212 protein-coding genes, 2 tRNA genes, 1 pseudogene and 2 riboswitches (2 of these 217 cut by a window edge) are annotated in these 226475 nt (G+C 71.9%); of the genes and pseudogenes, 109 read left to right on the forward strand and 106 right to left on the reverse strand.

The window, feature by feature from the left end; all coding sequences use genetic code 11:
- Together ACFPCY_RS33990 and ACFPCY_RS33995 are read right to left on the reverse strand one after the other, a co-directional pair.
- Positions 1–1349: the 5' portion of an RNA polymerase sigma factor gene (locus tag ACFPCY_RS33990; protein ID WP_378262189.1), read on the reverse strand. It extends 505 nt beyond the left edge of the window; 1349 of the gene's 1854 nt are visible here — the first part of the coding sequence; its start codon is at positions 1347–1349; the stop codon falls past the left edge of the window.
- 177 nt (positions 1350–1526) lie between these two features.
- Positions 1527–1778, reverse strand: coding sequence for a DUF6243 family protein (locus tag ACFPCY_RS33995; protein WP_378262191.1), 252 nt, complete (start codon positions 1776–1778; stop codon positions 1527–1529).
- A gap of 232 nt (positions 1779–2010) precedes the next feature.
- On the opposite strand from ACFPCY_RS33995, the gene ACFPCY_RS34000 reads away from it, so the two are divergent.
- Both ACFPCY_RS34000 and ACFPCY_RS34005 read left to right on the forward strand, forming a co-directional pair.
- Positions 2011–3174, forward strand: coding sequence for a quinone-dependent dihydroorotate dehydrogenase (locus tag ACFPCY_RS34000; RefSeq protein ID WP_378262193.1), 1164 nt, complete (start codon positions 2011–2013; stop codon positions 3172–3174).
- 78 nt (positions 3175–3252) lie between these two features.
- Positions 3253–4557: a sodium:proton exchanger gene (locus tag ACFPCY_RS34005; protein WP_378262195.1), complete on the forward strand. Its 1305-nt coding sequence runs from the start codon at positions 3253–3255 to the stop codon at positions 4555–4557.
- A gap of 36 nt (positions 4558–4593) precedes the next feature.
- Here the strand turns inward: ACFPCY_RS34005 and ACFPCY_RS34010 are convergent, their stop codons facing one another.
- The 4 genes from ACFPCY_RS34010 to ACFPCY_RS34025 all read right to left on the reverse strand — a co-directional run bounded on the left by ACFPCY_RS34010 (position 4594) and on the right by ACFPCY_RS34025 (position 8823).
- Positions 4594–6132: a methyltransferase gene (locus ACFPCY_RS34010; RefSeq protein ID WP_465251246.1), complete on the reverse strand. Its 1539-nt coding sequence runs from the start codon at positions 6130–6132 to the stop codon at positions 4594–4596.
- 158 nt (positions 6133–6290) lie between these two features.
- A complete protein-coding gene (locus tag ACFPCY_RS34015) occupies positions 6291–7154 on the reverse strand; it encodes an N-acetylmuramoyl-L-alanine amidase (RefSeq protein ID WP_378262199.1) in 864 nt (287 codons plus the stop codon).
- 108 nt (positions 7155–7262) lie between these two features.
- On the reverse strand, positions 7263–7496 hold the full coding sequence (locus ACFPCY_RS34020; protein WP_378262201.1) for a hypothetical protein: 234 nt from the start codon (positions 7494–7496) through the stop codon (positions 7263–7265).
- A 319-nt stretch (positions 7497–7815) separates the two neighbouring features.
- Positions 7816–8823, reverse strand: a complete 1008-nt coding sequence (locus tag ACFPCY_RS34025) for a LacI family DNA-binding transcriptional regulator (RefSeq protein WP_378262692.1) — start codon at positions 8821–8823, stop codon at positions 7816–7818.
- 370 nt (positions 8824–9193) lie between these two features.
- Between ACFPCY_RS34025 and ACFPCY_RS34030 the strand changes: the two genes are divergently transcribed.
- Positions 9194–9907, forward strand: coding sequence for a TetR family transcriptional regulator (locus tag ACFPCY_RS34030; protein WP_378262203.1), 714 nt, complete (start codon positions 9194–9196; stop codon positions 9905–9907).
- Between the two features lie 466 nt (positions 9908–10373).
- On the opposite strand, the gene bldC is transcribed toward ACFPCY_RS34030, so the two are convergent.
- Positions 10374–10577, reverse strand: coding sequence for a developmental transcriptional regulator BldC (bldC, locus tag ACFPCY_RS34035; protein ID WP_012850682.1), 204 nt, complete (start codon positions 10575–10577; stop codon positions 10374–10376).
- Between the two features lie 255 nt (positions 10578–10832).
- Positions 10833–11912 (reverse strand): DUF8083 family protein, encoded by a 1080-nt coding sequence (locus ACFPCY_RS34040; RefSeq protein ID WP_378262205.1) that lies wholly within the window; start codon positions 11910–11912, stop codon positions 10833–10835.
- A 248-nt stretch (positions 11913–12160) separates the two neighbouring features.
- Between ACFPCY_RS34040 and ACFPCY_RS34045 the strand changes: the two genes are divergently transcribed.
- Positions 12161–13243 carry a Glu/Leu/Phe/Val family dehydrogenase gene (locus ACFPCY_RS34045; RefSeq protein WP_378262207.1) on the forward strand — a complete coding sequence of 361 codons (1083 nt, stop codon included), beginning with the start codon at positions 12161–12163 and terminating at the stop codon, positions 13241–13243.
- Between the two features lie 300 nt (positions 13244–13543).
- The gene (locus ACFPCY_RS34050; protein ID WP_378262694.1) at positions 13544–13756 is read left to right on the forward strand and encodes a DUF3073 domain-containing protein; all 213 of its coding nucleotides are present in this window, start codon (positions 13544–13546) and stop codon (positions 13754–13756) included.
- Between the two features lie 102 nt (positions 13757–13858).
- Here the strand turns inward: ACFPCY_RS34050 and ACFPCY_RS34055 are convergent, their stop codons facing one another.
- Positions 13859–14569, reverse strand: coding sequence for a SanA/YdcF family protein (locus tag ACFPCY_RS34055; protein WP_378262209.1), 711 nt, complete (start codon positions 14567–14569; stop codon positions 13859–13861).
- Positions 14570–14849: 280 nt separating this feature from the next.
- Between ACFPCY_RS34055 and ACFPCY_RS34060 the strand changes: the two genes are divergently transcribed.
- Positions 14850–15086, forward strand: a complete 237-nt coding sequence (locus ACFPCY_RS34060; RefSeq protein WP_378262211.1) for a DUF397 domain-containing protein — start codon at positions 14850–14852, stop codon at positions 15084–15086.
- Here ACFPCY_RS34060 and ACFPCY_RS34065 read toward each other — a convergent pair.
- Positions 15060–16028, reverse strand: a complete 969-nt coding sequence (locus tag ACFPCY_RS34065) for a helix-turn-helix domain-containing protein (RefSeq protein ID WP_378262213.1) — start codon at positions 16026–16028, stop codon at positions 15060–15062. The two genes, ACFPCY_RS34060 and ACFPCY_RS34065, sit on opposite strands and share 27 nt — an antisense overlap.
- A 477-nt stretch (positions 16029–16505) precedes the next feature.
- Between ACFPCY_RS34065 and ACFPCY_RS34070 the strand changes: the two genes are divergently transcribed.
- The gene (locus ACFPCY_RS34070) at positions 16506–17588 is read left to right on the forward strand and encodes a hypothetical protein (RefSeq protein WP_378262215.1); all 1083 of its coding nucleotides are present in this window, start codon (positions 16506–16508) and stop codon (positions 17586–17588) included.
- On the opposite strand, the gene purM is transcribed toward ACFPCY_RS34070, so the two are convergent.
- Entirely contained in the window at positions 17579–18610 is a 1032-nt protein-coding gene (purM, locus tag ACFPCY_RS34075) for a phosphoribosylformylglycinamidine cyclo-ligase (protein ID WP_378262696.1), read from the reverse strand. The two genes, ACFPCY_RS34070 and purM, sit on opposite strands and share 10 nt — an antisense overlap.
- 372 nt (positions 18611–18982) lie before the next feature.
- Entirely contained in the window at positions 18983–20440 is a 1458-nt protein-coding gene (gene purF, locus ACFPCY_RS34080; protein WP_378262217.1) for an amidophosphoribosyltransferase, read from the reverse strand.
- 134 nt (positions 20441–20574) lie between these two features.
- On the opposite strand from purF, the gene ACFPCY_RS34085 reads away from it, so the two are divergent.
- Positions 20575–20964 carry a hypothetical protein gene (locus tag ACFPCY_RS34085; RefSeq protein ID WP_378262219.1) on the forward strand — a complete coding sequence of 130 codons (390 nt, stop codon included), beginning with the start codon at positions 20575–20577 and terminating at the stop codon, positions 20962–20964.
- Positions 20965–21179: 215 nt separating this feature from the next.
- Here the strand turns inward: ACFPCY_RS34085 and ACFPCY_RS34090 are convergent, their stop codons facing one another.
- Positions 21180–21821, reverse strand: coding sequence for a LamG domain-containing protein (locus ACFPCY_RS34090; RefSeq protein WP_378262221.1), 642 nt, complete (start codon positions 21819–21821; stop codon positions 21180–21182).
- 326 nt (positions 21822–22147) lie between these two features.
- Positions 22148–22588 (reverse strand): sterol carrier family protein, encoded by a 441-nt coding sequence (locus tag ACFPCY_RS34095; RefSeq protein ID WP_378262223.1) that lies wholly within the window; start codon positions 22586–22588, stop codon positions 22148–22150.
- Positions 22589–22983: 395 nt separating this feature from the next.
- Here ACFPCY_RS34095 and ACFPCY_RS34100 point away from each other — a divergent pair, with 395 nt between their 5' ends.
- The 4 genes from ACFPCY_RS34100 (at position 22984) to ACFPCY_RS34115 (ending at position 29576) form a co-directional block, all read left to right on the forward strand.
- Complete coding sequence (locus tag ACFPCY_RS34100; RefSeq protein WP_378262225.1) at positions 22984–25425, forward strand: serine/threonine protein kinase; 2442 nt, start codon at positions 22984–22986, stop codon at positions 25423–25425.
- A gap of 431 nt (positions 25426–25856) precedes the next feature.
- Positions 25857–27032 carry a S8 family peptidase gene (locus ACFPCY_RS34105; RefSeq protein WP_378262227.1) on the forward strand — a complete coding sequence of 392 codons (1176 nt, stop codon included), beginning with the start codon at positions 25857–25859 and terminating at the stop codon, positions 27030–27032.
- A 310-nt stretch (positions 27033–27342) separates the two neighbouring features.
- Positions 27343–27499: riboswitch (cyclic di-AMP (ydaO/yuaA leader) on the forward strand.
- Between the two features lie 207 nt (positions 27500–27706).
- The gene (locus ACFPCY_RS34110) at positions 27707–28558 is read left to right on the forward strand and encodes a VldE C-terminal domain-containing protein (protein WP_378262229.1); all 852 of its coding nucleotides are present in this window, start codon (positions 27707–27709) and stop codon (positions 28556–28558) included.
- Positions 28559–28943: 385 nt separating this feature from the next.
- Positions 28944–29576 (forward strand): LysE family translocator, encoded by a 633-nt coding sequence (locus ACFPCY_RS34115; RefSeq protein WP_378262231.1) that lies wholly within the window; start codon positions 28944–28946, stop codon positions 29574–29576.
- A gap of 420 nt (positions 29577–29996) precedes the next feature.
- Here the strand turns inward: ACFPCY_RS34115 and purL are convergent, their stop codons facing one another.
- From purL to purS, 4 genes are all read right to left on the reverse strand, one after another.
- The gene (purL, locus tag ACFPCY_RS34120; protein ID WP_378262697.1) at positions 29997–32318 is read right to left on the reverse strand and encodes a phosphoribosylformylglycinamidine synthase subunit PurL; all 2322 of its coding nucleotides are present in this window, start codon (positions 32316–32318) and stop codon (positions 29997–29999) included.
- Between the two features lie 971 nt (positions 32319–33289).
- A complete protein-coding gene (gene purQ / locus ACFPCY_RS34125) occupies positions 33290–33970 on the reverse strand; it encodes a phosphoribosylformylglycinamidine synthase subunit PurQ (RefSeq protein WP_378262233.1) in 681 nt (226 codons plus the stop codon).
- Positions 33971–34087: 117 nt separating this feature from the next.
- A complete protein-coding gene (locus ACFPCY_RS34130) occupies positions 34088–34570 on the reverse strand; it encodes an ATP-binding protein (RefSeq protein WP_378262235.1) in 483 nt (160 codons plus the stop codon).
- A gap of 457 nt (positions 34571–35027) precedes the next feature.
- Positions 35028–35270 (reverse strand): phosphoribosylformylglycinamidine synthase subunit PurS, encoded by a 243-nt coding sequence (gene purS, locus ACFPCY_RS34135; protein WP_378262237.1) that lies wholly within the window; start codon positions 35268–35270, stop codon positions 35028–35030.
- Positions 35271–35372: 102 nt separating this feature from the next.
- Between purS and ACFPCY_RS34140 the strand changes: the two genes are divergently transcribed.
- Both ACFPCY_RS34140 and ACFPCY_RS34145 read left to right on the forward strand, forming a co-directional pair.
- The gene (locus tag ACFPCY_RS34140) at positions 35373–36986 is read left to right on the forward strand and encodes a hypothetical protein (RefSeq protein WP_378262239.1); all 1614 of its coding nucleotides are present in this window, start codon (positions 35373–35375) and stop codon (positions 36984–36986) included.
- Between the two features lie 200 nt (positions 36987–37186).
- Positions 37187–39526 (forward strand): hypothetical protein, encoded by a 2340-nt coding sequence (locus tag ACFPCY_RS34145; protein ID WP_378262241.1) that lies wholly within the window; start codon positions 37187–37189, stop codon positions 39524–39526.
- A gap of 4 nt (positions 39527–39530) precedes the next feature.
- Here ACFPCY_RS34145 and ACFPCY_RS34150 read toward each other — a convergent pair whose 3' ends face one another.
- Positions 39531–40649 (reverse strand): hypothetical protein, encoded by a 1119-nt coding sequence (locus ACFPCY_RS34150; protein ID WP_378262243.1) that lies wholly within the window; start codon positions 40647–40649, stop codon positions 39531–39533.
- A gap of 107 nt (positions 40650–40756) precedes the next feature.
- Here ACFPCY_RS34150 and ACFPCY_RS34155 point away from each other — a divergent pair, with 107 nt between their 5' ends.
- A complete protein-coding gene (locus ACFPCY_RS34155; protein WP_378262245.1) occupies positions 40757–41353 on the forward strand; it encodes a plasmid pRiA4b ORF-3 family protein in 597 nt (198 codons plus the stop codon).
- An 88-nt stretch (positions 41354–41441) separates the two neighbouring features.
- On the opposite strand, the gene ACFPCY_RS34160 is transcribed toward ACFPCY_RS34155, so the two are convergent.
- The 4 genes and pseudogenes from ACFPCY_RS34160 to ACFPCY_RS34175 form a co-directional block, all read right to left on the reverse strand.
- Positions 41442–41711, reverse strand: a complete 270-nt coding sequence (locus ACFPCY_RS34160; RefSeq protein WP_378262247.1) for a DUF397 domain-containing protein — start codon at positions 41709–41711, stop codon at positions 41442–41444.
- 119 nt (positions 41712–41830) lie between these two features.
- Positions 41831–42031 (reverse strand): DUF397 domain-containing protein, encoded by a 201-nt coding sequence (locus tag ACFPCY_RS34165; protein ID WP_378262249.1) that lies wholly within the window; start codon positions 42029–42031, stop codon positions 41831–41833.
- A 14-nt stretch (positions 42032–42045) separates the two neighbouring features.
- Positions 42046–42204, reverse strand: a complete 159-nt coding sequence (locus ACFPCY_RS34170) for a hypothetical protein (protein WP_378262251.1) — start codon at positions 42202–42204, stop codon at positions 42046–42048.
- A 28-nt stretch (positions 42205–42232) separates the two neighbouring features.
- A pseudogene (locus ACFPCY_RS34175) lies at positions 42233–42748 on the reverse strand (DUF5753 domain-containing protein); the annotation flags it as partial.
- 86 nt (positions 42749–42834) lie between these two features.
- Here ACFPCY_RS34175 and ACFPCY_RS34180 point away from each other — a divergent pair.
- The 5 genes from ACFPCY_RS34180 to ACFPCY_RS34200 all read left to right on the forward strand — a co-directional run bounded on the left by ACFPCY_RS34180 (position 42835) and on the right by ACFPCY_RS34200 (position 49394).
- On the forward strand, positions 42835–43500 hold the full coding sequence (locus ACFPCY_RS34180; RefSeq protein WP_378262253.1) for an ATP-binding protein: 666 nt from the start codon (positions 42835–42837) through the stop codon (positions 43498–43500).
- Between the two features lie 156 nt (positions 43501–43656).
- Positions 43657–45240: a hypothetical protein gene (locus ACFPCY_RS34185; protein WP_378262255.1), complete on the forward strand. Its 1584-nt coding sequence runs from the start codon at positions 43657–43659 to the stop codon at positions 45238–45240.
- A 397-nt stretch (positions 45241–45637) separates the two neighbouring features.
- Positions 45638–46774, forward strand: a complete 1137-nt coding sequence (gene pdhA / locus ACFPCY_RS34190) for a pyruvate dehydrogenase (acetyl-transferring) E1 component subunit alpha (protein ID WP_378262257.1) — start codon at positions 45638–45640, stop codon at positions 46772–46774.
- Entirely contained in the window at positions 46771–47760 is a 990-nt protein-coding gene (locus ACFPCY_RS34195) for an alpha-ketoacid dehydrogenase subunit beta (RefSeq protein ID WP_378262259.1), read from the forward strand. Before pdhA ends, ACFPCY_RS34195 begins: the two co-directional genes overlap by 4 nt.
- A gap of 5 nt (positions 47761–47765) precedes the next feature.
- A complete protein-coding gene (locus ACFPCY_RS34200) occupies positions 47766–49394 on the forward strand; it encodes a dihydrolipoamide acetyltransferase family protein (protein WP_378262261.1) in 1629 nt (542 codons plus the stop codon).
- Between the two features lie 202 nt (positions 49395–49596).
- On the opposite strand, the gene ACFPCY_RS34205 is transcribed toward ACFPCY_RS34200, so the two are convergent.
- Positions 49597–50448, reverse strand: coding sequence for a hypothetical protein (locus ACFPCY_RS34205; RefSeq protein WP_378262263.1), 852 nt, complete (start codon positions 50446–50448; stop codon positions 49597–49599).
- Between the two features lie 399 nt (positions 50449–50847).
- Here ACFPCY_RS34205 and ACFPCY_RS34210 point away from each other — a divergent pair, with 399 nt between their 5' ends.
- On the forward strand, positions 50848–51723 hold the full coding sequence (locus ACFPCY_RS34210) for a helix-turn-helix transcriptional regulator (protein WP_378262265.1): 876 nt from the start codon (positions 50848–50850) through the stop codon (positions 51721–51723).
- 69 nt (positions 51724–51792) lie between these two features.
- On the opposite strand, the gene ACFPCY_RS34215 is transcribed toward ACFPCY_RS34210, so the two are convergent.
- Together ACFPCY_RS34215 and ACFPCY_RS34220 are read right to left on the reverse strand one after the other, a co-directional pair.
- Positions 51793–52032 carry a DUF6458 family protein gene (locus ACFPCY_RS34215; protein WP_378262267.1) on the reverse strand — a complete coding sequence of 80 codons (240 nt, stop codon included), beginning with the start codon at positions 52030–52032 and terminating at the stop codon, positions 51793–51795.
- Between the two features lie 207 nt (positions 52033–52239).
- Positions 52240–54075: an acyl-CoA dehydrogenase gene (locus ACFPCY_RS34220; protein WP_378262269.1), complete on the reverse strand. Its 1836-nt coding sequence runs from the start codon at positions 54073–54075 to the stop codon at positions 52240–52242.
- A 431-nt stretch (positions 54076–54506) separates the two neighbouring features.
- Positions 54507–54573, forward strand: a riboswitch (guanidine-III (ykkC-III) riboswitch).
- A 35-nt stretch (positions 54574–54608) separates the two neighbouring features.
- Here ACFPCY_RS34220 and ACFPCY_RS34225 point away from each other — a divergent pair.
- The 3 genes from ACFPCY_RS34225 to ACFPCY_RS34235 all read left to right on the forward strand — a co-directional run bounded on the left by ACFPCY_RS34225 (position 54609) and on the right by ACFPCY_RS34235 (position 57656).
- Positions 54609–54935: a DMT family transporter gene (locus tag ACFPCY_RS34225; RefSeq protein WP_378262271.1), complete on the forward strand. Its 327-nt coding sequence runs from the start codon at positions 54609–54611 to the stop codon at positions 54933–54935.
- Between the two features lie 192 nt (positions 54936–55127).
- A complete protein-coding gene (locus ACFPCY_RS34230; RefSeq protein ID WP_378262273.1) occupies positions 55128–56588 on the forward strand; it encodes a hypothetical protein in 1461 nt (486 codons plus the stop codon).
- 162 nt (positions 56589–56750) lie between these two features.
- Entirely contained in the window at positions 56751–57656 is a 906-nt protein-coding gene (locus ACFPCY_RS34235) for an SDR family oxidoreductase (protein ID WP_378262275.1), read from the forward strand.
- Between the two features lie 39 nt (positions 57657–57695).
- Here ACFPCY_RS34235 and ACFPCY_RS34240 read toward each other — a convergent pair whose 3' ends face one another.
- Positions 57696–58298 (reverse strand): rhomboid family intramembrane serine protease, encoded by a 603-nt coding sequence (locus ACFPCY_RS34240; protein WP_378262277.1) that lies wholly within the window; start codon positions 58296–58298, stop codon positions 57696–57698.
- A gap of 143 nt (positions 58299–58441) precedes the next feature.
- Between ACFPCY_RS34240 and ACFPCY_RS34245 the strand changes: the two genes are divergently transcribed.
- Complete coding sequence (locus ACFPCY_RS34245; protein ID WP_378262279.1) at positions 58442–59443, forward strand: NADPH:quinone oxidoreductase family protein; 1002 nt, start codon at positions 58442–58444, stop codon at positions 59441–59443.
- A gap of 183 nt (positions 59444–59626) precedes the next feature.
- On the opposite strand, the gene ACFPCY_RS34250 is transcribed toward ACFPCY_RS34245, so the two are convergent.
- Positions 59627–59947: a WhiB family transcriptional regulator gene (locus tag ACFPCY_RS34250; RefSeq protein WP_378262281.1), complete on the reverse strand. Its 321-nt coding sequence runs from the start codon at positions 59945–59947 to the stop codon at positions 59627–59629.
- A gap of 144 nt (positions 59948–60091) precedes the next feature.
- Between ACFPCY_RS34250 and ACFPCY_RS34255 the strand changes: the two genes are divergently transcribed.
- Entirely contained in the window at positions 60092–60589 is a 498-nt protein-coding gene (locus tag ACFPCY_RS34255; protein ID WP_378262283.1) for a GNAT family N-acetyltransferase, read from the forward strand.
- Positions 60590–60684: 95 nt separating this feature from the next.
- On the forward strand, positions 60685–62286 hold the full coding sequence (locus tag ACFPCY_RS34260; RefSeq protein ID WP_378262285.1) for a CYTH and CHAD domain-containing protein: 1602 nt from the start codon (positions 60685–60687) through the stop codon (positions 62284–62286).
- Between the two features lie 9 nt (positions 62287–62295).
- Here the strand turns inward: ACFPCY_RS34260 and ACFPCY_RS34265 are convergent, their stop codons facing one another.
- Complete coding sequence (locus ACFPCY_RS34265) at positions 62296–63222, reverse strand: NUDIX domain-containing protein (protein WP_378262287.1); 927 nt, start codon at positions 63220–63222, stop codon at positions 62296–62298.
- Between the two features lie 187 nt (positions 63223–63409).
- A complete protein-coding gene (locus ACFPCY_RS34270; RefSeq protein WP_378262289.1) occupies positions 63410–65503 on the reverse strand; it encodes an RNA degradosome polyphosphate kinase in 2094 nt (697 codons plus the stop codon).
- Between the two features lie 492 nt (positions 65504–65995).
- Here ACFPCY_RS34270 and ACFPCY_RS34275 point away from each other — a divergent pair, with 492 nt between their 5' ends.
- The gene (locus tag ACFPCY_RS34275) at positions 65996–67603 is read left to right on the forward strand and encodes a pentapeptide repeat-containing protein (RefSeq protein ID WP_378262291.1); all 1608 of its coding nucleotides are present in this window, start codon (positions 65996–65998) and stop codon (positions 67601–67603) included.
- Between the two features lie 776 nt (positions 67604–68379).
- On the opposite strand, the gene ACFPCY_RS34280 is transcribed toward ACFPCY_RS34275, so the two are convergent.
- On the reverse strand, positions 68380–69537 hold the full coding sequence (locus ACFPCY_RS34280) for a CU044_5270 family protein (protein ID WP_378262293.1): 1158 nt from the start codon (positions 69535–69537) through the stop codon (positions 68380–68382).
- 19 nt (positions 69538–69556) lie between these two features.
- Entirely contained in the window at positions 69557–70117 is a 561-nt protein-coding gene (locus ACFPCY_RS34285) for an RNA polymerase sigma factor (RefSeq protein WP_378262295.1), read from the reverse strand.
- Positions 70118–70643: 526 nt separating this feature from the next.
- On the opposite strand from ACFPCY_RS34285, the gene ACFPCY_RS34290 reads away from it, so the two are divergent.
- Together ACFPCY_RS34290 and ACFPCY_RS34295 are read left to right on the forward strand one after the other, a co-directional pair.
- Complete coding sequence (locus tag ACFPCY_RS34290) at positions 70644–71426, forward strand: L,D-transpeptidase (RefSeq protein WP_378262297.1); 783 nt, start codon at positions 70644–70646, stop codon at positions 71424–71426.
- A gap of 226 nt (positions 71427–71652) precedes the next feature.
- Positions 71653–72402 (forward strand): choice-of-anchor P family protein, encoded by a 750-nt coding sequence (locus ACFPCY_RS34295; protein ID WP_378262299.1) that lies wholly within the window; start codon positions 71653–71655, stop codon positions 72400–72402.
- 231 nt (positions 72403–72633) lie between these two features.
- On the opposite strand, the gene ACFPCY_RS34300 is transcribed toward ACFPCY_RS34295, so the two are convergent.
- Positions 72634–73017: an ATP-binding protein gene (locus ACFPCY_RS34300; protein ID WP_378262301.1), complete on the reverse strand. Its 384-nt coding sequence runs from the start codon at positions 73015–73017 to the stop codon at positions 72634–72636.
- 531 nt (positions 73018–73548) lie between these two features.
- Here ACFPCY_RS34300 and ACFPCY_RS34305 point away from each other — a divergent pair.
- Entirely contained in the window at positions 73549–75045 is a 1497-nt protein-coding gene (locus ACFPCY_RS34305) for a sigma-70 family RNA polymerase sigma factor (RefSeq protein ID WP_378262303.1), read from the forward strand.
- Positions 75046–75911: 866 nt separating this feature from the next.
- On the opposite strand, the gene ACFPCY_RS34310 is transcribed toward ACFPCY_RS34305, so the two are convergent.
- From ACFPCY_RS34310 to ACFPCY_RS34325, 4 genes are all read right to left on the reverse strand, one after another.
- Positions 75912–77162, reverse strand: a complete 1251-nt coding sequence (locus tag ACFPCY_RS34310; protein ID WP_378262305.1) for a PucR family transcriptional regulator — start codon at positions 77160–77162, stop codon at positions 75912–75914.
- A gap of 318 nt (positions 77163–77480) precedes the next feature.
- The gene (locus tag ACFPCY_RS34315; protein WP_378262307.1) at positions 77481–77621 is read right to left on the reverse strand and encodes a hypothetical protein; all 141 of its coding nucleotides are present in this window, start codon (positions 77619–77621) and stop codon (positions 77481–77483) included.
- 157 nt (positions 77622–77778) lie between these two features.
- Positions 77779–78537, reverse strand: coding sequence for a methyltransferase domain-containing protein (locus tag ACFPCY_RS34320; protein ID WP_378262309.1), 759 nt, complete (start codon positions 78535–78537; stop codon positions 77779–77781).
- Between the two features lie 2 nt (positions 78538–78539).
- Positions 78540–78716 carry a DUF1737 domain-containing protein gene (locus tag ACFPCY_RS34325; RefSeq protein WP_378262311.1) on the reverse strand — a complete coding sequence of 59 codons (177 nt, stop codon included), beginning with the start codon at positions 78714–78716 and terminating at the stop codon, positions 78540–78542.
- A gap of 147 nt (positions 78717–78863) precedes the next feature.
- Between ACFPCY_RS34325 and ACFPCY_RS34330 the strand changes: the two genes are divergently transcribed.
- Together ACFPCY_RS34330 and ACFPCY_RS34335 are read left to right on the forward strand one after the other, a co-directional pair.
- The gene (locus ACFPCY_RS34330; protein ID WP_378262313.1) at positions 78864–79718 is read left to right on the forward strand and encodes a hypothetical protein; all 855 of its coding nucleotides are present in this window, start codon (positions 78864–78866) and stop codon (positions 79716–79718) included.
- Positions 79719–80411: 693 nt separating this feature from the next.
- Entirely contained in the window at positions 80412–81443 is a 1032-nt protein-coding gene (locus tag ACFPCY_RS34335) for an HAD family hydrolase (protein ID WP_378262315.1), read from the forward strand.
- 39 nt (positions 81444–81482) lie between these two features.
- On the opposite strand, the gene ACFPCY_RS34340 is transcribed toward ACFPCY_RS34335, so the two are convergent.
- Positions 81483–81556, reverse strand: a tRNA-Gly gene (locus tag ACFPCY_RS34340).
- Positions 81557–81680: 124 nt separating this feature from the next.
- Here ACFPCY_RS34340 and dcd point away from each other — a divergent pair.
- From dcd to ACFPCY_RS34355, 3 genes are all read left to right on the forward strand, one after another.
- On the forward strand, positions 81681–82256 hold the full coding sequence (gene dcd, locus ACFPCY_RS34345) for a dCTP deaminase (protein WP_378262317.1): 576 nt from the start codon (positions 81681–81683) through the stop codon (positions 82254–82256).
- Positions 82257–82633: 377 nt separating this feature from the next.
- Positions 82634–83938 carry a quaternary amine ABC transporter ATP-binding protein gene (locus ACFPCY_RS34350; RefSeq protein ID WP_378262319.1) on the forward strand — a complete coding sequence of 435 codons (1305 nt, stop codon included), beginning with the start codon at positions 82634–82636 and terminating at the stop codon, positions 83936–83938.
- Positions 83931–85700 carry an ABC transporter permease/substrate binding protein gene (locus ACFPCY_RS34355; protein WP_378262321.1) on the forward strand — a complete coding sequence of 590 codons (1770 nt, stop codon included), beginning with the start codon at positions 83931–83933 and terminating at the stop codon, positions 85698–85700. Before ACFPCY_RS34350 ends, ACFPCY_RS34355 begins: the two co-directional genes overlap by 8 nt.
- 83 nt (positions 85701–85783) lie before the next feature.
- Here ACFPCY_RS34355 and ACFPCY_RS34360 read toward each other — a convergent pair whose 3' ends face one another.
- Both ACFPCY_RS34360 and ACFPCY_RS34365 read right to left on the reverse strand, forming a co-directional pair.
- Positions 85784–86545 (reverse strand): ZIP family metal transporter, encoded by a 762-nt coding sequence (locus ACFPCY_RS34360; RefSeq protein WP_378262323.1) that lies wholly within the window; start codon positions 86543–86545, stop codon positions 85784–85786.
- Between the two features lie 392 nt (positions 86546–86937).
- Complete coding sequence (locus ACFPCY_RS34365; protein ID WP_378262325.1) at positions 86938–89073, reverse strand: (Fe-S)-binding protein; 2136 nt, start codon at positions 89071–89073, stop codon at positions 86938–86940.
- A gap of 234 nt (positions 89074–89307) precedes the next feature.
- Between ACFPCY_RS34365 and ACFPCY_RS34370 the strand changes: the two genes are divergently transcribed.
- Complete coding sequence (locus ACFPCY_RS34370) at positions 89308–89904, forward strand: TIGR03086 family metal-binding protein (protein ID WP_378262327.1); 597 nt, start codon at positions 89308–89310, stop codon at positions 89902–89904.
- A gap of 20 nt (positions 89905–89924) precedes the next feature.
- Here ACFPCY_RS34370 and ACFPCY_RS34375 read toward each other — a convergent pair whose 3' ends face one another.
- Positions 89925–91136 (reverse strand): acetyl-CoA C-acetyltransferase, encoded by a 1212-nt coding sequence (locus ACFPCY_RS34375; protein WP_378262329.1) that lies wholly within the window; start codon positions 91134–91136, stop codon positions 89925–89927.
- Between the two features lie 135 nt (positions 91137–91271).
- Between ACFPCY_RS34375 and ACFPCY_RS34380 the strand changes: the two genes are divergently transcribed.
- Positions 91272–92825 (forward strand): 3-hydroxyacyl-CoA dehydrogenase, encoded by a 1554-nt coding sequence (locus tag ACFPCY_RS34380; protein ID WP_378262331.1) that lies wholly within the window; start codon positions 91272–91274, stop codon positions 92823–92825.
- A gap of 52 nt (positions 92826–92877) precedes the next feature.
- Here ACFPCY_RS34380 and ACFPCY_RS34385 read toward each other — a convergent pair whose 3' ends face one another.
- The 6 genes from ACFPCY_RS34385 to ACFPCY_RS34410 all read right to left on the reverse strand — a co-directional run bounded on the left by ACFPCY_RS34385 (position 92878) and on the right by ACFPCY_RS34410 (position 98663).
- On the reverse strand, positions 92878–93954 hold the full coding sequence (locus ACFPCY_RS34385; RefSeq protein ID WP_378262333.1) for a CU044_5270 family protein: 1077 nt from the start codon (positions 93952–93954) through the stop codon (positions 92878–92880).
- Positions 93955–93956: 2 nt separating this feature from the next.
- Positions 93957–94529 carry an RNA polymerase sigma factor gene (locus tag ACFPCY_RS34390; RefSeq protein WP_378262335.1) on the reverse strand — a complete coding sequence of 191 codons (573 nt, stop codon included), beginning with the start codon at positions 94527–94529 and terminating at the stop codon, positions 93957–93959.
- 311 nt (positions 94530–94840) lie between these two features.
- Positions 94841–96019, reverse strand: a complete 1179-nt coding sequence (locus tag ACFPCY_RS34395; RefSeq protein WP_378262337.1) for a hypothetical protein — start codon at positions 96017–96019, stop codon at positions 94841–94843.
- Positions 96020–96021: 2 nt separating this feature from the next.
- A complete protein-coding gene (locus ACFPCY_RS34400; protein ID WP_378262339.1) occupies positions 96022–96588 on the reverse strand; it encodes an RNA polymerase sigma factor in 567 nt (188 codons plus the stop codon).
- Positions 96589–96802: 214 nt separating this feature from the next.
- Entirely contained in the window at positions 96803–98068 is a 1266-nt protein-coding gene (locus tag ACFPCY_RS34405) for a hypothetical protein (RefSeq protein ID WP_378262341.1), read from the reverse strand.
- A complete protein-coding gene (locus ACFPCY_RS34410) occupies positions 98061–98663 on the reverse strand; it encodes an RNA polymerase sigma factor (RefSeq protein ID WP_378262343.1) in 603 nt (200 codons plus the stop codon). Before ACFPCY_RS34410 ends, ACFPCY_RS34405 begins: the two co-directional genes overlap by 8 nt.
- A gap of 349 nt (positions 98664–99012) precedes the next feature.
- Here ACFPCY_RS34410 and dnaK point away from each other — a divergent pair, with 349 nt between their 5' ends.
- From dnaK to clpB, 5 genes are all read left to right on the forward strand, one after another.
- Positions 99013–100872 carry a molecular chaperone DnaK gene (dnaK, locus tag ACFPCY_RS34415; protein WP_378262345.1) on the forward strand — a complete coding sequence of 620 codons (1860 nt, stop codon included), beginning with the start codon at positions 99013–99015 and terminating at the stop codon, positions 100870–100872.
- Positions 100869–101486 carry a nucleotide exchange factor GrpE gene (gene grpE / locus ACFPCY_RS34420; RefSeq protein WP_378262347.1) on the forward strand — a complete coding sequence of 206 codons (618 nt, stop codon included), beginning with the start codon at positions 100869–100871 and terminating at the stop codon, positions 101484–101486. The genes dnaK and grpE overlap by 4 nt, the downstream gene beginning before the upstream one ends.
- A gap of 291 nt (positions 101487–101777) precedes the next feature.
- Entirely contained in the window at positions 101778–102956 is a 1179-nt protein-coding gene (dnaJ, locus tag ACFPCY_RS34425; protein WP_378262349.1) for a molecular chaperone DnaJ, read from the forward strand.
- Between the two features lie 7 nt (positions 102957–102963).
- The gene (locus tag ACFPCY_RS34430; RefSeq protein ID WP_378262351.1) at positions 102964–103413 is read left to right on the forward strand and encodes a heat shock protein transcriptional repressor HspR; all 450 of its coding nucleotides are present in this window, start codon (positions 102964–102966) and stop codon (positions 103411–103413) included.
- 14 nt (positions 103414–103427) lie between these two features.
- Positions 103428–106025, forward strand: coding sequence for an ATP-dependent chaperone ClpB (clpB, locus tag ACFPCY_RS34435; protein ID WP_378262353.1), 2598 nt, complete (start codon positions 103428–103430; stop codon positions 106023–106025).
- An 80-nt stretch (positions 106026–106105) separates the two neighbouring features.
- Here clpB and ACFPCY_RS34440 read toward each other — a convergent pair whose 3' ends face one another.
- Together ACFPCY_RS34440 and ACFPCY_RS34445 are read right to left on the reverse strand one after the other, a co-directional pair.
- Positions 106106–106552 (reverse strand): MarR family winged helix-turn-helix transcriptional regulator, encoded by a 447-nt coding sequence (locus tag ACFPCY_RS34440; protein WP_378262355.1) that lies wholly within the window; start codon positions 106550–106552, stop codon positions 106106–106108.
- A 124-nt stretch (positions 106553–106676) separates the two neighbouring features.
- On the reverse strand, positions 106677–107423 hold the full coding sequence (locus tag ACFPCY_RS34445) for a TetR/AcrR family transcriptional regulator (RefSeq protein WP_378262357.1): 747 nt from the start codon (positions 107421–107423) through the stop codon (positions 106677–106679).
- Between the two features lie 127 nt (positions 107424–107550).
- On the opposite strand from ACFPCY_RS34445, the gene ACFPCY_RS34450 reads away from it, so the two are divergent.
- Positions 107551–109110 carry an MFS transporter gene (locus ACFPCY_RS34450; RefSeq protein WP_378262359.1) on the forward strand — a complete coding sequence of 520 codons (1560 nt, stop codon included), beginning with the start codon at positions 107551–107553 and terminating at the stop codon, positions 109108–109110.
- 89 nt (positions 109111–109199) lie between these two features.
- On the opposite strand, the gene ACFPCY_RS34455 is transcribed toward ACFPCY_RS34450, so the two are convergent.
- Entirely contained in the window at positions 109200–109355 is a 156-nt protein-coding gene (locus tag ACFPCY_RS34455) for a hypothetical protein (protein WP_378262361.1), read from the reverse strand.
- A 144-nt stretch (positions 109356–109499) separates the two neighbouring features.
- Here ACFPCY_RS34455 and ACFPCY_RS34460 point away from each other — a divergent pair, with 144 nt between their 5' ends.
- Together ACFPCY_RS34460 and ACFPCY_RS34465 are read left to right on the forward strand one after the other, a co-directional pair.
- On the forward strand, positions 109500–110048 hold the full coding sequence (locus tag ACFPCY_RS34460; RefSeq protein WP_378262363.1) for a GNAT family N-acetyltransferase: 549 nt from the start codon (positions 109500–109502) through the stop codon (positions 110046–110048).
- 103 nt (positions 110049–110151) lie between these two features.
- Positions 110152–111972, forward strand: coding sequence for a DUF7800 domain-containing protein (locus ACFPCY_RS34465; RefSeq protein ID WP_378262365.1), 1821 nt, complete (start codon positions 110152–110154; stop codon positions 111970–111972).
- Between the two features lie 131 nt (positions 111973–112103).
- On the opposite strand, the gene ACFPCY_RS34470 is transcribed toward ACFPCY_RS34465, so the two are convergent.
- The gene (locus ACFPCY_RS34470) at positions 112104–112880 is read right to left on the reverse strand and encodes a hypothetical protein (RefSeq protein ID WP_378262367.1); all 777 of its coding nucleotides are present in this window, start codon (positions 112878–112880) and stop codon (positions 112104–112106) included.
- A gap of 244 nt (positions 112881–113124) precedes the next feature.
- Between ACFPCY_RS34470 and ACFPCY_RS34475 the strand changes: the two genes are divergently transcribed.
- The 3 genes from ACFPCY_RS34475 to ACFPCY_RS34485 all read left to right on the forward strand — a co-directional run bounded on the left by ACFPCY_RS34475 (position 113125) and on the right by ACFPCY_RS34485 (position 118970).
- Positions 113125–116175, forward strand: a complete 3051-nt coding sequence (locus tag ACFPCY_RS34475; protein ID WP_378262369.1) for a sigma-70 family RNA polymerase sigma factor — start codon at positions 113125–113127, stop codon at positions 116173–116175.
- A gap of 469 nt (positions 116176–116644) precedes the next feature.
- Complete coding sequence (locus tag ACFPCY_RS34480; protein WP_378262371.1) at positions 116645–118168, forward strand: NYN domain-containing protein; 1524 nt, start codon at positions 116645–116647, stop codon at positions 118166–118168.
- A 127-nt stretch (positions 118169–118295) separates the two neighbouring features.
- On the forward strand, positions 118296–118970 hold the full coding sequence (locus tag ACFPCY_RS34485) for a tetratricopeptide repeat protein (RefSeq protein WP_378262373.1): 675 nt from the start codon (positions 118296–118298) through the stop codon (positions 118968–118970).
- Between the two features lie 44 nt (positions 118971–119014).
- On the opposite strand, the gene ACFPCY_RS34490 is transcribed toward ACFPCY_RS34485, so the two are convergent.
- The 3 genes from ACFPCY_RS34490 to ACFPCY_RS34500 form a co-directional block, all read right to left on the reverse strand.
- The gene (locus ACFPCY_RS34490; protein ID WP_378262375.1) at positions 119015–119587 is read right to left on the reverse strand and encodes a hypothetical protein; all 573 of its coding nucleotides are present in this window, start codon (positions 119585–119587) and stop codon (positions 119015–119017) included.
- Between the two features lie 132 nt (positions 119588–119719).
- On the reverse strand, positions 119720–120760 hold the full coding sequence (locus tag ACFPCY_RS34495; RefSeq protein WP_378262377.1) for a dipeptidase: 1041 nt from the start codon (positions 120758–120760) through the stop codon (positions 119720–119722).
- Positions 120757–122016 carry an amidohydrolase family protein gene (locus tag ACFPCY_RS34500; RefSeq protein ID WP_378262379.1) on the reverse strand — a complete coding sequence of 420 codons (1260 nt, stop codon included), beginning with the start codon at positions 122014–122016 and terminating at the stop codon, positions 120757–120759. Before ACFPCY_RS34500 ends, ACFPCY_RS34495 begins: the two co-directional genes overlap by 4 nt.
- A gap of 104 nt (positions 122017–122120) precedes the next feature.
- Here ACFPCY_RS34500 and pyrE point away from each other — a divergent pair, with 104 nt between their 5' ends.
- Positions 122121–122657, forward strand: a complete 537-nt coding sequence (gene pyrE / locus ACFPCY_RS34505; protein ID WP_378262381.1) for an orotate phosphoribosyltransferase — start codon at positions 122121–122123, stop codon at positions 122655–122657.
- Positions 122658–122759: 102 nt separating this feature from the next.
- Here pyrE and ACFPCY_RS34510 read toward each other — a convergent pair whose 3' ends face one another.
- Both ACFPCY_RS34510 and ACFPCY_RS34515 read right to left on the reverse strand, forming a co-directional pair.
- Positions 122760–123143: a hypothetical protein gene (locus ACFPCY_RS34510; protein WP_378262383.1), complete on the reverse strand. Its 384-nt coding sequence runs from the start codon at positions 123141–123143 to the stop codon at positions 122760–122762.
- A gap of 72 nt (positions 123144–123215) precedes the next feature.
- Entirely contained in the window at positions 123216–124379 is a 1164-nt protein-coding gene (locus tag ACFPCY_RS34515) for a DedA family protein (protein WP_378262385.1), read from the reverse strand.
- A 223-nt stretch (positions 124380–124602) separates the two neighbouring features.
- On the opposite strand from ACFPCY_RS34515, the gene fbaA reads away from it, so the two are divergent.
- The 6 genes from fbaA (at position 124603) to ACFPCY_RS34545 (ending at position 129966) form a co-directional block, all read left to right on the forward strand.
- On the forward strand, positions 124603–125625 hold the full coding sequence (fbaA, locus tag ACFPCY_RS34520; protein ID WP_378262387.1) for a class II fructose-bisphosphate aldolase: 1023 nt from the start codon (positions 124603–124605) through the stop codon (positions 125623–125625).
- Between the two features lie 142 nt (positions 125626–125767).
- Entirely contained in the window at positions 125768–126232 is a 465-nt protein-coding gene (locus tag ACFPCY_RS34525; RefSeq protein WP_378262389.1) for a winged helix-turn-helix transcriptional regulator, read from the forward strand.
- Between the two features lie 76 nt (positions 126233–126308).
- A complete protein-coding gene (locus ACFPCY_RS34530) occupies positions 126309–126830 on the forward strand; it encodes a GNAT family N-acetyltransferase (RefSeq protein WP_378262392.1) in 522 nt (173 codons plus the stop codon).
- Positions 126831–126865: 35 nt separating this feature from the next.
- A complete protein-coding gene (locus ACFPCY_RS34535) occupies positions 126866–127294 on the forward strand; it encodes a DUF3151 domain-containing protein (protein ID WP_378262394.1) in 429 nt (142 codons plus the stop codon).
- A 149-nt stretch (positions 127295–127443) separates the two neighbouring features.
- Entirely contained in the window at positions 127444–128730 is a 1287-nt protein-coding gene (locus ACFPCY_RS34540; RefSeq protein WP_378262396.1) for an adenylosuccinate synthase, read from the forward strand.
- 336 nt (positions 128731–129066) lie between these two features.
- The gene (locus ACFPCY_RS34545; protein ID WP_378262398.1) at positions 129067–129966 is read left to right on the forward strand and encodes a glycerophosphodiester phosphodiesterase family protein; all 900 of its coding nucleotides are present in this window, start codon (positions 129067–129069) and stop codon (positions 129964–129966) included.
- Between the two features lie 186 nt (positions 129967–130152).
- Here ACFPCY_RS34545 and corA read toward each other — a convergent pair whose 3' ends face one another.
- The gene (gene corA / locus ACFPCY_RS34550; RefSeq protein ID WP_378262400.1) at positions 130153–131262 is read right to left on the reverse strand and encodes a magnesium/cobalt transporter CorA; all 1110 of its coding nucleotides are present in this window, start codon (positions 131260–131262) and stop codon (positions 130153–130155) included.
- 592 nt (positions 131263–131854) lie between these two features.
- Here corA and purD point away from each other — a divergent pair.
- The 4 genes from purD (at position 131855) to ACFPCY_RS34570 (ending at position 136529) form a co-directional block, all read left to right on the forward strand.
- Complete coding sequence (gene purD / locus ACFPCY_RS34555; RefSeq protein ID WP_378262402.1) at positions 131855–133102, forward strand: phosphoribosylamine--glycine ligase; 1248 nt, start codon at positions 131855–131857, stop codon at positions 133100–133102.
- A gap of 117 nt (positions 133103–133219) precedes the next feature.
- Entirely contained in the window at positions 133220–134347 is a 1128-nt protein-coding gene (locus ACFPCY_RS34560; RefSeq protein WP_378262404.1) for a low temperature requirement protein A, read from the forward strand.
- A gap of 44 nt (positions 134348–134391) precedes the next feature.
- Complete coding sequence (purB, locus tag ACFPCY_RS34565; protein WP_378262406.1) at positions 134392–135702, forward strand: adenylosuccinate lyase; 1311 nt, start codon at positions 134392–134394, stop codon at positions 135700–135702.
- 14 nt (positions 135703–135716) lie between these two features.
- Positions 135717–136529 (forward strand): MOSC domain-containing protein, encoded by an 813-nt coding sequence (locus tag ACFPCY_RS34570; RefSeq protein WP_378262409.1) that lies wholly within the window; start codon positions 135717–135719, stop codon positions 136527–136529.
- Positions 136530–136569: 40 nt separating this feature from the next.
- Here the strand turns inward: ACFPCY_RS34570 and ACFPCY_RS34575 are convergent, their stop codons facing one another.
- Positions 136570–137616: a suppressor of fused domain protein gene (locus tag ACFPCY_RS34575; RefSeq protein ID WP_378262411.1), complete on the reverse strand. Its 1047-nt coding sequence runs from the start codon at positions 137614–137616 to the stop codon at positions 136570–136572.
- Between the two features lie 256 nt (positions 137617–137872).
- Here ACFPCY_RS34575 and murA point away from each other — a divergent pair, with 256 nt between their 5' ends.
- Both murA and ACFPCY_RS34585 read left to right on the forward strand, forming a co-directional pair.
- On the forward strand, positions 137873–139159 hold the full coding sequence (gene murA / locus ACFPCY_RS34580; protein ID WP_378262699.1) for a UDP-N-acetylglucosamine 1-carboxyvinyltransferase: 1287 nt from the start codon (positions 137873–137875) through the stop codon (positions 139157–139159).
- Between the two features lie 1089 nt (positions 139160–140248).
- Positions 140249–141511: a GTP cyclohydrolase IIa gene (locus ACFPCY_RS34585; RefSeq protein WP_378262701.1), complete on the forward strand. Its 1263-nt coding sequence runs from the start codon at positions 140249–140251 to the stop codon at positions 141509–141511.
- Between the two features lie 513 nt (positions 141512–142024).
- Here ACFPCY_RS34585 and ACFPCY_RS34590 read toward each other — a convergent pair.
- The 3 genes from ACFPCY_RS34590 to ACFPCY_RS34600 all read right to left on the reverse strand — a co-directional run bounded on the left by ACFPCY_RS34590 (position 142025) and on the right by ACFPCY_RS34600 (position 144036).
- Positions 142025–142456 carry a hypothetical protein gene (locus ACFPCY_RS34590; RefSeq protein ID WP_378262413.1) on the reverse strand — a complete coding sequence of 144 codons (432 nt, stop codon included), beginning with the start codon at positions 142454–142456 and terminating at the stop codon, positions 142025–142027.
- A gap of 108 nt (positions 142457–142564) precedes the next feature.
- Positions 142565–143650: a histidinol-phosphate transaminase gene (gene hisC, locus ACFPCY_RS34595; protein WP_378262415.1), complete on the reverse strand. Its 1086-nt coding sequence runs from the start codon at positions 143648–143650 to the stop codon at positions 142565–142567.
- Between the two features lie 98 nt (positions 143651–143748).
- Positions 143749–144036: a DUF6401 family natural product biosynthesis protein gene (locus ACFPCY_RS34600; protein WP_378262417.1), complete on the reverse strand. Its 288-nt coding sequence runs from the start codon at positions 144034–144036 to the stop codon at positions 143749–143751.
- Between the two features lie 1350 nt (positions 144037–145386).
- On the opposite strand from ACFPCY_RS34600, the gene ACFPCY_RS34605 reads away from it, so the two are divergent.
- Together ACFPCY_RS34605 and ACFPCY_RS34610 are read left to right on the forward strand one after the other, a co-directional pair.
- Positions 145387–145980 (forward strand): Crp/Fnr family transcriptional regulator, encoded by a 594-nt coding sequence (locus tag ACFPCY_RS34605; RefSeq protein ID WP_378262419.1) that lies wholly within the window; start codon positions 145387–145389, stop codon positions 145978–145980.
- 35 nt (positions 145981–146015) lie between these two features.
- The gene (locus ACFPCY_RS34610; RefSeq protein WP_378262421.1) at positions 146016–146870 is read left to right on the forward strand and encodes a zinc-binding dehydrogenase; all 855 of its coding nucleotides are present in this window, start codon (positions 146016–146018) and stop codon (positions 146868–146870) included.
- 359 nt (positions 146871–147229) lie between these two features.
- On the opposite strand, the gene ACFPCY_RS34615 is transcribed toward ACFPCY_RS34610, so the two are convergent.
- Positions 147230–147610, reverse strand: coding sequence for a hypothetical protein (locus ACFPCY_RS34615; RefSeq protein WP_378262423.1), 381 nt, complete (start codon positions 147608–147610; stop codon positions 147230–147232).
- 64 nt (positions 147611–147674) lie between these two features.
- Between ACFPCY_RS34615 and ACFPCY_RS34620 the strand changes: the two genes are divergently transcribed.
- The 3 genes from ACFPCY_RS34620 to ACFPCY_RS34630 all read left to right on the forward strand — a co-directional run bounded on the left by ACFPCY_RS34620 (position 147675) and on the right by ACFPCY_RS34630 (position 149702).
- A complete protein-coding gene (locus tag ACFPCY_RS34620; RefSeq protein ID WP_378262425.1) occupies positions 147675–148658 on the forward strand; it encodes a helix-turn-helix transcriptional regulator in 984 nt (327 codons plus the stop codon).
- Between the two features lie 102 nt (positions 148659–148760).
- Complete coding sequence (locus tag ACFPCY_RS34625) at positions 148761–149177, forward strand: SRPBCC family protein (protein WP_378262427.1); 417 nt, start codon at positions 148761–148763, stop codon at positions 149175–149177.
- A gap of 150 nt (positions 149178–149327) precedes the next feature.
- Positions 149328–149702, forward strand: a complete 375-nt coding sequence (locus tag ACFPCY_RS34630) for a TetR-like C-terminal domain-containing protein (protein WP_378262429.1) — start codon at positions 149328–149330, stop codon at positions 149700–149702.
- Between the two features lie 148 nt (positions 149703–149850).
- Here the strand turns inward: ACFPCY_RS34630 and pdxR are convergent, their stop codons facing one another.
- Entirely contained in the window at positions 149851–151230 is a 1380-nt protein-coding gene (gene pdxR / locus ACFPCY_RS34635; protein ID WP_465251247.1) for a MocR-like pyridoxine biosynthesis transcription factor PdxR, read from the reverse strand.
- A gap of 228 nt (positions 151231–151458) precedes the next feature.
- Here pdxR and ACFPCY_RS34640 point away from each other — a divergent pair, with 228 nt between their 5' ends.
- Both ACFPCY_RS34640 and ACFPCY_RS34645 read left to right on the forward strand, forming a co-directional pair.
- Positions 151459–151911 carry a carboxymuconolactone decarboxylase family protein gene (locus ACFPCY_RS34640; protein WP_378262433.1) on the forward strand — a complete coding sequence of 151 codons (453 nt, stop codon included), beginning with the start codon at positions 151459–151461 and terminating at the stop codon, positions 151909–151911.
- 120 nt (positions 151912–152031) lie between these two features.
- On the forward strand, positions 152032–152274 hold the full coding sequence (locus ACFPCY_RS34645; protein ID WP_378262435.1) for a hypothetical protein: 243 nt from the start codon (positions 152032–152034) through the stop codon (positions 152272–152274).
- Positions 152275–152324: 50 nt separating this feature from the next.
- Here the strand turns inward: ACFPCY_RS34645 and ACFPCY_RS34650 are convergent, their stop codons facing one another.
- Positions 152325–152627 (reverse strand): DUF397 domain-containing protein, encoded by a 303-nt coding sequence (locus ACFPCY_RS34650; RefSeq protein WP_378262437.1) that lies wholly within the window; start codon positions 152625–152627, stop codon positions 152325–152327.
- The gene (locus tag ACFPCY_RS34655) at positions 152624–153445 is read right to left on the reverse strand and encodes a helix-turn-helix domain-containing protein (protein WP_378262439.1); all 822 of its coding nucleotides are present in this window, start codon (positions 153443–153445) and stop codon (positions 152624–152626) included. Before ACFPCY_RS34655 ends, ACFPCY_RS34650 begins: the two co-directional genes overlap by 4 nt.
- Positions 153446–153570: 125 nt before the next feature.
- On the opposite strand from ACFPCY_RS34655, the gene ACFPCY_RS34660 reads away from it, so the two are divergent.
- Both ACFPCY_RS34660 and ACFPCY_RS34665 read left to right on the forward strand, forming a co-directional pair.
- Positions 153571–153924 carry a hypothetical protein gene (locus ACFPCY_RS34660; RefSeq protein ID WP_378262441.1) on the forward strand — a complete coding sequence of 118 codons (354 nt, stop codon included), beginning with the start codon at positions 153571–153573 and terminating at the stop codon, positions 153922–153924.
- The gene (locus ACFPCY_RS34665) at positions 153915–154256 is read left to right on the forward strand and encodes a hypothetical protein (RefSeq protein ID WP_378262443.1); all 342 of its coding nucleotides are present in this window, start codon (positions 153915–153917) and stop codon (positions 154254–154256) included. The genes ACFPCY_RS34660 and ACFPCY_RS34665 overlap by 10 nt, the downstream gene beginning before the upstream one ends.
- Before the next feature lie 40 nt (positions 154257–154296).
- Here the strand turns inward: ACFPCY_RS34665 and ACFPCY_RS34670 are convergent, their stop codons facing one another.
- Positions 154297–154824 carry a P-loop nucleotide/nucleoside kinase family protein gene (locus ACFPCY_RS34670; protein ID WP_378262445.1) on the reverse strand — a complete coding sequence of 176 codons (528 nt, stop codon included), beginning with the start codon at positions 154822–154824 and terminating at the stop codon, positions 154297–154299.
- 194 nt (positions 154825–155018) lie between these two features.
- On the opposite strand from ACFPCY_RS34670, the gene ACFPCY_RS34675 reads away from it, so the two are divergent.
- Positions 155019–155465 carry a hypothetical protein gene (locus ACFPCY_RS34675; RefSeq protein ID WP_378262447.1) on the forward strand — a complete coding sequence of 149 codons (447 nt, stop codon included), beginning with the start codon at positions 155019–155021 and terminating at the stop codon, positions 155463–155465.
- Here ACFPCY_RS34675 and ACFPCY_RS34680 read toward each other — a convergent pair.
- The 13 genes from ACFPCY_RS34680 to ACFPCY_RS34740 form a co-directional block, all read right to left on the reverse strand.
- Positions 155456–156283, reverse strand: coding sequence for a hypothetical protein (locus ACFPCY_RS34680; RefSeq protein WP_378262449.1), 828 nt, complete (start codon positions 156281–156283; stop codon positions 155456–155458). The genes ACFPCY_RS34675 and ACFPCY_RS34680 overlap by 10 nt on opposite strands.
- Before the next feature lie 37 nt (positions 156284–156320).
- A complete protein-coding gene (locus tag ACFPCY_RS34685; protein ID WP_378262451.1) occupies positions 156321–157904 on the reverse strand; it encodes an ATP-binding protein in 1584 nt (527 codons plus the stop codon).
- A 48-nt stretch (positions 157905–157952) separates the two neighbouring features.
- Positions 157953–158480 (reverse strand): GNAT family N-acetyltransferase, encoded by a 528-nt coding sequence (locus ACFPCY_RS34690; RefSeq protein WP_378262453.1) that lies wholly within the window; start codon positions 158478–158480, stop codon positions 157953–157955.
- Positions 158481–158522: 42 nt separating this feature from the next.
- Positions 158523–158930, reverse strand: coding sequence for a S26 family signal peptidase (locus tag ACFPCY_RS34695; RefSeq protein WP_378262456.1), 408 nt, complete (start codon positions 158928–158930; stop codon positions 158523–158525).
- Complete coding sequence (locus ACFPCY_RS34700) at positions 158927–160756, reverse strand: ABC transporter ATP-binding protein (RefSeq protein WP_378262458.1); 1830 nt, start codon at positions 160754–160756, stop codon at positions 158927–158929. The genes ACFPCY_RS34695 and ACFPCY_RS34700 overlap by 4 nt, the downstream gene beginning before the upstream one ends.
- A 2-nt stretch (positions 160757–160758) precedes the next feature.
- Positions 160759–161328 carry a peroxiredoxin family protein gene (locus ACFPCY_RS34705; protein WP_378262460.1) on the reverse strand — a complete coding sequence of 190 codons (570 nt, stop codon included), beginning with the start codon at positions 161326–161328 and terminating at the stop codon, positions 160759–160761.
- A gap of 1 nt (position 161329) precedes the next feature.
- Positions 161330–161941, reverse strand: coding sequence for a MauE/DoxX family redox-associated membrane protein (locus ACFPCY_RS34710; RefSeq protein ID WP_378262462.1), 612 nt, complete (start codon positions 161939–161941; stop codon positions 161330–161332).
- 164 nt (positions 161942–162105) lie between these two features.
- Positions 162106–162273 carry a hypothetical protein gene (locus ACFPCY_RS34715; protein WP_378262464.1) on the reverse strand — a complete coding sequence of 56 codons (168 nt, stop codon included), beginning with the start codon at positions 162271–162273 and terminating at the stop codon, positions 162106–162108.
- 317 nt (positions 162274–162590) lie between these two features.
- Complete coding sequence (locus ACFPCY_RS34720) at positions 162591–163241, reverse strand: GNAT family N-acetyltransferase (protein ID WP_378262466.1); 651 nt, start codon at positions 163239–163241, stop codon at positions 162591–162593.
- Between the two features lie 308 nt (positions 163242–163549).
- A complete protein-coding gene (locus tag ACFPCY_RS34725) occupies positions 163550–164233 on the reverse strand; it encodes an NUDIX hydrolase (protein WP_378262468.1) in 684 nt (227 codons plus the stop codon).
- A gap of 152 nt (positions 164234–164385) precedes the next feature.
- Entirely contained in the window at positions 164386–165747 is a 1362-nt protein-coding gene (locus ACFPCY_RS34730; protein ID WP_378262470.1) for a flotillin family protein, read from the reverse strand.
- 197 nt (positions 165748–165944) lie between these two features.
- Complete coding sequence (locus ACFPCY_RS34735; protein ID WP_378262472.1) at positions 165945–166145, reverse strand: hypothetical protein; 201 nt, start codon at positions 166143–166145, stop codon at positions 165945–165947.
- A 57-nt stretch (positions 166146–166202) separates the two neighbouring features.
- Positions 166203–166886, reverse strand: coding sequence for a hypothetical protein (locus tag ACFPCY_RS34740; protein ID WP_378262474.1), 684 nt, complete (start codon positions 166884–166886; stop codon positions 166203–166205).
- Between the two features lie 325 nt (positions 166887–167211).
- On the opposite strand from ACFPCY_RS34740, the gene ACFPCY_RS34745 reads away from it, so the two are divergent.
- Positions 167212–167823 carry a hypothetical protein gene (locus ACFPCY_RS34745; RefSeq protein WP_378262476.1) on the forward strand — a complete coding sequence of 204 codons (612 nt, stop codon included), beginning with the start codon at positions 167212–167214 and terminating at the stop codon, positions 167821–167823.
- 226 nt (positions 167824–168049) lie between these two features.
- On the opposite strand, the gene ACFPCY_RS34750 is transcribed toward ACFPCY_RS34745, so the two are convergent.
- Complete coding sequence (locus ACFPCY_RS34750; RefSeq protein ID WP_378262703.1) at positions 168050–168721, reverse strand: lysophospholipid acyltransferase family protein; 672 nt, start codon at positions 168719–168721, stop codon at positions 168050–168052.
- A gap of 369 nt (positions 168722–169090) precedes the next feature.
- Positions 169091–170458 (reverse strand): alkaline phosphatase, encoded by a 1368-nt coding sequence (gene phoA / locus ACFPCY_RS34755; protein ID WP_378262478.1) that lies wholly within the window; start codon positions 170456–170458, stop codon positions 169091–169093.
- A gap of 307 nt (positions 170459–170765) precedes the next feature.
- On the opposite strand from phoA, the gene ACFPCY_RS34760 reads away from it, so the two are divergent.
- Entirely contained in the window at positions 170766–171107 is a 342-nt protein-coding gene (locus tag ACFPCY_RS34760; protein WP_378262480.1) for an STAS domain-containing protein, read from the forward strand.
- Positions 171108–171263: 156 nt separating this feature from the next.
- Here ACFPCY_RS34760 and ACFPCY_RS34765 read toward each other — a convergent pair whose 3' ends face one another.
- The 6 genes from ACFPCY_RS34765 to ACFPCY_RS34790 form a co-directional block, all read right to left on the reverse strand.
- Positions 171264–172094: a glutamate ABC transporter substrate-binding protein gene (locus tag ACFPCY_RS34765; RefSeq protein WP_378262482.1), complete on the reverse strand. Its 831-nt coding sequence runs from the start codon at positions 172092–172094 to the stop codon at positions 171264–171266.
- Positions 172095–172216: 122 nt separating this feature from the next.
- A complete protein-coding gene (locus tag ACFPCY_RS34770) occupies positions 172217–173728 on the reverse strand; it encodes a hypothetical protein (protein WP_378262484.1) in 1512 nt (503 codons plus the stop codon).
- Positions 173729–173908: 180 nt separating this feature from the next.
- Positions 173909–174769, reverse strand: coding sequence for an FHA domain-containing protein (locus ACFPCY_RS34775; RefSeq protein ID WP_378262486.1), 861 nt, complete (start codon positions 174767–174769; stop codon positions 173909–173911).
- A 5-nt stretch (positions 174770–174774) separates the two neighbouring features.
- On the reverse strand, positions 174775–176109 hold the full coding sequence (locus ACFPCY_RS34780) for a VWA domain-containing protein (RefSeq protein WP_378262488.1): 1335 nt from the start codon (positions 176107–176109) through the stop codon (positions 174775–174777).
- On the reverse strand, positions 176106–177683 hold the full coding sequence (locus ACFPCY_RS34785; protein ID WP_378262490.1) for a PP2C family serine/threonine-protein phosphatase: 1578 nt from the start codon (positions 177681–177683) through the stop codon (positions 176106–176108). Before ACFPCY_RS34785 ends, ACFPCY_RS34780 begins: the two co-directional genes overlap by 4 nt.
- Complete coding sequence (locus ACFPCY_RS34790; protein WP_378262492.1) at positions 177680–179686, reverse strand: serine/threonine-protein kinase; 2007 nt, start codon at positions 179684–179686, stop codon at positions 177680–177682. Before ACFPCY_RS34790 ends, ACFPCY_RS34785 begins: the two co-directional genes overlap by 4 nt.
- Positions 179687–179765: 79 nt before the next feature.
- Between ACFPCY_RS34790 and ACFPCY_RS34795 the strand changes: the two genes are divergently transcribed.
- Positions 179766–179951 (forward strand): hypothetical protein, encoded by a 186-nt coding sequence (locus tag ACFPCY_RS34795; RefSeq protein ID WP_378262494.1) that lies wholly within the window; start codon positions 179766–179768, stop codon positions 179949–179951.
- A 418-nt stretch (positions 179952–180369) separates the two neighbouring features.
- Here ACFPCY_RS34795 and ACFPCY_RS34800 read toward each other — a convergent pair whose 3' ends face one another.
- Entirely contained in the window at positions 180370–181623 is a 1254-nt protein-coding gene (locus ACFPCY_RS34800) for a coiled-coil domain-containing protein (RefSeq protein ID WP_378262496.1), read from the reverse strand.
- Between the two features lie 523 nt (positions 181624–182146).
- On the opposite strand from ACFPCY_RS34800, the gene ACFPCY_RS34805 reads away from it, so the two are divergent.
- Positions 182147–183862, forward strand: coding sequence for a hemolysin family protein (locus ACFPCY_RS34805; protein WP_378262498.1), 1716 nt, complete (start codon positions 182147–182149; stop codon positions 183860–183862).
- Positions 183850–184866: a hemolysin family protein gene (locus ACFPCY_RS34810; RefSeq protein ID WP_378262500.1), complete on the forward strand. Its 1017-nt coding sequence runs from the start codon at positions 183850–183852 to the stop codon at positions 184864–184866. Before ACFPCY_RS34805 ends, ACFPCY_RS34810 begins: the two co-directional genes overlap by 13 nt.
- A gap of 133 nt (positions 184867–184999) precedes the next feature.
- On the opposite strand, the gene ACFPCY_RS34815 is transcribed toward ACFPCY_RS34810, so the two are convergent.
- Positions 185000–185230 (reverse strand): hypothetical protein, encoded by a 231-nt coding sequence (locus tag ACFPCY_RS34815; RefSeq protein ID WP_378262502.1) that lies wholly within the window; start codon positions 185228–185230, stop codon positions 185000–185002.
- A gap of 66 nt (positions 185231–185296) precedes the next feature.
- On the opposite strand from ACFPCY_RS34815, the gene ACFPCY_RS34820 reads away from it, so the two are divergent.
- Both ACFPCY_RS34820 and ACFPCY_RS34825 read left to right on the forward strand, forming a co-directional pair.
- Positions 185297–186226, forward strand: coding sequence for a cation diffusion facilitator family transporter (locus ACFPCY_RS34820; protein WP_378262504.1), 930 nt, complete (start codon positions 185297–185299; stop codon positions 186224–186226).
- Between the two features lie 95 nt (positions 186227–186321).
- Complete coding sequence (locus ACFPCY_RS34825) at positions 186322–189225, forward strand: coiled-coil domain-containing protein (RefSeq protein WP_378262506.1); 2904 nt, start codon at positions 186322–186324, stop codon at positions 189223–189225.
- A gap of 58 nt (positions 189226–189283) precedes the next feature.
- On the opposite strand, the gene ACFPCY_RS34830 is transcribed toward ACFPCY_RS34825, so the two are convergent.
- Entirely contained in the window at positions 189284–189673 is a 390-nt protein-coding gene (locus ACFPCY_RS34830; protein WP_378262508.1) for a phage holin family protein, read from the reverse strand.
- A 97-nt stretch (positions 189674–189770) separates the two neighbouring features.
- Positions 189771–190616, reverse strand: a complete 846-nt coding sequence (locus tag ACFPCY_RS34835) for a hypothetical protein (protein ID WP_378262510.1) — start codon at positions 190614–190616, stop codon at positions 189771–189773.
- Between the two features lie 174 nt (positions 190617–190790).
- On the opposite strand from ACFPCY_RS34835, the gene ACFPCY_RS34840 reads away from it, so the two are divergent.
- Entirely contained in the window at positions 190791–191450 is a 660-nt protein-coding gene (locus ACFPCY_RS34840) for an HAD family hydrolase (protein WP_378262512.1), read from the forward strand.
- 79 nt (positions 191451–191529) lie between these two features.
- Positions 191530–193533, forward strand: a complete 2004-nt coding sequence (gene recQ / locus ACFPCY_RS34845; RefSeq protein ID WP_378262514.1) for a DNA helicase RecQ — start codon at positions 191530–191532, stop codon at positions 193531–193533.
- Positions 193534–193683: 150 nt separating this feature from the next.
- Here recQ and ACFPCY_RS34850 read toward each other — a convergent pair whose 3' ends face one another.
- Genes ACFPCY_RS34850 through add form a run of 3 tightly spaced genes read right to left on the reverse strand, consistent with a single transcriptional unit; the run spans position 193684 to position 197758 of the window.
- Positions 193684–194451 carry an MBL fold metallo-hydrolase gene (locus ACFPCY_RS34850; protein WP_378262516.1) on the reverse strand — a complete coding sequence of 256 codons (768 nt, stop codon included), beginning with the start codon at positions 194449–194451 and terminating at the stop codon, positions 193684–193686.
- A complete protein-coding gene (locus ACFPCY_RS34855) occupies positions 194448–196727 on the reverse strand; it encodes a phage holin family protein (protein ID WP_378262518.1) in 2280 nt (759 codons plus the stop codon). Before ACFPCY_RS34855 ends, ACFPCY_RS34850 begins: the two co-directional genes overlap by 4 nt.
- Positions 196728–196753: 26 nt before the next feature.
- Positions 196754–197758 (reverse strand): adenosine deaminase, encoded by a 1005-nt coding sequence (add, locus tag ACFPCY_RS34860; protein ID WP_378262520.1) that lies wholly within the window; start codon positions 197756–197758, stop codon positions 196754–196756.
- 152 nt (positions 197759–197910) lie between these two features.
- Here add and ACFPCY_RS34865 point away from each other — a divergent pair, with 152 nt between their 5' ends.
- The 3 genes from ACFPCY_RS34865 to ACFPCY_RS34875 all read left to right on the forward strand — a co-directional run bounded on the left by ACFPCY_RS34865 (position 197911) and on the right by ACFPCY_RS34875 (position 200719).
- Positions 197911–198396, forward strand: a complete 486-nt coding sequence (locus tag ACFPCY_RS34865; RefSeq protein ID WP_378262522.1) for a DUF5666 domain-containing protein — start codon at positions 197911–197913, stop codon at positions 198394–198396.
- A 178-nt stretch (positions 198397–198574) separates the two neighbouring features.
- A complete protein-coding gene (locus tag ACFPCY_RS34870) occupies positions 198575–199258 on the forward strand; it encodes a response regulator transcription factor (protein ID WP_378262524.1) in 684 nt (227 codons plus the stop codon).
- 24 nt (positions 199259–199282) lie between these two features.
- Positions 199283–200719: a sensor histidine kinase gene (locus ACFPCY_RS34875; protein ID WP_378262526.1), complete on the forward strand. Its 1437-nt coding sequence runs from the start codon at positions 199283–199285 to the stop codon at positions 200717–200719.
- 118 nt (positions 200720–200837) lie between these two features.
- On the opposite strand, the gene ACFPCY_RS34880 is transcribed toward ACFPCY_RS34875, so the two are convergent.
- The 5 genes from ACFPCY_RS34880 to ACFPCY_RS34900 form a co-directional block, all read right to left on the reverse strand.
- Positions 200838–201314, reverse strand: a complete 477-nt coding sequence (locus ACFPCY_RS34880) for a macro domain-containing protein (RefSeq protein WP_378262527.1) — start codon at positions 201312–201314, stop codon at positions 200838–200840.
- A gap of 49 nt (positions 201315–201363) precedes the next feature.
- A complete protein-coding gene (locus ACFPCY_RS34885; RefSeq protein WP_378262529.1) occupies positions 201364–202095 on the reverse strand; it encodes a DUF6923 family protein in 732 nt (243 codons plus the stop codon).
- Between the two features lie 598 nt (positions 202096–202693).
- The gene (locus tag ACFPCY_RS34890; RefSeq protein ID WP_378262531.1) at positions 202694–203698 is read right to left on the reverse strand and encodes a DUF6891 domain-containing protein; all 1005 of its coding nucleotides are present in this window, start codon (positions 203696–203698) and stop codon (positions 202694–202696) included.
- Between the two features lie 9 nt (positions 203699–203707).
- On the reverse strand, positions 203708–204268 hold the full coding sequence (locus tag ACFPCY_RS34895) for a hypothetical protein (RefSeq protein WP_378262533.1): 561 nt from the start codon (positions 204266–204268) through the stop codon (positions 203708–203710).
- A gap of 497 nt (positions 204269–204765) precedes the next feature.
- Positions 204766–205281 carry a SigE family RNA polymerase sigma factor gene (locus ACFPCY_RS34900; protein ID WP_378262535.1) on the reverse strand — a complete coding sequence of 172 codons (516 nt, stop codon included), beginning with the start codon at positions 205279–205281 and terminating at the stop codon, positions 204766–204768.
- Between the two features lie 167 nt (positions 205282–205448).
- On the opposite strand from ACFPCY_RS34900, the gene ACFPCY_RS34905 reads away from it, so the two are divergent.
- The gene (locus ACFPCY_RS34905) at positions 205449–205982 is read left to right on the forward strand and encodes an RNA polymerase sigma factor (RefSeq protein ID WP_378262537.1); all 534 of its coding nucleotides are present in this window, start codon (positions 205449–205451) and stop codon (positions 205980–205982) included.
- On the forward strand, positions 205979–207037 hold the full coding sequence (locus ACFPCY_RS34910; protein WP_378262539.1) for a TolB family protein: 1059 nt from the start codon (positions 205979–205981) through the stop codon (positions 207035–207037). Before ACFPCY_RS34905 ends, ACFPCY_RS34910 begins: the two co-directional genes overlap by 4 nt.
- 92 nt (positions 207038–207129) lie before the next feature.
- Here the strand turns inward: ACFPCY_RS34910 and ACFPCY_RS34915 are convergent, their stop codons facing one another.
- Positions 207130–207933 (reverse strand): phosphotransferase family protein, encoded by an 804-nt coding sequence (locus tag ACFPCY_RS34915; RefSeq protein WP_378262541.1) that lies wholly within the window; start codon positions 207931–207933, stop codon positions 207130–207132.
- Between the two features lie 216 nt (positions 207934–208149).
- On the opposite strand from ACFPCY_RS34915, the gene ACFPCY_RS34920 reads away from it, so the two are divergent.
- Complete coding sequence (locus ACFPCY_RS34920; protein WP_378262543.1) at positions 208150–208659, forward strand: DUF4232 domain-containing protein; 510 nt, start codon at positions 208150–208152, stop codon at positions 208657–208659.
- Positions 208660–208692: 33 nt separating this feature from the next.
- Here ACFPCY_RS34920 and ACFPCY_RS34925 read toward each other — a convergent pair whose 3' ends face one another.
- A complete protein-coding gene (locus ACFPCY_RS34925) occupies positions 208693–209376 on the reverse strand; it encodes a GntR family transcriptional regulator (RefSeq protein WP_378262545.1) in 684 nt (227 codons plus the stop codon).
- A 101-nt stretch (positions 209377–209477) separates the two neighbouring features.
- On the opposite strand from ACFPCY_RS34925, the gene ACFPCY_RS34930 reads away from it, so the two are divergent.
- From ACFPCY_RS34930 to ACFPCY_RS34940, 3 genes are all read left to right on the forward strand, one after another.
- Positions 209478–210011, forward strand: a complete 534-nt coding sequence (locus ACFPCY_RS34930; protein WP_378262547.1) for a YbhB/YbcL family Raf kinase inhibitor-like protein — start codon at positions 209478–209480, stop codon at positions 210009–210011.
- A 623-nt stretch (positions 210012–210634) separates the two neighbouring features.
- A complete protein-coding gene (locus ACFPCY_RS34935) occupies positions 210635–212068 on the forward strand; it encodes a hypothetical protein (protein WP_378262549.1) in 1434 nt (477 codons plus the stop codon).
- Positions 212065–212397: an RNase A-like domain-containing protein gene (locus tag ACFPCY_RS34940; protein WP_378262551.1), complete on the forward strand. Its 333-nt coding sequence runs from the start codon at positions 212065–212067 to the stop codon at positions 212395–212397. Before ACFPCY_RS34935 ends, ACFPCY_RS34940 begins: the two co-directional genes overlap by 4 nt.
- A 127-nt stretch (positions 212398–212524) precedes the next feature.
- Here the strand turns inward: ACFPCY_RS34940 and ACFPCY_RS34945 are convergent, their stop codons facing one another.
- From ACFPCY_RS34945 to ACFPCY_RS34955, 3 genes are all read right to left on the reverse strand, one after another.
- Positions 212525–213046, reverse strand: a complete 522-nt coding sequence (locus tag ACFPCY_RS34945; protein ID WP_378262553.1) for an SUKH-4 family immunity protein — start codon at positions 213044–213046, stop codon at positions 212525–212527.
- 301 nt (positions 213047–213347) lie between these two features.
- Complete coding sequence (locus ACFPCY_RS34950) at positions 213348–213554, reverse strand: hypothetical protein (RefSeq protein ID WP_378262555.1); 207 nt, start codon at positions 213552–213554, stop codon at positions 213348–213350.
- A gap of 102 nt (positions 213555–213656) precedes the next feature.
- Positions 213657–213729, reverse strand: a tRNA-Arg gene (locus ACFPCY_RS34955).
- 148 nt (positions 213730–213877) lie between these two features.
- Between ACFPCY_RS34955 and ACFPCY_RS34960 the strand changes: the two genes are divergently transcribed.
- Positions 213878–214954 carry a tyrosine-type recombinase/integrase gene (locus tag ACFPCY_RS34960; RefSeq protein ID WP_378262557.1) on the forward strand — a complete coding sequence of 359 codons (1077 nt, stop codon included), beginning with the start codon at positions 213878–213880 and terminating at the stop codon, positions 214952–214954.
- Here the strand turns inward: ACFPCY_RS34960 and ACFPCY_RS34965 are convergent.
- Both ACFPCY_RS34965 and ACFPCY_RS34970 read right to left on the reverse strand, forming a co-directional pair.
- Positions 214951–215283: a hypothetical protein gene (locus ACFPCY_RS34965; RefSeq protein WP_378262559.1), complete on the reverse strand. Its 333-nt coding sequence runs from the start codon at positions 215281–215283 to the stop codon at positions 214951–214953. The genes ACFPCY_RS34960 and ACFPCY_RS34965 overlap by 4 nt on opposite strands.
- A 459-nt stretch (positions 215284–215742) precedes the next feature.
- Positions 215743–216189 carry a hypothetical protein gene (locus ACFPCY_RS34970; protein WP_378262561.1) on the reverse strand — a complete coding sequence of 149 codons (447 nt, stop codon included), beginning with the start codon at positions 216187–216189 and terminating at the stop codon, positions 215743–215745.
- A gap of 180 nt (positions 216190–216369) precedes the next feature.
- Here ACFPCY_RS34970 and ACFPCY_RS34975 point away from each other — a divergent pair, with 180 nt between their 5' ends.
- The 18 genes from ACFPCY_RS34975 to ACFPCY_RS35060 all read left to right on the forward strand — a co-directional run.
- The gene (locus ACFPCY_RS34975) at positions 216370–216594 is read left to right on the forward strand and encodes a helix-turn-helix domain-containing protein (protein ID WP_378262563.1); all 225 of its coding nucleotides are present in this window, start codon (positions 216370–216372) and stop codon (positions 216592–216594) included.
- The gene (locus ACFPCY_RS34980; RefSeq protein ID WP_378262566.1) at positions 216594–216890 is read left to right on the forward strand and encodes a hypothetical protein; all 297 of its coding nucleotides are present in this window, start codon (positions 216594–216596) and stop codon (positions 216888–216890) included. Before ACFPCY_RS34975 ends, ACFPCY_RS34980 begins: the two co-directional genes overlap by 1 nt.
- On the forward strand, positions 216887–217744 hold the full coding sequence (locus ACFPCY_RS34985) for a PD-(D/E)XK nuclease-like domain-containing protein (protein WP_378262568.1): 858 nt from the start codon (positions 216887–216889) through the stop codon (positions 217742–217744). Before ACFPCY_RS34980 ends, ACFPCY_RS34985 begins: the two co-directional genes overlap by 4 nt.
- Positions 217741–218631, forward strand: a complete 891-nt coding sequence (locus ACFPCY_RS34990; protein WP_378262570.1) for a hypothetical protein — start codon at positions 217741–217743, stop codon at positions 218629–218631. The genes ACFPCY_RS34985 and ACFPCY_RS34990 overlap by 4 nt, the downstream gene beginning before the upstream one ends.
- Before the next feature lie 161 nt (positions 218632–218792).
- Positions 218793–219590, forward strand: a complete 798-nt coding sequence (locus ACFPCY_RS34995) for a hypothetical protein (RefSeq protein WP_378262572.1) — start codon at positions 218793–218795, stop codon at positions 219588–219590.
- Positions 219583–220107 carry a hypothetical protein gene (locus ACFPCY_RS35000; RefSeq protein ID WP_378262574.1) on the forward strand — a complete coding sequence of 175 codons (525 nt, stop codon included), beginning with the start codon at positions 219583–219585 and terminating at the stop codon, positions 220105–220107. The genes ACFPCY_RS34995 and ACFPCY_RS35000 overlap by 8 nt, the downstream gene beginning before the upstream one ends.
- On the forward strand, positions 220097–220474 hold the full coding sequence (locus tag ACFPCY_RS35005; protein ID WP_378262576.1) for a hypothetical protein: 378 nt from the start codon (positions 220097–220099) through the stop codon (positions 220472–220474). Before ACFPCY_RS35000 ends, ACFPCY_RS35005 begins: the two co-directional genes overlap by 11 nt.
- Entirely contained in the window at positions 220471–221058 is a 588-nt protein-coding gene (locus ACFPCY_RS35010; protein WP_378262578.1) for a hypothetical protein, read from the forward strand. The genes ACFPCY_RS35005 and ACFPCY_RS35010 overlap by 4 nt, the downstream gene beginning before the upstream one ends.
- A gap of 14 nt (positions 221059–221072) precedes the next feature.
- Complete coding sequence (locus ACFPCY_RS35015) at positions 221073–221459, forward strand: helix-turn-helix domain-containing protein (protein ID WP_378262580.1); 387 nt, start codon at positions 221073–221075, stop codon at positions 221457–221459.
- Positions 221456–221830 (forward strand): hypothetical protein, encoded by a 375-nt coding sequence (locus ACFPCY_RS35020; RefSeq protein ID WP_378262582.1) that lies wholly within the window; start codon positions 221456–221458, stop codon positions 221828–221830. The genes ACFPCY_RS35015 and ACFPCY_RS35020 overlap by 4 nt, the downstream gene beginning before the upstream one ends.
- Entirely contained in the window at positions 221827–222675 is an 849-nt protein-coding gene (locus tag ACFPCY_RS35025; protein ID WP_378262584.1) for a DUF2303 family protein, read from the forward strand. The genes ACFPCY_RS35020 and ACFPCY_RS35025 overlap by 4 nt, the downstream gene beginning before the upstream one ends.
- A gap of 2 nt (positions 222676–222677) precedes the next feature.
- Positions 222678–222881 (forward strand): hypothetical protein, encoded by a 204-nt coding sequence (locus tag ACFPCY_RS35030; RefSeq protein ID WP_378262586.1) that lies wholly within the window; start codon positions 222678–222680, stop codon positions 222879–222881.
- Between the two features lie 14 nt (positions 222882–222895).
- Positions 222896–223846: a hypothetical protein gene (locus tag ACFPCY_RS35035; RefSeq protein WP_378262588.1), complete on the forward strand. Its 951-nt coding sequence runs from the start codon at positions 222896–222898 to the stop codon at positions 223844–223846.
- A complete protein-coding gene (locus ACFPCY_RS35040; protein WP_378262590.1) occupies positions 223843–224109 on the forward strand; it encodes a hypothetical protein in 267 nt (88 codons plus the stop codon). Before ACFPCY_RS35035 ends, ACFPCY_RS35040 begins: the two co-directional genes overlap by 4 nt.
- Positions 224106–224285, forward strand: a complete 180-nt coding sequence (locus ACFPCY_RS35045) for a hypothetical protein (protein WP_378262592.1) — start codon at positions 224106–224108, stop codon at positions 224283–224285. Before ACFPCY_RS35040 ends, ACFPCY_RS35045 begins: the two co-directional genes overlap by 4 nt.
- Positions 224282–225124 carry a hypothetical protein gene (locus tag ACFPCY_RS35050; protein WP_378262594.1) on the forward strand — a complete coding sequence of 281 codons (843 nt, stop codon included), beginning with the start codon at positions 224282–224284 and terminating at the stop codon, positions 225122–225124. The genes ACFPCY_RS35045 and ACFPCY_RS35050 overlap by 4 nt, the downstream gene beginning before the upstream one ends.
- A gap of 367 nt (positions 225125–225491) precedes the next feature.
- Positions 225492–226322: a helix-turn-helix domain-containing protein gene (locus tag ACFPCY_RS35055; protein ID WP_378262596.1), complete on the forward strand. Its 831-nt coding sequence runs from the start codon at positions 225492–225494 to the stop codon at positions 226320–226322.
- A gap of 78 nt (positions 226323–226400) precedes the next feature.
- A protein-coding gene (locus tag ACFPCY_RS35060) for a DUF2637 domain-containing protein (protein ID WP_378262598.1) crosses the window boundary here: on the forward strand, positions 226401–226475 show its start. It continues 579 nt past the right edge of the window; 75 of the gene's 654 nt are visible here — the first part of the coding sequence; the start codon lies at positions 226401–226403; its stop codon lies beyond the right edge, outside the window.

The following is a 226475-nucleotide window of genomic DNA, read 5'->3' on the forward strand; positions in this document are numbered from 1 at the left end:
GCCGGCTTGGCCGCGAGAGCCTGCGGGACATCGTCGCTGAGCCTGATCGCCACGCTGTGCCCCCCGTGCCCGCCGGATGTGAGGCCCGGTCCCACGGTCGGCGTGGAGACCGGCACGAGGAACAGCGGGACGAGCGCCGTCCCGACGGTCGCGGTCGCGGCGGCGGACGTGCGCGCGCCGGTCACCGCCGCGGCCCCGGTCAGCGTCGTGCGCAGCGTGGCCCGGCGCGTCCGGCGGACGATCGGCGAGGTGACGTCGGGCTGGCGAGGCAGCCCTTCCGGCGTGAGGCGCCCGCCCCGCGCGCTGATCTCCGCCCGGTAGGGCGCGAGCGCGGGATCGGCGAGCGTGTGCAGCACCCGCATCCGCAACCGCTGCGGCGGAGGCGGCGGGACGGGCGCGACGAGCAGCGCTTCCACGCGCAACTCGGGAGGCACGCCCCCGAAAAGGATCAGACCGTTCGACGCGGTCGGCCGGGCTCCCGACTCGCTCACTCCGAAAGCTTGGCCGCCCTCACCCTCACCCATGAAGAACGGCGCATCCCGGGATGCGTCCATCGGAACGGACGCGAAGGAACGGTAGGGCAGGCCCGCCGGTGGCGTTACGGAGACGTCCTGACCTGAGGGTTGAGGCGCCGTGTACGGGAGTCCGTTCGGCGGGGTGGAACCCTGCACCTTCAGCGGGGTCAACGGGCGGGGGCCGAGGGCGCCGGACGGGGCCGAGGCGGCGAGGTGCGTCGCGATGATGTCGGCGGCCCGGCGCCAGGCGAGCGCGCAGCGGCGGCGGAGTTGACGGGCCGGACGGCCGAGGACGGCTTCCAGGTCGTCGCAGGTGAGGCCGTGGCGGCCGGTGAGCAGGAGCAGTTCGCGCTCGGTCGGTCCCGTGACGGCCATGAGGTGGTCCAGCGCGTCGCGGGCCTGGAACGGGACGGGCGGCCGCGCGTCCCCGGCGGCGATCGTCCAGTCCCAGTGCGGGCGCGGGAAGGTCCGGCGGCGGATCCGCGCGCGCGTGGCCCCGTACAACCAGGCCCCGAGCCTTTCCCGGTCGCGGACGCGCACGGCCCGGCGCGCGGCGTCCACCAGGACGTCGTGGACGACGTCGGCGGCGAGTCCCTCGCGCAGCACGCACGAGGCATAGTCGTGCAGCCGCGCGGCGTACGCGTCGTAGAGCCGGGCCTCGGCTCCGTCCCGGCCGGACGCCAGGGCGAGCAGGATCTCGCGGTCGCGGGACGGGTCGGGAGCGGGCCAGAGCGGCTCGGCGGGCCAGGCTTCGGCACGGTCCCGGCGCCGGACGCGGACGTGCCTGCCCGTCGGGTCGTCGGTCCCCGCGCCGGTGGAGAAGGTCAGCTTCACATCGCCCCCCAGTGGTGTCAGCTACCAACGACTCCACCGTGACGCATGGCCTTTACTGATCGTGATGGTTTTCGTGCAACAGGTGGCGAAAAACCCCAAGTCTGACTTGGCGTGTTGGTTCGACTACGCACCGAAACCGGCGTCCGCGCTCCGGAGAGCACGGACGCCGGTGACGATTCACTCCTCGGTGGTGTCTTCCGCCTCACGCCGCTGCACGCCGCCCTCGACAGCACGTCGCTGCGACGCGTCTTCGGTGGCGTGGCGTTGGGCTTCGAGGCGCTCGCGCATCGAGTCGGCCAGCGTGCGCTTGGAGTCGGCGCCGGCCTTCGCCGAGCCGCGTCCGCCGCGCGGCGCGCCGCGCAGGTCGGCGCGCGAGACCTTGCGCCGCTGTCCGCCGACGCCGAGCATGTCGTTCCTGTTCTTGGCCATGGTGAGGCCGCTCCCGTTCTGGCAGGCGATGACTGGGTGGTCGTCGTCCGGCCCGGGCGGGAGGTGTCCGCGGGGGCCGTCCGTCAGGCGGCGGCGCGGTGCCGGACGACGCGGCGCGGGAAGCCCCGCCACGCCGTGGCGAGCAGATTGTCGATCATGGACGCCAGCGTAGGCGCGCTCCCCCGGCGGCCTCAAACGGTTTTCGGTCCGGCCGCCTGGGATACTCGTCGTGATGCTGTACTCACTGCTGCTCCGCCACGTCATCGCCCGGTACGCCGACGCCGAGGACATCCACCACCTGACGGTGCGGGCGCTGCGGGCCGTCCAGGCGACGCCGGGCGCGGCCCCGCTGCTGCGCGGCGTTCTCGCGCCGCGCGACCCGGCGCTGCGGGTGGCGGCCCTCGGGCTGGAGTTCTCCGGGCCGCTCGGCCTCGCGGCCGGCTTCGACAAGGACGCCGTCGCCTACGACGCGCTCGGCGCCTTCGGTTTCGGACACGTTGAAATCGGCACCCTGACCGGACGGCCGCAACCGGGCAATCCGCGTCCACGCCTGTTCCGGCTGGTCGCCGACCGGGCGGTCGTCAACCGGATGGGCTTCAACAACCGCGGTTCGCAGGACGCCGCCCGCCGCCTGCGCGCCCGCCGCCGCACGCCCGGCGGGACGGTCGTCGGCGTCAACATCGGCAAGACCAAGGTCGTCCCGGAGTCCGAGGCCGCGTCCGACTACGTGGCCAGCGCCGAACGCCTCGCGCCGCTCGCCGACTACCTCGTGGTCAACGTCAGCTCCCCGAACACGCCGGGCCTGCGGAACCTCCAGGCCGTCGAGGTGCTGCGCCCACTGCTGGCGGCCGTCCGCGAGGCGGCCGACCGCGCCGCCCCGGACCGGCACGTCCCGCTGCTGGTCAAGATCGCCCCCGACCTCGCGGACGAGGACGTGGACGCGGTCGCCGACCTCGCGCTCGACCTCGGCCTGGACGGCGTCATCGCGACGAACACCACGATCTCGCGCGAGGGCCTGGCCAGCCCGGCGTCGCTCACCGCGGAGGCGGGCGGCCTGTCGGGCGCGCCGCTCAAGGCGCGCTCGCTGGAAGTCCTGCGCCGCCTGCGCGCCCGCACCGGGGACCGCCTCGTCCTGATCTCCGTCGGCGGCGTCGAGACGGCCGACGACGTGTGGGAACGCATCCGCGCGGGAGCGACCCTCGTCCAGGGCTACACCGGCATGATCTACGGCGGACCGCTCTGGGCCTGGCGCATCAACCGCGACCTGTCCCGGCGCCTGCGCGGCAGCACCTTCCGCACCCTCGCCGAAGCCCGCGCCCACACCTCCACCTCCGCACCCCACACGTCCACCTCCGCACCCCACACGTCCACCTCCGGACCCCACGGGGCCACCTGACGAGTCGCCGCGACGAGCTGGGCGATCTTTGCCGTCGTGAGGACGTAGCTCGACCCGCGCGGCGGCAGGGTTCCGGGTATGTCGGCTCTGACGGCGCTGGGGGAGAGACGGGTCGCGGCGCGGATCGCGGGTGTCGCCGTGCTGTCGGTCCCGGCCGTGCTGCTGCGGCTGAGCGGCACGCATCCGGCTCCGGTCCTCGGAATGATCGCTTTCGGGGCCGGCGTGCTCGGCGCGGCCGTCCTGCTGATGTGGGCGGCCGAGACCGCGCGCCGCGACATGTCGGGATCGCTCGCGCTGGCCCTGCTCGCGCTGATCGCGGTGCTCCCCGAGTACGCCGTCGATCTCTACTACGCGTACGCCGCCGGTTCGAGGCCCGAGTACACCGCTTACGCCGCGGCGAACATGACCGGCGCGAACCGCCTGCTCGTCGGCGTCGGCTGGGCCCTGGTCGTCCTCGCGTTCACGCTGGGCACGCGCCGCCTCGTCCGCTCCCGTTCCCGTGCCGCGGGTGCGGAGGCGCGGGCCGGGACGGTGCGGTGGGACGTGTGGTTGCGGGGGCACCAGCGGATCGAGCTCGGGTTCCTGGCGGTCGCGGCCGTGGTCGCGTTCGTCCCCGCGCTCACCGGGGAGATCGGGTGGTACATCGCGATCATCCTGATCGCGCTCTATGTGCTCTACGTCCTGCGCATCTCCAGGACCGGCGAGCAGGACGAGGAGGAACCGGCCGGGGTCGCCGGCGTCCTCGCGGGGTTCCCCGCCCGGACGCGGCGCGTGACGACGGCGGTCCTGTTCGTCCTCGGCGCGCTGGTGATCTTCGCCTGCGCGGAGCCGTTCGCCGACGCGCTCGTGGACGCCGGTTCGTCGCTCGGCGTGGACCGCTTCCTGCTGGTGCAGTGGCTCGCGCCGCTGGCGTCCGAGGCGCCCGAGCTGATCGTCGCGGTCGTGTTCGCCTGGCGGCTGCGCGACGGGGACGCGATCGGAGCGCTCCTGTCCAGCAAGGTCAACCAGTGGACGCTGCTGGTCGGGACGCTCCCGATCGCCTACCGGCTGGGCGGCGGCGCGTGGTCGCTGCCGCTGGACTCGCGCCAGACCGAGGAGATGCTGCTGACCGCCGCGCAGACCGTCCTCGGCCTCGCGCTCCTCGTGGACCTGGTGTTCCGGCGGCGCGAGGCCCTGCTGCTGTTCGGTCTGTTCGTCGTGCAGTTCGTGCTGCCCTGGGAGAGCGCGCGGCTGTTCCTGTCGCTGATCTACCTCGCGCTCGGCTTCACCGTGCTGATGATGAAGTGGGACGCCCTGGCCGCGGCGATGCGGGTGGTCGTCCGCCCCGACGACGGACGCGCGCCCTCCTCCGGACGCGGGTCCCCACACGAACCCGAGCCCTGATTCGGACGCGAGTTCCCATCCGAGTGAGGCGACTTCTCAACCGAGTGAGGCGACCTCGAAGAAGCCGTCCGCGATCAGTTCGGGCAGGACGGCCGCGGCGTGCGCCCGGATCTGGTCCCCGTCCATGTCCATGAGCTGCGCGATGGCCTCCAGCAGCGGCGCGAGGGGCAGCGACCCGTCGCACACCCCGGCGAGGCCCGCCTCGGCGGTGCCGACGCCGGCGACGCGCCGCAGCCGGTTCGCCTGGCGCAGCAGGATCCGCTCGGGGTGCTCCTCGCCGGGCGACCCGATCTGCTCCTGGACGAGGCCGGGCGCGGACCGCAACCGGATCTGCTCCAGGCCGTCCGCTCGTCCACAGGCTGTGGAAAACTCTCGGGCCGCCTTGAGGCCGTCCAGGACGGAGCCCGCGTACGCGCCGACGGGCTGGTCCACCGCGTGCCGCAGCTCCTCGATTCGGACAGCCGGACGGTCATTTCCGCCCGACCGCAATGTGATCCAGCCGAAGCCGACGGCCTCGACCCGCCGGTCCTCGAAGTAGTCCAGCCACTCCTTGTAGCGGCGGCCATGCTCCGGCGTCCCCGCCTCCGCGGAATCCCGCAGCCACAGTTCGGCGTACTCCCCCGGATCCTGGACGTCCCGCTGCACGACCCACGCGTCGCAGCCGGACGCCTCGACCCACGCCCCGACCCGCTCCTCCCACGGTTCCCCCTGCACATGCAGCCAGTTCGCGAGGAGCTGGACCGTGCCGCCCTCGGTCAGCAGCGCGGGCGCCTCGGTCACCAGACGGCGGCAGAACTCGTCTCCGTGCATGCCCGACTCGCGGTAGGTGAAGCCGCTTTCCGGCGGTCCGACGACGAACGGCGGGTTGGACACGATCAGATCGAAACGCCGGTCCCGGACAGGTTCCAGCAGCGATCCCTCGACCAGCTCGACGCCGTCCAGCCGGGACAGCGCGAAGCTCTTTTCGGCCAGCTCCAGAGCGCGCCGATTGACGTCCGTTGCGGTGATGCGCGCGGGTTTCGCCCGGATCGCCGGATCCGCCAGATGCAGCACCTGCACGCCGCATCCCGTGCCGAGATCCAGAACGTTATCCACAGGCCTGTGGACGACCAGGCGCGCCAGGCTGGTCGCCGCGCCGCCCGTCCCCACCACGTGATCCGGCCGCGGCAGCCGCCCCTCACCGGGCCGGACCTTGAGATCCGAGACCACGTACCCGAGATGCCCCGCCCCGCCCGCCGACCCGGCACCCGCTCCGGCGACCGACCCGGCACCCGACCCGGCGACCGCACCGGCGGCCGATCCGGCGAGCGACCCGGCGGCCGGCCCCGCAGCCGATCCGGCGACCGACTCGACGGGCTCGATGTGGAACGCGGGATACAGCTCGTCCGAATCCAGCGTCGCGAGCCCCGCGTCCACCAGATCCCCGGCGAAACCGGGCAACCGGGAGGCGGCGACCGGCGCCTGCAACCAGAACAGCCTGATCAGCTCGGCGAGCGGCGACCCGTCGGCGGTGGCCCGCAGCGCGGGCACGATCTCGTCCCGCGCCAGCGCCCCGCCGGCCACGGGCCCCAGCATCTCCCGCACACCCGCGACGGTGTACCCGACCTCTTCGAAACGGGCTCCGAGACGCCCCAGCGATTCACCCACCCGCCCATCCTCTCGTCCCGGCCCGGGACGGGACGCCCGCCCCGCCGATCACCGGCGCGGCCGGGACGGGCGAGGGAGCGGTCCGGTCAGCGACCGCTGAGGAAGGCGGTGATGCCCTGGTCCAGCGCGGCGGCGGCGCGCTGGCGGAAGGACGCGTCGGACATCTTCGCAGCGTCGCCCGGGTTCTGCATGTTGCCGCACTCGATGAAGATCTTCGGAACCGTGGACAGGTTGAGGCCGCCCAGGTCGTCGCGCTTGTCGAGCGCCTTCGTCCCGACGTAGGTGGAGTACGGGATGCCGGTGCCCGAGTGGTAGGCGTCGCGGACGGCCTCGCCCAGCCGCGCGGACGGCTCGACGATCTTGGTGTTGCCGCCGCCGGAGACCGGCAGCGGCTCGATGATGTGGAAGCCGTGGCCGGACTTCGGCGCGCCGTCCCCGTGGATGGAGATCGCCGCGTCCGCGTGCGCCCGGTTCCCGATCGCGGCGCGCTCGGTCACGCACGGGCCGACGCCCGTGTCGTTCTTCCTGGTCAACACGACCTTCGCGCCCTGCGCCTCCAGGAGCTTGCGCAGCCGCTTCGACACGTCCCAGGTGAAGGCGTGCTCGGTGTACCCGGACGCCGTCTGCGTGCCGGTCGTGTCGCACTCCTTGTGGCCGTTGCCCACGTCGACCTGCTTGTTGATCGCGGACGGCGCGCCGTCGTTCCCGCCGTTGTGGCCGGGATCGATCGCGATCGTCTTGCCGCGCAGCGATCCCGTCGCCGCCGACGGAGCGCCCGACGGCGGGGCCGACGGATCGCCGCCCGTCCCGCCGGACGCGGCCGGCGGCGACGCCGTCTCGGCGCCCGTCCGCGCCCGATCGTCCGACGACCCGCCCCCGCAGGCGGTCAGCGCCCCGAGACACAGGGCCATTCCCACCGCCACCGGGCCGCGCGCTGATGGAGTGCGCACCGAGCCGTCCTCTCGTAATGCTTCCGTGACCAACGACCATGCCAGTCTGCACACGACGTGGCGTTCGTCAAACGAAGTCCGCGAAAATCCGTGGCCGGACGCGGCTGGTCAGATGCCCCGCGGGGTCGCGAGCAGGGCCGCGAGTGCCCTGGCCTCGTCCGCGTCCAGGCCCAGGACCACGCGGGGACGCCCCCAGGGATGGTCGATGGAGTGGGCCACGTAGCTGGCGACGGACTCCGGGACCTGCTCGGCGAGCCCGCGCTGGTTGCGCCACTCCGACCAGGCGCGCTCCAACTCGTCAGCGGCTCGCTGCGCGCACGACACCAATTCCGGATCACGCACGGAAACCCGACCCCCCTCGGTGAACCTGACCTTCCCCGTCTCCGTCCGGCGCGGTCCCCGGACGGCCTGGCCTCCCCTCGAGCACCGGCCCGGATCCGCGGTTCCTCCTGACCCGCCGAACGGCGCAACCATTAACCACCGGACGGCTCGGCGCGAGCGACCGATCGCGGCAGGCTTGGCCAGCCCCTTACCGGGGGGCCACCACATCGGGATGATGATCGACCTGCCCGCTACCGGGCGATGAACGACGGGCGGGGCGACCGCGGGGGGCGTCGCGCGCCGCCGCCCCAGGGCGGGGTCCCGGCCCTGAAGGACGAGGTCACAGGGCCGGGACGGGCCCCGTGGACGAGCGGACGACCAGGTGCGGCACGACCAGGTTCTGCCGCGCCAGCCGCGCCGGATCGCCGATCCGGGCGGTGAGCAGCTCGGCCGCCACGCGGCCCATGTCGCGGCGCGGCTGGTTCACGCTCGTGAGCGAGATGTGCCGGATCGCCGCGAGATGGGTGTTGTCGTAGCCGACGATCGAGACCTTCTCCGGGACGGGCAGGTGCAGCTCGTCCGCCGCCGACAGCGCGCCGGTCGCGACCAGGTCGTTCGGCGCGAAGATCGCGGTGGGCCGGTGCGGGCGGGCCAGCAGCGTGCGCGCCGCCCGGTAGCCGCCCTCCTCGGTGAAGTCGCCCGGCTCGACCACGATCTCGTCGGCCAGGCCGTGCCGGCGCATCGCCTTCTCGTAGCCCGCGCGCCGGTAGCGGGCCGTGGTCGAGCGCGCGCCCTCGATGTGCGCGATGCGCCGGTGCCCGAGCTCGACCAGGTGGTCCACCGCGAGCGACGCGCCGAGCTCGTCGTCGTCCACGACGATGTCCACGCCCTGGACGTCCCGCTCGCCGACGACCACGACCGGGACGGACGACGCCGCCTCCTTCAGCGACTCCGGCACGACGCTGAGCAGCACCAGGCCGTCCACCCGCATCTCCAGGAACGCCTCGACGGCCTCGGCCTCGAACAGCGGGTCCCAGCGGCCGGACCCGACGAGCATGCGCAGGCCCGCGCCGTGCAGCGACTCCTGCAACCCGTCCAGGAACTCGGCGAAGAACGGGTTGTGCAGGTCGGCGACGATCGCGCCGATCAGCCGGGTGCGGCCCTCGACCAGGCTGCGCGCGACCGCGTTCGGCCGGTAGCCGAGCTCGCGCGCCGCCTGCAGGACGGCCTGCCGCCTGCGTTCGCTCACGTGCGGCGAGCCGCGCATGACCAGCGACACCAGCGATTTGGACACCCCGGCGCGCTCGGCCACGTTGCGGATCGTCGGTTTGGGCGCGGGCAGGGGCATGGCGCCCTCGCGCGGGAGCGGGATCGCCCTGCGCAGGTCACCGCCGCGCGGCGGGGTCGTTTCTCCGTCAGACATGGCACTCCGTCCGGGGGGCCTTGCGGGTCATGCCACTCACGGCGCGCCGGACGCACGGGCCGTCCGGAACACCGTCCTCGCTCGGGAGGAGATGCCATGATGCCTCGGCTTCGCCCGAATTCGGCGCAACAGTGAGTAACGGGCAGCCGCCAATCGGAGTTCAGGGCACCCTAACCCGGAGCGTTCTCGCCGTTTCCGCCCGTCACCGCCTCGCGGCCGCTCCGCGACGGCCCGGGAAAAGGACAGCCGCGGCGGCGCGACGCGCCCGTACCCGGCCCTCGGATACCCTTCCTGGGTGGCAGATCGTGCAGTGACCGGGGGCGGTCGGCGTCCGAACACCCGCGAGCGGCGCGCCGGCGGCGCCCGCCAGGGCCGGCGCCGGCTCAGCGTCGACGAACGCCGCGACGAGCTGATCGAGGCCGCGCTCCAGCTGTTCAGCACCCGCCCGCCCGAGGACGTGTCGATCGACGACGTCGCGGCGGCGGCGGGCGCCTCGCGCGCCCTCGTCTACCACTACTTCGGCGGCAAGTACGAGCTGTACCTCGCCGCCCTCGGCAACGCCGCCAGGAAGCTGTCGGTGCTGCTCGAACCGCCCACCGAGGGCACCCCGATCGACCGGCTCCGGGTCTCGCTGGAGCGCTACTTCGACTTCGTCGAGAGCCACGCCGCGGGCTTCACCGCGCTGCTGCGCGGCGGCCCGGCCGACCGCTCCGGCGAGGTCGGCGAGATCGTGGACGGCATCCGCCAGCTGCTGCTCGGCCGGATCCTCGCCGCGATGGACGTCGAGACCCCGACGCCCGTCCTGCGGATCACGCTGCGTTCCTGGATGGCCTCGGTCGAGACGGCCGGGCTCGACTGGCTGGAGAACCGCGACGTCACCCGTCCGGAGCTCGAACGCCTCCTGGTCGACCAGCTGATCGTCCTGCTGCACGTCGCGGGCCAGCACACCCCCGACATCGCCGCCCTCTTCGACCGCCTCGCCGAAGAGGAACTCGGCCCCGCCACCTGACCTCGTCACCGCGCCCCGGCACCTGCGCCAGCCGCCGCGGCCTCGGCCCCTGCCCTGACCCCCGGCACCTGCGCCAGCCCCCGGCCCCCGGCACATGCCCTTGCCCCCGGTCTCGGGCCCCGGCACATGTCCTGGTCCCCGGCACCTGCCCTCGGCCGCGATAGGTGATCCTGTCGCCGCGTCCCGGCAGGGTCACTCGATCGCTCTCGGTGAGGAGAACGTCACGAGGAGCGACAAGGTTCCGGGCATGGCGGATGTCCCGGCCGCCAGGCGAACGGGACATCCGTTTCGTACGGTGAGCGGCCCGAGACCGCGGTTCTCGGATGACCGCGGTGCCGGACCTCGGCCAGGAAGCGGCTGAACTCCCGCCAACGTGCGGACGGTACCGTTCAGCGGCCTCCTGGCCGCCCCCCTTGTTCTGCTGTACACGTCCGTCCGCGCCGAGGGTTCGGCGGGACGGCGCGCCTCATTCCGAGCGCTGCTGAGGGATTCCCGCGAGCAGTGCCCGCACCTCCGCCTCGCGGTAGCGCCGGTGCCCCCCCAGGGTGCGGATGGACGTGAGCTTCCCCGCCTTCGCCCACCTCGTCACCGTCTTGGGGTCGACACGGAACATCGTCGCCACCTCCGCCGGCGTGAGCAGCGGCTCGGCCTCGGGTGTACGTGCTGACATGTGTGCGGCCTCTCCTCCGTGGACCGAATGACAGCGATCCTGCGATTTGATCTCGCGCGGTCACTGATGTCCCCTATGGCCCGAAAGAGCCACTATGACATCACAACGTGTAACCTTGCCACCACTCATCGCAACAAGCAAGTACCTTTGCCACCCCTCGTAGGGATTCGTGTCGCATCCGTGTGGTCACTGGGTCACGCTCAGTGATTCTAGCGACACGTATAGTCGTATCGCGCAGGGATTCAGGAAATTTGTTCAGTTCGCCGTCTGCAGGGCCCGTACGGGCCGCCAGCGGGCGAGCAGGCGCTGGTACATCGCGACCGCCAGCTCGGCCTCTCCGCGCGCCGTCGCGGCGAGCGCGACGGCGGTCTCGCCGACCGAGTCGTCGGCCCGGAGCGCGGCGTCGTCCAGCAGGTGGACGAGCCCGCCGTAGTCGAGTTCCACCAGCGAGCGCGGATGGAAGCCGTCCAGCCAGGAGCCGAGCGCGGCGAGCCGTCCGGCGGCCGGCGCGACCGGTTCGCGGGCCTCCCCGCCGGGGCTCTCCCGGACGACGGGGAGCGCGGCGGCGATCCGGCGGCGCGCCTCCGCCATCGATGTGACGTAGATGAGAGTACGCGTCAACGAGGCCGTCGTCGGCCCACGTCGGGCGTGTTCACCCCGTTCGCCCGTTGAATCCCCGCCAGGAGCCGTCTCCGGCTCTCCTGCGGGCACCCCACCGGCCCCCGCCCCCGGACCTGCTCCCGTTCCGGGACCGGGCCCGGCTCCCGGTCCACCGCCCGGGGCAGCGGTCGTCGCGGTGCCCGTCCCGCGCGAGGCGAGGCCCGGCTCCTCCAGATGCCCGCGCGTCGCGCTCCGCCCGAGCAGCAGATACCGCTCGGCACGGTCGAACGGCACGAACCAGACGATCGGAACGTGCCAGGTACTCGTCTGGATGTACGGACGAAGCGTCCGTCCGGAATCCCGCCACTGCGCGAACGCCCGTTCGGCACGTTCCGCCTCGTCCGGCGGGACGAACGCGGCCGCGATCGAGACGGGCGTCTCCGCGCGGAACCGCTCGAACGCCAGCCACGACCGCAGCCGGGTCTGCCACGGGCACACGTAGATCATGTCGTCGGTCCGCCGGACGTAGGCGTCCCGGCACTCCAGCCGCGGCGCGACCTCGGGCGGGTAGCCGGCGAGGCGGCGCGCCGCGCGCCGGTGCTCGACCTCCAGCGCGTGGACGCGGCGGGGCCGCCGCCGCGAGTCGGCGTAGGCCGTCCACAGGGTCCGCGCCGGCTCCGGGAAGGCGGTAACCGGCTCATATACCCGTAGGTACGCGGCGTACGGAAACACCACCGCATCGTTACATGAGTCCGGCCGAAATGCGGGCGGCTTGGGGTGCGCGAGACGCGCGCGTTACCTCTTCGCGCCTGATCACGCCGTTCCACGCGTCCGCCGAGGCTCCCGGAACGTCCTCCGAACCCCGTTCACCCTCCGTGACGGCCCGCGTCCGGTGACGCCGCCGCATCCGTAGCGGCGATCTACCGCCCTGGTGACATCCACCACCTTTAGGCTGATCTCAAGACAGAGAGGAGGGCACTACCGTGCCTAATGTCTTCGGGTCGCCCCACAAGGGCGCCGAACCCCGACACGAGCAGGTCGTCTTCTGCCAGGACGAGGCCAGCGGCCTGCGCGCGATCATCGCGATCCACTCCACCGCCCTCGGCCCCGCCCTCGGCGGGACCCGCTTCTACCCCTACGCGTCGGAGGAGGAGGCCCTCACCGACGTGCTCAACCTGTCCCGCGGCATGTCCTACAAGAACGCGCTGGCGGGCCTCGACCTCGGCGGCGGCAAGGCCGTCATCATCGGCGACCCGGGGACCGACAAGTCCGAGGCGCTGCTCCGCGCCTACGGGCGGTTCGTCCAGTCGCTCAACGGCCGCTACATCACCGCCTGCGACGTGGGCACCTTCAGCCCCGACATGGACCTCGTCGCCCGCGAGTGCGAGTACGTCACCGGACGGACGGTCGAGCACGGCGGCGCGGGCGACTCCTCGATCCTGACCGCGTTCGGCGTCTTCCAGGGCATGCGGGCCGCCGCCGAGCACGTGTGGGGCTCGCCCACGCTGCGCGGCCGGCGGGTGGGAGTCGAAGGCGTCGGCAAGGTCGGCCACCGGCTCGTCGAGCACCTCCTGGAGGACGGCGCGGAGGTCGTGATCAGCGACGTGGACGAGGCCGCCGTCGCGCGCGTGCGCGAGCGGCACCCCGAGGTCTCCTCCGTCGCCGACGGCGCCGCGCTCGTCCGCGAGCCCATCGACGTCTACGCCCCCTGCGCCCTCGGCGGATCGCTGTCGGACGAGACCGTCGCCGCGCTCGCCGCGAAGATCGTCTGCGGCGCGGCCAACAACCAGCTCGCCCACCCCGGCATCGAGAAGCAGCTGGCCGACCGCGGCGTCCTCTACGCCCCCGACTACGTGGTCAACTCCGGCGGTGTGATCCAGGTCGCGGACGAGATCGAGGGCTTCGACTTCGACCGCGCCAAGGCAAGGGCGGCCCGGATCTTCGACACCACCGGGAAGATCTTCGCGCTGGCCGCCGAGGAGGGCGTGCCGCCCGCGGTGGCCGCCGACCGGCTGGCCGAGCGGCGCATGTCCGAGATCGGCCGCCTGCGCGGCATCCTGCTCTGACGGCCCGTCCGCCGGGGGGATCCGCCGCTTTCCGCGGCCGTCCTCCCGGCGGCCGGCGAGGGCTTCGCGGCCTCGCGCGCGGCCGCGTGTCGGGCCCGGAAGCGGCCTCGCGACCACCGCATACACTGGCCTCCTCCGCAACGGGCGTCTCCGCCACGGGCCGACGATGTACCGAGCCGGGCGCAAAACGGGTACGGTTGTATCCGTGACTGACGCATGGCTCATCAGGCATCGGTTCGTGTGGTACACGCGCGCGTTGATGGGCCCACGAAAGCCCTGACCATCGAGGGGGTCGAGCCAATGGGTCGCGGCCGAGCCAAGGCCAAGCAGGTAAAGGTTGCCAGGCAGCTCAAGTACAACGGCGCCAACACAGACCTCGACCGCCTGCAGAAAGAGCTGGGTGTTCCGGACAACTCTCCGGCCGACGACGCCTACGACGAGCTCGTGGAGAAGTACGCCGACTACGCGGACGACTACGAGGACCATCGCCGGAACGGTACCTCGGGTCACTGATCGGCCCTTTGCGCGACGCCACCGCCGGGACCTCCCGTCCCGCGCGGTGGCGTTCGCGCTTTTCGGCCCGATGCGACGAGCATCACATCCGGCCGTCGCGTCCTAGCGACGCGGCTCCGGCAGCGCCAGGGCGGCGTGCACGCCGGGCTCCGGAGCGCCCCCGATCTTGGGACCGGGCTTCAGCGTCGCGCTCCCCACGGCCTTGAGCATCGCGAGCGGCTCCCGCAGGTACCCGTTGATCGTCGCGTCGGTGCGTCCGCCGCCCATGCTCTGGTCGCCGACCCCGTACGCCTCGATCCCCGCCGCCCGGCACAGCGCGACCGCCCGCGGCAGATGGAACCGCTGCGTCACCACCGTCGCCCGCTCCACCCCGAAGATCTGCCGGGCCCGGACGCACGAGTCCCACGTGTCGAGCCCCGCGAAGTCCCGCACGATCCGGTCCTCGGGAATCCCCGCCCGCACGAGGTAGTCGCGCATGGTCGTCGGCTCGTCGTAGTCCTTGGTCGAGTTGTCCCCCGACACCAGCAGCACCTTGACCTTGCCGCGCCGGTACAGCTCAGCCGCCAGATCGAGCCTGCGCGCCAGCAGCGGCGAAGGCTGCCCGTTCGCGACCCCGGCCCCCAGCACCAGCGCCACCGGCGTCTCAGGCACGTCCTCGACACTCAGCCGGTACTTCGCCGTCTCCGCATAAGCCCACCCCGTGGGCAGCAGCGCGGCGAACGCCCCCAACCCGGCCAGCACCAGCAACGGCCCGCCCCGATGCCGCAACCGCCCCCGAACCCACCTGGCCGCCTGCCCAGCCCGCCCGCTCATCCGACTCCCACTCACACCCGATAAGACGATCACCACATCCCGAAGGTTCGCTCCCGCCGGCGACCGCCGGAAGCGGCCGCCTTCGTCGGCGACCGCGGGAAGCGGCCGCCTGCGCGATCTTCCGGCCAACGGACCGCCAGGATTCCCCAACAGTTTGCGCATTACACCTCTGAGGCAACACGAACCTCACTACCGTGACAGTTGCGCCTGGGCACCTCAGACGGAGCGCGGCGGCTGGCACCGGGCGTCCTCGTGGGCGGGGCGCCCTGACGGAGGAACGATGGTGGGAACTGGGCGCGTGGCCGCCTTCGACAGGCCGGGCCTGCTGCGTTTCGCGGGGCGGACGCACGAGGTCGTCTGGTTCAAGTCGTCGTCCAGCGGCGATTCCGAGTGCGTCGAGGTCGCGTCGCTGGACGCGCTCCGGTTCGTCCGCGACTCGACGGACGTGGACGGGCCGGTGGTGCCCTTCACCGCCGGTGACTGGACGGCCCTACTGGACGCCGTCCGCGGCCTTTGATCCGAGTCCCCTCCCCGGCCCGCCCGGCACAAGGGCGGATCTCGCGTCGAGGCGGGCGTCGGCTTCCATCGAGGCGATGACGTCCTCGACGAAGGCGGGCGTGCGCTCGGCCGGGAGCGCCAGCTGCCGGAGGTTCTCGAACGCCGCGCGGTAGTCGGTGACGCGGGTGTCGCGGTCCTGGACGGTGAGGTCCGAGCCGCCGACGTTCTCCTGGAACAGGACGTCGCTGAGCCGCGCGTCGTCGAACTCGAGGATCGTGAACTCGCCCATCATCCCGAAATGCGCTCCGGCGGAGAAGGGAATGACCTCCACCGAGACGTTCGGCCGTTCCAGCATGTCCAGGATGTGGCGGAGCTGCCGGGGCATGATGCCGGGATCGAACTGGCCGCCGACGCGGCGGCGCAGGACCGCCTCGTCCACGACCACCTTCAGCTGCGGCGGGTCGTCCCGGGCGAAGATCTCCTCCTGGCGGCGCATGCGGACCTCGACGACCACGTCGCGGTCGGCGCGCGACGACACGAACTCGATGGTCAGGGCGTTCGCGTACTCCTCGGTCTGGAGCAGCCCGGGCACCATCATCGTCTGGAAGCTGCGGATGATCGAAGCGCCCGACTCGTACCCGATGTACTGGAGATAGGCCGGTTTCATCTCCCGCCGGTAGAGCGACCACCAGCCGCGCTGCCGGGCACCGCGGGCGATCATGGTGAGGACGGCGACCTGCTCGTCGCCGTCCGGGAGGCCGTAGTGGCGCAGCAGGGCCTGCAGATCGGTCGTGGAGACGCCGACCGTGCCGCCCTCGATCCGGATGAGCTTGGACGTCGACCAGTCCAGGGCCGCCGCGACCTGGTCCTGCGTCTCTCCCCTCTCGACGCGGAGCCGCTGCAGCTCGCTGATCAGGATCGCCCGCTGGACCACCGGCCCGAGCACCGAAGCGTTCGCCATGCCGACCCCTCGTCCGGCGGCCGAGGGCCGGCTCCACGGATGACGACTCGGCCCCGACCGCCGACCTCTCTCGTTCCGAGTAAAACAGCGACGTGGCGGTCTGCCAAGTGGCAACCGGCGTTGTCCCTTTCTGGCAACTTCCCAATGGGCATTCGCCGAATGCGCTGTTGCAATCGGCGTCGTCGCCGACTGCTTCGACGCGGGCGGCGGCGACGCTCGCGGCACATCGGTCCCTTGCGCCCCGGGGGTGGCGCGGCGGTCGCCACTCTGCCAGGTGTCCGCCCGCCAGCACGCAGGTCGCAGCCGGACCGAGTGCAACGTCTCCGCGTGGCACCAGCCAAACGGGCACCCCGCCGATCTCCGGACGGCAAATTTCTTTACGGCAATCAGCCGAAATCAGATGCCATTTCCCAGTGGGTGCACAATTGCTTTAGGGGGGAGATCATGTTTCCGAACGAGAAAGGCGTCGCGACGAACATGAGCACACAGCCCGCCGACCGGGAGGCGATCCGCACCCGACTCTCCGCCCGGGCACCGATCCAGGCCGCCGCCTCGGGGCCGGCCCTCGGGACGCTGTTCCCGCCGCCCGCGCCCGCACCCGAATTCGCCGCGCACCCCGCCACCGACGTTCTCGCGTCCGCGCCCGAAGCCCCCGCATCCCATGGCGCATCCAGCGTCACCGCCCCGGTGACGGCTCCGCCGTCCGACGCCGCGGCTCCTGTGACGGCTCCGCCGTCCGGCGTCACCGGGCCTGTGGCAGCTCCGCCGTCCGGCGTCACCGCTTCCGTGTCCGCTCCGCCGTCCGAGGTCACGGCTCCCGTCGCGCGTCCCGCGTCCGCCATTGGCGCGCAGTACGCCTCCGATGTCGTGGCTCCCGGCCCGAATCCCGCGATCGGAGGATGGGCCGCTTACCGGACGGCCGATCCCACGACGGCCGGGTTCGCCGGGAACGTGACGCGCGTCTACACCACGATGATCGCCGTCGACATCGTCGCCTTCACCGACCGCCGGCGGGACGAGGAGATCCGGCGGCACCTGCGCCACCGCCTGTACGAACAGTTGCGGGAGGCGTTCGCGATGACGCTCCTGCCCTGGGACGCCTGCTATCGCGAGGACCGGGGCGACGGCGCCCTCGTCATCGTCCCGCCGGACGTCCCGCCCCACCTCCTGCTGGACCCGCTCGCCCACCACCTGCTGGCGATGCTCCGGCGAGGCAACCGGTTCGCCAGCGAGCCCGCCCGGATGCGGCTGCGGCTGGCCTCCCATTCCGGACATGTCGAGACCGACGACCACGGGGTGGTCGGCGCCGCCGTGAACCACCTGTTCCGGCTGGTGGACGCGCCGCTCTTCCGCGAGGCGGCCACCGGGTCGAGCGCCGAGCTCAGCATGATCGTCTCGCAGCGCCTGTACGAGGAGGTGCTCGCCAGCCGGAGCATCCTCTTCCCCGAGCTCTACCGGCAGGTCGAGATCAGCTGCAAGGAGACCACCGCCCGGGGATGGATCTGGCTGTCCCCGGGCGCATGCCCTTGTGGCGTGGAGGACGGTCCCGCTCAGGCGTAGACGGACTTTCCGGTACCCGGAACGGTCTCGCCCAGAACCCAGGACGGGACACCACGGCTGTTGAGGAGGTCGATCGCGGCGTCGGCGTCGTCGGGGGCGACGATGGCGACCATGCCGACGCCGAGGTTGAACGTCTTGTCCATCTCCTGCTCGGGGACGTCGCCGTGCGCGCGGAGGATCTCGAAGATCGGCGGGACCGTCCAGGAGTCGCGGCGCAGGACGGCGTCCACCGTGTCCGGCAGCGAGCGGGCCAGGTTGGCGGTCAGGCCGCCGCCGGTGATGTGCGCGAACGCGCGGACGCCGCCGACCTCCGCGACGAGGGCGAGCATGTCCCTGGCGTAGATGCGGGTCGGGGTCAGCAGCTCCTCGCCGAGGGTGCGGTCCAGCTCGTCCGGGCGCGACTCGATCGTCAGGTCGCTGTGCGCGAGGATGTGCCTGACCAGCGAGTACCCGTTGGAGTGGATCCCGGACGAGGCCATCGCGATCACCGCGTCGCCCGCACGGACCCGGTCCGGGCCGAGGATCTCGGACGCCTCGACGACGCCGGTGCCCGCGCCCGCGACGTCGAACTCGTCGGCGCCGAGGAGGCCGGGGTGCTCGGCGGTCTCGCCGCCGACCAGGGCCGCGCCCGCGAGCGCGCAGCCCTCGGCGATGCCGCCCACGATGTCGGCGATCCGCTCCGGGACGACTTTTCCACAGGCGATGTAGTCGGTCATGAACAGCGGCTCGGCGCCGCACACCGCCAGGTCGTCCAGGACCATCCCGACCAGGTCGTGCCCGATCGTGTGGTAGATCCCCAGGCGGCGGGCCAGGTCCACCTTCGTGCCGACGCCGTCGGTCGAGGTCGCCAGCAGCGGCCGCCGGTACTTCAGGAAGGCCGAGGCGTCGAACAGGCCCGCGAAGCCGCTGGCGTCGTCCACGACCTCGGGACGGCGCGACCGCGCCACCCGCGCCTTCATCAGCTCCACGGCGCGCTCGCCCGCCGCGATGTCCACTCCGGCCGCCTCGTACGAGGTGCTCATGATCCCCCCGGCCCGCCGCGCGGCGGGTCGTCTCCTCGGCCCGCCCTGTCCGCGGACCTCGTCCTCCACCCGCGCGTCCACGGGCTCCTACACCCGCACGCTACGGCGGGACGATGCGGGCGCGCACACCCGCGTTCCAACACGGGCACCCACGCCCGCAGACTCCACGGACACCAACACCCGCAGACCAGCACGGACAGCGACGTCCGCAGAGCACCACGGACACCAGCGCCCGCGGACCAGCACGGGCGCCAACGCCCGCAGACTCCACGGACACCAGCGCCCGTCGATCACTACGGTCCCACGCCCCCCGTGTCGAGCAGGCACCCTGCGAGTCGGTGCCGGGTCGCGTCCGGGAGGCGGGGCGCAGGATCAGCGGCGGATGGTCTCCAGGAGGTGCTTGCCGCGGGCGTCCTCCTCGACGGGGATCGGGTAGACGCCGTCGAAGCAGGCGCGGCAGAGGCGGTCCTTGCGGATCCGGGACGCGGCGATCAGTTCGTCCAGGGAGATGAAGCCGAGCGAGTCCGCGCCGATCGAGTCGCGGATGCCCTCGACGTCCAGGTTCCCGGCGATCAGCTCGGCGCGGGTGGCGAAGTCGATGCCGTAGAAGCAGGGCCAGGCGACCGGCGGGCTGGAGATCCGCACGTGCACCTCGGCGGCGCCGGCGTCGCGGAGCAGCGCCACGACCTGCCGCTGGGTGTTGCCGCGCACGATCGAGTCGTCCACGACGACCAGGCGCTTGCCCTCGATCGCCTCGCGCAGCGGGTTCAGCTTCAGCCGGATGCCGAGCTGGCGGATCGTCTGCGACGGCTGGATGAACGTCCGGCCGACGTAGGAGTTCTTGACCAGGCCCTGCCCGTAGGGGATGCCGGACGCCTCGGCGTAGCCGATCGCGGCGGGCGTTCCCGACTCCGGGGTCGGGATGACCATGTCGGCCTCGACCGGGTGCTCGGCGGCGAGGCGGCGGCCGACCTCGACCCGCGTCGCCTGGACGGACCGTCCGGCGATCGTGGTGTCGGGACGCGCCAGGTAGACGTACTCGAACAGGCAGCCCTTGGGGTCGGCGGCGGCGAACCGCTCGGACCGGACGCCGCCGGCGTCGATCGCGACCAGCTCGCCCGGCTCGATCTCCCGGACGAACCGGGCGCCGACGATGTCGAGCCCGGCGGTCTCGGACGCGACGACCCAGCCGCCGTTCTCCTCCAGCGAGCCCAGCACCAGCGGCCGGATGCCCTCCGGGTCGCGCGCCGCGTACAGGGTGTGCTCGTCCATGAAGACCAGCGAGAACGCGCCGCGCGTGACCGGGAGGATCTCGCGCGCCGCCGCCATCGGGCCGCCCTCGCGGGTCGCGAGCAGCGCCGTCAGGACCTCGGTGTCGGTCGTGGCGGTGAGCGCCCCGCCCTCCAGCCGGGAGGCCAGCTCGGGGGTGTTGATCAGGTTGCCGTTGTGCGTGAGGGCCAGCCCGCCGTGCTCGGTGGAGCGGAACGTGGGCTGGGCGTTCTCCCAGGTCGGGGAGCCGGTGGTGGAGTACCGGCAGTGTCCGACCGCGAGGTGGCCGCGCAGCGTGTTCAGCACCGACTCGTCGAAGACCTGGGCGACCAGGCCCATGTCCTTGTACACGACGATCCGGGAGCCGTCGCTGACCGCGATGCCCGCCGACTCCTGCCCGCGGTGCTGCAGCGCGTACAGGCCGTAGTAGGTGAGTTTGCTGACCTCCGCCCTGGCGGCCTGGTCCGGTGGGACCCAGACGCCGAACACACCGCAGGCGTCCTGCGGCGGGCGGTCGGAGGGATCGATGTCATGGCTCAGTCGTCCATCACCGAGAGGCACGCTGGCCAGTCTAAAGGCCTGTCCGTTCTGCTCTGATCGGCGGAGTCCTTAATCGGGCTTTGCCTGTCCACGGCTCGGCCGGGAGGTCCGGCGCGCAAGTGTTGGACGACGACTTCACGGGGAGGGAAGTGCCGATGACCATGCCGGGGTACCAGACGCGGACGCCGCCGAAGGCGCCGGAACGGCGCGGCCTCGCGACGGCGTCCCTGGTCCTCGGGCTCGTCGGCCTCCCCTGCCTGCTGCTGTGCGGGCTCGGGCTCGCGGCGGCGCTCGTGGGCCTCGTCCTGGGCGTGGTGGCGGCCACTCGCGGGCAGCCGCGGCACCTGGCGATCGCGGGGATCATCTGCTCGGCGGTGACACTCGCGGTCGGGACGGTGGCGCTGGTGTGGCTGCTGAGCAAGGCCGCCGGGTGCGCCGACACCTCCCGGTATCCGGACGACTATGCGCGACGGCAGTGCATCGACCGCGAGTTCCCGTTCACCCACGGGTCCGAGGCCGACGAATCGGACACCTATGTGAGATAGAATACGCTCGGGCCGGAAGCGGTGGCTTCGGTGACCGGCGTCGCTTCGAGGTCGTTTCCAGGACGGTTCGGGCGTCGCTTCGGAGTCGTTTTCGGGACGATTCAGGCGTCACCTCGGAGTCGCTTTCGGGACGGTTCGGGCGTCGCTTCGGAGTCGTTTTCGGGACGGTTCGGGCGTCGCTTCGGAGTCGTTTTCGGGACGATTCAGGCGTCACCTCAGGACGGTTCGGGCGTCGCGAGGGCTCGGACGGTCCGCTCGTCCAGCGCCGCCGAGTAGACGCGGACGTCGGCCAGCAATCCCGACATGCCGAGCTTTCCCGGCTCGGCGCCCAGGGAGAGCGGCCCGCTCGGCGTCACGACGGGATGCTCTAGCGGAATGGCCACATCGAGCTTGCCGTCCACATACAGGAACATGCCCTGCGTATCGACGGCGAAGGCCAGGTGCGACCACTCGCCCAGCTTCAGACGGGCGTGGCTGTCCATGTACTCGGGGCCCTTGATCGTGAAGAGCTGGACGCGCAGGCGCATGGCGTCCGGATGCAGCCAGACGCCGATCGCACGCGCATCACCCTCCGCGACCGACTTGAACAGGAGCGCACGCCACTCCCCCGTGGGCCCCTCCGAGACGCTCACATGGAACGCCACGGTGAAGCCGAAGACTTGGCTGAGCGCCAGTTGCGGGACGGCGGGAACGATCGCCCGCCCGCCCGTCCCGTCGAACGCCAGCGCCTCGCCGTCACGCCCCGGGACGATCCGAACACCCTCGTCGAGAGTCATCGCGAGACCGCCGCCCGTGGCGTCGGTCACCCGCCGTCCGTCGATGTCCTCGACCTCGAAGCTCCAGTGCGCGACGAGCACGGCGCCCACCTCCTCACCGCGTACGGGCGCGGCGTCCGGGCGTGATCGGTGCCCTCCACCGTCGCAGCGCCCGCCGCCCCGAGCAAGACCCAACACCCGCGGAACCACCTTCACCGGGCGGCGAGCCCCGCGTCGCTTCACCACCCCGAGCCGTCCCTGACCTGCCGCTGACCTGCGGTTCGCCGTCCGCTCGCCCGCCCGCGAGATGGCCGGTCGACTCCGGCAGATGGACGGTCGCCCGCGTCGGCGATGGACGCAGTGCACGACAGCCCCCTCCGCCTCCGGAGTTTGAAATTCGGCCCCAACGTTTCGGAGGCGTCGCTCGTTTAGGTAGGTGGAAGGGGGAGCTGGTCGGACAGGTCCGCACGGGACCCGCTGGCCCGAACACGACGATCGCGGAGAGCGTCGTCCCAGGACAGGTCGCCCAGGGCGAGGGCGATCCAGGTGTCCGCGTCCATCTCGACCACGTTGGGCGGCGTGCCTCGGGTGTGATGCGGGCCCTCGATCGCCTGGACGGCCGCGTGCGGCGGGACGCGGACCTCCACCGACCGTCCGGGGGCGAGTTCGGCGAGCCGGTCGAGCAGCAGCCGGACGGCGCCGGTGACGATCGGTCGCGCGGGTTCGACTCCCGCCGCGCGTGCGGCGAGGAGCGTGTCGAGCGCGGCACGACGCAGGGCCGGGGCCTCGTCCGGGCCGGTGTAGGCGGGCAACCCGAGCAGGGCTCGCTGGTCGTCCAGCAGTTCGCGGGTCAGAGGTTTGCGCGGCATCGCCGCCGACGCTATCCGAAACCCCGTCCGGACGACCTCGCACCGCGCGGCACCGCCGGATCCAAGCGCGCCGGCGCACGACCGCCCCCGCCAACAAGGGCGTGCCCGCGCGGACCTCGGTAGCGACCGCGTTCCGCTCCGCTACCCCGGCCGCAAAGGATGCAGCCCCGCCACCGCGGGCACGGCGGGCGAGGCTGCTCACCGGCCGCGGCGTGAGTGTGACGAAACGGGCGGCGGGCGCGCTTGCGCTGGTGACGGATCGGGTGCGGTCGTCTCCGCCGCGCCATCGTCCGGCAACCGGTAGAAAGGGACCGGTGCCGACGTGGGGGACGAATCAGGTTTCACGGGAGTTCGGGGGACTTCTCCCCCGATGGCAGAACACGGAGGGTGCGTAGATGGCAGAGGCTCTGCCCCTGCAACCCGGCGATCCGGACCGGCTGGGCGACTTCCCGATCACCGGGCGGATCGGCGTCGGTGAGCAGGGCGCGGTCTTCGTCGGCCGCGACGCGTCCGGACGATCCGTGGCAGTGAAGCTGCTGCACGTGCGGCTGAGCGGCCAGCCCGAGGCGCGCGCCCGGTTCACCGCCGCGTTCGCCGACGCCCGCCGCGTCACCGGGTTCTGCACCGCCGAGATCCTCGCCGCGGACGTCGAGGGCGACCGTCCCTACGTGGTCTCCGAGCTCGTGGACGGGCCGTCCCTCGCGGAACTGGTCGAGGACGAGGGTCCACGCGGCCCCGTCGTGGTCGAGCGGCTCGCCGTCGGCCTCGCCGTTGCACTGGCCGCCGCGCACCGTGCCGGTGCCGTCCACCACGACCTGAAACCGGCGAACGTGCTGCTCGCGCGGACAGGCCCCCGCGTGACCGACCTCGGCGTGGTTTCGGCCCTGGAGGCGGTGAACGCCGCTTCGACGACGCGCGCCGCCGAAGATCCCTCCTACCTGGCCCCCGAGCAGCTCAGCGGCCAGGCCGTCGGCCGACCCGCCGACATCTTCGCGTGGGCGGCGACCCTCCTGTTCGCGGCGACCGGCGAGCCGCCCTTCGGCACGGGCTCCCCCGCCGAGGTCATGCAGCGCATCGTCTACGACGACCCGGACACCGGCGTCCTCCCCGAAGCCGTGCGTGACGCGGTCGCGGACGCCCTGGACAAGTCCCCTTCCGAGCGTCCCACCGCCGCCGACCTGCTGCGCCGCCTCCTGGGCAGCCCCCTCGCCGCCCGCATGCCCGCTCCGCTCTGCGCCGAGGCCGAAGCCCTCGCCACCGGCTCCACCACTTCCTCGCCTGAGCCGCCCACGTCCGGCCCCTCTTCCCCCGCAGACACCCCGTCCCCCGCACTCCCCGCGTCCCCCTCAAGCAACCCGTCGCCCGCACCCCCCGCGTCCCCCTCAACCCCGACGCCAGCCTCGGGCACGGCCCAGACCTCGGCCACCCCGTCAGGGTCGAGCACCACGCCCGGCTCAGGCACCACGCCTGGCTCAGGCACCACGCCGAACTCGGACAGCACGCCGGGCCCGGACAGCACGCCGGGGTCGGGCACGAGGGCAGACGCGGGAGCCGCGCTGGGGACTAGCGCCGCGTTCGGGACCGCCGCGGCACCGAACTCAAGTACTGCTCAAGGCGCAAGCACTGCACCCGGCTCAAGCGCCACTTCCGCCTCCCCGGCCGCACAGGGTTCAGCGATCACCCCAGATCCGCATGCTGCCGCCGGGACGAGCATCACGCCGGGCCCCGGCCAGGCCTCCGTCTACAACGCCGCGCCCGGCCTCGTGCCCGGGACGGCGTCCGGGGGCACGGCTGGTTCAAGTCCCGGCGGAAGCTTCGCGGCCTCGGCCAGCGCGGGGGCTGCGTCTCAGTCGGGATCTGGCGCCGCAGCCGGTGCGGCTTCGGGGCCGGACGACGGGGACAGCACGAAGTTGGACCTGCCGAAGGCGCCTCCTGCGGGATTCGGAACGGCTCCGGGGACGAACGATCTGGAGAGCACTCGGCTGGATCTGGGAACCGGACCCGGATCGGCTGCTGCGCAGCGAGGGAACGGCGGGCCCGGGACTGCGGTCGATCTGCGGGCGGCGCAGCCGGGTGGACCCGTGGCGCCTGGACGCGTGGGGCCGCCGGTGCCCAGCGCGCCCCGTCCGCCTGGAGGGTGGCACGGCAGCCGGGCTACCGCGCGGGACCTGCCGGTCACCGGCGCAGGTGGAGCGGCGCCCGGCCTGGGTGGAGCGGCGCCCGGCCTGGGTGGGACGGCGCCGCGCGAATCGGCGGACACGTTGATTCCCGGGATGCGGCCCGTGAGCCCGGCGGACAGGGGGTCGGAGACGGCCGTCCTGTCGCTGGCGGGGCTGCGGGCGGCGCGGCCGCGGTGGCGGCGGCCGGGCAACCATGTGATCGGTGTGGCGGTGTCGCTGGTCATCGGGGTGCTGGTGGGCATCGCGATCATCGCGCTGGTGCTCTGGCCGCAACTGCGCGGGGACGACGGCGGTGGCGGCCGTTCCGGGCACGACAGCGCGGCGAGCGGAGGGCCCGTCAGCACGATCCCGGACACGTTCGCCGGCACCTGGAAGGGGACTGCCGTGAACCCGCAGCGCGGTGAGTCGTTCCCGCTTCAGGTCACGCTCCAGGCGGGCGCGAAGTCGGGGACGGCGGTGTACCCGAAGGAGGGCTGCACCGGCACGCTGGCCCTGACGAAGGGCACCGGTTCCGAGCTGCAGCTCGCCCTTTCGGTCAGCAAGCCGTGCACCAGCGGGGACGTGAAGATCAGCAGGCAGCCCGACGGTTCGTTGAAATACGACTGGTCGAAACCGGGCACGAGCCTGGCCTACCAGGGCAATCTCACCAAGGCATGAGGTCGCTTCCTGGGTTGCGATCCCACTCCGAGCGGGCGAACGCGAGCCGCCGTCCTAGGAAAAGTCGCGGACGAGCGCGATCCGCCGCCGGCGGAAGCAGCACGGTCGGCTCCGCATAGGGAGGCCCTGAGAGGGGCCGCCTTCGGACTGAAGCGGAGTCCGTCTGGCGCTAGGACGAGTCGCTTGGCGTCAGAGCGAGTCGCGCGGTGGTGGGGCGGGTCGCTTGGCGGTGGGACGGGTGACGGGGGACGGGGGACGAGTGGGGTGTGGGTGGGGCGGCGGGCGGGCGAGATCGCTTAACGGAGGGTGGAGTTCACCCGATTGATATGTCCGTTATGGGGATTGTGGTGTGGAAGGTGCACTAGGGTTCCGGGGTCGGTGACCTCGATCTTGGCCGCGGCACCTCCGACTCCGCGGCAGAAGGAGCTCTCTTGCGGGCCGTCCCCCGAAGGCTGCTGCTGGCCGGTGCGATCGCGTCCTGTGTGGGCGCCGCCGCGGCGATTCCCGCGCTGGCCTCCGCCGATTCCAAGCCCGAGCCGGTCCAGGTGACCGCCGCCGAGGGCACGCCCATCGCGGGCCAGTACATCGTCACGCTCAAGGCGGGCACGTCGCCCACGGCCGCCGCGGGCCAGGTCGGCGCGACGTCCGCCCAGGACTTCGGTGACGTCCTCAACGGCTTCGTCGCGCGCCTCAACCCGCAGCAGCTCGACAAGCTGCGCAAGGACAAGCGCGTCGCCGCGATCGAGCAGGACCAGCTCGTGCACGCGACCGGCACCCAGAAGTCGCCGCTGCCGTGGGGCCTGGACCGCATCGACCAGCGCCGACTGCCGCTGTCGAAGTCCTACTCCTACAGGGCGACCGGCAAGGGCGTCACCGCGTACATCATCGACAGCGGCATCGCCTGGAACCACAAGCAGTTCGGCGGGCGCGCCAAGGTCGTGTGGACCGCGCCGCGCTTCAAGGGCAACGGCTGGGACTACAACGGCCACGGCACGCACGTCGCGGGCATCCTCGGCTCCGCCAAGTACGGCGCGGCCAAGGGCGTGCAGCTGCGCGCGCTCCGCGTCCTCGACCAGGACGGCAGCGCCCCGGTGTCCGACGTCGTCGCCGCCGTGAAGTGGCTGCGCACGCACGCCGCCCGTCCGTCCGTGGCGAACCTGTCGATCGGCGGCGGCAAGTCCGCGGCGCTCGACACCGCCGTCGCGAACCTGGCCAAGTCGCGGGTCTTCGTGACCGTCGCGGCCGGCAACGACAACAAGGACGCCTGCCGGTTCTCGCCGTCGGGCGCGCCCTGGGTCGAGGCCGTCGGCGCGACCACCTCGCACGACAACCGCGCGGACTTCTCGAACTACGGCAAGTGCGTGGACATCCTGGCCCCCGGCTACGGCATCACGTCCACCTGGCCGGGCGGCGGCACCGAGGTCGAGAGCGGCACGTCCATGGCCTCGCCGTACGTGGCGGGCGTCGCGGCGCTCTACCTGCAGTCCCACCCGAAGGCGGACTTCCCGGCCGTCCAGAAGTGGCTGAAGGACAACTCCACCAAGAACGTCCTGAAGAACCTGAAGTCGGGCACGCCCAACCGCCTGCTCTACAAGGCCGGCCTGTAGACACCGGTCGGTCACGCAAAGTGAAGACGGCCCGGTCCCGCACTCGGGGGCCGGGCCGTTCTGCACGCGTCCGGCATTCCGGCCGCACACGCGCGGAGGTCCGGCCGCAAGCCCGCACACGCGCGGCACGGACCGCCCACGGCCCTGCCCCGCAAGCGGACGCGCGGTCGTGGTGCGTTCGTCACGAGGGGTCGTCCCAGCAGTCTCAGGGGTTTAATCTTTGGCGAGGCAACACCCAGTTCTTTGCAGTTTGTTGGTGTCCGGCCGGTGACTGCCCGTAGTCGACGAGGCAGGCGGGCCGGGCGTGCCGAGTCCCGGACGGCCCCGTCCGGGAGCCGGGGACCCATCCGCCGGACGCCCTCCCGTCCGGCCGGGGTGAATTCGCGAACGCCGTGCGCCGCCGCGATAGGGCGGACTCCCGCGCCCGAACCCGTCAGCTAACCCGGTAGGCCGACCAGAGGAGAGGAGAGGACGTGGAGCGCCCGACCTCCACCCGCCGCAGGCGCCGCTTCACCCTGGCCATCCCCCGGCCCCGCGCCGCCGCACCGGCGGTCCCCCCGCAACACTCCCCAGCCGCCCCGGAGCACCCGGTCTCCCCGGCACGGTCCCGAACGTCCCGTAGGCGTGGACGGCGCGTCGCGCTGGCCGCTGCGGCGGCCGTGATCGTGGCGCCGATGCTGTCCGGCACCGTCCCGGCCGACGCCGCTCCCGGCGACAGCGACCGCATGGACAAGCTGAACAAGCAGATCGCCCAGCTCGACAAGGAGTACGGCGGCGACCTGGCCCAGCTCAAGGACGCCCAGTGGTCGGCCAAGCAGGCCATCCGGAAGGCCGACGAGCTGCGCGGGCAGCTCGACGCCTCGCGGACTTTCGTCGCCCGTCTCGCCGCGAACCAGTACATGACCGGCGGCCAGGACCCGGGCATCACCGTCGTCGCGGCGGGCGACCCCGCCGAGCTGCTGAACACGATGAGCCTGGCGAGCCACGTCGCGCAGAACCAGTCCGCGCGCGTCCAGCAGATCGCCAAGCTCGTCGCCGACCAGGAGAAGGCGCGCCAGCAGGCGCAGGCGAAGATCGCCTCCCTGCAGAAGAGCCTCGCGGACCTGAAGTCCCGCAAGGCCCAGATCCAGAAGCTGGTCAAGAAGTACAAGCCGGAGTCGCCGAGCGTCGGCATGGGCAACGTGACCCCGCGCATGCTCAAGGTGAAGCAGGTCATCGACACCGAGTTCGGGCCGTTCCCGACGATCGGCTGCTACCGCGGCGGCGCGGACGCCCAGGACCACGCCACCGGCACCGCCTGCGACTTCATGGAGTCGTCCGGCGGTGTCATGCCGACCGCCGACCGCGTCGCCAACGGCTACTCGGTCGCCAAGTACGCCATCGCGCACGCCTCCGAGCTGGGCATCAAGTACATCATCTGGCGCCAGCAGATCTACGACATGCGCAATCCCGGCTGGCGCGGCATGAGCGACCGCGGCGGCATCACGGCCAACCACTTCGACCACGTCCACATCTCGGTCTTCTAGGCGGTCGTCGGGCGGCGGGCGTGGCCGCCGCCCGACGTGGTTCAGCGCGAGCACTTGAGGATCACGCCGTTGGTGGACGGGTAGCCGCCCCAGCAGGCGAGCCCGGTCGTTCACAGCGAGGAACTGCCGGGGATCGTGAAGAGGTCACGTGCGCCCACGTACTTGCCCTTGAGCTTCGGCCACGGCGTCTCAACCCCCTTGCCGCTCGTCACGCGCTACGCGGCCCCTCCGTAGTACGAGCCGAGGGTCGTCCAGAGATTCCGGACCCCGTTGACCTGCGTCCGAAGCATTCCGGTGCGATCAGTCGATACCAGGTGGTTCTGCGCTGATCACCGCTTGACCCGGGAGGCGCGGGTTTCGGTCGGCGTCGATAGGCTGGACGTCCGTGGCAATTTCTACTGCTCTGTGGTCATTCGCTCTGGTCGCCGGATTGATGACGCTCACGCCCGGCCTCGACACTGCGCTCATCCTCCGCACCGCCGCACTCGGGCAGCGCCGCCGCGCCTGGGGCGTCGTCCTCGGCATCCAGACGGGGACGCTGGTGTGGGGCGCGTTCGCCTCGCTCGGCGTCACGGCCCTTCTCACCGCCTCGCACGTCGCCTACACGACGCTCCGCTGGGTCGGCGCGGCCTACCTGGTGTGGATGGGCGTCCGCATCCTGTGGACGAGCCTGCGGCGCCTCCCCGCCGAGGCCCTCGCCGAAGTCGGACCCGAGCCCGACCGGCTCCGGGACGGCTGGCGGCGCGGCGCGTTCACGAACCTGCTCAACCCCAAGGTCGGCGCGCTCTACATGGCTCTGCTGCCGCAGTTCATCCCGGCGGACGTCCCGCACCTCCCGTTCGGCATGGCCCTGGCGAGCATCCACGTCGCGTTCGGCCTCGCCTGGTCCGCGGTGCTCGTCACCTTCGCGCACGCCCTGCGCTCCTGGCTCGCCAAGCCGTCCGCCCGCAAGATCATGGACCGCGTCACCGGCGGCGTCATCGCCGCCTTCGGCATCCGACTGGCCTTCGGCGAATAAAGCCGCCCGCCGGCGAAAGAGGCTCCTGCCATGAGGAAGAAGCTCCAGGTCGATCGGCCTGGGGCTTCTTCCTGACGGGCGTCGTCACAGTTCCAATGCGACGACCGCTTCCTCGCGAGCAGCGAGTCACGGTCTCAGCGCGACGAGCGCTTTTTGTGCGCAACGGGTCAGCGTTTTAGCGCGACGACCGCGTCTTGGCGCGCATCGGGTCAGGGATCAGCGCGACGAGCGCTCCTTGGTGCGCAGCGGGGCACGGTCTCAGGGCGACGGCCGGAACCGGCGGGAGCGCGTGACCGACCGGGCGGGGACGACGCCGGAGGCGGGTCCCCGCCCGGTCGATCGCGAAGCGATGCCGCGCTCGCACGAGCTTCCGGTCCGCGCCCGAGCCGCCAAACGAGGGCGCGGAGCCGGAAACTCCAATCAGGACGCGTAGCTGGGGAGGGTGCGCTCGTGGGCTTCGCGGAGTTCGGCCAGGGAGATCGAGAAGACCTCCTGCTGGTCGGCTCCGTTGACGGTGAGCGCGTCGCCGCCCGCGACGCCGATCTGGGTGACCGGGACGCCGGCCTGCTCGCAGAGCGCCGCGACGCGGGCCTCGGCGCCCGGACGGATCGCCACCACGGCGCGCGCCACGGACTCGCTGAACAGCTGGACGAACGGGTCGCCCTGGAGCGTGATCTGCGCGCCGAGGCCGCCGCGCAGGCAGGACTCGACGAGCGCCTGGGACAGGCCGCCGTCCGACAGGTCGTGCGCGGCGGACAGCAGACCGTCGCGCGCGGCCGCGATCAGCACGGACGCGAGGGCCGTCTCGGCGGCCAGGTCCACCTTGGGGGGCAGGCCGCCCAGGTGGCCGTAGACGACGTGCGCCCATTCCGAGCCGCCGAACTCCTCGCGCGTCTCGCCGAGCAGCGCGAGCGTCGCGCCCTCGGTGACGAACGCCATGTTCACCCGGCGGCGGACGTCGTCGTGCACGCCCAGGACGCCGATCACCGGCGTCGGGTTGATCGCCTGGTCGCCGGTCTGGTTGTAGAACGAGACGTTCCCGCCTGTGACGGGGGTGCCGAGGTACTGGCAGGCGTCCGCGAGGCCCGTGACGGCCTGGGCGAACTGCCACATGACACCCGGGTCCTCCGGGGAGCCGAAGTTCAGGCAGTTCGTCACCGCGAGCGGGCGGGCGCCCGTCGCGGCGACGTTGCGGTACGCCTCCGACAGCGCGAGCTGCGCGCCCGCGTACGGGTCGAGCCGCGTGTAGCGTCCGTTGCCGTCCAGCGACAGCGCGATGCCGAGCCCGGTCGTGTCGTCGATGCGGACGACGCCCGCGTCCTCCGGCATCGCGAGGACGGTGTTGCCCAGCACGTACCGGTCGTACTGCGAGGTCACCCACGTCTTGCTCGCGAGGTTCGGGGACCCGGCGAGCCACAGCACCGTCCGGCGGATCTCGTCGCCGCTGGACGGCCGGGTCAGGCGGCCCGGCGTGTCGGACTGGATCGCGGCGAGGTCGGCGGGCGGCGCGATCGGCCGCTCGTACACCGGGCCCTCGTCGGCGGCGGTGCCCGGCGGGATGTCCACGATCTTCTCGCCGCGCCAGGTCATGGTGAGGCGGCCGGTGTCGGTGACGACGCCGATGACGGTCGCGGGGATCTCGTACTTGGCGCAGATCGCCAGGAAGTCGTCCACCTTGGCGGGCTCGACGACCGCCATCATGCGCTCCTGCGACTCCGACATGAGGATCTCTTCGGGGCGCAGCGTCTGGTCGCGCAGCGGGACGGCGTCGAGGTTCACGTCCATGCCGCCGGTGCCGGCGGCGGCGAGCTCGGTCGTCGCGCAGGACACGCCCGCCGCGCCGAGGTCCTGGATGCCGACGACCAGGTCCGCCCGGAACAGCTCCAGGCAGCACTCGATCAGCAGCTTCTCCATGAACGGGTCGCCGACCTGCACCGACGGCCGCTTGGCCTGGGACGCGTCGTCGAAGTTCGCCGAGGCGAGCACGGACGCGCCGCCGATGCCGTCCGGGCCGGTCATGGCGCCGAACAGGATCACCTGGTTGCCGGGGCCGGGGGCCGCGGCGAGCTTGATGTCCTCGTGCTTCATCACGCCCACGCACAGCGCGTTGACCAGCGGGTTCGCGGCGTAGCAGGCGTCGAAGACGGTCTCGCCGCCGATGTTCGGCAGGCCGAGCGAGTTGCCGTAGCCGCCGACGCCCGCGACCACGCCGGGCAGGACGCGGTGGGTGTCGGGGGCGTCGGCCGGGCCGAACCGCAGCGCGTCCATGACGGCGACGGGCCGCGCGCCCATCGACATGATGTCGCGGACGATGCCGCCGACGCCGGTCGCCGCGCCCTGGTAGGGCTCGACGTAGGACGGGTGGTTGTGCGACTCGACCTTGAAGGTGACCGCCCAGCCCTGGCCGACGTCCACGACGCCCGCGTTCTCACCCATGCCGACGAGCAGCGCGTCGGTCTTCGGGGCCTTCTCGCCGAACTGGCGCAGGTGCACCTTGGACGACTTGTAGGAGCAGTGCTCCGACCACATCACCGAGTAGATCGCCAGCTCGGCGGAGGTCGGGCGGCGGCCGAGGATGTCCCGGACGCGCCGGTACTCGTCCTCGGCCATGCCGAGCTCGGCCCACGGCTGCGGCTTGTCCGGCGTCCGCGCCGCGAGCTCGACCGTGTCGGTCTCGTGGTCGGGCCGCGGGGCATGCGCGGGCTGGGCCGGCTGGGCCGGAAGCTGCTGGGACTGCGACACGGCGACGAGCGCGGCGGTCGCATCGTCCGAAACGACAGGCTGCGGCCCAGTATTCGACCCGACGGCAGGCTGCGGCCCAGTGTTGGAACCAACGGCAGGCTGCGGCCCAGTGTTCGTCCCAACAGCGGGCTGTGGCCCAGTGTTGGAACCAACGGCAGGCTGCGGCCCAGTGTTCGACCCGACGGCAGGCTGCGGCCCAGTGTTGGAGACCGCGGGCTGCGGCCCGGTGCTGGACGGGTGGACGGTGCCGGGGCCGGAGTCGAAGCCGCCGTCGAGCGGCGACGAGGCGCGCGGCGCTGCGGCGGGCTGCGGGCCAGTGTTCGAGCCGGCGTTCGGGCCGGGGTTCGAGCTGGTCGTGCCCTGCGGGCCGGAGCCGAAGTCCTGGCCGAGCGCCTGCGGGCCGGACTCGAAGGCGGTGCCGAACGTCGGCTGCGAGCCGCTGCCCGGCGCGCCCTCGCTCCCGCCCGCGGAGGCGGCGAACAGGGCGGCGGCCTGCGGGTCCGGGAAGATGACACCCTGCGGGCCCGAACCCGGCGCCGGCGCGTTCTGCGGAGACCCGCCAGGCGCGCCCGGCACGCCAGGCGCGGCCTGCCCGCCGGTGGACGACGGGCCGGCGGGCTGCTGCTGTCCGGGGGCCGGTTCGTCCAGGCCGGGGACGGGCACGTCGGCGGCCTCGTCCCGCATGGCGCGGACGAGGTCGGGGTCCGGGGTGGTGGGGGGCGGGGGCAGCGGCGTGTCGTCGGACGCGTCGTCCCGTTCCGCCTGCTCCTCGTCCGGGGCGCCGGGGACGCCGGGGATCGGGCCGGTCGGGGGCGCGGCGTCCGCCTCGTCCACGACGGCGGCGAACGCCTGCGTCACCGAGGGGTCGACGGGCTGCAGCTCCGGGTCGTCGGAGTCGTCCTTGAGGTCGGCGAACCACTCGAGGGTCGCCTCCTCGTGGCTCTCGCCGGACTTGTCGGGGCGCTGCTCGCTCATGCGTTGACCAGTCTCTTGACGATCGAGGTGAAGAAGCCGAGCCCGTCGGCGGACGGACCGGTCAGGGACTCCACGGCGTGTTCGGGGTGCGGCATGAGGCCGACCACGTTCCCGGCCTCGTTGGTGATGCCCGCGATGTCGTTCTGCGAGCCGTTCGGGTTCACGTCCAGGTAGCGCGCCACGACGCGGCCGGAGGTCTCCAGCTCGGCGATCGTGTCGGGGTCGGCGACGTACCGTCCGTCCGCGTTCTTGATCGGGATCACGACCTCCTGGCCGGGCCGGTACTCGGCGGTCCAGGCGGTGTTCGCGCTGTCGATCCGGAGCCGCTGGTCACGGCAGACGAAGTGCAGCCCGGCGTTGGGCAGCAGCGCGCCCGGCAGCAGGTGCGACTCGCACAGGACCTGGAACCCGTTGCAGATGCCGAGGACCGGCAGGCCGTCGTGCGCGGCCGCGATCAGCTCGGACATGATCGGCGCGAACCGGGCGATGGCGCCCGCCCGCAGGTAGTCGCCGTAGGAGAACCCTCCGGGCAGCACCACCGCGTCGACCCCCTGAAGGTCGTGCTCGGCGTGCCACAGCGGGACCGGTTCGGCTCCCGCGAGCCGCACGGCACGTGCCGCGTCGCGGTCGTCGAGAGAACCTGGGAAGGTGATGACCCCCACCCGGGCAGCGTCCATCTCTTGTCATTCCTCCGAAATGAGGGCGGCCGGGACGGGCGGTTCCAGCCCTGGGCTAAGGCTCTTCGCCACCGATCATTCCCGCGCGCGTCACAATCCCCCCGCGCGTGTCCCAATCTACCCGGCGCTGCGCGCGAGGCGGTGCTCCAGCCGTCGGATCAGCGCCTCGTCTCGCCAGGTCAGCCGCTTGTGCATCTGGACGACGGTGCCCCGGTCCGGAGCGGACTCGATGCTCAGATCGTCGACCAGGGCCCGCATGATCCTAAGTCCGCGCCCGGACTCGCGCAAAGCGCCGGGGTCGATCGCGCCCGACGCGTCCACCGGCAGGGGGTCGCCGGGCGAGTCGGGCATCTGCCGGGGGCCGTGCCCCCAGTCCATGATCCGCAGCAGGCAGACGCCGTCGTCGACGTGCCCGACCACCTCGTAGTCGGCGGAGTTGCGGGCGTGCTGGACGACGTTGGTGCACGCCTCCGAGGTGGCGAGGAGGATGTCGGCCACGCAGTCCTCCGACACGCCGAGCCCGCGCAGCGCGTCGCCGACGACGCGTCTGACGACGGGGATGCTCAGGGCTTCGCGGGGCAACGCGAGGGAGAACTTCATGTCCACCGGGCACCTCGGTCCGTCCCCCGGGCCGGGTCACGCCGTGCGCGGAACCGGCCCGGAGCGCGCTCGCTGGCAACGTCTCAACTCATCTAAGGCTTCCCCGACGAAATGCCCTGTAATCGCGCGGGTGTCAGGTCTTTACGTGAACTGCGTGTGAGACGAAGAAAAAGTCTGATCGACTGACCGGAGCCGCGGAACGTGTGGAACGCGCCACATTCGGCGCGCACCGACCACGCCCGGTGACAATGCGCTCAAATAACGACCCGGCCGACAACGCGAACGGTCGTCGCGCCCGCTCGGACGAACGCACGCCACGTCCCGGCGCCCTCGGAACCGGGATGGGGTCAGGCGCGCTTGACAGAGCGGGTCAGACCGCGCGGGCCGGTGACGCCGCCGGAGCGTCCGCGTACATTTCCACACGGGACGGCCCTTCCGGCGAGGCCATCGGCGCGGATCAGAGCGCGCGCACCTCGAAGGTCTCGATGACCGGGTTCGCCAGCAGGGTCTCGGCGATCTTGCGAGCCCGCTCCAGCGCGGCCTCGTCGGCCGGACCGTCCAGCTCCAGCTCGAACCGCTTGCCCTGGCGGACGGCCGGCACGCCCTCGAAGCCCAGCTGCGGGAGCTTGCGGGCGATCGCCTGGCCCTGCGGGTCCAGGATTTCCGGCTTGAGCATGACGTCGACGACGACGCGCGCCACGACCGCCCCCCTCATTGATCTGCGCCTACCTACGAAAGTGAAGCGTACGGCACCATGGCAGGGCACATGTCGCAAGGCCCGCCACCGTCCCCCGGAGCGCCCATGAACCTCGAGGAGCTTTCACCGCCCGAGCGCAGGCTGTGGGAGGCGTTCCCGCGCGGCGAGGCGGTGGACCTGACCGGCGGCGATCCCACGGTCAGCGACCAGATCGCGCACTGGGGACCGGACCGGACCGTCCGCGCCGAAGTGCTGGTGGCGCTGCTGCTCGGCGCGGTCGAGCAGACGCCCGGGCAGGTCCCCGGAGTCCGGCTGTCCGGCGCGCGGATCACCGGTTCGCTCAACCTCGGGCACGCGCAGGTCTCGGTCCCGCTCGCGCTGACCGGCTGCGTGTTCGACGAGGCGCCGCACCTGTACTGGGCGCAGATGAACAGCGTCCACCTGATGCGCTGCCGCCTGCCGGGACTGGTCGCGTCCGGGACGCGGATCGACGGCCACCTGTGGCTGGAGGGCAGCCGCGTCCACGGCGGGCTGTGGCTGGACGGGGCGCACATCAGCGGCATCCTCAACATGTCCGGCGTGTACCTGACCAACCCGCAGGGCGACGCGCTGCTCGCCGACCGGATGCTCGTGGACGCCAACGTCTACTGCGACCGCGGCTTCACCGCGCAGGGCGAGGTGCGGCTGCCGGGAGCCCGCGTCGGCGGGCAGCTGATCTTCCGCGAGGCGCGCCTGCACAACCCCGGCGGCGTCGCGCTCTACGCGTCCCGGCTGGACGTCGCGGCGAACGTGTTCTGCGACGGCGGCTTCCAGGCCCAAGGCGAGCTGCGGATGCGCGGCGCGCGCGTCGGCGGCTACCTCTCCTTCGTCGGCGCCGAGCTCTCCCACCCGACCGGCACGGCCCTCAACGCCGACGACCTGGGCGTCGAGACGGACGTCTACTGCTCCGACGGCTTCTCCTCCGACGGCACGGTCTCCTTCGCCGGTGCCCGCATCACCGGCCAGCTGAGCCTGCGCGGCGCCCGCCTGGCCGTCGCCGAGGGGACGGCCCTGAGCCTCCAGCGCCTCCAGTCCGAGGAGGTCCTCCTCCGCCCCGCCGAACCCATCCGCGGCGCCGTCGACCTCTCCTACGCCAAGATCAGCCTGTTCCGCGACGACCCCCGCACCTGGCCCGAACGCCTCCAGCTCGACGGCTTCCAGTACGACAACCTCGACCCGGCCCTCGACGCCCGCCAGCGCCTGAACTGGCTCCACCGCGACACCGACGGCTACGCCCCGCAGCCCTACGAGCGCCTCGCCACCGCCTACCGCTCCCTCGGCCTCGACACCGACGGACGCAACGTCCTGCTCGCCAAGTCCCGCGACCGCCGCGCGTCCCAGGGGCCGGCCCGCAAGGCGATCGGCTGGATGCAGGAGATCCTGGTCGGCTACGGCTACCTCCCCTTCCGCGCCGCGTCGTGGCTGATCGCCCTGATCGTCTTCGGCACCGTCTACTTCCACTTCAACCACCCGAAGCCCCTGGACACCGGCCAGAACCCGCACTTCAACTCGTTCTGGTACACGATCGACCTCATCCTCCCCATCGGGAACGTGGGCCTGACCGGCCAGTACGCCCCCAAGGGCCTGGACCAGTGGATCGCCTACACCATCTCGATGCTCGGCCTCGTCCTCGGCTTCACCGCCGCCGCCGGCATCACCCGAGCCCTCTCCCGCGAGTAGGGCATGCCGCGTCCCCGGACGCGCCGAACCCTTCCGGCGGCTTCCGCGGTCAGGAAGGCCATCCGGATGCCATCCGGTATGGGCGGGCGACTCGTCCCGCAACCGGCCGATGTGCTCGCCGGGCCCTGACCGGCGCCGTTGACGCGTCTGACACTCTGCGCTATCTGTGACCGTACGCGCGGAGAGGGGTACGGCACCGGATGGTCGCGACCGAGATCGACGTAGCCGCCCTGCAGTCCGAGCTCCGCGCGATCAGCGGCTGGATGGGCGAGATCTGCCGTGCGACGGGCCCGCAGGTCTGGCTGGGCGGCGGGGCCGCGGCCTTCACCACCGACCTCGCCGGGCACGTCCGGTCGCTCGACCGCATGATGTCCCGGCTGCTGGACCAGGTCGCCGCCTACAACCACATCCCGATGGTGACCGCTCCGCCGCCGATGCCCCGCGTGGCGCCCGCGTCCGGCCCACCGGGCGTGGCGTCGGCCTCCCCCACCGGCATGGGACGCCTCGAAGCCGCGCTGAACCGGACGTCCGACGGCCTGCCCGCCGCCGCGTCCCGCATCCGCCGCGTGTTCGCCCTCGGCTGCCCGCACGACCCGGACGTGGGCCAGTGCGCCCGGACGGCCGCCTGGTGCAAGTCCGAGGCCGAACGCATGCGCACCCGCATCCACTACGCCCTCGCCGAGAACCGCGCGAACCCGGCACTGCTCCTGCAAGGCCCGATGGTCCCGGTCCCGGACCGCTTCGGCCCCCGCGAAATGGCGGATCTCGGGCGAATGCAGGCGATCGCGTTCGGCGGGGAGACGCTCTCGACCGGTCCGGGGCCGTCCGGGCTGCTCACCGACATCGGCCAGAGCCTGCGCGAACACGCGAACGACCCGGACTACCTGGCCGCCTTCTTCGGCCGCGTCCCGTCCGGATCGATCGGCAAGCTCGCCCACGCCCTGTACGAGCGGCACGAGGGCACACCGCTGACCACGGCGGACAAGGCGGTACTGGGCGACATCGGCACGGCGCTCGGCGCGCTCTCCCGGCGGCAACGCGAACCGGTGGACCAAGCTCTCGGCCCCATCGGTTCCGACATGCCCGGCCAAGCCCTCCTCGTCCGGCTCAGCGCACCGAACGTGAAATGGAGCTCGGCCGTCCTCCTGGACATGGCCCGCGTGTCGCTGCGCTGGCGCCAGGACCACCCGTCCTACAACGTCCCGACCCGCACCCGCCCCGACAACATCCCCGACCCGAACCAGACGGTCGGCAGTGCGAAACCCCTCTGGTGGACGGCCTGGGGCCTGAACGGACCGGACGACCGCGCCCTGGCCACCCACGACCCGGCCCTGAGCGTCCTCGGCCGCATCGCGTCCCAGAACGACACCGCCGCCGCCCGCGCCCTGCTGGCCACCAGGCTCGAGACCACCTTCACGATCAAGGACGCCGCGAAGGCCGACCCGCTGACCTGGCTGCACCGCGGCTACGGCGACACCTACGCGTCCCTGCTCGTCACCCCCGACTGGCACGACGGCGGCACCGCGGCCGGAGACGTGATCCGCCTGGGCACGACCCCCGAAAAGGGCCACGACGAGGAAGCCGCCCGCAACACCGCCGACCTCATCCGCGCGGTCGCCTGGTGGAACGACAACGGCCGAGAGAAACTGTCCGCCCTCCTCAAGAATGCCCCCCTCATCCCCGGCTGGCTGGACACCACCGGCCTCCCCGCCTGGATCCCCCACGACCGCCACTACCCCGCCGGCCTGGGCCCCGGCCTCCGCACAGGCCTCCTCAACACCACCCGAGCCAACCTCGCCGTCCTCGCCTATGCGGACCGGACGACCAGTGGGACGGGCATGCTCGCCACGGACCCGATCTCCGGCCGTCCCTACGTCAACGTCAACGGCTCGGACGTGCAGTCGTTCCTCCGGACGCTCGCGGCCGACGACCGGACGTGGGCGAAGCTCGCCGTCGCAGCACAGTCCTACCGGCAGCAGGCGTTCGCCTGGGGACTGCGTACCGGCATGATCGAGGACGCCGCCGACCGGGTCGGGTTCCTCGACGGCAACCTGATCCCCGCTTATGTCAAAGAGCGGACGAACAGCGAGAACCTCACGAAGGCGGAGGCCGATTCGGCGAAGGAAGTGCTCGGCGCGCTCCGCAGTCTCGTCCTGGGAAAGATTCCGCTCGACGAAACCCCCGGCGCTTCAGATGCCATGACCGCTCTCACCGACAAAATGCTGTCGAAGCTGGAGTACTCCGACTTCGAGAAGAAGATCGCACAGATCAAGGCCAGGGGATCGGCTTATTCGGACCAGATCTACCTGGATCTCGCCCTCGGCTACTCCCGTGCCCACGGCGGCCGCATCGGGGACGCGACGGTCGACTCCCTCCTCCGCAAGGCGTCCCTCACCGACGACGAGCAGCAGACGATCATCCAGTGGAGCCGGACTCACGTCTTCTCGTTCCCCTCCAGCCCCGACCACCTGCCGCTCACCGGATCCCGGATCATCCGGACGGCCGAAGAGGCCGTCGAACATGAACAGCCCGCCGAATGAACGGTCAACGGTACGGGCGGCCGTCCATGTTCGACGGCGGCCTGAACTCGTAGACCCGGCCGCAGTTCTTGTCGCTCAGGACGAGGTCACCGTTGGGCAGCCGTCCGACGCCCCCGGGGACGGCCGAGGCCACGGCGGCCGACGTACCGTCGAACTGATCGCACCATTTCGGCCCGCCCCAGTTCAGCAGCAGCAGTGAGCCGTCACTGCGAACCAGCACCGGCCTCGGCGTCCGATGGGACGCATCGACTCCTCCCAGGAGAAGGAGAGAGCCGTCCTGCATCGACGTCACCGCGGTCCAGGGCGGTTGAGAGCGCGCCGATTCCGGAAAAGGAACGGCTGACGCGGGGGCTTCCCGTGGAACGCGGATGAGGCCGGTCCTTCCCACGACCACGAGTCCGCCCCGGCCGTCCGAACCGGCGGCCGTCACGGTGAAGTCGCCACCGGTCGGTGTGACCGCGCGAAGCGCCATCACATAATCCCCAGAATTCCATGCGCGAAGTTCGCCACCCCCTCTGGCCTCGAAGAGCGCCCCTTTCTGATTCACGAGAATCGGAACTCCGTCGCCTCGAAGGACGAGTTTCGAGCCCAGCCAATCACGAGAGAGTGCCGCCTGCTCGGCGGCGCCGAAAGGACGGCCGTCATGGTTCGTCACCTTCATCAGGTCAGGCTTGCCCTGGCTCCTCCAGCGCGCATAAACGGTCTGTGTCAGATCGGAGAGGGACGCGCGCACGAGGCTGAGTCCTCCCACAGACCTCAACAGCCATAGCGCGCCCGTGTCCGCCGCCAGTTGGTCCGGCAGCTCCCCCAGCGAGAGGAGGGTCAGCCGACCGTCCCGCTCGATCCGGGCGATGCGTCCCTGCTCTCCGAAGGCGACCTCGAAATAGGGCCGCCCCGCCGCCGTGACGGCGAGACCGCCGTCACTGTAGGCGCTGCTCCGCACCGCGAACTCGCCGTCCTTCGGATCACGGTTGACCCGGTACTCGCCCGCGATGACGACGGCCTCTCCGGGCCTGCCGGGCCGGGGCGTGGGCTCGAAACGAGCCGGGTGGTGATCGGTCGAGCAGGCGGCCAGGAGGGACGCGGCGGCGGTCGTGGCGGCGATGGACCGGAGGCACCTCACGGGGTCATGGTCGCATCGAGGTCTCGCCCGCGCAGCCCCACCGCGCCTGCGCGCCGAGTTTGCGCGATTGCGGCGACGGCGGACGTGTCAGGAGTCAGGATCGAGGCATGGCTCCGACAAAGCACCGGAAGGCCGCTTCGTCCGTCCATCGGATCAAGGTGACGTTGACCGGCCTGCGCCCGCCGATCTGGCGTCGGCTGGAGGTTCCCTCGGCGATGCCACTGGACGCGCTGCACCTGGTCCTCCAGGCGGCGTTCGGCTGGGAGAACTACCACATGTGGTCGTTCGAGACCGGCTCGGGCACCTACGGGGTCGCCGACCGGGAACTCGGATTCCGCAGCGCCGCGACGGCCCGGCTCCAGCAGGTGGCCGCCCGTCCCAAGGACACGATCGTCTACCTGTACGACTTCGGCGACAGCTGGGAGCACGAGATCCTCGTGGAGGCCGTCGCCCCGGCCGAGCCGGGCGTCGCCTACCCGCGCTGCCTCACCGGACGCCGCGCCGGGCCACCCGAAGACTGCGGCGGGGTCTGGGGCTACGGCGACCTGATCGAGATCCTGGCCGACCCGGACCACGAGGACCACGCGGAGCGCCTGGAGTGGCTCGGCCTCGACTCGGCCGACGAGTTCGACCCGGCGGCCTTCGACGCCGCAGAGGTCAACGCCGCCCTGTCGCGCCACGCCCGCGTCCTCACCGAGCCCTGAACGGGCTGGTCCAGCTCAGCAAAAGGCCTCGGCCGCCCCCATGTCTTCCATCGAGGACGACGGGCGGCGGCGTGAAGTCATCGCCCCCTCATCCGAGGTGGCGCCGCCGCAGGCCGGCCAGCAGCTCCGCCAGGTCGGACCTGGCCAACGCGAGGCGAGGGCCGTCCGGATCCTTCGAGTCCCGAACCAAGAAACCATGCACCGCAGCAACCGCAGCGACCTCGACACAGTTCATCCCCTCGCCGGAACGCGAGCTGCGCCGCCAAACGGCGTCCGCATTCAGTTGCATGAGCCCTGTACTTCTCAACGCAGGCCTCCGTCCTGTGACCACCGCTCCTGCCGACGGATGACAGTGCATTCCGTTGCGGCGCCTGCTTCTCCGACCAGCTCGGCCGTACTGGCGTTGGCCCCGCTTGTCGATGATCTACGCAGGACGGGCAGCAGACTCGGGCAGTCGTGCCGGGCCTGGCCGGATACTCATCCGAGGTGGCGCCGTCTCAGATCGGCCAGCAGCTCCGCCAGGTCAAGCCTGGCCAACGCGAGGCGGGGCCCGTCCGGATCCTTCGAGTCCCGAACCGCGAAACCCTGCACCGCAGGAGCCACAGCGACCTCGACACAGTTCATGGAGTCACCCGAATGAGAGCTGCGCCGCCAATTCAAATTGGCTTTATGTTCCATATTTTTGGATTTTGTCACCCTGATGGCGATTCCGCCAGCTCCGCGATGAAGGTCAGGGACTCATCCGCGCCGAGCGCGCTCATCGCGAGCTGATTGAAGGCCAGCGTGTAGTGGTAGACCTGGATGTCGTCCTCCACGTACATCACGCCCGGCCGGACGTCGACGCAGACCACGTCGTGCAGGTGGGGGACCGCGAAGTACGAGGGCGGAGAAGCCCCCGGTCATGCCTGGGTGAGCTCCCGCCCCGAACGGAAGGACTTGGAGCATGACGTTCGGCTGGTCGGCGAGCTCCAGAAAACTCCTGCACTGCTCCTTCATCAGGTCACCCGAACCGACGGCCCGTCGCAGGACTCCCTCGTCGATGATCGACCACAGCCTCAGCGGTTCGGAATCGCGGGCGAACAGTGCTTTACGGCGCTCCCGCTGCACCTCTACCCGGCGCTCCACCTCCGATTGATGAACGAACTGCATCAGGCCGACGCGAATGTAGTCGTCGGTCTGCAGGAGCCCGTGCAGCACCGTTCCATCGAAGGTCCCGATCGACCTGCACTCGGCCTCGAGGCTGACGCCGTCCGCGACGTCCTCACGGACGCACCTCCCACCCCAGAGAGTCACGATGCCGAAAGTAGTAGCAGTCCGTGAGCAATTGATCACGAGGGTGGGTGTCATGTGGGCTTCGGACGAGCGGAGTGGGGCGCGGCGGAGGATGGGCGACATCGTGCTCGGTGGCGGATGCGCGACCTGGGCGTTGCCGCCGGACGAGACGTGCGCTCGGGCCGCGCGGGGGGCATGTCCGCGGCGTCATGGACGATCTCGGTCTCGCCTCTGACCTGGTCACCGACGTCTGCACGGCCGTCTCCGAAATCAGTACGAACGTCTTCGCGCACGCTTACGGCGGCCGGGCCAGGCTCGTGACGTCCCCCGTCGGGCTCCCCGAACTCCGGCTCCATCTGCGCGGCCGCCGTTCCGAACTCGTCGTCACGGCCTTCGACACGGCGCCCTGGCGCGGACCGTGCCCGGGAAGCCCGTCGCGTCCGGACGCGGACGCCGAGAGCGGTCGGGGCCTGGAAATCGTGGATGCGCTGTGCCGGGAACTTCGCGGCGCATGGGGCGTGCGGCGCTCACGGGCCCGGCTCGGCGGCGTCGCCGTCTCCGGGAAGGCCGTCTACTTCGCCGCGCCACTTCCCGGCGGTCTCCCCGCGACCCGACTGCCCCCGCCGCCGGGCTGCCATGCGGCCACTCGTCTTGTGGAAGACGAGTTGCTGGTCCGCGGCATCGGCCCTGTGCATCGCTGCGAGGGCTGGGGCATGGCAGTCCTGTCCGTCCGCGCCGAGATCACGCTGTGGGCGCGCGGCAACGGCCTTCTCCTCACCGCGCCGAGCACTGGGACCGTCCGTTATCCGTTCGAGGACGTCGCCGAACTGGCCGAGATCATCGTCCAGAGCAACGAGGAGCTCGATGCTCGCTGACCCGCGGCGGACGCTTCAGGTCGCAGCCCTCGCACGGTCGGTGAGGTGTGCCTTCCCGCCTGGCCGGGCGGACCTCACTTCCCCGAAGCACGCTGAAAGGCGGATCTCGTGCGAAACGCCACCACGTCCAGTTGCGTGACCGATAGCGTACCGAGAGTGAGATTCTTCAATGTCGCAGGACCTTGCCGCCCGGACCGGCACTACATGTTGCCCCCGGAGCCACGCCTCCCCGCAGCCCGCGAGTTGATCGATGACGGCCTCTACTTCGTTCTGCACGCGCCCCGGCAGACGGGCAAGACCACAACGCTGGCCGCTTTGGCCCATACCCTCAACTCTGAGGGCCGGTACCTGGCGATCCACTTCTCCTGCGAAGACGCCAAGGTCACCGGCGACGACTATGGCGCCGCCGAAGACGCGGTGCTGACTGCGATCCGCGAGGGCTGCGCAGCCTTCGACATTCCGCCCGATTGCCTGCCGCCGCCGACTTGGCCGGAATCATCTCCGGGTTCGCGCCTTCGTTTGGCGCTGTCCGCGTGGTCCCGTCGTTCACCCCGGCCTCTCGTTCTGTTCTTCGATGAGATCGACGGGCTCAGCGGAGCCGGGATGGTCAGCGTCCTGAGCCAGCTCCGCAACGGGTACACGACCAATCCCGAGTATTTTCCTCACTCGGTAGCGCTGTGTGGGCTGCGCGACGTCCGGGACTACAAGACGGCTTCGGGCGGCGATCCCGGGAAGAGAAGCGGCTCCAGCCCGTTCAACATCAAAGCGGAGTCACTGCGGCTCGAAGATTTCACCTTCGCCGAGATTTCGGAGCTGTATGGGCAGCACACCGAGGAGACCGGACAGGAGTTCACGCCGCACGCCATCCAGCGGGCGTTCGAGGCCAGTCAGGGGCAGCCGTGGCTGGTGAACGCTCTGGCTCGGCATGTCACCCGCAAGATGCGCGTCCCGCTTTCTGAGCCGATCAGCGACGCTCACATGGACGAGGCCGTCGAGCGCCTCATCCTGGAGCGGGCGACGCATCTCGACTCGCTGGTCGACCGGCTCAGCGAACCCCGGGTGCACCGTGTCGTCGAGCCGATCCTGGCCGGGACGTTCCCGCAGTGGGACGAGTCCTACAACGACGACCTCTCTTTCGTCCGCGACCTCGGGCTGGTCTCCCGAGGACGGCCGGTGCAGATCGCCAACCCGATTTATCAGGAGGTCATCGTCCGGGTCCTTTCGCAGGGACTCGAAGCGTCGATCGACGCCGATCCGCGCGCCTTTCTCTTGCCGGACGGACGGCTCGACATCCCTCGGCTCCTGTCCGAGTTCGTGGCCTTCTGGAGGGCCAACGGGGAGATCCTGGACAAGCGCGAGACTTACCACGAGTTCGCCTGCCAACTGGTCTTCATGGCCTACCTCCAGCGCGTCGTGAACGGCGGTGGATTCATTGACCGCGAATACGCCGTGGGCCGCGATCGGGTGGACATCGCCGTCCGCAAGCCCCATCTGGACGAGCGCGGATGCCGTGCCGTCCAGCTTTCGGCGTTCGAGCTGAAGGTCCGCACCGACCGGTCCGGCGACCCGCTCGAAAAGGGGCTCGGCCAGCTCGACGGCTACCTGGACGACCTCGGTCTCGACACCGGCACGCTCATCGTTTTCGACCGCCGGAAGAACGCCCCGCCCATCGCCGTCCGCAGCGAGATCGATGCGGCCACCACGCCGTCCGGACGGACCGTCACCCTCGTCCGCGCCTGAACAAGGCGGGGGCGGGCGCTGAACCGAGCCGTCAGCCGGTGAAGCGAGTTGGCCGGTCGGCTTTGACCTGCTCTGGAGTTCCTCACCGGCTGCCGAGTCGGGCTTGAGGCATGGGTTCAGCGGGCGGCTGTGGATCGTGGGCTGCCGGCCGACGGCCGTCAGCGGCGGGCACTTCGCGGAGGACCGGGGGCGGCTGTGCTGTGGCCTGCGCGGATCGGGTGATGTCGGGCGGAGGCGGGTAGGGAACCTCGTAAGCAGGGTCTTGCGTTCATGGGTGTGATGTCTGCCACGATGGCATGAGCGGCATTCGTCCCCTTTTACCCGGGGGAAGAAGGCCACTGAGGTCGGTCGGTTCGCGGCGATCCCGAGGACCGGCCCCGAACGAGGAGTGTCATCAATGACGATCGACTCCGTGCGCGGCGCGCCGAGTACCGGCGGGCTCGCCGACTCCGAGCTCGTGCAGCTGCTCACCCCGGAGGGTGAGCGCGTCGACCATCCCGACTACCCGCTGGAGATCACGGCCGAGCAGGTGCGGGGGCTGTACCGCGACCTGGTCAGCGTCCGGCGGATCGACCTGGAGGCCGTGGCCCTCACCCGGCAGGGCGAGCTGGGCATCTGGGCGTCGCTGCTCGGCCAGGAGGCCGCGCAGATCGGCTCCGGGCGGGCGCTGACCGACAACGACATGGTGTTCCCGACGTACCGCGAGCACGGCGTCGCGTACTGCCGGCAGGTCGAGCCGCTGAAGCTGCTGGGGCTGTTCCGGGGCGTCAACCACAGCGGCTGGGACCCCAAGGAGCACGGTTTCCACCTGTACACCATCGTGATCGGGTCGCAGACGCTGCACGCGACCGGGTACGCGATGGGCATCCAGCGGGACGGCGTGCTCGGTTCGGACAAGGCGGGCGCGACCATCGCCTACTTCGGCGACGGCGCGACCTCCCAGGGGGACGTGAACGAGTCGTTCGTGTTCGCCAGCGTGTTCAACGCGCCGATCGTGTTCTTCTGCCAGAACAACCAGTGGGCGATCTCCGAGCCGCTGGAGAAGCAGTCGCGGATCCCGCTCTACAAGCGGGCGCAGGGCTTCGGGTTCCCCGGCATCCGGGTGGACGGCAACGACGTGTTCGCCTGCCTCGCCGTCACGCAGAAGGCGCTCGCGCACGCGCGGGACGGGCAGGGCCCGACGCTCATCGAGGCCTACACGTACCGCATGGGCGCCCACACGACGACCGACGACCCGACCCGGTACCGCCTCAAGGCCGAAGAGGAGGCCTGGAAGCTCAAGGACCCGATCGAGCGCGTCAAGTCGTACCTGGTCAAGCAGGGCGAGGCGGACCAGGCGTTCTTCGAGGACGTCGAGGCCGAGGCCAAGAAGATGGCGATGGAGCTGCGCAAGGCCTGCCTGGCGCTGCCCGACCCGGATCCGATGGCGATCTTCGAGCACGTGTACGCCGAGCCGCATCCGCTGATGACCGAGGAGCAGGAGCAGTTCGCCGCCTACCTGGCGTCGTTCGAGGATGAGGGGGCGGCCCAGTGAGCGCGGAGACCATCACCCTGGCGAAGGGCATCAACGAGGGCCTGCGCAAGGCCATGGAGAACGACCCCAAGGTCGTCGTCATGGGCGAGGACGTGGGCAAGCTCGGCGGCGTGTTCCGCGTGACGGACGGGCTGCAGAAGGACTTCGGCGAGGAGCGGGTGATCGACACGCCGCTGGCCGAGTCCGGCATCGTCGGCACCGCGATCGGGCTGGCGCTGCGCGGCTACCGGCCCGTGGTGGAGATCCAGTTCGACGGGTTCGTGTTCCCGGCCGCGGACCAGATCATCACGCAGCTCGCGAAGATGCACATGCGCTCGCTGGGCGCGACGAAGGTGCCCGTGGTGATCCGGATCCCGTGTGGCGGCGGTATCGGCGCGGTCGAGCACCACTCGGAGTCGCCCGAGGTGTACTTCACGCACACCGCCGGGCTGCGCGTGGTCGCCTGCTCGAACCCGGCGGACGCGTTCACGATGATCCAGCAGGCGATCTCCTCGCCCGACCCGGTGGTCTTCTTCGAGCCGAAGCGGCGGTACTGGGAGAAGGCGTCGGTGGACGTCGAGTCCGCCGCGTCGTCCTGGACGCCGTTGAACAGCGCGCGGGTCGTCGCGCCGGGCGAGCACGCGACCGTCCTCGCCTGGGGGCCGTCGGTGAAGACGTGCCTGGAGGCGGCGTCGGCGGCGGCCGAGGAGGGACGCTCGATCGAGGTCATCGACCTGCGCTCGCTGAACCCGCTCGACATCGACACGATCACCGAGTCGGTGAACCGGACGGGACGGTGCGTGGTCGTCCACGAGGCGCCGGTGTTCAGCGGCTTCGGCGCGGAGCTGGCCGCCCGGATCACCGAGCGCTGCTTCTACCGGCTGGAGGCGCCGGTGCTGCGCGTCGGCGGGCCGTCCACGCCGTACCCGCCGTCCCGGCTGGAGGACCACTACCTGCCCGACCTCGACCGCGTCCTCGACGCCGTCGACCGGACCTTCACCTGGTGAGGCCGATGAGCGAGCGCAAGCAGTTCAAGCTGCCCGACGTGGGCGAGGGCCTCACCGAGGCCGAGATCATCAAGTGGCACGTCGCGGTCGGCGACCAGGTCGAGGTCAACCAGACGATCGTCGAGATCGAGACCGCCAAGGCCGTCGTCGAGCTGCCGTGCCCGTTCGAGGGCACCGTGGGCGAGCTGATGGTGGACGAGGGGTCGACGGTGGACGTCGGCACCCCCATCATCGCCGTCGACGTGGCCCCCGAGGACGGCGCGGCGTCGGGCACACCGTCGGGCACACCGTCGGACGCGGCGTCGGACGCGGCGTCGGGCGGCGTCGCCTCCGCCGGGGTCGCCGGGAAGGCCGAGGACATGGTTCCGCAGGCGGACGAGCCGGGCGTCGTCCAGCCCGAGCAGCCCAAGCGGCAGCCTGTCCTCGTTGGCTACGGGGTCAAGCAGGGCGCGACCAAGCGTCGTCCGCGCAAGCAGCCGTCGCCGCCTCCTCCTTCCGTCACTCGACCGTCCGTTCAGGCGACGCCTCAGGCTTCGGCCGCTCCTCAGGCGGCCCGTCCGGAACCCACGGTAGGCGGCCCCGCCACGGCACCGCGAAGTTACCCACAGGTTGTGGATAACGGATTGCCACTGGCCAAGCCGCCCGTCCGCAAGATGGCCAAGGACCTCGGCGTCGACCTTTCGACGATCACCGGCACCGGCCCCCGCGGATCCATCACCCGCGAGGACGTCCAGCAGGCGCTCGCCGGGGCCGCGGCGCCGACCGCACCCGCCGCGCCGACCGCACCCGCCGCGCCGACCGCGCCCGCCGCCGCGCCCAGCGGCGGAAGCGTCCGGACGGGCGCAGCGGCCGGAGCGAGCGGCGTCCGTGAGGAGCGGATCCAGGTCCGCGGCGTCCGCAAGGCCACCGCGAACGCGATGGTCGGGTCGGCGTTCACCGCTCCGCACGTCACCACGTTCCTCCAGGTGGACGTGACCCGCACGGTCGAGACCGTGGCCCGGCTTCGCCGGCTTCCCGAGTTCGCCGAGGTGAAGGTCTCGCCGCTGCTGCTCGTCGCGAAGGCGCTGCTCACGGCCGTGTCGCGGTACCCGATGATCAACTCGACGTGGGTGGAGGCGCCGGCCGCCCAGAACGGTTCCGGCACCGCCGGAAACGGCAACGCCGGAAACGGCGGGACCGGCAGCGGCGGCGCGGAGATCGTCGTCAAGCACTACGTGAACCTGGGGATCGCGGCGGCCACCGAGCGCGGACTGATCGTCCCGAACGTGAAGGACGCGCACACGCTGTCGCTGCCCGAGCTGGCCCGGGCGTTCGCGGAGCTGACCGCCACGGCCCGCGCCGGGAAGGCGAGCCCGGCCGACCTGACCGGCGGGACGATCAGCATCACCAACGTGGGCGTCTTCGGCGTGGACGCCGGGACGCCGATCATCACCCCCGGCGAGTCCGCGATCCTGTGCTTCGGCCAGATCCGCGACATGCCGTGGGTGCACGAGGGTGAGCTGGCGATCCGCAAGGTGACCACGCTGGCGCTGTCGTTCGATCACCGCATCATCGACGGCGAGCTCGGCTCCAAGGTCCTCCGCGACATCGGCGCGATGCTGGAGGACCCGATCCATCTGCTCGCCTGGTCCTGACCGCCCCGGCCGGCGCGCCCGGCCCGACCGTTCCGGCCGCCGAGCCGGGCCCGACCGTCCCGGCCGACGCGCCGGGCCCGACCATTCCGGCCGCCGAGCCGGGCCTGATGGCCTGACCGGCCCGAACTTCGAGGGGAGGGAGCCAGAATCCGGCTCCCTCCCCTCGACATTTCAGCGCCGCCCGCAAGCGCCACGCTCCCCCTCAGAAGGGACGGATCGTGAAGCGGTCGGACGTCGAGCCGCCGAACAGAATGTCCAGGCGCCCGCTCAGCACGTAGGCGCGTCCGCCCGGCTTGATCGTGACGGCGGTGGGGGCCGGGTCCGTCCACGGGTTCACCGCGCGCGTGACCCGCGCGCTGCTCCAGTTCCCGGACGGCCGTACGGCGAACACCGCGTCCGCGCCCGTGGAGGCGACCTTGTTGGTGGCGACGATCAGTGTGCCGTCCGGGCGGATCGCGATGCCGTCCGCGCCCGGCAGCGGTCCGCTGCTCAGCCGCACCTCGCGCACGTCCTTCGGGTGCGTGACCGGAACCCGGTACAGGCGGCCGGTCGTGTAGTTGCCGATGACGAGATGTTGCTTCTGCCAGACGATCCCGTTCGCGCCGAAGCCTCCGCCTCCCGCCAGTCGCGCGTCCCGAACGAACACCGACGTCCGCCCATGCGCAGGCACCCGGTAGACGACCGGGGCGAACGAGTCGGTCACGTAGAACGTGCCGTCCGGAGCGATGGCCATGTCGTTGGCGAAGTGCTCGCCGCCGTCACCGGCGACCTTGGCCAGATCGACGTAGCGGACGCGCCGTCCGGAGCGCAGGTCGTACACGCCCACGCCGGCGACGTGCTTCGCCGTCGCCGGGGACGTCTTCACCCCGACGCCCGGATCCGCGTTCGCGACCAGGAGGCGTCCGCGCGGCGCGTCCACCTTGATCCCGGTCACCGACACCAGCGACGGGTCGTTCACCAGCGTCCGGACGGAGCCGTCGCGCCGGACGATCCCGACCGTCCCGTGCCGCAGCGAGCCGACCAGGAAGGTCTTGCGCGTCGGGTCCCACGCCACGCCTTCCGGGTGCAGGCTCGGCGCATGCCCGCGGACGGCCGCCGCAGAGGAATCACCCACACGGCTCGGCGCATGCCCGCGGACGACCCCCGATGAAGCACCACCCACATGGCTCGGCGCGGACGGTGCGGTCTGCGCCCAAGCACCCGCCGGGACGGTCGCCGCCACGCCACCGAACGCGACAGCGGCGCTTCCGGCCAGGACAGCGGCGTTTCCGAGCACAACGGTCAAAGAGGCGGCGGCGGACGTTCTAGCGCGCTTTCCGGCGCGCGCGTTCAGGCTGGACATGAGGTCTCCTCACTAGGCGCTTCCTCAGGTGCGTCCAACCTTGGGCCCGGCGGCGGAGAAGCGGCAGATCGTGCGGATACTGTCATTCCGACTACCAGGTTGGGAGGGGCCATGGACGGCTCGGAGGCGCACCGGGCGGCGCTCGGCCGGTTCCTACGGACGCGCCGCGCCCGGGTGACGCCCGCCGACGCCGGAATCGAGCCGGGGACGCGGCGCCGGACGCCGGGCCTGCGCCGGGAGGAGGTCGCGACGCTGTCCGGCGTCGGGATCACCTGGTACACGTGGCTCGAACAGGGGCGGGACATCAACCCGTCACCCGCCGTCCTGGACGCGATCGCGCGCACGCTGCGACTCGATGCTCCCGCCCGCGACTACCTGTTCAGGCTCGCCGGCGTCCACCCGGGTGAGCCGGACGCGCCGGGCCGCGCGGGCCGCGTCGTCTCGGAGCACCTGGAAAGCCTCGTGCTCGCGCAGCAGGGGTCACCGACCGTCCTGATGGACGCCGCCTGGAACGTTCTGGCCTTCAACGAGCCCGCGCATCTCGTCTACGGGTACGGCGACATCCCGCTGGACGAACGCAATGTCGCCTGGCAGACGTTCACATCCCGAGACCTCCGGAAGATGACGCGCCACTGGGAGGACCACGCGCGGCGGATCATCGGGGAGCTCCGGGAGTCCTTCGCGCGGCATCCGTCCGAGGCGTCCGCGCTGTCGGCCCTGTTCGCGCGGCTCCGCGCGGTGTCGCCCGAGGCCGACCGCTGGCTGGACGAGCGGGACGTCCAGCACCGGGCGGGCAACGTCGCCAAGGTCCTCGATCACCCGGTGCTCGGCGAGCTGCGTTTCACCCAGCTCGTGCTCGATCCCCGCGAGGCGCCGGGCCTGCACCTGGCCGTCCTCCAGCCGGACGAACCGACCAGGACGCGCCTCGAAACCGACGAAAACGCGGCTCGGGACCACGCCAAGGACGCGTCTCGGAAGCACGCGTAGAAAGCGCCTCGGAAGCACGCGTAGAAAGCGCTTCGGAAGCGCGCGTAGGACGCCTCGCGTAACAGCGCGTCAGGGCGGCGGCTGCTGGTCGCCCCGGTAGAGCCGGTCGGGGTCGGACGGGTCGCGCGGCCGGGGCTGCTGCATGCGGGCCATCATCAGCAGCTGGAGTGCGAAGGTGACGCCTCCGACGATGATGAGGATGACCCCGACGATGTGGATGTCGACGGGGTTGCGCATCGCGTTCGGCTGGATCGCGAACTTGAGGATCAGCCCGAGGGTGATGGTGAAGACGCTGACGCCGAGACCCATGGGTGACCTCCGCCGCACATTCCGCTGCCGTGTTGTCTTGGTTTCCGTTCCGGGAGGTCATCACACGCCATCGAAACGGTAAATAGGCACATATCAGACGCGGGTGGACGCGGACGGCCCCCGCCCTGAGAAGGGCGGGGGCCGTCGCCACCAGTTCCGCGGGAGGCGGAGTGGGTCAGGATCCTGGCGCTCGGGGCCTCGGAGAGGTCAGAACGCCTCTTCGGCGAGCTCCATCGCGTCGAGGTTGGTGGCCTCGGTGGCGACGCGGTCGGCGGCGATGCGCGGCAGGATGTTCTGCGCGAAGAACTGCGCGGCCGCGACCTTGCCGGTGTAGAAGGACTTGTCGGCGTCCGACAGGCCCTCGCCGCCGAGCTTGGCGAGCGCGACCTCGGCCTGGCGCAGCAGCAACCAGGAGATGACGACGTCGCCCGCGGCGAGCAGGAAGCGGGTGCTGTTCAGGCCGATCTTGTAGAGCTCCTTCGGGTTCTCCATGGAGGCGAGCGCCCACCCGATCATCGGGTTGAGGATGCCCTGGAGGTCGTCCAGCGCCTTGAGCAGCGCGGCGCGCTCGGCCTTGAGGCGGCCGTTGCCCGCGTCGGACTCGGCGAACTCCCGGATCTGGCCCGCGAGCACCTTCAGCGTCTCGCCCTGGTCGCGCAGGATCTTGCGGAAGAAGAAGTCCTGGCCCTGGATCGCCGTGGTGCCCTCGTAGAGGGTGTCGATCTTGGAGTCGCGGATGTACTGCTCGATCGGGTAGTCCTGCAGGAAGCCCGATCCGCCGAGGGTCTGGAGCGACTCGGCGCCGAGCAGCGCGTAGGCGCGCTCGGAGCCGAAGCCCTTGACGATCGGCAGCAGCAGGTCGTTGATCTTCTCGGCCTGCTCGTTCCGCTCGCCCGCGTGCTCGGCGACCTGGACGGCGTCCTGGTAGGACGCGGTGAGCAGCACCAGGGCGCGCATGCCCTCCGCGTACGCCTTCTGCGTGAGCAGGGAGCGGCGGACGTCCGGGTGGTGGGTGATCGTGACGCGCGGCGCGGTCTTGTCGGTCATCTGGGTGAGGTCCGCGCCCTGGACGCGCTCCTTGGCGTACTCGAGCGCGTTCAGGTAACCGGTGGACAGGGTCGCGATGGCCTTGGTGCCGACCATCATGCGCGCGTTCTCGATGACGAGGAACATCTGCTTGATGCCCTCGTGGACGTCGCCGACGAGCGTGCCGACGGCCGGGTGCTTCTCGCCGAAGGTGAGCTCGCAGGTCGTGGAGACCTTGAGGCCCATCTTCTTCTCGACGTTGGTGACGTAGGCGCCGTTGCGCTCGCCCAGCTCACCGGTCTCCAGGTCCACGTGGTACTTGGGCACGAGGAACATGGACAGGCCCTTGGTGCCGGGGCCGGCGCCCTCGGGACGGGCCAGCACCAGGTGGAAGATGTTCTCGGCCATGTCGTGCTCGGCCGAGGTGATGAAGCGCTTGACGCCCTCGATGTGCCAGGTGCCGTCGGGCTGCTGGACGGCCTTGGTGCGGCCGGCGCCGACGTCCGAGCCGGCGTCCGGCTCGGTCAGCACCATGGTCGCGCCCCAGCCGCGCTCGATGGCCAGCTCGGCGAACCGCTTCTGCTCGTCGGTGCCGATCTGCCAGAGCAGCTTCGCGAAGGACGGGCCGCAACCGAACATGTGGACGGCGGGGTTGGCGCCCAGCACCATCTCGGCGACCGACCAGCAGACCGTGCGCGGGGCGTTGCTGCCGCCGAGCGCCTCGGGCAGCTCCAGCCGCCACCACTCGGCGTCCATCCAGGTCTTGTAGGACTTCTTGAACGACTCCGGCATGGTCACCGTGCCGGTGGCCGGGTCGAACACCGGCGGGTTGCGGTCGGCGTCGGTGAACGACTCGGCGAGCGGGCCCTCGGCGAGGCGGTTCACCTCGTCCAGGATGCTGCGGACGGTCTCCTCGTCCAGGTCAGCGTACGGACCGCTGCCGAGCAGGTCCTGGCGGTCGAAAACCTCGAAGAGGTTGAACTCCAGGTCCCGGAGGTTGCTCTTGTAGTGCCCCATCACGAACACTCCGTGGGTTTCGGCGGCGGCTGGGAGGGCCCCGCATTACGTACTGGTCAGTAACTCGACATCATGCTACCCGCTGGTAACCACGTGCAACCCGCCCCAGCTCGGCGATTTTCGCCGACGCGCCGCGGAAGTGACCCACCTCACAGCAGGGAAAGCCCGCCGCGCTACTCACGAGCCCCACAAAGCGCGTCCCACCTCCGTGCGCGCCACCGGACGACCCGTCCGCACCCCCGCACAACGCCGCGCCGGGGTTTTCCACAACCCCTGGTAGCCCCTGAGACGCGACGACTCCCCGTCCGGAACAGGCCGCACCGTGGGAGGCCCGCGCCGAACCGTGGGAGGCCCGGGGCCGAACCGCGCGGGCCTCCCGTTTTCCGCAGATCACAGGGGGAACAACCGCATCACCACGTCCGTTGATCGAGACGAGGGCCGAAGACCGCCCTCCCGGACGAGGAGCGCGCCGTACCCGGCAGGCGAAGACGACGCGTCAAGCAGCACGGTCGTCGACGTCCGGGAGTTCTTTCGTGGCTTGGATCCTCATCGTCATCGCGGGTCTCTTCGAGGTCGCGATGGCCTCGTGCCTGAAGCTCAGCAAGGGTTTCAGCCAGCTGTGGCCGTCCGTGGGGTTCGCCGTGTTCGCGATCGCGAGCTTCGGCCTGCTGAGCCTCGCCCTCAAGTCCCTCGACGTCGGCACCGCCTACGCCGTGTGGACGGGGATCGGCGCGGTCGGCACCGCGACGGTCGGCATCGTCGCCATGGGCGACAGCGCGTCGCCGCTGCGCATCGGCGCCCTGGCCCTGATCGTCATCGGGATCGTCGGGCTCAACCTCGCCGGTTCCAACGTGCACTGATCCGCGCTCCGGCCTGAACCCGCCCCGCCCCGCCCGAGCCTGGCGCCGCCAAGCCCCCGGCCCGGCCACACCCCGGCTCGGCTTCGGTCCCGGCCCGGCACTGGCCGCGGCAGCGGGGGCGCTTGGGGCATTTCCGGACGGACGGGACGAAGCGGGAACCGCTGGGACGGGCCGGGCGTCGTACCTGTCGCGATGAGCGAACCCCCCGGACTGACACCCGCGGAGCGGCGGGTCTGGCACGCGTTCCCCACGGGGGCGGAGATCGTGTTCGGCGACGACCGGCCCGCGGGCCCGGATCCGGACCGGACGGTGCGCGCCCAGGTGATCAACCAGCTGCTGCTCGGCGGCGGCGAGACGCGCGACGGGTTCGTCGCCGCCGTCCGGGTGCGCGGCGCCTACGTCATCGGGCAGCTCAACCTCGTCGGAGGGACCGTCCGGCACGAGCTGCACCTCAAGGCCTGCCGGATCGTCGAGCAGCCGCAGTTCTCCAACTGCCGCACCAACACGCTCCGGCTGACCGACTGCCGGCTGCCGGGGCTTGACGCGGGCGGGCTGCACGCCGACGGGGCGGTCAGCCTGTCCCGGTCGGTGCTCGACGGCGGGATCCGGCTGCCGCGCGCGCAGCTGCTCGGCGGGCTCCGCATGAACGAGACGGTGATCACCGAGACCGATCCCGAGCGGTGGGCCGTCTTCAGCGGCGGGATGGTCGTCGAGGTCGGGTTCTTCGCGCGGAACGCGACGTTCGAGGGCGGCGTCCGGCTGGTCGGGGCGCGGATGAACGGCGGGCTCTTCATGGAGGGCACGACCGTCCGCAATCCGGGACGGCTCGCGCTCGACGGGATGAACATGGTGGTGCAGGACGCCGCCGAGTTCTCCAAGGGGTTCAGTGCCGAGAAGACGGTGCGGCTCCGCAACGCGCGCGTCAACGGGACGCTGTCGTTCGACGCGGCCGTCCTCGACTCGACCGATCCGGAGCGGCTCGCGCTGCAGGGCAGCCACATGGTCGTGGACGAGCTGCTGATGAACCTCGCGGAGCCGGTCAAGGGCAGGCTGTCGCTGGCGTACTCGCGGGTCGACGTCCTGATGGACCAGCCGCGGATCTGGCCGCGGGAGATCTACCTCGACGGGCTCGTCTACCAGACGCTGCGCGGCCCGGCCACGCCGAAGGAGCGGCTGAGCTGGATCTCGCGCGACCCCCAGTTCCACCTCCAGCCGTACGAGCAGCTCGCGTCCTGGTACCACGGGATCGGGCACGACGACGTGGCGCGGAAGGTCCAGCTCGCGAAGCTGCGGGCGCGGCGGCGACGGCTCGGGCGGATCCCGCGGATCTGGAGCCTCCTGCTCGACTGGACGGTCGGGTTCGGCTACCGGCCGTGGCTGGCGTTCACGTGGTTCGCCGCGCTCGTCGGGGTCGGGACGGCCGTCTTCTCGGCCGTCCCGCCGCGTCCGATCAAGGACAGCGTGGAGCTGCCGCGCTTCCACGCGCTCGTGTACAGCCTGGACCTGCTCATCCCCCTCGACTCGTTCGGGTTGCAGGGCGCGTACGACCCGGTCGGGTGGACGCGCTGGGTGGCGTACGGGCTGACCACGTCCGGGTGGGTGCTCGCGACCGCGCTGATCGCCGGGGTCACCCGCGTCCTGCGTCCCGAATGACGGCCTCCGGGACGGCCAGGACCCGCCCGGACGTCCGTGTCTCGGGTATCGGACGCGCCGAATGACCCCGGAGCGAAACCGGCCGCACCGGACGGCCGACCGTGGCAACAAAAGTCGCGCCCGCCGCGTCGATCATGTTGAGTGGGACGCGAGGGGAGACTCATGGGCACCTATCTGATCACCGGCGCGACCGGCGGCATCGGCGGCGCGGTCGCCGAACTGCTGCGCGACCGCGGCCACGAACTGATCCTGACCGGGCGGTCGCCGGAGCGGCTCGCCGCCGTCCAGGCGCGGCTGTCCGGGGGCGCGCACGCGCGCACGCAGGAGATCCGCCAGGTGAACGCCGACCGGGCGCCGGGGGGCCACGGCGCGCCCGGTCCGGGCACGTCCGGCCCTGGCACGTCCGGCCCTGGCACGTCCGGCCCTGGCGCGACCGGCCCTGGCGCGACCGGCCCTGGCGCGACCGGTCACGGCGCGTCCGGCCCGGGCTTGGACGGCGGCGCGCGCACCGCGACCGACACGCGCGTGACGACGCTGCCGCTCGACCTCGCCGCGCCGCGCCGGATCGAGGCCGCGCTCGCCGTCGCCGGGCTGCCCGCGCGGCTGGACGGCCTGGTCTACGCGGCCGGCGTCGCGCACCTGGGCCGGGTCGTCGACACCGAGACCGACGAGTGGATCGAGCACCTGTCGGTGAACCTCGTGTCGGCGGCGGAGCTGACCCGGCTGCTGCTGCCCGCGCTGCGCGCCGCCCGCGGCCAGATCGTCTACGTGAACTCGACGGCCGGGCTGCGCGCGAACCCGCGCTGGAGCTCGTACGCGGCGAGCAAGTGGGGCCTGCGCGCCCTCGCCGACTCCGTCCGCGCCGAGGAGCCGGAGATCCGCGTCACCTCGTTCTTCCCCGGCCGAACGGCGACCGACATGCAGCGCCGCATCCGGACGCAGGAGGGCGCGGCGTACGACCCGTCCGACTTCGCGTCGCCGGAGTCGATGGCCCGCACGGTCGTCGCCGCGCTGGAGACCCCGCGCGACGCCGAGGTCACCGAGGTCACCGTCCGTCCCCGCCCCTGACCACCCACGACCCCGCGAACGCGGGGCGGGCGACGGGGGTCATTCGGTGCGGGAGCGGCGGAGCATCCAGGCGGCGAGGACGCCGCCGAGCAGGCCGAACAGGTGGCCCTGCCACGAGATGGACGGGTCGCTCGGCACCACGCCGACGAGCATCGTGCCGTAGACGGCGACGACGGCGACCGCGATCGCGATGTCGGCCAGGCGGCGCTCGAACAGGCCGCGGCCGATGAGGTAGCCGAAGAAACCGAAGATCAGGATGCTGGAGCCGAGCGTCAGCGCGGAGCTGGTGAACCAGACGCCGAGGCCGCCGACCACGATGATGACCAGGGACGCGGCGAGGAACTTGGCGAGGCCGCGGACGGCCGCCAGGAAGCCGAGGATCAGGAACGGCACCGTGTTGGCCATCAGGTGCGCGAAGCCGACGTGCAGGAACGGCGCGGTGAAGATGTCGGGCAGGTCGGCGACGTCGTGCGGGTGGATGCCGTACTGGTCGAGGCGTCCGTCCGCGAGGTAGTCGATGCCTTCGAGCACCCACATGCCCGCCGTGACGAACAGGATGAGGGTCGCCGCGGCCAGGGCGCGCGTGCCCTGCGTCGCGAGGCCCTCGCCCCGACTCTCCCGTTGAACCGGGGAGTAGCTCATCGTTCCCACCCCGTCGCCGTGCTCGACTGCCGCCGTCCTGTCAACGATCGTCCCCCGCACCGGCGTTCCCGTCCAGGCCCGGCCGCCCCGGCGGGCGGAGCCGAGGATGGCGAATCGGATTCGGTTCGGGCCATAGTGGGGCGATGCGAGCGATGGTCTGCGAGGAACTCGGTTCGGTGCGGCTGCGGGACGTCCCGGACCCCGAGCCCGGACCCGGCCAGGTGGCCGTGGCGGTCGAGGCGGCGGGCGTGAACTTCGTGGACGGGCTGTTCGTCCAGGGCGGGTACCAGATCAAGCCGCCTCTGCCGTTCACGCCGGGCAGCGAGGTCGCCGGGACGGTCGCGGCGCACGGGCCCGGCGTCACCGGACCCGCGGTCGGGACGCGGGTGCTGGCCATGTGCGGCCTCGGCGGGTTCGCCGAGAAGGTGCTCGTGCCGGCGGCCGGGGCCGTCCCGATCCCGGACGATCTGGACGCCCCGCGCGCCGCGACGTTCACGCAGAGCTTCTGCACCGCGCTGTTCGCGCTGCGCGACCGGGCGCGGCTCGCGGCGGGCGAGAAGGTCCTCGTGCTCGGCGCGGGCGGCGGGGTCGGGCTCGCGGCGGTGCAGGTCGCGCGGGCGCTCGGCGCGGACGTGCTGGCCGCCGCGTCCACGGAGGACAAGCGCGCGGCGGCGGTCGAGGCCGGCGCGTCCGGTGTGGTGGACACCACGCGCGAGGACGTCAAGACCGCCGCCCGCGCCTGGGCGGACGGCGGCGTGGACGTCGTGTACGACCCGGTCGGCGGCGAGCTCGCGGAACCGGCCCTGCGCGCGCTGCGCGAGGGCGGGCGCCACGTCGTGATCGGCTTCGCGTCCGGGACGATCCCGTCGCTGCCGCTGAACCAGGTGCTGCTGCGGAACCGCTCGGTCGTCGGCGTCGACTGGGGCGCGTGGTCGATGGCCCATCCGCTGCCCCAGCGCGCCCTGCTGGACGAGCTGCTGGCGATGGTCGCGAAGGGCGTCCTGTCGCCGGTCGCGCCGCGGACGGCGCCGCTCGCGGAGGCCGGGCGGGTGCTCGCCGACCTCCTGGAGCGGCGCGCTGTGGGGAAGATCGCCCTGGTCCCGCCGGGTTCCGGGAGCCGTGCTGCGGCCTCGGCGACCAGCTAAGCCACGGCCTCGGCGCCAAGGAGGCGGCGGTGCCGGTGACCAGCTAGGCGGCGGCCTCGGGCCGAGGCGGGCGGCGGTCTCCGTGCCGGGTGGCGGTCTCCGTGCCGGGCAGGCGGGCGGTCTCCGTGCCGGGCAGGCGGGCGGTCTCCGTGCCGGGTCAGGCGGGGCGGTCTCCGGGCCGGGTCAGGCGGCGGCCTCGGTGACGTCGCCGCGGACGGTGATGGCCGGCAGGTGGTGGCGGACGGGCGCGTCGGCGCGTCGGCGGAGGTGGCGGCGCTCCTCGGGCGTCGTCCCGCCCCAGATGCCGTCGGGTTCGCCGACGCGCAGGGCCCACTCCAGGCAGTCGGCGACGACCGGGCAGTTGGCGCAGATCGCCTTGGCCCGGCGCTCCTGCTCGCGCAGGACGGGGGCCGCGTACCCGATGGGGAAGAAGAGGTCCGGGTCGGCGCCACGGCAGATGGCGTGGTCGCTCCAGTGCTCTTCGGCGGCGTGCGGATTCGGCATGAGGCTGTGCTCCCTGCGACGGCCCGGGCGGATCGCGCCGGGCGGTTCGGGATGGGGTGGTTGTCCACCCAACGTAGTACTACGAGGCGTAGTACTACAAGTCGCGGTGAACGATGGAACGAAACGTCCGGATAGCCTGTCCGCGTGCGCCCAGCTCAAGATGTCACCTTCCGCGAAGCCACCCGCGATGACCTGCCGTTCGTCGTCCGGTTGCTGGCCAACGACCCGATCGCCGCGGGCCGCGAGTCGGTCGCGGACGGGACCGTCCCCGACGCGTACTTCGCCGCCTTCGCGGCGATCGAGAAGGACCCCAACAACGCGCTGATCGTCGCCGAACTGGACGGCGAGATCGCGGGCTGCCTGCAGCTCACCTACATCCCCGGCCTCACCTACACCGGAGGCGAGCGGGCGCAGATCGAGGGCGTCCGGGTGGCGGCCGAGGTGCGCGGGCGCGGCATCGGCCAGCTGATGGTGGGCTGGGCCATCGAGCAGGCGCGCACGCGCGGCTGCCGCCTCGTCCAGCTGACGACCGACCGCCAGCGTCCCGAATCCATCCGCTTCTACCAGAAGATCGGATTTCGCCCGTCCCATATGGGGATGAAGTACCACCTCGACGCGTCCGAAACCTCGGAACCCGCCTGAGATCGGGGGAGTCCGGGCCCGCGGGGTATTTTTCCGGGATGTTCAGCGTGAAATGCTGACCTTCCGGACAGTGGAGGACGCCCGGAGGCCCCGCCGTGACCGAGAGCCACCCGGAGACCGAGAGCCACCTGGAGATCGAGCGGAAGTACGACGCCGCCGCCGACTTCGACCTGCCGGACCTGTCCGGGCTGCCCGGCGTCGCCGGCGTCCGGGACACCGCCCCCGTCCGGCTCCACGCCGCCTACTTCGACACCGGTGACCTGCGGCTCGCCGCCCGCGGGATCACGCTGCGGCGCAGGCGCGGCGGCGCGGACGCGGGCTGGCACCTGAAGCTCCCCGCCGCGGACGGACGGCTGGAGGTGCGCGCGCCGCTCGGCCGCGCCCGCGCCGTCCCCGCCCGGCTCGCCTCGCTCGTCGCCGCCTACACGCGCGGCGAGCCGCTGCGGCACATCGCCACCCTCGACACCGACCGGCGCGTCACCGTCCTTCTGGACGAGGACGGCGCGCCGCTCGCGGAGGTCGCCGACGACCGGGTCGTCGGGACCGTCGTCCACGACACTGGCCGCAATTCCGGCACCGGTTCTGAGACCGAGATCACGCCCGGCGCGTCGCGCTGGCGCGAGGTCGAGGTGGAGCTGGTGAACGGCCCGCCGACGCTGCTGAAGGCCGCGCGCAAGCGGCTGCGGAAAGCGGGCGCCCGAGACTCGGCCTCCTCTTCCAAGCTCGGCCGCCTTCTGGACGGCGTACGAGGGCTCCCCGCACCGCGTAAGCCACCGCCCGCCGAGGACGGACAGAGCGCGGGCGATGTCGTCCTCCGTCAGTTGCACGCGCAAGTGGAGACGTTGCTGCGGCTCGATCCGGAGGCGCGGCGGGGCACGGACGACGCCGTCCATCAGATGCGGGTGGCGGCGCGGCGGACGCGGGCCGTCCTGCGCGCGTACGCGCCGCTCTTCGACACCGAGCGCACCCGTCCGATCGAGGACGAGCTGAAATGGCTCGGCGGAGTGCTCGGCGAGGTCCGTGACCTGGAAGTCCTCCGGATGCGTCTCGCGGCGCGCGTCGCGGAACTCGACGGACCGGCGCGTCCGGAGCCGCTCGGCCCCGGCACGCTCGTGCGGGTGGACGACCCCGTGCCGCGCGTCCCGTCCTGGCTGGAGGACCTCGCCCGGCAGGAACGCGCCGCGTACCGGCGGATGAACGCGACGCTCCGCGAATCCCGCTACTTCGCGCTGCTCGACGCGCTCGAAGATCTCGTCGCCGACCCGCCGCTGACCGCGCGGGCGCGCCGTCCGGCCGCCGAGGAGATGCCCGCGCTGCTCAAGCGTTCGCGGAAGCGGCTCGTCCGGGAGCGCGCCGCCCTCGACGGTCGGCCCGAGGACGTCGAGTCCGCGCGGCACGACGTGCGGAAGGCCGCCAAGCGCGTCCGGTACGCGGCCGAGACGGCCGTGCCCGTCCTGGGTGCGGAGGCGGGCCGGACCGCGCGCGACGCGAAGGCCGTGCAGAGCGCCCTCGGCGACCACATGGACGCGCTGATCACGATGCGCCGGATCGAGCGGATCGCCGCCCGCGTCCGCGACCCGGCCGAGGCGTTCGCCCTCGGCCGCATCCACGGCGTCGAGCGCCGCGAGGCCGACGCCTCCCTCGCCCGCTTCACCGGAACAAGGACCGGGGCTCGAAGGGAAGCCGGGAAAAACTGATCCGCGCGGTCAGCGGGCTTCGTGGCGTTCGAGCGCCGCGAGGGCGTCGTCGGTGAGGTGGGCGACCCAGAACGCGCCCTTGCGCAGCGACGGGTCCTCCGGCGGCTTCTCCCCGAACCGGCGGCACAGGCCGGTGATCAGCCCGCTGACGATCTCGCCGTGCGTGCAGACGATCAGCGGCCCGCCGTCCGCGGACAGCTCCAGGAGCCGGTCCAGCGCGCGGTCGGGCGCGGTCTCCCCGACGGTGAAGGCCGCGTCGGTGACCAGGCCGGTCCGCGTCCGCCGCACGTAGGGCAGGACGGTCGAGACGCAGCGCGCGGTCGCCGAGCTCGCCACCCGCGCGGTGCCGAACGCCGGCAGCAGCCCGGCCAGGGCCGCGGCCTCCGCGCGTCCGCGCTGGTCGAGGGGGCGCAGCTCGTCCGGCTCGCGCCACTCCTTCTTCTCGCCCGCCGCGCCGTGCCGCAGGACGATCACCGTCCGGGTGCGGAGGGGCCCGGCCGCGAAGGCGCGCAGCAGGTCCCGGTCGAGCGGATAACTGAGCCGCCGGTCGGCCTCGTCGAGGGGCAGCCACTCCAGGGCGTCCACCTCGTCGTTCGCGACGAACACCGGCCCGCCGGACGCCACCGGCGACGCCGCCCACCAGTCCACCCGTTTCGGACGTCCCTGCACCACGTAGTCGGCGGACGGCAGCCGGCGACCCAGCACGGAGACGATCCCGGTCTCCTCGAACACCTCCCGGACGGCGGCGCGGAGCGTGTGCTCACCCCGGTCCACATGGCCCTTCGGAAACGTCCAGTCGTCGTGCCGGGGCCGGTGGATCACGGCGAGCTCGGGTGCGCCGCCGCGCCCCTCGCGCCACAGCACTCCCCCGGCGGCCCGCACGGCCCCCGGCTCGGGCGCGCCGCGCGGCACCAGCACGCTTCCCGGTTCCGACATCGCCCTCGACCTCCCCCGCGGGCTCACCTCCGTCCGACGCCCCGGATCCGTGCGCGACGGCTCGGCTTCCGGCCCGGAACCGGACTCGGAACCGGCCTCGGATTCGGAACCGGACACGGACTCCGGACCGGACACGGACTCCGGACCGGACTCCGGACCGGACTCCGGACCGGACTCGGCACCGGGCTCAGGCATCGACCGTCCTCCACCGGCGGGACCGGACCAGGTGCGTCTGGATGTCGAGCAGGCTCTCGCCGGGTCCCGCGGCGCGGCGCGTCCACGCGCCGTCGCCGTCCAGCCACCAGGAGCTGGTGTCGTCGGACATGGCGAGGTCCATCAGCTCCACGAGCTGCTCGCACTGCGCGCGGTCGGCGACGCGGACGAGCGCCTCGACGCGGCGGTCCAGGTTGCGGTGCATGAGGTCGGCGCTGCCGATCCACACCTCGGGCTCGCCGCCGTTCTCGAACGCGTACACGCGCGAGTGCTCCAGGAACCGTCCGAGGACGCTGCGCACGCGGATCCGCTCGGACAGGCCCGCGACGCCGGGCCGCAGCGCGCAGATGCCGCGCACCCACACGTCCACCGGGACGCCAGCGCGCGACGCCTCGTAGAGGGCGTCGATGACGACCTCGTCCACCAGCGAGTTGCACTTGATCCGGATGCGCGCGCGGCGGCCCTCGCGGTGCCGCGCGACCTCCCGCTCGATCCGCTCGACCAGGCCCGGACGCAGCGAGCGCGGCGCGACGAGCAGCCGCTTGTAGCCGTCGTTGCGCGAGTAGCCGGTGAGGTGGTTGAACAGCGCCGACACGTCCTCGCCGACGTCGGGAGCGCAGGTCAGCAGGCCGAAATCCTCGTAGAGGCGGGCCGTCTTGGAGTGGTAGTTGCCGGTGCCGATGTGGCAGTAGCGGCGCAGCACGCCGTCGGCGTCCTGCCGGACGATCAGGGCGAGCTTGCAGTGCGTCTTCAGCCCGACGAACCCGTACACGACGTGGCAGCCCGCCTGCTCCAGCTTGCGCGCCCAGGCGATGTTCGCGCGCTCGTCGAAGCGGGCCTTCAGCTCGACCACGACGACGACCTGCTTGCCGGCCTCGGCGGCGTCGATCAGCGCGTCCACGATGGGTGAGTCGCCGGACGTCCGGTACAGGGTCTGCTTGATCGCCAGGACGCGCGGGTCGGTCGCGGCGTCCTCGATGAGCCGCTGCACGGTCGTGGTGAACGAGTCGTACGGGTGGTGCACCAGGATGTCCCGCTCGCGGATCGCGGCGAAGATGCTCGCGTCCTGCGGGATCGCCTCCTTGGACGGCACGAACGGCGGGTACCGCAGCTCGGGCCGGTCGAGGTCGGCGATCGCGGACATCCCGGCGAGGTCGAGCGGGCCGGGCACCCGGTAGATCTGGTCCTCGTCGATGGCCAGCTCGGTGGTGAGCAGCTCCAGCACCGCCGCCGAGATCGACTCCTCCACCTCCAGCCGGACGACCGGCCCGAACCGGCGGCGCAGCAGCTCGCGCTCCAGCGCCTGGAGCAGCCCCTCGCTGATGTCGTCGTCGATCTCCAGGTCCTGGTTGCGGGTGACCCGGAACGCGTGGTGCTCCAGCACCTCCATGCCGGTGAACAGCTGGCCGAGGTGCGCGGCGATCACGTCCTCCAGCGGGGTGAACCGGTCCGGGGACGCCTCGATGAAGCGCGGCAGGACGGGCGGGACCTTCACCCGCGCGAACATCGACTGCTCGGTCTCCGGGTCCCGGACGATCACCGCGAGGTTCAGCGAGAGGCCCGAGATGTAGGGGAACGGGTGCGCCGAGTCGACGACCAGCGGGGTGAGGACGGGGTAGATGCGGTCCCGGAACAGCCGCCGCATCCGCTCCTGCTCGGTGTCGGCGAGCTCGTCCCAGCGCAGGATCTCGACGCCCTCCTTGGCGAGCGCGGGACGCAGCTCGTCGCGGAAGCACGCGGCGTGCCGCAGCATCAGCTCGCGCGCGACGGCGGAGGTGCGCTCCAGCACCTCGCGGGGGCGGCGCCCGGACGCCGACTGCACCGCGAGGCCCGTCGCCATCCGCCGGGTGAGACCGGCGATCCGCACCATGAAGAACTCGTCCAGGTTGGACGCGAAGATCGCCAGGAACCGGACCCGCTCCAGCAGCGGCATCCCCGGGTCCTCCGCCAGCTCCAGGACCCGCTGGTTGAACCGGAGCCAGCTCTCCTCGCGGTCGAGGTAGCGGTCCTCGGGCAGCGCGTCGGAGGGCTCGGCACTGTGGGGGAAATGTCCTGGATTGACGGTCATGGCGCACATGCTCCCCGGTCAAGATGAACGTCGATGAAACGGGCGTGTTTCCAGTTTGCGCCTCTTGTCGCGGACAGGCCGATCATGCCCGCCCGGCACCGAGATCACTCCGCTCGTCCGGGCCGAATGATCTCCGCTCCGGTCGATCGCCCGGCGTCTTCGGACTCAGCGTGAGCTGCGGTGCGGCGGCAGACGCGGGAGCGGCCGGGGACGGCCAGGACGGACCGGATGGCCGGGACAGGTCGGGGCAGCAGGGCCGGTCCGGGGGGCAGGGCCGGTCCGGGGGGCAGGGCCGGGGCGGGGGGCAGGGCCGGGGCGGGGGGGCAGGGCCGGGGCGGGGTGGTGGCCGGGGCGGGACGACCGTGAACCCGGGCGCGCGCCGGCTCGTCCATGAAAGGGGGACGGGGTGTCGCCGCGGGCCGCGGCGGGGAGTAACGACCTGTCCACAGAGAGAGATTGGGACGGGAACAGTCCGTGGGTACAACCAGAGACGTGGCCCCTCAGGAACCCTCCTCCGCTCCGTTCGCCGTGATCGGCGGCCCCGCCGCGGGAACCGTCCCGTGGCCGCGCTGCCGGGCGGTCTTCGGCTGTTCCGGACGCGCCGTCGAGCCGTTCCGGGGCTGCCCGGCGCACCTGCGGCCCGGTGAGCGCGCGCTGTTCGTCGGCCGGCTCCGGCCCGGCGCCGACCTCGACCTGCGCGGCGTCACCGTCCCGGCCGACCTGCTGTCGGACGTCCTCGACGCCCTCACCGGCCCGGACCGCCGCCCCCACCTCGGCCGCACCCGGCTGGACGGCGCGGTCCTGCCGTCGGCCGCGGCGCTGCGCGGCGCGTGCTTCGAGGGCGACAGCTCGTTCGACGGCGCGGCGTTCGTCGGCGGCGCGTCCTTCTTCGACGCCCGGTTCCTCGGGAACGTGTCGTTCCGGGGGGCGCGGTTCGGCGGCAACGCGTCCTTCCACCAGGCGCGCTTCCACCGGCACGCCGCGTTCACCGAGACCGTGTTCGCCGGGGACGCCCTGTTCGGCGAGGCGTCCTGGCTCGCCGACGCCGACTTCACCCGCGCGGTGTTCATCGGCGCCGCCGCGTTCGACCGGGCCCGTTTCGGCCGGGACGCCGGGATGCAGGCGGCGTGTTTCGGCGGCGCGCTGTCCTGCCGCCGCGTCCGGGTCGGACGGAACGCCCGTTTCGACCGCGCCCGGTTCCGGCACGGGCTGTGGCTCGGGCCGCTCGCCGCAGGGGAACGGCTCGTCCTGACGGACGTGTCGGCGCACGGCGGCGTCCAGGTGCAGGCGGCGGCCGTCCGGATCGAGGCGGACGGCCTGACCGCCCGCGGCGACACCGACCTGCGCGTCCGCGGCGCCGAGGTGGATCTCAGCAACGCCGTCTGCTCCGGGCGGCTCCGCGTCCGCGCCCAGGCGCGGCCGTTCTGCGGGCTGCCGGAGAGCGCCGACACCGAGCTTCCCGTCCGCGTCCTGTCGCTGGGCGGCGTCGGCGCGCCGCGCGTCGAGCTCACCGACGTCGACCTGAGCCACTGCCGCTTCCTCGGCCTCGCGCACCCGGACGGGCTGCGAGTCCGGGGCGACTGCGCGTTCGCCACCCGGCCCGGACGGCGCTGGCGCGGCGGGCGGCGCGCCGTCCTCAGCGAGGACTCGGCGGCCGAGACGCCGTCCCGCCTCGCCGCCCTCTACCGGCAGCTGGCCCGCGCGACCGCCGACGCCGACGGCGGCACGGCCCGCGACTTCCGGTACCGCGCGCTGGAGCTGCGCCGCCGGAGCGAACCCGACCAGTGGCACCGGTGGGCCCTCCACCTGCTCTGGATCACCTGCGGCTACGGCCTGCGCGCCGGCCGGACGATCGCATGGGTCGCCGTGCTCGCGGGCCTCCTCGCGGGCGGCGCGGCCCTCGCCGACCAGACGCACCGGCACTCCGCCGCCCACCCGCACAGAACCGATCATTCACGCGGGACGGAACGGCACGGCGGAACGGTCGGGCAGCCGGGACCCGGCCTGGTCAGGCGCGTCCCGCCCCGGACGACCGGAATGACCGCGCCGCCCTCCGGAACCGTCCACCGGGCCAACGGAAGGTTCGCCGACCGGCTCTGAAACGGGCGCGCAAACCACCGCCTTGACGAGGTGACCCCGGCCCGACACGCGTCGTTCACTGGGGCGCACGGGTCAAATGTCAGACCCCTGGGTAATGATGCGGAACATGAGCAGGGAAACCCACCCAGGGTTGCGGTGCCCGCACTGCGAAACGCCCCTCAGTCTCGTCACCGCGCCCACTCACGCCCCCGCGCCCGCGGAACCGGGCGCATTCCCCACCCCCACTCCCGGTTCCACTCCTGATCACACTTCCGGCCCCACTCCCGTCCTCTCGCCGAGCAGCGCCGCGGCCTCGCCGAACCTCGCCGCGATCGGCCTCCCGGCGCGCGTCCGCGACGAAACACCGCCGCCGGTCGCCGAAGTCCTCGCCGTTTACGCCGGACGTTCCAAAGATCCATTGATCAACGCGCGGGGAATGGCGCGGGTCCGCGACAGCCTCGAACGCGGACGCGCCGCCGCCGCGCAACGCCGCCTCGCCCAGCGCGCCGCCCGCCGGACACCGCGCTCCGCATAAAGGACGCCGCGCTCCGCGTGAACGACATCGCGCTCCGCGTGAACGCGCCGAAGCGCCGCGCACGAGCGCGGCGCTTGGCGGACCGTTCTCAACTGCCGAACCTGACCACTGCGTGATCACGGTCGGCGGGGAAATTGCGGCACCGTTCCCGGCCACGAACTCGATCGCCGTTCCCGATCTCGACCCCGACCCCGACCCTGAACTCGATCGCCGTTCCCGGCCCGGCGTTTCCCGCCAGGGACCCGGCCGTCGTGTTCGCGCCTCAGCTCGGGGACGTGGCCGTCCACTCGGCGGTGACCGTCGCGGAGTTCAGCACCGAGCCCGCCGGGACACCCGGGAACCGGTCACTGCGCTTGACCAGGACTTCCGCCTCACCGAGCGCGCGTCCCGCCGACGCGTCGACGATCAGCCGGGTCTGGAGGACGTCTCCGGCGGGCGTCGGACGCGTCAGGCCGATCGCCACGCCCGGACGGCCCTGCGCGTCGGTCACGCGGCCGAGCGAGGCGACCGACGGCAGCCCGGCGAGCAGGCGGAACGTCGCCGCCCGCACCTTCGGCGTGACCGGCATGTCGGTGAGCAGCCCGCGCGCGACGTCGAAGAGCCACTCGTCGGCGGTGCTCTTCTGACCGTCCGCCTCGGTTCCGTGGCCCTCGTACCAGCGCAGGAGCGCCTTCTTGAGCGCCTTCGGATCGGCGGGCAGGCCCCGCAGGTCCTTCATCGTCACGTTGCGGCCGAGCCAGAAGATCTCGCCGCGGCGCAGCGGCGTCCGGCTCGTGCTCGGCTTGCCGGGCGACGCCGACAGCGGACGCGGCTTGTACGCGCCGCCCTTCGACGCCGGGATCTTCTGCACCCAGGACGTCGGCGAGCCCGCCTTGCTCCAGGCCACCTTGTCGGCGGGCGTCGCCGGACGCGCCCCGAGGTCCTGCGAGCGGGCGATCTGGGCCCCGGTCGGCGCGTTCGGCGTCCAGTTCTCCGAGCGGCTCTCCGCGATCACCGTGTACGGGTCGGCGGCGTCGCCGACGCGCACGTACTCGCGGGTCAGGCGCGTCACGTGCCAGAACGCGCCCGCTCCGCCGGGCTGCCGGTCGGCGGACTCGGCCGCGGTCAGCAGGATCGTCCGGCCGTCGAGCGCCTGCGGTGCGCCGCTGCCCGGCGTCTTCGCCGGGGCGTCGTGCCCGCCGGGCGCGACCAGGACCGCCGCCGCCACGGCCGCCGCCGCGATCCCGGCCAGGCCCAGCCCCCACACCGGACGGAACGCGCGCCGCCGCGTCCCCGCCTGGTCGTGCGCCTGGGTGTCCGCGGGGGTGCCCAGCCGGGCGCGGGCCAGCTCCCGCTCGCGCGTCCCGGCCTCGACCGGAAGGCCGGGGTTCAGCTCGTCCGGACGGGCCTCCGCCAGCATCCGCATCGCGTCACGACTCATCTTCTCGCCTCCTCGCGCGTCAGGCCGCATGGCCGACCCGCTTCGCACTCTGTCCACGTTCGGTGCCCGTGATCCCGGACGGCGCCCGCTCCGGCCCGTCCCGGTCGACCGCCTGCTGGAGGCGGCGGCGGGCCCGGTGCAGGCGGACCCGGAACGCCGCCTTCGAGCAGCCGAGGACGCGGGCGGCGTCGCGCGGCGCGAGCCCCTGCCAGGCGGTGAGGACGAGGACGTCCCGGTCGTCCTCCGACAGCTCCGCCAGCGCCCGCAGGACCGCGTGCCGCTCGGCGACGTGCTCCGCGACGTCCGCGGCCGGGGGCGGAGCCCAGTGCCGCAGCTCCTTCGCGAACGCCTCGCGCCGGACCTCGGCGCGGTGACCGTCGCGCAGCACGTTGCGGGCCACGCCCAGCAGCCACGGCAGCGCCGGATCCGGCATCTCCCGGACGCGCCGCCACGCGATCGCGAAGGTCTCGCTCACCACCTCGTCGGCGATCTGCCGTCCGGCGCGCGCGGCGGCGTACGCCCACACCCGCTGCCGGCAGGCGTCGTAGACCGCGGTGAACCGCTCTTCATCGGCCGTCACCTGCTTCTCCGTCCGTCCCGGTGTGTTCCGTCACCAGGAAGTGGTGCGGGAGGGCCCAGTGTTACCGCCGATCCAAAGCGCTTCACCGCGCGCGGCCCCCGCTCGCCCCCGGCTCGGCCCGCGCTCGGCCCCCCCCGCTCGGCGCGCGCTCGCCCCCCGGCTCGACCTGTGCTCGGCTCCCGCTCGGCGCGCTCGGCCCCCGGTCGGCGCGCGCGGACCGCGCGCGAGCCTCGCTCGGAGGGCGCTTGAGAGCCGCTCGGCCGCGTTCGGACCGTGCTCGGGGCCCGCTCGGGCGGTGCGCTGGGGCGGGGGCCGGGGGCGGTGAGTTGGCGGCTTTCGTCCTGACTTCTGCTTTTCTTGGCTTATCGGGGAAAATGTAGCGGGTTATTCGAGCATTGCGGGCCGCATTTCCCCGATTCCCGGCGCGGTCTCCTTCCGCGGCCGCTAGCATCCCGCGAGTCGGTGATTGCCAAACCCTTTCCCATCCCCGCTCCCAGAACGGGAAAGGCTTTTCTTGGAGGGCGTCATGAACGGACGTGCCGTCCGGGCCTGGGCGCTGCCGGTGGCGGCGGTGCTGCTGCTCGGCGGATGCGGCGGGCACCGGGCCGGAGACCGCGCGGGAGCGGCGGAGCGGGGAGCGGCGGGACGCGGGGCGGGCGCGCCGGAGGCCACGACCTTCGCGACGCTCCGCCAGGCCCCGCCCGACCCGGCGCCGGACGCCGGCAGCGACGGGCTCGTCATCCACCCCGACGCGGCGCGGCCCGTGCTGGACCGTCCGGGCGGAACGCCGGTGGCCGTCCTGCCGACCACCGAGCTCGGCGGGCCCACCTGGGTCCCGGCGGTCGAGGCGAACGGCGAGTGGCTGCGCGTGCTGCTGCCGAGCCGCCCGAACGGCGCGTCCGGCTGGGTGACCACCCGCGGCGGCGGGCTCCGCACCGCGCACACGCCCTACGTGATCAGGGTGGACGTCGCGCACCGCGCCCTCACCCTGCTCAAGGACGGCCGCCAGGCCGGCCGCTGGTCCGTCGCCGTCGGGGAACCGCACACGCCGACGCCGTCCGGGCGGACCTTCGTGATGGCGTCGCTCGCCCCGGCGAAGCGGACGCCGAGCCCGGTGGTGCTGCCGCTGGGCACCCATTCGGCGACCCTCGACAGTTTCGGCGGCGGACCGGGGACGGTCGCGCTGCACGGCTGGCCCGACGCCTCGGTGTTCGGCAAGCCCGTCACGCACGGCTGCGTCCGCGTCCCGCAGGACGCGCTGCGCCAGCTCTCGGAAGTTCCGCTCGGCACCCTCGTCCAGCTGGGCTGAGGCCCCGGGGCCGGCGCAGGGCTGAGTTCGGCTCCGCCGGATCGGCCCCGTCTCGCCCCTCTATCCCACCCGCCACACCTCTCTCCCCTGCCACGCCTCATCCGGCTCCGCCCTCCGGAATTCCGGATCTACCGCACGGATCACCGGGCCGTCAGGTCGTCACCGCACCGCGCGGTCCGCCGGGAGCGGCAAGCCCTTCTTCTCATCCCTCGATCGGAGAACACACATGCGCTACGGAACGGCTACCAAACGTCTGACCAGGGCCGTCACCCTCGCCGCGGTGGGCGGGCTGCTCGCCGCGAGCCCCGCCCTTGCCGCCACCAGGCACGCGCCCCGCGGTGCCGCCGGTGCGGCCGGACGCGAGGGCACGGCTTTCGGGCTGGCCCTGAACGGCCCGATACCGCTCGCCCCTAAACCCGCCGTCGCCTCGAAGTCCGGCATGCGGCACACCGCTCTGCTGGACGAGGAGCACACCAAGTTCCTGAAGGCCGCCGTGCTGGACGTCGCCGCCTCCCCGACGCAGTCGCAGGCCAGCGTCACCAAGCTGCGCGTCACCGAGGTCGGCCTGGCCGCCGACGCCGTCCGCGCCCACTGCTCCGGCGGGACCGGGTCCACCGAACTCGTCGACGCCATGGTCGGCGGGAAGCGGCTGCCGGTCTCGCCGCCGCCGAACACCACCATCCCGGTCGATCTGCCGCAGATGGGACGGGTCGCGCTCATCCTGAACAAGCAGGAGCGCGTGCCGAACGGCGTCCGCGTCACCGCGATCGAGCTGACGACGCCGCTCGGGAAGCTCGGCACCGAGGACGTCCGCGTCTCGTCCGCGACCTGCATGCCGGGGGTGAATGCCCCTTCCGGCAAGGGCGCGGACAAGGTGCCGAATGGCGACGGAGGGGGCGAGGCCCCGTCCGGTAAGGGCGCGGCGGAAGCACCGCGTCCGAAGCCGGTACGGCACGACCTGGCCGTCACCGGCTGACGTTCTTCCGGACCCGCCGTACTTCGGCGGGCCGCCGAACGGCTTCGGCATTCCGAATCGTGGTGTCAGGCCCGGCCGCGGGCCGTCAGGCTCGGCCGCGGGCTCGGCTGCGGGCTCGGCACCGCCGAACGGCTCCGCCTCCATTTTCTCCGGGAGACGGGGCCGTTTGCCGTGAGACGCGGCTCCTTCCGCCGGGAACGGCGGTTCGTTCCGCCTCGGGTGGCGGTTCGCTCAGTTGAAGGACTTTTCGAAATGGACGACCGAACCGTCCTTGTTGACGCGGCCGCTGATCTCCAGATCATCGGTAAAGGCGTGCATGAGCGTCAGGCCGCGTCCGTGCTCGGCGTAGGCGGGATCGTTGCTGCCGGACCAGTTGGGCGGGCTCGTCCCGCCGCCCCCGTCGATGACGTCCACGACGCAGCGCCGCGGATCCAGCTGCGCGCGGATCTCGTAGGCGGTGCTGGACACGGCGTGCTGGATGACGTTCGCGCAGGCCTCGCCCAGGGCGAGCGCGATGTCGGCCCGGACCTCCGAGTCGACCCCGAGCCCGCGGAGCGAGGCGTCCAGCGTGTGCCGCGCCAGAGGCGCGCTCCCCGCGTCCCTGGGCAAGGTCATTTCGATGACGACCTCCATGGCCCCCGCCTCCGTTCCCTCGATGGAAGCAGAATTCCCGGCGTGCACCATGGGAAACGCTCGGTATCGGCAATGTGACCGTACCCGCACCCATTGTGAGCGAAGTCTGGAGCCTTCCTGAACGAAAGCTTCACGCCAATCCGGGATGCCTCTGCGCTTGACTCCCCCTCTGGACGCCTTCCTCACGCGCGTGCACGAGGCGAACGGTGCTTGCGAGCGAGTTATCCACAGATCGGGATGGGGCTTGTTCAGGGGGTGATGCGCCCCCTACGGTCAGTGGCGACGGGGATCGGCGCGGCGGAGTCGGCCCGGACGGGGCCGTGGCGGGAAGGGAGGTGACGCGAAACTTCGCGGCCGGTGAAGCGGGCTGTGAGGTGCGGGTGTGAAGTCGGGTGACAAAAAGTCCCGCCGATTCCGTAACCAACACAGTGGCGGCGCGTCTTACGTGTGGATTGATTCGCGGAGGACGGCCCGTGCGGACGCGCGGGCCTCGGCGTGGATTGCGTGGTGGTCATGAACGTTCCCGGAGGGCGGCCCGCCGTGGCCGGGCGGGGCGAGACGGCCGGGTCCGACGAGGAGCTGGTCGCGGCGGCGCGGACCGGCGACGACGGGGCCTCGGCCGAGCTCTACCGGCGGCATCACCGGGCCGTGCTGGGATATGCGCGCGGGCTGGTCCGCGACCCGCACACCGCGGAGGACCTGACGGCCGAGGCGTTCACGCGGATGTTCGCCGCCCTGCGCGGCGGGTCGGGGCCGCAGGTGGCGTGCCGCCCCTACCTGTACACCGTGGTGCGGAACGCGGCCGTGGACTGGGCGCGCGCCGGCCGCCGGACGGTCGTGACCGACGAGGTCGCGGCCTGGGCGGACGACACCGGGCCCGAGCCGCCCGACGTGGACGAGCAGAACACGCTCGTCCGCGCGTTCCGGACGCTGCCGGAGCGCTGGCAGACCGTCCTGTGGCACACCGTCATCGAGGACGAGCCCGTCCAGCACGTCGCGGACGTCCTCGGCATGAAGACCGGCGCCGTGACGCAGCTGGCGTTCCGGGCGCGGGAGGGGCTGCGGCAGGCGTTCCTCGCGGCGAGCTGCGAGGGGCGGCCGGAATGCGCGGAGTACACCCGGCAGCTCGCCGCGATCGTCCGGCGTCCCGGGCGGCGCAAGAGCCGGGCGCTGCGCGAGCACCTGGAGTCGTGCGAGTACTGCCGCCGCGCCGCCGAGGACATGCGCGACCTGAACGGCAGGCTGCGCGCCGCGCTGCCCGTCGGCGCCGTCCTGCTGGCCGCCCCGGCGCTGCGCCACGCCGGCCCGTCCTTCCTGCGCGGCTGGGCGCTGAAGGCGGCGATCGCGGCCACCGCGGCGGTCGTGACAGCCGTCCTGTTCACGGTGTTCTACGGCGACGGCAGGCCAGGTCACCACCCTCAGGCAGGCCCGTCGAACGGCGCCCCGATCACGACCGCGCCGCCACCGTCGCCCGGGCTCCCCGGCCCGGCGCCGAGCGGCGTGAACGACTTCCCGGCGGCGTCCGCGCAGAGCAGCGGCTCGCGTCCCGACACGCGCGGCAAGGCCCCGTCGAAGAAGAACAAGCCCGCCGCGTCCACGGCGAACGGCCCCTACCGGCTCCGCAACACGAACCTGCGCTCCTGCCTGGTGCCGAGCGGCTCGTCCCTCTCCCAGCAGTACGGCTGTTCGGGTCAGGAGACGATCTGGCAACGCACCGGAAAGGGCGGCGGCTTCACCCTGAAGAGCTCGACGGGCCAGTGCATGGCCCGAGGCCCCGCCAGCTCGTCGGTCCCCTGGGAGGGCAGCACGCAGTACTCGGTCGTCCTGGCTCCCTGCGGCGGCCCGAACCAGATCTGGAAGCTCGTCACCTTCAGCCCCGGCTTCACCCGCCTCTCCAACGGCGACGGCTGGTACCTGCAAGCCAGCTGGTCCGGCCTAGCCGCCCCCGTCCTCAAGCAAGGTTCCCCGTCAGGCACCGCCGCCCAAGGCTGGGAATTCGACCGAGCCTGACCCCTGCCGAGCACCAGACACGCACCCCGCCCGCCAGCCGCGTGCCGAGCGCGAGGCGCACGCCCGCACGCGCCCACGCAAGACGCGCACCGCACACGGCGCCCACGCACACCGCGCACTGCGCGTGCCGGGCGCGGCCCGTGTCCGAAAATCCGGCACGGACGGGCGTCCACCGGCCGAGGCGGACGGCGCGGACCGGCGTGCGTCGCGTGCCGGGCCTCGGCGCGGACGGGGCGTCCACCTGGGCCGAGCTCCGGCGCGGACGGAGCGGCGCGGACGAGGCTTCTGGCGCGCAGCGGTCGCACGCCGCGGGTCGGGCGTCCACCACGCACGACGCGTCCGACGCGGACCGGCTGGACGGCGCGGTGTGGCGTGCGCTAGGTGTCGGGCCTCGGCGCGGACGGGGCGTCCACCTTGGGTGGGGCTCTGGCGCGGACCGGGTGCGGGGTGCACGGGCGGGGTTTTGGCGTTTGGCGGGCGTATGTCGTGGGGTGGTGGCGGGCGTTCGTCGGCGCTGAGCGTTCGTCGTCGGCGGTGAGCGTTCGTCGTCGGGGGTGAGCGTTCGTCGTCGGGGGGAGCGTTCGTCGTGGGGGTGGGGGTGGGCGTGGGTTATGGGCGGGGTGGGTGGCGGGGGCGCGGCGTCCGCGGGCGCGGGGGCTGGGCGCGCGTGGACGAGGCGTCCCCTTGGGCAGGTGGGGGGCGGGGGCGGGCTTGTGGTGCGGGTGGGCAGGGGCGCGTTCGGGGGCGGTGGGCCCAGGGCACCGGCCGGCCGGGTGTGGTCGGGTGGGTGCGCTGGGGCGGTCGCAGCTGTCGGGGTGGGGAGCTGCGGCCGGGGTGACGCCGGGTCCCGCGTCGGGTGCGGCGGGTCAGCCGCAGCGGAGTTCGCCCTGGGGAAGGGGTTCGGTGTTGAGGGCGACCCAGGCTTTCAGGGCCATGTGCAGTTCCAGCCTGTCCTCGGTGGCGTAGCCGCCGTCGCCGAACAGTTCCTCGAGCTGGCGGAGCCGGTAGCGGACGGTCTGGGCGTGCAGGTGCAGGCGGCCCGCGACCTCGGTGGCATTGAAGCCGCACTCCAGCGAGGTGAGCAGGGTCACGGCCAGGCGGTACCGCTGCGCCGGGCGGACCGAGAACAGCGGCGCGAGGCGGCGGTTGATGACGCGTTCGACCAGCTCCCGCTCGCGCATCATCACGATGATCGGCATGTGCCGCTCGGCGATGATCAGGCCGCTGTTGTCGATCATGCCGAGCTCGCCGGCGGCGAGCGCCTGGCGCGCCCAGCGCAGCGACTTGGCGGCCTCGGTGACCTCGACGGTCGGGCCGACCGCCGCGATCCAGCCGTCGAGCTGCTGCTCCAGCATGCGCGCGCGGCCGGGGCCGTCCGGGTCGGGGACGATCAGGCACGGCTCGGTCAGGTGCAGGCCGAGCAGAACGTCGGCGGGCAGCGTCGGACGGTGGGAGTCCGGGCCGTCCTCCCGCAGCGCGACGGCGGCGACCGTGCGCGGCAGCGGCCAGGACGCCTCGCGCGCCAGGTCCCGCAGGTCCTTGACGGCGGGACGGCGGAGCAGCTGGTCGAGCAGGCGGCGCCTGCGGTCGTGCTGCGCGCCCGCCGCGCGCGCCGCCGCGTCCGCGTGGCCCTCGGCCACGATGGTCGCGAGCTGGTTGAGGTACCCGAAGACCGCGTTCGCGGTGTTGGCGATGTCGGCCGCGCTGGCCCGGTAGCCGAGCCGTTCGACGTGCTCGGTGAGCCGCTGCACGGCGACGCCCGCGCCGATCCGGATGGCGGCCTGCCAGCTCTCCAGGGTCCGCCCCTCCCTGGCCTCGCCGCTGCCGATGTCGCGCCAGAACCGCGCGACGTCGGACGAGGTGGTCTCCGGGTCGGCGACCAGGTCCAGGAAGTGACCGATCGCGTACTCGACGCTGAGGATCAGGGCCTTGGCGTAGCGCGGGTCGTGCGGGCGGACGAACTCCGGCAGTTCCTCCTCGATCCGGCGCGCCGCCTCGACGGCGACGTCCGGCACGTGCTCTCGCAGGTCGGCGGCCAGCCGAGCGCCGTCCTCCACCTGGATCGCCACCTCGATCCGGCGAGGGGGCAGGGCGACCACGGTGCTGAGGTCAGGCATGAGATCTCCTTCACTCCAACGACATGCGGGAGAGACGGAGGAACACGCGTGAGGTTACGCGTTTTCGCGAAAAATCATCTCGGCGTGATGAAAACCGGCGATCCGGTCACACGGAGTGGGCGCCGGGCGGGTCCTAGCCCGGTCGTCACGTCGAGCCGCCGCACCTCGCCCGGACGTCCGCCGACGGGTGTCGTGGCCGTGCCGCGCGCGCTCTATCGGACCGTTCCGTTCGTGAACCGGCTTTGCGAGACGCCTGCGCGCAGTCCGTCCGCCGCTCCGCGCCCACACCTCCGGACGGACGCCCCGGCGAGCCGACCCTCAGAGTCTCGACACCGCCCGCGGCGGGCCGCCCTCCGCCTGCAGGACGACCGGCATGCGCCGTCCACCCCAGTTGTAGAAGTACGCCCGGCGGAGGTTGAGGTCGAGCCCGTACCGGCCGACGAAGCGACGCGAACGCATGGCCCGGATCCGCCGCGACCTGCGGGACCCGTCGCTGGCCCACCGCTCCGTCGCGTCCGTGGCGGCCCGCTGGGGCATCCTGGACGCCGCCCACGTCAGCCGCGCCTCAAAGCCGAATACGGCCAGACCGCCGCCGAAATCCGCCAATCGGCACAACCTACGCGTCCGGCTTCCGCGCCTCAATGAGAAACCGAGCCGAATGAGCCACAAACGGCCCCTCGCTCCTCATCATCTCATCCAGTTCCCGAAGCCGCCCCAAATACTTCTCGACGCTGAACCCTGGAACCATCCAGATCACCTTGCGCAGAAAGTAGATGACGGCCCCCACGTCGAAGAACTCAACCCGCAGCCGCTCGGACCGCAGGTCGACGACCTCCAACCCGGCAGCCCGCGCGTCCGCGCTCTCGACCTCCGGATCCCGCGCCTTCCGCGCCTCAGGCTGCGGCCCGAGAAAATACTCGACCAGCTCGAAAACGCTCGCCGATCCGACATGCTGCGCGAAATACGTCCCTCCGGGCCGGAGCACCCGAGCGATCTCGTCCCACCAGACCGTGGCCGGATGCCGGCAAGTGACCAGCTCGAACGCCTCATCCGCGAACGGCAACGGCGGCTCGTGAGAAGTGGCCACAACGACAACCCCCCGCGGCCCGAGCAACCGCGTCGCCTTAGCGACATTAGGCGCCCAGGACTCGGACGCGGCCATAGTCCGAGGCAGAACCTCAGCCTGCGCGAGCACTTCCCCGCCCCCGGTCTGCACATCCAACGCCGCCTGCACATTCGCGAGCCGCGACGCCATCATCCGCGCATAACCCCAAGAAGGGCGCTCCTCAGTAGCCCGCCCGTCCAGCCAAGAGAAGTCCCACCCCTCGACCGGAACCGTCGAAGCCTCCTCAACAAGCTCCTCGAACGACCGCACCGTCACTCCCGCCGAATCAGCGCCTGCGCCACGATGACCCGCTCCCCGTCGAACGTCACCGCCGGCGACCCATGCAGCTCATACCCGAGCTCCAACGCCTCACTGACCCGCCAGCAGAACGACGCATCATCCGGCCCCGTCAACACCCGATACCGCGGCAACTCCACCTCATCACCCATCCCGCAACCTTACGAATCCCCACCGACACCCGTTCCCCCGCCCCGACCACCGCCCCCGAGGCCCCTCCGCAGCACACCGCGAAGATCGATCACCTGCGGTAACGCGGTCGCCTTGCCCAACGATGTCAGATGCACATAGGGGGCCTCATGGGCAAACAAAGTAGAGCCGGACGTAAAAGCCGCTCACGGTCATGGCTAAGCAGCCTGGCACCTGAGCACCGGATCGCCCTACTGAGCGTCCTGGTCGCAGGCTTCACCGCTTTGGTGGCGGCTCTACCTGCGTATCTGGCGCTCGGCGGCGGCTCCGGCCGTGACGACGGGTCGAAGGCGAAACCCGTCCCCTCCCTCAAAGCCACGGCCGGCGGATTTCCGTCGTTCACATGTCAAGGGATCAGCCGAGCCATCGGCTGCACCATGACCAAGTGGCCGCCCGGCATCTATATGACCCGAAACTCATTTCCCGACATAAAGACCATTCCCAATTGCCATGCCAACTATGAGCAGTTCCTGTCATGGATCGCCCATAATGGCGGTGTTCCCGTAGGAACCAGCGGAACCACCATCACCTTGAAACCGATCAAAGGGTCGACCGTCAACATCAAGGACGTCGTTATCTCAAGCACACGCACAGCCCCACCCAAAGGCATCGTGCTGGCTTGCGCGGGAGGCGCCGAAGAGAATGTGGCGGCCAGGATCGAACTTGACCAGCAGAAACCACGCGTCACCTACTACTGCGGCCAAGATGGCCAGGAATGCAAGGGGCCGCCTCACACTATCTCCTATCCCGACACCTTGACGATGGACATCGTCGGCGACACTCAACAGCACTTCGTAGAGTGGCGCGCCTGGGTCCAGTTGAGCGTCAACGGAAGCCGTTACCTTCTCGACCTCGGCCCTTCTGTCGTCTCGTCCCTCCCAGAAGGATGCCCAAGGTACGACTCAGACGGAACCAACAAAGTTTGGAAGCAGGAGGCGCAGGGCGACGCTCGATGCAAGCCATGAGCCCACACCAGCGTCAATTTCCCGCGACCTCCAGCGACAGGTGGATCGGAGGTCCGGTGGCTACAGTTAATCGCCCGCCAATCGCGCGCCGATTCCAGCGAGCGCCTGGTGAGCGTTGCTCCAAGTGCGGGGTGGCCTGGACCCGGTGGCGGCGAACGATCCTCAAGGAACTGCGGGCTGCGGCGGTTCGGACCGATGGCTGGTCCCGACCAAGCCAGGCGCCGCACCGAGCCGATCTCCGGGGAGTTGGGGACGGGTGGACGCGGCGGGGTCGCCCGCGCGCTAAAGGGCGGGACCCGGCGACCGGGCGCGTGGGGCCGGACAGGTGCCCACGCCGCATGCTCCGGCCGCGCTGTCGTTGGGCCACGCCAATAGCGCGAGCGAAGCCGCCATTGGTCTCAAACGGCCGAATTTGGCAACACATCCCATTGTCGACGCCTTGTTTGCGGCGACTAATTCATAGCACTCGGCATTCCTGATGGCATCTGGAGTCTGACATGAGATCGCAGGTGCTCGAATCTTTCCGAGCCCCATGCCCTCGCGGTCTCCGACTCTCCGGGGAGATGAAAGCCTGCCCGAACCTCCGCATGCGCGCCGCTCTTGCTAATGTGGTTAAAATGCCTCCCGATCCCATGCCCGCAGTGACTTACGGCATGTGGATGATTGGCCCGATAGAGCTCGTAGGCTGGGCTCATGATCCGAGCTGTGGTGTTTGATGTCGGCGAGGTCCTGGTCGACGAGACGACCGAGTATGGGACTTGGGCGGACTGGTTGGGGGTGCCGCGGCATACGTTCTCGGCGATGTTCGGGGCGGTGATCGCGCGGAGGTTGGACTACCGGGAGACGTTCCAGGTGTTCGCGCCGGGATTCGATCTGACCGAGGAACGGCAGAAGCGGGCGGACGTGGGGAAGCCGGAAACGTTCGGGGAGTCGGATCTCTACCCGGATGTGCGGCCGTCGCTGGCCAAGCTGCGGGATGACGGGCTGTGGGTGGGGATCGCGGGGAACCAGACGGTTCGGGCTGGCGGGATCCTGCGGTCGTTGGATCTGCCCGCGGACATGATCGCCACGTCGGATGACTGGGGCGTGTCCAAGCCCGATACGGGGTTCTTCCGGTGCCTGGTGGACGCTGCGCAGTTTGAGGCGGGCGAGATCCTGTACGTGGGTGACCGGCTGGACAACGACATTCGTCCGGCGGCGGCTTTGGGAGTCAAGACGGCGCTGATCCGGCGGGGGCCGTGGGGGATCATTCAGCAGGACGACCCGGAAGCCGACCGCGTTCCGAGATGCGGATTGATTCGCTGGCCGAGCTTTCGGGCCGGGTCACTGAGTTCAACGCTGCAACGAACTGACGGTGGTCTGCCAGTCGCACAAGGGGTCGTCCAGGTGGCGGGTGGCGTCGGTGTCGGCCCACGGCTGGAGGGCGCGGCGGACCTGGTTCACACACTCCATGCCGGTGGCGTACCAGGTGGCCAAGGATCACTGAGCGCTGTTTGGCGTTGCTGTCGCCCATTGTCTCCAGGACGGCTTGAAGAGCGACCTTGGCGTGCGAGAGCTGTCAGCCTTGAGCTGACGCCGATGTGCAAGTTGGCCTCGTGTCAGGAAACTGTGGTCCGGTCGACTCTCGGGGGGTGTGGGGGGGCGGAGCCCCCACCTTGGGGTCTGGGGCGGGAGCCCCAGGGGGTGCTGCCCGAGCGGAGCGAGGACCTAGCTTTGGGCGGATAAAGGTGAGGCCCAGGTCGGGGTGACCTGGGCCTTCGTGAGTGGAGCGGGTGACGGGAATCGAACCCGCGCTGTCAGCTTGGGAAGCTGAAGTTCTGCCATTGAACTACACCCGCGTGGTTCGCCGTGTGTTTCGGCGAACGGGGACATGCTACCGGACGGGGTGGGGTGGTCGCATGTCCCTTGCCGACGGGCGCAGGGGCGCGCGTTGGGGGCGGGTGGAGGCGGTACCTTCTTGACGTGCTGCTTTCCGATCGCGATATCAGATCCGAGATCGAGTCCGGGCGGGTGCGGATCGACCCGTTCGAGCCCGGGATGGTCCAGCCGTCCAGCGTGGACGTCCGGCTCGACCGGTACTTCCGGGTGTTCGAGAACCACAGGTACCCGCACATCGACCCGGCGGTGGAGCAGCCGGATCTGACGCGGCAGGTCGAGGTGGAGCCGGACGAGGCGTTCGTGCTGCATCCGGGCGAGTTCGTGCTGGCGTCGACGTACGAGGTGTTCGGCCTGCCGGAGGATCTGGCGGCGCGGCTGGAGGGGAAGTCGTCGCTCGGGCGGCTGGGGCTGCTGACGCACTCGACGGCGGGGTGGATCGACCCGGGGTTCAGCGGGCACGTGACGCTGGAGCTGTCGAACGTGGCGACGCTGCCGATCAAGCTGTGGCCGGGGATGAAGATCGGGCAGATGTGCCTGTTCCGGACGAGCTCGCCGGCGGAGCATCCGTACGGGTCGCCGCACTACGGGTCGCGGTACCAGCACCAGCGGGGGCCGACGCCGTCGCGGTCGTACCTCAACTTCCATATTACGAAGATTTGACCTCCGGGCTTCTTTGAAGGCCGTTCACGCGCGCGCGTGGACGGCCTTTCTTGTTTCTAAACCTCGACGGACGCTTTTGTGACCGAGGTCACTGGAAGATGAAACTTTTCCGATGGGCGGGTAAATTCGGTCGACGCATAGCATCGCCCATTGGTTGACAGTCGCATCGCGTGAAGCCGATCGCACCTCCCAATGGCCGGGTGCTGCGGCGGGAGAGTCCCGCGAAAGCGCAAGGCACGGACGAGCGCAACTCGATACGAGTTCCCCCCGTCCCGCGCTCAGGAGTCCGCATCGGGCCCCGGCCCGGCGCGACGCCCCTGAAAGCGGGCCTCGGCATCCGACCCCATCGGGCGCCCGTGGGAACGAGGAAGGAGAACGTGTCCACACTCCGCGCGGAAAGCGTCTACAAGGTCTTCGGCCGTAAGGCCGGCGAGGCGGTGCGCCGTATGAAGGACGGCGCGTCGGCGGAAGAGGTGCGCGAACTCGGCGCCACGCCCGCGGTCGTCGACGTCACCTTCGACGTCCGGGAGGGCGAGATCTTCGTGGTGATGGGCCTGTCCGGTTCGGGCAAGTCCACGCTGATCCGGATGCTGAACGGCCTGCTGGAGCCCACGTCGGGCCGGATGCTGATCGACGGCACCGACCTCACGCAGCTCTCCGCCAAGGAGCTGCGCGAGGTCCGGCAGAGCAAGGTCAGCATGGTGTTCCAGCACTTCGCCCTGTTCCCTCACCGCACCGTTCTGGAGAATGCCGCCTACGCCCTGGAAGTCCAGGGCGTGTCGAAGGCGGAACGACACGAGAGGGCCGGGAAGTTCCTGAAGACCGTCGGTCTCGGCGGCTGGGAGGACAAGTTCCCGCACGAACTCTCCGGCGGTATGCAACAGCGCGTCGGAATCGCGCGGGCGCTCACGTCCGGCACCGACATCATGCTGATGGACGAGGCGTTCAGCGCTCTCGACCCGCTCATTCGCCGGGAGATGCAGGAGCTTCTGCTCGAGCTCCAGAACGAGCTCGGCAAGACGATCGTGTTCATCACCCACGACCTCAACGAGGCCATGCGCCTCGGCGATCGCATCGCCATGATGCGGGGTGGCCGGATCATGCAGATCGGCACCGCCGAGGAGATTCTCATGGACCCGGCGAACGACTATGTCGCGCAGTTCGTCGCCGACGTGGACCGGTCCCGGGTGCTGACCGCCAGCTCGGTCATGGAGAAGCCGGTCGCCGTGGTGAACCCCGCCAGCGGGCCGCGCGCGGCCGTCCGGGCGATGCGCGAGGCCCAGGTGGCGGGAGCGTTCGTCGTGGGCCGCGACCGCAAGCTGATCGGCGCGGTGTACGCCGAGCGGACGGCCGGAGCCGTCCGGGACGGCGCCACCACGCTGGACGACCTGATCGAGGGCGGCCTGGAGCCCGTTTCGCCGGACACCCCGGTCGCCGAACTGTTCAGCGCGTCCGCCGAGAGCGCCCTGCCGCTGCCCGTCTGCGACGGCGCGGGACGGCTCCTCGGCGTCATCCCCCGCGTGACGCTGCTGGCGGCGCTGGGCCAGGCGAACGGTACGGGCGAGCACCGCATCGTCGAAGCCGAAGCCGAAGCCGAGGTCGCGGCGCGAGCCGGCAGCGGATCCCAAGCCCAAACCGGACCCCAAGCTGGAGCCGGGACGGGGGTGATGGCGGATGCGTAAGCTCCCCGTCGGCGACTGGGCCGACCATGCCGTCAGCTGGCTGACCAAGCACGGCGAGCCGTTCTTCCACGCGATCAACGTGGTGGTCGGCGGGTTCGTCGACCATCTGGAGTCCGCCCTCCAGGGCCCGCCCGCGGTGGCGTTCGCGCTGGTCGTGGCGATGCTCGGGCTCTGGCTCCGGGGTCCGCTGTTCGCGGCGCTGAGCTTCGTCGGGATGATGCTGATCGACGACCTCGGCGAGTGGGGCGCGGCGATGTCCACGCTCGCGCAGGTGCTGGTGGCGTCCGTCGCGGCGCTGATCATCGGCATCCCGGTCGGCATCGCCGCGGCGCGCAGCCCCCGGTTCGCCGCGGTCGTCCGGCCGGTGCTGGACTTCATGCAGACGATGCCGGCGTTCGTGTACCTGCTGCCCGCGGTGTTCTTCTTCGGCATCGGGCAGGTGCCCGGCATCATCGCGACGATGATCTTCTCGCTGCCGCCCGGCGTCCGGCTGACCCAGCTCGGCATCGGCCAGGTGGACAAGGAGATGGTCGAGGCGGCCGACGCGTTCGGCACGCCGCCGGCGCGGACGCTGCTGCGCGTCCAGCTCCCGCTCGCGCTCGGCACGATCATGGCCGGCGTGAACCAGGTGATCATGCTGTCGCTGTCCATGGTGGTCATCTCCGGCATGGTCGGCGCGCAGGGCCTCGGCACCGAGGTGTTCGGCGCGATCACCCAGCTGGACATCGCGGGCGGCGTGGACGCCGGCCTCGCGGTCGTGATCCTCGCGATCACGCTGGACCGGCTGACCGGCGCGCTCGGCGAGCGGCTGAACCCGGTCGCGCGGCACAAGCGGGCCGGGGTCGCCACCGGCGGCTGGGACCTGCTGGTGCACTACCGGCCGCGTCCGGTGTTCGCGCTGTCCGGGCTGCTGGTGCTGGTGCTGCTGGCGACCGGCCTCGGCGTCGCCGGGTCGGACGGCGGCAAGGGCGGTGGCAAGGGCAAGACCCTCACCATCGGCTACATCCCGTGGGACGAGGACGTCGCGATCAGCAACCTGTGGAAGTACCAGCTGGAGCGCAAGGGCTACAAGGTCAAGCTGGAGCAGGTGGACGCGGGTCCGCTGTACGCGGGCGTGGCGAACGGGAACGTGGACCTGTTCCTCGACGCCTGGCTGCCCGCCACGCACGCCGACTACTACAGCAAGTACAAGGACAGGCTCGAGAACCTCGGGGCCTGGTACGACAACGCGTCCATGCAGCTCGCCGTGCTGAAGAACGACCCTGCCAACTCCGTCCAGGACCTGGCGAGCGATCCGGCCCGGTACAAGAACCGCGTCGTCGGCATCGAGCCCAGCGCGGGCGAGATGAAGCTGATGAAGTCGAAGGTGATGCCGCAGTACGGGCTGAACGGGAAGTTCACGCTCGTGCAGAGCAGCACCCCGGCGATGCTGGCCGAGCTGACCCGCGCGAGCGCTTCCAACAGCCCGATCGTGGTGACGCTGTGGAAGCCGCACTGGGCCTACAGCAAGTTCCCGATCAAGCCGCTGGCCGACCCGAAGGGCGGGTTCGGCACCGCGGAGAAGCTGTACATGCTGTCCCGCAAGGGCTTCGGCAAGGACTTCCCGGAGCTGGCCGGCTGGCTGAAGAAGTTCAAGATGACCGACCAGGAGCTGTTCCCGCTGGAAGACCTGATCATGAACAGGTACAAGGGCCACGAGCAGGACGGCGTGAAGGAGTGGGTGAAGTCCCACCCGGACTTCATGGACAAGATCACGTCCTGAGGCCGCTCGGGCCCGCCGGGGTCCGCGCCGAGCGGGGCCGTCCCTTCGGGGACGGCCCCGCTCGGCCTTTCCCGGTGCCCGCTTCAGTCGCCGAAGCTCATGATGGCCATGACGGCGAGCACCCCCGCGCCGGTGCAGCACAGCGTCAGGACGCGCGGATGGCGGCTGTGCGCCTCGGGCAGGATCTCCCCCGCCGCCAGGTACAGCAGGATTCCGGCGAAGAACCCCAGGTAGATGCCGAGGACGGATTTCGGGACGGTCACCAGCAGCGTCAGCGTCGCCCCGACGACCGGCGCCACGGCGTCCAGCACGAGCAGCACCACCGCCGGACGCCGGTCGGCGCGGTTCAGGGACGCGGCGGTGACGGTGTTGAAGCCGTCCGCGAAGTCGTGCGCGATCACCGCGAGCGCCACGAACAGGCCCACGTCGCCGCCCGACTGGTAGCCGAGGCCGATGCTCAGGCCGTCCACCATGCTGTGGCCGACCAGGGCGCAGGCGGCGAGGATCCCGACGCGTCCGCCCGCGCCGCCGCCCGGATGGCCGTGGCCGTGCGGATGCCGGTGCGGCGCGTACTCGCCCTCGTGCGCCTGGTGGATGGCCGAGAGCTGCTCGATCACGTGCAGCAGCAGGAACCCGACGGCGAAGCCGACCATCGGCGCGTCCACCCGCAGCACCCGCAGGGACGACAGGTGCAGCGACTCGGGGAGCAGGTCGAACGCCGCGACGCCGAGGATGAGCCCGCCCGCGAGGCCGAGGACGAGGTGCCGGCGGTCGCGGACGCGCATCGCGACGATCCCGCCGAGGAGGGTCGTCAGCAGGGACACCAGCGCCATCGCGATCGCCATGCGTCCGGTCCTACCAGTGCCGTGGGACGGCGCGGGCGGGAACCGCCTCCGTCCGTCCCCATGATCTCTCAGGGATCTCTTGACCGTCCGGAGAGCACCGGGCGGGCATCCGCCCACGGCCCGCCGGATCCGCCGATTCGGCGGTGGCCGCCCGTATCGGCCCGAGGCGCGGACGGGCCGATACGGGCTCTGCGTCCAACGGTACGGCTCCCCCGCCGGACGCGAAGAACTTTTCACAACACTCAGGTCACAACCGGCCGGAAGCGCCGACCGGCCTGCCGCCGACCCCAAGCACCGACCGGCCCGGGCGCGCCCGCCCGCCCCCGGAACGCCGAGCGGCCCCGCTCCGGAGAACCGGAACGGGGCCGCAGGGAAGAGCCGTCAGGCGGGCGTCACTCGGCCGCGGCCGGGACGGGCTCGCCCTTGACGGAGCGGATGAGCAGCTGGGAGACGTCCACGACCTCCAGCGTCTCCTTCGCCTCGCCCGCGTTCTTCTTCTCGTTGATGGCGTCGCCGAGCATCACGAGGCAGAACGGGCAGGCGGTGGAGACGGTGTCCGGGTCGGTGGTGAGGGCCTCGTCCACGCGCTCGGTGTTGATGCGCTTGCCGATGCGCTCCTCCATCCACATCCGCGCGCCGCCCGCGCCGCAGCAGAAGCCGCGGTCCTTGTGCCGGTGCATCTCCTGCGTCTGGACGCCGGGGACGGTCGCCATGATGTCGCGCGGCTGCTTGTAGACCTTGTTGTGCCGGCCCAGGAAGCAGGGGTCGTGGTAGGTGATCTTCTCCTCGATCGGGGTGACCGGGGTGAGCTTGCCCTCCTCGACCAGGTGCGCGAGCAGCTGGGTGTGGTGGACGACCTCGTAGTTCCCGCCGATCTGCGGGTACTCGTTGGCGAGGGTGTTGAAGCAGTGCGGGCAGGTCGCGACGATCTTCTTGACGCCCGCCTCGTTCAGCGTCTCGACGTTCTGCTGGCCGAGCATCTGGAAGACGAACTCCATGCCCAGGCGGCGCGCCGGGTCGCCGGTGCAGGCCTCCATCGGGCCGAGGACGGCGAACTTGACGCCCGCGATGTGCAGCAGCTCGGCGACGGCCTTGGTGGTCTTCTTGGCCCGGTCCTCCAGGGCGCCCGCGCAGCCGACCCAGAAGAGGTACTCGGCGTCCTCGGGCATCTTCTCCTCGACGACCTCGACCTCGAAGTCCAGCTCCTCGATCCACTCCAGGCGCTTCATCTCGGACATGCCCCAGGGGTTGCCCTTGTTCTCGAGGTTCTTGAGCATGACGCCCGCCTCGCTCGGGAACGAGGACTCGATCATGACCTGGAACCGGCGCATGTCCAGGATGTGGTCGATGTGCTCGATGTCCACCGGGCACTGCTCGACGCACGCGCCGCAGTTGGTGCAGGACCACAGGACGTCGGGGTGGATGACGCCGTTCTCGCCGACGAGCTCCCGGTCCACCTGCATGGCGGCCTTCTGCTCGTCGGTGAACTTCTCGCGCTCCTCCTCGGAGGCGAGCATGTAGGGGGCCTTGGCGAAGGCGTGGTCGCGCAGTTCGAGGACGACCATCTTGGGCGACAGCGGCTTGCCGGTGTTCCAGGCCGGGCACTGCGACTGGCAGCGACCGCACTCGGTGCAGGTCGCCATGTCGAGGTAGCCCTTCCAGGTGAAGTCCTCGATCTTGCCGCGGCCGAAGGTGTCCTCGTCCGGGTCGGCCTCCTCGAAGTCGAGCGGCTTGCCCTTGCTCATCATCGGCTGGGCCGGGCCCAGGCCGTCCGGGCGGCGCTTGAACATGACGTTCAGCGGCGCGATGAAGATGTGCAGGTGCTTGCTGTTGACGACGATGACGAGGAAGACCAGCGCGACGGCGATGTGCAGCAGCAGGCCGACGGCCTCCAGGACGTCCAGGGTGTCGTGCGACACGCCCTTGAACAGCTGGCCGACCGCGTAGGAGAAGTAGGCGCCCTTGCCGTAGGGGAGGTTGCCGTTGGCCCACTCGACGCCGCGGAAGAAGAACATCGTCCAGATCACGTTGAAGATCATGATCAGGATCAGCCACGCGCCGCCGGTGTGCGAGCCCTTGAACCGGGACTTGCGGTCCAGCTTGGCGGGCGAGTTCTTCATCCGGATGATCGCGAAGACGACCAGGCCGATCGCGCAGGCGAGCGCGATGGTGTCCTGGACGAAGCCGATCGGACCCCAGGTCTGCAAGCCGGGGATGTGCTTGTCCAGCCCGAACAGCAGCGCGACCGCCGCCTCCAGGTAGACCGTGATCAGCAGGATGAAGGCCCACATGACGGCCGCGTGCGCCGCGCCCGCCACGGTCCACTTGAGCAGCTTGCGCTGCCCCATGACCTCGACGACCTGGCCCTCGACGTCACCCTTCCTGTCCCGCTTGACGGTCAGGACGCGGTCGGGGTCGGGCTGGCCGCTCTGGAACCACTTCCACAGGAACAGCACTCGCCGGCCGGCGAGCGCCAACGCGACCGCCGTGCCGACGAGCCCGATTATCAACGTCGTGGCATAGAGCACTGTTCCGTCCTCCTGGGTACGGGGCGTTGGCTGTCAGCGTAAGGGCTCGCGACATACCGCACTTCATCCGGGTCCCGAATACTACTCGGCAGTAGCTTACGCGAGACAGCCGCGTCGCCCGGACACGGACCGTCACCGTCCGCGAGATTGTTATCTATCCCGCCGGAGGCCGATGATTCCGCGCGGCGCGCCCGGTCCACCCCTGGGAAGCATCCGGAGAACAAGGAGCACCAGATGGCCGCCGAGTTCGACTTCGAGCCCGCCGCACGCCGCCTCGCCGGCGTGCTCGCCGCGATCCCCGACGACGCGATGGACGCGCCGACCCCGTGCGCGGACACCTCCGTCGCCGGCCTGCTCGACCACGTCAACGGCTTCACGCACACGTTCGCGCAGGTGGCGCGCAAGGCGGTCGCGCCCGGCTCGTCCCGGCCCGCCCGGACGGACGCCGGGAACCTCCCCGCCGACTGGCGCGAACGCATCGACGCGCAGCTCAAGGAGCTCGTCGAGGCGTGGCGCGAGCCGTCCGCCTGGGAGGGCGTGGGCGAGGCGGGCGGGGTCACGCTGCCCGCCGCCGCCCTCGCCCGGGTCGCGCTGGACGAGCTGATCGTGCACGGCTGGGACCTGGCCCGCGCGACCGGGCAGCCCTACGACGTCCCGGCGGACGAGGCCGAGATCTGCATCACCCTGTTCGAGTCGCTGCCCGCGCCGTCCGACGACGGCCCGCGCCCGCCGGACGGCGCGTTCGGCCCGCCCGTCCGGGTCGCGGACGACGCCCCCGCCCTGGACCGCCTGATCGCCCGCACCGGCCGCAACCCCGCCTGGACGCCGTAGCGTCCCGAACGGAAGCGGGGTCAGGCGACGCGTTCGAAGACGGCGGCGAGGCCCTGGCCGCCGCCGATGCACATGGTCTCCAGGCCGTAGCGGGCCTCGCGGCGGTGCATCTCGCGCGCCAGCGTGGCGAGGATGCGCGCGCCGGTCGCGCCGACGGGGTGGCCCAGGGAGATGCCGGAGCCGTTGACGTTCGTGCGGTCCCAGTCGGCGTCCTTGAAGCCCCACTCGCGGGTGACGGCGAGGACCTGGGCGGCGAACGCCTCGTTCAGCTCGATGAGGTCGATGTCGGCGAGGGTGAGGTTCGCGCGCTCCAGCGCCTTGGCGGTCGCGGGAACGGGGCCGATGCCCATCGTCCGGGGCGGGACCCCCGCGCGCGCCCACGAGACGAGCCGGACGAGCGGCCGCAGCCCGAGCTCGGCGGCGCGTTCGGGCGTGGTGACGACGCACGCGGCGGCCGCGTCGTTCTGCCCGGACGCGTTCCCGGCGGTCACGGTCGCCTCGGGGTCGGACTTGAGCAGGACGGGCCGCAGCTTCGCGAGGCTCTCGACGGTCGTGCCGGGGCGCGGGTGCTCGTCGGTGTCCACGACGACGTCGCCCTTGCGGGACGGGACCGTCACCGGGACGATCTCGTCGGCGAAGCGGCCCTCGGTCTGCGCCGCGACGGCGCGCTCGTGTGACCGGACGGCCAGCTCGTCCTGTTCCGCGCGTCCGATCCCGTACTCGCGGCGCAGGTTCTCGGCGGTCTCCAGCATCCCGCCGGGCACGGGGTGGTGGACGCCGCCCGCCGTCGTCCGCCCGCGGGCGAGGGCGTCGTGGAGTTCGAGGGACGGCGTGCGCACGCCCCACCGCGCGGACGTCGTGTAGAACGGCGCGTTGCTCATCGACTCGGTGCCGCCCGCGACGATCACGTCGGCGACGCCGGTCCGGATCTGCATCGCCGCGTCGAGGACGGCCTGGAGGCCCGAGCCGCAGCGCCGGTCCACCTGGCTGCCGCCGACCGTGACCGGCAGGCCCGCGTCGAGGGCGGCGACGCGTCCGATGGCGGGGGCGTCGGCGTTCGGGTTGCACCAGCCGAGGATCACCTCGTCCACGGCGTCGCCGGGCAGGCCGGTGCGGTCGAGCAGCGCGCGGATCACGGTGGCGGCCAGGTCGACCGGGGCGACCGCCTTCAGCGCGCCGCCGAACCGGCCGATCGGGGTCCGCAGGGGTTCGCAGATCACGGCTTCGCGCATGGACGGCTCCTCGGCGGACGAGACAGACGGGACTGGCTCTTGGCAGGGTATGCCGGACACGGGCGGGATCGGCGGAGACGTTTCCGTCCAACGGAGTTTAGAATTTCGTTCTAGAACGAGCCGAGGAGGCCGCGAGTGGAGCGCTGGGCGGAACGGGCGACGACGGTCCGGGTGGTCGGCACCGGGATCATGGGACGCGGGATCGCGCAGGTCGCGGCGGCCGCGGGCCTGACGGTGCAGCTCGCCGACGCGCGTCCCGAGGCCGTGGACGAGGCGGTCGGCCAGATCGGCGCGATGTTCGGCAAGCTCGTCGCGAAGGGCCGCATGTCCGCCGACGACGCGGCGGCGGCCGAGGCCCGGCTCGTCCCGGTGGACGGTCCGCTCGCCGACGGCACGGGCGTCGATCTGGTGATCGAGGCCGTCCGCGAGGAGATCGGCACCAAGCGCGAGCTGTTCGCCGGGCTCGAGCGGGTCTGCCCCGACTCGACGGTCTTCGCCACCAACACCAGCTCGCTGTCGGTCACCGAGATCGGCGCGGGCATGTCCGACCCGTCCCGGCTCGCCGGGCTGCACTTCTTCAACCCGGTGCCGCTGATGAAGCTCGCCGAGGTGATCGCGGGCGCGCGCACGGCCGGCTGGATCCCGGACGCGCTGACCGACCTCGTCCGGCGGTTCGGGCACTCGCCCGTCCGCGCGCCCGACACGCCCGGCTTCCTGGTCAACCACGCCGGGCGCGGCCTCGGCACCGAGGCGCTCCAGATCGTCGCCGAGGGGACGGCCCGCCCGGTGGACGTGGACCGCATCGCCCGCGACGTCCTCGGCCTGAAGATGGGCCCGTTCGAGCTGATGGACCTCACCGGCCTGGACGTCTCGCACCCCGTCATGGAGACGATCTGGGAGGGCTTCCACTACGACGACCGGCTGCGGCCGTCCTACCTGACGCGCGCCCGCTACCAGGCGGGCCTGTTCGGACGGAAGGTCGGCGCCGGCTGGTACGAGTACGTGGACGGCGTGAAGCAGGAACCCGCCGAGGCGCCGGTCCCGGCGGACCTCGAAGGCGCGCCGCGGCCGTTCTGGATCACCGGCCCGGCCCCGGACGCGGGCCGCCTCGCCGCCGTCCTGGAGAAGGCCGGCGTCCCGGTCGAGCGCGGGCCGTTCCCGTCCGAGGCGGCGGTCGTGCTGGACACCGACGGCGTGGTCTTCCCGCACGAGAACAGCCTGGACCCGCGCCGCACGGTCGCGGTCGACCCGGTCGGCGGGTTCGAGCGCCGCCTCGTCCTGACCGTCCACCCCGGCCTGGACGCGGCGGCCGGCAGAGCGGCGCTCGCGGGCCTCGCCGCGACCGGGCTGCCGGTGACCGTGGTCGGCGACGCGCCCGTCCCGGTCTCCGAGCGGCTCCTCGCGTCGATCGTGAACGTGGCGTGCGAGATCGCGCAGCGGGGGCTCGCCTCCCCCGCCGACATCGACACCGCCGTCCGGCTCGGGCTCGGCTACCCGTTCGGCCCGCTGGAGTGGGGCGACCGGATGGGCGGCGAGCGCCTTCTCAGCGCGCTCTCCGCGATGTTCGCCGGGACCGGGGACCCGCGCTACCGGCCGAGCCGCTGGCTCGCCCACCGCGTCGCGCTCGGCATGCCCCTGACCGAGCGCGGCACGTCCCCGGCCGACTTCCTCCGGAGCTCCGGCTCCTAGTTCTTCGGTGCCAGTTCTTCGGCGCTGGTTCTTCGGTGCTGGTTCTTCGGTGCTAGTCCTTCAGCGGCGGGCCGTCGTACTTCGGCGCGGGGTAGTCCGGCACGCTGTCGGTCCAGCCGTAGGAACGGACCGTGCTGGAGTGCATGACATAGCCGGGCTTCTTGCCCGGCCACGCCGAGCTGGGCCCGGCCAGGACGGACTGGGAGGCGAGCAGGCGCCCGGTCCGGGTGTCGATGATCAGCCGGTCGTCGGTGACCATGTCGCCGCCGCCGCTGCGCAGGGAGAAGGCGGTCCCCGGCCGGTTCAGCGGGTCGGTGACCGTCCCCTCCGCCCGCAGCTCCGGATCCTCGGCCAGGAGCCGGAACACCGCGCCGCGCACCCCCGGCCCGACGGGACCCGTCAGGATCGGCCCGGCGTTGGCGAACAGCCACTCGGTCAGGTCCGCCCCCGGCCACTGCTTGTCCAGCAGGCGCTTCAGCGCGGTCTTCAGCGCGCCGGGATCGGCCGGAAGGTCACGCATGTCCGCGTTCACCTTCGCGCCCTCGGGGGTGGAGCCGCCCGAGGCGGTCCGGAACAGGGTGCCGGGGGCGAGCATCGCCTTCGTCCAGGTGAAGGTGTCCAACTGCTGCGAGCGCGCCCCCTTCTCGTCGGTGGTCCCGGCGAAACGCTTGGACACCATGCGCTCGGTGAGCCAGGCCTCCCTGTTCGGCCCGGCGTCGTAGTAGCCCCTCCGCCGGGAGAAGTCGTACAGCTTGCCCTCCTCGACGAGCCGTCCCGACTCCTCGAACTGCACCTGCCAGTAGCGGCCGGTGCGCTGCGCCGGCTCGTGGTCGGCGCTCTCCGCGGCGGCCAGCATGAGCCGGGCGGCGGACTGCGGAGCGGCGTGCCGGTCGGGCGCGCGGGGCGTCGTCCCGGACGACAGCAGGACCGCGCCCGCGACGGCCGCCGCGGCACCCGCCAGCCCGAACCCGCCGAACAGCGCGAAGCGCGGCCGGGCGGACAGGCGGCGCCGCGGCGTCCGCGCACCCTGGGATGCGATCTCCCGGGTCAGCTTGCGGCGACCGTCCTGGCCGCCGTGCGCGGACGGTTCCTCGTCCAGCAGGGAGGCGATCATCTGGAGCTCGTCCATGGTCACTGTCCTTCCGTGGTGGGGAGCGCGGCGCGCAGCTTCCCGCGCGCCCGGTTCAGGCGGGAGCCGACCGTCCCGACGGGGATGCCGAGCGCGGCGGCTATCTCGGCGTGGCCGAGGTCGGTGAGCGCGACGAGCAGGACCACGTCGCGTTCCTTGGCCGACAGCCTCCGGAGCGCGGCGGCCAGGCGGGGCTGGACCAGCCGCGCGTCCACCGCCGAAGTCACGTCCTCCTCCGGCCCGTCGTCCGGACGGCCCGGACCGAGCTTCGCGAGCGTCCGGTAGCGGCGCTCCTCGACCCTCCGGTGCTCGCCGATCAGCCGGGTGGCGATGCCGAACAGCCAGGCGCGGACGACGCCGCGCTCGGGGTCGAAGTCGGCGCGCCGCCGGAACGCCGTCAGGAAGGTCTCGGCCGCGACGTCGTCGGCGGCCTCGGCGCCGAGCCGGGCGGCGACGTAGCGGCGGACCGAGTCCGCGTGCCGGTCGTACACCTCGGTGAACCGGTCCGGCTCGGTGAGGGACCCGACGACATCCCTCGCATCGGACCTCGCGTCGCGCTGCGCAGCGGAGCTCATGTCGTGCTGCGCGTCGAACCTCGCGCCGCACCCCGTGTCGCGCCCCGAGTCGGAGTTTGTGGCGGATTCTGCTTCGGAGCTCGGGTCGGACGCCGCCGCGACGGGTCCTGCGCCGGAGCTCGGATCGGACCGCGAATCGTTGACTGCCGGTGGGGCGGTCATGGCATGGGGATCCTTCCGGTCGGTGTCACCCGTACTCCGTAAGTCGCGGCGACCACCTTCGGTGAGGATTCAGGGTTTTCTCGACCGAACACGAAAGAACGCCCGTCCCCGCGTCACGCGGACGCAGGGGACGGGCGGTTCCGGAAGCCTCAGAAGGGCAGCCCTGCCGGGGGATTCGGCTTCGCGTCCGTCCAGCCGGACGACCGGACGGCGAAGTAGTCGATCACCGCGCCGGGCTTGAGCGCGGCGTAGGGGCCGCCGGGCCGCACGAGCACGGTCATCGTGGCCAGCAGCTCCCCGGTGTCCGGATTGAACACCAGCTCCCTGCGCTCGGTGAACGTGCCCTGCTCCTGTTTCGGCGCGCCGTACTCGGCGGTGCGGGTGACCGTTTCGGGCTGCGCGGCCAGGGCGATGCCCGTGCGCCGGAGCGGATCGGTGACCCGCTGGACGGTCTCGATGCCGGGCTGCTTGGCGAGGGCGCGCATCAGCCCCGCGCGGGTCTTCGGCGACAGCGGCATGTTCTTGAGCGCCCGGCCCGCCGTCGCGAGCTTCCGGGCGGGCGTCAGGCGGCCCGTGCCCGGCGCGTACCGGACCTTCGGGTCGTCCACGAAGAAGATCTTGGCGAGGGCGTCCGGGGCGTGGGGCAGCGCGGCCACCTGCTCGGCGGTCATCGTGGACCTGCGTCCGGCGGGATCGGCGGACGTGCCGGGGAACGTGCCGCCCTGCTCGCCCGCCGAGTCATCGCTCCACGGCGTCGTCCTGGTGGCCGAGTAGGTGAAGTAGTGGTCGTTCGACCAGACCCGGAAGGACGTCGGCGACCCGGCCCGCTTCCAGGCGGCGTCGTCCTGCGCCGCCGCCGGACGGGCGGGCAGCTCGCGGCTGAGGAAACCCTCGCCGCCCTTCGGCCGGGCGCTGGTGAAGTGGAAGCTCTCGGTCTGCGCGCCGAAGATCGTGTACGACGCGCCGGACGCGGGCCGCAGCACATAGATCGTCCCCGAGACCTCGTCCACGTGCCAGAACTTCCCGGACGGCAACAGGTCCGCCTTGGCCGCCACCTGGAGGAAGCCGCCGTCCGCCGGAGCGCCGGCGCCACCGGGCGCGCGCGGCGTCGCCGTCCCGGACGAGACGAGCACCGCGACGGCGGCGGTGGCGCCCGCGAGCGTCAGGCCGAGGCCGCTGAACAGCGCGAACTTCGGCACCGGAAACCTGCGGCGGCGGACGGGCGCGGAGCCGTCCACCTCGGCCAGCAGGCGCGCGCGCCCGGCGGCGAAGCTCTCCTCTCCGGGATCGGCGGCGAGCGGTCTGATGAGGGCGTCGATCTCGTCCATGATCAGGTTCCTTCCGGAAGGGTGAGGGCGGCGCGCAGCTTCCGGCGCGCCCGGTTGAGGCGGGAGCCGACCGTCCCGTACGGGATGCCGAGCGCTACGGCCACCTCGTCGTGGCTGAGGTCGGCGAGCGCCACCAGCAGCAGCACGTCGCGCTCCTTGGCCGAGAGCGCGCGCAGCGCGGCGGCCAGCTCGGGCTTGATCACCTGCGCGTCCACGGCCGAGGCGACCCGGTCCTCGTCACCACCGTGCGGACGGTCCGCGCCGAGCCGGGACAGCGCGCGGTAGCGGCGCTCCTCGGTGCGGCGATGCTGGGCGACGAGCCGGGTGGCGATGCCGAACAGCCACGCCCGCAGCGCGCCGCGCGCCGGGTCGAAGTCGGCGCGGCGGCGGAACGCCGTCAGGAACGTCTCGGCCGCGACGTCGTCGGCGGGCTGCGGCCCGAGCCGTCCGTGGACGTACCGGTAGACCGCGGCGTAGTGCCGGTCGTACACGCCGGTGAACCGCTCGGGCTCGGCGAGGGAGGCCGCGACGATCCGCGCGTCGTCGTCCACGTCCGGTGGGGCGGTCATGGCACGGAGGTCCTTCCGGTCGGTGACAGTTGTATTCCGCCGCTGGACCGGATCGCTTTCGGCGGATCGCGAGACTTCGACCGGAAAAGTTCGTGCCCCGCGTCGCCGAGGACGCGGGGCACGAGAAGGACCAGGCCCGTCAGAAGGGAAGCTTCGCAGCTGCGTTAGAGGGAAGCTCCCGCAGGTGCGTTAGAGGGGAAGCTTCGCGAGTGCGTTAGAAGGGAAGCTTCGACGGAGGCTGCGGCTTGGTGTCGGTCCAGCCCGCCTTGCGCAGGATCCAGTAGTTGATCACCGAGCCGGGCTTGCGGGCGGCGTACGGGCCGCCCGGCTGGACCAGCACGAGCTGGTCGGACAGCAGGTCGCCGGTCGCCGGGTCGAAGACCAGCTCGTCCCGCGCGGTGTAGGTGCCCTGCTCCTCCTTCGGCGCGCCGTACTCGCCGGTGATCGTCGCCGTCCGCGGGTCGATCGTGAGCGCGACGCCCTTGCGGCCGAGCGGGTCCACGGCGCCGTCCAGCGTGCGGATGCCGGGCTCCTTGGCGAGCGCGCGCATGAGCCCGGCGCGCACCTTGGGCGGGAGCGGCATGTCCTTGAGGGCGTCACCGGTGATCAGCAGCTTGTCCCGGGGGCCCGCCGGCCTGTAGACCTTTCCGGCCTTCCGCTTCTCCTCCGCGATCTTGCCACCCCATCCCGGCCTCTCCGGGTGGAAGAACAGCTTGGCGAGGGCGTCCGGATCGGTGGGCAGGGCCGCGATCTGCTGCGGGGTCAGCGTGCCGGGCGGGCCGGTGAACGTGCCGCCCCCGCCCTGGCCCGCCGGGTCGTCCTGCCAGGCCGTCGCCTTCGCCTTGTAGACGTAGTAGTGGTCGTTGGACCAGACCCGGAAGGACGTCGGCGAACCGGCGCGCTTCCATGCCGGGATGTCGTCGGCCGTCGCCGGACGGGCCGGCAGGTCGCGGCCGAGGAACGCCGAACCGTACTTCTTGTCCGCCCCGGTGAACTGGAACGTCTCGCTGTGCGCGCCGATGATCGCGTACGTGCCGGTCTTCGGACGCTGCATGTACGACTGGCCCTGGATCTGGTCGGAGTACCAGTACCTTCCGGTCGGCAGAAGCTCGGCCTTGGCCGCGACCTGCATGAACGCCTCGTGTCCGGACGCGTCCGGCGCGGACCCGGCACCGTGGCCCGGGCCGTGGCCGGACGGCGCGTCCCCCTGGCCGGACGCGACGATGACGGCCGCGGCGGCCGTTCCGGCGGCGAGCAGGCCGACGCCGACTCGCATCCTCCAGCCGCCGAACCAGCCGCCGAACCGGCCGCCGAACCGGCCGGCGGCGCGGCCGGCAGGGCGGCGGCGCACCGACGTGACCGGCGCGTCGCCCTCCGCCTTGATGAGCGCGTCGAGCTGGGCGAAGGCCGTGCTCGTCTCCTCTTCGGTGGGTGGCCGGGGCGAGCCGTAGGCGTCGCGGACCATCCGGATCTCATCCATGGTCGTCCTCCTGAGCGTGCATCGGATTGGTTCCGCCGAGCGCCTCGCGCAGTTTCCTTCGAGCCCGGCTCAGCCGCGAGCCGACCGTTCCGTAGGGGATCTCCAGCGCCGCCGCGACCTCCTGGTGGCTGAGCTCGGCCAGCGCGACCAGCAGCAGCACGTCCCGGTCGCCGTCCGGCAGGTCGGCGAGCGCCGCGGCGAGCGCGCCGCGCAGCCCGGCGGCGTCCACGGCGACGTGGACCCGCTCGGCGTGCCCCTCGGCGTCCGGTTCGGGGCCGAGGCGGGCGCGGGCGCGCAGCGCGCGGACCTCGGCCCGGCGCTGCTTGCCGATCAGGTTGGTGGCGATGCCGTACAGCCAGGTCCGGACGGACGCGCGGGACGGGTCGTAGCGGTGCCGCACCCGGAACGCCTCCAGGAACGTCTGCGCGGCGACGTCGCCCGCGGCGTCCGGGCCGAGGCGGCGGGCCGCGTAGCCGTGGATCTCCGCGTGGTAGGCGTCGAAGATCGCGCCGAAGCGCTCCGGCTGCGTCCTGGACTGGGTCAGCACGGCCGAATCGTCGCCCCGGGACTGGGCGACGAGGGACTCCCGTGTCATGTGGGGGCCTTTCCGTGGCGCGGGTGGCGGTCGTCACGTATCACCCGAAGCCCCTGGAGGCTTTCACGCGCCCTGCGGCGTACGTCCGACTCCTCCTGGAGCGGGGGCTTTGCTCGTCCTTGAGGAGGGTCCGTCCCTGAGAAACCCGGAGACCGGGAACGGGAATAGGGCGCTCAGACGTCCTGTTGGGTGAGACGTCAGCAAAGTTGAGTCCGATCGACTCAAGTCATTTGACAAGAGATCCCTCGGACGGCACCCTGGCAGAAGCGGAAGACTCGCGCCGGACGCGGGGCCGCCCCCGGCCCGCCGCACCGGCGAACGGCTAGACGAGATCCACGGAGGACGAGACATGGGACGTGCGGTCGGCATCGACCTCGGGACGACCAACTCGGTCGTCGCGATTCTGGAGGGCGGCGAGCCCACGGTGATCGCCAACGCGGAGGGGTCGCGGACCACGCCGTCCGTCGTCGCCTTCGCCAAGAACGGCGAGGTCCTCGTCGGTGAGGTGGCCAAGCGCCAGGCCGTCACCAACGTTGACCGCACCATCCGGTCGGTCAAGCGCGAGATGGGCACCGACTGGAAGAAGAAGATCGACGACAAGGAGTTCACGCCGCAGCAGATCTCGGCGTTCGTGCTCCAGAAGCTCAAGCGGGACGCCGAGGCCTACCTCGGCGAGTCGGTGACCGACGCGGTCATCACCGTGCCCGCCTACTTCTCCGACCACCAGCGCCAGGCCACCAAGGAGGCCGGCCAGATCGCGGGGCTGAACGTCCTGCGCATCATCAACGAGCCGACCTCGGCGGCGCTGGCCTACCACCTGGAGAAGGAGAACGAGGCCACCATCCTGGTCTTCGACCTCGGCGGCGGCACCTTCGACGTGTCCCTGCTGGAGGTCGGCGACGGCGTGGTCGAGGTCAAGGCGACCTCGGGCGACAACCACCTCGGCGGCGACGACTGGGACAACAAGGTCGTCGAGTGGCTGGTCGAGCGGTTCAAGAACGCCAACGGCGTCGACCTGTCCAAGGACAAGATGGCCCTGCAGCGGCTCCGCGAGGCCGCCGAGAAGGCCAAGATCGAGCTGTCCAGCTCGTCCGAGACGCAGATCAACCTGCCCTACATCACCGCCTCGGCGGAGGGCCCGCTGCACCTGGACGAGAAGCTCACCCGCGCCGAGTTCCAGCGCCTCACCAGCGACCTGCTCGAGCGCACCAAGGAGCCGTTCCAGAACGTGCTCAAGGACGCCGGCATCACCGTCGGCGACATCGACCAGGTCGTCCTGGTCGGCGGCTCGACCCGCATGCCCGCCGTCTCCGACATGGTCAAGGAGCTGACCGGCGGCAAGGAGCCCAACAAGGGCGTCAACCCCGACGAGGTCGTCGCCATCGGCGCGTCCCTCCAGGCGGGCGTCCTGAAGGGCGAGGTGAAGGACGTCCTGCTGCTGGACGTCACCCCGCTGTCGCTCGGCATCGAGACCAAGGGCGGCATCTTCACCAAGATCATCGAGCGCAACACCACGATCCCGACCAAGCGCTCGGAGACCTTCACCACGGCCGACGACAACCAGCCGTCGGTGGAGATCCAGGTCTACCAGGGCGAGCGCGAGATCGCGGCGTACAACAAGAAGCTCGGCACCTTCCAGCTGACCGGCCTGCCCCCGGCGCCGCGCGGCGTCCCGCAGATCGAGGTCACCTTCGACATCGACGCGAACGGCATCGTGAACGTCTCCGCGAAGGACCTCGGCACCGGCAAGGAGCAGTCGATGGTCATCACCGGCGGCTCGGCGCTGCCGAAGGACGACATCAACCGCATGATGCAGGAGGCCGAGCAGTACGCCGAGGAGGACCGCAAGCGCAAGGAGGAGGCCGAGGTCCGCAACCAGGCCGACACCCTCGCGTACTCGACCGAGAAGTTCCTCCGCGAGAACGGCGACAAGGTGCCGGACGAGCTGAAGACCGAGGTCGAGGCCGGCGTCGCCGAGGTGAAGAAGGCCCTGGAGGGCACCGACGTCGAGGCCATCAAGACCGCGGCCGACAAGCTCGCCCAGACCAGCCAGAAGATGGGCGCGGCCATGTACGCCCAGAACCCGGAGGGCGCGGCCCAGCCGGGCGGCGAGCAGGCCGGCGGCGCGGGCGCGCAGCAGCCGCAGGACGACGAGGTCGTCGACGCCGAGATCGTGGACGACGACAAGCCGAAGGGTGACGCCAAGTGACCTCACCCCGTGAGGAGCACGACGGCCCGGTGATCCGCGACCGGCGGCGCATCGACCCCGAGACGGGCGAGGTCCGGGACGCCGGGACGGGCGAGCAGCCCGCCCCGGCCCCCGGAGGCGCCGGCGAGGCCGGTGGCGGGGAGGCCGCCGAGTTCGAGAAGCAGCTGGCCGAGCGCACCGCCGACCTGCAGCGGCTCAAGGCCGAGTACGACAACTACCGCAAGCGCGTCGAGCGCGACCGCGTCGCGGTCCGCGAGCAGGCGCTCGCGAGCGTGCTCGCCGAGCTGCTACCGGTGCTGGACGACATCGGCCGGGCGCGCGACCACAACGAGCTGACCGGCGGGTTCAAGTCGGTCGCCGAGGCGCTGGAGGCGGCGACCGGCAAGCTCGGCCTGGAACGCTTCGGCGAGAAGGGCGAGCCCTTCGACCCGACCGTGCACGAGGCGCTGATGCACGCCTACTCGGCCGACGTGACCGAGACCAGCGTCGCGGACGTCCTCCAGCCGGGCTACCGGATCGGCGAGCGCGTCCTGCGCCCCGCGCGGGTCGCGGTCGCCGAGCCGCAGGAGCCCTCCGCCGACGCCGAGCAGGGCGACGACGACCAGGGCGAGTGACACCCCCGCCCGCCGCGGCCCGCACGGCACGGCGAGCAGCCCGTCCGGCCCGGTCGGCGCGCCCGGCGACTCGACCGGCACGGCCGGCGGCTCGGCCGGCACGACCGGCTCGACCGGCACGGCCGGCAGCTTGACCGGCTCGCCCGGTTCGACCGGCGGCCGCGGCGGCCCGGGCGGGCGCACGGCGATCGGCACGACCCGTTCCGGGCCGTCCTCCCACCGCGAACGCGCGGGGCGGACGGCCCGGAACCCCCACCGGCAGACGAAGAAAGACGCGGAAGGCGAGGATCTGTGAGCACCAAGGACTACCTCGAGAAGGACTACTACAAGGTCCTCGGTGTCTCGAAGAACGCCTCGCAGGACGAGATCAAGAAGGCTTACCGCAAGCTCGCCCAGCAGTACCACCCGGACCGCAACAAGGGCGACGCCGACGCCGAGGAGAGGTTCAAGGAGGTCTCCGAGGCGAACAGCGTCCTGGCGGACGAGAAGCGCCGCAAGGAGTACGACCAGGTCCGCTCGATGCCGAGCGGCTTCCGGGGCGCCGGCGGCGGGCAGGGCGGCGGCTTCGGTTTCGACCTGGGAGACCTCTTCGGGCAGGGCGCGCCGGGCGGCGCCGGGCAGGGCGGCGCCGGCGAGCGCATCGGGGACATCTTCGGCGGCCTGTTCAACCGCGGCGGCACGCGCACCGGCGCCGGCACGCGCCGCGCCCGCCGCGGCGCGGACGTCGAGACCGAGGTGACGCTGTCGTTCGGGCGGTCCATGAACGGCGTGACGGTGCCGCTGAAGCTGACCAGCGAGGCGGCCTGCCCCACCTGCCACGGCACCGGCGCGAAGGCGGGCACCACCCCCCGGGTGTGCCCCAACTGCGAGGGCACCGGGCAGGAGACCCGCAACCTCGGCAACTTCGGGTTCAGCGAGCCGTGCCACGTGTGCCACGGCCGCGGCCTGGTCGTGGACGACCCGTGCCAGACCTGCCACGGCAGCGGCCGGGCGACCGGGACCCGCACCATCCAGGCCCGCATCCCGGCGGGCGTCGCCGACGGGCAGAAGATCCGGCTCAAGGGCAAGGGCGCGCCCGGCGAGAACGGCGGCCCGTCCGGCGACCTGTACGTGAACATCAAGGTCAAGCCGCACAAGGTGTTCGGCCGCAGCGGCGACAACCTCACCCTGACCGTCCCCGTGACGTTCCCCGAGGCCGCGCTCGGCGCGGAGATCAAGGTGCCGACGTTCCAGGGGCAGCCGGTCACGCTGCGCATCCCGGAGGGCACGCCCAACGGGCGGACGTTCCGGGTGCGGGGCCGTGGCGCGCCGCGCCGGGACGGCACCAAGGGCGACCTGCTCGTCACGGTGGACGTCCAGGTGCCGAACAAGCTCGACGACCAGACGCGGGCGGCGCTGGAGGCGTTGCGCGCCTCCGGCGCGGGCGACGACCTGCGCAGCGAGGTGCTCCAGCAGGCCAGGGAGGAGTAGGTGCCCCATGGACCCCTTCGGCGATGACACGCCGGTCTACGTGATCTCGGTGGCAGCGCAGCTGTCCGGGCTGCACCCGCAGACCCTGCGCACCTACGACCGGCTGGGCCTGGTGTCGCCCGGCCGCACGCAGGGCCGGGGACGCCGCTACTCCATGCGCGACATCGTGATGCTGCGCGAGATCCAGCGGCTCTCGCAGGACGAGGGCATCAACCTGTCGGGCATCAAGCACATCCTGGAACTGCAGCGGGAGAACGCGCGGCTGAACGACGAGCTCCAGCGCGCGCGGGAGGCCGTGCGGGACCTGGCCAACGAACTCGAATCGACCCGCGCGGTCGCGGCGCGCCTCGCGCAGCAGCGGCGGCACGGTGAATCCGGCGACGCTCCGGGGGGAGACCTGGTGCCGATCCGCGCGACGAGCGTGGTGGTCTGGCACGAGCGGGGCCGGGAGCAGTGAGGGGATAACCGAAGATGGACTACAAGCTCACCCAGAAGTCCCAGGAGGCGGTGTCGCTCGCGGTGCGCCGCGCCGCCGCCGAGGGCAACCCGCAGGTCGAGCCGCAGCACCTGCTCGCGGCGCTGATCCAGCTCACCGACGGTACGGCCGTCCCGCTGCTGGAGGCGGTCGGCGCGGACTGGAAGGCCGTCCGCGCCCGCAACGAGGAGCAGCTCGCGGGACTGCCGAAGGCGGCCGGCTCGACCGTGTCGTCCCCGCAGATGTCCCGGCAGCTGATCGTCGCGGTGAACACCGCCGCGAACCGCGCCCGGCAGCTGGAGGACGAGTACGTCTCCACCGAGCACCTGCTCGTCGGCCTCGCCGCCGACGGCGGGCCCGTCGCCGGGCTGCTGAAGGACGCCGGGGCCACCCCGAACGCGCTGCTGGAGGCGTTCGAGAAGGTGCGCGGGCACGCCCGCGTCACCTCCGAGAACCCCGAGGAGACCTACCAGGCGCTGGAGAAGTACGGCGTCGACCTCACCGCCGCCGCGCGCGAGGGCAAGCTCGACCCGGTGATCGGCCGCGACACCGAGATCCGGCGGGTCGTCCAGGTGCTGTCCCGGCGCACCAAGAACAACCCGGTGCTGATCGGCGAGCCCGGCGTCGGCAAGACCGCCGTCGTGGAGGGCCTCGCCCAGCGGATCGTCGCCGGCGACGTCCCGTCGTCGCTGCGCGACAAGACGCTCGTCGCGCTCGACCTCGGCGCGATGGTCGCGGGCGCGAAGTACCGCGGCGAGTTCGAGGAGCGGCTGAAGGCCGTCCTGAACGAGATCAAGGAGTCGAACGGGCAGGTCGTCACGTTCATCGACGAGCTGCACACGGTCGTCGGCGCGGGCGCGGCCGAGGGCGCGATGGACGCGGGCAACATGCTCAAGCCGATGCTGGCCCGCGGCGAGCTGCGCATGATCGGCGCGACCACGCTGGACGAGTACCGCGAGCACATCGAGAAGGACCCGGCCCTCGAACGCCGGTTCCAGCAGGTGTTCGTGGGCGAGCCGTCCGTCGAGGACACCGTCGCGATCCTGCGCGGGCTCAAGGGCCGCTACGAGGCGCACCACAAGGTGCAGATCAACGACTCGGCCCTGGTCGCCGCGGCGACGCTGTCCGACCGGTACATCACCTCCCGGTTCCTGCCGGACAAGGCGATCGACCTGGTGGACGAGGCGGCGTCCCGGCTGCGCATGGAGATCGACTCCCGGCCGGTCGAGATCGACGAGCTGCAGCGCTCGGTCGACCGGCTGAAGATGGAGGAGATGGCGCTCGCCAAGGAGACCGACGAGGCGTCCAAGCAGCGCCTCGAACGGCTCCGCAAGGACCTTGCCGACAAGCAGGAGCACCTGAACGTCCTGAACTCCCGCTGGGAGAAGGAGAAGGCCGGGCTGAACCGCGTCGGCGAGATCAAGGAGCGCATCGACGCGCTGCGCAGCGAGGCCGAGCGCGCCCAGCGCGACGGCGACTACGAGACCGCGTCCCGGCTCACCTACGCCGAGATCCCGCAGCTCGAGAAGGAGCTCGCGGAGGCCTCCGCGGAGGAGACCGACAGCGCCGACTCCATGGTGAAGGAGGAGGTCGGGCCGGACGACGTCGCCGACGTCGTGGCGTCCTGGACGGGCATCCCCGCCGGGCGCCTCCTGGAGGGCGAGACCGCCAAGCTGCTGCGGATGGAGGACGAGCTCGGCAAGCGGCTCATCGGCCAGCGCACCGCCGTGCAGGCCGTGTCGGACGCCGTCCGCCGCGCCCGCGCGGGCATCGCCGACCCGGACCGCCCGACCGGATCGTTCCTGTTCCTCGGCCCGACCGGCGTCGGCAAGACCGAGCTGGCCAAGGCGCTCGCCGAGTTCCTGTTCGACGACGAGCGCGCCATGACCCGCATCGACATGTCGGAGTACTCCGAGAAGCACGCGGTGGCCCGCCTCGTCGGCGCGCCCCCCGGCTACGTCGGCTACGAGGAGGGCGGCCAGCTCACCGAGGCCGTCCGGCGGCGCCCGTACTCGGTCGTCCTGCTGGACGAGGTGGAGAAGGCGCACCCCGAGGTCTTCGACATCCTGCTCCAGGTGCTCGACGACGGCCGCCTCACCGACGGCCAGGGCCGCACGGTGGACTTCCGGAACACCATCCTGATCCTGACGTCCAACATCGGCTCGCAGTTCCTGGTGGACCCGACGCTCGAACCGGACGCCAAGCGCGAGGCGGTCATGACGGCCGTCCGCACCTCGTTCAAGCCGGAGTTCCTGAACCGGCTGGACGACGTGATCGTGTTCGACGCGCTGTCCACCGACGAGCTCACCCGGATCGTCGATCTCCAGGTGGACCGGCTGGCCCGGCGGCTCGCCGACCGCCGCCTCCACCTCACGGTGACCGAGGCGGCCCGCGAGTGGCTGGCCCTGACCGGCTACGACCCGCTCTACGGCGCCCGCCCGCTCCGCCGCCTCGTCCAGACGGCCATCGGCGACCGCCTCGCCAAGGAGCTCCTGGCCGGCGAGATCCAGGACGGCGACGACGTCCTCGTCGACCTCGACGAGGCCGCCGACTCCCTCACCGTCACCCCGGCCCGCCCCCTGGCCACCGCCTGACCCATCTCACGGGCGGCCCCGCTCTTCGAGCGGGCCGCCCGTGGTGTGCGGCGGGGCGTGTGGTCCGGATGGTGGAGGGGTCAGGCTTCGGGGCGGAGTTCTTCGGTGGCTTCCTGGAAGGCGTCGGCGGCGCGGGCGAAGTAGTCGAACAGCAGGGCCTGCTGCTCGGGCGTGTAGCCCTGGATGATCGCGCCGATCTTCCGCCGGACCGGGGCCAGGGCCTCGTCGAGGCCGGAGGGCTGGGCGACCAGCTCGACGATGACCTTGCGGCGGTCGTCGGCGTCCGGGACGCGCCGCACGTATCCGGCCTGTTCGAGCCGGTCGACCAGGCGGGTCGTGGGCCCGGTCGTCAGCCCGGCCCGGCGTCCCAGCTCGCCGGGCGTCAGGGACCCGTGCAGCTTGAGGATGTTCAGCGCGTACAGATCCGTCGCGCCCAGGTCGACCGCCTTCGCGCTCGCCTGCCCGTGCAGCATCAACGCGCTCATGTACCGCTGGTAGACCGCCGACGGATCCGCACTCCGGCTCAAGCCCGTCCCCTTTCACCACGTCACAAAAGAAAAATCTCCAAGGAAGCTACTTCGCCAGGGAAGTTACCACGTCTCGCCGTGGCCGGCTCGTACGTGCGCGGCAGGGCGCGTGACATGGCGGGGATCAGGGACGGGCGAGGGTGGCTTCCAATCCGTCGAGGAAGCGGGCCAGGCCGTAGTCGAACTCGTCCTGCGGGATCGACTGGGCGGGTTCGGTCGCGGGGTGGGCGTCGCGCTGGGCCGCGTAGAGCCTGGCGAGGCGCGGGTTGTTCGCCATGGCGTAGTCCATGGCGGGACGGATCTGCTCCAGCCACTCCTCCTCGGTCTGTCCGCTGCGCGCCAGGGCCAGGAGCCAGGCGGCCTCGGACACCGTCCAGCCGATGACGTAGGCGAACAGCGCCTTCACGGCGCGGTTGCCCTCCAGCAGCGAGAACCCCGCCTCCTCCATCAAGCCGAGCATCTCCTCGGTCAGGCCGGTGACGTTCGGGCCGAGGTAGGTGGAGCCGACGAGGCCGAGGATGGGCGCGATCCACGGGTGGCGCAGGATCATGTCGCGCATCTCGTGCGCCAGGACTGCGATCGCCCGCCGCCACTCGGCGGGGTCGTCGAGTGACGGGACGCGCAGCTCACCGTAGATCTCGTCCACCACGAGTTCGAGCAGCTGGTCCTTGTTGGCGACGTGCCGGTAGAGGGACGTCGCGCCCGCGTTGAGGGCCTGGCCGAGCTTGCGCATGCTCAGCGCGTCGACGCCCTCGGCGTCCAGCAGCTTGATCGCTTCGGTGACGATCTGCTCCCGGCTCAGTGCCGGGCGCGCGCTCCGGCTTTTTTCCGGACGCGCCCAGACCGAGGGAACGACCTGCTCATCGGCCATCTGCGGCCTCCTTTCGGGATCGCGTCCAGTCTAGCGCACACCGTACCCACTTGCGCACAGCGTTCCGCTGTGCGTACGGTGTTCCCATCGACGCGCACACTGTACGCAGCACGGCACGGGAGACGAGATGAACCGCAACCCACGACGCTGGTGGATCCTGGTGGTGCTCTGCCTGAGCACCCTGGTCCTGGTGATCGACAACATGGCGCTGAACGTGGCGATCCCGCCGCTCACCAAGGACCTCGGGGCCAGTGCCCAGGACATCCAGTGGATCCTGGACTCCTACATCCTGGTCTTCGCGGGCCTGCTGCTCACCGCGGGCAGCCTGTCCGACCGGTTCGGCCGCCGCCGGGTGATGATCGTCGGGCTGGCCCTGTTCGGCGTCGCGTCGCTGGTGGCCACGCTCGCCGGATCGCCGGAGATGCTGATCGCCGCGCGGACGGTGATGGGCGTCGGCGGCGCGCTGGTGCTGCCGAGCACCCTGTCGATCCTGATCACGGTGTTCGACGAGGACGAGCGGCCGAAGGCGATGGCCGCGTGGGGCGCGGTCTCCATGGTCGGCCTCGTCGGCGGCCCGGTCGCCGGCGGCGTGCTCATCGCGCACTTCTGGTGGGGCGCCGTGTTCCTGATCAACGTGCCGATCGCCGCCGTGTCGATCCTCGCCGCCGCCACCCTGATGCCCGAGTCCAAGGGGCCGTGGCGCAGGCCCGACCCGCTGGGCATGGTGCTGTCGGTCGTCGGCATGGTCGCCCTGGTCTGGACGATCATCGAGTACCCGAAGGACGGCATGGACGCCCGCACCTTCGCCGGTGGCGCGGTCGCCCTCGCCGCCCTGGCCTGCTTCGTGGCGTGGGAGCTCCGCGTCGAGTCCCCGATGGTCCCGCTGAGCCTGTTCCGCGACCGCGACTTCGCCGGCGGCAGCCTCTCCCTCACGCTCGTCGAGATCGGCAACGGCGGCCTGCTCCTCGCACTCACCCAGTACCTGCAGTTCGTCCTCGGCTACTCCCCTCTGAAGACCGGTCTGTCCTTCATCCCGGTCGCGATCGCCGCCCTGCTGTTCAACGGCCTCGGCGCGAGCCTGGTCGGCAGGCTCGGCAACAAGGTCACCGCCGTCGCCGGCCTGCTGGTCGTGGCCGCCGGGTTCGGCACCCTCGCGACCGTCGCCCCCGGCGACGGCTACTGGCCCGTCGCGGTCGGCCTGTTCCTGATGGGCGCGGGCAGCGGCCTGTCGATGCCCGCCACCATCGGCGCGCTGATGGGCGCGGTGCCCGCCGAGCACGCCGGGGTCGGCTCGGCCCTGAACGACACCATCCAGCAGGCCGGTGCCGCGCTCGGCGTCGCCCTGCTCGGCACGGTCCTGACCAGCGCCTACGGGGCCGCGATGCCCGCGGACGCCCCCGAGCAGGCCAGGAAGTCCATCGGCGACGCCCTCGCCGTCGCCTCCCGCACCGGCGACACCGGCCTCGTCCACGAGGCGCGGGACGCCTTCACCACCGCATTGGGCACCACCTTCCTCGCCAGCCTGACCGGAGTCGTCGCCGCGACCGTCCTCGCCCTGTTCGTCCTGCGCGGTCGGCGCACCCCCGGCACCGCCTCGAACACCGACCCGGACACCGGCGATGTCCCGGACGCCGGTGCCGGGACCGTCGGATCCGCCGACGGTTCCTCGGCCACCGTCCAAGCCTGACCGGACGGCACGCCCTCTGGAAAGCCGGGCGCCGATCTGTGGATAACTCCGGCCGAGCCGCCGACCGCCCCCGTGGTCGGCGGCTCGGCTCAGCGCTGCGCGTGGCGCGCGACGGCCTGCTGGGCGATCCTTTGGACGGGGTTCGGCGGCGGAGGAAGGACGCCCGCCACAAAGACCGTCCCTACGAGAGCTCCGATGAGGATCGCTCGGCGCGGACGGATTTCGGTGCGGCTGTGCTGGCTCATGTCATCGAATCTAGGGATGCGCGTATGAAGACGACATGGGACCAGCACCCCGAACAGGAGGTGGGGCCAGCCCCACCATCACCGAGTAGGTGTACCTAGTCCGCAGCCGTACGGCAGCGGTTTCGCACCGAGTACAAAGGGGTCGTGCCTGTACTGATCGCTCCTGACACCCGGTTCCGAATCTCGTTTCTCGCCGCGATGGAAGAAATCCGAGCAGAAGGCCGTGGCGCGCCCGACGATGACACTTCGCTAGGGCGAGAGCTCCGCGCCTACACCGGCCAGTGGGACGACCCGGAACCGTTCAGCAGGTACGTCGAGTACGTCCGTTCACTCGCACTGGACGAGACGCCACGCCCGCCCGCGCACGTCCCCACGACCGTCCTGTGGTGGGTGGACGGGGACGAGTTCCTGGGACGGCTGACCATCCGCCATCGGCTGACGCAGTGGCTGCTCGATGTGGGCGGGCACATCGGTTACGACGTCCGGCCCACCGCGCGCCGCCGTGGACACGCCACCGCGATGCTGCGGGCGGCCCTTCCCGTCGCGCGCGATCTCGGCATCGACCCCGCGCTCGTCACGTGTGACGCTGACAACACTCCGTCACGGCTCGTCATCGAGAGGAACGGTGGCGTTCTGGAGGACCGTCGCGGGATCAAGCTGCGCTATTGGGTTCCCTGCTCTCACGCGTCCTGACAGTTCCGTCTTTTCCCTGCTCTCACCATGGCGGATCGACCGGGTAAGTCGAACTTGCCAAACCATGGACGGGGATGGCTCGCATCCAGTAGAGAGGCGAGTTATGACCGCATTGGTACTGGGACCTCTTCTCCGGCATGTCGGCGAGCGCACCGCGACGGTGTGGGTGGAGACCGACCGTCCGTGCCGGGTGCTCGTGCGCGCGGGGGAGGTGGAGGCCGCGGCGGAGACCTTCGCCGTCCACGCGCATCACTTCGCCCTCGTCGAGGTCGAGGGACTCGCTCCCGGCGCGCGCGTCCCGTACCAGGTCGAACTGGACGGCGAGCAAGTCTGGCCCGAAGAAGGCTCGGAGTTCCCGCCCAGCCAGTTGCGCACGCTCGACACGTCCGGCACGTTGCGCGTCTCGTTCGGATCGTGTCGCCGCTCCCCCGACCGCGAGGGCAAGCACGGCCACGACACCCTCGCCGCTCTCGCGCATCACCTCACGCGAGCGAACGCGGCATGGCCCGACCTCCTCCTGATGGTCGGCGACCAGGTCTACGCGGACGAACTGGACCCGGCCATGCGCGAGATCGTGCGCGCGCGACGCGGCATCCAAGACAGCGCTCCCCCAAGGCTCGGAACCACCACACCCGCAAACAGCACGTCCGCAGACAGCGCGAGCGCGCACGGCGCGTCTGCAGACGGCCCGGCTACACGCGGCATGGGCGCGCTTGGCGCGTCTGCCAGCTCTCTTGTCGGGGGCACGGCCTCCGGCGGCGCTGCGCTTGACGAACCGAAGCCGAGTCACGCCGCCGCCGAAGGGTGTCCGGCAGATGAGATCGCGGACTTCGAGGAGTACACGCACCTCTACCGGCTCGCCTGGCGCGAGGATCCGGCCGTCCGGTGGCTGCTCTCCACGGTGCCCACGCTCACGGTCTTCGACGACCACGACATCCGGGACGACTGGAACACGTCCTACACGTGGCGGCAGCAGATGTGGGCGCTGCCGTGGTGGCGGGAGCGCATCGTCGGCGGCATCGGCTCGTACTGGGTGTACCAGCACCTCGGCAACCTCTCGCCCGAAGGGCGCGCGGCGCACGACGTGTACGAGGCCGTCCGCGCGGCGTCCGCGAACAGCGGCGACGGCGGCAAGGTGCTGGACGAGTTCGCCGAGCGCGCGGACCGCCAGCCCGCCACGGCCCACTGGAGCTACGCGCACGACCTCGGACGCACCCGCCTGGTCGTCGTGGACAGCCGGTGCTCGCGGCTGCTGACGCCCGAGCGGCGCGGCATGCTCGACGACGAGGAGTTCGACTGGCTGGACGGGCGGCTCCAGGGGGACGTCGATCACCTGCTCGTCGCGTCGTCCCTCCCGTACCTGCTCACGCCCGCCATCCACCACGCCGAGTCCTGGAACGAGGCCGTCGCGGAGGGCGCGTGGGGCACGCGCGCCGCGGGTGTCGGGGAGAAGATCCGCCAGGCCGCCGACCTGGAGCACTGGGCCGCGTTCGAGCGGTCGTTCCGGGAGGTCGCGAACGACGTCATCGCCGTCGCGCGCGGCGAGCGCGGTGACCCGCCCGCCACAATCGCCTTTCTCTCGGGTGACGTCCACTACTCCTACATGGCACGTGTCACCGCACCGGACGCGTCGTCCGAAGTCGTGCAGGTCGTGTGCTCGCCGCTCCGCAACCCGCTCCCCAGCAAGTTCCAATGGGCGAACCGCATCGCGTGCGCGCGCGGGATGGGCGTGCCGTTCCGCTGGCTCGCGCGTATGGCGCGCGTCCCGCGTCCTCCGCTGCGCTGGCGCCTCTCGGACGGCCCCTGGTTCAGCAACGCGATCGCCACGGTCGAACTGTCCGGGCGCGACAGTGTCGTCCGCTGGCAGACGCCCAGCACACCGACCGAGCTGACGCAGATCTCGGCCATTCCGATCACCCGATGAGGAGTGTCCGTTCCGCCCCCTCCTGCTCGGAACGGACACCCCCAACGGGCCATCGGCGCCGCACCCCGCCCCCTCCCCGGGGCGAACGGCGCCGATGGCGTCCGGGCCGGGACGGCACGCGTCCCGGCAGTTCAGCGCGGCGGCGGGTCGAGTAGGGCGAGCCCCTGCGCGCACGCGGCGGGCAGGCCCTCCACCCACAGCAGGAAGCGGCTGGCGAGCGCCTCAGTGCCCAGCACCCGGACGATCCGCCGATGCAGAACGGCCAGGCGGCGCGACAGGTGCGGCGACAGCGGCACGAGCACCGCCGCACGACCCGAGCCGATTAACGCGGGCGTCTCCCCACTGCGGAACACCGCGCGCAGCTCGTAGGCGACGACGATCGCGCGCGCGAGCCTTCGCCACGGTTCGCAGCCGTCGGCGAGGTCGAGCATGACCAGGCAGTGCGTCTCGGAAGGCCCCCGCCCGTCCGAGTCGCCCGCCGCGTACAGCTCGGCGAGTCGCGCGCGCAGGTACGAAACCGTCATGAGGCCGGTGAGCGGGTCCTGGCAGGACTCGGCGGCGAGCGGCGCGAGCGCGGCGTCCACCCAGCCCTCGACCGTCCGGCGGACGAGGTCGAGGGGCGGTTCCGAGCCGTCCAGGACGGCGAAGAACGCGCCGAGGTCGATCAGCGTCTCGTTCACGCCCACCCCGGCCGCGCCACGCGCCCGCCCGAGCCGCGTGCACGCCTCGGCGAGCATGTCCGCGTTCCCCGCCGCGTCCGCCATGTCCTCCACGGCGGGCGTCCACCAGTCGTCGGGCGGTCCCCAGCCCGCCGTCATGCTCCGTCGGCGCCAGGCCGGCAGCAACGCCCCGTCCGGGTCGTCGCCGGCGGCCTCCCCCGGTTCCGTCGCGCTTCGGAGTCCGATCATCCGCACACCCCGCTCACCTGCTCGTTCGTCGGTCTTCCCGGCGGGCGGACTGTCCCCGTGGTGCGTCCTCCCAGACCTATGACGCGGAAGCGGTTTAGTCATGACGCGGTTTGCGGAATCATTCCCCGCGACGTTTCGTGGTCACGTCGTCACCAAGAGCTTCCTAGGGCGGAATGGCCGTACGGCGCTCCGTTCCGGTCTCTTCGGCGAACGCTCCGCAACCGTGCTTGGACTAGGAGGATCCGTGAGCGAACCCGCGTTCGAGGCGCCCCCGCCGGACGGCGGGACCGAGGCCAGCGACGCGGGCCTGATCTCACGGATCCGCCAGGGCGACCTCACGGCGTTCGGCGAGCTGTACGAACGGCACGTCACCGCCGCGCGCGGGCTCGCGCACCACCTGGTCGAAGGCGACGCGGCGGAGGACGCCGTCCAGGACGCGTTCGCGAAGATCCTGGACGTCCTGCAGCGCGGCGGCGGCCCGCAGTCCGGTTTCCGGCCGTATCTGCTCACGTCGGTCCGGCGGACGGTCTACGACCGCTACCGGGGCGAGAAGCGGTTGCAGAGCACCGACCAGATCGAGCTGTTCGACCCCGGCACGCCTTTCGTGGACCCCGCGCTGGAGGGCCTGGAGCGCTCGATGATCGTGCGCGCGTTCCGGTCGCTGCCGGAGCGCTGGCAGGCCGTCCTGTGGCACACCGAGATCGAGGGAGCGAAGCCCGCGGAGGTCGCGCCGCTGCTCGGTCTCACGGCGAACGGCGTCGCAGCACTCGCCTATCGCGCACGCGAAGGGCTGCGGCAGGCGTACTTGCAGATGCATCTCGCTGCTTCGTACGCGGCGCACAGCCCGTCCACCGCGGACGCCGCTGTCGGAGCCGCAGGGGCCGTTGCAGCGACCGGACTCGCTCGTGTCGCGCGCGAGACGGAGACCGCAGTGCCTCCGCCTAGGCAGAGTGACGCTGCCGCAGTGGACGCCGCCTCGTCCGGAGAAACGACGGCGATCCATTCGTCCGACGCGAGTGCGTCCGAGCGCCCGTCCGAGCAGTCGTCCGACCGGCCGTCCGACCGGCCGTCCGAGCGGCCGTCCGGGCAGTCGCTCGACCAGTCGTCCAAGCAGACGTCCAATGCGAGCGCGTCCGACCACTCGGCTCCTGCGCGCGCAACGCCTCGGAGCGGCGTTGCCTTCACGGGCGGGGCGTCCCGTTCGGAGTCCACGGCGCTTTCCGGAACGGCCGGCGCCGCCGGTGCCGCGTTCGCCAGTACGCCGGTTGTGGTCGACGAGAAGTGCCGTCCCGTCCTGGAACTGTTGGGTGCGCACGTGCGTGGTGGCCTCGCCAAGCGCGACACCCGGCGCGTCGAAGGGCACTTAGACGATTGCGAAGACTGCAAGGCGCTTTACCTGGAACTGGCCGACATCAATACCGCGCTACGCGAAAGCCTCGGCCCGCTCGTGCTCGGAGGTGCGGCCACCGCGTACCTTTCGGCTGTCGCCAAGGGCGGGGTGGGCGCCGGAGGCTTGTGGGCATGGTTGCGGCACATACCCAAGCGGCAGCAGCAGGCGGCCGGTGCCGGCGCGGCCGCCGCCGTGGCCGTGGCCACCGCGGCGCTCGCGATGGGGCTGGTGTCGCACGACCGGCCGCTCGTGCCCGCACCCAAGCCCCCGGCCGTCGCAGCGCCTGTGGCTCCTGCTCCGGCCGCGGCGGCGCCTCCCGCAAGGCACAAGCCCCAGCCCAAACCGAAGCCGCCCGCACCGAAGCCCAAACCGAAGCCCAAACCGAGGCCCAGGCCGCCCGCTGCCAAACCGAGACCGAAGCCGAAGCCGAGGCCCGTGAAACGCGCGCCCCAGCCCGTCAAACCGCGGCCCAGGCCGAAGAAGCCGCCGCTGCCCGTCATGCCGCCACCGAAGTTCGACATCGACATCGGCCCGATCGGCGCGCTCGTGCACGACCAACCCGGCCTCGTCGGGATGACGGTGCGCAACGCCGGTGGCCGTACGCGGGATCTGATCGCCGATGTCGTCCTCCCTCCGGACGTCTCGTACGCGGGCGCGTCCGGCGGACGGCGCGGAGCGCTGTTCAAGTCACTCGTTTCTCCGGGGGACGGTTGGTCGTGCCGTCCCATGCAGGTTCCTTCGGCACAGCCACCTACGGGCCTTCAGCAGTTCGGGTCTGGTGACTCGCGCTCGCCGGGCATGAAGGACGCTGCTTATCAGGGCCCTTCGAGTGCGACCACGGACGGCGTTCGCTGCACCCATGCCGCACTGCCCCAGGGCAAGAAGACTTCCGCCTATCTGCATGTTCTCGTGGGCGCCACGGCTCCTACGGGAATGCCTCCGACTGTCACGCTCCGTTCGGGCGAGCAGAAAGTCGCGGCGCGTGCGTCGTGGGGAGTCGTCAACGGCGGCCTTCCGGCGCGTTTCGCAGCCGACGGCAGCGCACGTGTGGTTTCCGTCGGCAACTCCCTAGCGAGCTGTGACGAGAACCAGGTGGGCTGCAAGGAGGCATTGAACAGGCAGGGCGAGGAGCAGGACGACGACTTCTGGAACATGAAGCCCATGGATCGCGATGACGATCCGTCCACGAAGTCGTCCAGTGCGGCCCGCTTGGAACTGCCTAAGGGAGCGTCCGTCCTCTGGGCCGGGATGTACTGGTCGGGGGTGACACAGGGCGCGCCCACGGGTCCGGTGACCGCGCGCTTGCGTGGGCCCAACGGGAAGTACAAGCGGGTGCGTTCGACGGAAGTGCAGTCCGGTCGTCTCCCCGACTTCGCGACGTACCAGGCATTCGCCGACGTGACCAAGCTCGTGCGCGCGCATGGGGCCGGGGTGTGGTGGGGAGCCGACGTACCGACCATTCCCGGGCAGGCGCATTACGCCGGCTGGAGTCTGGTCGTCGCCGTGAAGGATCCGGCCGCTCCGCTTCAGCAGGTCGTCGTGCTGGACGGTCCGCGCGTACTCGGCTCACTGGGAGACCACCGCACGGACGTCCCGCTTAGCGGACTGCTTCCGGCCGCCCGTCCGGCACACATCGGACTGGTCGGCTGGGAAGGCGACGAAGGGCTCGTGGGCGACCGGCTTCTGCTGGACGGACGTCCGCTCATCCCGGGCGACGGCGAACGTTCGGCGGACAACGTGTTCGACAGTTCGTCCACCGGCGCGATCGGCACACCGCTGACGTTCGGGACGGACGTGCACGATTTCACCACCGTCCTCAGCCGCCGCTCCACGCTGTCGGTCGACACGGACGAGGACGCCCTGCTTCTCGGCGTCGTCACGGTGACCGCGCCGATGCGCAGCTGACATGGCCGAGATGCCTCACGCGCGTGCACGTCCGTGGCCAGATCTGTGACCAGGTCTGTGACCAGGTCCGTGACCACGTTCGCGCCAAGCGCCGGCCATGAACACGGACCGCGACACGTCGGCTTTGAACCGTCCGCCCGGAGTTTCCGTAAAGATCATGGACGAAGCATTAGGGACCGACCGGAACGGCTGGTAGCGTCCGCGCTGAGGTGCCCGTCCGGTGGACGGGCCGGGTCGCCGAAGTGCGGGTACCAGGGGCTCGCGCGGGGCCGACCGTCGTGAAAGAGTGGCGAATCGCCGTATTGGCCTAGAGGTCTTACGGGCTTCACTACGCTAAGAGTGCCCGGGGTCTTCGACCGGCCCACGTCCGAGCGCCAGGGAGGGCGGGCCACGATGAGAGTGACCCTCGCCGCGCGCGCCACGGGGTGGGAGCCGCATGAGGTCCCGCGTTGACGAAAGGCGGTGTCGCATGGATCGCTGCGCGCTGTTCGTAGACGCCGGCTACCTGCTGGCGGACGGCGCCATGGCGGTGCACGGCACCCGCCATCGGGAGACCGTGTCCTGGGACTTCGGCGGACTGCTGCAACTGCTGGGCAACCTCGCGCGCGAGCGCACCGGACTGCCCCTGCTGCGCTGCTACTGGTACGAGGCGACGGTCGAAGGACGCCGCGCGCCCGAACACGAGGCCCTCGCCGACCTGCCCGGCCTGAAGCTGCGGCTCGGCCGCATCCGTCCCGGCCGCCGCGAGGGCGTGGACACCGAGATCCACCGCGACCTGATGACGCTCGCCCGCAACGGCGCGCTCGCCGACGCCGTCGTCGTCAGCGGCGACGAGGACCTCGCCCAGGTCGTCGCCGACGCGCAGGACCTCGGCGTCCGGGTCACCGTCGTGCACGTCGCGGTCGACGGCAACTGGACGATCTCGCGCGTGCTCCGGCAGGAGTGCGACGACCTCATCGAGATCGGCTCCGGCCACCTGCGGCCCTACGTCAACCTGCTGGCCGGCGCGGACGGCATGAGCTCGTCCTCCGGGTCCCCCGGACCGCTGTCGAACGGCAACGGCAACGGTCACGGCGGTGTCGGCAGCGGCACGCTCGCTCCGCTCCAGTCGAGCACGCACGGGAGCCCGCCGCCGTCGTCGCCGATCACGGGCCAGCCCGCGCCCGCCCCGACACCGACCGGTTCGTCCGGTTCCGTCGGGCTCGGCAGCGGAAGCGGCATCGGTTCCGGTTCTGGCTCGTCCGGGTTCGGCTCTGGTTCGTCCGGCATCGGTTCCGGGTCGTCGGGGATCGGATCCGGGTCGTCCGGCATCGGCTCTGGATCGTCGTCCGGCATCGGCTCCGGTGCTCCGGCGCTCGGGTCGGGATCGGGCAGCGGCATCGGTTCTGGATCGTCCGGGCTCGGCGGCTCGTCGTCGTCCTCGTCCTCGTCCGGGATCGGTTCGGGGCCGTCTTCGTCCGGGATCGGGTCGGGATCGCTCGGCTCCTACGGATCCGGTGGCTTCGGCTCGTCCAGCGGGTCGAACGCCCCGTCCCTGCCGCCCTCGTCGCTGCATTCCGCGCCCACGCCCGGACCGTCCACGACCAAGGCCCCGACGCAACCGCCGTCCGGCGGGCCGCACTACAGCACCTCGCCCTCCTCCGTGCCTCCGCCCGCGACGCCTCCGTCGTCCGCGCCGTCCCAGCCGCACGGTCCGTACACCGGCCCGCAGCAGATCTCGCCGCTGCCCGTCCAGCCGCAGAACGCGCCGTCCCTCTCGGACGCGGTGAAGGCCGCCCACGAGGAGGGCCAGGATTTCGGCGAGTCCGTCGCGCGGGACGCGCCCGCGCTGTGGCTCGAAGCCGTCCTCGCGCGCAAGCCGCGCATGCCGTCCGATCTCGAGGCGCGGCTCCTGCAGGGCTCGTCGCTCCCGATCGACTTCCTGCTGCACGACGAGGTCCGGCACGCCCTGCGCCGCGGCTTCTGGGACGCCCTGGAACGTTCGCGCCGCTGACTGATTCGCCCCGAATCCGTCCGTCACCCGTCCGCGCCCCCGCCTCTGACCTGCGGGAAGAGCAGATCATTCGCGATCATCCGAGATTCGCCCGCTTCGGGTATGCGGTGGCGGGTAGCGTTGAACCGTGACGCATGTGACGGAAGACGATCTCGACGATCTGGAGTTCGACACGCTGCGCACGGGCGATCACATCGCGGCGGCCCGGCGGCTGGCCGAGCTGGCCGACGCCGTGTCCGGCGGGGTGTCACGCGCCAACGTGCTGCTGCGCGCGGGCGAGCAGTGGCAGCACGCGGGCGACCACGACCGGGCGGCCCTGTTCTACCGCCGCGCCGTGGAGGACGGCGGCGACACCTACGGAGACCCGCGCGCCTATCTCGCCGACGCCCTGTTCGAGCTGGGCCGCGTCCCGGAGGCGCGGGCCCTGGTGAACGACATCCGCGCGGACGCGCCACGCGATCCCGAGGTCTACCGCGCGGTCGCCGAGACGCTCTACGCGCACGGCGACGTCCTGGGCGCGCACGAATGGGCGTCGAGGGGCGTGGACGTGGTCCTGGCGTTCCGCGAGGGCGCCCGTACCGGCACCGGTGCCGGCGCGTCGGCGGGCTCCGCCGATCCCGGTTCCACCTCCGGCTCCGTCTCCACCGACGGCGATGTGATCGATCCCGACGACGCGGCACTCGCCGAGGACAGCCTCGAAGCGCTGCTCCGCCTCCGCTACCGGGCCCGCATGGACCTCGGCCGTCCCGAGGACGACTACGACGCGATGCTCGACGACCTGCTCAAGAAGGCCGACTCCTGACCATCCGCCGCTGACCTGGGAAGACGAGCGGCGTCGCCGTTCTGTCAGAGGGTGGCGATAAGTTCACTCAGGGTTTGGGCGACGGCTGCGGGCGGCTCGTGCTGGACGACCGTCCAACCGCGCAGCGCCGCCTCGCGAACGGCATGCGCCCGGTCGTCCGCGCCGTCCCCGGGCGGGGTGGCGGTGCGGTCGGCATGGGTGCGCAGGTACCCGCACGGCGCGTCGGGCCAGTCGGCGGGCACCGGTACCGCCGCGCCCCCGGCTTCGCCTCGGCCCTCCGGGGCGTGGTCGTGTTTCTGCGTTGCCCTGAGCGGGCGAGGAAGGGAGGCGTCCACGAAGACGTACGCACCGACGGGACGGTGCGCTGCGCGTTGCGCGGCGGCGAGAGCCGGAAGCAGCGGGCCGGCCGAGCCGTGGCCGACCAGGACGAGCGGAATGTCCGGGGCGGTGGCGGCGATGATGAGGGACGCGCGCGCGACGTAGCCGGCGCCGTCCAGCTCCGGCACGTCGGGAGTGACGACGTCGAAGCCGTAGGAGCGCAGCATCTCCGGAAGGTCGCCCCACGTACCGGCGTTCGCGCGCGGGGTGTGCAGCAGGACGAGGGTTCCGGGCGTCACGTCTGCGCCATCCTGACTCCGTGTGGGCCGTGAACAGGTCGGCCGCGTCCTGGGGCGCGGCGGCCGCCCGCAGCCCACCGTACACTTTCCGACCGTTCCGCGCCGCTCACACCGGCTCCCCCAGAACCGGGGTCAGGCGGGCCAGGTCCGGTCGGCGAAGGCGAGGAAGTTGGCGCCCATGACCTTGGCGATGCGGTCGTCCGACCAGCCTTCGCGTGCCAGGAGGCGCGCGAGGCGGTGGAACTGGCCGGGGCCGGTGAGCTCGGGGACGAACGGGAGCGTGTCCGGCGCTTCGCCGGTCGCGCCGGATCCGGTGCGGGCGCGCTCGGCGACCTCTTCGGCGAGCCGGACGCGGTAGGCGTCCAGGTCGTCGATGGCCGTGACCGCGCCGTCGGTGCCGATGCCGACGTGGTCCTCGCCGCACACGTTCACCGCGTGGACGAGGTGTGCGACGACGTCCTCGGCGGTCGCGTGCCCGGACGGGGTCAGGAACGGCATGAAGTAGATGCCGACGAACCCGCCGCGCTCGGCGACCTGGCGCAGTTCGGCGTCGGACTTGTTGCGCGGCAGGTCCGTGAGCGCGCGGCATCCGGTGTGGTTGATCGACACCGGCCGGGTGGAGTGCGCGATCGCGTCCAGGCAGGTGCGTTCGCCGCTGTGGGAGAGGTCCACCATGAGGCGCTGCTCGTTCAGCGCGTCCACGATGTCGCGCCCGGAGGGGGTGAGGCCGCCGTCGGACGGGTCCATGCAGCCCGAGCCGAGCTGGTTGGCCGGGTTGTAGGTGAGCTGCACGACGCGGACGCCCAGCTTCGCGAGGGTGGTGACGCGGGCCGGGTCGTCGCCGGTCTGCACCGCGTTCTGGAGGCCGTAGATCACGCCGACGCGTCCGTCGCGGTCCGCTCGCCGGATGTCGTCGGCGGTCCGGACTTTCAGCAGATTCTCAGGATGCGCGGCGATCAGATCGTCCCAGACGGCGATCTCGTCGAGGGTGTGCTCGTAGGGCGGGAAGTCGCCCATCACGTACCCGAGCGTGACGTTCACCGCGGTCAGGCCGGACGCGCGGGCGTCGTCGAGCGCGCGCCCGTCGACCACCAGGTCGCGGCTGGTCGCGGACGGTCCGCCGGTGGGTCCGGCGTTGGGGTTCTCCAGCCCGCCGAGCGCATTGATGATCATCCGAGGTCCTTCCGGTCGGCGGGGAGGGCGTGTCCGCGCTTGACGACGAGGTTCGCCGTCCACAGGTTGTGGATGTCGCGGAGCGGGTCGTCCGCGAGGACGAGCAGGTTGGCGAGCTTTCCGGGCTCGACCGTGCCCATGTCCCGTTCGGCGCCCACGGCGCGCGCGCCCACGAGCGTCGCCGAGCGGATCGCTTCGAGCGGAGTGAATCCGCAGCGTTCGACCAGAAAGGCGATCTCGTCCAGGACGGGCGCGTGTGTCCGTTCGGGATCCGGGTCGCTGTCGGTTCCCGTGGAGATTTCCACACCCGCGCGATGGGCTTGCGCAGTGAGGACGGCGGCGAGTTCGCCCGCCGGGGACGCCGGGTCCCACATGCTGCCGGTCGCGTCCAGCACGGTCCCTCGCGCGCGCATGTCCGCGAGCAGCGCCTCGATCGCCGGAGGGAGGCCGTCGAGGAAGCGCGCATGGTCGATGTCGGGTTTGTCCGCGTAGGTCGTCAGCGGACGCGACGGTTCCTCGTAGGCGAGCATCGTGACGTGCGAGACGGAGTCCACCCCGGCGCGGACGACCTCGGCGGGCGCGGCCGGGAAGACGGCCGCGTGCGCCCAGACCCGCAGGCCCTGGCGGTGCGCCTCGGCGGTCAGCGCCGCGACGGTCTCGCCGGGCAGGTCGGCGTAGATCTTGATCGCGGTCGCGTGCGTGCCGCGCGCGAGCGCGACCGCGAGCCGCAGGTCCGTGCCTGCGCCGATCGCCTGCATCCACGGCACCGCGCCGGGCGTCTCACCCTGGCTGACCTGCGCGGTCCTCGGGTCGTCGAAGAAGGACGGGCCGGCCGTCAGCGCCGCGTACCGCAGGTCCGGCGCGGCGATCTCGCCGACCCGCGCGGCGCGCGCGAGGTCGGCGACCTGCCGCAGGTCGTCCGCCATGATCCGCACCGCGGTCACCCCGCAGCGCAGGTCGCGGCGCAGCGTCGCCTCGGCGAGCGCGCGGTCGGGCGGCGTGGCGACATGCTGGTGGGTGTCGATCAGGCCGGGCAGGACGAACCGTCCGTCGAGGTCCACGACCCGCGCGCCCGCCGCGGACACCGAGCCGTCCGGGCCGACCTCGGCGATCCGCTCGCCGGTCACCACCACGCTCGTCCCCGGACGCGCCGGACGGCCCGTCCCGTCCACGAGGACACCGCCCCGGTAGACGACGGTCTCGGCGGGCGCGGGCGGGGCGTGCGGCGTCGGCGCGCCGGGCGGGATGTCGGTCACCTCTCCATGATGGACCCGCAGGTCGAGCCCGGATCACGGCCCCGCCGCCCGGATCACGGCCCCGCCGCCCGATCCGGTCCGGCCGGGGCAATAAGGTGCTCACCGTGAGCGATCGTGATGACCTGCTGGAAGAGATCAAGGCCAAGGCCGTCGTGCACGGCGACTTCGTGCTGTCGTCCGGACGGCGCGCGTCCTGGTACGTGGACCTGCGCCGGGTCACCCTGGACGGCGCGGTCGCGCCGCTGGTCGGCCGGGTGATGCTGGACGCCACGTCCGACCTCGACTACGACGCCGTCGGCGGGCTCACGCTCGGCGCGGACCCGGTCGCGACCGCGATGCTGCACGCCGCCGCCGCGCGGGGCCGCAAGCTGGACGCCTTCGTCGTCCGCAAGGCCGACAAGCAGCACGGACTCCAGCGCCGGATCGAGGGCCCGGACGTCGCCGGACGCCGCGTCCTCGCCGTCGAGGACACCTCCACCACCGGCGGCTCGGTCATGACCGCCGTCGAGGCCCTGCGCGCCGCGGGCGCCGAGGTCGTCGCCGTCGCGACGATCCTGGAGCGCGGCGCGGCCGACCGGATCGCCGCCGAGGGCCTGGAGTACCGGCACCCCTACGAGGTCGCCGACCTCGGCCTCGACTGACACCCCGCGAACGCCGCACGGCGGGCTCCGGGGCGGGGCGGTCTCTCAGCGCGCGGAGAGGGTCTGATCAGCGGATTTATCGGCAGAAAGCGGCGTGCCGGGTCAGCACTTGTTCACGAACCAGGTGCCGCGCTGGCCGTTCTCCTTGGGCGGCTGCTCCTTGCCGCAGATGATGACCTGGACCGCTCCGCCGTTCGAGGCGACCACGTTCAGCGGAGCGTCGTCGTACTTGCGTCCCTCGCCCGGGTTGAGCACGCCCTGCTGCAGGACCTCGTTGGAGCCCGCGACCGTCACCACGACGTTGGTCGCGGCCCCGACCACCTTGATGACCAGCGGTGTCGTGGCGCTCGCCGAGGCCGTGCCCGTCTGCTTCACCGCGCCCGAGGCCGAGCTCGCGGCGGCCTGGTGCGGCTTGCCGTCGTCCCCCGAATCCAGCGCGTTGAACAGGGCCATGCCGCCGACGACGAGCAGGGCCACGACGGCCACGATGGCCAGAGTCGCCAGAAGAATGCGCGCTAGACCGCGAGGGTCCGACCGATGACGTCCCACATGCGGAGGTTAGCGATAACTGTCACCGCTGAGCGACGGACGTGACTGTTCAGGGCCATTCTTGTTCGGATAGTTGCCGGATCCGCTGCGGTGCTTACCCTTCTGAGGCTTCGACCCGGCCGGACGACCCGCCGGGGCGCCCGTACCGTGACCACCTCCGTACCCACCGTCGTCCCCGCCGCCACCGGGTCCGCCGCCGTAACCGCCACCGGCCTGGCCGCCGCCATAGCCACCGCCGCTGTGACCGCCGCCGTAGCCACCACCGGCGTAGCCGCCACCCTGGCCGCCGCCATAACCGCCGCCCCCATAACCGCCGCCCCCGTAGCCGCCGCCACCTTGGCCGCCGCCGTAGCCACCGCCTCCGTAGCCACCGCCGCCATAACCGCCGCCGCCGTAGCCACCGTCCGGGCCGCCGCCGTAACCACCGCCACCCGGGCCACCCGGGCCGCCCTGACCGTCGCCGTAGCCGCCGCCATAGCCGCCCTGGCCACCGCCGTAGCCGTAGCCGCCCTGGCCGTCGGCCGCGGCACCGTCGTCGTTCTTCTTGCCGCGGCCCTTCAGCACCTCGCGGGCGACCGGGACCATCGAGACGACCACGGCGAGCGCGACCACCGGCAGCACGTACTTGTCGATGCCCTTGACCCGCGAGCCCAGGTAGTGCCCGGCGATGATGATCGACTCGGTCCAGAGGACGGCGCCGACGACGTTCCACAGGAAGAACTTGCGGGCGCTCATCTCCAGCGTCCCGGCGAGCGGGTTCAGGAACGTCCGGACGACCGGGATGAAACGGGCCAGCACGACCGCGCGCGCCGGGCCGAACTTGTTGAAGTAGTACTCCGCCTTCGCCACGTGCTCGGGCCGGATCAGCCGGGAGTTCGGCCGGTCGAACAGCCGGCGTCCGTAGCGCGCGCCGAGCCAGTGCCCGAGCTGCGCGCCCGCGACGGCGCAGACCGGCGCGCCGATCATGAGCACCGGCAGAGGCATCCGCGTGATGCCCGCACCGGACGCGGCGGTCGCCGTGCTGAAGAGCCCCGCCGCGAACAGCAGCGTGTCACCCGGCAGGAAGAAGCCCACCAGCAGGCCCGTCTCGGCGAAGATGACGGCGAAGATCCCGAACACCCCGAAGGTGGAGATCAGGGAGTTGGGATCGAGAGGGTTCAGCGCGAGGTCCACGAGCGCGAGCCTACCCGGACGCCCCCGTACGGCCGGTGTAAAGCCGGACGCCGCTCCTGACCGTTTTGCCCTCGGACACCCCGCTGCCGCCCCGAGCGTGGCCCGATCGCGGGAATTCGAGATACTGGGCGACGTGGCGCCCCACCCCCGCGGGTCGGGCCAGGACCGAACACACGACAGCACAATGGTGCCGCCGGGATCCGGCCGGAAAGGACGCTGAACCATGCCCATCGCCAGCCCCGAGGTCTACGCGGAGATGCTCGACCGCGCCAAGCGCGACGGCTTCGCCTACCCCGCGATCAACGTGACGTCCAGCCAGACACTGAACGCCGCGCTGCGCGGTTTCGCCGAGGCCGAGAGCGACGGGATCGTCCAGGTCTCGACCGGCGGCGCGGAGTACCTTTCCGGCTCCACCGTGAAGGACATGGTGGTCGGCGCGACCGCGCTCGCCGAGTACGCGCGCGTCGTCGCCGACAAGTACCCGGTCAACATCGCGCTGCACACCGACCACTGCCCGAAGGACAAGCTGGACGGCTTCATGCGCCCGCTCGTCAAGATCTCCCAGGAGCGGGTCGCGCGCGGCCAGGAGCCGCTGTTCCAGTCGCACATGTGGGACGGCTCGGCCGTGCCGCTCCCGGAGAACCTCCAGATCGCCGAGGAGCTGCTGGAGCAGTGCCGGCAGGCCCGCGTGATCATGGAGATGGAGATCGGCGTCGTGGGCGGCGAGGAGGACGGCGTCTCGCACGAGATCAACGAGAAGCTGTACACCACGCCCGAGGACGCCATCGCGACCGCCGAGGCGGTCGGCCTGGGCGACCAGGGCCGCTACATCCTCGCCGCGACGTTCGGCAACGTGCACGGGGTGTACAAGCCGGGCTCGGTGAAGCTGCGTCCGGAGGTGCTCAAGGACATCCAGGACGCGGTCGGCGCCAAGTACGGCAAGCAGCGCCCGTTCGACCTGGTCTTCCACGGCGGCTCGGGCTCGTCGCTGGAGGAGATCCGCGAGGCGGTGTCCTACGGCGTGGTGAAGATGAACATCGACACCGACACGCAGTACGCGTTCACCCGACCGGTGGCGGCGCACATGTTCACGCACTACGACGGCGTCCTGAAGGTGGACGGCGAGGTCGGCAACAAGAAGCAGTACGACCCGCGGTCCTGGGGCAAGGCGGCCGAGACGAACATGGCCGAGCGCGTCACCCACGCCTGCGAGAACCTGCTCTCCGCGGGCAAGAAGATCAAGTAACGCCGCGGCGTCCTGTCGACGGGGTCCGGCCGCCGCGCCGGCCCCCGTCCGCCTTTCCGGGCCCGGGTGCATGGGGCCGACGTCCCCGCTCGCCCGGTTTCGGGGCGTTCGAGAGCCGGTGTGCACGGATAGGCTCGGGTGCGTGGCTCTCCCCCGCACGTACGAGGACCAGAACTGCTCGATCGCCCGCGCTCTGGAAGTCGTCGGCGACCGGTGGACGCTGCTGGTGATCCGCAGCGCGTTCGAGGGTGTACGCCGCTTCGACGACTTCCAGGAGGCCCTGGGAGTGGCGCGCAACGTCCTCACCGACCGCCTGACCCGGCTCTGCGACGAGGGGCTGCTCCGGCGCGTCCGGTACCAGGACCGGCCCGAGCGGTACGAGTACCGGCTGACCCGCAAGGGCGTCGAGCTGTGGCCTGCGATGATGACGCTGCTGCTGTGGGGCGACCGGCACTACGCCCCGGACGGCCCGCCCACGCTGGTGCGGCACGCCGGATGCGGCGGCGCGCTGACGCCGCGCATGACGTGTTCGTCGTGCGGCGCGGCGCTGGAGCCCACGGACGTCGAAGCATGCCCCGGCCCCGGTGCCGTCGAGCCGATCGACTGATCCCATCTGGCCTTTGACCTGCTGGAACACGCCCTCCCCCGAATAAGGGTTGTTTCACGAAACTCAATGCTGTCCAATGGGTTTCGTGACGCTACTCACCGACGTCCGGATCCGCCCGTTCGGGCACGGCGACGAGGCCCGCCTTCGCCGCATGTCGTCCGCGCTGTCGCGGGTCAGCCTCTACACGCGCTTCTTCGCCGGGACGCCGCGCGTCCCCGAGCCGTACGTGGCCGCCCTCGGACGGCTCGACCACTGGGACCGCGACGCCCTGGTCGCCCTGCACGACGACGCCATGGTGGGCCTCGCCGAATACGCGCGCCTCCCGCGCTGCCCGGTCCGCGCCGAGGTGGCCGTCCTCGTCGCGGACGAGTGGCAGCGGCGCGGCCTCGGCGCGCTCCTCGTCCGCATGCTGCTCCCGCTGGCCGCCCGTCGCGGCGTGACCGAGTTCCACGCGGACGTCTACAGCGCCAACGCCGCCGCGATCGGGCTGATCCGGCACACGTGGCCGTCCGCCCGGTCCGTCCGCTGCGGCGACACCGCGAGCTTCCACCTTCCCGCACCATCGGCGGCGGGGTGGGCGGCCACGACGGGAGGGTGACCCGGGTTGTTCGGCGGCGGGTGTTCCCACCTACCATGACCGGCATGACCCAGAACCTGCTCGGCGGGCCGCCACCGACCGAACTGCCGGACCACCCCGAGGCCCGCGAGGCCCTGGAGAACGGCGTCGATCCGTTCGAGGTGGCGGCGCGCCATCCCGAGTACCCCGGCGCGTGGGCCGAGCTGGCCGACCGCGCGTTCGCGCGCGGCGGGGTGATCGACTCGTACGCGTTCGCGCGCACCGGCTACCACCGCGGCCTGGACCAGCTGCGCCGGGCGGGCTGGAAGGGCCAGGGCCCGGTGCCCTGGGAGCACGAGCCGAACCGGGGTTTCCTGCGCTCCCTGCACGCTCTCGGCCGCGCCGCCGCCGCGATCGGCGAGGACGCCGAGGCCGAGCGCTGCCGGACCTTCCTCCGGGACAGCAGCGAGACGGCCGCCAAGGTCCTGGCGGAGAACGGAAAGTAAAACGCCGTTAACCCCGTCCCAACAGGCATTTCGGCCACCTGCGCCACGACGTGCGGTTTCTTCGACTCCCCGCTATGGGTACGATTTGATCGCAAGAGGCCCCTTCGCACTTGCGATCAGGGGCCTTCGTCGTGGGAAGGATAAGTGGCATGCCGGCCATCGTTCTTGTCGGAGCCCAGTGGGGAGATGAGGGCAAGGGCAAGGCCACCGACCTGCTGGGCGGCGACGTCGACTACGTCGTGCGCTACCAGGGTGGCAACAACGCCGGCCACACCGTGGTCATCGGCGACAAGAGCTACGCCCTGCACCTGCTCCCGTCCGGAATCCTGTCGGACGACGTGGTGCCCGTCATCGGCAACGGCGTGGTGATCGACCCGGCCGTGCTGCTCCAGGAGATCGACGGGCTGGCGGAACGCGGCATCTCCGCGGACCGGCTGCTGATCTCGGCGAACGCGCACCTGATCATGCCCCACCACCGGGCCCTGGACAAGGTCACCGAGCGGTACCTCGGCAAGGCCCGGATCGGCACCACCGGCCGCGGCATCGGCCCGGCGTACGCCGACAAGATCAACCGGATGGGCATCCGGGTGCAGGACCTGTTCGACCCGAACATCCTCACCCAGAAGCTCGACCTGTCGCTCCGCGAGAAGAACCAGGTCCTGACCAAAGTCTACAACCGGCGGCGGATCGAGACCGGCCCGATCGTCCAGGAGTACCTGGCCTACGGCGAGCGGCTGAAGCCGTACGTCACCGACACCACGCTGGTGCTGAACAAGGCGCTGGACGAGGGCAAGGTCGTGCTGCTGGAGGGCGCGCAGGGGACGCTGCTCGACATCGACCACGGCACCTACCCGTTCGTGACCTCGTCCAGCCCGACGGCGGGCGGCGCGTGCGCGGGCTCCGGGGTCGGCCCGACGAAGATCACCCGCGTGATCGGGATCCTCAAGGCCTACACCACCCGCGTCGGCTCGGGCCCGTTCCCGACCGAGCTGCTGGACGAGTGGGGCGAGTACCTGCGCACGACCGGCGGCGAGTACGGCGTGACCACCGGACGCGACCGCCGCTGCGGCTGGTTCGACGCGGTGATCGCCCGCTACGCGACGCGGGTCAACGGCATCACCGACTACTTCCTGACCAAGCTGGACGTGCTGTCCGGGCTGGAGCGGGTGCCGGTGTGCGTGGCCTACGAGATCGACGGCGAGCGGGTGGAGGAGCTGCCCGCGAACCAGACCGACTTCCACCACGCCAAGCCGGTCCTGGAGTACTTCGAGGGCTGGAAGGAGGACATCTCCGGCGCGAGGTCCTTCGACGACCTGCCCGCGAACGCGCAGGCGTACGTGCGGGCGCTGGAGAAGATGTCCGGGGCGCAGATCTCCGCGATCGGCGTCGGTCCCGGCCGCGACCAGACCCTCCAGCTCCGCTCCCTGGTGTCCTGACCGGCCGAGACGATCCAGCCTGACGGGCCCGAGATCCGGCCCGGCCCGGCTCGTCCGGGCCGGGACGAGCCGGACGAGTTGGCCTAGCCTGACGGGCTGGATGGTCAGGCCTGACGGGTCGGATGATCTGGGCGGACGCGCCCGGACGGGTGTCCTTAACCCCGTTCCGGGCGCTTCGCGGTATCTGGGGGCGGTATGCACCTCTGGCCCCGCCGACCGGCCGTAGGGCTCCGCTCACCGGCCGTGCGGCTCCGCTGACTGGACGTACGAAGCCGTTCAGCGGCATCTCACCGTTCGGCCATCGCGAGCTAGGTCATGCCCGGTAGCGTTTCGGACGTGACGTATTTCGGGGGGACCGTGGAGATCCACGGTCATCGGGGCGCGCGCGGACTGCGCCCGGAGAACACGCTGCCGGGGTTCGCGCACGCGCTGGAGCTCGGCGTCCACGCGATCGAGTTCGACGTCGGCCTCACCGCCGACGGCGTCGTGATCTGCAACCACGACCAGGTGCTCGCGCCCGCCAACCTCGTGGACACCGCCCCGGCCGTGCCGGGCGACCCGCTGTTCCCCTACGTCGGCCGCGCGCTGCGCGACCTCACCTTCGAACAGGTCCGGACGGTCGACGCCGGGGTGCGGACGCCGGCGCCGTTCGCCGCGACGCAGCGTCCGGTGCCGGGCACGCCGCTCCCGACGCTGGACGAGGCGTGCACGCTGCTGGGGGCGGTTCCGGACGTCCGTCTCGCGGTGGAACTGAAGACCGATCCGGGCTGGACGGCGCGTGACGTCGAACGTTTCACGGCCGCCGTGGGCGACGTGCTCGCCGCGCACGGCCTGCTTCCCCGGACGCGGCTGCTGGCGTTCGACTGGCGGGTGCTCGGCGCCGCCGCCCGGCACGTCCCGGGCGCCGGACGGGTGGCCCTGATCGAGCGCAAGACGCTCGTCCCCGGCACGGAGTGGCTCGCGGGCCTGCCGCCGGAGGACCCGGTCGGCGTCGCGCTCGCGGCGGGCGCGACCGTCCTGTCCCCGGAGCACGACCTGGTCACGTCCGCGCTGGTCGAGGACGCCCAGGCGCTCGGCCTCCCGGTCGTCACCTGGACCGTGAACGACCCGATCGACATGGGACGCCTCACCGACCTCGGCGTGGACGCGATCGTCACCGACCACCCGGACCGGCTGCGCGCCGTCCTGCGCGCGCGAGGACTTCCCGTCCCCGCCCAGGCCCTGCTGCCCGCCTAGCGCCCGCGGGTAGCCCTGCTGCCCGCCGGCTCCCTCGGCCCCTGCTCCCGCCTCGCGCCGCCGAAACCCTGCTCTTAGCCGACTTCGCTCGGCCCTGCTGCTCGCGTGGGCGAGTCCGCCGCCCTGCTCCTCGCGTGGGCGAGTCCGCCGCCCTGTGCCTGCGGCTGCCCGGCCCCACCCGCAGGGTCAGAGCCAGCCGTTGCGGCGGAAGCCGCGGTACAGGCCCATGCAGACGGCGGCGATCAGCGCCATGATCATGAAGTACCCGTACCGCCACTGGAGTTCCGGCATGAACTTGAAGTTCATCCCGTAGATCCCGGCGATCGCGGTCGGCACCATGGCGATCGCGCCCCAGGCGGAGATCTTCCGCATGTCCTGGTTGTCGGCGACGGTCACCTGGGTCATGTGCGCCTGGAGGATCGGGTTGAGCAGCTCGTCGAAGGACTCGACCTGCTCGCGGACGCGGGTCAGGTGGTCCTCGACGTCGCGGAGGTACTCCTTGATCTCGGTCGGCACGAACCGCCGTCCGGACAGGTTGCGCACCGGTCCCGCGAGCGGCCCGACGGCCCGCTTGAGCTGGATGACCTCGCGCTTGAGCCGGTAGATGCGCCGCGACTCGTCGGTGCGCTCGGGCGAGAAGACGGCCTCCTCGACCTCGTCCACGTCCTCCTGGATGGCGTCGGCGACGGCGGTGTAGCCGTCCACGACGTGGTCGGTGACCGCGTGGACGATGGCCGCCGGACCCTGCGCGAGCCGCGCGGCGTTGGCCTCCAGGCGGCGGCGCACCGGGCCGAGCCCGCCGTGCTCCCCGTGCCGGACGGTCACCACGAAGTCCGTCCCGACGAAGACCATGATCTCGCCGGTCTCGACGACCTCGCCGTCCTCGGGGTCGCGCTCGACGTACCCGACGGTCTTCATGACCAGGAAGTGGACGTCGTCGTAGCGTTCCAGCTTGGGCCGCTGGTGGGCGTGGATCGCGTCCTCGACGGCGAGCGGGTGCAGCCCGAAGACCTCGGCGATCTCCTGGAGTTCCGCGGCCGACGGCTCGTGCAGGCCGACCCAGACGAACCCGGCGCTCTCCTCACCGCGCTCCGCGGGTTCGAGCCGACCGTCCCGGACGAGCCGGACGGCGTCGCCGACCGAATCGGTACAGACGCGGTGCCCGTCGATGTAGGCCGCCCAGTCGATCACCGCGCTGTCGCGGGCGCAGGCCGGGCCCGTCGAAGGCTGCACGCGCCCACGGGTCTTGAACAGGGACATCGTCGCCCGCGCGGGGCGTACCCGAGTCATGGCCATGAGGTGCTCCTAACCCCCGGCCACAGCGCGCAGCGCGCGCCGGCCCCGGCTTCAGAGCGGGGAGCGCGCGGGTCGCGTGGCCGGACGCCTCGAAGAGGCAGTCGGACGGACAGTCCAGCTCGGACTGTGAGGGTTCTCCGGCGTACTGCACGTATCGCCAGGACTCATCCCGACCACCTCCTTCCGGACGCGAGGCCACAACCTCTGTAGGCTACCAGCGACATTTAAGACGCGGCGGACAACCGATCGGTTGGCCCACCCGCGTGTCACGCTCGTCACAACACGCGACCGCCGGCCCCTATGCCTTGGCGCGGTCGGCACCCGCCCGCCCCGGGCCCCTCCGGAACGCCGGCGCCCACACCTCACCCGGTCGCAATCACAGCATGCCCGGCTTCGCGGCCGCATGTCCCGTTGTTCGAGCACTTGTGGATAACCATTCTCGCTCCGTCCACTCCCCTAGCGCGGGTCAGCGCCGCATCGGCTTCGGTGGAGGTGCGTAGGGAAACGCGTGGTTTGGGATGAGTGGGTGGTTACGGGCTTGGTGCGTGGAGCTCGTGTCGTGGTGGGGGTGCGACCGTTAAGCTCCTTCGACGTGCGAGTACTCGTCCTTGGATCTGGTGGCCGCGAGCACGCGCTCGTCCGCGCCCTGCATCGCGACCCTGCCGTGACCGATCTGCACTGTGCGCCCGGGAACCCCGGGACGGCGGAGATCGCGGCCAACCACGCGATCGACATGCTGAACCCGACCGCCGTGGTGGAGCTGGCGCGGCGGCTGACCATCGACCTGGTGGTGGTCGGCCCGGAGGCCCCGCTTGTGGCGGGCGTCGCGGACGCGGTGCGCGAGGCCGGGCTCGCCTGCTTCGGGCCCGACAAGGCCGCCGCCCGGATCGAGGGATCCAAGGCGTTCGCCAAGGAGGTCATGCAGGCGGCCGGGGTGCCGACCGCGCGCGCCCGCGTGTGCGACACGAGCGGGCAGGCCGAGGGCGCGCTCTCCGAGTTCGGCCCGCCCTACGTGGTCAAGGACGACGGCCTCGCCGCGGGCAAGGGCGTCGTGGTGACCGACGACATGGGCGCGGCGATGGAGCACGCCGCCGCCTGCGACCGGGTCGTCATCGAAGAGTTCCTCGACGGCCCGGAAGTGTCACTGTTCGCGCTCTGTGACGGCCAGGACGCCGTGCCGCTCGTCCCGGCGCAGGACTTCAAGCGCGCCTACGACGGCGACGCCGGACCGAACACCGGCGGCATGGGCGCCTACACGCCGCTCCCCTGGGCTCCGCCGGGTCTGGTGGACGAGGTGATGGACACCGTCATCCGGCCCACGGTGAACGAGCTGCGCCGCCGCGAGACGCCGTACGTGGGCGTCCTGTACGCGGGTCTGGCGCTGACGTCGCGCGGCGTCCGGGTGATCGAGTTCAACGCGCGTTTCGGCGACCCGGAGACGCAGGTCGTGCTGGACCGGCTGGCGACCCCGCTCGGCGGCCTGCTCCAGGCGTGCGCCCTCGGCGGGCTGGCCGCGGACCAGCGGCTCGCCTGGCATCCGGGAGCGGCCGTCACGGTCGTCGTCGCGGCCGAGAACTACCCCGCGTCCCCGGCGAAGGGCGACGTGATCACCGGCCTGGACGAGGCGAACGCCGTCCCGGGCGCCTACGTCCTCCAGGCGGGCACCGCGTTGGACGCCGACGGACGCCTGGTCTCCGCGGGCGGGCGCGTCCTCAACGTCGTCGGTAGCGGAGCGGACCTCGCGGGCGCGCGCGCAGCCGCGTACGAGGCCGCCGGCAAGATCCGGCTCCGCGGTTCGCACCACCGCGCCGACATCGCACTGAAGGCCGTCGAAGCCTGATCCTCGCACCGGAAAGCCCGATACGGAGGTTCTGCCTCGTATCGGGCTTTTCGCTGCGCGGCCGAGGCGGCACAATGCTTGCTTACATCATTACACCCCCTGACGAGAGGCCGCTCGATGGCGGTGCGGGACGCGGCGTCCGAGCCCGAGGAGTACCGGGTCACGACGCTGGAGCTGTTCTTCGACCTGGTGTTCGTCTTCGCGGTCACCCAGCTCACCGGCGTGCTGGCGCATGACCTGAGCCCGCGCGGGCTGGCCGAGGTCGTGCTGATGTTCGGCGTGCTGTGGTGGATGTACGCGGGGTACGCCTGGCTGACGAACATGACCCCGCCGACGACGGTCGGACGGCGGCTGCTCGTCCTGGTCGGGATGGGCGGCTTCTTCATGATCGCGCTCGCCACGCCCAGCGCGTTCGGCTCCGGCGGGGTCGTCTGGGGCCTCGGCTACCTCGCCCTCGTGCTCGCGCACGTCGTGCTGTTCGCGCAGGGCAACCCGCACATCCTGCGGGTGCTGCCCGCGAACCTGCTCGCCGCCGTCCTGATCATCACAGCTGGACTGCTCGACCACGGCGCGCCCGTCTACGTGCTGTGGACGCTCGCCCTGGTCGTCCCGATCGTCCAGCCGTACATCGTCCCGCCGGGCGGACGGTTCGACATCCGCCCCGGCCACATCGTCGAGCGGCACGGCCTGCTCGTCATGATCACGATCGGCGAGTCGGTCGTCGCGGTCGGCGTCGGCGCGGGCCACCAGCGGCTGACCGCCGGGTTGATCGTGACCGTCCTGCTCGGCCTCGGCCTGGCTGCCGCCGTCTGGTGGACGTACTTCTCGCGCGATGACGCCGCCGCCGAAGACGCCCTGACCGCGGCAGACCCGGCAGAGCGGGCGAACATGACGATGTCCGGCTACTTCTACGCACACATCCCGCTGATCGTCGGGATCATCGTGCTCGCGGCGGGCGTGAAGAACGCCGTCGCGGTCTCGTGGCACGCGCTGGCCTACCGGCCGTCCTTCGCGCTGGCCGGGGGAACGGCGCTCTTCCTTCTCGGCGACGCATGGTTCCGGCGGGTCGTGCGCATCGGCCCGTCCGGGATCAGGATCCTCGCCGCCGTCGCGTGCGCGGTGGCCGTCCCGTTGGCGCACTGGTCGGCGGCGGTCGGCGTCGCAGCCCTCGTGCTGGTGCTCGCCGGGGCGCAGCTCGCCGAGCACGGCGTCCGCAAGGGAACGCCAGAAGTTATCCACAGGTAGTGGCCGGGCTCGGGGCCGGGGCCGGGAGCTGCCAGAATGGCAGGGTGATCGAACGCTACACCCTCCCCGAGATGGGGCGCGTCTGGAGCGACGCGCACAAGTACGAGCTCTGGTGCAGGGTCGAGACCCTCGTGGTCGAGGCGCACGCCGAGGCCGGCACGATCCCGGCGGAGGTGGTGGAGCCGATCCGGAACGCGGCGCCGCCGACGCCCGAGGCCGTGCACGAGATCGAGGCGGTCACCCAGCACGACGTGATCGCGTTCCTGTCCGCGTGGGCCGACAACACCGAGCCGCGCGAGGCCGCCCGGTACGTCCACTTCGGCATGACCTCGTCCGACCTGCTGGACACCGCGCTCGCGCTCCAGCTCGTCGAGGCCACCGACATCCTGCTCGCCAAGTCCGACACGCTCGTCGCGACGCTGCGCGACCACGCCCTCGCCCACCGGGACACGCTGCGCGTCGGGCGCACGCACGGCATCCACGGCGAGCCGGACGTCTGGGGCCACCGCGTCGCCGACTTCGCGTTCGCCGTCGCCCGCTCGCGCGACCGGCTGCTTCGGGCGCGCGACGCGGTCGGCGTCATGGCGATCTCCGGCGCGGTCGGCACCTACTCCAACATCGACCCGGCCATCGAGCGTGCGGTCGCGGAGAAGCTGGGCCTGCGCCCCGCCGACGTGTCCACGCAGGTCGTCATCCGCGACGGCATCTCCGAGTGGACGTCCGCGCTGGCCATCATGGCGACCGTGCTGGAGGCCGTCGCGCTGGAGGTGCGGCACGGGCAGCGCACCGAGGTCCGCGAGCTGTGGGAGCCGTTCGGCAAGGGCCAGAAGGGCTCCTCGGCCATGCCGCACAAGAAGAACCCGATCATGTCCGAGCGGCTCGCGGGCATGGCGCGGATCGTGCGCGCGCAGATCGTCCCGGTCCTGGAGGGCATCCCGCTCTGGCACGAGCGCGACATCTCGCACTCCTCGACCGAGCGGATCGCGCTGCCGGACGCCGCGACCGCGCTCGACTACATGCTGAGCCTCACCAACCGGCTGATGTCGGGCCTGGTCGTGGACGCCGAGCGGATGCGCGCCAACCTCGACTCGACCGGCGGTCTCATCTACACCTCGACCGTCCTGCTCGAACTCGTCGAGGCGGGCATGTCGCGGGACGATGAGGCGTACCCGCTCGTGCAGAAGGCCGCCATGGAGACCTGGCAGACCGGCGTCCCGTTCCGCGAGACGCTGCGCGCGCACGCCGCCGCGGCCGGTCTCACCCTCGACGAGGCGCGCCTGGACGAGGTGTGCCGTCCGGAGCGCTTCGTGGAGCGGCTCGCCCCGATGTTCGAACGCCTCGAATCCCTGAAGTAACGAAGGAGCCGTCGATGGACGCCGTGCTGGCGGAACTGAACGTCCACCCGTTGAAGAGCGGCGGCGGGACGGCCCTGACCAGCGCGGAGCTAACCCCGACCGGGCTGCCGCACGACCGGGAGTTCATGCTGGTCACGCCGGAGGGGCGGCATCTGTCCCAGCGCGAGCACGCCGAGCTGGCCCTGCTGCGTCCGCGCTTCGACGGCGAACTGCTGACGGTGTCCGCGCTGGGCGTCGAGCCGCTGGAGCTCAAGGCGTCCGGCGACGGCCCGGTGCTGGACGTGACCGTCCACCGCAAGCCGTGCCAGGGCGTCGACCAGGGCGACCAGGCCGCCGAGTGGTTCACGCGGTTCCTGGCGTCCTCGGCGTCCGAGCGGCGCGGGCCGTTCACCGGATGCCGCCTGGTGCGCTTCACCGGGCGGCGTCCGACGAGCCGCGGCGGCGGCGAGGTCGCGTTCGCCGACGGCTACCCGCTGCTGATCATCTCGGCCGAGTCGCTCGCCGACCTCAACACCCGGCTGGACGACCCGCTCCCGATGAACCGGTTCCGGCCGAGCCTGGTGCTGGAGGGGCTCGGCGCGTACGGCGAGGACGGCGTCCGCCTGCTGCGCGTCGGCCCGGCGGTCATCGAGATGATCAAGCCGTGCACGCGGTGCGTCATCACGACGACCGACCAGGCGACCGCCGTCCGCTCGCGCGAACCGCTCCGCACGCTCGCGACCTACCGCAACGTGGACGGCGGCATCCTGTTCGGCCAGAACGCCGTCCCGCGCGAGCTCGGCACGCTCCGCGTCGGCGACCCGGTGGAGATCCTCGAACGCGCCTGACCCGGCTCGCCGCCGTGGCCGTCGGCCGGCCGTTCGGCCGTCAGCCGACCGTCTGGTCGGTCGGGTTGCCGTACTGGTCGCGAATCACCGTCTGGACGACCTCGACGACCAGGCCGGGCAGGCCGGGGACGGCGCGGACGCCCGCTTCGGGACGCAGTGCCTCGATCAGGCCGTCCAGCGCGGCGGACGGGATGCCGATCTCTAGGGCGGTGTCCTCCGTCTCCCGCAGCGTCAGCGTGTCGCCGTCCGCCGGGACGAGCAGCACGAGCGCGTCGTCCCCCTGGAGCAGCAGGTCACGGCCATGGCCGAGGCGGCCGGGGAGGGTCTTGACGACGCCCTCGGCCTGGAGCGCGCCGATCCGCAGGCGGGCCCGGTCGCCGTCGCGCGACCAGCCGATCTCGGGGACGAACAGCGCGCCGCTGCTGGATCCGTCCGCTTCGACGCCGGCACGGACGGCCTCCGCGATCTCCGGATCGGAGAGCAGCGACGGGCGGTTGATGTCGGAGACCAGGAGCGGCAGGCGGGACGCGAGCAGCTCGGTCAGCGACGCCGAGTTCCAGGTGCGCGCGGCCTCGTACTCGTCCGGCGTCAGCCCCACGAGCTGCAGGAACTGGAGGCGGCCGTGCGGCGTGCCGATCGTGCCGAGTTCCGGGTCCTCGGCGAACATCAGCGCGCTGAGGGTGCAGTCGTCGCGGTCGGCGGCGATCGGGCCGTTCGCGTTCATGTGGTGGCCGGGCGCGAACCAGTTGCCGGACGAGAAGACGTAGCGGGCGAGGTTCTGCATCAGGTTGACCGGCCAGACCGGCGGCTCGGCCTCGTCCTCCCCCGGCGCGCGGGCCAGCCGGAACGTGAACTCGAAGCCCCAGCCCGACTCGTCCGGATTCTCGGACTCCTTCCCGTACAGCTCGGACATCCCGTACGAGACGTAGTGCCAGTGGTCGTCGCGGACGTAGGCGCTTACGCCGTCGAGCGGATCCGGTCCGCCGAGCCGGTAGGCGACGATGGTGCCCCAGTGCCTCGGCTCGGTGTCTCCGTACAGCGGCTGGAGGGCGCGGTCGATGGCGGTCCAGCCGGGGCTCTCGTCCATAGATGATCACCTTACGCAGATCCACCCGAACCTCGCCGGGACTTCCGGGGTCTAACGATCAGGCGGCACCGGCGACGGCGAGGCGGACGCGACACACCCGCCTCGGTGGTTTACTGGGGCTGCGTCCACGAGGGGGCACGACCTCCCCCGAGACCTCGTGTCCCGCTCGCCCCGATGGCGACCGGACGGGACGGACCGAGCCGCTCCGCGTCCGGCAGGCACCGAAACCCGCAGTTAGGAGTCAGACGGCATGAGCATGGGCCACGAGGTCCGCTACCGCGTGCGCGGCGGTCGGCGGTTGCAGGGCACCGTCTTCGTGCAGGGCGCGAAGAACGCCGTGCTGCCGATGATCGGAGCCTCGCTGATGGCCGGCGAAGGCCGCACGGTGCTGCGCAACGTACCGATCATCGAGGACGTGCGCCGCGCCGTGGAGCTCGCCCGGGCGGTCGGCGCGAAGGCCGAGCTGCACGAGGCCGAGCGGACGCTGGTGATCGATGCGTCCACCCTGAACAGCCCGGTGCTGCCGGCCGAGATCGCGTCCCGGTTCCGCGGCTCCTTCCTGTTCGTCCCGGCGCTGCTGCACCGGCTGGGCGAGGCCGTGATCGAGGGCGTCGGGGGCTGCAACCTCGGCAGCCGCAACCTCGACTTCCACTACAACGGCTTCAAGCGGATGGGCGCGACGGTCACCGAGCAGGTCGGCGACAACGGCGACGGCGTCATCCACATCAAGGCCGGCGACCTGCGCGGCGCCACGCTGTACTGCGACACGCCCTCGCACACCGGCACCGAGAACCTGATCATGGCCGCGGCGCTGGCCAGGGGCACCACGCTGATCAAGAACGCGGCGCTGGAGCCGGAGGTGCTGGACAACATCCAGATCCTGCGCGCCATGGGCGCCAAGATCAGCGGTGGCGGCACCGGCTTCATCACCGTCGAGGGCGTCGAGAGCCTCACCGCCGTCGAGCACACCGTCATGCCCGACCGCATCGACGCGGGCGTCTTCGTGATGGCCGCCGCGATCACCGGCGGCGAGCTGTCGCTGGTCGGCGCGAACCTGGAGCACCTCGGCGTCGCCGCCGACAAGCTGGAGCAGATGGGCGTCGAGTTCCACCAGGAGGGCGCCGTCCTCCAGGTGCGGCGCGACCGGACGCTGCGCCCGATCAACGTCATCACCGACGAGTACCCCGGCTTCGCCACCGACCTCCAGTCGCCGATCATGGCGCTGTCGTGCCTGGCCGAGGGCCCGTCCTACATCTACGAGCGCATCTTCGACGGCCGCTTCAAGCTGGCGGGCGAGCTCGCGAAGATGGGCGCCGACATCGAGGTGGACGGCAACCGCGCCAAGGTGAACGGCGCGACCCCGCTGCACGGCGCCGAGGTCGAGGCGCACGACCTGCGCTGCGGCTCCGCCCTCGTCCTCGCGGCCCTCGCCGCCGAGGGCGAGACCACGATCACCTCCGCCTACTACCTCGACCGCGGCCACGCCCACACCGCCGGCCGCCTCTCGCAGCTCGGCGCCGACATCGTCCGCGAGGCCGACTGACCCCTTCCGCAAGCCGCTCGCGCTCCTGAACCCGCCGACTGTTGCGAACCCTCAGGAGTTCGCATCCCTGCCGGCGCTCGCGAACTCGCACAACGCCCACGAACCGCGGACTCGTGAGTTCGCCCGAACCAGGGCAGCCGAGCACCTGAACGCTCCACAGGCCGCGTCGCCTCCCGCGACGCGGCTTTCGCGTCCCCACCCGCGTTACAGCCCCGAACGCTACGCGCCCGCAGCAACGCCACCCGGCGGCCGACGTCCCGCGCGTTACAGGCGGGCGGGGGCGGACGAGGCCGCTCGGGCGGGCGGCCGGGGCTCCATCCGCGCGGTGGGGTGATTCCACCTGGTATGTCACGCTTTGCTCAGTGGCCATCCACGTCTCCGAGGGTCTCACGCGCCACTGACAGAACTCACGTGACGCGATCACCTGGTCACAGATTCGGACATGTCGTCCGAGTCGGCACGGTGACGGTACGTCCGGGAGCGGGCGCGGAGCGCGTCCTGACTCGATCCTCTGACAGACTCGGCCACTTTCGGCCGCCCTGTCAAAAATTCACCATGACCCCCCGTGGCCGGGGCACCCTCACGCGGTGGAGGACTTTCCGGAGGTCGGGACGCCGAGTCGAGCGGATTTCGGCTCGGGTGTAAACCAAACGAGCGCCGCAGGGGTCTCCTCAGTACGTGAAAGCGTCTAGGGAGGCCCCTTGCGGGCTTTTCGGGTCTTGTTTTTCAACTTCGGACATCCGAAGATGCAGGATCAAGACTGGCCGTATGGTGACAAGTTACTGACCAGGGGGTCGCGTAGGTTACTTTTTCGCCGCACTCTTGATTCGATTTCGCGTCTGGGCGTCACGCAGCGTCGCCCTGACCCGATCTGCCCACTGAGGAACGAATCGCACGGGAACTGCGGTGCTGGGTCAGAAGGCAGGGGCGACAAGCCATGAGTCAATCGTTGGGCGGAGCGTGCGCGAACGCATGGCCGGGACAGGGCCCCCGTCGAAAGCTTGGACGGGAAGCGAGCGGCCGATGACGGCCGCGCGGACAGGGTCGGTGGCACCCGACCTCACTATCGGTGTCGTGGGACCGCATGACCTGGTCGAACGGGTCATGCTGATGGGCCATGGCCCCACGCCGGTGCCGAGCCGGCTGGTGGCTGCGGCCTACCGGGACGAACAGGAAGCGGCCGACAAGGTCGTCCGACTCGGATCTGGCGTGGACGTGTGTCTGTTCGCCAGTCCGGTGCCGTACGACTTCGCCCGCAAGGCGGGGGTGCTCACCATGCCCGCCACCTACGTCCCCTTGAACGGTGCGGCGCTTCAGGGGGCGCTGCTGCGCGCATCCCTGGACGAACGCTTCGACCCCTCACGCGTGAGCATCGACGTGCTCGGACGCGCGGAGGTCGAGGAGGCGTACGCGGAGATCAACCTGGCCACGGACCAGGTGCACCTGCGGGAGGAGGCCGCGGGTCCCGGGACCCTCGCCGCCTTCCACGAACGGCTGTGGCGGCGCGGCGCGACGACGGTCGCGATGACCTGCGTCCACGCCACGGCCGAGCGGCTGGAACTGGCCGGGGTGCCGACGATCCGGGTGCGTCCGACCGGGGCGGCGATCCGCAGCTCGCTGCAGACCGCCGCGCTGCTCGGCGCGCATCATCGGCTGGAGGAGTCGCAGCTCGTGGTCGTCCTGGTGGACGTCCCGACGCTGCGCGAGACGCCGCGTCGCGTCACGCCGCGCTACTGGCGGGACGAGCTGAAACTCGCCCTCCATCGCGTCCTCCTGCAGGAGGCGCATCGGATGAACGCGTCGGTGTGGCCGCTGGACGACCACTCCTACCTGGTCATCGCGACGCGGGGCTCGGTGACCGCGTCGACCGAGGGGTTCCGGACGCCGCCGTTCGTGGAACGCGTGCGCGAGGAGCTGGGGCTGGCGATCGAGGTCGGCATCGGGATGGGACGCACCGCTCACGAGGCGGAGAACCACGCCCGCGCCGCGCTCGCGCGCTCGCAGAGTTCGCAGCGCACCCAGGGCTTCACCCTGGACCGGGACGGCCGGGCGCTCGTCCCCGCGCCGCGGACGCCGCCGCGCGCCCAGCCGCAGGCCAAGCCCAAGGGCCTGGAGATCCTGGCGCGCCTGGCGGAGAAGCTCGGCGACCAGGAGCAACCCCTCATCGTGGACGCGGAGAACGCGGGCAAGATGCTGGGCGTCACCCCCCGAACGGCGCGCCGCCTCCTGCGGACGCTGGTGGAGGAGGGCCTCGCCTGGCCGCTGCCGCCGAACCGCACTCCGCAACCGGGCCGGCCGCGCCAGCTCTACCGCCTCATCGTGGAGAAGCTGGGGCCCAAGGCCAGCACGTGACACGAGGGTGTGCGGCACGCGCCCGAGCGGGCCGCACACCCGCGCACGAGCGCCGGCTCACTCACGCGATGCACCCCCATCGGCGTCAGTGAGCCGAACGCTCTGATCAGCGCGCCCATCTCCCCGCGCTGAAGCCCGGCCTCCCTTCTGGAGGCCACGGCCCCTAGTCGCCTGCCCCCACGCAGACCCACGGCGACGCGCAAGCCACCGCCATGGCGGCGCCTGGAGGCATGAGGCCGACCTAGCGCACGCCGAAGTTATCCACAGAACGGCCTTCGACTTTCGCCCTCCTCCGAGCCGGGACGACCCTGGACGTGTACCTGGCGAAAGGGAGGTCGGATACCGATGAGCAGCTTGGGCACCCGCGTCATCCGCGGTGCGAGATCACGCGTCCGAAAGGCATGGAGCCGATGCGGACGGCGGTGGACGAGTGATCGGCGAACGTTCGGACGACACGCGCCCCCTACCCGACATAACGGACGGAGCGTACGCTCGGACAAAGCCGGTGAGTCCTCACCGGCCCTCATCCGGAGCCGAGGGCATGGACGACCGCGCCGCCCCGGACCGTCCGAGCCGTACCCGCACCGTGCTCGCGGCGGCCGCCGCCCTGCTCGTGATCAGCACCGGCGCCGGGGTGGCCGCCCTGGTCGGTCCGGCGTCCCTGCACCATGGCGTCCCGGCGTTACTCCAGCTCACGCCGAGCCCGCGGGCGAGCAGCGCGCCGAAGCCCCACACGCCCAAGCCGACACCGCGCGCGTCGACGGACACGGAGGTGGCCGCGGCACCCGCGCCCGTCCGGACATCAACGCACACGCACGCGACGGTCACACCGTCGCCGACGCACAGCTCCACGTCGACCCCGAGCAGGACGAAGCCGAAACCCACGACGTCCAAGCCGACGACGTCCAAGCCGACGACCTCGAAACCGACGTCACCCAAACCCACGTCGAGCAAGCCGAAGAGCAAGCCGCCGACGACCGTCCACACTCAGAGCGCCGGCACGCCCGTAACGTCCGGCGCCTGAGCGAGAACGGCGCTCCGGGCCGAAAGCGGTCAGTTCCGGTGGGGGTAGGCGTGGGCCACGGAGAGGAACGCGTCGTTCTCCTCCGGCGACCCTATGGAGACGCGCACCCCCTCGCCCGCGAAGGGCCGGACGCTGACGCCGGCGGCGTCGCAGGCGGAGGAGAAGTCGAGGGTCCTCTCACCCAGGCGGAGCCAGACGAAGTTCGCCTCGGTCGGCGGGACGGTCCAGCCGTCGGCGAGGAGCCCGTCGCGGACGCGGTGCCGTTCCTTGACGGTCTCGTCCACGCGGGCGAGCAGCTCGTCGGTCGCGGCGAGGGAGGCGACGCCCGCGGTCTGGGCGATCGAGTTCACGCTGAACGGCAGGTAGGTCTTGCGGATGGCCGTGGCCACGGCGGGGTGCGCGACCACGAAGCCGATGCGCAGGCCCGCGAGCCCGTAGGCCTTCGAGAAGGTCCGCAGGATCGCGAGGTTCGGACGGTCCAGCTCGCGGAAGAGATCCATCCCGTCGGGGACGTCCTCGTCGCGGACGTACTCGCGGTACGCCTCGTCCAGGACGACCAGCACGTGCGGCGGCACCCGGTCGAGGAACCGCAGCAGCTCGGCGCGGCGGACGATCGTCCCGGTCGGGTTGTTGGGGTTGCAGACGAAGACCAGGCGGGTCCGGTCGGTGATCGCGTCGGCCATCGCGTCCAGGTCGTGCGTCTCGTCCGCCAGCGGAACCTGCACCCCGGTCGCGCCGGACAGCCCCACCAGCAGCGGGTACGCCTCGAACGAGCGCCAAGCGTAGACGACCTCCACGCCGGGTTCGGCGACGGCCTCCAGCAGCATCTGCGAGACGCCGACCGATCCGCAGCCGACCGCGATGTGCTCGGGAGTCACGCCGAACCGCGAGGCGATCGCCTCGACGAGCGCGGTGGCGTTGTTGTCCGGGTACCGGTTGATGTTGCGCGCGGCGAGCTCGATCGCCTTCTGCACGGAGGGCAGCGGGCCCTGCGGCGACTCGTTCGACGACAGCTTGAAGGACCTGCCCTCGGGCGACACCACGACCTTCCCCGGCTTGTACGCCACGAAATGGTCGAGGACGGAGCGGAAGCGCGGCGTGGTTGCCTCGGACACGGGTGTCCTCCCAGTCGAACGGAGTGCGTCGTGCCCAAGCTTATGAACTACGCGCGCCTCGCACGTAGGGCGGTAATCGACGAAAGCCGGGCGCCGCCCTACGAGACCGGTGCGTCCCGCATCATCCAGCAGACCGCCACGATGCGGACGAACTCCCAGTCGCGAGTGTCCCCCGGCCACCAGCCGCGCCGGAACGCGTCCTCGGCGAACCCGGACAGGTACGACATGAGCGCGGGCTGGGACTGCTCGGGAACCAGGCCCCGAACCTCGGCGACATGCTGGTCGACGGCCGCCGCGAGCCCCGGCGTCTCCGACATCCGATCGACACCCGCGTCCCCGATGTCGCGGACGAGCAGGCCGAGCTCCTCGAATACTTCCCCATCCATTCATCCGAAGCTAGCAATCCCGAAGCAATGCTCACGTCACAAAACAGGCCTTTAACCAGGTAAAACTTCTAGCCCGCCCCACCTCGGCCCCAGCCGGCCACCCACCGCCAAGCGTCCAGAACGCCCGCCCGCAGGCCCCGTCCGCCCCTCAGGCCCTGTCCTCACCACCGATACGAGCAAGCGACCTGCCACCCTCCGGGTACCCCGTCCAGGACCGGCCCGACGCCCCGGCCACCCGATCGCGCCGCCGCGCCGGGCCACCCTGACCAGGCAGGCAACTGCCGGGCAGCCCGACGAGGAGCGAGATCAAGAAGCAAGCACCACGACGAACGAAAGGAAGATCAAGAGACCCCGCAACCAGTGGATCAGCAGCAGCCTCCGCCCGACCAGAGCACGCCCGTCCCAAGTCCCAGCCCCGAGGGAGGTGATGCAGAGCTCTTGACCATGGCGAAGATTGCCAGTCTCTTCACGTCCGCAGGACGAAGGTCGCGGTCACACCTAACCCACCTCCGCCTGCCGCCTGCCAGCGGCGCGGGCGCGGCCATGACGGCCAGGGACGCCGCCGTGCCCGCCAGGCCCGCGACGATGCGGGGGGGGTGGTCTTCATCGGGCTCCTTCAGCGAAGGATCAGCGGGAACGCCGGAGACGCTATGCCGCCCGAACCCCGCCCAGTCCGTTCTTCAGCGCCTCTTAAGCCTCCGATCGGCAACCCATGAGCCCTCCCCACACCCGTCCACCAAGACGTCCCAAACCGCTCTAGCACCACTCCGAGTCGCAAAGCGCGCCGACGGACGCACCACCGCAGCCATCGCGCTCAAGGACGCAGTCCGTCCGAGCGACGAACACCGCGCCACAACCGCGCAACACCACACGCATACACGCCGGACGCGTCGCTCGCCCGGCCGCTGAACACCGCAACGCAGCACGCAGACAACCGGCGCACCAACGTTTAGCGCAAGAGGGCCACGCAGCATCACACGCCACTGCTGGAGAGGAGTCCCGCAGCACAGGCAACGAACGCACCGACACCACGCGGGACGAGGCGCGCGGGCGCAACCCGAGTCATCAGAAGGAAGGGGCCGCAGTACGAGGCCCCATGCCGGGGAGCCACGCTGCGGCACACGCCATCGCAGAACGCGCCACCGCCTAAAGGAAGCACTCAGCACACATGCGACGGGCGCACCGACGCCTCGCGCGGGAGAGTCACGCTGCAACTTGAGCAATTACCGGGCGCGTCGTTGCGTGGCAGCCAGATCCGGTCGGCGGTGGCTTTGGGGTGGGGTGCTCGCGGGGGGTGGCGGGGTGGGGGTGGGTGCTTAGGATCGGGGTGGGTCGTTGTGGGGAGGGTGCGTGGACGGGTTCGCGGCGCTTGATCGGTATTTTGTTCGGCTTGCCGATGTTCCTCGGGACGAGTTGCCTCGGATGCGGGGGGTGTTTCGGCCTGTCCGGTTGGCGCGGGGGGAGCTGCTCTTTCGGGCTGGGGAGCCTGCTGACAAGGTCGCGTTCGTCGTGGAGGGGCTAATCGCGCTCTGGTACTCGGCGGCGGACGGGCGGGAGCGGGTGCTCGGGTTCCGGGCCGAGGACGAGTTGGTCTGTGCGTACGGGGCGGTGCTGCGGGACTCGCCGGCGCATGCGACCGCGGAGGCGTTGGAGGAGACGCGGTTGCTCGTCGCCTCGCGTCCGGCGTTCGATGAGCTTTGCGCGGGGCATCCGGCATGGGGACGGGCGTTGGCGAAGCTCACCGATCGGCTCTATCTGCAGCAGGACGAGCGTCAGCGGGCGCTTCTCATGGACGACGCGGAGACCCGGTACCGCGACTTCCTCGCTGCTTATCCGCATCTCGCCGGGCGGTTGACGCAGCGGCAGATCGCGTCCTACGTGGGAGTGACGCCAGTGGCGTTGAGCCGGATCCGGTCTCGCATGGCGGCAGTTAACCTGGGTTAACGACGTCGCGCGCGGGCGCTCCTAACGTCAGGGGCATGGAGACGCTAGCGATGGCGGTCACGAGTTTCGGACCGCCCGAGAACCTGAAGCCCGTCCGGATGCCCGTCCCCGAGCCCGGCCCCGACGAGGTCGTGGTGAAGGTGGCCGCCGTGGCGGTGAACCCGGCCGACCTCGGGATGCGGGAGGGCCGTTATCCCTGGGCGGACGAGCCGCGGCTGCCTCTCGTCCCGGGATACGACCTGGCCGGAACCATCGAGGTCGGCACGTCCGACTGGCCGTCCGGGACGGCGGTCATCGCGATCACGGGCCACAAGAACACGCAGATCGGGGCGTATGCCGAGTACGTCACGCTCCCGACGCGGTTTCTCGCCCGCGCCCCGGAGGGCATGGACCCCGCCCACGCCGCCGCGCTTCCCCTGGCCGGACTGACCGCGCTCACCGCCCTGGCCGCGTTGGACCTCGCACCTGGAGAGACGCTGCTGGTCAACGGGCCGCGCGGGGCGGTCGGGTCGCTGACCGTCCAGATCGCCGAGCACCGTGGGATCAAGGTCGTCGGGAGCGGCGACGGTCCGGTGGACGCGGCGCTCGACACGGTCGGCGGCGATCGCGCGCAGGGCGCCTTCGACGCCGTCCGGGACGGCGGACGCTACGTGACGGTCGTGCCCGAGTTCTGGGTTCCGGGCGGACCGTTCACCGAGGCACGCGGTATCACGCCGCAGGTCGTCGGCGCGCAGTTCGACACCGGTTACCTGCGCGAGCTGTCACGCCTGGCGTCCGAGGGCGTGCTGAGCACGACCATCGGCGAGCGGTTCCCGCTCACCGAAGCGGCCGAGGCCCACGCCCGTCTCGCCGCCGGAGGCATCCGAGGCAAGATCATTCTCATCCCGTGACGTCCGGCTCCCGGACGAAAGCGCCCGCGACACGACGCGTCCACGGGAGGCGGAAAGCAACGCTGCGCGCCCCCGCCCCCGCCCGGCGGGCACCCCCTCCCGCCGCCGGGCGGGGAGGGGGCCGGGGTGCGCCCGGCGGGTTATGGGTGCGCCCGGCGGGCGGTGGCGGGGGCGCGCCCGGCAGGCGGGGGCCGGGGCGCGCCCGGCAGGCCGGGGGGCCGGGGTGCGCCCGGCAGGCCGGGGGGCCGGGGTGCGCCCGGCGGGTTATGGGGTGCGCTCGGCAGGGCGGGGGGCCGGGGCGCGCCCGGCGGGTTATGCGGTGCGCCCGGCGGGCGGGGGGCGGGGGCGCGCCCGGCGGGTTAGGGGGTGAAGGGGTGGGTGGTGAACTGGTAGTCGCGGCGGATCAGGTCGTCTTCGCCTACCAGGAGGACGACGCGGGCAGCCCAGGCGACTCGGGCGTCTCGGACGAGCCGGACGGTGAAGGTGACGGCGTCGTGGTGGCTGACCGCGTCGTCCGCGTGGTCGATGCTGTAGCCGCCGTCCTCGACGAACTGCTTGTGGGCTTCGGTGACGCGGTCTTCGAGTTCGGCGAGGCCGGTGAAGGTGGTGTCCTCAACGAGTTCGACGGCGTCCTCCGCCCACAGGCCGGCGATGGCGGCGCGGCGGCGGTCCGGGTCGGGTTCGTTCCAGACGGCCACGTAGCGGGCGACGATCTGGTTCTTCTCGAAGTCGATGTCCATGCCGCGGACGGTAGGTCCCGTCCACTGACACCTTCTGTCAGTGGAGTCGAGCAGAATTCGGGCCATGCGCGCGGACCGTCTGGTGTCGATCCTGCTGATGCTCCAGACGAGGGGGCGGGTGACGGCGCGGGAGCTCGCCGATGCCCTGGAGGTTTCGGTCCGCACGATCTACCGGGATGTGGAGGCGCTCGGGGCGGCGGGCGTCCCGCTGTACGGGGAGCCGGGGCATGACGGCGGATACCGGCTGCTCGACGGGTTCCGGACGCGGCTGAACGGCCTGACCGAAACCGAGGCCGAGTCGCTCTTCCTGACCGGACTTCCGGGGCCGGCCGCCGAGCTCGGGCTCGGCGCGATCGTGACGGCGGCGCAGCTCAAGCTGATGTCCGCGCTGCCGGACGAGCTGCGTGACCGCGCCGAGCGCGTCAACGAACGGTTCCATCTGGACGCGCCCGGCTGGTATCGCGATCCCGATCCGACGCCACACCTCGCGGCCGTTGCCGACGCTGTCTGGAACGACCGGAGCGTCCGGGTTCGTTACCTGCGTTGGGAGCATCCGAGGGAGGTCATGCGGGATGTCGATCCGCTGGGCCTCGTCCTCAAAGGCGGCCACTGGTACATGGTCGGACGTACCGGCGACCGCGTCCGGACGTACCGGGTCTCCCGCCTCCAGGATCTGGAGGTCACCGGGGCGCGCTTCGACCGTCCGCCGGGCTTCGACCTGGCCGGGTACTGGGACGACACCATCGCGGGCTTCGACGAGCGCCGGCTGCGGACGTCCGCGCATCTGCGCCTGTCCGCCGATCTGCTCGACCACCTGCACGAGTACCTGGACGCGTCAGCCGTGCGCGCGGCTCGCGAGTCCGCCTGTCCTGTCGAGGACGGCTGGGTCGAGGTCACCGTTCCCGTCGAGTCCCCGGATCGCGCCGTCCTCGACCTGCTCCGCCTCGGCACGGACGCCGAGGTCCTCGGCCCGCCCGAGCTGCGCGCCCGCATGGCCGAAATTGTGACCGCCCTCGCCGCCCGCTACTCGGACGGCCCGGCGAAGTAACGCGTCTTCCTTCCTTCACGCGAACTGCGTCCGCTGAGGCACTGGACAGATGATCGTCACGTCGATAATCTACGCGTAGATCAAATCACGGAGGAGAACGCCATGTGGGAGTACGAGTACTCGGTCGAGACCACCGCGTCCCGCGAGGAGCTGTGGCGCCACTGGACCGACATGGCCGCCTGGCCGAGCTGGAACGAGGGCATCGTGGCGATCGAGGTGGACGGCCCGTTCGGGGTCGGCACGACGTTCACCATGACCCCGCCCGAGGGCGACAAGGTCAAGCTGCGCATCAGCGAGATCGTGCCCGGCGAGCTGTTCGCGGACGAGGCGGACGGCGGCGACTTCGTCGTCCGGACCGTCCACAGCCTGACCCCGGTCGCGGACGGCCGGACGCTGATCACCTACCGCACCGAGATCACCGGCCCCCTCGCCGACGAGATCGGCCCCGCGATCGGCCCGGAGATCACCGGCGACTTCCCCGACGTCCTCGCCGCGCTCGTCAAGCTCGCCGAGTCCTGACCCCCGGGACGACCGCACGGGCAACGCCGCCGTCCGAGGCCGAACGTCCGAGGTTATGCGGGTGAGGCTTCACGCCCGCCGCCGCACGCGCGGCTACACGTCCGACGCCGTACGGCCGAGGCTGGGCCCCCGGGACCCCACGCGAGCGTCATGACCGACGCGACGGTCACGGGCGACGCGGGCGAATCAGCCGAGGTTGCTCGGGCTCGGTTCCGGGCCGTCGGCACGGGCTATCTGCGGTTCGCCCGGACCGAACCGGGGCTGTTCCGGACCGCGTTCCACGTTCCCGCCGACATGACGATGGCGACGGCGGAGATGTCCGCCGGGACGGGCGGGATGACGCCGTTCGAGCTGCTCGGCGCGGTCCTGGACGGCCGCCTGGTCGAGTGCGGGCTCATGCCGCCTGGACGCCGTCCGGGCGCGGAGTACGCGGTCTGGTCGAGCGTGCACGGCCTGGCCGTCCTGCTGACCGACGGCCCGCTGCGCGGCCTGGCGAGCAGGCCGAGCGCGCCACCCACGACCTGATCGACCTGATCGAACGAGGACTCCGCTAGCCCGTCCGCCAAGCACGGACGCCCCGAGAACTCAGGCGTCCCGGCGGATGATGACCAGCGGTATAGCGCTGATCAGGTTTCGGCTGCGGTGAACGGCACCTGGAAGTTGCTCGGAAGGGTCAGCGCTCGTCGTCCGGATCGTCGGGTAGCGCGAGGCACAGGGCGTCGAGGGCGGCGGAGTAGGCGGCTTCGGACGGGGTGCCGTAGCCGATCACCAGGCCGTCGCGGGGCTTCGCGGCGCTGTCGGGGTGGCGATAGAGGGAGAGGCCGTCCAGGGCGAGACCTTGGCGGCGCGCGGCGCGGAGCGCGGCCTGTTCGGTGCCGTCCGGGAGGTCGAGGACGGCGTGCAGCCCGGCCGCGATCCCGCTGACCCTGATATGCGAGGCACGCTCGGCGAGGACGGCGGTCAGCTGGTCCCGGCGACCGCGGTAGATCTTGCGCGCGCGGCGCAGGTGCCGGTCGTACGCGCCGCGCGCGACGAGATCGGCGAAGGCGAGCTGGTCCACCACGCCGGTGACCAGCTCGCGCTGGCCCTTGGCCTCGGCGACGCGATCGGCGAGCCGCGCGGGCAGGACCATCCAGCCGATGCGCAGCGCGGGCGACAGGCTCTTGCTGGTCGAGCCGATGTAGACGACGCGCTCGGGATCGAGTCCCTGCACGGCTCCGACCGGCTCGCGGTCGTAACGGAACACGCCGTCGTAGTCGTCCTCGATGACGAGCCCGCCGGTCGCGCGCGCCCAGTCGATGACCGCCGCGCGCCGTTCGGGACGCAACGCGCCGCCGGTCGGATATTGGTGCGCGGGCGTCAGCAACACGGCGTTCGCATTCGTCGCGGGAAGGGAGTCGATGCGGGCGCCGTAGGGGTCCACGTCGAGCGGGATCGTGGAGAGGCCGCTTCGTTCGATGATGGCCCGGTGGAAGGGCAGGCCGTACGCCTCGACGGCGACCGGGCCGTCCAGGAGTCCGCAGAGCAGTTCGAGGCCGTGCGCGAAGCCCGCGCAGATCACGATGCGGTCGGCTCGGGTGCGGACGCCTCGCGCGCGGGCCAGGTATTCGACGAGGGCTTCGCGCAGCTCGCGCCTGCCGCGCGGGTCACCGACGCCGAACGCCTCGTTGGGCGCGGCGGCGAGCGCGCGTCGTACGGAGGCCGTCCAGTCGGCGCGCGGGAAGGCGGAGGCGTCCGGCGAGCTGGGCTTCAGGTCGTGGACGACCCGGAGGCGCCCCCTGCGCGCGGGCGCGCGCGACGGGTCGGGCGTCAGCGGTTCGGCCCGTCGCGCGACACGCGTTCCGGATCCTTGGCGGGCCGTCAGCCATCCCTCTTCGACCAGTTCCGCGTAGGCCTCGGCGACCGTGTTGCGCGCTATGCCCAGGTCGAGCGCGAGCGTTCGGTACGGCGGCAGGCGCGTGCCGGGGACGAGCCGTCCGGAGCGGATGGCCTCGCGCAGCGCGTCCATCAGGCGGGCGCGGAGGCTGCCGCTGCCGGTCAGTTCGAGATGCAGTTCATTCCCCGTCCGGGCGCCAGCATCCGCGCCAGCCTCAGCGCCAGCCCCGGCGCCAGCCTCAGCGCCAGCGCTGGCCCCAGCGTCGGGGTCGGGGGCGGCGGGCGGCGCGTCCGTGCTGCGCGACGCCTCGACGGTTTCGGACACGGCTCTCCCAGCGATTGACCCACCGATTCGGGTCCAGAATGCACCATGTTCGAGGGTCGGGACGTTCCTAGAGTCGCAGGCATGACAGCGGTACAGATCCCCGAACGCATGAACTTCCCGCAGGTCGCGCCCAAGGTCTTCAAGGCCATGCTGGCGCTGGACGCCGCGGCCCGCGAGGGCCTCGACCCGGTGGTCGTCGAGCTCGTCCAGATCCGGGCGTCGCAGCTCAACGGGTGCGCCTACTGCATCGACTACCACGTGGGCGACGCCCGGCGCGCGGGCGAGACCGAGGAGCGGATCTACCAACTCAGCGCGTGGCGCGAAGCGAGTCTTTACTCGGCCGAGGAGCGTGCCGCACTCGCCCTCACCGAGGCCGTCACGCTACTTCCACAGGGGGTTTCGGACGAGGTGTACGCCGACGCCGAGGCGCAGTTCGGCCCGGAGGGACTGGCCCGGCTCATCGCGCTGATCTTCACGGTCAACGCCTGGAACCGGATGAACGTCACCACCCGCAGAACGCCCGGCACCGTCTAGAACACCCGAAGCGGCAAACGATCATCCAATTACACTTAGTCCTAATTTGGTGACTATGAGTAACCACGGCGGGTATCAGGGGTTGCGGGAAGCGATTCATCCGACCGAAAGGACACCATCGTGCGCATCCGAACCGGACTCGCCGCCGCGGCCCTGACACTGGGCGCCGCAGCCGGCGCGGTCGCCCTGGCGGACACCGCCGGCGCGACCACCCACGTCGCCGGGGAGTACTACTTCCTCCCCGGTCAGATCTGCGAGAACGGGGGCGGCATCGTCCTGCCGACCTATGCGTCACCCACCGGTCTCGTCTGCGTGGGCGGCGTCGCACACGGCGCGTTCGTGGCCTCGGCGTTCCCGGAATAGGACCGTCCGGCCGGACCCCTGGCGAGACCGCCAGCTGAGGATCGCGAGTCCTACGCCTTGAGCTCGGCGAGGAGCGCCGCGAACACCGGACGGGTCACATGCAAATGCGGCCCGTCCGGATCCTTGGAGTCACGAAGCCCCACCTCCGGCGCCAACCCCGCCACCTCAACGCACTCGCCACCCTCACCACTGGAGTAGCTCGCCTTTCGCCAGAGAGCAGCGGCTTCGACGCAGTCGCCACCTTCGCCGCCGGAGTAACTCGACTGCCGCCACATGGTGGCGACCTCGACGCATTGCCCTCCCTCCCCGCCGGAGTAGCTCGACTTACGCCACTTCACATCGAGATGGTTCACAGAGCCTCCATGAGCATCCGGATCAGCTTCTCGGTCTCGCCTACCGAGCGCGCTTCGCCGCGGGTCAGATCGAACGCTACCCGCATCCGATGAAGCGTCGTCGCGTCCGGAACGAGATGGCCGTACCCGAATCCGGCTTCCGTCCAGCCGACCGGACTCCCCTCGACATAGTTGAGCAGCGCGTAGCTACTGGACACCGATGCCCCCATGCCGTTCGGCACGGCTTCGATGGAGATGTTGGGGCGCTTGCCCATCTCGATCAGGTGTGCGAGCTGCGGTCGCATGACTTTCGCGCCTCCGATCAGCTCGCGCAGCACCGCTTCCCTGATCAGAACCACGAGCAAGGGAGGGTCGGTCTGATCGAGCAGTTCCTGCCGCCGCATGCGCGTCGCCACCGCCTGCTCAAGCTCGTGCCCCTCCATCATGCGACTCATGATTTCCCTGGCGTACCTCTCCGTCTGAAGCAGGCCAGGGACGAATGCGAGGTCGAAGGAGTAGATGATCGCGGCTTGCTCTTCCTGCACGATGTACTGGTCGAATCCTGCCGGGAGCTTCAGTTCGCGGTTGATCTGGCGGCACTGCTCCTTGAAGAAGTCCGCCCCGTACAACTGGTCGAGACGCTCGCTCATGTCTTCACCAGGCAGGCGGGTCCCGTTCTCGATCGCGGAGATGAGCTTGCCGGAGACGATGCAGGCGACTCCGACCTCGGCCTGGCTGTGCCCGGCCTCCTTCCGGTACTTCTTGAGCTTGTGCGCGTACAGCGCCCATGCGCTCGCCTGCGGGTCGAGGATGTGCGCTTTGGCGTGCTTGTCAGGCATGTCGCCGCCCCTCTTTGCTACATCGGCCTTGTGGCAGCTCACCCTCTTCCGGGCGGCGCGGAGCGCCGGGAGAGTAGTGGGCAGAACACGGTGAGTTCCCACTCCCTCAGCCCCGGAGGGTGCCGATGTGTGACGACACGACTCGCATCTGTGACCGTATATCGCAATCACCCGTCGAGAAAGTCCGTTTCACCAGGAGGACGAAACTTCTCGCGCTCGCGGGCGCGCTGGACGACATCGGCCTTCGGGCGCGGATCGTCGAGAACATCCTGAAGCCGACCGTCCTGCGGTGCTGGGACCCGGACACGATGGGCCGCACGCTCAGCGTGACGTGCGAGATGTCCGGGAGCGGCGCGCGCTGGCAGTTCTGGCTGCACCCGGGAGCGGTGGCGATCGGCGACGCCGAGGCCGTCCGCGATCCGGACGACGCGCTGGTGGCCGCGCACGCGGTCGCGGCGGAGCTGGCCCGATGGCACTGATCCTCCGGCCGTCCGATCTGGACGCGTGGCGGGCCCGCCGTCTGCTCGGGTGCCTCGCCCACGACCTGCGGAAACGCGGCTGGGCGGCCGATCGGCGCACGTCCGAGTTCCCGCCGGTGCTGCGCGTCCGCGCGCCGCGCGTGGCGTCGGTCGGCGACACGGTCACGGCCGTCCGGCACGTGGACGGCTGGTGGTTCCGGACGAGCGGCGGACGCAACATCGCGCACGCGACCGACACGGCGGCCGCCGCCGAGGCCATCGACGCCCTGCTGCGTCCCTGGCTGGGCACGACCGGCGCCCACGGGACGCGCGGCGCACATCGCCGGCGCTGATCCGGCGCCGAGTCAGCGGCGGCGATGCGCCGGCGCCGAGTCAGCGCCGTCCGGTTCGCGCGAACGACACGATCTCGCCGAGAGCGGGCTCGTACCCGTCGGACGTGTCGACGTCCAGCGTCGGCACGTCCATCTCGACGGGCGTGAACGGGCGGCCGACCGTCAGCGTGTGGTCGGCGTGCGCGCGCCGGTGCCCGTCCGCCTCCAGCCGGGCGGCGATCCGCTCCATGCGGACGGGTTCCGGCGCGTCACACCGGACGATCCGGACCTGCGCGAACTCGCGCATCGGTGTGAGGCGCGGATTCCAGACCCGGTCCTGGAACGCGGCCTCGGCGACGACCATGCTTCCCGCCTGCAGCAACACGCGCAGCACGGTGAAGAACGCGTCGAGCGCGCGCAGGGTCTCCGCGTCCCCCGGCTCCGGCCGGTAGTCGGCACGGCCCGCCACGATGCCCTGCTTGATCTCGTCCCGGATGATCGCCGGACACCCGAGGATCCTCGCCAGCTCGTGCGCCAGCGTCGTCTTCCCGGACCCGGCGGGCCCGCTCACCACCACCAGAGTTCCCACGCCCAGCAGGCTACGTCGGACATGCGCCGCGTCCCGCGCCGTCCCGCTGGACGCGCTGTTCGCGCAGGTCGCCGGGCATGTCGTCCCGGTGTTTCCCGCTCTCGTCCGGCACTCTGGCCCCACCCGCGGCGGGAGAGCCAAGCTCTGTCCCGGCGGCGCGATCGCGTCGCGGCACTCCCGCAGGAGGACACGACATGCGCAGCAAGAAGCTCTGGAAGGCCGGCACCGTGGGCCTGGCGACCGCGGCGTCCGCGCTCACCCTGGGGGCGGTGACCACTCCCGCCCACGCGGCGGCCCCGTCACCGACCGTCCACGCCCAGGGCGCCTGGCACACCTTCAAGAACGGGCACCAGTCGCACAAGCCGACCACGTCCTGGCACGGCTCGTACTACACCCGGCCCAACGGCGTCCGGATCATCCAGGTCAACGCCCGCTGCTGGGGCAACGACTCGACGCTCAAGGTCCGCCTCCGCTACTCCAACTCCCGCGTGGGCATCAGGACGGCGAAGTCCGGCCACTGGGCCTGCGACGGCCGGTACCGCACCGTCCGCATCCATAACGCGGGCGGGGAGCTGTACTGGCCGGACTTCCACGTCGACCACAAGCACACCATCGAATACTGGATGCAGTACTACAAGTAACCCGCCCCGTGCTGCGCTCCCTGGCCGGCCCCGAGCCAGGGAGCGCACGCATGCCCGGCAAGCGCGTTCACCAGCCACGGCTGCCCCTGGCTCGCCTCGAACGCCCGCTGTACGGCCGCCGCCTCGAACACCTGCCCGGTCGCCTCGGTGTGCTGGCCGTACAGCTCGGCGACCTCGTCCAGGCTGAAATCGCTGATGCGCAGCGACGCGACACTGATGTTGAACGGAACCGGCGTTCCGCTGCTCGATGAGCCCTCGTCCGAGACGACCGTGCAACGAGAAACGTCCCGTATCCCGCAGAGCGCGATCGAATGCGGGAACGGCATCGTGGGCGACGTCGCACCGTCACGGAGCTGCCGGAGCACCGTGCCGAGCGCGGACCCGGCCAACAGGTCAACCTCGTCGCAGAGCAGCACGAGCGGCAGCAAACTCTTCGCGGCCCAGGACGACAGCGCCCGGACCAACACGCGCGGGTAGGGAGCATCGGGCCAGGGGTCGGGCGGCAAGCATGCGTCGGGCAGTCCGTAGTCCTCGGCCGCGTCCCGCATGGCAGCGAGGAGGTGCCCGGGGATTGCGGCCACGTCCTCGACTCTGGCAGCGGTCTCCCAGGAGAAGCACAGGGCTGCGTACCTGCCGGTGGCGTTGAGCGCTTGGGCCAACAACGTCAGCAAGGTCGTCTTGCCGGACTGGCGAGGGCCATGCACCACGAAGTAACTGCCCTGCTCAGCCAGCCTTTGCGCTCGAGGAAGGCGAGCCAGCGGATCGAGCATGTAGTGCTTGCCCGGCACGCACGGGCCCGCCGTGTTGAACACCTTCACGTCAACTCTTCCACTCATGCACGCCCCTTCGACGGGGTCAGGCGCGGACGAGGGTGATCTTGCGTCCGGCGGGCGACTCGACGATCTCGGTCGTGGTGCGTTGCCCGACGGGCGGGGCGTTCTTGCGCCGGTCGAACACGATGAGGGTTCCGGTGTCGAGGCCGAGGCCGTCGAGGTAGCCGTCGAGTTGGGTGAGGCCGTCCGGGATCGGGTCGCCCGAGTCGCCGGTGCGGACCTTGAGCTCGTAGGCCGCCCACTGGATCGCCCGCTGACCGTTCTCATCGGTGTACGGCTTGCGGATGGTGAGGTCGAGCCGCTTGCGTCCCAGCGCGTACTCGCGGTCGATGAAACCGCCCCCGTTGACCGCTCGCTGGAGGAACGCCATGAACGCCAGGTGGCAGGCGGCCTCATGGTAGGTCCGATCGCTGTCGAGGATCTCGCCGTTGGCCTTCCAGAACGCGAGGAACTCGGCCAGCAGCTTGTCCACGTCGAGGCGTCCGTCCGGAAGCAGGAAGGCGCGGGGCTCCGCGTCGACGTTGACCGCAAGGAGCTGCGTCAGGACGCGGACGATCACTTCCTGGTAGATCGGGTTGGCGATCTGGAGTGGGAGTTCCTGCGTGACCAGACCCAGGTCACGCACATAGGACAGGTCGTCGTTGTAGATGAGGTCGGTCTGGATCGTCCCGCCCGTCAGCATCGGCTCGATGATCCGCCGCACGGAGGGCTCGGTCAGCCGCGCGACCAGCGAGTCCAGGTGGGTGGCGCGCTGGAGGATGAGGCGCTCGATGGCCTGGTCCATCACAGCATCGGTGATCGGCTCGGACGGCGGGACGCCCATATCGTTGACAATGTCCCTGGCCAGCGCGTTCACCAGCCAGGGCTGCCCTTGGGTGGCCTCGAACGCGCGCTGAACCGCCCGGCTCTCGAAGACCTGTCCGGTCGCCTCGGTGTGCTGGCCGTACAGCTCGGCGACCTTGTCGAAAGTCAGGTCTTCGACGCGCAGGGACGCGACGCTGATGTTGAACGGGCTCGCGGTGCCGAGGCGCGTCGGATCACCGCCGGATGCGGCCTTGTAATCCCGAACGTCGCACATGCCGCACAGGACGACCGAGTGGGGGAAGGGGGCGGGGCGCTCGGTGTAGCCGTCCCGTAGTTGCGCCAGGACGGTGATCAGGCTTCTTCCCGCGAGGGCGTCGATCTCGTCCAGGAGCAGCACCAGCGGGCGGGGGCAGGTCGCCGCCCATTCCTGGAGGGCGGCGTGAAGCATGAGGCCCGGGGGCGCGTCGGGCCACGTGTCCGGGAACTGGCAGTCGGACGGGAGGTCCGAGTAGTGCGCGGCCTTGCGCATGGCCCCGATCACGTTGTGCTGGGCGGCGATGTAGTCCTCGCCGTCCACCCTTGCGGCCTCGACCGAGAAGCGGAGTGCGGCGTAGGTGCCCGTCGCGTTCAGCTCCCGCGCCAAGGCCGCGAGGATCGTGGTCTTGCCGGACTGGCGGGGACCGTGGAGGACGAAGTACTTGCCCTCTTCGGCGAGGCGTCGGGCTTCGGGGAGACGGGCCAGGGGGTCGAGCATGTAGTGCTCGCCCGGGAGGCAGGGGCCTGTCGTGTTGAATGCCTTCACGCTTCGTACGCTATCGGTCACACAGCGCCTCTGTGGACGGTTCGGGCGTCAGGCGCGCCATTCGGAGGCGAGGAGGCCGTAGAGCTCGTCGTTGTGGAAGCGGCCGTTCGCCCACAGGGAGCTGCGGAGGGTTCCTTCGTGGGTGAAGCCGACGCGTTCGGCGGCGGTGCGCATGGCGATGTTGTCGGTGAGGGTTTCGAGGGCGATGCGGTGGAAGCCGCGGATCTCGAAGCCGTAGCGGCAGATCGTCCGGACGACGTCGGTGGACAGGCCGCGGCCTCGGTAGGCGGGGCGGAGCGTCATGCCGATGTGGGCGGAGCGGCTGTGCAGGTCGATGCCCCAGAGGACGGCCGCGCCCGCGAGTTCGCCGTCGGTGAGGTCCACGACCGAGAAGTCGGCGGCGGACGGGTCGTCCGGGTCGCGGACGGCGAACGGGGACGCTTCGGGGCCGATCGGGAGCCAGGGGCGCGTGTCGGCGCGGGAGCGCGTCTCGACGTCGTTGTAGAGCTCCTCGTGGAGGACGGGCACGTCCTCGGCGCGGCGGGCGCGCAGGCCGATCTTCTCGCCTTTGATCATGCTGCCTTGGTATCCGGCGCGGACGGCCGGGACAAGGGGTTTTCAGGGGATGCGCGCGAGGAGGACGCCGAGGATCTGGGTTCGCTGGACGTGACCGAAATGGCGGGAATCCCAGCTCGTCGGACGGTTGTCGCCTAGGACGACGATCGTGTCCCGCGGGACGGTCGTGTCGGCGAGGGACTTCACGTCCGGGTCGGCCCAGTCCTTCGGGAGGTGGTCGCCGGGGACGGCCACGGCGCGTTTCAGCAGGAGGGTGTCGTCCGGGACGGCGCGGAGCAAGGTGATCTGACCTCGGCGGACGCGGCGGGTCCGGCGGATGAGGACGCGGTCGCCGGAGCGCAGGGACGGTTCCATGCTCGTGCCGTCCACCGTGGTGAGGATCAACGTGCGGCGGACGGCGACCAAAGACGCGGCGGCGAGTGCGCCGAGGGCGAGGACGCGGCGGATCACGAGGTCGCCTCCTGGTAGCCGCCGGCCTGGAGGCGGAAGAGGCGGGCGTAGCCGCCGTCCGCCGCGAGGAGCGTGTCGTGCGTGCCCTCCTCGGCGACGCGGCCGTCCGCCAGGACGATCACCCGGTCGGCGTCGCGGACGGCGCTCAGCCGGTGCGAGATCAGCAGGCTGGTGCCGCCGCGGCGATGCTCGCGCATCAGCGTGTGGACCTCGTGCTCGGCCTCGGGGTCGAGGCCGGAGCTCGGCTCGTCCAGGATCATCAGGTCGCGGTTCTCGCGGACCAGCGCGCGGGCGAGGGCGAGGCGCTGCCACTGCCCGCCCGACAGCACGACCCCGGATGCCGGGCCGGAGTCGTCACCAAGGGCGAACATGCGGGTCAGCGGTGTGGCGTAGCCGTTGGGAAGGGCGGCCAAGCGGTCGTGCACGCCCGCGCGCCGGGCTGCGGCCTCAAGGCGCTCGTCGGTCGCGGTGAGGTCGCCGAGCGCGATGTTGTCGCGGGCGGACATCTCGTAGTTCATGTGGTCCTGGAAGACGGCGCTGATGCGGTCGCGGAGCTTTTCTGGCGGGATGTCGCGGATGTCCTCTCCGTCCCAGAGGATCTGGCCGCGGGTCGGGTCGTACATCCGGCAGAGCAGCTTGACCAGGGTGGTCTTGCCCGCGCCGTTGAGCCCGACCAGCGCGACCGCATGGCCGTGCGGGATCGTCAGGTCGAGGCCGGTGAACACCCACGGCAGGTCGTCGCCGTACCGGAACCAGACGTCGCGGAACTCGATGCCGCGGCGCAGCGGCGGCGCGTCGCCGGTCTCGGCGCGGGGCAGGTCGGACGGCGCGCGGACGACCGCGACGAAGTGCGTGAACGCCAGCAAACGCGCCTGACCACCCGAGACGGCGTTCGTCAGCGTCGCGAGGGCCGCCTGCACTCCGGCGACGGCCGCGAGGAACATCGCGACGTCGCCGACGCTGAGCGTGCCGTGCCGGGCCGCGTTCACCGCCCACCACAGGCCGGCCCCGGCGACGGCCGCGCCGAGCGCGGTGAGACCGCCCTCGGTGCGCAGTTCCCGCAGGTCCATGCGGCGGTCGGCGGCGTTCGCGGCGCGCCGCTCGGCCATCATCCGGCCGCGCAGGAACGCGCCGACGCCGAACAGCCGGATCTCGGTCGCGGCGGACGTGCCGGTGAGCAGCTGCCCGTAGAAGTACTCGCGGCGGTGGTGGTGCTCGATGCTCCACTCCATGGCCGTGCGCCGCCGGGTGAGCAGCGTCTCGGCGACGATCGCGGGAAGCGCGGCGGCCAGGACGATGCCCGTCATCGCCGGGCTGAGCACGAGCAGCGAGCCGAGGAAGCCCGTCAGGGACAGGACGCCGCCGAGCACGCCGCCGAAACCGTCCACGATCTCCGGGACGCGGCGGACGCCGTCCTGCGCCAGCCGCAGCCGGTCCTGGTAGGCGGGGTCCTCGAACGAGCGCAGGCCGACCTGGCGTTCGGCGGCGGCGAACAGGCGGTCGGTCCCCGCCAGGCTCGCGGCGCGTCCGATCTGGGCGCGCGCGTAGCGGACGGCGGCGGGCAGCGCGGCCGTCGCGAACCCGGCGGCGGCGAGACCGAGCGCGAGGACGCCGACCTCGCCGTGGCCGCCGGTCAGCCGGTCGATCACCAGCTTGGTCAGCCAGGCCGTCGCGATCGGCGCGGCGGACCCGGCGACCGTCATGACCAGGAACACCGGCACCTCGACGGGCGCGGCCCGGCAGATCAGCGCGATCGCCTCGGCGGCCGACGCGCGCAGCGCCCGCGCGCCGAACCGCCGCTCACCGTGGTCCTCCGGAGCGGTCACGGTCAGTTCCCGGCCGCCGGGACGGGCCGGCCTGGCTGGACGTGCGGGGGCAGGACGTGCAGGGGCAGCTCGTCCAGGCGCGCGCCGGTCCCGGCGACGCGGCCGTCCTCGCCGAGGAGGTAGAGCGCGGGCGTCCAGGTGTTCTGGAACGCGTGCGCGACGGGGCCGCCGTCCAGTTCGGCGCGGATCACGCGCGCGACCGGTTCCAGCGCGGCCACGGTGTCGGGCTCGTCGCCGCCGACGACGGCGAGGACGTTGCCGCGGCCGAGCGTGCGGGCCCGCTCGACGAAGCTCGGCAGCAGGACGTGGCAGCCTTCGCAGTTCGCGGAGAAGAACGCGACGACGCCCGCCGCCGTCTCGCGCGTCACGGGGTCGCCGTCGGTCGTGACGGCGCTGAAATCGCCGACAGGGGAACCGGGCTTGAGGGTGAACAGGTCGCCCGGGCCGGGGTTGGTGCGGGGACCGCCGGCGGCGGCGTCCGCCCGCATCCGGCGCAGAATGCCGACGGTCAGTAGGAGATTCAACACGGAAAGCGCGCCGAACAGCACGACGGCGGCCACCACGAAAGGCATTTCAACTCCCCGCGAAAAGGTCGAAGATTTCGTCGAAGGACACGAGAAGGATCGCGCCGATGATTCCCGCCGCAGCGGCCACCGCCATTCCGGGCGGGGCCGGAAGAGCGCCCGGTGCGAGCGCGCCCGCGGCGGCGGTGAGGAAAAGCAGCGCGTTGCGGACGAGATGGCGCGGCCCGACCGGCGCGGCGGACGCGCCGAAACAGCGGCACGGGGTGCGCCGTCCGCGCCGCAACGCCGACGCGATGGCCACGTTGAACGCGGTGAGCAGCAGCGCCGCCAGCACGAACCCGGCCCGCGCCGTCCCGGGGACGAGGAGCAGCACCGGGATCGCCGCCTCGGCCGCGACCACGCCCGCCGCGATCCGCCGCGCGACCGGCTCTCCGAGCGGCCGGCCGGACGGGCTGCGGGACGGCCGACCGCGCGGCTCGGTGAGCGGCTCGGTGAGCGGCTCGGTGAGCGGTCGGGCGGGCGGGCGAAGCGTGCTGGGCCACGCGGGGGCGAGGGCGGCCACCGACCGGGCGAAACCCGGCAGGTCACGGGCTTTGGCCACCGCCGACACCGCGAACACCAGGCCGACCAGGCTGAGGCAGCCGACGTGCAGGTACTCCATCCGGGCCTCCTCCGGACCTCCTCCGGACGTCTTCCGGACCTCGTCCGGCGCGCCGGGCGGGACGCGGCGCCACGTCCCGCCCGGCCGTGCTCAGGCCGCAGTCATGCCTGCCGCTGCGTCGGCATGCCTGCGCGCGGCGGGCTCACCTCGAACCCGCCGGGGCGTCAGCAGCTGCTGCGGATGAAGGTCCACTGGCAGCCGCTGTCCAGGCAGCAGAAGCGGTACCAGTAGCCGGAGTGGCCGTTGGCGTTGCAGAAGTAGGTGCCGCTGCAGGCGGAGGCGGACGCCTTGGGCACGATGCGGTCCAGGACGCGGTCGACGAGTCGGCTCATGACAACTCCCTCTTTCGCGAAGTCCGCCGAGAATTCTCCGGAAAGCCGCTGGACGCCGACCGTGCGCGCGCAGGGTTTGCGGCCGGACGCCACTTTTCCCGGAAAACTCCCGGACTTTGGGGCACGCCCAGTATCATCGCGCGCCCCTCGATTTCCGCAAGGCCCCGGAAGGGCGGCCATCTTCATTTGTGAGGTCATGCCGAACGGGTTCGCGCGGTTGATCAAGTTTGCTGGTTTGCGCAGAGAATCATGACCTCGGCCCGCCCGCATGCGGAGTTGGAACGCGACAGCCGGTGAGCGGCGGGGCGTGCCGCGGTTCAGGTGGAGGCCGGAGGGAGACCGAAGAGAGGGAGGCACGGCGCCAGACCGTCGAACTCGACGGGGACGGGCGGGACCCAGTCGGCGCGGTGCAGGCGCATGCGGCGGCCCTCGACGCGCTCGCCCCGGACGATGTGCCGTTCCACGCCGTCCGGGCGGTAGCCGAGCTTGCGCGAGACGCGCAAGGACGCCTCGTTGTGCGCGTGGGCGCTGGAAACGGCCTCCAGAGCGTCCAGCCCGGCGAACGCCAGGTGCAGGACGGCGGCGCGCATCTCGCTGCCGATGCCCTGCCCGTGGAACCTGCGGCCGACCCACGACCCGCTGCCCACCTCACGCAACACCGGAAAATCCTTCGCGGTGAGGGCCTGCACCCCGACGGGCTCGCCGTCGAGCAGGACGGCGAGCTCGAGGTTCCAGTCATCTGGTCGCCACTCGCCCAGCTTCCGCCAGTGCCGCTGCACCACGTAACGGGCGACTTCGGCGGGCGGTGCCTCCGTCCAGGGATGCAGGAACGGCATCGCGCCCGGCTCGTGGACGCCCGCGACGGCCAGCTCCGCGAGGGCCGCGAGCTGCTCGTCGGTGGGCAGCCGCAGCTCCAGCCGAGGCGTGCGGACCCGCAGGGACAGCAGCGGAAAATGATCACTCAACATGCGCCCCATCCTGACCGCCACCCCCGCCCCGGACCACCCGAATCCCAGACACCCCGCACCTCGCCCCGCGCCCTCGCCCGCGCCCCGCGGCCCACTCTCACCCTGCGGCCCACTCTCGCCCCGCGGCACGGCCTCACCCCACGGCACGGCCTCACCCCACGGCACGGCCTCACCCCACGGCCCCTCTGGCCCCGCGGCACGGTCTGGCCCCGCGGCATAAGCTTGCCGCGGGGGCTGGTCTCGCCGTGGAGGTCGTTCTTGTTCGGCGTTGCGCCGGGTGCTGGGCGGGGAGGTTCTCGACGGGCGGCTCAGTCGGTGCAGGGGCGGGGGCGGAGCATCGGCGGGCGGAGCTGCTCGGCGTCGCCCCGGGTGTACAGCTGCGCCGGACGGCCTCCGTCGCGGGTCGTCGTCCGGCCCGTCGGGATCAGGAAGCGGTCGGCGCCGGTGACCTTGCGGTGGAAGTTGCGCGGGTCGAGCGGGGTGCCCCACACGATCTCGTACACGCGGCGCAGCTCGGCGACCGTGAACTCCGGTGGCGCGAACGCGGCGGCGAGCGAGGTGTACTCCAGCTTCGCGCGGGCCCGTTCCACGCCGTCCAGGAGGATGCGGCGGTGGTCGAACGCGGCGCGGTCGTGGTTGACCAGCTCGTCCACCGGCTTCCAGAGCACCTGGGCGCGGCTGGAGGCGGGCAGGTCGGGGGCGAGGCCGAGGTAGGCGACGCTGACGACGCGCTGGCGGGGGTCGCGGTCCGGGTAACCGTAGGTGGCGAGCTGCTCCAGGTGGATGCGGACGTCGGCGAGGCCGGCGCGCTCGGCCATCAGCCGGGACGCGGCGACCGGCAGGTCCTCATCGAGCTGGATGAACCCGCCGGGCAGCGACCACGCCCCGTCGTAGGGATCCCGGTCCCGCCGCCACACCAGCGCGCTCAGCCTCTGCTCCCGGACGGTGAGCACGACGAGATCGACGGAGACGGCGAGCCGGGGCACGGACATGCCACGAACGTTATCCGGGTCACGCGCCGGGTGGGACCTTCTCCCGCGTCCGCCCGGCCCGGTGACGGGAGGGCGGGTTCGGGGACGGGCGAGGCCCGGACGCCGAGGTGGCGGTCCGGGCCTCGCGGAACGGTCGGGTCGTCGTGCGGCGGTCAGGCCTGCGGGGTGTCGTTCGCCTTGGCGGGGCCGGCCAGCGACGGGGTCGCGCCGTTCTCCGACTGGACGGGCCGGTCCTTGGCGGACGGTCCGCCCGCGGCCCCCGACAGCAGGCTGCGCGCCAGGCCGAGGCCCGCCCCGCCGAGGGTGAGGGCCTTGGTGAGCATGTCCTCGACGCCTTCCGCGCCGTTCAGCACGACCATGTTGTCCACGTTGCCGAAGACGCCCGCGCCCGCCTCGACGATCTCCGGCCAGCGCTCGGCGAGCTGCTGGGCGATGACCGCCTCGGTGTTCTCCGACAGGGCCTGCGCGCGGGCCTTGATGGCGTCCGCCTCGGCGAGACCCTTGTTGCGGATCGCCTCGGCCTGGGCCTCACCGAGGAGGCGGGTGGCCTCCGCCTCGCGCTGCGCCTTCAGCTGCGTCTCGGTCGCGGCCGCCTGCGCGTGCGCGACGCGCTCCTCGCGCTCGGCCTGGGCCAGCTTGACCCGCTCGTACGCGCGCGCGTCGGCGGGCTTGCGGATCTGGCTCTCCAGCAGCTTCTCGGTGCGCTCGGCCTCCAGCTCGGCGTTGCGGGTCTCCTTGAGGATGACGTCCTGCTTCGCCTGCTGCTCGGCCTGCTTCACCTGGCCCTCGTACTCGGCCTTCTTGATCTCGGTGTCGCGGATGACGGCGGCGTTCTGCCGCGCGGCCTCCTGCTCGCGCTCGGTGGCCTCGCGGTCCCGCTCGGCCTCGGCGATGCGGGCGGACGAGGCGACGGCGGCGGCGTGCGGGCGGCCGAGGTTGCTGATGTAGCCGGTCGCGTCCTCGATCTCCTGGATCTGGAGGGAGTCGACGACCAGGCCGAGCTTGCTCATCTCGTCGGCGGCCGACAGCCGCGTCTCGCTGGTCAGCCGCTCGCGGTTGAGGATCAGGTCCTCGACGGTGAGGCCGCCGATGATCGAGCGCAGGTGGCCGGTGAACAGCTCGTGGATGGCGCCGTCCATCGACTTCTGCTGGTCCAGGAAGCGGCGGGACGCGTTGGCGATGGAGACCAGGTCGTCCCCGACCTTGTAGATCACCACGCCCTTGACCTGCACCGGAATGCCCTGCTGGGTGACGCAGTGCACTTCCAGGGTGGCGCTGCGGATGTCCAGCCGGAGCCGGCGCGCGACCTGGAAGCCGGGCATCACCATGGTGCCCTTGCCGGTGACGATCTTGAACCCGAGGCTGTCCAGCCCGTTGACCGGCTTGGACCGGGCCCCGAGGCCCGAGATGATCAGCGCTTCGTTGGGCTCGGCGACCCGCCAGATCATCTTGAACAGGACGATGAGAACGATGATGGCGATGACGACCGCGACCGCCACGATGACCACTGGCATCCGCCCCTCCAACCGACCCGGCCGCGAGGGCCGGGGCAGCGACACCGCCGGGGAGCCTTTTCGTCCGGTTTCCGGCGTCGCTGACGACTAGACGGCGGGGACCCCCGCTCGGTTCCCCCGAACCGAAGCTACCTTGCGAAACGTCCGCATCCGGCCGATGGCGAAAGGCGGACGGCCAGGGTCGTGTGACCGGCAGGTCAGGCGAGCGCGCGAGCCACGTAGACGGTCCGCGGCGGGTGGTACTCGACGACCACCACGATCGCGCCCACCTCGATCTCCTCCGTCGCGTCGACCGGATGGGCGTAGAAGGCCTCCGCGCCGCCGCGGACGGGGATGATGACCTCGCCGACGAGCCGCGGGCCGATCCGCCCGGTGACCCGCCCCTCCTTGCCGATCAAGCCGTCCCCCGTCCGCCCGGTGCTCGCGCCGTCGCCTGCACGCTATCCGGCGGACGGTCACGGGAGGTAGTGCTCGGCGCGGTCGTAGGCCTGGCGGGCGAGCTGCTCGGCCTCGTCGCGGGTGGCGTTCGGGCCGAACAGGCTGACGGTGGCGACGCTGTGGCGGGCGCGCAGCACGACGTACCAGGCCTTGGTGGTCGAGTTCCCGCTGATCGTGCTGACGCCGACGGTGCGCGAACCCTGGCCGATCGTCCCGCCGGGGGCCTCGGTGACGCGATGGTCGGACCACTGCGTCCCGACGCGGGTGCGGAACGCCGCGCACTCGGCCGGGACGCGCAGCGCGAGCTGGCGCTGGGCCGCCTCGTCCGACATGCCCATGAGGGTCTCGGTGACGACCTGGCCGTCCCCCCGGTTGAAGCTGGTCAGCGCGGCCGGGGCGGACTTGTCCACCGGAACGTGCGCCCCGGCGGCGTTGGCGCAGCGCGGCTTGTCCAGGACGACCTGCCGCTGGAGCTGGCCGAGGTTCTGGATGCCCTTCAGCGTCCCGTACTCGCCCGAATCCGGTTCGCCTACGCGCTGGTAGCCGCTGACGTCGGCGAGCAGGGCCTGCTTGAGCTGGTCGGACGTGTAGCCGGTCAGCGCGAGCGCGGCCCGTCCGTTCCCGCCCGCGCCCCGCGATCCGCCACCGCCGCCACCTCCGCATCCCGCGAGGGCGACCGCCGCCACCACGACCAATGCCATCCCCCGAAACGCGGAACGGCGCACCGGACGGCGCACCGGACGGCGCACCGGACGGCGCACCGGGCCACGCGCCAACCCGCGCGCCCGGCCCTGCGCCGGGACCCGTACCGGGTTCTGCACCGGGCCACGTGCCGGGCGACCAACGTGCGGGAGCGGCATGCGGGAGGACATGTCCGCGACCTTACGGGGCGTCCGGGCCGGAACCGCCCGGACGACACGCCGGCGGACGAGCCGGACCGCGCCCGCGCTTTCAGATCGGTCGTTTCGGGTAGTTCCACTACCGAGCGTGACTTATTCGTCACAAGACTTACGGGGGAAGGTAAGGATGTTCCGCAAACTCCTGGTCCCGCCACTTCTGCTGGCGCTGGTGCTCTTCGCGCCCGTCGCGTGCCGGAACAACTCCAAGAACGCGTCGGTCTCCGGCTCGTCCCAGGGCACGACGCCCATGCCGGGAACGACCGGCGGCGAGTCCGGATCGCCGGGCGGGCAGTCGGGATCGCCGGGCGGGGAGTCGCCCGGCGTCTGCCCGAGCAAGGCCACCAAGAAGTTCGCCAAGACCCGCTTCGTCGGGGACGCGGGCCTCGCGTTCGGGGCCTTCCACCGCTGGATCTACAAGCCGTACAAGGCCGGGACGTTCAAGTCGGGCGCGGACGGGCGCAAGAAGGCGATCGTCAAGGCGGCCGCGGCCGGCGCGTTCTCGGTCAACCGCCTCAACGCCGCGCGCAAGATGGTGAACGCGGACCCGACGCTGTGCGGCGCGCTCAAGAAGCCGCTCGACTCGCTCTGGAACAGCCTGTCCGGGCTCACCGGCAAGCTGAAGTCGGGCAACGCCGACCCGTCCGAGATCGGCTCGATCGGCGGCGCGATCGACTCGTTCCGGCAGCAGGCGGGCAAGAACGGCGCCGACATCAAGGACAAGAACCCGCCGAACTTCTAACGGACGCCAGCGCGAGCGCCCGCGTCCACCTCGACGCGACCGCCGACGCGGGCGCAGGAGCGCGCGGGCGGCGGCATCGGCGTCAGTACGGGCTTCGAAGCGGGCGCTGGCGCGGGCCGCGGCGTCCGCCTCGGCGCGGGCGTCGGAGCGGGCGGGGCGGCGCGGGCGTCAGCACGGGATTCGGAGCGGGCGGGCGGCGCGGGCGGGGGCGGGGTTCGGGTGGGTGTCAGCCGGCCTGGGAGTGGTCGTTGTAGCCGCCCGCGTAGTCCTGGCCGGACAGCTTCTGGATGTGCTGGACGATCTCGTCGGTGATGAGGCGGCGGGCTTTGGCGGGCGGCAGGTCGCGGTACTGCGAGAAGTCGAGCGGCTCGCCGATGCGGACGGTCGGGCGGGGGCCGAGGAACCGGGGCATCGGCGCGCCGATCGGCTGGATCTTTTCGGTGCCGGCGAGGCCGACCGGCAGGACGCGCGCGCCGGACTCCAGGACGAGCCAGCCGACGCCGGTGCGGCCGCGGTAGAGCCGTCCGTCGCGGGACCGGGTGCCCTCGGGGTAGATCGCGAACGCGCCGCTGTGCGCGAGGATCTCGACGGCCTGCTCCAGGGCGCCCATCGCGGCGCGCTGCGCGCCGCGCCGCACCGGGACGTGCCCGAGCGTCGTGAGGAACCACTTCACGAACCGTCCCTTGACGCCCCGCTGCTCGAAGTAGTCGGCCTTGGCGATGTAGGTGACGGGGCGCGGGACGGCGAGCGGGATGATGAAGCTGTCGATGAACGACAGGTGGTTGCTGGCCACGATGAGGGGCCCGTACTTCGGGACGTTCTCCGCGCCCTCGATACGGGGCCGGAACAGCAGACGCAGGATGGGCGCGACGATTCGCGTCATGAACGTGTAGAACACCCGGCCTCCCGAATTCGGCACCGCAACTGTAACGCCGGAGCCGTTCCCGGCACGCCGCGGAGCACTTCCCGTTCGCCGGTCCGACGTCCAGGCGGACGCCCCAGCCGCAGGTCAGAGTACCGAGGATGGCGGAATTCGGGTAATTCACCCGTCCCGGAGGCTACTTTTCAGTAGGTTTCTGGTGAGTAGGTTTCCCCGTTCCGGCCCGCCGCCGATAACGCGAATAGGCCGCGATACCACAGGATGGACGAGAGTCCCATCCGACCCCCATTCACGCGCCCGTGGAACGCCGGAGGGCCCGTCCGACCCCGGGTGCGCGGGATCGGACGGGCCCCTGTGACACGGCCCGGAAGGCCGGTGCGACGCGCGCTAGCGGCGGACGCCCAGCGCGCGGGTGATGGTGCCGAACAGGTCGGTCTGGTTGGTCACGCCGACCACGTTCGCGGCCTGCGGGCCCTGGGCGGCGATGCGCACCTGGGTGCCGGTGTGCTCCTGCGACTCGCCGGCCGGGTTGGTGGCGTAGTTGATCTTCATCGGGGCGCCCTCGTCGGTGACCAGGGTCGCGGTCTGGCCGGGGCTCTTGGCGTCCAGCGGGATGATCTGGCTCGTGTGGCCGTGGTCGGCGGTGGTCACCACGAGGGTGTCCGGGTGCCGCCGGGCGTAGTCCATGGCCAGCTTGACGGCCTTGTCGAACTCGACCGTCTCGCCGATCTGGCCGCACGGGTCGGCGGCGTGGTCGCGCTTGTCGATCGAGGCGCCCTCGATCTGGAGGAAGAAGCCCTTGCGGGAGCGGCGGGTCTGGTCGTCCAGGACCGACAGCGCCTTGCTCGCCATCTGGGTCAGGTGCGGGCCGCTGAACTGCGCGTTCGGGGCGCAGCGGGACGGCTCGGTGCCGCCGACCTTGGCGCCTGGACCGGTCCACTCCTGCGGCATGTTGCCGTCGGCGAACAGGCCGAGCAGGCGTCCGTCGCGGCCGGGACGCGCCGCCTGGAGGCCGCTGGCGTCGGTCACGACGTCGTAGCCCGCGGCCTTGGCCTGGTCGATGACCGTCCGGCCCTGGAACCGGCCGGCCTTGACCGTCTGCGTCCAGCGGGCCTTGCCGCCGCCGAGGTAGACGTCCGCGCCGGTCTGCACCTGCTGCTCGACGATGGAGCCCGCGCCGCCGTTCTCCTTGGCGTTGGTCGGGCACGCCTTCATGTCCGCCGGGCCCTGGCAGGAGCGGTCGGTCACGTGCGCGGCGAGGACGGCCGGGGTGGCGTCGCTCAGCTCGGCGGTCGTGACGTCGCCGGTGCGGAACCCGGCGCTCTTGGCGAGCTCCAGGATCGTCCGCTGCGGGCGGCCGTCCGGCGTCACCGAGATCGCGCCGTTGTAGGTCTTGTGACCCGTCGCCCAGCCCGAACCGGACGCCGCCGAGTCGGTGACGTAGTCGGGCAGGTTCGGGTGGTCCTTCTGGAGCGCGTAGGTGGTGTACGCGCCGGTCAGCGGCAGCCGGTCCATGTTCAGGCGGCCGTTCGCGCCCTTGCTGTAGTTGCGGGCGATGGTGATCTCCGAGTCGCCCATGCCGTCACCGATCAGCAGGATGACGTTGCGCGCCTTCCCGCCCTGGATCGCGTGCCGGACGTCGCCCGTCCGGTCGCCGTTCCACGCGTTGGCCGCTCCCGACGCCACGACGGTCGTCGCGGCTCCCGCCGCGAGCGTGATCGCGGCGAGACGCCGCAGCTTTCCAGCCGAAGACACCGGCTGACCTCCCCTTTGTTTCGGACAGTCGAAGCGGGGTAATGCGATCAGCCGCAGATGAGCGTTCTGCCCGTTCCAGGTGGACGGGACGTGAACGATCCAGGACCCGCCGCACCGGTTATGGGCGCGGGACCGGCGACGACGCGGCCTGACCCATTCTCGCGAGCCACTTGGAAAGCCGCCGGTGGTGCGCGATGGTGGGAACCCCGAGCGTGCTCGGCCGGTTCCGGGCGTGGGGCGCGTCACGACCCGGCCGTGCCGTCCGGGGTGGCCGCTTGCTCTCGTCAGGAGGGGTGGGGGGACGAGCATGGACTTCGACGTGAACCTCATGCGCCATGACCGCTGCACGCTGGTGCGCGTCCAGGGCGAGATCGACGTGGTGACCCGGCCCGCGCTGGAGAAGACCCTGACGGACGTCATCGACATCGGCCAGCCCCTGGTCGTGGACATGCGCCATGTCACCTTCTGCGACTCCAGCGGGCTGAACGCCGTCGTCGGCGCGAACCGCCGCGCCTCCGAGCGGTCGATCGGCTTCGCCCTGGTGGCGCTGCCGCCGCGGGTCCGCCGCGTGTTCAAGATCACTGGGGTGGACCAGTACATCCCGATCTACGACACCCTCCGCGAGGCCACCGAAGCCGTCAGCTCCTGACCCGCCACGAGGCCCGGGCCGTCCCCGGCGGGGGACGGGCCGTCCCCGCGGGCGGCGGGCCGTCCCCGCGAGCGGCGGGCCGTCCCCGCGAGCGGCGGGCCGTCCCGGCGGGGGGCGGCGGCGGGCGGCTGCGCGCCCGGGAGCAGGAGCTTCGGGTCAGGAGCAGCCCTCGAACTGGGGGACGCTCGCCGACAGCCGGGCGCCGGTGTTGGCGAACCAGCGGCTCAGGAAGCGCTGCGCCGAGCCGTCCTGGTACATGCCGGTGAGGATGCGGTTGACGGCCTCGCAGCCCGCGAGGTCGCCCTTGCGCAGGCCGATGCCGTACTTCTCGTCGGTGAAGGGCGCGCCGATGATGTGCACGTCCGAGCGGCCCGCGGCGAAGCCCGCGAGGATCAGGTCGTCGGTGGAGAAGGCGTCGATCTTGTTGTCGACCAGCAGGGGCATGCAGGCGCCGTAGCTCTCGGCCGGCACCGGGTCGGCCTTAATGCTCTGCTCCTCGGTGATGCGCTTCCACGAGTTGGATCCCTTGACCGCGCAGATCCGCTTGTGGGCGAGGTCGTGGACGCTTCTGATGGACGAGTCGCTCGTGCGCACGAGCGTGTCCTGGTGCGCGACGTAGTAGGGGCCCGCGAAGGTGACCTGCGTCTTGCGCGCGGGGGTGATCGAGTACGTGGCGACGACCATGTCCACCGCGCCGTCCTGGAGGACCTTCTCGCGAACGGACGACGGCGTGGTCTTGAACGTGATCCGCGACGCCGGAACGCCGAGCTTGCGCGCGACGTACGTCGCCACGTCCACGTCGAAGCCCTGGTAGTGGCCGTCGACGATCTTGCCGAGCCCCGGCTGGTCGCCCTTGACGCCGATGACCAGCGAGTGCCGGTGCAGGATCGAGTGCTCCTGCGCCGAGCTCAGCGAGCACCCGGCGAGCGCCGCCGGCACGCACGCCACCAGCACCGCGAGCCCCGCCACGCGCACGCGTCCCGCCACGCGCACAGGCCGCATCGCGCGCCCGCGTCCCACCGCGCGCACAGGCCGCATCGCGCGCACGCGTGCCGCTGCGCGCAGGCGGCGTGCTGTCTGCGAGCGTCGCCAGGGGTTGGACGGCATCGTCAGATCCTTCCGAACTCGGCGAGCCGCGGGCGGACGCCCACCAGCACCAGGGCGGCGATCACGACGGCGGCGGCGGGCGGCACGACCTTCCAGCCGGACAGGCCGCCGTCGGCGTCGCGGATCGCGCGGTCGAACGCGGCGCTGTGGGTGCCCGACAGGGAGCGCAGCGCCTCGTCGTAGGCGTCGAAGTCGCGGATGCTCGACGAGCCGAGCCCCATCCGGAAGCCGATCGCGGCGTTCCGGTTCCCCGACTGGGCGAACTGCCGCATCGTCTTGTCGTTGTTCAGGACGGTCGCGTACGCGCGCAGCACGCGGGCGAGCGCGTTGCTCTCGGTGCCCTTGCGGACCTGCCGCGCCTCGTCCCCGAGCAACCCGAGGAACGCGGAGCGGTTGTCGGGTCGGTACGTCATCGCGGCGTTTCCGGCCAGGTCGTAATAGGTCTTCAGGTTGGCGGGCTTCCCGGCCGGATCGACCCAGAGGATCGCCGACACCTTGTCGAGGTAGTTCTGCTCGTAGGTGTCGGCGCGGCCGGGGTCGAGGAGGTAGCGGGACTCGTCTGCGAACGCGCTGTGGCTGATCGCGCGCGCCCGGGACATCGTCAGGACGGAGTCGAAGCCGTCCCGCTTGGCGCGCAGCAGGTGCCCGGCCTGCGCGTTCAGCAGCCCGACGCCGACCGCGACCAGCGCGACCGTCGCGACCGTGGCGAGCGCGAGGCCGGGGTTCAGCAGCCGCCGGAACTCGCGCGCCATCGCGAGCTGCCCGCCCACCAGCACGAGCAGCGCCACCAGCCCCGCGGCGAGCACCCAGTACCGGCCGTCCAGGACGCTCGTCCGCTTCTCCTGGTAGGACTGCCGGACGGTCGCGCCGCTGTCCAGCGTCAGGTTGTACGCCTTCGGCAGCAGTTCCAGCTTCATCAGGTCCGACGCCTGCCGGTAGGTGTCGACCACCGGCTGCGGCAGCTCGCCGGGCGCGTGCTGGGCCTGCTCGTTCAGCGTCAGCGCCTTGCCGACGAGCCGCTGGTACTGGCCGAGCCCGTCGATGACCTCCTGGACGGTCTGCCTGCGGTCCTGGTCCTTCCCGGCGAGCTGCGCGGCCTGCACTGCGGCGCCGCCCGCCGCCGACCGCGCCTGCTCGTAGCGCCGCATCGACTCGTCCCGGCCGATGCCGAGCGAGGTGTCCCGGCCGATCAGCAGGATGTCGGCGACCTGCGCGTCCATGTCGCTGAGCGCGAAGTACAGGTTCCCGGTCGCGACGACCTGCGGGCCCGCGTCGTGGCCGATCGTCTGCACGCCCTGCCTGGCGTCCCGGACGGAGAACGCGAGCGTCAGCGCCAGCACGGCGACGGCCAGCAGCGCCAGGACCGTCCAGCCGCGGATCCGGCCCGGCACGGTCTTCAGCCATCGCCCGCGCACGAGCGTGACCAGGCGCCCGCGCCGCCGTTCGAGGGGACGCCCGCCGCGCCTCGCCGGAGCCGTGGTCGGGACGGCCGGTTGCCGTGTCGGCGTCGTCATCCCGGCCACCTCCGCGTCGTCATCCCGGCCACCTTCGCATCGTCATGCCGGCCACCTTCGCGTCGTCATCCAGGCCGCCTTCGCGTCGTCATGCCAGGGCCCTCCCCATCGTCGCGGCCGCGCACGCGTGCGGGCGTCCTCGCGCGGCCGGGTCCGAGCGCCCGAAGCACACCATCGGGGTCATTCCGGGCTCCTCAGGGTGATCGTCGTCCACGCGCCGACGTGGACGCGGTCGCCGTCCTTCACCGGCACCGGGACGTTCACCGGGATCGGTTCGAGATCGTCGTTCAGCGTCGTGCCGTTCGCGGAACCGGGATCGACGAGCGTCCACGAGCCGTCCGGCTGGGCGAGCAGGACGGCGTGCAGGCGCGAGACGCCCGGGTCCTCGGGCGGGACGGACAGGTCGATCTCCGGCTCGATCCGGCGCGACGCGCTGCGCCGCCCGATCCTGACGCGCTCCCCCGCCAGCGTGATCAGCCGGTCCGGGCAGTACGGCGGGAACGCGATCTGGCCGGCGTCCGGGCCGCCCAGCTTGAGGACGGCGTCGAAGTAGGCGCGGTCGGCCGTGACCACCGCCGTCCAGGTGCGGGCGCGGGGCGGATCGCCGCCTCCCGGCCCGAACCGCTCGGCGAAGATCGGCAGGTCGCACGTCGCCTCGCCGGCGTCCGGCGGACCGGGCGGCACGGACGGCACGAGCGGCACGCCGAACGCCGCCGGACGCTCGGCCTGCCTTCCGGTGTCGAAGTCGTACCCGTCCTCCTCGCAGAACCGGCCGGACTTGCGTGTCCCGCACACCGGGCAGAGCACCGCCCCCGCCTCGGGGTGCGGACTCTCCGCCCCGCCCTCGCGCTGCGCGCCTCCCGCGCCGCCGCCACCCTGCGCGCCTCCCGCGCCTGCTGCGCCGCCGTCACGGTGCGCGCCTGCCGGGCCGCCCTCGCGCGTGAACTCCAGGCGCGGCGCCGACTCGGCGCGCGAGCCGCACGTGTCGCAGAACTCGTCGCCCGGAGCCAGTTCCGCCGCGCACACGCTGCACTTGGCCACGACCGTCAGGCCCCCGTCCCGGAAGCCTCGTCGTTCTGCCGCGTCCGGACGGTCCGGACGGACCGGGTGTCGAGCGACATCTCGTCGGCGACGGCCACGTCCTTCTTCAGCCGGACCGTCCCGTTCTCGTGGTCGACGTCCACCATCCGGCCGAGAAGGTCGGAGATCTCGGAGTTGCCGACCTGCTCGGCGAGCGCGACGGCCCGTCCGAGCCGGGCGGTCGCGCGCTCGTCGTCGCCGTCGCGGCGGGCGGCCAGCCCCTCCTGGATCGCGTCGGCCAGCTCCGACTGCCCGGTGTGGTGCGCGACGCGGGCGTTGATCCGGGTGGACAGCGCCTCGTCGTCGGTCCACTCGACCAGGACGTTCGCGTGCGCGAGCTCCTCGCCCGCGTCCGGCGCGACGAGCTTCACCCAGGCGGCGCGTCCCTGGCGTCCGACGTCACCGGGCGGGACGTCCACGCACAGGTGGTACTCGCGGCTCTCCGCACCCCACGCGCCGAGCGGGTAGTCGCCGATCTGGCCCTTGTCGACGCGCCGGTCCGTCAGGTCCTCGACGGTGGGGACCATCTGCTTGACGAAGCGGAGCCTGCCGTTCTGCGGCGTCCAGACGCGCAGCGCGAGGGCGGCGACGTGCTTGCCCATCGCGTCCTCGGTCATCCGCCGGAAGTCGTCCTCCAGGTCGGCCGGGTCGGGGACGTCGAGGAACCCGCCGAGCAGCACCGAAGTGATCTTGCGCAGCTCCGAGACGTCCCAGTCCGTCCCGACGCCGCGCGCGTCGCACCCGAAATGCCCCTCGCACGCGCGCAACGCCGCGTCCAGCTCTTCGGGCGTCTCGTGCTGGTTCTTACCGTCGGTGAGCAGGATCGCGTGCCGGACCTCCGCCGCCCCCGCCGCCTCTCCCGCCTCGTCCGTTCCGGACGTGAGCAGCCGGTCGGCGAGGCGCAGCCAGGACCCGATGGCGGTGCCGCCGGACGCCTCCAGCCGGGCCACGGCCGCGATCGCGTTCGCGCGGTGCCGGCCGTCCATCACGGCCGTCCGCTCGCCGCCCGCCGGGTACACCATGCGCGGGCTGTTGGCCCCGGCGATCACCGCGAACCGCACGCCGTCCCGGATCACCCGCAGCGCCGCGTCCGCCGCCCGCTTCGCCGCGCCCATCTTCCCGCCGTACGACATCGACCCGGACGCGTCGATGATGATCACTTCGGCGGCGCGCGGCGCGGCGGCGGCCGGGCCTGCCCCGCCGTCCGACTCCACCGTGACGACGGCGTGCATCTCGTGCCCGCCCGCGCCGAGGTACGGGTTCTGGTCGACCTTGATCGTGAAGGGCGGACGGTCGGTCATCGTCGTCTCTCCCAACTCGTAGCGGACACAGCGCTCGCCGCTCGCGCAGCTCCCCCTACCTCCGACGCGGCCCCCCGCGTCCCGGCCCCCTCACCGCCGGTTCCGGCCACTCCCGGCCGCGCCCCCGCCCCGCTCGGACGAGCCCGCACGCCGTCCGGGCCGGGCTGCGCGCCGGTGATCCCGTCCAGGCCGGGGCGCGCGCCGGTGATCCCGTCCGGACCGGGCTGCGCGCCGGTGACGCCGTCCAGGCCGGGCTGCGCGCCGGTCACGCCGTCCGGGCCGGGGTGCGCGCCGGTCACCCCGTCCGGGCGGGGGTGCGCGTCGGTGATCCCGTCCGGCGGCGGGAACGGGACGAGGACGGCGGTGACGTTGTCACGCCCACCCGCCTCAAGCGCCGCGTCCAGCAGCACCCGCACGCCCTCGACCGGATCGGTGCGCGAACCGAGGACCCCACCGAGGTCGGCGGGCTCGGGCAGGTAGTTCCACAGGCCGTCGCTGCACACCAGGACCACTCCGGGACCGTCCGGCGCGAAGCACGCCACGCTGGCCCCCCTGGCCTCCGCGTCCGCGCCGAGCCACGCCGTCAGCAGATGCGCCCGCCGATCGGCCCGCGCCGCCTCCGGGGACATCACCCCCGCGCGGATCATCTCCTCGGCCCACGAGTCGTCCCGCGTGAGCACTCGGCCGTCCGCTCCCCTCCAGGACGCGAACTCGACCGTCCCCATCCGCCCCCGCAACGCGTCCGCGGGTGTCTGCGGAGGAACGGGTGTCGAGGGAAGAGCAGGTGTCTGCGGAGGAACGGGTGTCTGCGGGGGAACGGCGCGCATCTGCGGAGAAGCGGGTGTAGGGGGAGGAGTGGCGCGCATTTGGGGGAGGTCGGCGCGCGTGACCTGCGGCGACGCGTCCGCGGACCGGAGGCCCGGGATCCAGTAGGCGCGGCTGTCCCCGACCCACCCGACCGTGACCTTCGCGGCGTCCACCAGCGCGGACACGTACGTGCACGCGGGCGTCCCGGAGGATCCGGCACCGAGCGCCGCGACCGCCTCGGCCGCGCCGTTCAACGCCGCGCGGGTCGCGCTCGCCGGGTCCGCCCCCGCCGCGACCTGCTGGGCGAGCAGCGTCGCGCCGGTCTCGGCGGCCACGCGCGACGCCTCGTCCGAGCCGGGCGCGGTCGCGACGCCGTCGCACACCACGACGCACACGGCCGCCGGGAGGACGGCCAGCGCGAACGCGTCCTCGTTGCGCTTGCGCCGCCGTCCGACGTCGCTGACGCCCGCACACGCCATGAGCCCGTCCGGGCCGGCGAGGGCCACCTCCACGTGCTCGCGCCCGGTCGGCTGCCGCAGGCCGCAGCGCCCGCAGTACCCGTCCGCGTCGATGGCCACCGCCCCGCAGTCCACGCAACGCGCGAACGCGGGCTTGGGAGCCGCCGCGGGGACGGGCTCACGGATGGCGGCGGGCTCAGGGATAGCGGCGGGCTCAGGGGTGGGGGTGTGGGGGTGGCCGCAGGATTCGCAGTAGCGGTCTCCGGGGTGGAGCGGGGTGGCGCAGGAGGGGCAGGGGACGGGGGTCATAGGAGCGTCCTCGGGCGGACGGCGTTCGCGCGGCGGACCATGGCGTGCCGGACGTCGGTCCGGTCGGCGAGCTTGGCCAGGTGGCGGTAGACGGTTTCGAGTTTGCGGCGCAGGTCCCGCTCGGTGAGCGGCGTGCCGAGGAGGCGGCCCGAGCCGTTGGCCTCGGCGGGCCGCTTGCCGGAGCGGAGCATCGCGAGCGCGGCTTCCAGGACCTCGGCGGTGAAGCGGTCGCGGCGTTCGGTGTCCAGGGGCATGTTCGTGAGGCGGCGGCCCGCGGAGATCAGGGTCGGGGCGTCCAAGTCGCCGGGCGGACGGCCCCGGACGGTCGTCGCGACGGCCGCGAGCTGCGCGGACACGTAGTAGCTCGACACGCGCGGCACCGAGTCGAGGACGTCCTGGGCGCCGAGCCGGTCGCCACTGGCCAGGCGCGTCCTCGCCAGCCCGAACGCGGCGCTGACGTAGGTCGGGTCGGTGCGCCAGACGGTCTCGTAGTGCGCGGCGGCCGTCCGGTCGTCGCCCTGGAGTTCGGCGCAGAACGCGAGCGCGAGCTTGGGCGCGAGCTCGCCCGGCATCAGGTCGTACAGGTCGTCGAAGGTCGCGGCGGCCATGCCGGGCCGGTTCCCCGCCAGGTCGTGGACGGCGCGGTACCAGTCGGCGCGCCAGTCGTCCTCGTGCTCGGCGCCGAAGGCGTTGATGATCTCGTTCGCGGCGGGCAGGTCGCCCAGCTCGATCGAGACGCGGGCGAGCGCGAGCCGCACCTCCGGCGACGCGGACGGCGCACCCGACAGCGCCGCCGCGAGGTCGCCGGGGTCCCCGGCGGACAGTCCGGCGAGGAAGCCGGCGGCCGGGTCGTCGGTCGCGACGAGCGGGACGGGCAGGGCCGCGGCGGCGGCGCCCGGGGTCAGCCTGCGCAGGATCGGCGCGTCGCCCTCCAGCTCGTCCTCGATGTCGGCGACCTCCGCGCCCGCCGCGTTCTGCTCCGGCCCGAACAGCGGGGACGGCGCGGGCGGCACCGACACGCCCTCGGCGGACAGCACCTCGCGCAGCACCCCGGTGAGCTGCTCGGCCATCTCCGCCGCGCTCTGGAACCGGCGGGCCGGGTCGCCGTGGCACGCGCGCCGCAGCAGCCGGTAGTAGGACTCGTACCGCTGGAAGACCTCCACCTCGTCCCGCGGCGGCAGGCTGCGCAGGTGCCGCTTGGTGTAGCCGCGGAACGCGAAGCTCAGCACCGCCAGGGTGCGGCCGACGGTGTACAGGTCGGACGGCACGGACGGCCCGCGCGCGGCGATCTCCGGGGCCTGGTAGCCGGGCGTCCCGAAGATCGGGCTGCCGGAGTCGGACGAGCGCCGCACCCCGCCGAGGTCGATCAGCTTGAGCTGCTCCTCGCTCTGGATCGCGTTGTCCGGCTTGAAGTCGCAGTACAGCAGGCCGACGTTGTGCAGGTAGCCGAGCGCGCTCAGCACCTCCAGCCCGTACGCGATCACCTGCGGGAGCGGCAGCGCCGCGTCGTCGCCCGCCTCCCGCCGGTGGCTGAGCAGGATGTCCTTCAGCGACCGTCCGCCGACGTACTCCATCACGATGTAGCCGGAGCCGCCGTGCCGGACGAAGTTGAAGATCTTGACGATGTTGGGGTGCTCGACCTCGGCGAGGAACGCCCGCTCGGCGGTCGCGGCCGCCATCGCGTCGGTGTCGCCGACGTCCAGCAGGCCCTTGAGGACGACCCAGCGGCCGGACACGTTGTGGTCGCGCGCCAGGTAGATCCAGCCGAGCCCGCCGTGCGCGAGGCAGCCGAGCACCTCGTACTGGTCGCCGAGCGTGTCGCCGGGTTTGAGCTTCGGCGTGAACGAGAACGGATGCCCGCAGTTGCGGCAGAACCCCTCCGTCCGGCCCGGCTTGCCCTCGCGGGAGCGCCCGACCGGCTCGTCGCAGCGGCTGCAGAAGCGGCGGTTCTCCGGGACCTCCGGGTTCTCCATGATCGCGTCGGCCGGGTCCCGGTAGGGCACCGGCGGCACCTCGACCAGCCCCGCGCCGAGGCCGCCGCGCTGGCCCGGTCCGCGCGTCCCGGCGGATCCGCTGCCCCGCGTGGCCGTCCGGCCCGACCCGCGCGACCCGCGCGACCCCGACCCGCCGCTCCCGCCGGAGCCGGACCCGCCCGCGGACGCCCCGGCCGACCCGCCCACGCGCGCCCCCGCCATCACCGACCAGCCCGGCCGCCGTTCCGACCCGCCCGGCACCGTCGGCAACGCCCCGACCTCCCCACCCCCGTGACCGGCCACCCCGGACGCCGCGGACGGTCCGGACGCGGCAGCAGTCGAAGCCGAAGGCCCCGTCCCCCCGGCGGACTGCCCAGAAGCACCCCCGGACTGCCCAGAGGCGCCGCCGGACCCTCCGGATGCGCCGCCGGACTGGCTGGACGCGCCAGCGGACCGGCCGGACGCCGCGCCGGACTGCCCGGATGCGCCAGCGGACCGGCCGGAGGCCGCGCCGGACTGGCCGGATGCGGGGGCGGACTGGCCGGACGCGGCGGACTGGCCGGATGGGCTGGACGCGGTGGCGGACGGGGGTGGTGAGGTCGGCGCGGCGGAGGGGGTCGAGGGCGGGGTCAGGCCGCAGAGGTCGCAGAAGCCGTCCTCCTGGACGGTCCCGGAGCAGTCGGGCTGGGAGCAGGGGGACTGCTTGCTGCCGGTCATCCGCGGGTTCCCGTCTCGGTCTCGCACGCCCGGATGGCGCGCTGGTACTCGGCGAGCGCGGCGGTGGCCGCACGCAGATCGCAGGGGGCCGTCCAGAGCAGGTCGCGCGCCCGCTCGTGCAGGCCGGAGATCAGGGGGTCCTCGGCGAGGCCGAGCCGGCCGGCCTTGGCCTGGTAGGCCTGGAGGCGCCCGCGCAGCTCGGCGCGCCGGTCGAGGAGTCCGGCGGCGAGCGCGTGGTCGGCGCGGACGCGGTCCAGCGCCGTCGCGACGGCGCGGTCGAGGTCGGCCGAGCGGGCGGCCAGCTCACGCCAGCGGCCCTCGGCGCACAGCGCGGCGAGCGCGGCGAGCCGGTCGCGCAGCCCCGCCGACGGCTCGACCGGCTCCGGCAGCCCGGGCGAGTCGATCTTGGCGAGCGCGGTCTCGCGGGTCTCGCGCGCGGCCCGCTCCGCCTCGGCGACCTCGTCGATCGCGCCGGTGAGCCGGTCCACCAGGGCGGTGTGCCCGTCCCGCGCGGCGACCGCGTCGGCCAGCTCCGCGCGGACCTTCTCCAGCGCGGTGCGCAGCGTGTCCAGCCGCGAGGTGTCCGCCTTGGCGTCGCTGCCCGAGCCGCTGACCAGCGAGAGTGGATCGGTCCGGACGATCCGTCCGAAGGCGGTCAGCTCGCGGCCGATGCGGTCCAGCTCCGGATGCCGGACGCCGTCCAGCTCGTGCGCGACGCGCGCGGCGTCCCGCCAGGCCTCCTCCACGTCGTCCAGCGGCAGGAGCAGCGCCGTCCAGGCGTTGTCGGCCGCGACCACGACGGCGGCGGACTCCTCGTAGGCGTCCGACATCAGCTGGACGGCCTCGGCGAGCGTCACCCGCCGCCTGTCGGGGCCGAGCAGGGTGCGCTGGTCGAGCGGGACCTCGCCGTCCGGCAGGTCCACCGACGGCCCGCCGAGCATGATCGTGAGGATCTGCAGGAGGTCGGAGTCGGGACGGCCCGCGCCGTCGCGCAGCGCGGTCGCCTTGTCGAGGACGCTCGTGTAGGCGTCGAACAGCCGCCACAGCGTCGCGACCTTCCGCTGCGTCTCGTCCCAGCGCCGCCAGGTCTCGCCGGTCAGCCGCGCGCCCTTGAGCAGCCGCGTCCCCGCGTGCGATTCCAGGTCGAGCAGGGACGTCCTGATCCGTTCGGCGTCCGCGTGCAGCTGATGGAGGGCGTGGTCGACGCCCTCGCGGCTCATGGGCGCCGCCCCGGTTCCGCTCTCGTTCACCTCGGCCCCGTGTCCCTGCCCCGGTCCTCGCACCGACACCGACTTCGATTCCCGCCGCGGCTGGGGGGTTCCCTCTCGGCCGTCCGTCGCGTCCGCCGCCGAGCTTCGCCGTGCTCCGGCGTCCTTCGCCGTGCTCCGGCGTCCTCCGCCGTCCGTCCAGGATCGGGCCTACCCGCTCCGTTCAGTGTGATCCGGGGCACTTTCCGGCACAAGCGAGTTCCCCGCTACCGACATTTCGGGAGCTTCGTCGCCTATCCCCGTGAATCATGGTGAATTCCGGGCCCCGATCGTCGCTCCGGGGCCGTCCGGAACGGCCGCTGACCGCCTTCGGCCACCTCAGGAGGGTCGCCGCCGTTAGCAAAAACACACAGAGTCACGAGCGAACGGCTTGTGTCCGGGGAACGTCGTGGTGTGGAGTGACGTTCTGTAGGTGACGTCCCTCTGCGGGGGCGTGGGCTGAGCAGTCGATCGAGAGGAGTTGAGAGTCCGCAGTGTCGGACCCCAGTCATAGACCCGGTGCGTCATGCTGACCGCCGCACTGGGCCTTTTCGCAGTCATCCTGCTCACCGCCGCGACGGGGTACTTCGTCGCCCAGGAGTTCGCGTTCGTCGCCGCCGACCGGTCCCGCCTGTCGGCCGCCGCCGAGAGCGGCGACGCCGCCGCGGGCCGCGCGCTCCGGGTCATCGGGCGGCTCTCGTTCATGCTCTCGGGCGCGCAGCTCGGCATCACCATGACCACCCTCGTGGTCGGGTTCATCGCCAAGCCCGCGCTCGCCGAGCTCATCGAACCCCTCCTCGGCGCGACCGGCGTGCCGTCCGGCGCGGGGGACGCGATCGCGCTCGCCGCCGGATTCGTCCTCGCGACGCTCATCCAGATGCTGCTGGGCGAGCTGTTCCCCAAGAACCTCGCGCTCGCCCGGGCGGACGGCCTCGCCCGCGCGCTCGCCGCGTCCACGCTCGTCTACCTGACCGTCGCCGGCCCGCTGATCCGGCTGTTCGACCGGGCGTCGGAGAAGCTGCTGCGCGCCGTCGGCGTCGAGCCGGTCGAGGAGCTGCACAGCGGCGCGACGCTGGAGGAGCTGGGCGACATCATCGACCGCTCCGCCGGCGCCGGGCACCTGCCCGCCGACCTGTCCAGGCTGCTGGAGCGCGCGCTCTCCTTCGGCGACCGGACGGCCGACGAGGTCATGGTCCCGCGCCCGCAGGTGCGCTCCCTCGCCTCGGACGCCACCGTAGCCGAGCTGATCGCCCTGATCCGCGAGAACGGCAACTCCAACTACCCCGTCTACGGCCAGGACATGGACGACGTCATCGGCGTCGTCGGCGCCCGCGAGGTCGCCGTCGAGCGGCTCGCGCCGTCCACGCCGGTCTCGGCGATCGCCCGCCCGGCGCTCATGGTCCCCGGCAGCCAGCCGCTGTACGGGGTCATCGAGCGGATGCGCGAGGCGGGCGAGGAGTTCGCCTGCGTCGTGGACGAGTACGGCGGCCTCGACGGCATCCTCACCTTCGAGGACATCGCCGAGGAGCTCGTCGGCGAGATCATCGACGAGAACGACGCCCGCGAGGAGGCCCCGGTCGGCGCGGCCGACGGCTCCTGGCTCCTCGACGCCGGCCTCCGCGTGGACGAGATCGAGCTGACCACCGGCCTCGCCCTGCCCGAGGGCGACTCCTACGACACCGTCGGCGGCCTGGTCATGGCCGAGCTCCGCCGCCTGCCCCGGCCCGGTGACCGCCTGGTCGTCCCGCTGGGCGAGGAGCCGTCCGAACCCGACGGCCACGCCGAGATCGAGGTCGTCACGGTCGCCCGCCGGGTGGCCCGCCAGGTCCGCGTCCGCGCCCTGGCGCCCGCCGAGGCGCTGGCCGCCGAAGCGACGACCAAGGCTGAGACCAACGCGACCGCCAAGGCCGAGGCCGGGGCTGAGGCTGAGGCGACGGCCAAGGCCAACGCGACGGCCGAAGCCGAGGCAGAGGCGATGGCCGAGGCCGAGGCGCCGGCCAGGGTCCAGGCCGAGGCCAGGGCCGAGGTCGACACGATGGCCGGGGCCATGGCCGACGCGAGACCCGCCGCAACGGCCGAGGCCGTTGACGAGGCTTCTCCGCCGTCCGAGCACGTTCCCGCGCAGGGCGGCCCGGCCGACCCGGACGCGGGCGCGGACGCGCGGAAGGCGTCCGCCGTCGAACCGAGAACTGAGGACGCGTCGGCGATGGCGGCGTCCGGGGAGGGTCCGTGGATCCGCTGACCTCGCTTCTGATCACGGTGCTGCTGCTGGTCGGGAACGGGTTCTTCGTGGCGGCCGAGTTCGCGCTCGTCGCCGCGCCCCGTCCGCAGCTCGAACGCGCCGCCGCGCGCGGCAGCCGCCCGGCCGCCGCCGCGCTCGCCGGAACCCGCGAGCTGTCCCTGATGCTCGCGGGCGCGCAGTTCGGCATCACGATGTGCTCGCTGGGCCTCGCGATCGTCACGGAACCGGCGTTCGAGCACGTCCTGGAACCGCCGCTGCACGCGGTCGGCGTGCCGGAGGCGGGCGGCAAGGCCATCGCGCTCGCCTGCGCGCTCGGCGTCGTGACGTTCCTGCACATGGTCGTCGGCGAGATGGCCCCGAAGTCGTGGGCGATCGCGCACCCGCGCCGCTCGGCGCTGTTGCTCGCGCTGCCGTTCCGCGCCTTCGCGAAGGTCTCGCGGCCGGTGCTCGCGCTGCTCAACTCGGTCACCAACGGCCTGCTGCGGCTGTGCCGGATCACCCCGCGCGACGAGCTGGACGCCCCGACCGACGTCCGCTCCCTCGGTCACCTGCTCGGCGAGTCCCGCCGCCTCGGCCTGATCGGACGGCACGACCACGAGCTCCTGCGCCGGACGATCTCCGCGCGGGAGGCCACGGTCGCGCACCTGGTCGTCCCGCAGGACGAGGTGGCCACGGTGCCGTCCGACGCCACCGCCGCCGACGTCCGCCGGGTCGCCACCGCGAGCGGGCACAACCGCCTGCTCGTCCTCGGCGCGGACGGCTCGGGCCCCGGCATCGTCCACGTCCGCGCCGCCGTCACCGAGCCGGACCCGGACCGCCGCGCCTCCGAGCTGGCGCACCCGGCCCCGGTCCTGACCAGCGGGACGACCGTCCTGTCCGCCGTCTCCCTGATGCGCCGCTCGCGCGCCCAGCTGGGCGTCGTCTCCGGCGACGACGGCGCGATCACCGGCATCGTCACGCTGGACGACCTGCTGGCCGAGCTCCTCGCCGCCAACCCGCACTAACGACCACGCATCCGCAGCCGCAACCCCGTTGCGGCTGCGGACCATGCGTTTCTGTCGAGGTGCTGCAACGGATTTCGTGGTCCATGGTGTCCTCATGACGCCTCGACCAGACCCCGCCCGACGGACTCCCGCCTCAGCCCCCGACCACGTCCACAAAGGCGCGGGCAGCCACGACCACACGCACGGACACGTGCATGAGGTCGAGCGCGGCCACGAGCGCGCGCACGGGCACGGCCACGCGCACGGGCACGTGTTTGAGGACGGGCGCGGGCACGAGGGCGCGCCTGGGCATGGGCATGCGCACGGGCACGGGCTTGAGGGTGAGCGCGGGTACGAGGGCACGCGTGGGCACGAGCATGGGCATGCGCATGGGGTGTGGGGGCGGGTCGGGCACTTCTTTCGGCCGCATTCGCATGAGGCGGCGGACAAGGTGGATGCGGCGCTGGAGGCGAGCGCCGAAGGTATGCGCGCGCTGTGGATCTCCCTGCTCGTCCTGGCGGCGACTGCCGCGCTGCAAGCGGCCGTCGTCGTCCTGAGCGGCTCGGTCGCACTGCTCGGCGACACGCTGCACAACGCGGCGGACGCGCTGACGGCGATACCACTCGGGATCGCGTTCCTCCTGGGCCGCCGTCCTCCGACCCGTCGCTACACCTACGGCTACGGACGGGCCGAGGACCTCGCGGGCGTGGTCGTCGTGCTGACGATCGGGGCGTCCTCGGCGGTGGCCGGGTACGCGGCGTTGCAGCGGATGGCTCATCCACAGCCCGTGGCCCACCTGTGGACGGTCGCCGCCGCAGCGCTGATCGGGTTCGTCGGGAACGAGCTGGTCGCGCGCTACCGCATCCGCGTCGGACGCCGCATCGGGTCCGCCGCGCTCGTGGCGGACGGTCTGCACGCGCGCACCGACGGGTTCACGTCCCTGGCCGTCCTGCTGGGCGCGGCGGGCGCGGGCCTCGGCTGGACGTGGGCGGACCCGGCCGTCGGGCTACTGATCACCGTCGCGATCCTGGTGGTGCTGTGGCAGGCGGCCCGCGAGGTGTGGCGGCGCCTCATGGACGCCGTGGACCCCGAGCTCGTCGCCACCGCCGAGCACGCCCTCACCCACGTCCCCGGTGTCCTCGCGGTCGGGAGCGTCCGGCTGCGCTGGATCGGCCACCGGCTGCGCGCCGAGTGCGACGTGATCGTCGATGCCGCCAGCACGCTCGTGCAGGCGCACGACGCGGCCGTCCGCGCCGAGCACGCGCTGCTGCACGCCCTGCCGAGGCTGTCCGGGGCGCTCGTCCATCCCGATCCGCATCCCGGCGACGGTGTTGATCATCACGCCGCGCTCGCGGGGCACCGGAGCGCTCCTGGCCTGTGAGACGTTAGACATGGACGGAGAGGGAGAAATCCGGAGGGGTAGGTACGCGATTCCCCACGGAGACGGCGACCGGGATGGCAACGGTGGAGCACGCTGTGGACGAGACCGAGCGACTGCGCGAGCGGGTCGGCGAACTGTGCGCGGCGCTGATCCGGCGTTACGAGCGCCTGGAGGCCGAACTCCCGGAGACCGACCGTCCGCTGGGATGGTCCGGACGGCTCGCGACCCTGCGGGCGTTCGCCGAGGGTGACGCGTCCGCCGACTGGACGGCCCTCGCGCGCCTTCTGGTCGAACCGGAATCCGCGGACGAGGACTCGGCCCGCCTCGTCGACCTCGCCGGCAAGGACCCGGCGTCCGTCGTCAGGCAGATCACGGACGCCCTGGACGGCCGCATCCTCCTGCTGGCCCCGTCGAAGACCGAGGCCGCCGCCCTCCTGGAGACCCTCGCCGACCGCGAACTCCCCCTCCTGCTCGAAGAGATCGTCCCCCCGGCGCCGTTCCGCCGCCGCGAGGAGACCGGCACCGTCGAGTTCCGTCCGCCCACCCCGGCCGAAGCCGCCGAGCAGGACCCCTCGCTGCTCCCCGCCCTCCACCCGCGCCAGTCCTCGACCGGCACCGCCGAGTTCGGCACCCCGATTCCCGTCGCGGACGCCACGTCCCCGACCGTGGGCCTGCCGACCGTCGCCGACGAGGACCTCCCCGCCGCCGTCCCATCCAGCGATGCGACCCTGCGCCTGGAGACCATCCCCGACGACCAAGAGGCCGCGCCCACCCCGGACGCCCCCGTGCTCGACGCGAATGCCACGCGCACGGAGAGCCCGCACCCCGCCACCCTGGACGCCACCCTCACAGACCCGCCCCCCTCCGTCCCTGCCGCACCGACCGCGGAGAACGCCCCCGCAGAGGTATCGGACACCCCCGCGCACGACACCAACCCCACGGACGCGCACACATCGACCGGCCCCCTCCCCGACGCCCCCACCCGCGCAGACGACGTAAGCGCTACCGCGTCGGACGCGACAGCCCCGCACGCTGCGGCTTCAGACATCACCGCGACAGACGCCACCCTGGTGGACGCGCCCCCTTCCCACGCCGTGCCGCCTGCGGACGGCTCAGGTGCTGCCGCGGAGGACGCGCGCGCAGGGAAGTGGGACGGCGGCTCGCCTGACAGCACCGTGGTCGACATGGACGCGCCTGGCGATGGCGCCTCGGACGCGCGCGCGGAGGGCGCTGACGTAGCGGGCGCAGGCGATGTGGCGGACGGGGACGCGCCAGGCGGGGGCGGTTCGGACGCGCAGGCCGCGGGCTTGGACGGCGTTGCGGGCGTGGACGGCGCCGGCGTGGACGGCGTCGGCGTGGATGGCTTGGATGCTGTTGTTGCGGGGGCAGGGGCCGAGGGCAGGGACGCGGCGGAAGAGGCCGTGTGTTTGGAACAGGTTGTTCGGCGGATCGTCGTTCGGCCTGTCGGGGAGGTCTGGCGGGAGGACTGGGACCGGGAGCTTCGAGGCCTTCGGCTCGGTTTGCTGTGGTTGGAGCAGTGGCCTCGGGACGTCGCGACGGTCGAGCGGTTGCGCGAATCGGGCGTGCGGCGGCGGGAGGAGCGGGAGGCCGAGATCGCGGCGCTGGAGGCCGCGCTCGTCGAGCGGCGCGCGGAGCTGGTGTCCGCCCAGGGCGCCGTCGCGGAGGCCGAGGCCGAGCGGGAGCGGGCGGCGGCCGAGGAGGAGCGGGTCGCCGCGGAGGCCGTGGAGCCGCGGCAGGAGGCTGAGCGGCTCCAGGCGGAGGCGAACGAGGCCGCGGCGAGAGCCGGTGAGGCGGCGCGGGTCGCGGACGAGGCGTACGCGCGCGTCACGGCGATCGACGAGCGGACCTCGCAGGCGCAGTTCGAGTTGGGCGCGGCCAGGGAGCAGGAGCAGCAGCTCGTGGCGGACCTCGCGCGGGCGCGCGAGGAGCTGCCCGCCGCCAAGGCGGAGACCGAGCGGCTCGTGTCGCAGGACAGCAACGCCATAGCGGAGGGGCACGCGTCGTACTACCGCGTCCGGGCGGCGGAGTCGGCGGTCGCGGCCGTCCGGCAGAAGATGACGCTGACGCAGCGGCTGCACGTCGCGCCGTCCCCGCCCGAGTTGAAGAAGCTTCGCGCCGAGCTGAAGGACAAGGTCCGACAGGCGGACGACGCGGCGCGGCGCGCGCATGAGACGAAGGAGGCCGCGCAGCGGGCGGCCCAGCACCAGGCGGAACTGGAGCGGTTCCTTGAGGGCGGCGGCGAGCGGCTCGCCGCTGCCAAGCACGCGCAGACCAGGCTCGCGGACGAGCTGGCGCGGCTCGCGGCGGAACGCGAGGGCGCCGTGGCCGAGCACCACGAGCAGGCGCGGACGGCCGCGGAGGCCGCCGACCAGGCGACTCAGGCCGGGGCGTCGGCCCGGTTCGCCGAGCAGACCGCGCGCGCCGCCGAGGAGCGTCTCGCCGTGGCGCGGACCGCTCGCGAGATCGCCGAGGCCGCCTTGGAACGGGCGGAAGCCGATGTCGAGGCCGCCGCGTCCCGCATCACCGCCGCCGACGCCGCGCTCGCCGAGCGCCGGGCGTCCGCCGAGACCGAGAACGCCGAGGACGAGAAGGACCTCGCGGTCGCGATCGAGGCGGAGGAGCGTTCGCGCGGCCAGGTCGCGGCCCTCTGCGGCGACGAGGAGCCCGACAGGTGCCGCCTCCCCGACATCCAGGAGCGCGCGATGTCCCGGATCGAGGAGCTGGCCCGGTGCCTGTCGCTGCTCGCCGACAGCCCGCACGACGTCGATTCGGACTTCGGCCGGACGCTGCTGCGGAAGGCCACGGTCGTCGGCGGCTCGCCGTTCGCGGTGGCGTCGTCCGACCCCGGCGAGTTCGACGAACTGCTGGTCAGCGGCACCGAGCGACTCGATCCGGACGATCTGCTCGTCGGCGCCGTCCACGCCCCGCACTGGACGCTGCTCACCGCGTCGCAGGACGCCGCCGACACATCTCACTAGCGAAAACGCAAGGACGCCCCGTCCCTCAGGGAACGGGGCGTCCTTTCGCTTGTAGGGATCAGTCGTCGTCGTCCTTGTCGTCCCCGGGGATGAGGACGTGCAGGATCCAGCCGACGACGCCCACGACGATGGCGCCCCAGAAGGCGGGCCAGAAGCCGTCGACGTGGAAGGGCAGGCTGAACTTGCCCGCCAGGTAGCTGGTCAGCAGGAGCAGCAGGGCGTTCACGACCAGGCCGATGAGGCCGAGGGTGAGGATGTAGAACGCGCACCCGAGGGTCTTGATGATGGGCTTGAGGACGGCGTTCACCACGCCGAAGATCACCGCCACGCCGACCAGCGTCAGCGCGCGCTTCCCGGCGGTGTCGCCGGTGACGGTGATCCCGTGGATGAGGAGCTCGGCCACCCACAGCGCGACCGCCGTGATCGCAACCTTGATGATGATTCGCACGGTTATGATCCTCCCTCTCGGCGAGCGCCCCGGTCATCCCTCCGCGCGGCGATTTCCAGGGCGCGGGACTCCTCTGTGAGGACGACGCCGGCCGTCATCACTCGGCCCTGTCGAAGAACGGCGACGTCACGTCGATGCGCGGACCGGCCGGTCGGGACGGGCGCGGCGGCGCGCCGCCCTGTCCGGCCGCGGTCGTCGCCGCCGGTCCTCCCGCAGGACGCGCCGGAGCCGGGCCACCTGCACGAACAGGCGCCGGACCCGCTGCGGGAACGGGCGTCGGCCCGGTCACCGAGCCCCCGCCGGGAACGGGAGCCGCGCGGCGCCGCCCCCGGCGTCCGGCGGCGGGCTCCGGCGCCTCGCCCGCACGGGCGGCGGGAACCTCAGCCGGACGAACCGGACCATCCCCCCGCCGACCCCCGTCACCACGCCCGGGCCCATCACCACGCAACGGCCCATCACCACGCAACGGGCCGTCACCACGCATCGGGCCGTCACCACGCATCGGGCCGTCACCACGCATCGGGCCGTCACCGCGCATCGGGCCGTCACCGCGCATCGGGCCGTCACCGCGCATCGAGGTGTCGCCGCGCATCGAGGTGTCGCCGCGCAAGGGGACGTCGCCGCGGGAGGGTGCTTCGCCTCGGCGGGCGCGGGCCAGCTCGTCCTGGAGCTGCTTCTTCTCCAGTTCCAGGGTGGTCAGGGAGTCGCGAAGATCGCGGCGGTTCTGGAGCATGCGGCCGAAGCCGATCCACAGCAGGATCATCGCGAGGACGAAGACGGCCGCGGTCACCGCGCCGGCCAGGAAGACCTGCCACTGCGCGGTGACGCCGGGCACCTGGTGCCCGGCGAGGACGAGGTGCGCGGGGCCGGTGTCGTCGAGGACGACCGCCGCGCCGACGCCGACGGCCGCGAGGGCGAGGATCAGTCCGAAGAACAGCAGCAAGGGCGTTCTCCTCTCCGAGAGCGGGGTGCCCCACCATGCCAGATCTCTCCCGGTTTATGCCTGTTTTCGGAGATCAGCGCAGGTCAGCGGATTCGCCGCCGCTCCGGGCGGGTAGTGATCGTTTTCGACCGTCCGTTCACCGCCGCCGTTCGAAGCCCTAACAGGAGGCCCCTGATGACAGCCCCGCTGGCCGTCGTGTTCGACCTGGACGGCGTGCTGGTCGACTCCGAGCCGGTGTGGGAGGAGGTGCGGCGCGGCTACGTGGCCGACCGGGGCGGGACGTGGCGGTCCGACACGCAGGACAGGCTGATGGGCATGAGCACGCCCGAATGGGCCGAGTACCTCGCCACGGACGTGATCGGCGGCGACGCCACGGCCGATCAGGTCGCCTACGAGGTGATCGACCGGATGTCCGGCCGGTACGCCGAGGAGGTGCCGCTGATGCCCGGCGCGGTCGAGGCCGTCCGGCGGCTCGCGGATCTTTGCCCGCTGGGCCTGGCCAGCTCGTCACCGCGCGCGCTCATCGACATCGTGCTCGGGCATCTCGGCATCGCGGGCCTGTTCCGAGCCACCGTCTCCACCGAGGAGGTCGACCAGGGCAAGCCCGCCCCGGACGGCTACCTCACCGCCGCCGCGCGCCTGGAGGTCCCGGCCGACGGCTGCGTGGCCGTCGAGGACTCCAGCAACGGCCTGCGTTCGGCGCACGCCGCCGGGATGCGGGTCGTGGCCGTCCCGCATCCGCGCTATCCCCCGGCCGGGGACGCGATCGCGCTCGCCGCCGCGAAGATCACCACGCTGGACGAGCTGACCCCCGCCCTGCTCTCCAGCCTCTGAACGGCAGGGGCGGGAGCGGGTTATCCACAGGACGGGACGAAGGGCCGCGGCTGTCGGCGGGCGCTCGTAGTATGACTCGGTGGCTTCTCCCGAGGACGACGGGTTCCCGCCCCCGTACGACGAGTACCTGAGCGAGGCCGACCTCGCCTACGCCGACGCGGGCTACGTCCCGGCCGACCCGCAGGCGGAGGACTACGGCCCCGGCGGTCCGGGCGGTCCCGGCGGCGACGGCCATGACCACGAGGCCCCGCCGCCGCGGCCGGAGTACGGCACGCCGATCGAGGTGCTGAACCGCGTCTTCGGCTACGACGCGTTCCGGGACGGCCAGCAGGAGATCATCGAGCACGTCGCGAACGGCGGCGACGCGCTCGTCCTGATGCCGACCGGCGGCGGCAAGTCGCTCTGCTACCAGATCCCCGCGCTCGTCCGGAAGGGCGTCGGCGTGGTGATCTCGCCGCTGATCGCCCTCATGCAGGACCAGGTGGACGCCCTCCAGGCGCTCGGCGTCCGGGCCGGGTTCCTCAACTCCACCCAGGATTTCGAGGAGCGCCGCGTCGTCGAGGCGCAGTTCCTCCAGGGCGAGCTCGATCTGCTCTACCTCGCGCCCGAGCGGCTGCGCGTCCCGGCGACGGTCGAGCTGCTCGACCGCGGCACGGTCGCGCTGTTCGCGATCGACGAGGCGCACTGCGTGTCGCAGTGGGGGCACGACTTCCGGCCCGACTACCTCATGCTGTCCCACCTGCACGAACGCTGGCCGGACGTGCCGCGCATCGCGCTCACCGCGACCGCGACCCCGGCCACCAAGCAGGAGATCGCGACCCGCCTGAAGCTCACCGACGCCCGGCACTTCGTCGCGTCCTTCGACCGGCCGAACATCCAGTACCGGATCGTCCCGAAGACCGACGCGAAGAAGCAGCTGCTCCACCTGCTGAAGACCGAGCACGCCGGGGACGCGGGCATCGTCTACTGCCTGTCCCGCTCGTCGGTGGAGAAGACGGCCGAGTTCCTCACCGCGAACGGCATCGAGGCGGTCCCGTACCACGCGGGCCTGGACGCGTCCGTCCGCGCCGCCAACCAGTCCCGCTTCCTGCGCGAGGACGGCCTCGTCGTGGTCGCGACCATCGCGTTCGGCATGGGCATCGACAAGCCGGACGTCCGGTTCGTCGCGCACCTCGACCTGCCGAAGTCCGTCGAGGGCTACTACCAGGAGACCGGACGCGCCGGCCGCGACGGCCTGCCGTCCACCGCCTGGCTCGCCTACGGCCTCCAGGACGTCGTCAACCTGCGCAAGTTCATCGACGCCGGGGAGGGCGACGAGCAGCACCGCCGCCGCCAGTCGCTGCACCTCGACTCGATGCTGGCGCTGTGCGAGACGGTCGAGTGCCGCCGCGTCCAGCTGCTCAACTACTTCGGGCAGCCGTCCGAGCCGTGCGGCAACTGCGACACCTGCCTGTCCCCGCCCGAGTCCTGGGACGGGACGATCCCGGCGCAGAAGGTGCTGTCCACGGTCGTCCGGCTCGACCGGGAGCGGCGGCAGAAGTTCGGCGCCGGGCACATCGTCGACATCCTGGTCGGCAAGAAGAACGCGAAGATCATCCAGTTCGACCACGACTCGCTGTCGGTGTTCGGCGTCGGCTCGGACCTGCGCGACGTCGAGTGGCGCGGCGTGATCCGGCAGCTCCTGGCGCAGGGGCTGCTGGCGGTCGAGAGCAACTACGGCGCGCTCGTGCTGACCGAGACGAGCGCCTCGGTGCTCCGCGGCGACCGCCGCGTGATGATGCGCCGCGAGCCCGAGCGCGCGCCCGCGAAGGCCGCCGCCAAGTCGGCCAAGCAGCGCGCCGCCGCGGTGGAGCTGTCCGCCGAGGCCACGCCGATCTTCGAGCGGCTGCGCGCCTGGCGCGCCGCCACCGCGAAGGAGCAGGGCGTCCCGGCCTACGTGATCTTCCACGACGCCACCCTGCGCGAGATCGCCAGCGCCGACCCCGGCTCGCTGGAGGAGCTGAGCGGCATCAGCGGCGTGGGCGAGAACAAGCTGGCCAAGTACGGCGACCAGGTGCTGGAGGTCCTCGCAGGCGAAGAGTGACCCGCGCCTCCCGCATCCGCGCCTCCCGCGTCCGCCGCACCCACGCTCACGCGCACCCCGACCCCGACCCCGAACCCGACCTCGACCTCGCGCCCGCCTCGACCCGCCGCGTGGCGCTCTGTCGCAATCGCTACGTCCCGCTGCGGGGGGTCAGGCCAGGGGAAGGGACGCGCCGGGTTCGAGGATGCGGATCGCCGTGCCCGGGGCGACCGCTTCGGCGTACGCGGCGAACGCGCACTCGGGGCCGAGGAAGAGGTGGGGGCGGACGCGTTCCATCCCGATGGGCCACAGCGTGCCGTAATGGATCGGGACGGCGGTGTCCGGGCGGGACCGCCGCGCGGCCTCGGCGGCGCGGGCGGGGTCGAGATGTCCGGGTCCGAGGGACGGCCCCCATCCGCCGACCGGGATGAGCGCGGCGTCGAGCGGCCCCAGGGCGCCCATCTCCGGGAACAGGTCGGTGTCGCCCGCGAACCAGACGCGCCGCGCGCCTTCGATCACGTAGCCGAGCGCCGGGCCCTCGTGCTTGGACCAGGGGGTGCGGCGTCCGCTGTGCGCGGCCGGGACGGTCCGCACCCCCACTCCGCGCACTTCGGTCACCTCTCCCGGGCGCGTCTCCACGGCCCGCTCGGCGAGGTCGTCGCGTCCCATGTCGGTGAGGAAGCGGACCGTGCCCCGCGGGACGATCAGCGGGAGATCGTCCGGCAGCAGCCGCAGTGACGGCAGATGCAGGTGGTCGGCGTGCAGGTGCGAGATCAGGACGGCGTCCGCCCCGCGCACGGCGTCCATGCGCGGGGCGGGTCCGCGCCGCCTGCGCAGGTGCCCGACCCGTCCGGTCAGGACGGGATCGGTCAGCAGCCGCACCCCGCCGACCTCGACCGTCGCCGTGGCGTGCCCCCACCAGGTGATCGCCGCGCTCACCCGGCCGGCCGCCGCGTGTCGGGGATCGCGCGCGTTCCGCCCGCGGGCGGCAGGGCCGTGCGGTGGCCCAGGTCCGCCAGCCAGGCGACGAGCCGGCGATGCACGCTCTCCGCGCCGACCAGCTCCGGGTCGTCCAGCGGCCAGCCGGACGGGTGGACGAGGACCGCCTCGGTCTGCCAGCCGCCGACGCCGCCGTGGCTGCCGACCTGCTCCTCGAACGCGGCGACCTCGCCCGTGTCCGGGTCGTAGACGCCGTGCAGGTAGAGGTCCGGTGCGTGGTCGAGCGCGACGATCCGGGCGAAGTCGTCGGCGGCCCGGGCCGGCAGGTCGCGCAGCGGGTCGGCGCCGTCCACCCGGCCCGTCGCCAGGTGGCGGACCCCGTCCCGCCCGACCGCGAGGGGCCCGAACGCTTCCGAGACCACGACCACCACGCCGATGCCCGGATGGGCGGCGAGCCGGGCCACCAGGCCGGGCCAGAGCCGCTCGATCCGCTCGTGGCTCAGCCGTCCGGGATGCCGCGGGAAGTACACGAGCCCGAGGCAGCCGGACGCGCACACGACGGCCTCGTCATCCGGCCCGTCCTCGCCGGACGGCTCGGCCGGGTCGGACGGCTTGGCCGGGTCGGACGGCTTGGCCGGGCCGGTCAGCTTGGCCGGGCCGGACGGCTTGGCGGAGTTGGCAGGGCCGAAACCGGTCTCCGCGCGGCGGCCGAGGACGCGCCGGGCGATCCCCGCGCTCACACTGTCCTGCTGGACGAGCTGCGCGAAGAAGGTGTTGACCGGCCCCCACTCCTCGACGCTGGCCGTCTCCGCACGTCCGTCACCCGCGCCGCCCCGGACCGGTTCGCCGTCGTCCGGACTGTTCATCAGGGTGCGGACGACGTCCTCCAGCGGCCTTCCGACGCGCTGGAGGAACGTGGCGCCCTGCGTCTGACCGTGGTCGGAGAGCACGACGAACGCGTACGGGCGCGGGGTCTGCGTGGCGACGCGCTCCAGCACGCCGAGGACCCGGTCGAGCCCTTCCAGCGACCGCATCGACTCGGCGCGGACCGGCCCGGCGTGGTGCGCGATCTCGTCGTAGTCCACGAAGTCCACGTAGATCGAGCGGGCGCCGCGCATCATCTGCTCGACGACGAGCGCGACGTTGAGGTCGCGCAGCATGACGTTGGTGATCCCGCGCAGCGGCACGTACCAGCCGCCGCGCCTGATCCTCGGCTCGATCCCGCGCTTGCGCTGGCGGCGGCCCTGCCAGAGTTCCTTGACCATCTCCCCGACCGTGAGGAACAGCGCGCGGGCGAAGCCGAACGGGTGGGTGAAGAACGACGCGTAGGACGCGGACGGCCCGATGCTCCCGCCGCTCTCCGCGCCGCTCATCGTGAGCAGCCGGACGGGCGCGTCCCCGGAGAACAGGTTGCTGACGCTGACGCCGTCGTCGGCGAGCAGGCCCCGGCCGTCCGACAGCCGCCGCTCGATGACGGCGGCGTCCGCGGGGCGGTTCGCGACGATCATCCGCCCCGCATCCTTCTCGTACCAGCGGAAAGCGGGCATTCCCTCGGTGCTGCCGTGCAGCAGGCCCGCCTGCGAGACGGGCGTGGTGGACGGGATCCGGGCCGTCCAGCCGCGGACGGTGTGCCCGCCGGAACGCACCCAGCGGGACAGCGTCGGCAGGTTCCCGGCCCGCAGCGCCCACTCCAGGACGGGCCGGGGAAGCCCGTCGAACTGCACGAACACCACGCCGGTCAGCCCGTCCACGACCGGCCGCCGGCGGCGTCCGCGGGTCGCGTGCCGGATGACGTAGCCGACGAAGTCGTCGTCCTGGTTGACCACGAGCAGCCAGGAGAACACGGTCGCGAGCAGCGCGTACATCCAGGCCGCCGCCACCGCGTCGCCGAACCCGTCGGTGGTCACGCCGGGCGTCAGCCGCAGCCCGACGTAGGTGACGACGGCCTGGGCGAACAGCCCGATCACGAACACCCCGAACCAGGACAGCGCGACCGCGAGGGCCGTCAGCACCGGACGCAGCACCACGCTGACCGCCGAGATCACCAGCGTCGCGAGGACGACCGTCCAGGCGCCGTCCCGCACCGAGATGCCGCTGTGCACGGCGATGATCGCGCCCAGCACCGCCGCGCCGAACGCCCACGACCCCAGCAGCCGGACGAGATCTCCCCACGTCAGCCGCCGTCCGCGCAGCGACCACCCGGCGAGCCGGCCGCGCGTCCCCGCGCCGCGGTGGGAGACGGCCGGGGGCTCGTTCGCGTCCGGACGGGTGTCCACGTTCCTGCCCTCCCCGAGGGACCGCGTCAGTGGGTCGCGGCGTACTCCTCCAGTTCGGCCAGGTAGGCGTCCTTGACCGAGCGCGGCAGCCAGGCGATCTCGAAGGCGTTGCGCTGGAACTGGACGACCTCGTCGCGGCTCAACCCCAGCTTCGCCTGGACGGCCCGGACGTTCTCGCTGACGTAGGCGAGGAAGTACGCCGGGTCGTCGGAGTTGATGGTGACCTTGATGCCGAGGTCCAGCATCCGCCGGATCTCGGCGGCCTTCATGTCCGACGTCACGAACCCGTTCGACACCGGGCAGACGGTGAGGCCGAGGCCGCGCCGCGCGATCTCGGCCGTGAGCGCCTCGTCGTCCAGGGCGTTGGAGCCGTGGTCGATGCGGTCGACGCCGATGACGTCCAGGCACTGCCGGATGTGCTCGTGGGTGTTCGGCTGGTCGATGTCGCAGTGCGCGGTGATCAGGTAGCCCTCCTCGCGCGCCCGCGCGAAGACCTTCTCGAACTTCACCGGCGGGTTGTCGCGCTCGTCGGAGTCCAGCCCGACGCCGACGATCCACTCGCGGTAGGGCAGCGACTCCATCAGCGTCGCCATCGCGTACTCGGCGGAGAAGTCGCGCAGGAAGCACATGATCAGCTGGGCCCGGACGCCGAGCAGCCGGTCCGCGTCCATGATCGCCCGGCGCAGCCCGCGGATCACGATGTCGAAGGGCACGCCGCGCGAGGTGTGCGCCTGCGGGTCGAAGAAGATCTCCGCGTACCGGACGTTCTGCGACGCGGCCTTGGTCAGGTAGGCGTGGGCGAGCTCGTAGAAGTCCTGCTCCTTCTGGAGGGCCTGCATGCTCTCGTAGTAGCCGACCAGGAAGGACGTCAGGCTGTCGAACTTGTAGGCCTCGCGTGCCTCCTCGACCGTCCGGTAGGGCAGCCGGACGCCGTTGCGTTCGGCCAGCCGCATCTTGAGCTCGGGCTCCAGCGTGCCCTCGATGTGCAGATGCAGCTCGCATTTCGGCATTCCGGCGATGAACGCGTCCACGGGTCGGCCTCCTCCGCTTCGCCCATTCCGAGACTATCGCGCCAGGTCAGAAGGGTTCCCTTGCCGGTCCCGGCCATTTTCGGGGGCATTCTCAGGTTTCTCTCAGGAGCCTCCCGGCTCAACTCCCAGGCGGTCCGGGTTGTCTTGCCATCATGAGAGCCAACAAGAAGACGATGGCGGCCGGGATCGCCGCCGCCGCCCTGCTCGGCACCGGGCTGTACGCCGCCGTTCCCGCCTTCGCGGCGAACCCGTCGCCGTCCGCGTCGCCGTCGAGCCGTCCGTCCGAGCCCGGGAAGGGCCACCACGGCAGGGACGGCCACGGGCACCGCGGCCGTTTCGCGGGCATCCGCGGCGTTCACGGCGAGGCGACCGTCAAGGCCAAGGACAACACCTTCAAGCTCGTCGACTGGCAGCGCGGCCAGGTCACCGGCAAGACCGGCACGACCCTGACCGTCAAGAGCGCGGACGGCGCCGTCTGGACGTGGACGATCGACGCGAAGACCCGCGTCCGCAAGGACCGCGCCAAGTCCAACCTCGGCGCCGTCGCCAACGGCGACCAGGTCGCCGTCTTCGGCACCCGGAACGGCGACACCCGCACGGCCGTCGCCATCCGCGACCCCCAGAAGAAGGCGGACTGATCCAGCGCGAGTACCGGTTCTCGTTCCGCCGGGGCCTGCCGCGTGGCGGCGGGCGACGCGGCGGCGGGCGACGCGAGGGCCGACTCTCGTTCCGCCGCCGCCTCCTGGCGGGTGGGGGCGGCGGGCGGAACGGGCCCGCAGTAACGTCGAACAGGACGCTGCGGGGGTGCGGAGGCCGATGAACGAGGAGCGGCGGGTGCTCGTCGTGGACGACGAGGCGAACATCCGGGACCTGATCGAGACCGCGCTGACCTTCCACGGGTTCGCCGTGGAGACGGCGCGCGACGGCGCGGGGGCGCTGCGCGCCGCGAAGGAGACGCGCCCCGACCTCGTCCTGCTGGACGTGCTGATGCCCGACCTCGACGGGTTCGAGGTGTGCCGCCGGCTGCGCGCGGACGGCGACCAGGTGCCGATCATCTTCCTGACCGCCCGCGACACCCCGTCCGACACCGTCACCGGCCTCACGCTGGGCGGCGACGACTACGTGACCAAGCCGTTCTCCATCGACGCGCTGGTGGCGCGGGTCCGCGCGGTGCTGCGCCGCACGGCCCCGGCCGGCGCGTCGCAGGACGACGACCTGCTCCGCGTCGGCGACCTGGAGCTGTCGGAATCCCGCTGGACGGTCCGCCGCGCGGGCACCGACGTCGACCTGTCCCCGACCGAGTTCCGGCTGCTCGCCTGCCTGATGCGCAACGAGGGCCGGGTCCTGACCCGCGCCCAGCTGCTGGAGTCGGTCTGGGGCTGGGACGGGAACCCGCAGGTCGTCGAGACCTACATCAGCTACCTGCGGCGCAAGCTCGACCCGCTCGGCCCGCCGCTCATCCACACCCGGCGCGGTGTCGGCTACACCCTCCGCGCATGATCGCCGTCCGGCGGTGAGACCCGCATGAGCCTGAACGCGCGGCTGCTGACCGGGCTGCTCGCCGTCACGTTCGCGGGCCTGCTGGTGATGGGTCTGGTCAGCGCGTTCGTCCTGCACAACTACCTGATGCACCGGGTGGACGGCCAGCTCGAGGCCACCCGTGACCGGGCGGTCACCCGGCTCAAGCCCGGCCTGCCCGACGACGGCATGGCCCCGGCCCGCTTCCTCGTGATCAGCGTCGCGCCGTCCGGGCGGATGAAGGTGCTCAGCGGCGACGACCCCGACCCCGGCGCCGCCGAGGACGCGATCCAGCGGTTGGGCACGGCCGAGCTATCCCGGCGCGCCGCCGACCGCAGGCCGTTCTCGCTGCCCGGGCTGCGCGCCGTCGCCCGCGTCCGGCCGCCGCGCAGCGACGTCGCCAGCCTCGCGCCGCGCGCCGCCGGCCGCGGGAACGACGTCGTGGTGGTCGCCGCGCCGCTCGCGGAGATCCGCGCCGCGACGCTCAGCCTGGTCGTGACCGAGCTCGCGACGGCCGCGCTGCTGCTGGTCGCGCTCGCGCTCGTCGGCCGCTGGCTGATCCGGCGCGGCCTGCGCCCGCTGCACCAGATGGCGACGACGGCGCAGGTCATCGCGCTCGGCGGCAACCTGGGCGCGCGGATGTCCGGCGCGGACCGCCGCACCGAGACCGGACGCCTCGCCGGTGCGATCAACGTCATGCTCGGCCGGATCGAGCAGGCGTTCGCGGCGCGCGCCCGCTCCGAGGCGCGGGTCCGCGAGTTCGCCGCGGACGCCTCGCACGAGCTGCGGACGCCGCTGACCACCATCCAGGGCTACGCCGAGCTGTACCGGCAGGGCGCGCTCGGCCCGGACCGGCTGCCCGACGCGATGCGCCGCATCGAGGAGGAGGCCCGCCGGATGAGCAGCCTGGTCGGCGACCTGCTGGAACTCGCCCGCCTCGACCGCGAGGCGTCCCTCGAACCCGCGCCCGTGGACCTCGCCGCGCTCGCCCGCGACGCCGTCGCCGACGCGCAGGCCGCCGACCCGGACCGTCCGGTGCGGCTGGAGTCGCCGTCCTCGCTGGTCGCGACGGTGGACGAGGCGCGCATCCGCCAGGTGCTGGCGAACCTGCTGACGAACGTGCGGGTGCACACGCCGTCCGGGACGGGCGCGACCGTCCGCCTTCAAGCACCGCACGCGGGACAGGTCGTCCTGGAGGTCGCGGACGAGGGCCCGGGCATGTCCCCCGAGGACGCCGCGCGCGCCTTCGAACGCTTCCACAGCGGCGGCACCACCGGCGCGGGCCTGGGCCTGCCGATCGTCGCGGCCATCGCCGCCGCCCACGGCGGCCACGCCGAACTCTTCTCCGCCCCGAACACCGGCACCACCGTCCGAGTGACCCTGCCGACACCCCCGCCGGCGCCCGCCGAACTCGGCCGCCCCGACAATCAGCCGACCCAGTAAACGCCCAACCAAAACCGCAAAGACTCGGCAGGACCCGCCGAAATCGCGAAGCTACTGCCCGGCACGGCCGGTCGGCCGGTCGGCCGAAACCGCGGACCATCGCGGCTTCGGCGCGAGATCAGTCGGTGTCGTAGACGGTTACGGACAGCTCGCGTCCGACGAGGTGCCGTTCGATCAGCGGCTCGACCTCGGACCAGCGTCCGCCCGCGAGGCCGCAGCCGATGCGCGGCATGTGGACGGACGCGCCGAGCTCGACGGCGCGCGCGCCGAGGCGGTCCAGGCAGGCGGACAGCGCGTCGTAGCGGATCGGGACGCCCTTGCTGCCGCGCCTGATCCCCCGCTGACCGACCATGTTCGCGACCCAGATGTACGGCTCGACCTGCACGAACTGCACCGCGCCCAACCCGAAGCCGTTCCGCGCGCGGTCCCGGTGCCAGGCGCGGTAGGCGCGTTCGGGCTCGTCCCAGCGGCGGGATACGGCGAGCACGAAACCCTTCCCCCAGCCGCCGAGGTCGTTGCAGACGTGCGCGATCACCTTCACGCCCTTCGCCTGCGGGGACGTCGCGTCACCGCGCACGTACCGGACCTCGCCCATGACCAGGACGATAGGCGCGACCACCGACACTCCGGAAACGCTTTTTCGGCTACCGCGAGGACGCGAGCCGCTCCACCGACGGCGCGACCTGCGGGGACGGCAGGTCGTCGATCACACGCGGGACGGCGGCGAGGCAGCCCGCTCCGTCCACCAGCGCGGGCGGATGCGCGGACAGCACGGCCACCCGGCGAGCATCGACCCGAGCGCGCGCCTTGAGCTTGGCGACGTCCACGCTGACCATCCGGTCACCCGCGATGCGGAACGTTCCCGCGGCGTCGAAGAAGGCGGCCGAAACCCGCCCGACGCCGAGCGACCCCACGCCGAGCGGGCCGACGCCGAGCCGCCCGAGCCGCGTGACGCGCTCGGTTCGCGGGTCGATCCGCACGAGGACGTGGCGCGCGTCGTCCACCCCGTAGATCAGTCCGTCCTTCGGACGCACGGCGAAGTCGTCCAGCAGGAGGGCCCTCCTCACGGCGAACGTCCTGACGACGCGCATCCGCATTTTCGGATCGGTCACATCAACGACTCGGATCGTGCGACGTCCGCGCACGTAGAAAAGCCCATCGGCGGACACGGCGCCAGCGGTGTAGGTGTCCTGCGGGAGCGGCGCGGTAGCGAGAACCGTCCCGTCCCGCGGATCGATCGCCTGGACGGTCGGCGCGGTTCCGTCCACAGCACTGCTGGCCACCCCGTACAGCAGCCCGTCGCGCGAGTCGTAACCGAGCGCGTCCAGTCCGGGTGCCGGAGCGATCGGCTGGACGCTGCCGTCCAGCACGTCCATGCGTCCGAGGATCCGCCGTCCGTCGATCCTCCGCCGGCGCGCCTCGCGCGCGCCGCTAACCCCCGCAATCCGCAGGTCGGCGACAACATACGCAACACCATCACAGCGCGCAGACGACGCGTCGCGCGCGGACGGCACGGACGGCGCCTCCGCAGCGGACGTGCCGGACACGAGAACTCCGGCCGCCACGCCCCCGGAAGCCCATCGGACAAGGCGCACGAACCGGGGCCGGAGCCCACGAGCGGGTGCCATGAACACGGTGTCCCCCCCGTGATTCCGCCGAGCGGGACCCGACATCCCCGCCAGGAACGACTACCGCCCGCGCCACGCAGACCACTACGCGGTCGTTAGTTCCCGATCATGAAACCGGCCGAACCCAAGCCCCGGTCAAGCCCGCCGCCGCACCCGCCCCGTCCCGAGCCGGTTCCGCCCCTGGAACGCCTCAGTTGCGCCTGCTGAGCAGCACGACGGCCAGCACCAGCCCGCCCACGGCGAGCACGCCCAGTGCGAACAGGAAGAGGAGGATCAACATCTCTATGAATCCCAACGCCACGTCAGTTACCTCCGAACAGATGCGGAGACCTTATATCCGTCCAAGTCAGCCTTCGGGCCACGTCTCGCGGCGGAGCGGGCCGAGCTCGCCCAGCGAGTAGCGCCCCTCCTCGGCGAGGACGCGCAGGACGCCCAGCGCCTCGTCGAGCGTGACCGACCGCCCGTAGGACGCCCGCTCCTCCGCGACCAGTTGCTCGGCCCAGAGCCGATCGCCGCCCTCCCACATCCCCTGGACGACGCGCTCGGAAGGAGTGGCACAGACGAAGAAACTGCCGGCGACCGGCGGAAGGTCGAGGAGCAGCGACCGCACCTCCGGGAACGTCATCGGCCAGTCCTCCTGCCACGTCCCGCGGGCCAGGTCCTGGACGGACACGGTCAGCACCGGCCCCGGCGCCTCGGGACGTCCCGGATAGGCGGCCAGCCGCCCGTGCCGGCGAACGCGCCAGGTCATCGGCACGAAGACGCGCGTGCCGGCGTCCCCGTTCCACACCGGCTCGAACCCGTGCCGTCCGAGCACGTCCACGACCTCGGCCGCGATCTCGGCGGCCCCGCCGCCCTTCCCGAAGACCCCGAAGGCCAGGTGGACGCCCCCGCCGTCCAGCGCCCCCTCGACGTCCTGCCGATGGCAGAAGGCGTACCCCCGCCGCGTCTCCCCCTCGGGGATCTCGGCTCCGATCTCGTGAATCCCGCAGTTCTGGCAGCACGCGAAGTCGGCCCGGGCGACGATGCCCGCCTCGTCCAACGCCCGGAACGCCGCCCGCAGCCGATCAGGCTCCAGCTCCTCGTCGCCCCACCCGGCCTGCGCCTCCTCATGCGCGGCGAACTCGTCGACCGCCACGGCCCGCGCAGCCGCCTCAAGCTCCGCCGGCTCCCCCTCGAACGTGTCGAGATACTCGACCGCGCCCGCCACAACCCCCTCGAAGTCGACCGCCCCCCGCGCGACCCCCACCCGAACAACATCCCGCAGAGCTTCCCGAAGATCCACAAGGCGGATGATTGCACGTTTGCCGTCACCGCCCAGGAAACCCCGACAAACCCGCCCGCGCTTCATCTCTCCCCGTCACGGCCGCACCGCTTCCACGGCTTGGCCGACCGACCTCGGCGGATCGAAGAAGTTCACCTTCCCCGAGGGGGTCCAGACCTCCAGCCGCCGGCATCCGTCCAGTTCCAGGTACGCGGTCTGATGCATGGGCATGAGGACGAGCTGCGCCCAGCGGGTGCGGGGCAGTGAACAGGGCTCGGCTGGTCGCGCGTCGCGCAGCGCCGCGACGACTCCGGGCAGATCGGTGAGCCGGCCGCCGGTCACGAGGACGCCGCCGTCCGCGCCCTTCGACCTGGCGTAGACGCAGGCGCGCCCGCTGACCGGGTCCGGCTGGAAGTCCGGCCGTCGCGATCCCCGCTGCATCACGGTGCCCAGATGGATCTCCCAGTCGAACATGTCCTTGCCGTACTGGGAGCAGCCCGACGCGACGGCCTCGGGGCTCTCGATTCGCCGCAACTTGACCTCTTCGACCGTCCGCCACGGCATCGGGCGCATCGCCGCGACCACGCCCACATAGTGTCCGCACGCGTCCGGCGGGACTCTCGGCTGGACGGCCTTGCCGGCGCGGTCCACGAGCATCAGGTACGGAGCGCCGTCTGCTTGGAGACTGCACGTTTTCGGCTGCGAGGACGCGGCCTGTCCCGGTGACCGGTGGAGCTGCGCGAGCAACGGCCCCAAGCCGGAGTCCGCGCGCCGGGTGATCGAGAACTCCCATCTGCCGTCACCTGGAACGAGCCGGAGCTCGCGAGTACAGGTGTAAACGGTCGCCGGCCGAAATCCCATCGGCAAAGGCGCGCCGCTTCCCTTTCCGCGGTCCGGCCGCGACCAGGGAGAAACGGACGCGCACGAGACCGGCGGCCGAGCGGAGTCCACGGCACGGTGGGAAGGGGACGAACCCAGCGGTACGACCACGCAAGCCATGAGGACGGCTGCCGTCCCTGCGACGGCCAGACGCCTGCGGCGACGAGCACGACGGGCGCGAGCGGCGATCGCGATCAGGCGCCCGGACGGGTGCGGCAGATCGTCCGGGACGGCCAGGGCGAGAAGCCGGCGCAGTTGCTCTGTGCGGACATCGGTCACCGTTCTGCCCCCTCGGTGAGCAGCGAGAGTAGGTCGGCGTCGGCGCGCAGCGCGTTCAGCGCACGGGAGGTCTGGGTCTTCACGGTTCCGGTCGTGCAGCCGAGAATCGCCGCTGTCTCGGCGACCGAGCGGTCCTCCACGAAGCGCAGGACGACCACCGCGCGCTGCCGTGCCGTCAACCGGGCCAGCGCACGGCGCACGGCGTCGCGGGCCGCGGAGTCGTCGGCGAGGTCGGCCCGGTCGGCTGCGTCCGGTGGGCGCGCCGAAGGGAGCTCACCGCGCCAGCGCCGTCGCCACCAGGTGAGGTAGGTGGTGTAAAGGACGCGCCGGAGGTAGCTTTCCGGATCGCCGCCCGCGCAGATGCGCGGCCAGCGCCACCAGACACGGGCCAGCACGGTCTGCAGCAGGTCCTCCGCGAGGCCGCTGTCACCCGTGAGCAGCCACGCCGTGCGCAGCAACGAGGGCGAACGCGCGGCGACGAACTCGGCGAAGCCCTCCGGGACGTCCGGCATGGATCACCTCCCGCCCTACGAACAAGGTGACCCCGGGGATCGGTTGACGGCGACGCGGAATTGTTTCGTGCCGCTCGCAGCACCTGAGCGAACCAAGAAGCGCGGGAAAGCAGCGGATTCGGGGGGTTGTGCGTGTTAGGGGGGTGGAAAGCGACATGGTGGGAGCGATGCGTCCTCCCCGAACGAGTGTGCAACGCCGCGAGGGGGCGGGTGAAGCCTCGGCGGAGCTGGTGCGCCTGTTCCGCGAGCATCACCTCAACCTCGCCCGGACGGCCCTGATGATCGTCGGGGACCGGGCGACGGCCGAGGACGTGGTGCAGGACGCCTTCGTCGAGGCGCACCGCCGGATCGACAGGCTGGCGGACCCGGACCGGATGCTGCCCTACGTCCGGGCGTCGGTGGTGAACCGGTGCCGGACCGTCCTGCGCAGGCGGCGCCTGGCGTTCGCGGCGGCCCGCGAGCACGAGCCGCCGGTGTGGTCGGCCGAGTCGGCGGTGATCCTCGGCGAGGACCGCCGGGAGGTCTTCCTCGCCCTCCAGCGCCTGCCGCGGCGCCAGCGCGAGGCGCTCGTGCTCCGCTACTACCTGGACCTGGGGGAGGCGGAGATCGCCGAGGTCATGGGGATCGGCCGCGGCACCGTCAGGTCCACGACGTCGCGGGCGCTCGCCGCGCTCGCCAAGCATCTCGGGGAGCAGGCATGACCGGGACCGAAGACCGCCTCCGCGACGCCTTCAGCGGCGCGGCCGAGACCATCCGTCCGGGATCGCTCGCACCGCTCAGCCCGCCGCCGCCCCGCGCGCGCTCGATGAAGTGGGCCGTTCCGGTGGCCGTGGCCGGGGCGCTCACCCTTGTCCTGATCGGTACGTCGATGCTGGTCGGCGGGATGTCGCAGGCTCCGCGGACCGGCTCGTCCGCGCTCAGCGGCGCGCCCGAGCGCATCGTCGCGATCCGCGGCGGCCACGCCATGGTCGAGGACGCCGCGGGCCATCCGATCGTCCGCATCGACGGCGACCGTTACGAGGCCGTGGCCGCGACCCGTGATCGCCGCACCTTCTTCCTGGCCGCGTCGGCGGCAAGCGACACCTACTCGTTCTACCGCGTCACGCTCGGCCCGGACGGTTCGCCGACGCGTCCGCAGAGAGTGCCCGCGACCATCCGGCTGGACTCCGGCCTCGGCAAACCGGAACGCTTCGCCGCCAGCCCGGACGGCTCGAAGCTCGCCGTCGTCGGCAACAACCCTGGCCAGGTCGAAGCCGTCGTCATCGACGTCCGGACCGGCGCGTCCAGGGTCTGGCGTGCCAGCGGCGACAACCCGATCTCCAGCGCGACCTGGTCCCCCGACAACCGCACCCTGGGCTTCATCTGGTCATTCCGGGACGACCAGCCGTCTCTGTACCTGCTGGACACCGGCGCGGCCCGGCTCGCGCCGCGCGTCCTGCGCAGCGCCACGACACCGGGTGACGGCCTGATCAACGTCTTCGCCTTCAACCCGGACGGCCGCACTCTGACCGCCCAGGTCCAGGGCGCGAAACGCGGCCCCGACGACGACGCCGAATACCAGCTCGTCCAACTCTCGGCGCGGACTGGCCAACCCACCCCGTGGACGGCGCGCCTGCCCAGTGACTCCTTCTTCGTCAAGCCCGACGCGTCCGGCAACCACTTCCTGCAGATCATCGACGGCCGCCTGGGACGCGTCGACAACGGCGTCTTCACCTGGACGACCACAGCGACCGACTACACCGACGCCGCCTGGTAACCACAACCGACGTCGCGAGGTCCACCGCGTCCGCGGCGTCCGCGGCGTGCGCGGCGTGCGCGGCGGGCGGGCCTTCGCGCCCCGTGGCGAACCTAGAGCAACTTCAGAAGCCTGCTCGCCGCGCCCTTCGTGTGATCGACGACGCGAAAGAACCAGAACGACGCCAGCAGCCTCCGGCACTCCACCAGCCGACGAGCCTCGGCCCCGGAGAGATCAGCAGCGTCCACCACGCGGTCCAGGCCCGTCCCACCGTGCCACCAAGCCGAGATGTGCTCGACGACCTCCGCGAGCTCATAGGCCCGGTCGCTGCGTCCCGCGTACTCGAAGTCGACCAACCGCACCTCGCCGCCGTCCCACAGGTAGTTCGCGACATTGCCGTCACCCGTGCCCAACACGGGAGTTCCGCTAGCGGCGAGCGTCCGCTCGAGGTCCCGTCCATGCGCCCACGCGGCTGTGGCGTTGTAGGCGGCTGCGACGTCCGGTTCGGCTTCCGGGTCGGTCTCCGCACCGGCGCTTGGAGGCGTGAACGACTCGCACCATGCTCGGACGCGCCGGAGCAGTTCCAAAGGATGGCCGGCGCGAGGAGGAATCTCGTGGAGAGTCCGCGCAGGGACGGCCGTGTGCAAACGCAGAACCGCCGCGGCTATGGCGGAGAGTTGGGCGTCCTGGACGGGCCCGGTGATCGACACTCCGTCCAGCCGAGACATCCGCAACCACGGCGGTTCATCTCCCAGCCCCGCCGCGAGCGGCACGGGAGCCAGCCCTGGCGCGTGCCGCGACAGCAACCCCAGCGCCCGCCACTCCCGCGCCGGTTCGTCCAGCGTCCAGGCGCGATACCGCTTGAGGACGTCGGACTGCCCCATCACGACGTCATGGGTGTTCCCGTGGCGGTCCATGGCGTTCACCCTGCACAGCGACCGAGCGCTACGCAACCGCGCCTTCGGCCACCCCCACTCTCGCCAAGATCAGGTCCGTTCATCGTCGCGGACCGTCATCTTCGCCGGATCGGGGGTAGGGCACTCGAAGTTGACCATGGTCCCGCAGGGGGCCGCTCGGGACCGCTGGGGACCGCCGGGGACCGCTGGGTCGCCGAGCAGGAGGGAACGTTCGAGATGCGCACTGCCACGCGGACGATCGCCGTCACCGCCGCCGCCACGATGCTGGGAGGGCTGGCGCTGGTGTCGTCCCAGAACGCCATGGCTGCGACGGTCAAGAAGGAGGTGCCCTCGGCGTGCCGTCCGGCGAACCACGGGGCCAGGATCACGCAGGGCTCCGCGAGCGCCGGCCATAGCCACTACCGCGTCACCCTGGTCGCTCCGCGCGGGTACGCCTCGTGCGAGCTGGCCGGGTCCCCCGCCGACGTGCGGTTCTACCACCACGGCCACCTGATCGGGATCACCGCCGGACGCTACGGTCCGCAGAAGGACGTGGTGGTCTTCGGTCCGGGTCGTCCCGTCCACTTCGACATCCAGGTGCGCAACAACTCGCACGGGACGGCCGCCGACGAGGCCGCCTTCCCGCTCAGGACTCCGCACGGCGTGATCCCCGGCCGTTCCACCGCGCACGGCCGACTCACCGTCACCGCGGGAACGGTCGTCGGCCCGGTGCGGCCAGGGGCCTGATCCAGCTCAAGGCTCACCCGTGACCGCGCGTCCTCATGGATTGCCGTCGGTCAGAGCGGCAGCGGTCAGGGTGAGGTGCCGGGACAGCACTTCGGCCGCGGCGTCGGCATCGCGTGCGAGCGCGGTCTCCTCCAGGCGGCGGTGCTCGGCGTCCCCGTCCCGGCCGGGAGCCCGGTGCGCCGACCAGCGACGGGCCAGCTCACTGGCCGTCCACAGGCGGTCGAAAGTGTCCATCAGGACAGGGTTTCCGCACCCTTCCAGCAGCGTCCGGTGGAAGAGGCGATGGGCTTCCGCCCAGGCGGCGGTGTAGTTCTCACCCTCCTCCGGCGCGTACGGCGGGGTGCGCGCCAGCCGGTGATGAGCAGCCCGGACGCGAGCCTCCCAGTCCACGTCCCCGCGCTCGATCGACATGCGCAGCATGGCCGGTTCGATCGTCCGGCGCGCTTCGGCGATCTCCTGCCAGCGGCGGTCGGAGAACGACGGGACGGCGAAGCCGCGATTGTGCAGCCGGTCGGCGAGCCCCTCCCCGACCGCCCGGACGAGGGCCTCGCGCACGACGGCCAGGCTCACACCCATTTCCTTGGCGAGGTCCTGGGGCTTGAGGGCGTCACCGGGAGCGTGGTCCCCGCGCATGATCGCGTCCCGCAGGTGGACGAAGGCCCGCTCGGAGAGCATCTGCTTCCCCGCTCCGGCAGGGGTCTGAGCCGTCTGAGTCATGGTCGCCATCATAGACGATTCGACAAATAATCGATTATCGATGCTAGAGTCGATGATGTCGCCAGGACGGCGACCCCACCGCATCCGAAAGGACCCACACCGTGAACGCCAACAACCCCTTCGCCCGCCTGCCCGAGGCCGCGTCCTTCACCGTCACCAGCGACACCGTCGCCGACGGTTCCGCCTGGGCCCCCGAGCAACTCGCCTCCGGCGTCCCCGGCGGCAAGGACGTGTCGCCGCACCTCTCCTGGAGCGGCGCCCCCGAAGGCACCAAGAGCTATGCCGTCACCGTCTACGACCCCGACGCCCCCACCGGATCGGGCTTCTGGCACTGGGCGGTCGCCGACATCCCCGCCACCGTCACCGAACTCCCCGAAGGAGCCGGCGACGCCACCGGCTCGTCCCTCCCGGAGGGCGCCTTCCAACTCCCCAACGACGCCCGCGTGCCCCACTACCTCGGCGCCGCCCCGCCCGCCGGCCACGGCCCGCACCGCTACTTCGTCGTCGTGCACGCCCTGGACGTCGAGTCCATCGGCGTCCCGGCGGACGCCACCCCCGCCGTCCTCGGTTTCACCATGTCCGCCCACACCCTCGGCCGCGCAGTCCTCACCGCAACCGCCGAAACCCCCGCCTGACCCGCCGCAACCGGCGAGCCAACCTCCACCCGGACGCCCATCTCCGTAACCTCAACCCCCTAACCCCGTCCCCGGACGTCTTCAAATCAAAGAAGGCCCTCTCGAAACCGAGAGGGCCTTCCCACATGCGCTCGCCCGCTCGGGAGTCCAAGCGCCCACCACGGCCAGGTCGAGCCTCTTCAACTAGACAAGCGTGAGCCGGCCAGCGACCTTCGCCAATAGACCAATCTCAACCCGCCTGCGTCCCTCACCTTCGCCCTTCGCCTAGCCAAGTCGGCCTACTGGATCGCCGCGAAGACCCGCCAACCACCACGCCACGCCCCGTCTCGCCGCCACGGCCTCCGAACTTGTCCGCTCCGTGATCGCCCGAATAAGGAAGTTGGTGACGAACTGACTAACCTTGACTTGCTTTGCGAAGTCACGGCATGATCATGTCGCGCTGAGCCCCGCGTCATGCACTCCGATGCTCCGGAGGAGTCGATGTCTTCGCTGACTCTCCCGTTCCGCCATCGTCCCGTCCCGCGAGCGGCGGCCCTCCCGTCACCACCGGCCCGCTCAGCCCCGTTTCATGATGATTACGGCAAACACCTGGTCGCACCGTAATCCCGAAGGACGTCATCGACATGCTCGAGCGGGAAGTCCCGTCGACGAACCACGATCGCGTTCGTAGCCTCTCCACCCTCGGCAATCTGCTGTCATTCTGGTTCGCCGACCGCCCTCACGGATGCGCCCCGGTTTCGTCGATCGGATCTCTGCCCGCGCACTACGCACGGGTCATCCGGCATCGTCGCAACCGGTCGATGAGTTCCGCGCATCAGGAACTGAAATCGGCGCTCCAGGCGTTGACCTACACCGATGAGCGTTGGGAGAACCTGCGAGAATCCACCGGAGACATCCCCGTTTTTTCAGACACGGTGCTGGAGTTGCTTCGCACGAACTGCGGTCCGACGATCCCTGAGGCATTCTCCAGTCTTCGACATTCGCTGACGAGTGTGTCCACCTGTTCGCTGCTAGATGCATCGGAACTTCCCTACGCGAGAGAGCTCGACTCCCTGTTTCCGCTGTTCGGCAGTCTTGTCTCCACCCGCCTCGCCTGGGATCGCTCTTCGCCCGACGGAGACCGGCCTCCTGTGTCCGAAGAGATCGTTCAGCGGACCCTATTGACGGACGCCGAAGGTCGTCCCCAATACGACTCCGAGCTGTTCGCCGGCATGGTCGGTTCTCACTACGAGCTTCGAGCGACGGTCGTGACTGCTGAGGAGCTCGGTCTTGCGGCCGAAAACGCGCCGCCCGAGGGCTGGCTGGACTGGTGCGCACCAGCGGTGGCTGCGCTCAGCAACGCGCTCAGGGACCAGCAAGCCACAGGCAGGCGGCTGGTGGCCGCCGCCGAGAACCCTTCCAGGAGGGCCCAGGCGATAGACGATCCCCGCTATGGGAACGCGACGTTACTGGTCTCGGCCTTTGAGGGGCGCCCACTCAATGACACGGCTGAGTGGCGTACGTCGGATGTCATATGGCGGTTCAAACGCGCCATCGACCATCCTCGCTTCCCGCATGAACTGGCTCCAGTGATATCCCATTTGGATCTGTTGATCACCGACTTGGAAGAAGATCCGTGGCTGTGGGATGAAATCCTCGGGGGAGTCGATGTGTCTCCTGGAATCGAGCCACTCGACGCCCTGGCGGATCTGCGCGCCCAACTCATGGACCCCCATCCGAGGCCTCCGCGCCCCACGCTCAAGGAACTGCCTCTGAGCGGCTGGGAGTTGCGGTTTCGGTTTCCGGGGTTGGCCGCGTTCGGGGAAGGTCGTCCGGATGTGTCGGGTAGGAAGCTCGTAGAGGATGTGGCGGCGGCGCACGAACCGTGTCGCATCGGGCTGCCGCCGTTGATCGGGGAGATCGCCGAATTGGTGGCGCTGCTTCCGGACGAAGAGGACGTGGATCGGGCGATGGCGCACCTGGGAGCCACCGGAACCGGTTGGCGGCCGATACTGGAGGGCATGGTCACGAACCTGACCGCGCACGTTTGGGCACACGACGAGGAGCGGCGCGGATGAGAGGCGCCTCGACGTTCGTCGACACACCGACCGCACAGCGTTTCGTCCAGGCGGTGGTGGACGCGAACACGGTGACGATCCGCGAGTGGCTGGCGCGCGGGCACGGCGAACGGCCACGACTGGACGGCTACTTTCCCAGCGAGCCGACCGGCCGGCTAATGCTCCGCGGGATGCTCTACGCCGGACGCGGCCCTGTCGACGCGCACGGCGTCCACACCGTCCTCGAAGTTAGCGCCCGCCTTAGTAACTCCCTGGCCGCCTTCGCCACGGTCCGGAGTGCTCTTTCACGCGAACGGCGAAACGCTGTGGCCGAGGATTCGCGCGTATGAGTCCCCCTGCTCGCGGGACGGCTGGGAGCGGTGGAGCCCCCGCTTCGGACACCTCCAACCCGTTTTAGCCGCCAGCGGCAGGTTTCTCTGCTAGGACGCTGCGGATTGCCCATGAAACAGTCAGGTACTAGGTGAGCGTGGAGGACACGCCCGCTGACTGGCTCAAGATCGTTGGCCACCAGCATTCGGGCTCCCGGAACGCGTGCGGGTCCGTCTCCTTTAGCGCGGCCACGAGCGTCCCTGCTTCGTCCAGGCTGCTTCCTGCCTCCATCAGCCGGTAGAGAAACTCCATGAACGCGCCGAGCGAGCTGTTCACCACTTCGGTGTCAGACCCCGTAGCGGTCAGCGCCATCCGGACGATGAAGCCCTCACTGACGTCCAGAAAGAAACGCGCCCGGAAGTCCTCCATCGGCCCACCGATGAAGAGAACCCTGTTCATCACGCCGTTCGCCAGGAAGTCTTCGACGTCGAACAACCGAGGTCTGCCAATGACGTCCGCCGTGAACAGCGGAGTCTCACGAGGTAGCCCCACGTGTGAGAGAAGCCACTGGTCGTCCTCGGCAAGCCCGATCTCCTGGGCCCGATCGGGAGGCAGGCTGACAAGGTTCTCCTCGCCGAACACAGCGGCGAACTTCGCACGGTCGATCACGAACCGGAAGTCTGTCACGATCCTCGAACACGTCGTGAGCAGATTCCAGGTACAGCGTCGATTGCCTTGAAAGCGGCTGCCCGGCACCTCGTTGGGCTACCCGATGAACAGGCGTCCTGGGTGCTGCTTGCGGGAGCCCTTGAAGACTTAGAGGAAGTTTTCATCCGGCGCTGCTGCCCCAGGAGTCACGAGCGGGTCAGGCCATGAGCTTGCGGAGGGTGTTGCGGGTCTGCTCGGCAAGGCTGGCGGCCGGCCTTGGCGGTTGTCGATCGTCGTTGTCACGCCGGACAGTGGGTCGTCCTCAAGGGTGCTGCTGTACTCGTCCCAAATGGGACAGTTTCCAACGGTCGCGGAGGGTGTCGCGCGTCTCGCTGTACTTGCGCATGGTGCCGCGCTCGCTGTTGACCCAGATCGCGGCGGTCTCGACGCTGCGGGCCCGACAGCGATGCGTGAGCCGCTCCAGCCATCCAAGGGTGTGCAGCTCAGCGAAGGAGGCGGAGACGATCATGGAGCTTTCGGTGTCGATTCCCTGTCGAGCGTGCGAAGCGGCCCAGGTGACCCGTTAGCAAAGAAGGCACTTCCGGAGATCGGAAGTGCCTTCTGACGTGTGCGCACCCGAAGGGATTCGAACCCCTAACCTTCTGATCCGTAGTCAGATGCTCTATCCGTTGAGCTACGGGTGCTCGTTCCGGGCCTGTGACCTGGAACGATGTCGCTGATCGGAAGTCTACCAGCCTCGCACGTTGGTGCTTGACGATCTAATTCCGTCGCAGCGACATGCACCAGTGTAGGGCACGTGCACCCGTGCTCGGGACATGGAAGGTCTGACTCATGCCCGACCCCCGGGACACCAACGTCATCTCCTTCAGCGCCGCTCGCTCGCGACGCCGAGCCTCCACCGGCGGCACCAGGCCCCGAGGCTCGGCCGCCGTCCAGCACGCCGAAGCCCTCCCCCCGTCTCCCGCCTGGCCGCCGGGAGCGCCGCTGCTGTCCCTCGTCGAGTCGTGGGAACTGGCCCTCGACAGCGCCAACAAGTCCAAGCGAACGATCCGCGCCTATACCGACAGCGTCCGCGCCCTGGCCCGCTGGCTCGACTCACGGGGATACCCGACCGACGCCGAGAACGTCACCGCCGAGCACCTGCGGATGTTCTTGAGGTCGGAGAAGGAGCGCACCAGCGCCGCCAGCGCCGGGAGCCACCACCGCAACCTGCGGGTGTTCTGGAAGTGGGTGATCACCGAGGGGGAGCGGACCCACACCGCCTCCCCCATGACCAACGTCGAGGCGGTCAAGTCACCGAAGAAGGCCAAGAGCTTCTTCGACGACGAGCAGCTCGCCGCGCTGCTCAAGACCTGCGCGGGTAACTCCTTCGAGGACCGCCGAGACACCGCGATCATGCGGATCTTCATCGACACGGGCGTCCGAGTCGGCGGGCTGGTGAGCATCCGCTACACGCCGGACAACCCGGAGACGAACGGAGTGGACCTGAAGAACCGGCGGCTGCGCGTCGTGCTCAAGGGCGGCGACGAGCACATCATCCCGCTCGGCAAGAAGGCGGCCCAGGCCGTAGACCGATACCTGCGCGCCCGGGCACGCCATCCCAAGGCCGCGCTCTCACCGTTCCTGTTCCTGGGCGTCAGAGGACGCAAGCCCGAGTACATGACGCCCAGCGGGGTCCACAGCATGATCGTGCGGCGCGGGAAGCAGGCCGGCGTTCCCGACGCCCACCCGCACCGGTTCCGGCGCACGTTCGCCGACGACTACCTGGAGAACGGCGGCACCCTGGACGGCGTCATGGCCGTCGCCGGATGGAAGTCCCTGGACATGGTCCGCGAGTACGCCGGCGACCGGGCGATGGAGCGTGCCAGGCAGATGCACGACCGCCTGTCGCCCGGGGACCGGATCTAGTCGGCGGATCCCTCGGGTTCGCTGCCTGGCCCCGACGAGCCCGGGGGACGCTTCCGGCGCTCCTCGATGGCCCGCATCGCTTCGAGGGCGCCGAGCCGTTCGGCGGCGCGAACGAGCGCCTCGGTCCGGGCGTCCGCGAGGGAGGCAAGGTCCGGGTCGGGTGGGCGCTGAGCGCGCCGGACGGCCAGCAGCGTCACGCAGACGGCCGCGGTGCCTACGGCCAGAATGTGCAATCCGCGGAAGCGCTCCATGTTCGGCAACGCGCCGATCACGGCAGCGGGAACGGATATGGCTGCTCCCCAGCCCAGCAGGTGGTAGCGGGTGGTCAACGACCCTCCTTCGAGGAGTTCCGGACGGCTGTTGGCACCTGGGCGGGGAGTTGCAGGGCGCGGGAATGCCGTCACCGTGTGCGGTGTGTCCTGCTCCATGTAACGACCCGGAAGCGGCAACCTGATCACGTTGGCACAACGGATGATCAAGATCCGGTGTGTCGTACGGCATCGTCGCGCCGTCCGGGGTACTGGGCGAGTTTTCGACGTCACGCAGAGCGGTGGCACGGCGGCGGTTCGGTTAACGCAGGCCGTGGGGAAGCTGGATCGCTGAACGATCAAGGCCACCCCCTGTCGACAGGCTGTCGAACGTGCGTTCGAACATATAGCTGATCTCGGACAGCCCGCAAGGATGACGCGCCCGCTCTGAGCAGGGTTGACGCGAGGGTGGAATTTTTTGTCTACATTTGTGGAACGTGCCCATCGGCCCGCCGCCTCGCAGACCGCGCGGACGCGGCCCTAGCCCTCGTCGTCGACCCGGGTCGCGTTCAGGAGGGTGGAGACGTAGCGGCGCGTGTCCTCGCGAACCCGCTCGTGCAGTCGAACGATCTCCGCGACCGCGTCTTCGCGGACGGAGGGCGGCAGGCGGTCGAGGGCGGCCAGGACTTCGGGATCGTCCCCCAAGTCCCGTAGAACGCTCGCGCGAAGATCATTGCGGGCGATCAGTTCGCGCAGCTTCTCGGCCGCGTCCGGGCGTCCAACGCCGTCCAGTTGCTCGGGCGACAGGTCGAGGGTCTGCGCCATCGAGGCGAGCGTGTCCGCGGAGGCGTGAACCGCGCGCACGGCACCGCCGCCTCGTCCTTCGTATCCCTTGACGACCTGTCGCCAGCGCCCTTCGGAGTATTCAGACTCGCGAGCGGCCCGCCTGATCGACCAGCCGAGTTGGGCCAGCCGTTCGGCGAGCAACTGCCCCTCCGGCGGTCGGGCGAAACGCGTTGTCATGCCCCAGACCTTCGCACAGCTTCGCACTTGGGTCCACGTCGGCCGTCGCTGACCTGGCTATACCCGACAGAAGTTCGAATATATGTGCGAATACGGTGCGAAGTGACCTTGTAGGCGCGAAGCGCTTCGCACTAGCTTCGCACTATGCGCCGCGTTCCGAAACGCCTGGCTCACGAGCCCCAGGCGGTCACCTACCTCCGAGAGCAAGCTGGGCTGAACAAGACCCGGCTCGCCGAACAGTGCTCTGTCTCGCTGTCCCTGATCTCCGAGATCGAACGGGGCACCCGATCGGCCTCCGAGTCCCTGATGACGCGCATGGCCGAGGTGTTCGAGTGCCCGCCCGTTCTCCTCAAGCGGCGGGCCGACTGATGGCCACACCCGCCGAACGTTCCGCCGCCGCCCGGCTCGCCGCCAATGTCAGCTGGGCCCGCACACCGATCCGCGCCGAACGCACCGCCCAGGCCCACGCGGCTTCGCCGACCTCCTACACCTACTGGCTCAACAAGATCCAGCAGGAGGGAGAGATCGCACCGCAAGACCAGGCCGCCGCCGCCAAGAACGCGCACCGCGTCTACATGACGCAGCTCTCCCGCCGCGCGGCAGCCAGCCGCCGCTCGCGGAAGGCCGCCCGCCTCGCAGAGCGCGAAGGGAACCGCGAGCGGTGACCGATCTCGCGATCTCCAGGCCAGGGGTTTACGACCTGGCTGCCGAGGTTTACCACGCCGACCCGGTGGTCGGCGGATCGCTGTCCTCGTCGGGGGCGCGCAAGCTGCTGGCCACGTGTCCGGCGCGGTTTGAGTACGAGCGCACCCATCCGCGTCCGCCGACGGCCGCGCTGGACCTGGGAACGGCCGCGCATCAGCTGGTGCTGGGCGTTGGTGCCGAGCTGGTCGAGGTCAAGGCCGCGGACTGGCGTTCCAAGGCAGCCAAGGAGCAGCGAGAGGACGCGCACGCCGAGGGCAAAGTTCCGCTGCTGTCGGACGACTTCGTCCGCGTGCACGAGATGGCCGAGGCACTGCGCGCCAACGAGCTGGCGTCGGCGCTGCTCGGTGGGACGGGCCGCGCCGAGCAGACCCTGATCTGGCAGGACGGCCCGACCAAGGTATGGCGGCGGGCGCTGGTCGACTGGCTGCCCGCGTCCGAGCCGTCCGGGCTGATGTACCTGGCCGACTACAAGACCGCGCACTCGGCGCACCCGGACGCGATCAGCAAAGCCGTCGCGACCTACGGCTACCACGCCCAGGGCGCTTGGTACGGGGACGGCGCGATCGAGCTGGGGCTGGCCGAACGCGTCGTGTTCTTCCTGGTCGCGCAGGAGAAGGAGCGGCCCTACCTGGTGACGGTCGTGCAACTGGACCAGGTCGCGATCGACGCAGGACGCCACCACAACCGGCGCGCACTGGAGCTGTACGCGAAGTGTCGCGCCACCGACACCTGGCCCGCCTACGCCGACGGCGTCGCGCTGATCGGCCTACCGGGCTGGGCCGAGAACCGCTTCTTCAAGGAGGTCACAGCGTGAGCAACCTTCCCGATCGCGCGCCGATGCCGACCGTGCCGTCCCCAAGCCGGATCGGGCAGGGCACTGCCGTCGAGCAGTCCCGCGCCGCCGCCGAGGTGCTGGCGGCCGTCGAGGTCGCGCAGCGGTTCCCCCGCGACCCGGCCGTCGCCCGCGCGCAGATGATCGACTCCTGCGCCCAGTACGGCCTGGCCGAGCGCGCGTTCTTCCGCTTCCCCCGCGCCGACGGCGTTGTGACGGGGCCGTCGGTCCACCTGGCGCGCGAGCTGGCCCGCTGCTGGGGCCACATCCAGTACGGCCTGATCGAGCTACGCCGCGACGACGAGTACGGCCAGTCGGAGATGCAGGCATGGGCCTGGGACGTCCAGACCAACGCGCGCGTGTCCACGACGTTCGTCGTCCCGCACAAGCGCGACACCAAGCGAGGCGTCAAGGACCTGACCGACCTGCGCGACATCTACGAGAACAACAGCAACCACGGCGCCCGCCGGGTCCGAGAAATGATCTTCGCCGTCCTGCCGCCGTGGTTCACCGAGGAAGCCAAGCAGCTGTGCCAGCAGACGCTGAACAACGGCGGCGGCAAGCCGATTGTGCAGCGCGTCACCGAGGCCGTGCAGGGCTTTGACCGGCTCGGCGTCACCGTCGAGCAGCTGGAGCGCCGCACCGGCAGGTCCAAGGCCCAGTGGGACGGGCACGACGTCGCCAAGCTCGGCGTGATCTTCCAGAGCCTGCAGCGCGGCGAGATCCGCGTCGAGGACGAGTTCCCCCCGCCGACCACGACCGCCGCCGAGATCCTCGCCGCCCGCGCCGCGTCGCCGCCGGCCGCGGCGGTCGACCCGGACGCCGAGGCCGCCGCGCAGGCCGCCGCCGAGGGCGGACGCGCGGGCTGATGAGCGACCACGAGCGCAAGCTGCGCGCCGTCCTGCGCGCCCACGCGGACACCGTCCGGCCGCGGCTCGCGCTCGGACCTGATCCATCTGTTCACGTAGTCGCGCCGCCCCGGGGTCCAGCCAGGACGGCGCGCAGGTCAACAACTAGGGAGTCACCGACCATGACCCATCGTACGAGCGTCAACCGCAAGCCGTTGGACCTGGGCGCCGGAAGCCTGGTGGTGGTGTGGCCGGACTACCGGCTCGGCACCTACCAGCCCGACGAGGCGGGCGAGTGGCTGGTCACCGCCGACCCGATCGACTACGGCCCGCACGTGCGCGTGGACTACCGCGACGAGCAGACCGGTGCCGCGGGGACCTGGTTCCTGCCTGCCAGCCGAGCCGTCCGGGTCGCGCTGGTCGGTCGCGAGCTGCAGCAGCAGACGGCCGAGGTGCTGGGCCTGCTGGCGAGCCGAACCTGGCTGCCGGAGGTCGGCCGCTGGGAGGTGAGCGAGAACGGGCTGGAGGGCGTGCTGGTCCACACCTACACCGACCAGGACGTCCGAGCGCTGGAGAAGTGGCGGGAGTACCTGGAGACCGCCGAGACCCACCACTCCGAGATCAGCCCGACCCTGTCCCGGATGTGGGTGGCCGCGCTGGTCAGCGACGTCCCGGTGACGGTGTCGGTCCACGCCCCTACCCCCCAGCCGCCCGCCGCGCCCGACCAAGTCGAACCGGCCCCCTCCTCGGTCGTGTGCAGCCGCTGCGAGGCCGACATCGACCTGAACTCCCACTGGCAGTGGATCCACCGCGGTACCGGCCAGCAGGAGTGCGTGCCCGGCGCCGATCCGGTCCGCAACGCCATGCCGGTCGAGCGCCGTGCGGACGGGACGGCCCGGCCGCCGGCCGACCCCGCGCTGCTGCAACGCGTCCGCGAGGGCTTGGCCCAGCTCGACGACCAGGAGGCCGACCGTGACTGATCTCGTCCTCGGCCAGAACCCGGGCGAGAGCCCGGGCGAGTTGATCGCGCGACTGCGGGCCGAGTTGGACGCCGCCCGCGCGAAGGCCGTGATCAGCATTCGGCAGCGCGACGCGTACAAGGCCGAGCGCGACCAGCTGCGGGCCGAGCTGGACGCGCGCGGCGCGTGGGTCGTCCCGCGCGTCGACTACGACCCGTCCCTGCTGGTCACCCCGACCGCGCACTGGGGCATGGTGCGTCGCACCGCAGGCACCAGCACGCCCGAGCACGCCCGGGTGTACGCGGCGCAGATGCTGGCCGCTGCCGACTACGCCGAGCGGCTGGAGGAGGTCCGCGACGTCGAGCTGGCCGCCGGACGGCTGTGCCTGCGCTGCCAGCACGCGCCGGTCCACCAGCTCGGCGCGCCGGGGGCGCCCGGCCGCGGCTGCTGGCACTGCCTGATCGCCTGCTACCAGGACGGCCCGGCCGAGTGCGTGCTGTGCCGCCCGGTCCCGCAGGAGGCCGCCGATGCCCGCTGACCTGCTCGCCACCGCGCTGTGGATCGCGCTCGCGTGGGTCCTGCTGGGCCTGCTGGCCTGGTCGTTCGGCCGCGCCGCCGGACGGCGCCGACCCCGGCAACCCTTGCAGCCGCAGGGGATCAGCGCGTTGATCCGCGATCCGGTCTCGGGCTACTACCCGACCCAGATCGGCGTCTACTGCGACGGCTGCGGCTTCACCGTCTTGGGCGACTACCTGGTGCACGAGTCCCAGGACCGATCCGCCCGGCTCGGCGTCGCCCGTGCGCACCTGGCTGCGACCGAGGGCTGGACCTGCGATGCGTCCGGCGACTGGTGCCCGTCCTGCCACCCCACCCCGAGCATCGGCGTCGTCGGCGGTGACCGGTGACCCACCACAAGCAGACGCTCGCCCCCGCGTCGTGCGAGGGCGAGGGGGCGAGCGTCCACCACCCCGGCCGCGCGAGCGTCCCGACCGTGATCGGGCTGGACGTGTCGCTCACCTCCACCGGCATCGCCATCGGCCATCGCCTCACCCGGGTCACCAGCACCGGCCGCAAGGCCGATTCGCTGGCCGTGCGCTGCGGTCGGCTGCGGCAGCTCGCCGACCAGATCGACGCTCAGGTCCGCGATGTGGACCTGGTCGTGATCGAGCAGCCCGCCTACTCGCGGTCGCAGGGCTCGGCGCACGACCGGTCCGGTCTGTGGTGGCTGGTCGTCGACCGCCTGCACGGGCGGGGCATCCCGGTCGCCGAGGTCGCCCCGACCAGCCGGGCCCGGTACGCCGCCGGCCGCGGGAACGCGGGCAAGGACGAGGTCTTGGCCGCCGCGATCCGCCGCTACCCCGACGTGCCGATCAGCGGCAACGACGAAGCCGACGCCTACATCTTGGCCGCGATGGGGCTGGATCACCTCGGCCATCCGCCCGTCGTCGTCCCGCAGACCCACCGGGCCGCGCTGGACAAGGTCGCATAGCCGGAGGTGTCGGCGTGAGCGCGACCTGGCCCGTCATCCAGTCCGTCCGCGGCGCCTGGCTCGCGCTGTGCCGTCATCCGGCCTGCAAGACCCAGCACCTCATCGGCTTCTCAGCCGAGCTGCACGAGGTCGAGCGCCTGGCCGCCGCGCACATGAAGGACATCCAGCCGCCTCAGCCCACCCGCGACGCCCTGGCCGAGGTGCTGAACCGGCTGACCGCCGCGCGCGCCGCCCAGGGGCTGAGCCTGCGGCAGCTCGCCGCCCGGATGCCCTACCGGTCCAGCGCCGTCTCGGCGTGGGAGACCGGCGCCCGCACCCCGATGCTCGACGCCCTCGCCGCGTGGTCCGACGCCCTGGGCTACCGGCTCACCCTCATCCCGATCGGAGACAACCGCCCGTGACCCTCCCCATCGACCAGACCACCGGAGAGATCCAGGTCCGGCCGTTCGCCGACGTGCTGCGCGACCTCGGCCGCGCCGTCGTCATCGACGAGGCCGGTGTCCAGCTCCAGCAGCTCACCACCGCCGTCCGCGACAGCGGCAAGAAGGGACGCCTCACCCTCACCGTCGAGATCGCCCCGATGAAGGGCGATTCCGAGGCGCTGATGGTCCAGGCCAAGACCGACCTGAAGCTGCCCGCCGCCGAGCCCGTCAGCGGCGTGTTCTTCGCCGACGACGTCGGCAACCTCGTCCGCGACGACCCCCGCCAGATCGCGCTCCCGCTCCGCGAAGTCACCCGCCCCACCGAGACCAAGGACCTGAAGCAGGCATGAGCGACCTCGACAACCCCCGCACCGAGAACGACGCCCTGGTCGAGCAGGCGCGGCAGGCCGCCGGCCCCGCGCTGCTCGACACCCGTGCGGGCGGCGAACTGGCCGTCTTCCACACCCCGGCCGGTCTCCGCGTCGTCGACCTGGACGCCGAGGAGTACGAGACCCGCGCCGAGCGTCCCCGCCGCAAGCAGGGCACCACCCTCGTCCGCGACATCGCCTCGTTCGCCCAGTTCTACGCCAAGCACTCCGACGAGGCGTCGGAGGTGTACGCCGACCTCGACCGCGGCTTCATCACCGCCGTCCTGGACGCCGACGAGCCGGACGCGCCGCGCTGGGCCGGGCACCGCCTGGTGCTGGAGCTGACGCCCACCGAGGCGTGGAACCGGTGGTCCTCGATCAACCGCCGCCTCATCCCCCAGGTGGAGTTCGCCGAGTTCCTGGAGGACAACCTGCTCGACATCGCCCCGGCCCCGGTCCCGGCCGCGCAGATGCTGGAGATCGCGCAGACCTTCCAGGCGCGCACCCGGGTCGCGTTCTCCTCCGGCGTCGTCTCGTCCTCCGGTGATATCCGGCTGAAGTACGAGGAGACCACCGACGCCAGCGGTGGCGCGAAGGGCGACCTGGCCATTCCCCGGACGTTCGCGCTGGCCCTCAGTCCGTTCGACGACTGCGACCCCTACAAAATCGACGCCCGTCTCCGGTACCGCATCGAGGGCGGGAAGCTGCGGCTGATGGCCATCCTCGACCGGCCCGAGGACATCATCCGCGACGCCGTCAAGACCGTCGTGGCCAAGGTCGAGGAGACCACCGGCGCCAAGGTCATGCGCGGCCGTCCGGCCGGCTGACCGTGGCCTGCTGCGCCCGCTGCTACGCCCCGGCCGTCGTCTTGTACGAGGGCCGGGGCCCGCACGGTTACCGCGCGATCCTCGCCTGCGAGCGGGACCGTTCCAGCGCCCTGCAGTGGACACGCGGCGCCGGCGGCCCGGTCACCGCCGAACTCCTCGCCCCCGAAGCGGGCACCGCCGACCTGTCCGCACCCACCCTCTTTTGATCTGGAGCCGCACCTTGCCCCGCATCCGCGCGATCAAACCGGGGTTCTTCGCATCCGAGGACGTCGCGGCGCTGCCATTGCGCGCGCGCCTGACGTGGATCGGTCTCTGGACGCACTGCGACGACCAGGGCCGCGCCAAGGACAACGTGAAGCTCATCAAGGCGGCGCTGTGGCCGCTGGACCCGGTGTCACTGCAGGACGTCGAGGACGACCTGGCCGTCCTCGCCGAGCACGGCCGGATCCTCCGATACGAGGTCGCCGGACGCCGGTTCCTGGCGGTCGTCGGCTGGCACGAACACCAGAAGATCAGCAAGCCGACCACGTCCAAGCTCCCGCCGCCGCCCACCACGGACAGCTGCCCGCCCGCCCGCGCCACTCCCAAATCGAACACAGAAAGTAACGATCCCCCTGTGGACAACCCTGGGGACAGTTATCCACAGGGAGCATCCGAACCGCTCCCAGAACCGGACAACCGGGAAGAAAGCACGTCCGGGAGTCCTCCCGGAACGCTCCCGGAATCCTCCCGGACGGCTCCCGTGGGGAAAGGAAAGGAAAGGAAGGGAAAGGAAAGGATCAGTCCGCGCGCGCGTGCGCACAACGCCGCCCGCTGGCTCCGAGACCGCTACCGCCTGACCGACCACGAAGCGTCACAGGTTCTGGAAGCCGTCCAGGCTCGCGCGCCCCGACCGATCGACCACCTCGTCCCCTACCTCACCGCCATGGCCGAGGGCGACCTGGCCGACATCGTCGCCGCCGTCATGGACACCCCGCCACCCGGCCACACCCCCGCCGCCGGCGTGCCCGACGACGAGCTGCCCCCGCCGTATGAGCCGCCGCCCGTCCGCAACGGCCTGCTCGACCGCGAACCCGGACCCGACCAGGACGACATCACCAGCCGCGGCGCGACCGCCGTCCGCCAGGCCCTCGCCGCCGCCCGCACGAACGACCCGAAGGACGAGCCGTGACCGACGACGACGCCCCGCACCTGCTGTGCCCCTGGCCGACCGTCTGCCGCTGCACCCATGTCGGCTGCGTGGACGGCTGGCTCGACCGCACCCGCGACGACGGCACCCCCTACGCCGCGCCCTGCCCCAACTGCCGCCCGGAGGTGCACCGGCACCTGGCCGACCGGTCCAAGAGCCTGCGCCGGCTGCGGCGCGAACTGCCCGACCTGCCGCGGCCGTCCCGCAACACCGGGCGCCCCGTCCACACCGAGAGCTACCCGTGACCGGCCTGTCCTTCTGCTGCGGCAAGAAGCGCTACGCCACCGAGCGCACCGCCCGGCGAGCCCTGCGGTTCATCGACTCCGTCGCGGTCGGGCGCCATCCCGTCCGCGTCTACCAGTGCCCCCGCGGCTGGTGGCACCTCACCAGCCAACCCACCTACGGAGGAACCCCACGGTGAGCATCCCGTGCCCGGTCACCGGCTGCGGACGCCCGACCCGCGGCGCGACCATCTGCGGCGCGTGCGCCGCCGACCTCGCCCGCGCGCTCGCCTCGGTGCCCTGGCTCGACCGCCAGCTCGACCTGGTGCTCGCGCGGCAGACCCGCATTGGCAGCCGCGGCCCTCGCCCGGCCGAGACGCCGTTGCCGTATGCGCCGCACGCCACCGAGGCGCGCGAGGTGCTCCGCTCGACGCTGGCCGCGTGGGTCGACGAGCTGCTGCCCGTCCTGCCGCGCCGAGACCCCGGACCGGTCTGCGCCGACTGCGCGCACCCCTCGTGCCGCTACCGCGCCCCCGGCCGGACACTGCCGGGCATGGCCTGGTGGTTCCAGGCGCGCGTAGATCATCTCGTGCGGCATCCCGAAGCTGAGGAGTTGCGGGACGAGATCATGGCGGCTGTGTGGGCCGCTCAGCGCGTCGTGGACCGTCCCGCCGACCGGCGGTACGTCGGGCAGTGCGGTGCCGACCTCGACGGCTCCGACTGCGAGGCCGACCTGTACGCCCGGCCGAACGCCGCGACCGTGACCTGCCCGGCCTGCGACACCCGCTGGGACGTCCGATGGCGGCGCGAGCGGCTGCTGGCCGCAGCCGAGGACACCCTCGCGACCGCCGCCGACCTCGCCCGCGCCCTCACCGGCCTGGGCCACGAGGTCACCCCGGAGATGATCCGCGGCTACGCCCACCGCGGGCAACTCGTCCCGCACGGCCGCGACGCCCGGGGTCGGCCGCTGTACCGGCTCGGCGACGTCGCCGACGCGGTCGCCGCCGCAGCAGCTCGCCGCGCGGAGCGTTCGGCGTAGGTCGTCGGGGCAGTTCGCACCGGGTCGTGGCCGACCGCGATCCGGTGCATCCGGGCCTCGGCGCAACGCGAGGTCTCTGGAAAGTACTTCGGGTGAAAGAACCCACCTACCCGGCGAAGCCGTTCGGGGTTCGCGTCGTGGCGGGCTTGCTTCGCGGTCGGCCGGTGGGTGTATCGTCTGCGACACAACCCCAAAACGAAACGACCCCCAGAGGCGCGCCAACGCCGTCTGAGGGTCTGGCCACAGAAGACTGGTGAGAGTCCCCGTGGTTGCCCGCGATGCTATCGCGACGGCTTCATCGCCGTCACCATCTGCCCCGCCCCAGCGCGGGATGCGCCGGATCCGTTCGCAGCACCAGACGCGATTCGTGATCCTCCCGAACGCGCTCACCCAGCACACCGGCCTGTCGCTGCAGGCCCGTGGCCTGGCCGCGTTCCTGCTGTCCCTGCCGGACGGGACCGACATCTCCATCCGCGCCCTGGCCGCCCGGCTGACCGAGGGCGAGATCGCCATCGGCCGCGCCCTACGCGAACTGGAGACGGCCGGATACCTCACCCGGCAGCGCGTGCGCGACGCGTCCGGCCGCATCACCACGATCACCACCATGCGCGACGTCCCCGCCGCTGACCTGGGTGTTTCGCCCGAAGCGCCCGCGGCTGCGCCCGAACCGGCCCCCGAACCGGCCGCGAGCACGCCCGAACCGGCGCAGCAGCCCGCGCCCGAGGACGAACCGGCCGCGCCGTCCGCCCCGAAGCCCACGCCCCGGGCCCCGGCGCCGTCGCTCGACGCGGTGACCGCCGGGACGCGCGTCCTGCTCGACGTCGCCGCCGTCGAGCCGCGCCTGACCGTCGGAGCGCGCGCTCTGCCCGCGCTCGCCGCGCTCGTCGACCAGGCGCTCGCCGCCGACGTCGCCCCCGCCGAGATCCACCGGGCCCTGACCGCGAACCTGCCCGGCGAGATCCGCTCCGCCGCCGCGCTGATCCGGCACCGCCTCGACGAGCACCTGCCCGTCTGGACCGCCGCCGCGACCGTCCGCGCCCTGCGCGCGTCCGCCCCGACTACGCCTCGGCCCCGCGTCGAGATCGCCGCGTCCCCCGCCGCCGCACGCTGGACCGAGTGCGGCGACTGCGCGCGCCCGCTCCGCACCGCAACGCCGGACGGCCTGTGCGGCGACTGCCGCGCCGTCCCCGCAGCTTGACCCCTCGAAAAACGGCGGGCCCCAACCAGCGACGCAACCGCTGGTCGAGGCCCTCGACACCCGGAGATGAGGCTCCAGATGTCCACCCCCCACGCTATCCCCACCGCCACCGCTCCCGATCCTGCCGAGACGGCGTCCGCGTCCCGGATCGGC

Origin of the sequence: Actinomadura gamaensis, assembly GCF_042652125.1 — a bacterium.
GTDB lineage: Bacteria > Actinomycetota > Actinomycetes > Streptosporangiales > Streptosporangiaceae > Spirillospora > Spirillospora gamaensis.

What these genes read in the sequence shown, in the direction of transcription:
- ACFPCY_RS33995 (WP_378262191.1), bottom strand. Translation starts at nt 1,778, where the DNA reads ATGGCCAAGAACAGGAACGACATGCTCGGCGTCGGCGGACAGCGGCGC.
- ACFPCY_RS34000 (WP_378262193.1), top strand. Translation starts at nt 2,011, where the DNA reads ATGCTGTACTCACTGCTGCTCCGCCACGTCATCGCCCGGTACGCCGAC.
- ACFPCY_RS34005 (WP_378262195.1), top strand. Translation starts at nt 3,253, where the DNA reads ATGTCGGCTCTGACGGCGCTGGGGGAGAGACGGGTCGCGGCGCGGATC.
- ACFPCY_RS34010 (WP_465251246.1), bottom strand. Translation starts at nt 6,132, where the DNA reads ATGCTGGGGCCCGTGGCCGGCGGGGCGCTGGCGCGGGACGAGATCGTG.
- ACFPCY_RS34025 (WP_378262692.1), bottom strand. Translation starts at nt 8,823, where the DNA reads ATGCCCCTGCCCGCGCCCAAACCGACGATCCGCAACGTGGCCGAGCGC.
- bldC (WP_012850682.1), bottom strand. Translation starts at nt 10,577, where the DNA reads ATGTCAGCACGTACACCCGAGGCCGAGCCGCTGCTCACGCCGGCGGAG.
- ACFPCY_RS34050 (WP_378262694.1), top strand. Translation starts at nt 13,544, where the DNA reads ATGGGTCGCGGCCGAGCCAAGGCCAAGCAGGTAAAGGTTGCCAGGCAG.
- ACFPCY_RS34055 (WP_378262209.1), bottom strand. Translation starts at nt 14,569, where the DNA reads ATGAGCGGGCGGGCTGGGCAGGCGGCCAGGTGGGTTCGGGGGCGGTTG.
- ACFPCY_RS34060 (WP_378262211.1), top strand. Translation starts at nt 14,850, where the DNA reads ATGGTGGGAACTGGGCGCGTGGCCGCCTTCGACAGGCCGGGCCTGCTG.
- ACFPCY_RS34065 (WP_378262213.1), bottom strand. Translation starts at nt 16,028, where the DNA reads ATGGCGAACGCTTCGGTGCTCGGGCCGGTGGTCCAGCGGGCGATCCTG.
- ACFPCY_RS34070 (WP_378262215.1), top strand. Translation starts at nt 16,506, where the DNA reads ATGAGCACACAGCCCGCCGACCGGGAGGCGATCCGCACCCGACTCTCC.
- purM (WP_378262696.1), bottom strand. Translation starts at nt 18,610, where the DNA reads ATGAGCACCTCGTACGAGGCGGCCGGAGTGGACATCGCGGCGGGCGAG.
- ACFPCY_RS34085 (WP_378262219.1), top strand. Translation starts at nt 20,575, where the DNA reads ATGACCATGCCGGGGTACCAGACGCGGACGCCGCCGAAGGCGCCGGAA.
- ACFPCY_RS34095 (WP_378262223.1), bottom strand. Translation starts at nt 22,588, where the DNA reads ATGCCGCGCAAACCTCTGACCCGCGAACTGCTGGACGACCAGCGAGCC.
- ACFPCY_RS34100 (WP_378262225.1), top strand. Translation starts at nt 22,984, where the DNA reads ATGGCAGAGGCTCTGCCCCTGCAACCCGGCGATCCGGACCGGCTGGGC.
- ACFPCY_RS34110 (WP_378262229.1), top strand. Translation starts at nt 27,707, where the DNA reads ATGCTGTCCGGCACCGTCCCGGCCGACGCCGCTCCCGGCGACAGCGAC.
- purQ (WP_378262233.1), bottom strand. Translation starts at nt 33,970, where the DNA reads ATGGACGCTGCCCGGGTGGGGGTCATCACCTTCCCAGGTTCTCTCGAC.
- ACFPCY_RS34130 (WP_378262235.1), bottom strand. Translation starts at nt 34,570, where the DNA reads ATGAAGTTCTCCCTCGCGTTGCCCCGCGAAGCCCTGAGCATCCCCGTC.
- ACFPCY_RS34140 (WP_378262239.1), top strand. Translation starts at nt 35,373, where the DNA reads ATGAACCTCGAGGAGCTTTCACCGCCCGAGCGCAGGCTGTGGGAGGCG.
- ACFPCY_RS34145 (WP_378262241.1), top strand. Translation starts at nt 37,187, where the DNA reads ATGGTCGCGACCGAGATCGACGTAGCCGCCCTGCAGTCCGAGCTCCGC.
- ACFPCY_RS34155 (WP_378262245.1), top strand. Translation starts at nt 40,757, where the DNA reads ATGGCTCCGACAAAGCACCGGAAGGCCGCTTCGTCCGTCCATCGGATC.
- ACFPCY_RS34160 (WP_378262247.1), bottom strand. Translation starts at nt 41,711, where the DNA reads ATGCACTGTCATCCGTCGGCAGGAGCGGTGGTCACAGGACGGAGGCCT.
- ACFPCY_RS34165 (WP_378262249.1), bottom strand. Translation starts at nt 42,031, where the DNA reads ATGGAACATAAAGCCAATTTGAATTGGCGGCGCAGCTCTCATTCGGGT.
- ACFPCY_RS34180 (WP_378262253.1), top strand. Translation starts at nt 42,835, where the DNA reads ATGGACGATCTCGGTCTCGCCTCTGACCTGGTCACCGACGTCTGCACG.
- pdhA (WP_378262257.1), top strand. Translation starts at nt 45,638, where the DNA reads ATGACGATCGACTCCGTGCGCGGCGCGCCGAGTACCGGCGGGCTCGCC.
- ACFPCY_RS34200 (WP_378262261.1), top strand. Translation starts at nt 47,766, where the DNA reads ATGAGCGAGCGCAAGCAGTTCAAGCTGCCCGACGTGGGCGAGGGCCTC.
- ACFPCY_RS34210 (WP_378262265.1), top strand. Translation starts at nt 50,848, where the DNA reads ATGGACGGCTCGGAGGCGCACCGGGCGGCGCTCGGCCGGTTCCTACGG.
- ACFPCY_RS34215 (WP_378262267.1), bottom strand. Translation starts at nt 52,032, where the DNA reads ATGGGTCTCGGCGTCAGCGTCTTCACCATCACCCTCGGGCTGATCCTC.
- ACFPCY_RS34220 (WP_378262269.1), bottom strand. Translation starts at nt 54,075, where the DNA reads ATGGGGCACTACAAGAGCAACCTCCGGGACCTGGAGTTCAACCTCTTC.
- ACFPCY_RS34230 (WP_378262273.1), top strand. Translation starts at nt 55,128, where the DNA reads ATGAGCGAACCCCCCGGACTGACACCCGCGGAGCGGCGGGTCTGGCAC.
- ACFPCY_RS34235 (WP_378262275.1), top strand. Translation starts at nt 56,751, where the DNA reads ATGGGCACCTATCTGATCACCGGCGCGACCGGCGGCATCGGCGGCGCG.
- ACFPCY_RS34240 (WP_378262277.1), bottom strand. Translation starts at nt 58,298, where the DNA reads ATGAGCTACTCCCCGGTTCAACGGGAGAGTCGGGGCGAGGGCCTCGCG.
- ACFPCY_RS34245 (WP_378262279.1), top strand. Translation starts at nt 58,442, where the DNA reads ATGCGAGCGATGGTCTGCGAGGAACTCGGTTCGGTGCGGCTGCGGGAC.
- ACFPCY_RS34250 (WP_378262281.1), bottom strand. Translation starts at nt 59,947, where the DNA reads ATGCCGAATCCGCACGCCGCCGAAGAGCACTGGAGCGACCACGCCATC.
- ACFPCY_RS34265 (WP_378262287.1), bottom strand. Translation starts at nt 63,222, where the DNA reads ATGTCGGAACCGGGAAGCGTGCTGGTGCCGCGCGGCGCGCCCGAGCCG.
- ACFPCY_RS34270 (WP_378262289.1), bottom strand. Translation starts at nt 65,503, where the DNA reads ATGACCGTCAATCCAGGACATTTCCCCCACAGTGCCGAGCCCTCCGAC.
- ACFPCY_RS34280 (WP_378262293.1), bottom strand. Translation starts at nt 69,537, where the DNA reads ATGAGTCGTGACGCGATGCGGATGCTGGCGGAGGCCCGTCCGGACGAG.
- ACFPCY_RS34290 (WP_378262297.1), top strand. Translation starts at nt 70,644, where the DNA reads ATGAACGGACGTGCCGTCCGGGCCTGGGCGCTGCCGGTGGCGGCGGTG.
- ACFPCY_RS34295 (WP_378262299.1), top strand. Translation starts at nt 71,653, where the DNA reads ATGCGCTACGGAACGGCTACCAAACGTCTGACCAGGGCCGTCACCCTC.
- ACFPCY_RS34300 (WP_378262301.1), bottom strand. Translation starts at nt 73,017, where the DNA reads ATGACCTTGCCCAGGGACGCGGGGAGCGCGCCTCTGGCGCGGCACACG.
- ACFPCY_RS34305 (WP_378262303.1), top strand. Translation starts at nt 73,549, where the DNA reads ATGAACGTTCCCGGAGGGCGGCCCGCCGTGGCCGGGCGGGGCGAGACG.
- ACFPCY_RS34310 (WP_378262305.1), bottom strand. Translation starts at nt 77,162, where the DNA reads ATGCCTGACCTCAGCACCGTGGTCGCCCTGCCCCCTCGCCGGATCGAG.
- ACFPCY_RS34315 (WP_378262307.1), bottom strand. Translation starts at nt 77,621, where the DNA reads ATGCGTTCGCGTCGCTTCGTCGGCCGGTACGGGCTCGACCTCAACCTC.
- ACFPCY_RS34325 (WP_378262311.1), bottom strand. Translation starts at nt 78,716, where the DNA reads ATGGGTGATGAGGTGGAGTTGCCGCGGTATCGGGTGTTGACGGGGCCG.
- ACFPCY_RS34330 (WP_378262313.1), top strand. Translation starts at nt 78,864, where the DNA reads ATGGGCAAACAAAGTAGAGCCGGACGTAAAAGCCGCTCACGGTCATGG.
- ACFPCY_RS34335 (WP_378262315.1), top strand. Translation starts at nt 80,412, where the DNA reads ATGATCCGAGCTGTGGTGTTTGATGTCGGCGAGGTCCTGGTCGACGAG.
- ACFPCY_RS34355 (WP_378262321.1), top strand. Translation starts at nt 83,931, where the DNA reads ATGCGTAAGCTCCCCGTCGGCGACTGGGCCGACCATGCCGTCAGCTGG.
- ACFPCY_RS34360 (WP_378262323.1), bottom strand. Translation starts at nt 86,545, where the DNA reads ATGGCGATCGCGATGGCGCTGGTGTCCCTGCTGACGACCCTCCTCGGC.
- ACFPCY_RS34370 (WP_378262327.1), top strand. Translation starts at nt 89,308, where the DNA reads ATGGCCGCCGAGTTCGACTTCGAGCCCGCCGCACGCCGCCTCGCCGGC.
- ACFPCY_RS34375 (WP_378262329.1), bottom strand. Translation starts at nt 91,136, where the DNA reads ATGCGCGAAGCCGTGATCTGCGAACCCCTGCGGACCCCGATCGGCCGG.
- ACFPCY_RS34385 (WP_378262333.1), bottom strand. Translation starts at nt 93,954, where the DNA reads ATGGACGAGCTCCAGATGATCGCCTCCCTGCTGGACGAGGAACCGTCC.
- ACFPCY_RS34390 (WP_378262335.1), bottom strand. Translation starts at nt 94,529, where the DNA reads ATGAGCTCCGCTGCGCAGCGCGACGCGAGGTCCGATGCGAGGGATGTC.
- ACFPCY_RS34395 (WP_378262337.1), bottom strand. Translation starts at nt 96,019, where the DNA reads ATGGACGAGATCGACGCCCTCATCAGACCGCTCGCCGCCGATCCCGGA.
- ACFPCY_RS34400 (WP_378262339.1), bottom strand. Translation starts at nt 96,588, where the DNA reads ATGACCGCCCCACCGGACGTGGACGACGACGCGCGGATCGTCGCGGCC.
- ACFPCY_RS34405 (WP_378262341.1), bottom strand. Translation starts at nt 98,068, where the DNA reads ATGGATGAGATCCGGATGGTCCGCGACGCCTACGGCTCGCCCCGGCCA.
- ACFPCY_RS34410 (WP_378262343.1), bottom strand. Translation starts at nt 98,663, where the DNA reads ATGACACGGGAGTCCCTCGTCGCCCAGTCCCGGGGCGACGATTCGGCC.
- dnaK (WP_378262345.1), top strand. Translation starts at nt 99,013, where the DNA reads ATGGGACGTGCGGTCGGCATCGACCTCGGGACGACCAACTCGGTCGTC.
- ACFPCY_RS34430 (WP_378262351.1), top strand. Translation starts at nt 102,964, where the DNA reads ATGGACCCCTTCGGCGATGACACGCCGGTCTACGTGATCTCGGTGGCA.
- clpB (WP_378262353.1), top strand. Translation starts at nt 103,428, where the DNA reads ATGGACTACAAGCTCACCCAGAAGTCCCAGGAGGCGGTGTCGCTCGCG.
- ACFPCY_RS34445 (WP_378262357.1), bottom strand. Translation starts at nt 107,423, where the DNA reads ATGGCCGATGAGCAGGTCGTTCCCTCGGTCTGGGCGCGTCCGGAAAAA.
- ACFPCY_RS34450 (WP_378262359.1), top strand. Translation starts at nt 107,551, where the DNA reads ATGAACCGCAACCCACGACGCTGGTGGATCCTGGTGGTGCTCTGCCTG.
- ACFPCY_RS34455 (WP_378262361.1), bottom strand. Translation starts at nt 109,355, where the DNA reads ATGAGCCAGCACAGCCGCACCGAAATCCGTCCGCGCCGAGCGATCCTC.
- ACFPCY_RS34465 (WP_378262365.1), top strand. Translation starts at nt 110,152, where the DNA reads ATGACCGCATTGGTACTGGGACCTCTTCTCCGGCATGTCGGCGAGCGC.
- ACFPCY_RS34470 (WP_378262367.1), bottom strand. Translation starts at nt 112,880, where the DNA reads ATGATCGGACTCCGAAGCGCGACGGAACCGGGGGAGGCCGCCGGCGAC.
- ACFPCY_RS34480 (WP_378262371.1), top strand. Translation starts at nt 116,645, where the DNA reads ATGGATCGCTGCGCGCTGTTCGTAGACGCCGGCTACCTGCTGGCGGAC.
- ACFPCY_RS34495 (WP_378262377.1), bottom strand. Translation starts at nt 120,760, where the DNA reads ATGATCATCAATGCGCTCGGCGGGCTGGAGAACCCCAACGCCGGACCC.
- fbaA (WP_378262387.1), top strand. Translation starts at nt 124,603, where the DNA reads ATGCCCATCGCCAGCCCCGAGGTCTACGCGGAGATGCTCGACCGCGCC.
- ACFPCY_RS34530 (WP_378262392.1), top strand. Translation starts at nt 126,309, where the DNA reads ATGGGTTTCGTGACGCTACTCACCGACGTCCGGATCCGCCCGTTCGGG.
- ACFPCY_RS34535 (WP_378262394.1), top strand. Translation starts at nt 126,866, where the DNA reads ATGACCGGCATGACCCAGAACCTGCTCGGCGGGCCGCCACCGACCGAA.
- ACFPCY_RS34540 (WP_378262396.1), top strand. Translation starts at nt 127,444, where the DNA reads ATGCCGGCCATCGTTCTTGTCGGAGCCCAGTGGGGAGATGAGGGCAAG.
- corA (WP_378262400.1), bottom strand. Translation starts at nt 131,262, where the DNA reads ATGGCCATGACTCGGGTACGCCCCGCGCGGGCGACGATGTCCCTGTTC.
- ACFPCY_RS34560 (WP_378262404.1), top strand. Translation starts at nt 133,220, where the DNA reads ATGGCGGTGCGGGACGCGGCGTCCGAGCCCGAGGAGTACCGGGTCACG.
- ACFPCY_RS34570 (WP_378262409.1), top strand. Translation starts at nt 135,717, where the DNA reads ATGGACGCCGTGCTGGCGGAACTGAACGTCCACCCGTTGAAGAGCGGC.
- ACFPCY_RS34575 (WP_378262411.1), bottom strand. Translation starts at nt 137,616, where the DNA reads ATGGACGAGAGCCCCGGCTGGACCGCCATCGACCGCGCCCTCCAGCCG.
- murA (WP_378262699.1), top strand. Translation starts at nt 137,873, where the DNA reads ATGGGCCACGAGGTCCGCTACCGCGTGCGCGGCGGTCGGCGGTTGCAG.
- ACFPCY_RS34600 (WP_378262417.1), bottom strand. Translation starts at nt 144,036, where the DNA reads ATGGATGGGGAAGTATTCGAGGAGCTCGGCCTGCTCGTCCGCGACATC.
- ACFPCY_RS34610 (WP_378262421.1), top strand. Translation starts at nt 146,016, where the DNA reads ATGGAGACGCTAGCGATGGCGGTCACGAGTTTCGGACCGCCCGAGAAC.
- ACFPCY_RS34615 (WP_378262423.1), bottom strand. Translation starts at nt 147,610, where the DNA reads ATGGACATCGACTTCGAGAAGAACCAGATCGTCGCCCGCTACGTGGCC.
- ACFPCY_RS34620 (WP_378262425.1), top strand. Translation starts at nt 147,675, where the DNA reads ATGCGCGCGGACCGTCTGGTGTCGATCCTGCTGATGCTCCAGACGAGG.
- ACFPCY_RS34625 (WP_378262427.1), top strand. Translation starts at nt 148,761, where the DNA reads ATGTGGGAGTACGAGTACTCGGTCGAGACCACCGCGTCCCGCGAGGAG.
- ACFPCY_RS34630 (WP_378262429.1), top strand. Translation starts at nt 149,328, where the DNA reads ATGACCGACGCGACGGTCACGGGCGACGCGGGCGAATCAGCCGAGGTT.
- ACFPCY_RS34640 (WP_378262433.1), top strand. Translation starts at nt 151,459, where the DNA reads ATGACAGCGGTACAGATCCCCGAACGCATGAACTTCCCGCAGGTCGCG.
- ACFPCY_RS34655 (WP_378262439.1), bottom strand. Translation starts at nt 153,445, where the DNA reads ATGCCTGACAAGCACGCCAAAGCGCACATCCTCGACCCGCAGGCGAGC.
- ACFPCY_RS34660 (WP_378262441.1), top strand. Translation starts at nt 153,571, where the DNA reads ATGTGTGACGACACGACTCGCATCTGTGACCGTATATCGCAATCACCC.
- ACFPCY_RS34665 (WP_378262443.1), top strand. Translation starts at nt 153,915, where the DNA reads ATGGCACTGATCCTCCGGCCGTCCGATCTGGACGCGTGGCGGGCCCGC.
- ACFPCY_RS34675 (WP_378262447.1), top strand. Translation starts at nt 155,019, where the DNA reads ATGCGCAGCAAGAAGCTCTGGAAGGCCGGCACCGTGGGCCTGGCGACC.
- ACFPCY_RS34690 (WP_378262453.1), bottom strand. Translation starts at nt 158,480, where the DNA reads ATGATCAAAGGCGAGAAGATCGGCCTGCGCGCCCGCCGCGCCGAGGAC.
- ACFPCY_RS34705 (WP_378262460.1), bottom strand. Translation starts at nt 161,328, where the DNA reads ATGCCTTTCGTGGTGGCCGCCGTCGTGCTGTTCGGCGCGCTTTCCGTG.
- ACFPCY_RS34710 (WP_378262462.1), bottom strand. Translation starts at nt 161,941, where the DNA reads ATGGAGTACCTGCACGTCGGCTGCCTCAGCCTGGTCGGCCTGGTGTTC.
- ACFPCY_RS34715 (WP_378262464.1), bottom strand. Translation starts at nt 162,273, where the DNA reads ATGAGCCGACTCGTCGACCGCGTCCTGGACCGCATCGTGCCCAAGGCG.
- ACFPCY_RS34720 (WP_378262466.1), bottom strand. Translation starts at nt 163,241, where the DNA reads ATGTTGAGTGATCATTTTCCGCTGCTGTCCCTGCGGGTCCGCACGCCT.
- ACFPCY_RS34725 (WP_378262468.1), bottom strand. Translation starts at nt 164,233, where the DNA reads ATGTCCGTGCCCCGGCTCGCCGTCTCCGTCGATCTCGTCGTGCTCACC.
- ACFPCY_RS34730 (WP_378262470.1), bottom strand. Translation starts at nt 165,747, where the DNA reads ATGCCAGTGGTCATCGTGGCGGTCGCGGTCGTCATCGCCATCATCGTT.
- ACFPCY_RS34740 (WP_378262474.1), bottom strand. Translation starts at nt 166,886, where the DNA reads ATGGCATTGGTCGTGGTGGCGGCGGTCGCCCTCGCGGGATGCGGAGGT.
- ACFPCY_RS34745 (WP_378262476.1), top strand. Translation starts at nt 167,212, where the DNA reads ATGTTCCGCAAACTCCTGGTCCCGCCACTTCTGCTGGCGCTGGTGCTC.
- ACFPCY_RS34760 (WP_378262480.1), top strand. Translation starts at nt 170,766, where the DNA reads ATGGACTTCGACGTGAACCTCATGCGCCATGACCGCTGCACGCTGGTG.
- ACFPCY_RS34770 (WP_378262484.1), bottom strand. Translation starts at nt 173,728, where the DNA reads ATGACGACGCCGACACGGCAACCGGCCGTCCCGACCACGGCTCCGGCG.
- ACFPCY_RS34780 (WP_378262488.1), bottom strand. Translation starts at nt 176,109, where the DNA reads ATGACCGACCGTCCGCCCTTCACGATCAAGGTCGACCAGAACCCGTAC.
- ACFPCY_RS34785 (WP_378262490.1), bottom strand. Translation starts at nt 177,683, where the DNA reads ATGACCCCCGTCCCCTGCCCCTCCTGCGCCACCCCGCTCCACCCCGGA.
- ACFPCY_RS34805 (WP_378262498.1), top strand. Translation starts at nt 182,147, where the DNA reads ATGCTGACCGCCGCACTGGGCCTTTTCGCAGTCATCCTGCTCACCGCC.
- ACFPCY_RS34815 (WP_378262502.1), bottom strand. Translation starts at nt 185,230, where the DNA reads ATGCCCATGCTCGTGCCCACGCGTGCCCTCGTACCCGCGCTCACCCTC.
- ACFPCY_RS34840 (WP_378262512.1), top strand. Translation starts at nt 190,791, where the DNA reads ATGACAGCCCCGCTGGCCGTCGTGTTCGACCTGGACGGCGTGCTGGTC.
- ACFPCY_RS34865 (WP_378262522.1), top strand. Translation starts at nt 197,911, where the DNA reads ATGAGAGCCAACAAGAAGACGATGGCGGCCGGGATCGCCGCCGCCGCC.
- ACFPCY_RS34870 (WP_378262524.1), top strand. Translation starts at nt 198,575, where the DNA reads ATGAACGAGGAGCGGCGGGTGCTCGTCGTGGACGACGAGGCGAACATC.
- ACFPCY_RS34875 (WP_378262526.1), top strand. Translation starts at nt 199,283, where the DNA reads ATGAGCCTGAACGCGCGGCTGCTGACCGGGCTGCTCGCCGTCACGTTC.
- ACFPCY_RS34880 (WP_378262527.1), bottom strand. Translation starts at nt 201,314, where the DNA reads ATGGGCGAGGTCCGGTACGTGCGCGGTGACGCGACGTCCCCGCAGGCG.
- ACFPCY_RS34885 (WP_378262529.1), bottom strand. Translation starts at nt 202,095, where the DNA reads ATGGACGTGCTGGACGGCAGCGTCCAGCCGATCGCTCCGGCACCCGGA.
- ACFPCY_RS34890 (WP_378262531.1), bottom strand. Translation starts at nt 203,698, where the DNA reads ATGAAGCGCGGGCGGGTTTGTCGGGGTTTCCTGGGCGGTGACGGCAAA.
- ACFPCY_RS34895 (WP_378262533.1), bottom strand. Translation starts at nt 204,268, where the DNA reads ATGCTCGTGGACCGCGCCGGCAAGGCCGTCCAGCCGAGAGTCCCGCCG.
- ACFPCY_RS34900 (WP_378262535.1), bottom strand. Translation starts at nt 205,281, where the DNA reads ATGCCGGACGTCCCGGAGGGCTTCGCCGAGTTCGTCGCCGCGCGTTCG.
- ACFPCY_RS34905 (WP_378262537.1), top strand. Translation starts at nt 205,449, where the DNA reads ATGCGTCCTCCCCGAACGAGTGTGCAACGCCGCGAGGGGGCGGGTGAA.
- ACFPCY_RS34910 (WP_378262539.1), top strand. Translation starts at nt 205,979, where the DNA reads ATGACCGGGACCGAAGACCGCCTCCGCGACGCCTTCAGCGGCGCGGCC.
- ACFPCY_RS34915 (WP_378262541.1), bottom strand. Translation starts at nt 207,933, where the DNA reads ATGGACCGCCACGGGAACACCCATGACGTCGTGATGGGGCAGTCCGAC.
- ACFPCY_RS34920 (WP_378262543.1), top strand. Translation starts at nt 208,150, where the DNA reads ATGCGCACTGCCACGCGGACGATCGCCGTCACCGCCGCCGCCACGATG.
- ACFPCY_RS34925 (WP_378262545.1), bottom strand. Translation starts at nt 209,376, where the DNA reads ATGACTCAGACGGCTCAGACCCCTGCCGGAGCGGGGAAGCAGATGCTC.
- ACFPCY_RS34935 (WP_378262549.1), top strand. Translation starts at nt 210,635, where the DNA reads ATGCTCGAGCGGGAAGTCCCGTCGACGAACCACGATCGCGTTCGTAGC.
- ACFPCY_RS34940 (WP_378262551.1), top strand. Translation starts at nt 212,065, where the DNA reads ATGAGAGGCGCCTCGACGTTCGTCGACACACCGACCGCACAGCGTTTC.
- ACFPCY_RS34950 (WP_378262555.1), bottom strand. Translation starts at nt 213,554, where the DNA reads ATGATCGTCTCCGCCTCCTTCGCTGAGCTGCACACCCTTGGATGGCTG.
- ACFPCY_RS34960 (WP_378262557.1), top strand. Translation starts at nt 213,878, where the DNA reads ATGCCCGACCCCCGGGACACCAACGTCATCTCCTTCAGCGCCGCTCGC.
- ACFPCY_RS34975 (WP_378262563.1), top strand. Translation starts at nt 216,370, where the DNA reads ATGCGCCGCGTTCCGAAACGCCTGGCTCACGAGCCCCAGGCGGTCACC.
- ACFPCY_RS34980 (WP_378262566.1), top strand. Translation starts at nt 216,594, where the DNA reads ATGGCCACACCCGCCGAACGTTCCGCCGCCGCCCGGCTCGCCGCCAAT.
- ACFPCY_RS34995 (WP_378262572.1), top strand. Translation starts at nt 218,793, where the DNA reads ATGACCCATCGTACGAGCGTCAACCGCAAGCCGTTGGACCTGGGCGCC.
- ACFPCY_RS35005 (WP_378262576.1), top strand. Translation starts at nt 220,097, where the DNA reads ATGCCCGCTGACCTGCTCGCCACCGCGCTGTGGATCGCGCTCGCGTGG.
- ACFPCY_RS35025 (WP_378262584.1), top strand. Translation starts at nt 221,827, where the DNA reads ATGAGCGACCTCGACAACCCCCGCACCGAGAACGACGCCCTGGTCGAG.